The sequence below is a fragment of the Kribbella koreensis genome (genome assembly GCF_039525325.1).
Taxonomy (GTDB): Bacteria; Actinomycetota; Actinomycetes; order Propionibacteriales; family Kribbellaceae; genus Kribbella; species Kribbella koreensis.
This window is the reverse complement of sequence record NZ_BAAAHK010000001.1, coordinates 206,825-437,510: the sequence shown is the minus strand read 5'-3', so window position 1 is coordinate 437,510 and position 230,686 is coordinate 206,825. Positions and strand designations below refer to the sequence as shown.

Genomic DNA, 230,686 nt, shown 5'->3' with positions numbered 1-230,686 from the left:
AGCGGCCCGACCACACTGGCATCGGCCGAGATGTCCACCGCGATCACCAACGGCCCGTTGATCCCCGGCCCGAAGCCCGCGGCGACCAGGTCGTACGCCCGGCGCTCGGTCCGCGTCGCTGGGAGCGCGCCCTCATCCGGCGTACCGACCTGAAGCGCGAGCACAGGTGCGGCGAGCGCCAGCAACGCGACGACGGCGCTGACCAGATATGCGATGGCATGACGAGACACGTGCCGGGCCCATCGCTCCCACCCGCCGGTCCGTACGGTGACCCGCCGTACCGCGAGCCGGTTGATCCACGACCCGGCCAACCCCAGAAAGGCAGGCAACAAGGTGATCGAGGCAACGACCATGATCAGCACGATGAGCGCGACCGCGATCCCACCCGCGGTCATGAACGGTACGCCGGCCACCGCCAGCCCGAGGATCGCGATCACCACCGTGCCGCCCGCGAACACGACTGCCTGCCCAGCGGTGGCGACCGCCCGCCCCGCCGATTCCGAGACGCTCAGCCCTGCTGACAAGTACTCGCGATGCCGCGTGACCAGAAACAACGCGTAGTCGATCCCCACCCCGAGCCCGACCATGCTCCCGATCACCGGCGCCCAGCTGGGAATGTCGATCAGGTACGTGACCAGCGACATCCCACTGATCCCGAGCGCGAGGCCGAACAGCGCCAGCCCGATCGGCAACCCCATCGCGATCACCGACCCGAACGTCACCAGCAAGATGACGATCGCGACCAGCAACCCCAGCCCTTCCCCGATACCGGTCTCGGGCGCCTCGAAGACGAAGAACAGATCCCCGCCCAACTCGACCCGGAGGGTGGGACCAACCCCAGCAGCGAACGACTTGAGGTTCTCCAGATCGCTCCGGCCCAGCTTCTCCTGTACCGGGTACTGCAGCCGGATGACCGCGACGCGCCCGTCCGCCGAGATCGCCGGCTCGCCGGCATCCAGCACGTTGGGCAGCTCGGCGGCGCCCGCCCGGACCTCGCCCAAAGCTGTCCGCGGCCCCGGGTCGGAGAAGGTCGAGCCATCGTCAGCAGGCGTGAGCACCACCTTCGCGGTCAGCCCCGCGTCGTTGGACCGGGCGAGCAGCTCGCCGGCCTTCTGCGAGTCGAGCCCCGGCGCTCCCATCGAGTCCGTGAGCTTCTGCCCGAAGAGCCCGGCCGCGGCGACCACGAGCACGGAGACGACCAGCCAGCTGCTGATCACCGTCCACGGCCGGCGGGCGGCGTACCGGCCCAGTCTGTACAGCGCGTGCGACATCATCGGGGTTCTCCTTCAACGGCCCAGGGACAGTGGACTCAGCGTCGCGGGATCCGGGCGAGGGCACCTCGGGAGAAGAGCCGGAGTCGACTCGGCCGGACGGCTGAGCGCAACGCCGTACTTTGGGCCGATACCCGGGACGTCGCGGGTGTCTACTGTGTGGTCATGCTGAGAAACGCGGTCCGCTCGTTCTGGGCAGAGCCGCGCGCCCCCGAGGCTCCGCGGCGTGTCTGGCGGGACTGGGTTCTGGTCGGCCTGTTGCTGCCGACGGCCGTCCTCGAAGGGATCTTCCGGGATCACCTGGTGTGGCGGCCGGTTGCGATCCTGCTCGGGGTCGCCGTCGTGCTCGCGCTGCTGTGGCGGCGTACCGCTGCGTTCGCCGTCGTGGCCGGCGTGTTCGGCACCCTGATCCTGCTGAACGTGGTGACCTTGCTCAGCGACAAGGAGTCAGTCGGGCTGTACATGATGATCTGCGTGATCCTGCTCCCGTACTCCTTGTTTCGCTGGGGATCCGGCCGGGAGATCGCGATCGGGCTGGTCTTCGTCCTGGGCGCCTTGGCGCTCGGGCTCGCCGCCGACCCCACCGGCCTCGTGGACTCCATCTTCGGGAGCATGTTCCTGCTCTTCCCGGCGACGGTCGGTGCCGCCGTCCGGTACCGGACCTCGTCGCGGGTCCGTGAGCTGGACCAGGTGAGGCTCCGCGAGCGTGAGCAACTGGCTCGCGAGTTGCACGACACCGTCGCCCACCACGTCTCGGCCATCCTCATCCGGGCGCAGGCAGGCCGCATCGTCGCCGCGTCCGATCCGGCGGCTGCCATGGATGCCTTGTCCATCATCGAGACGGAGGCTTCACGGACCCTCGCGGAGATGCGGGTCATGGTCGCCGGACTCCGCCAGGACGAGGCGGCCGCGATGGCCCCGCAGCCGGGCGTGGCCGACCTAGAGCAACTGGCCCGCGGAAGCCGGCTGCACGTCGACGTCGAACTGTCCGGCGACCTCGACGATCTCGGCCCCTCCGTCGGGGCCGCCCTCTACCGGATAGCCCAGGAGTCGATCACGAACGCCGTCCGCCATGCCCGCGCCGCGACCCGGGTCGACGTCCGGGTGGCGGGTAGCGTCGACCAAGTGCGGCTGACCATCCAGGACGACGGCGAGGCAGGCTCAGCCGGGCCGGTGGGCTACGGCCTCGTCGGTATGACCGAACGAGCCGCCCTCCTCGGCGGCTCCTTCGAGGCCGGCCCGGGCCCCGACCGGGGATGGACCGTCGAAGCCGTCCTGCCGAAGGCGGCCAGATGATCCGGGTAGTCGTCGCCGACGATCAGGAACTCATCCGTACCGGTTTGACGATGATCCTGTCCGCGCAACCCGGGATCGAGGTGGTCGGTCAGGCCGCCGATGGCCGCGAGGCGGTCGAGCTGGCCCGCCGGCTGCGCCCGGACGTGTGCCTGTTCGACATCCGGATGCCCGGGATGGACGGGATCGCGGCGACCCGCGAGCTCGCCGGACCGCACGTCGAGGACCCGATCGCGGTCGTCGTGATCACCACCTTCGACCTCGACGAGTACGTCCACGGCGCCCTCAAGGCGGGCGCTCGCGGCTTCCTGCTCAAGGACGCCGGCCCCGAGCTCCTGGTCCAGGCGATCCACGCGGCCGCCGACGGCGAGGCGTTGATCGCGCCGAAGATCACCGCGCGACTACTCGCGGCTTTCTCCGATACGCGACTGGGCCGACCGCCTGCTCAACCTGTCGAGCCGCTGACCGGACGCGAGGAACAGATCCTGCTCACCGTCGCCCAGGGCCGTACCAACTCCGAGATCGCCGGTGATCTCCACATCAGCCTCAGCACGGTCAAGACGCACCTCACCAGCATCATGACCAAACTCGGCGCCCGGAACCGGGTCGAACTGGTCATGTGGGCCTACGAGACCCACCGAGTCCAGCGCTGATCGTCGACAACAGGGTGGCCAGGTCTTCGACCGACTGTTCGGGCAGCACCGTACCGATTCTGGCCACCAGCTCCGCCTCCACCGTGGGAGTCGCTGCGGCGAGGATCTCGAGGCCGGCCGGTGTCGCTTCGACCAGCGAGGAGCGGCGGTCCTCGGGGTTGGCGGTACGCCGGCATCGGCCGGCCGCCTCGAGCCGGTCGACTCCCTTACTGGTCGCCCCGACCGTGATGGCGAACTCGTGTGCCAGATCCTGGACCCGTGTCGTCCCGCTCGCCGCGATGAACCGCAGGAACTCGAACTGACCCAGCGGCAGGTCATGCTCCGCCTTGAGCCTGGCGTCGAGCGTGTTGTAGAGCCGCGTCTCCAGCCGGACCAGGTCCGAGAACAGCGATGTGAGGTCGGTCACCGAAGATTCCTGCTTCTTGGGAATTAGCTTCCTGGGAATGTAGTTGTGATGACCATAGCCCACCGAGGAGAGGTGCACGATGAGCAGGGAGCAACGCGAGCAGGCCCGCGGCCTGATCGAGAAGAGTGAACTCGGCCGGACGCCGGCCCAGCAGCGGGCCGATTTCGACGAGATGTTCGCCGGCCGGCCGCTCGGGGAGGACGTCACGCTGAGTCCCCGCACGCTCGGGGGACGTCCCGCTCTGGATGTCGTGGTCGAGGGCGCGGACGGCGAGGGAGTCATCCTCTACCTGCACGGCGGCGGGTACTCGATCGGCTCGGCCCGCACAGGGGCCAACCTTGCGGCGCCGTTGGCGCGGAGTACCGGCGTACCGGCTGTGGCGCTGGACTATCGGTTGGCGCCGGAGGACCCGTTCCCGGCTGCGGTCGACGATGCGCTGGCGGCGTACAAGGAATTGCTGGACAGCGGTCAGAAGGTCGTACTGGCAGGCGATTCGGCCGGTGGCGGGCTCGCGCTTGCCTTGATGCTGGCCGCGCGGAGGGCTGGACTGCCTCAGCCCGCCGGTGCGGTCCTCTACTCGCCGTGGACCGACGTCTCGCTGAGCGGCGCGAGCGTGGACTCGCGGGGTGACTTCGACCCGCTGTTCAGCCGGGCCCAGATGGCTGAGTCTGCTGAGTGGTACGTCGGCGGCCAGGACCCGCGCGCAGAGCTGGCGAGCCCGCTGTTCGCGGACCTGACCGGTTTGGCGCCGCTGCTGATCCAGGTCGGGTCGGCCGAGGTCCTGCTCGACGACTCGCTGCGGCTGGCGGTCCGGGCGGCCGAGGCCGAGGTCGACGTCAGCCTGGACGTGGTTGCCGGAGCGCCGCACGTGTTCCAGTACTTCACCGGCTTCCTGCCCGAGGCCGACGAGGCGCTCGAGCGGGCCGCGGCCTTCGTGCGGCGCCGGCTCAGCGATCGACTCGGGGACCAGCCGGTCGGGTAGCGCGGGGTTCTGGGGGTGGCGTCGCATAGATTGGGGGCATGAGTACTCCGTCCGAGAAGTATGCCGTTTTCCGCTCGGACCAGGAGCACCCCGCGGTGCGGGAGTTCCGCTCGCTGTACGACTTCCAGCTGGACGAGTTCCAGTTGCGGGCGTGCGCGGCGCTGGAGGACGGGCATCAGGTGCTGGTCGCCGCGCCGACCGGCTCGGGCAAGACGCTGGTCGGCGAGTTCGCGGTGCACCTGGCCCTGCAGCGGGGGCAGAAGTGCTTCTACACCACCCCGATCAAGGCGCTGAGCAACCAGAAGTACGGCGATCTCGTCCGCCGCTACGGCCACGAGAACGTCGGCCTGCTGACCGGTGACAACTCGATCAACTCCGAGGCGCCGATCGTCGTCATGACGACCGAGGTGCTGCGCAACATGCTGTACGCCGCCTCCCAGACGCTGCTCGGCCTGTCGTACGTGGTGATGGACGAGGTGCACTACCTCGCCGACCGGGCGCGTGGCGCGGTCTGGGAGGAAGTGATCATCCACCTGCCCGAGTCGGTGTCGGTGGTGTCGCTGTCGGCGACGGTGAGCAACGCGGAGGAGTTCGGCGACTGGCTGGAGACCGTCCGCGGCAACACGGTGGTGGTGCTGGAGGAGAAGCGGCCGGTGCCGCTGTTCCAGCACGTGATGGTCGGCAAGCGGCTGCACGATCTGTTCGCAGGTGAGGCGCCGACTGCGCGCGCCGGTGGCGTCGCGCAGTACGGGCCGCAGTACACAGCGCCCAAGTCCAAGTCGGGCAACCCGGCAAAGGCAGGCGCGGCTGATCTCAAGGACATGGTCAACCCGCAACTGGTGAAGATCGCGCGCGACGACAGCCGGATCTTCAAGGACGACTCGCGCAAGCCGCGCCGTCGCCGGGATCTGCCCAAGAGCCGGCCGGCCCGGTCGCACTTCACGCCGTACCGGTCCGACGTGGTCGAGGAGCTGGATGCCGGCGCGCTGCTGCCGGCGATCTACTTCATCTTCTCCCGCAAGGGCTGCGAGGACGCGATGCTGCAGTGCCTGCGCTCGGGCCTGCGGCTGACCAAGCCGAGTGAGCAGGCCGAGATCAGGCGGGTGCTCGCCGAGCGGATGGTGGACCTGCCGGACGAGGACCTCGGCGTGCTCGGCTACCACGACTTCAGCGAGGCGCTCAGCCGTGGGATCGCCGCGCACCACGCCGGCATGCTGGCGGCCTTCAAGGAGGTCGTCGAGGAGCTGTTCGCACGCGGCCTGATCAAGGTCGTCTTCGCGACCGAGACGCTTGCCCTGGGCATCAACATGCCGGCCCGCACGGTCGTGCTGGAGAAGCTGAGCAAGTGGAACGGCGAGGCCCACGTCGACATCACGCCGGGGGAGTACACGCAGCTGACCGGCCGGGCCGGGCGTCGAGGGATCGACGTCGAGGGGCACGCGGTCGTGTTGTGGCAGCCGGGGTTCGATCCGCGCGCTGTCGCCGGTCTGGCGTCCACCCGTACGTATCCGTTGCGGTCGTCGTTCTCCCCGTCGTACAACATGGCCGTCAACCTGGTCCGCCAGGTCGGGCGGTCGCGGGCGCGGGACATGCTGGAGCTGTCGTTCGCGCAGTTCCAGTCCGACCAGGCCGTGGTGGGGCTGGCGCGGCAGGTGCAGCGCAACACGGAGGCGCTGGAGGGGTACAAGGAGTCCATCGACTGCCACCTCGGCGACTTCCTCGAGTACGCCGCGTTGCGCCGCCGGATCGGTGACCGCGAGTCGTCGGGCTCCAAGGCGCGCAAGCTGGATCGCCGGGTCGAGGCGCAGGCGTCGCTGGAGAAGCTGAGGATCGGCGACATCATCCGGATCCCGGCCGGCCGGAGCGCGGGCTGGGCGCTGGTGCTCGACGCCGGCGTACGGTCCGAGCGCGAAGGACCGCGGCCGACCGTGCTGACGCTGGACCGGCAGGTGCGCAAGCTGTCGATGATCGACTTCCCGACCCCGGTCGAGGCGATCAGCACGCTCCGGGTGCCGAAGAAGTTCAACGCCCGCAACCCGCAACAGCGCCGCGAGCTCGCCCACGTACTGCGGGGTCGCACCGACATGATCGGCGAGGAAGGTCCGCCGTCGTCGCGCAGCCATCGGGGCGATGTCGTCACGCACGCGGATGATCCGGAGCTGCAGCAGATGCGCGCCGAGCTGCGCGCGCATCCCTGCCACGGTTGCTCGGATCGCGAGGACCACGCCCGCTGGGCCGAGCGGTACTTCCGGCTCGACCGGGAGAACCGCGACGTCCAGCGCAAGATCGAGCAGCGGACGAACACGATCGCCCGCCAGTTCGACCGGGTCTGCCAGGTGCTCGACGCGTTGCACTACCTCGACGGCGACAAGACGACGGAGGCGGGCGACCGGCTGTCGCGGATCTACACCGAGCTAGACCTGGTGGCGGCCGAGTGCTTGCGGGTCGGGGTTTTCGACGATCTCGACGTACCGGAGCTGGCGGCTTGTCTGGCGGCGCTGGTGTACGAGTCGCGGTCCAAGGACGAGCCGACCTCACCGCGATTGCCGCGGGGCGAGGTACGGAACGCGCTGGAGAAGATGGGCACCATCTGGCGGGACCTGTCGGCGCTCGAGCGGGACATGCGGGTCGACTTCCTGCGCTCGATGGATCTCGGCTTCTGCTGGGCCGCGTTCCGCTGGGCGTCGGGTGCGTCGCTGGCCGAGGTGCTGTACGAGTCCGACCTCGCGGCCGGTGACTTCGTCCGTTGGGTGAAGCAACTGATCGACCTCACCGAGCAGGTCGCCGACGCGGCCGGCCCGACGCCGCTGCGCAAGACGGCCCGCCAGGTGACCGACCAGATCCGGCGTGGCGTGATCTCCTACGCATCGGTCGTCGACGAACCCTGAGGTCGGTAGGGTTCTGACGTTCGACCGCCTGTGTTTGAAGGAGTTCACGTCAGTGGAGCTGTCACGCCGCAATCTCGGCAAGCTTGTCGTCGCTACCGGAGGGGCAGCGGCTCTCGGGACGGCGGTGATCAGGTCCGCCGACGCCGCCGCGACGTGGAAGGCGACCGGGACCGCGGTGCCGGCGCTGGCCGGGTTCGACAACCAGATGAAGACCTTCATGCAGGCGCGCGGCGTCACGGCCGGCCAGTTGGCGGTGACGTACAAGGGCCGTCTGGTCCTTGCCCGCGGCTACAGCACCGAGTCGACCGTCGCGGTCCAGCCGACCTCGTTGTTCCGGGTCGCCTCGCTGACGAAGTCGTTCACGTCGGCGGCGATCCTCAAGCTGGTGCAGGACGGCAAGCTGAGCCTGACGACGCCGGTGACGTCGATCCTCACCTTCACCCCGCCGGCCGGCCAGACGGTCGACCCGCGGCTGAAGACGGTCACGATCAAGCGGCTCCTGCAGCACCTCGGCGGCTGGGACCGCGACGTGTCGGGTGACCCGACCGGCATGGACGCGACCATCTCGAAGGCGCTCGGCGTGCCGATGGAGTTGCACCACGCCGACGTCATCAAGTTCATGGCCGGGCGGCCGCTCGACAACGCGCCCGGAACGAAGGTCGCCTACTCCAACTACGGCTACCTGCTCGCCGGGCGGGTGATCGAGAAGGTCAGTGGGCTGCCGTACGCGACGTACGTGCAGCAGAAGTTGCTGACCCCGTTGAAGATCACCCGGATGGCCCAGGGGTACTCGATCGCCAAGCACGCGGGCGAGGTGCCGTACGACTCGCAGTACACGGCGAAGACGGTGCTCGACACGACGGGCAAGGTCGTCGCGGCACCGTACGGGTCGTTCAGCATGCGCATCCACGACGCCAACGGCGGCTGGATCGCGAGCGCGCCGGACCTGGTCCGCTGGGCCAAGATGTTCGATGCGCCGTCGACCGTCCTCAACAGCACCTCGCTCGCCAGCGTCTGGGCCAAGCCGGAGACCGGAGTCTCCCCGGATGGCTGGTACTACGGCCTCGGCTGGCAGGTCCGCCCGACGACCCAGGGCGGCACCGGCCGCAACACCTGGCACACCGGCAGCCTTCCCGGCACGTTCACCCTGCTCGTCCGGACCTACAACGGCATGAGCTGGGCGGCGCTGTTCAACCGCCGCGACGACGCCAGCGGCAAGTCGTACGGCGACATCGACGCCGCCATGTGGACCGCCGCCGCCGGCGTGAAGACCTGGCCCACGAACGACCTGTTCCCGACGTACTTCCCCAGCTAGAACTTGGATCGGTGCATCCAACCGCCAGGCCATCAATCGTCCGGGGGAAGGGCGCCCGGCTCGGCGTGTCGGGTGGGTTGGTGGGCGTTTGATGGGCTGGCGGTCGGAGCCCAACCGGTCGGAGGCTAGAACATCAGCGGCCGAAAGTGCGGATCCGTCGTGCTCTCCTCGCCGGCCATCGCGGTGAATACCGTCCGCATGGCGTCGATCGCCTCGTCGCCATGCGTCTTTCGCAGGCGACGTTCGTACGCCTGGTGGAACCGTCGAGCCGCCGCGAGCGCTGCGCGGCCGCGTTCCGACAAGTGGATCAGCCGCGCTCGGCCGTCCGTGGGGTCGGGGTGGCGCTCGACGTAGCCGCGCGCTTCCATGTCGTCGATGATCTGCGCCGCGCCCTGTTTCGTGATGTCCAGCCGGGTCGCCAAGGTGCTGATCGTCGACGGCGCGCGCCCGAGGGTGCGGAGTACGAAACCGTCGGAGCGGCCCTGGTCGTCGAAGCCCAGCTCCGCGGTGGCCGCGCGCAGCTCGCGGACGAACTCCTGCTCCGCGAGCAGCAGCAGGATGCCGAAATCGGGGTTGCCATTCGTCGCCATGTCACCCATGATAGACAAGTCGAGTTGAACAAGTCAGCTTGTCTAAATAGGGGGATGAGATGCCGATCACCCGCGCGGCCGATGCGCCGCAGTTCGACCTTCCGGGCGCCCGGTTCACCGTGCAGGCCGCACCCAGCCTGGGCTCCAAGGGCCTGTGCACGTGGCGTTTGCGCCTCGACACCGCTCCGCGCGACGACGCGCCGCACACCCTGGACCGCGACGAGGTCTTCATGGTCCTGTCCGGCACGGTCCAGCTCACACCGGACGGCGAGAAGCTCGAGGCCGGTGACTCAGCCGTCGTACTGGCCGGAGACCCGATCCAGGTCCGCAACCTGGGCGACACCGACGCCGAGCTCTACGTCGCCATCACCGCAGGCTTCACCGGCACTATGGCAGACGGAACTACGGTCCAGCCGCCCTGGGCTCAGTAGGTTTTAGCAGCGGCGGATGGGGGCGCTGTAGGTGGTGTTGCTTGGGTTGGCGACGTAGTAGTCGGTGACCCAGCTGCCGTCGCTCAGGCGGTTCCAGACGGACGTAGTGCCGACCTTCGTGCCGGCTCGTTGGCAGGTGACCCAGGCCAGCGAGCCGGCCGGCAATAGGCCGGGATAGGTGGCGTACGACGTACCGGGGCCGTGGCGCCTGGCCAGGTTGTCGGTAGTTGTTTGGTACGGGAGGCTGCAGCCCGGGATCGGCGCGCTGTAGCCGGGGTTGCCGGGTGTGCGGACGTAGTAGTCCGTGACCCAGGTGCCGTCGATCAGCTTGTCCCAGACGGCGCTGGTGCCGATCTTGGGGCCGAAGGACTGGCACACGATCCGGACGGCCGCGTTGTGCGCGATCGTCGCACGCCTCGGGTAAGCGGTGGAGGGCCCGCTGTAGGCGTAGATGTTCGTCCGGACCGTGTACGTGTACCAAGTCGAGGCGACCGGTGCGTCGAAGCGGTCGTTGTCGATGTTGAGGGTGACACCGCCGTACGTCTCGTTGTGGTCGCCGTTGTACTGCTTGGCCCGCTGGCCCACGGACCAGTAGCGGTCGGAGATGAGCGGCCAGCCGGTCAGTGCGGAGCTTTGGTTCCAGCGCGCGATCCACACCGCGTCGGGTCGTGCGTAGATGGTCGAGTTGTAGACCTCCGCCAGGTGGCGGGCGCCGGAGTCCTGGTGGGCGTACACCGCGGAGATGTAGCCGCGCCGGTGCAGTTCCTTCGTCCAGGCGGAGAGATATTTCAGTACTGCGGTCCGGCAGGTCGCGTCGTTGACGTTGTAGTGCTCCATGTCGCCGTAGAGCGCACTACCCGGCAGCAGCCCGATCGCTGCTGCCTTGGCCGCGGCATCGGCCGCCTGAGCCGTCCCCTGTGCGGCTGCAGACGACACGGTCAGCTTCACCGCGTTGGCCCGGGTAGTGCATGGCGCCTGATACCCCATGTACACAGGGATCAGTCGCCACCCCATCCGCGTCACAGTGCTCACCCAACTGCCCGTGAGCTGCGGCTGCGCGCACCCGCGATTCACCCCGCCGAAGTAGATCCCCACCGCGCGGTACGGCGACGCCAGCCACGCCGACATCTGCGCGACCGTCGGCGCAGTACACGTGTCGAAGGCCGGCCCCTTGTACCTGGTAGCCGTCGCACTCGCCGGATAGCCGATCGAGGTAGCCGGCTCAGCTGCCGCAGGCAGCGTCATACACGTCAACAGCAACGCAAGGACCAACAGCAAACGCTTCATCGAACCCACCCCCTGGCTCTTGCAGTACACGCCTCAACGGCGTGCCCTGCAAGGGGTTAGTCTGCACCGGAGACGCATTGGAGGAGTGGAATGGAACCCACGATCGTCGAGCGCGAGGACCAGCCGTACATGGCGCTGCGCGGCAAGATCGCGATGAACCAGATCGCCGACTTCGCCCGGCGTACGCCGGAGCTGTTCAGCTGGCTCGCGGCCCGCAGTATCAACCCGATCGGCGACGTGTTCTTCCGCTACGCCGTGGTCGACATGGAGCACGGACTCGTGCTGGAGATCGGCCTGCCGGTCGAGGAGCGGCATCACGGCGAGGGCGAGATCGTCGGCGGCGTGCTGCCCGGCGGCCGCTACGCCAGCGTCACCCACATCGGTGACCCTGGCGAGCTCGAAGGTGTCACCCGCGAGCTGCTCGCCTGGGCCGAGAAGGAAGGTCTGGAGTGGGACGCCGACGGCAACAACTGGGGCAGCCGCCTCGAGGTCTACAAGTCCGACCCCCAAGAGGTCCCGATGGACCAGTGGGAGACCGAACTGCTGTTCCGCCTCAGGGGCTAGGCAGCGACTGGCTGCAAGAGATCCCGCAGCTGCCGCGCGGCCTGGAAGCCTGCGCGGCTGCCGCCGATAGTGCTGGCCGACGGCCCGTAGCCGATCAGGTGCACGCGCGGCTCCAGTGCCGTGTGCGTGCCGTCCATCCGGATCCCACCGGACGGTTCGCGCAGATGCAGCGGTGCGAGATGCGCCAGGTCCGCGCGGAAGCCGGTGGCCCACAGGATCGCGTCGACGTGCTCCACCCGACCATCGGCCCACTCCACGCCGTCGGGAGTGATCCGGGAGAACATCGGCAGCCGGGTGTAGACACCCTTCCGGTACGCCGCCTGCTCCTGCTCGCGCAGTTGCAAACCGGTCACCGCGACTACGCTCTTCGGCGGCAGCCCGGCCCGGACGCGCTCCTCGACCTTGGCGATGATCTGCCGCCCGATCTCCGGCCCGAACTCCTCACCCGGCGTCCGCCACTCCGGAGGCCGCCTGGTCACCCACGTGGTGGTCGCAACCTCGGAGATCTCCGCCAGTAGCTGCACCGCCGATGCACCCCCACCAACGACCAGCACGTGCTTCCCAGCGAACTCGCCCGCGCCGTTGTAGTCGGCAGTGTGCAGTTGCCGCCCCTGGAACGTCTCGATCCCCGGGTACCAGGGGATGAACGGCCGGTTCCAGGTACCGGTCGCGTTGACGATCGCCTCGGCCTCGTAGTCGCCGTGGTCGGTGCTCAGCTCGAACAGCTCGCCCTCATGCCGCACGCTCTCCACGACCACCGGCCGTACGGCCGGTAGCTCAAACCGAGCCTCATAGTCGGCGAAGTACTGCGGCACGAACGCGTTGGCCCGCTCCACGCCAGCACTGGGCGGTACGTCGACTCCTGGCAGGTTGGCGATGCCGTGCACGTCATGCATCGTCAGTGAGTCCCACCGGTGCTGCCAGGCGCCACCAGGGGCCGGGTTGCGGTCTAGCACCACCACCCCGTCGTACCGGGGGAACCCCATCCGGACGAGGTGGTACGCCGCCGACAGCCCGGCCTGGCCGGCCCCGATCACCGCAACCTGGGTCCTCTTCACACCAGGTGCAACAGCCGGGCCGGCCGCCTTACTCCCGCTACCTCAGCTCCAGCTGTTGTCGATCCGCTTGTGGTAGCGCTGACCGGCCTTGCCGCCGATGACCGCGGCCAGCAGGCTGACCACCACGACGGCGATCGCCAGGATCACGCTGCCGGCGGTCAGATCCTCGTTCGCGATCGGGACGGAGGGCAGATCGAGCCGGTCCAGGACGTCGTACTGCGAACCCGCCAGCGCGCCGATCCCGGCGACGACCAGCGTCACGATGAACCCGATCGCCCAGACGCCGAATCCCTGTCGCGCGCCGTCGAAGCGGGCGAGCCGGCCGGCGACGTACCCGCCGTTGTAGTAGGCGATCGCCATCATCAGCACGAGCAGCCCGGCCGAGACGATGCCGATGGTGCCGGCGTTGTCCTCGGCCGTCGCCCGGTCGATGGTGACCGCGTAGTCGACCGCGGCCGCGACCGCGCCGATCACGCCGGTCAGCAGCACGGTCAGGCCGATCGCGATCAGCCAGCCGAAGAAGGCGGCACCGGACTTGAAGCCCCGGTACGCCGGGTCGACCTCGGCCGCTGTAGACGTCTTGATGTCGGCGCGGTGGGTGGCCGTCGGGCGCTCCACCGCGGTGTCCTCGGTGAACTGCTTGTGCGGAACCTGCTGGGTGTCAGCCTCGTCCCGGTACTGCTGAACCATCTCGCCGTCTCCTCACCTCGACAGCCCCGTTCTCGACTGCCTGGTACCCCCGCGTATTCGTCCCGACTCTTTAAGCGATGAGATCGTCGATCTTGGTGTGATAGCGCTGACCGGTCTTGCCGCCCAGGAGCGCGAACAGCAGCGGCAGCATCAGCAGCGCGGCCGCCGTGATCAGCCCGCCGGTCAGCAGGCTGTCGTTGCTGAGCGGTACGTCGGGACGGTCGATCCGGCCGGTGTAGTCGTAGTTGCTGTTCAGGAACGCCCCGATCGAGCAGGCGACCACGATCAGCAGCAGCGTGATCATCCAGACCCCGAATCCCTGCCGCATCCCGTCGAACCGGACCAGCCGGCCCGCGACGTAGCCACCGATGTAGAAGGCAAGGCTGATCACCAGGACCACCGCTGCCGCGGCGCTGATGGCGACGGTGCCGGCGTTGTCCTCGAGATCGGTTTTGGTATAGCCCAGAATGTAGTAGGCGGCGGTGGCCGCTCCGCCGACGAGGGCCGTGAGCAGGACGAGCATCGAGCCCATGATCAGCCAGCCGAAGAACGCGGCGCCGAACTTGAAGCCCCGGTAGGACAGCCGCTCCGGCTCGGTCTGCTCGGCCGCCGGTTTGTCGGGGACCAGTGTGACGCTGGTCATCGCACGGGCCGCAGCGGCCCGGGCTTCCTCGTACCGCCGGGTCGTCGTGTCGGCCTCAGGTCCATCCAGGATGCTCTGCTCCACTGCCGTTCCCCTCACATGTCAGCCCTGCGGCGGGGGCCTACCCGGGAACCGGGCGACTCATGCGGGACTTCAGAGGAATTAACTATCTCCTGTATGCGGGTAGCGGCGGGGAGTGAAGACCAGTGGCCCGGCGGGGCGCGGCACAGTCTGGGTCTGCGACGAACCGATCAGCAGTAGGCACCGCATGTCGACGGTTGCCGGGTCCAGCTCGGCCAGCGTGGTGACAGTGACTGATTCGCTCGCACCGCCCACATCGCGGCCGACGATCACAGGGGTCGTCGGTGCGCGGTGCTCCAGCAGCAGATCACGCGTAGCGGCCACCTGCCACGTCCGGGACTTCGAGGCCGGGTTGTAGATCGCAATAGCGAGATCAGCGGCCGCTGCGGCGCTCAGGCGTGCAGCGATCACCTCCCACGGCTTGAGCCGGTCCGACAGCGACAACACGCAGTAGTCGTGGCCGAGGGGCGCACCGACCCGACTGGCCACCGCCTGCGCTGCAGTCATCCCTGGTAGCACGGTGACGGCGATATCGGCGTACTCCGGTTGCGAGGCGACCTCGGTGACCGCACTGGCCATCGCGAACACCCCTGGGTCGCCAGAGGAGACCACGACGACCCGCGAGCCCTTGCGGGCCAGGTCGAGGGCGAAGGCGGCCCGCTCGGACTCCACCTTGTTGTCCGACCCGTGCTTGCGTTGCCGGGCGCGGTCGGGCAGCCGGTCGACGTACGGGCCGTAGCCGATCAGGTCGTCGGCCTCGGCGATCGCATTGCGGACCTGTGGCGTCATCCACTCGGGCCCGGCCGGTCCTAGCCCCACCACCGTCACTGAGCCCTCTGCACTCACCGTGGGGGCTAGGGCCTCGGGTGCCGGGGTGTTGATCGGGCTGGGGAGCAGGGCGAGGGAGAAGTACGGCACTGAGTCCGGATCGACGTCTGTCAGGGGAGCGGTGCGCTGGGCGTCGGTGGTCGCGCGTTCGACGTACCAAGCCTCGTCTGCCCGGCCGGCGAGCTCGAAAGCCTCGCGTACGTTGGTGAAAGTCCTCCCGAGCTTCATGACGGCAGCAGCGTCGGTACTACGCAGCCGCTCGGCCAGCACCTCGGGCGGCAGCGTGCCCGGGAGGATCGTGAGGATCTCGTCGCGCTCACACAACGGCCGCCCGAGTACTGCGGCCGCTGCGCTCACCGAGGTCACCCCAGGCACCACCTCGCACGTGTAGCGGTCAGTGAGCCGCTTGTGCATGTGCATGTAGGACCCGTAGAACAACGGGTCGCCCTCAGCCAGTACTACGACGTTGCGCCCGGCATCGAGATGCGCCGCGAGCCGTGCGGCGCAGTCGGCGTAGAAGTCGTCCATGGCGCCCTGATAGCCGCCGGGGTGATCAGTGGTCTCCGTCGTCAGCGGGTACATCAACAGCTCTTCGACCTGACCGTCACGCAGGTACGGCGCTGCCACCGACCGCGCGATGCTCCGGCCGTGCCGCGCGCTGTGGTAGGCGATGACGTCCGCCTCACCGATCAGCCGGGCGGCCTTCACGGTCACGAGTTCGGGGTCGCCCGGGCCGAGCCCGACGCCCCAGAGCCGTCCGGTCATTCGTCCTCGCTCGCGATCGCGTTGACGGCGGCAGCGGTGATCGCGCTGCCACCCCGGCGGCCGCGGACGACCAGGTACTCGAGTCCCAGCTCGTTGGCGGCCAAGGCGTCCTTGGACTCGGCGGCGCCGATGAACCCGACCGGAATCCCGAGGATCGCGGCCGGTCGCGGAGCGCCGTCGCGGATCAGCTCGAGCAACCGGAACAACGCGGTCGGAGCGTTGCCGATGGCAACCACCGATCCGGCCATCCGGTCCGCCCACAGATCGATCGCGGCGGCACTCCTGGTGGTGGCGTGCTGCTGGGCGAGCTCGGGGACCGACGGATGGCTCAGCGTGCAGACGACGTCGTTGGCTGCAGGCAACCGCTTGCGGGTGACTCCCGCCGCGACCATCGACGCGTCGCAGAGGATCGGCGCGCCCGCCTGCAGCGCGGTGCGCGCGGCCTTGATCACTCCGTCGGAGAAGGCCAGATCCTGCACCAGATCCGTCATCCCGCAGGCATGAATCATCCGTACGGCGACCTGCGCCAGATCGGCCGGCAACCCGTCCAGCGCCGCCTCGGCCCGGATCGTCGCGAACGACTGCCGGTAGATCTCCGCTCCGTCGGCCACGTACTCGTACTTCTCGCTCACCTGTGTGCCCTCACTTCATCGACTCCCATCGCGACCCCATCGACCGCGTAACCGCCACCCCCGAGGGCAACCACGTCCAGAAACTCTCCACCGGGCTTCCCGCACCGCCGCTCACACCCGGACCAGTGCACCCGCCCACCGCCCGACCATCCCGGTACTACGCGCCGAGCGTCCCCCCGAACATCCCCCAATGCCTTCCCACACCCCGGCCGCCCCGCACACGAGGTAACCCCGTTCCAAGGCGACGCCTTCTCAAGCACCAGTCCCACCGCAGTCAGCCGCTGCACCGGCCCATTGCCGACCACCACGACCGACCGCCAAGGTGTAACCCGCACCTCATCCCCAGACTCGGCCAATGCCTCAGCCTGCTCCGCGCCAAGCACCCCAAGCGGAACAGTAGCTACAACCCCGCCTTCAAAGACCCCAGCCGCAGCAGGCCCGCGCCTGACGCCCACCGGAACCGCAGCGGGACTGCCATCAAGACCAAGCCGCTTCAGAACGAGCAGCGGCCCATCCTCCAACTCACCCAGCCGCCAAGCCTCAGACCCCTGCTCACCCCGCACAGCCAGGAACGCCTCCGCAGCAGCCACCATGACCTCGGCCACCCGCTCAACCGCTACCTGTACTCCAGTAGCGACCCCAGCAAGTAGCAACTCACCCCGTCCGCGATCGACCATCCGGACAGCGACATCTGGCTTGGAGGACTCCAGGTCCCCCCGCCCGTCGTCCAGCGCGAACAGGAAGCGACCAGGCAAGGCGGCGAGCCCCGGTGTAGCGCACAGCAGCCGGTCTAGCTCGCCAGCGAGCGGCAGTACGTCGTACAGGCTGTACTGGTCGAGCCCGGACAGAGGCGACGCGAGGATGTTCCGCACCCGCTCGTGCGTGATCGACGGGAGCAGCCCCGCCGCGTACAACCGCTCGGACACCTCCACCGGCGCCCCGGGCTGCAGCGCCCGGATCTGTACGTTCGCCCGTGACGTGAGCTCCAGGTGACCGTCACCCAGCTCCACGGCGGCCGCAGCGAGCACCCGCAGCTGCGAGGCGCTCAGCACCCCGCCAGGCAGCCGCACCCGGGCCAGCCCGCCATCGGCGGCCTCGTGCACAGCGAGAACGCCCGGACAGCGGTCCGGCACAGTTCTCTCAGGAGGCACCACGGCGTGATGCTACTTTCCCGCCCGTTGTCCCGCGCAGCAGCCCTCCAGCAGGCCGCCGCGCGGGCGTAGTACCGGCTAGAGGTGCGCGTGCGGGTGGATGGGGGAGCGGTGCTGGAAGGAGAGGATGCCCGGATTGCGGATCCGGCCGCCCTCGATCTCGATGGCGCGGTCGATCGTGGTGTCGGCGTGCCAGGACTCCGGTCCGTCGAGCACTGTCCGCAGATACGGCAGCAGGGCCTCGCTGATCTCCCAGCTGGCCGAGTTCCACAGGTACGACGGGGTGTGGTCGACGCCGTAGTACGTGATGTTCTCGCCGACCGTGAAGGTGGGCTCGGCGAAGCCGGTCGGGCGGGCCCAGCTGAAGCCCATCCCCAGGTCGCAGGAGACGTCGACGATCAGGCTGCCCGGCGCGAACTGGTCCAGGTCCTCCTCGATCAGGAACGTCAGCGGCGCGTCCGGATCCTGCAGCACGCAGTTCACGACGATGTCGTGCTGGGCCAGGAAGCCGGCCAGCGGCACCCGGTCGTCGTCGATCAGCGCGTGGCTGCGCCGCGGGTCGTTGCTGTCGTCGGCGTCCTCGTGGTCGAACTGGATCATCCGGGCGGAGTGGATCGGCGAGCTGACCGCCGCCACGCCACGCCCGGTCAGGACGTCGACGTCGTGGATCCCGTGCGCCGCCAGCGCGGTCACGGCGCCTCGCGCGGTCGCGCCGAAGCCGATCACCACCGCGTTGAGCCGGCGGCCGTAGTCACCGGTCGAGCCGATCATCTCCAGCGCGTGCAGCACCGAGCAGTAGCCGGCCAGCTCGTTGTTCTTGTGGAAGACGTGCAGGTTGAACCGGCCGTCGTCGGTCCAGTGGTTCATCGCCTCGAAGGCGATCAGGGTCAGCTCGCGGTCGATCGCGAGCTGGGTCACCTTGTCGTCCTGGACGCAGTGCGGCCAGCCCCACAGGGTCTGGCCGGTGCGGAACTCGGCCAGGTCCTCGTGCTGCGGCTTCGGCAGTAGTACGACGTCGGTCCTGGCGATCAGCTGTTCCCGGTCAAGGACGCCGGCTACGGACCGGGACAGCTCCACGTCGGAGATGCCGAACTTTTCGCCGTACCCGGACTCGAGGAAGATGCGCTGCCGCAGGTCGTCGTCGATACGTTCGAAATGATGCGGATGGATCGGCAGCCGATGCTCGTTCTCTTTGCGGGAACGGCCGATGACGCCGAGAGTTAACTGGTCCACGATGGGCCCCTTTGGTTACCGCCTGTCTAGCACAGATGCACTGACGACCAGCACCATCAGAAGCGCCGCAAGACCCCCGCAGAGCATCACAGTGGAGACACTGCCCGCGTCCACGACCAGCCCGCCGAGCAGCGCTCCAGTGGACAGAGTCGCCTGGAACGACGAGGTGAAGAGCACAGTGGCGGCCTCCCTGGCACCAGGAGCCGCCTGCGCGAACCACGTCATCGAGCAGACCGGTACTGCGCCATACCCGACTCCCCAGATGACCAGGAGAGCGGCTGCGGCAGTGGTGGTGTGGCCGAGTACGGGCAGCAGGAGGGTCGCCGCGGCGATGAGGGTCGCGCTGGTGATGAAGGTGGCTCGCAGGTGGTTGGCGGCCGTAGTACCGGCTAGGAAGTTGCCGGCCAGACCTGCTGCGCCGTAGAGGAGCAGTAGCTGGCTGATGTTGCTTGTGCCGGTGACGTCGCGCAAGAACGGAGTCACATAGGTATAGGGGCCGAAGTGGGCGGTGACGATCAAGCAGGTGGCGACCAGGGCGAGCTTCGTCTGCTTCAGGCGGAGCACATCCCGCAGTACAGCCACCCTGGTCACCTGCAGCGGCGGCAACGCCGGCACCACCGCTAGCAGCCCAGCCAGCACCCCGACGGCCGCCACCCCCAGTACTACGAATGGCACCCGCCACCCGAATCGCTCCCCAACGAAGGTCCCGGCCGGTACGCCCAGCACGGACCCCAACGGCACCGCACTGAAAATGACCGCCGTCGCCCGCACCACCCACCGCTCAGGCACCAACCGAGCGGCCAGCCCCGCCCCGATCGACCAGAACCCGCCGATCACCATCCCCACCATCACCCGCGCAACCAGCTCCACCCAGTACTGCGAAGCGCCCGCCGCCAGGAAGTCCGCACCCGCCAGCAACACCATCAACCCACCGAGCATCACCCGCCGATCCAGCCGCCCGGTCACGACCGTGATCACCGGCGCCGCAACCGCCGCCACCAACCCCGGCACCGTCATCAACAGCCCCGCCCGGCCGGCCGAGACCCTGAACTCGTCCGCCATCGGGCCCAGCAACCCGATCGGCAGAATCTCCGTGGTGACGATCAGGAAGATCCCCAGCGTCACCGCACCCACTCCCAGCCATCGGGGCCGCGTGCTGACGGACGGCGTATCCAATGCAGTCATCGCCCCAGTCCAGCCGCGCCGGAGCCGCCAAGCTCGCGATTTCACGCCACCCTGCTCGCTCCCGGCCACCAGGTCGCATTTCCGCCGATCGACGACGCCGGAGGCAAGTAGTTGATGTGACGAACCATCTGTCAGCGGATAATCCCGAGCTAGGATGAACGCATGGCTGAGACTCCGTTGCGCACCGTGCCCGACCTGACCGGGATGCTGATCCATGCCGGCCATGTCCTGGAGACCCAGCTGACCGCGGCGCTGGCGGAGATCGGGTTGACCCCCCGGATGCAGTGCGTGCTCGTGTACGCGCTCGAGGAGGAGCGGACCCAGATCCAGCTCGCGGAGCTCGCCTATCTCGACAAGACGACGATGGTCGGCACCGTGGACGCCTTGGAGAAGGCCGGTCTCGCCGAGCGCAAGCCGTCGGAGACCGACCGTCGTGCCCGGATCATCGCGGTCACCCCCGCGGGTGCCAAGGCTGCCGCGGACGGTCAGGAAGTCGTCGACAGAGTGCACGGTGAAGCGCTCGCCGCCCTCGCCGCCTCGCAGCGCGGGCCGTTCGCCGACGCTTTGGCCGAGCTTGTCGGCGGGCCGCTCGCCACCCCGGTCGAGGCGCAACCGGTACGCCGTCCGCGTCGGCGTACATGATCCGCTAAAAGATCGTCTACTACCGAACTATCTGTTAAGGTCGTACTTGTCCTGCCCTGCTGACAAGGAGACGACCGATGACCGCGACGATCGAGCCGACCAGCCACACCAGTCCTGCCCAGCCCGGGCGCGCCAGAGCGCTCGCCGTGCTCTGCGTGATGCAGCTGATGATCATCCTCGACGCCACCGTCGTGACGGTCGCGCTGCCGACCATCCAGAGCGACCTCGGCTTCAGCCAGGCCGGCCTCGCCTGGGTGATGAACTCGTACCTGATCGCCTTCGCCGGCCTCCTCCTGCTGGCCGGCCGGATCGGCGACCTGATCGGCAGCAAGCAGGTCTTCCTCGCCGGCCTGGCCGTCTTCACCGCGGCCTCGCTGCTCTGTGGAGTCGCCACCAGTTCCGAAGTACTGATCGCCGGCCGCTTCCTCCAAGGCGTCGGCGGCGCCTTGGCCTCCGCGGTGATCCTCGGCATGATCGTCGGCCTCTACCCGGCCCCGGCCGACCAGGCCCGCGCGATGGGCGTCTACGGCTTCACCTCCGCCGGCGGCGCTTCGATCGGCCTGATCCTCGGCGGAGTCATCACCCAGACGGTCGGCTGGCACTGGTCCTTCCTGATCAACGTGCCCATCGGCATCGTCTCCCTGGTTCTCGCCACCCGCCTGCTCAACAGCCGCCGTGGCCTGGGCCTCAGCAAAGGCGCCGACGTACTAGGCGCAGTCCTCGTCACCGCAGGCCTCTCACTGTCCGTCTACACCATCGTCCAGACCGCAGAGCCGACCGCAGACCTCCCGCGCACGCTAGTCCTCGCGGCAGCAGCGGTAGCCCTCCTCACCGCCTTCGTACTACGCCAGGCCCGCGCCGCTGAGCCACTGCTCTCACTCCACATCTTCCGCAACCGCCAGGTGACCACTGCCAACCTGGTAGTCGTCCTACTCTTCGCAGCCGGCTTCGGCTTCCAGTTCATGACTGCGCTCTACCTGCAGCGAGTACTGAGCTTCGACTCGCTCCACACCGGCCTGGCCTTCCTCCCCGCGCCGGTCCTGGGTGGAGTGATGTCCCTGTTCATCGGCCCCCGCCTGATCGCTCGCTTCGGCGCCCGCGCGCTCCTGTTGGTAGGCCTCACCGCCCTCCTCGCCGCACTGCTGGTGATGAGCCAAGCTCCAGTCAACGGCTCTTACCTCACCAACGTGGTGGCCCCACTCCTCCTCATGGGTGTCGGTAGCGGTGTGGGCATCCCCGCAGCGATCATGCTCGCCATGTCCGGCGCAGAGCCCGGCGATGCCGGGCTGGCCTCCGGACTCAACAACACCGCCCAGCAAGCAGGCGCAGCAGTCGGTACTGCGGTACTCGCAACGCTGGCCGCCTCGCGCACCGCTGGACGGGTGGCCGATGGAGCGACCACGATCACCGCACTGCGGGACGGCTACAGCATCGCGTTCGTTGCCGCGTCCGCCTTTGTCGTCGTGGCACTGCTCGTCGGTACGACACTCCTGCTGCGCTACCGTGGTCGCCCGTGAGCATGACGAGGAACCCCGACCGGCTGGTGCTCTTCACCGACGCAGTGGTCGCGATCGCGGTGACCCTGTTGATCCTCCCGCTGGTGGAAGTCGTCACCGAGGTGGCCAAGGCGCAGTCGGAAGCGAACAACGGTCAGGCCGCCGATCCGTTCGCGGTGATCCAGGAGAACCAGCCGGCCATCTTGTCGTTCCTGCTGAGCTTCGTGGTGATCGGGCGGTTCTGGCTGGTTCACCATGGCGTCTTCGAGCACGTCAAGGCCTACAACGGCATGCTGGTCCGGCTGAACATGCTCTGGCTGCTCTGCATCGTGGTGCTGCCGTTCCCGACCGAGATCATCGGCCAGTTCACCAGCGACACCTTCTCGGCGGCCTTCTACTCCGGCACCCTGGTCGTGCTCGCCGCGACCCAGACGGCGCTCACGCTGCTCGTCCACGGGCACAAGGAGCTGGAGGCCGACGACAACCCCGTCACCGACCGCGAGATCGTCGGCTCCATCGCCTTCCTCGGCTGCGCGGTGGCCGCGTTCCTTCTCGCGCTGGTGCCGGGGGTACGTCTCTACGGCTTGCTCGCGCTGATCCCGAGCGGTTGGATCGCCAAACTCGTCAGCAGTCAGCGCGAGCGCCGTACTCCGTCAGTCGCCTAGACCGGCCCAGAAGCCGCAGTAGTGCTCGGCCCGCAGATCGACCTTCTTGATGCCGCCCTGGTCGGTCGGCGCGAGTGAGAGGCCGGTGACGGCCTTCTTGCCTGCCGGTGCCCAGTACGGCCGGTCAGGACCGTTCGGGTTGCCGGTGCGAGCGAAGGCCGTCCAGTAGTCGATCATCTGCTCCGACAGCCGCTTCTGCGCATCCGTCATCGGGAACTCGTACCCGCCAAGGCTGAACAGGTACGGCAACTCCGTAGCGTGTGCCGCGCCCTGTCCCGGCTGGGAGAGCGGCGAATGCTTGTCGGCGAACTCGTACGCGTACACGGGGACCTTCCGAGCCGCCTGCTGATCGTTGGCGACCTGCGTGCACGACCAGATCCGATCAGTGGTCACCACAGTCCAAGCAGCAGCTGTCGACCCGTACTTCGACAGCGGGTACTGCCTCAGCACCTTCTGGGCATCAGCCACGCCGACCATGTCGGTCACCAGTCGCGGGTAGTCGGCATCGGTGAGTACCCCACCGTTGAATGCGCTCAACCACGCCGATGCCTCGTCATGGTTGTTGCCGGACAGTAAGGGCACCCGGTGGAACAGCCCGGCCTTCATCGCCTTGGCCGGACTCAGCGGCAACACCGCAGTGCCGCCGTAGGCAATCTGCGTGAAGTTCAGCGTGTCCTCGACCAGTACTGCGGGGTCTGCCGCGCGCAGGCAGTCCAGACTCGGTTGTCCAGCTTTGCAGCCGAGCTTGGCCGCGTTGTCGGCCGCCCACTCCTTACCGTTCTGCTGCACGGTGCTCTGCGAGACCCACGGCGAATCAGCCGCCTGCCCCGGGTACTGACTGTTGGCGGCCCAGTTGAAGGCGCAGGAGCCGCTCTGCATCACTGCCTTGGAGAAGAGGCCGGTGGAGGTCGGTGAGGTGAGCTGGGCGCACACACTCATGCCACCGGCGGACTCGCCCGCCACGGTGACGTTGCGCGGGTCGCCGCCGAAGGCCCGGGCGTTGCGCTGGACCCAGCGGAGGGCCGCCTGTTGGTCCTGGATGCCGTAGGTGCCGGAGGCGGGCAGCCCCGGGTAGCCGAAGAAGCCGAAGATCCCCAGCCGGTAGTTGACCGTGACAACGATGACGTTGCCGCGGGCAGCCATCTTCGAGGCCTCGTAGCTATTTCCCGCGCCAGAGAAGAATCCGCCGCCGGGAATCCAGACGACCACCGCACGCGGCTTCGCGGACTGCTGGGCCGGCCTGGTGACATTCAGGTAGAGGCAGTCCTCGTTGCTGGAGCCGCCAGGCGCTTCCGGGTTGTCCCCTTGCGGGCAGGCGCTGGACAGCTTGGTCGCGTCCCGCACGCCCGTCCACGGCTGGGTGGGTTGCGGGGGCCGCCAACGCAACGCGTGCACCGGCGGGGCGGCGTACGGGATGCCGTTGAACACCTCGGTCGTCGCTGTCGTCAGCCCGCGCACCTGCCCGTTGTCGGTCCGTACGACGGGACCGGGGGTGGCTGCGGGTTGGGATGCCGTGGCCTGGTTGACAAGTAGTGCGGCCGGCAGCAGCGCGAAGGCTGCTGCCAGCGACACCTTCCTGCGAATAGTTGTCCTCATGCCGTGCAGCCTCTGCCAGGTCGTACAGACCCCGCTTCGGCCGCACGGCCACTACGGCTACACCTTTGGTCTAGGGGTCAGCAGTAAAGGTTGCTGCCGGGGGAGACCCCGAGGATGCCGGTGATGCGGTTGTAGGCGTCCACTCGGCTCTGTACCTGGCCCGGGTTGCCGCCGTTGCATTCGATCGAGCCGTTGATGCTGCGGATGGTCTCGCCGAAGCCGGCGCCGTTGACCATCGCGTTGTGCGGCGTCATCGTGCCCGGACCGGACTGAGTGTTCCAGTACCAGAGGCTGGCCTTCCAGGAGACCGTCGCGTTCTGCTCGACCTGGTAGGGGTTTCCGAGCAGGTCGATGCCGAGGTAGTCGCCGGCGGCCTTGTAGTTGAAGTTGTGGCTCAGCTGCAGCGGACCGCGGCCGTAGTACGCCGACTGGCCGGCCGGGCAGCCGTACGGGAGCTCCGGGTGGCAGTAGTTCGGGTAGTTCGCGGTGTTGATCTCCTTGATGTAGACCAGCCCGCCGGTCTCGTGGTTCACGTTGGCCAGGAAGGCAGCTGCCTCACGCTTCTTGGTGGCGTCGTCGCCGGTGGTGGTGAAGCCGGGGAAGGCTGCGGCCGCGGCGACCAGGCCGGAGTAGGTGTAGAACGAGTTGCGGCTCGGGAACATCGAGTTGAACTGCGACTCGGTCACCGGGAAGCTGCCGGTCGGCGGCGGATCCGTCGGCCCGCCGTTGCAGGTGTAGGGATCCCAGAACCAGGTGCTGATGGTCGGGTCGTAGCCGGGGTTGTCGTGTTCGGCGATGTAGTACAGGCCGTTGGTGTACTTGACGATGTTGCCGGTGACGTAGTTGGCGCCGGCCACCCAGTTCGGGTAGTTGCAGGCCGGCGGGGTGGTGCCGCCATCGCAGCTGAACGGGTCCCAGAACCAGGTGCTGATGGTCGGGTCGTAGCCGGGGTTGTCGTGTTCGGCGATGTAGTACAGGCCGTTGGTGTACTTGACGACGTTCCCGGTGACGTAGTTGGCGCCGGCCACCCAGTTCGGGTAGTTGCAGGCCGTCGTCGCGGTGGGGGCTTGCACGCGGGCTTCCGCGGGCGCCGTGACGAGCATGGACAGCACGACTCCGAGGGCCGCGAGGACCGGCAGAACGCGCACGAAACGAGGCATCTTCACGATGGCACTCCTCTGTCCTGACCTGGCGCAGTGGGGGCGCGCGCCAAAGGTCATGGGGGCGGGTGGACACCGAACAAGCTAGATCCACCGGCCAGCGAGCAGAAGAGCGTGCGCTCTAGATTTTCTAAAGAACCTTTGGTAATTATTTTGAGCGGCGGCGCAACAAATACGTGTCCATGATCCAGCCCTTGCGCCGGCGCGCTTCCGCACGCGCCTCGACGATCTGCTCGGACACCTCGGACAGCGGTCCGGCGATCAGGATCTCGTCCGGCGTGCCGAGGTAGGCGCCCCAGTAGATGTCGGCATCCTGATCCGTGTGCCGGCTGAAGGCGGTCTGCGCGTCGAGCATCACCACGACGTCGGCGACGTCATCGGGCCAGCTCTTCGCCAGCCGTCGGCCGGTGGTGATCTCGATCGGCTTGCCGACCTGGTTGAGGCCGACCCGGTGCCGGGCCGCGAGGGCGGAGACGCTGCTGATGCCGGGGATGACCTCGATCTCGAAGGTCAGCTCGCCGCGGGCCAGGATGTCGTCGAGGATCGCCAGCGTGCTGTCGTACAAGGACGGGTCGCCCCAGACGAGGAAGGCGCCGGTCTGGCCGTCTTCGAGCTCCTTGGCGATCAGGTCCGCGCAGACGTCCGCGCGGCGGCGGCGCCAGTCGTCGACGGACTCGACGTACGCGTCGCTGCCGCGGTCGCGCTCGGGGTCCCGGCCGAAGACGACCCGGTACTCGCGGTCACCCGCGTGCCGTCGCAGGATCTCCTCGCGCAGGTCGACCAACTCCTGCTTGACCTCGCCTTTGTCGAGGACGAAGAACACGTCGACCGCGGTGAGTGCCTTCACGGCCTGCATCGTCACGTGGTCCGGATCGCCGGCGCCTACCCCGATGACCTTCAGCTGCATCATGGCGCCGACAGTAGTAGGCAGGCCGGGTTTGGCTGCCTGCCCAGTTACTGCTAATTTGAAAGTAACTTCGTCGAGAGGTCCCCGTGCCCACTGCGGAAGAAATGCTCAGCACTGCGGCTGTGGTCGCCCTCGGCGCCTGCCTTCGCCGGGCGGCCCCTTCGCTGGAGCTGGCTACGGTGGCCGCGGCACCTGCTGAGTTGGCCGGCCTGGCCTTCAGTGAGCGCGGCCGGCTGGTGCGGGACGCCTTGCTGGCCGATCTGCCCACGGAGTACGGGGCGATGGAGAAGATCTTCCGGGCGGCGCTCGACGATCCCGGCTTCACCGGCTGGATGATCTGGCCGGTCACCGAGGCTGTCGCTGTCCGGGCGGTCGCTGATGACGAGCTCGAGGCGGGCCTTGCCTTGATCGCCGCGCTGACGCCGCGGCTGACCGGTGAGTTCGCGCTGCGGACCTTCCTGGCGGCGGAGCTGGATCGCACACTGGCGGTCGTACTCGAGTGGACTCGGCATCCGGATGAGCATGTACGGCGGCTGGCGAGCGAAGGGACCCGGGCGCGACTGCCCTGGGCCAAGCGGGTGCCCGGGCTGATCGAGCGGCCCGACGTGACGCGGCCGATCCTCGAGGCGCTGCGGCGCGACGAATCGGAGTACGTCCGCCGCTCGGTCGCCAACCACCTCAACGACCTGAGCCGGCTCGACCCTGCCCTGGCGGTCGCGATCGCCGGTGAGTGGCTGGCTTCGCCGGTGCCGAGTACCACGCGGCTCGTACGGCATGCGTTGCGTACCTTGATCAAGGCGGCTGACCCGGGAGCCCTTGCGTTGTTGGGGTTTGAGCCACCTGCGGGGCTGGTGGTGGACGGGCCGCTGGTCGCAGTACCGGCTGTTGCCGTGGGGGAGTCGCTGGCTTTCGAGTTCAGTGCGCACAACCGCGGCGACGGCGAGTTGCGGCTGGCGATCGACTACGTCGTCCACCACGTCAAGGCGAACGGGACGCTCGCGCCGAAGGTCTTCAAGCTCACCACCCGGACGCTCGCGCCGGGGGAGTCGGCGACGATCGCCAGACAACACTCGTTCAAGCCGATCTCGACCCGCCGGTACTACGCCGGCGAGCACGCGCTCGAACTCCAGATCAACGGCCGGACCTTCGGCCGCTCCTCCTTCACCCTCTCCACGGAAGGCAACCGATGACCATCCCCACCCCGCCCGACCCGACCGCCGCCGACCACGCGAAGCACCTCCCGCACTCGATCGTGACCTACCTGCGCGAGGCGGACCCGGCCCACCGGGCCAACGCCCACGACCTCCTGTCGGCCTTCACCCCCGACGCCGTTGTGGTCGACGAAGAAACCACCTACACCGGCCACGACGAGATCCACCGCTGGCGCGACACCGCCGCCACCGAATACACCTACACCGTCGAGCTGACCCACGTGGAAAAGCTCGACGAGACCCACTACGTCACCACCAACCACCTGGAAGGCGACTTCCCCGGCGGCGTGGTCGACCTCATCTACCGCTTCACCCTCGACCCCGAAACCAGCCTGATCACCCACCTCGAGATCGCTCCGTAGTCCTAGAGAAGGTGGCGCGCGACGATCTCGAGCAGAGTCGCGTGAGTGCCGGCATCGGCGGCGGCGATCACTCCCAGGCCTGAGTGCAGAGGTTGTCCGCGTAGGTCGGTGACGATGCAGCCGGCCGCGCGGCACAAGGCCAGCCCTGCCGTGAAGTGCACGCTGTCGCGGAGATCTCCGTCGGTCACGTACGCGGCGCGCCGGCCCGCCGCCACCCAGGCGACGGCCAAGGTGGTCGACAGGACCCGCTGACCGAACGCCTGCCGGAACGCGGGATCGGTCAGCAACCTCGACCCGAGCAAGTCGCCATCGGTGATCGGGTCGAGGTTGACGTCGACGAGCCGCGAGTCCGCCGAGGGTGCGATCGGAAGGTCGGATCCCTCCCGGCGGACGCTCGCAGTTGCTCCATCGGTCCAGAAGGTCTCGCCGGCGATCGGATCCGCGACGGCGGCGACGGCTGTCTCCGGGCCGTCCCGCAAGGCGACGTTGACCGAGAAGAGCGGAGTCCTGGCAGCGAAGTTGAGCGTCCCGCACAGCGGGTCGACGAGCCAGCGCCTCGGGGCGGTACCGTCGTCACTGGCACCGGTCTCCTCGCCCACGATCGCATCCTGCGGCCTGGCCCGCCGGATCAGCTCGAGAATCTCCTGCTCGGCGGCGAGATCCGTGTCGGTAGCGAAGTCCGTCGCCGACTTGTCGTGCCGGACGACCGCGGCACCGTACTGCGCCCGTACCACCGCGGCCCCCGCCTCCGCCGCCGCGACCGCCACCTCGAGATCAGACTCAGTCATCCCTCCATCCAACCCGGTGGCTGCCCGATGGTGAAGGGGGCCCGGCCCTGGATGCGGCGTGAAGGGAACTGTTGCCGATGGCCACGAATTCCTAGGGTCGCCATCATGACTTCCAAACTCGCTCTGCTCAAGCCACGGGGACTGCCCCGCTCGACCGGGGTGGCGGCTGCCGTGGGCGCGCTGGTGGTGCTCGGCGGCGGCATGCTGGTGGCCTCGGCCGCCGAACCCGCGACGACCACGATCCACGCCTGCGTCGACAAGAACTTCGGCGACCTCCGCGTGATCGACCCCGCCAAGGGCGGCTCCTGCCGCTTCTACGAGAACCCCACCTCCTGGAACCAGCAGGGCCCCAAGGGCGACCCGGGCACCCCCGGTGCCGCGGGTGCGCCCGGCGCTCCCGGTGCCAAGGGCGAGAAGGGTGACAAGGGAGACCAGGGCCCGAAGGGCGACCCGGCGGACAGCGTCGGCGTCACCGTCTCCGCCCCCGTACTGGTGAAGCAGGCCTTCAAACCAGGCGAGCGGCACTCCTGGGAGGCCCTCTGCCCGGCCGGCCAGGTTGTGGTCAGCGGTGGGCACTCAGGCGACTCGAACAGCGGCGAAGGTCTGATCTTCTCCGACTCGGAGCCCTTGTACTTCGCGCAAGGCTGGAAGGTCGAGGCGACCTACACCGGCACCCAGAGCAACGTCCAGGGCTATGCCTTCGCCCTCTGCGCAGTCGGCCACAGCACCGCGACACCGGGCGGCGGTGCAGGCTGACCCGCCGCAGACCGTTTGAATGAGGCCGTTCCGGGGTGTTGGCTGGAGAAAAACGCCCCGGAAGGACCCTCGATGGACATCGGTCTGCAGATTCCTGACTTCACCTGGCCGAACGGCGCGGCCGCGCTCGGCGCCGAGCTCGCCGCAGTGGCTGAGACCGCCGATCGGGCCGGCTTCAGCCACTTGGCCGTGATGGACCACTTCTTCCAGATCCGCGGTGTCGGCCCCGCGGATCACGACATGCTCGAGGCCTACACGACGCTCGGATTCCTCGCCGCGCAGACCGAGCGGGTCAAACTCTTCACGCTGATCACCGGCGTGCACTACCGCCACCCCGGCCTGCTGGCCAAGGCGGTGACGACGCTCGACGTACTGTCCGGCGGCCGCGCCATGATCGGCATCGGCGCCGGCTGGAACGAGGAGGAGTCCCGCGGGCTCGGCTTCGACTTCCCGCCGGTCGCGGAGCGGTTCGAGCGGCTGGAGGAGACGCTCAAGTACCTGCAGCAGATGTGGTCCGACGAGGACAAGCCGTTCGAGGGCAAGCACTACCAGGCCGAGCGGCTGCTGAACGTCCCGCAGGCGCTGAGCAAGCCGCACCCGCCGATCATGGTCGGCGGCGGGGGAGAGAAGAAGACGCTCCGCCTGGTCGCGCAGTACGCGCAGTCCTGCAACCTGTTCAACACCCCCGAGCTCGAGCACAAGCTCGACGTCCTCAAACAGCACTGCGAGGACGTCGGCCGCGACTACGCCGAGATCACCAAGACCGTCTACCAGACCCTCGACGCCGGTACGAACGGTGAGAAGACCCAAGAGCTGATCGACGAGCTGGGCCGTCTCCACACCCTCGGCTTCGACGCCGCCATCGGCAGCATCCCGCAAGCCCCCGACCTAGAAGCCGTAGAACGCATCGGCAGTGAGGTGATCCCCGCAGCCGCCCGCTTCTGAACTGCACGACCGGATCAGCCGGCGATCACTGCCACGCCGAGACGGCTGCCGTCCATCTGCGTGACTAGGGTTGGCCGTATGGAGCGAGTGCTGACGGCCAAAGGTGCGGCGACCCGGCAACGGATCGTCGAGGGCGCCGCGCTGCTTGTTCGCGATCGTGGGGTCGCCAACGTCGGGCTCGATGACATCTGCGCGTCCACTGCGACGAGCAAGAGTCAGCTCTTCCACTACTTCCCCGATGGCAAGGCCGACCTGATGCTCGCCGTCGTCAGGTACGAAGCGGAGCAGGTGATCACCGACCAGCTGCCCCAGCTCGCCGACCTCACCACCTGGCGCAAGTGGCAGGCCTGGCGCCGTCGCGTCATCCAGATCTACGACGCGCAACGGGCCGCCTGCCCGCTCCGGGCGCTGACCACCCAGCTCGGCACGGCGGATCCGGCCACCCGTGAGGTCGTCGACGGGCTGACCGACACCTGGGCGGCCTACCTGGCGGCCGGCGTCCAAGCGCTGAAGGACGCAGGGGAGATCGACCCGCGCATCGACGTACAGAAGACGGCCAACTCGATCCTTGCTGCCGTCACCGGCGGTGCGACCCTGCTGCAGTCGACCAACCGCCTCAGCTACCTCGAAGACGCCCTCACCGAGGCCCTCGACAACATGCGACGCCCGAGGAACCAGTACGTCGCCGGAGGAGGCTAGTCCCCGTCAGCCGCGGGCTTGCCCTCGCGCCACTCGCGTTCGAACGGCAGCCGCCAAGCATGCGGCGCGATCAGCTGGTGGATGGCGTTCGGCCCCCAGGTACCGGGTGCGTACGTCTTCACCGGCGGCGGGTCCTCCAGCAGCAGCGTCGAGTTCTCCCACAGCGACTCGATGCCCTCGGCCGTCGTGAACAGCGTGTGGTCGCCGCGCATAGCGTCGAGGATCAGCCGCTCGTACGCCTCCAGCACATCGCCCGCGGTCTCCGTCTCCTGCGTCGAGAACTGCATCGACAACTTCTCCAGCCGCATCCCCGGACCGGGCCGCTTGCCGTAGAAGGACAGCGACACCCGCGACGAGTCGGCCAGGTCGAAGGTCAGGTGGTCCGGCCCCTGCGACCCGACCCCGGAGCCGGACGGGAACATGGTCTTCGGTGCTTCCTTGAAGGCGATCGAGATGATCCGCATCCCCTCGGCCATCTTCTTGCCGGTCCGCAGATAGAACGGCACGCCGGCCCAGCGCCAGTTGTCGATCCCGACCTTCATCGCGATGAACGTCTCGGTGTCGGAGTCCGGTGCGACGCCCTCCTCGCTGCGGTAGCCGCCGTACTGGCCGCGGACCACGTCCGACGGCTGGATCGGCAGCATCGAGCGGAAGACCTTGTTCTTCTCCTCCGAGATGGCCCGTGGCTCCAGCGCCGTCGGCGGCTCCATCGCGACGAACGCGAGCACCTGCAGGACATGCGTGACGACCATGTCCTTGAACGCGCCGGTCGGCTCGTAGAAGGTGGCCCGCTGGTCCAGTCCGAGCGACTCGGGGATGTCGATCTGGATGTGGTCGATGAAGTTGCGGTTCCAGATCGGCTCGAACAGCCCGTTGGCGAACCGGAAGGCGAGGATGTTCTGCGCCGCCTCCTTGCCGAGGAAGTGGTCGATCCGGAAGATCTGCGACTCGTCGAAGGTCTCGTGGACGAAGTCGTTCAGCTCGATCGCCGACTGCAGGTTGTCGCCGAACGGCTTCTCCATCACCACCCGGGCCCGGTCGACCAGGTCGGCGTCGCGCAGCATCTGGATCACCGAGCGGGCGGCCTTCGGCGGTACCGACAGGTAGTGCAGCCGGCAGGTGTCCGGCCCGAGCACGGTCTCGGCCGTCTTGACGGCGGCGGCGAGCGCGCCCGGGCCCTCCTTGGTCGAGACGTACTCCAGCCGCTCCGAGAACTGCGCCCACTCGTCCTCGGTGATCTTGTGCGTGCCGTAGGTGTCCACCGCGAGCCGGGCCCGGGCCCGGAACTCGTCCGAGCTGAGCTCCTCCATCGCGGTCCCGATGATCCGTACGTCCGGCGCGAACCGCGACTGCTGCAGGTATGCCAGCCCCGGCAGCAGCTTGCGCTTGGCCAGGTCGCCGGTCGCCCCGAACAGGACGATCACATGCGGCGCGAGCGGCTCCAGATCACGCCGCGACGGTCGCGCCCCCGGCGCGGGATAGGCGATCGTCTGGGTACGTGAATCGGGCATTCTCAGGTCCTCCTACGGACGACGCGGCAAACCTTGATCAGTGTAGGCGCGCCGCCTCGAGGATCGCCTTCACGAACGCACGTGGCTTCTCCTGCGGCAGGTTGTGCCCAGCACCCTGTACTACGTGATGCACCCGGGGACCTGTGAAGTGGAAGGCCGAAGGTTTCCCATCCGTCCATGGAAAGTTGCCGTCGTCTTTGCCGTCGAGCGTGACGGCCGGGACCGTGATCGGCGGCTGCTTGCGGAGCTGGGCCTCCAGCGCGTCGTACCGGGGGTCGCCGGGCTCGGTCAGCCGGCGGTGGCGGTACACGTGCAGGACCACGGCGACGTAGTCCGGGTTGGTCATCAGGGAGGCGGCCCGGTCGAGGTCGGCCTCGGTGTAGTCCCAGGTGGGGGAGTTCTTGGTCCAGACGACCCGGGCGATCTCCTTGCGGTTCTGGGTCAGGCCGTTCTTGCCGCGCTCGGTGGTGAAGTAGTCGAAGTACCACTGGGCCGCCTCGACCGCCGGAGCCGCAGGGATCACTGCGAGCTTGGGGTCGAGGTTCTGGACCAGGTAGCTGTTCACCGAGACCAGTGCGACGCAGCGCTCCGGCCACAGGGCCGCTGCGACGCATAGACCGCGGCCACCCCAGTCATACCCGGCGAAGATGGCCTTGGGGATCTGCAGCGCGTCCATGAAGGCGATCCAGTCCGACCCGAGCGCTGCCTGCTGCCCGGAGCGGAAGGTGTCGGCGGACACGAACGTCGTCTCCCCGTGTCCCCGCAGGAACGGCGTGAGCACCCGGTACCCGGCCCGCACCAGCTCGGGCACCACATGCGTGAACGCATACGGGCTGTAGGGCCAGCCATGCCCGAGCAGTACCACGGGTCCACCGGCCGGGCCGGACTCGTAGTACGCGATGTCAAGCAGGTCGGTCTGCACGTGCCGCAGCCGCCCGAGGCCGCCCACTGCTACAGGTGCAGCGCTGGCGATGCCCGGTACTACGGCAGCCGCGGCGGCGCCCGCCCCGACCACCTTGCTGAAGGTCCTTCTGCTGATCATGAAAAGCAGTCCTCTCTCAACGCAGGGAACGGAACGCGGCGCGGATCTCGCGGCTGAACAGCTCGGGCTCTTCCCAGGCGGCGAAGTGGCCGCCCTTGTCGACCTCGTTGAAGTAGATGAGGTTGTGGTACGCCTGATCGGCCCAGCTGCGCGGGGTCTGGTAGATCTCGCCCGGGAAGACCGTGATCGCGGCCGGGATCGAGATGTCGACGGCGTTGAAGTTGTTCTCGCCGTTCTCCAGGTAGAGCTGCGACGAGGACACGGCCGTGTTGGTGACCCAGTACAGGGTGATGTCGTCGAGCATCTCGTCCTTGGTCAGCGACCGCTCCGGGTCGCCGCCGCTGTAGGTCCACTGCGCGAACTTGTCGTACATCCACGCGGCCAGCCCGGCCGGCGAGTCAGTCAGGCCGTAGCCGAGCGTCTGCGGGCGGGTCGCCATCATCGCGGAGTACCCGGTGTTCAGCGTGTAGAAGGTCTTCAACGTGTCGAAGGCCTTCTTCTCCACCGGACCGAGCCCGGCCGGCGCCGGATCACCGTCGTTGAGCGCCTTGGCGACGTCCGGCGGCACGGTGGCCGGCATGTTGACGTGGATGCCGAGCAGCCCGGGGAAGGCCCGGCGGGCCATCTTGTCCGAGACGACCGCACCCCAGTCACCGCCCTGCGACACGTACTGCGAGTAGCCCAGCCGCTTCATCAGTACGTCCCAGGCGAGCCCGATCCGGTCCGCGTTCCAGCCCTTCGCCGTCGGCCGCTCGGAGAACCCGTAGCCGGGCATCGACGGGATGACCAGGTGGAACGCGTCCGCCGCGCGGCCGCCGTACGAGGTGGGGTCAGTGAGGGGGCCGATCACCTTCTGCAGCTCGAGGATCGAGCCGGGCCAGCCGTGCGTGATGATCAGGGGCAGCGCGTTCGCGTGCTTCGAGCGGATGTGGGTGAAGTGGATGTCGAGGCCGTCGATCTTGGTGACGAACTGAGGCTGCGCATTGAGCCTGCGCTCGACCTTGCGCCAGTCGTAGCGCGTCCCCCAGTAGTGGACGAGCTCCTGGAGCTTGGCGAGCTGGACGCCTTGGGACTGGTCGGCGACCGTCTCCTTGGCGGGCCAGCGGGTCGCCTTGATCCGGTGACGCAGGTCGGCGAGCACATAGTCGGGCACGTTCACCTTGTACTTCCGGATGGCGGTGTCCGTTGCTGCTGCTTCGGGGCCGGCCAGCGCTTCGGTGCTGGAGAGGGCTGCTGTGGAAGCCACCGTGACGGCAGCGGCTGAGGTGGCGAGGAAGGCCCGCCGCGACGGTTGTTCGGGCATGGGATGTCTCCTACGGATAGTCAGCGCACTTACGCCTGACAACCTAGGAAGGACCGACCGTCCGCCGCGCCCGTCAGATGACGCTGCTGGTGTACGTCACCCTGGCGAATTCCGCAGTACGGCGGGCAAATCAGCGCGCGACGTGATGCCGAGCTTGGGGAAGATGCGGTGCAGGTGGGTGCTGACGGTTCGGTGCGAGAGGTAGAGGCGCTGGCCGATCTCGCGGTTGGTCAGGCCCTCGGCTGCCAGTTGGGCGATGCTCAGCTCGTGCGGGGTGAGTTGCTCGCGCGCATCCGGCGTACGGCGTGGGCTGGTCTCGCCTGCGGCGCGTAGCTCGCTGCGGGCCCGCTCGCTCCAGGGGATGAGGCCTAGCGCGTCGAAGGTCTCACGTGCGGCCCGTAGGTGGACGCGGGACTCCGCTGCTCGGCGGTGGCGGCGCAACCACTCGCCGAAGGCCAGGTGCAGTCGCCCGCGCTCCAGGGGCCAGCCGGTGAGGTCACCGGCCAGCGCGGCCAGGAATAGCTTCTCTGCGTCGTCGTCGCTGGCCAGTGCGGCGCGGGCGTAGCGCAGGCCTATGTGTAGGGAGGGGGAGCCGGTCTGCTGGGCATCCTTCTCCAGCCTCTGGATGATCTTGCGTGCTGCGTCCTCCTGGCCGCAGCGGATCGCTGCCTCGGTCAGGTCGGCTATCAGGTAGCAGCGCAGGGCTAGCTGGTAGGACGGCTCGGTCAGGTCGAACACGCGGTGCAGGTCGGCGAAGGCGTCGGCGTGGCGGCCCTCGCCCAGGGCGGACAGGCCACGGGCTAGCTGGACGGTGGCGAGGATGGGGCGGGCGCCTGCGGCTAGGGCGACCTGCTCTGCCTCGGCGATCAGGTTGGCGGCTTCGGCGTACAGGCCGCGGAGGGCTGCGATCTCGGCCTGGGCGGAGAGTGCGAAGCCGTACATGAAGATTTGGTGGGTTTCCTTGGCCAGCCGGGCTGCTTCCTCGGCGGCGGGCAGTGCGACGTCGAGGTTGCCCAGACGGGTGGCGCTGCAGGCGTGCACGGCCAGGGCGCGGGCGAGTAGGCCTAGCCGGCCTTGCGCCCGTAGACCGGCTGCGGCGGAGGCGGAGAACCTGGCGGCCAGCTCGAAGGCGCCGATCTGCAGGGCGGCGCTGCCGAGGAATCGCTCGACCTCGGGGTCGCCGCCGGTCTGTCCGGCGAGTTCCATCAGGCCGGCGGCGACGGCCTTGCCGCGCTCGATCGGGGCGACGTAGGCGAGGATGGCGATCAGGCGCGGGTCGTGTTCGTCGAGCGGGAGACTGTCGGCGACGTCGAGCAGATGCTGGCGCGCCTCCGGGCCGGGCTCAGCCCAGAAGCACCGCATCCCCGCACCCCACAGGATCCGCATCGCCAGATCCAGATCGCCGTCCTCAAAAACCGACCGCGCCAACTTCGCCAGCTCGATCGGCCCCGCCGTGTCGTCGACCAGCCCGTCATCGAAACTGCTCCGGATCCAGGTAGCCCGCGCCCGATGCTGGAACGACAGCTCCTCCCTGGACGCCTCGGCGAGCAGCCGCTCCACCAGATCCGACCGCCCCGCCTCCACCCCCAGATCAGCCGCCCGCAGCAACCGATCAGCGCGCAACTCACCACTCTCACTCAGCCGAGCAGCCTCCTCCAACCCAGCAATAGCCGCCCCAACCCCACCCCGATACCGAGCCCGCTCAGCCGCCTCAACCAGTACCCCCGCAATCCCCTCATCAGCCGTTGTCGCGGCGGCCGCGAGATGCCAGACCTGCCGTTCGGGATCCTTCTGCAGCGCATCCGCCAGCGCTCGATGCGCGGCGCGGTGCTCAGCTGCGGTTGCCGCTTGAACGATCGCCGACCGCATCAAGGGATGCCGAAACGCCAACCGTCCACCCACGGCCAGCCAGGCACCGCCTTGCCCGCTGCTGCCCTGGCCGGACTCGCCCTGCCCAGCGCTGCCGCGCCCGGCCACGTTCGCCCCGGCTACGTTCGCCCCGGCTCCGCCTAGCGCGGCTTCGATCAGCCCGGCCTCGGCGGCCGGCGTGAGCGTCTCGGCGCCTACCGGCGCGCCGCTGAGCGCGGCGCTTGCGGCTTCGAACATCTCGCTGAGGGAGCCGCGATCGTTGAGTGCGGCAACCAGCAGGCACATCCGGGTGTCCGCGGGCAGCGTGGAGATCCGGGCGCCGAAGGCGCGCTCCAACCGGGTGTTCAGCGGCAAGGTGGCCTTGAGCAACGAGTCTGCCTGGATGGTGGCGGGTAGCTCGGCCAGGGCCAGCGGGTTGCCTGCCGCCTCGGACAGCAGGCGCTTGCGGACGGACGGGTCGAGCGTCGGAGCGACCTCGTCGAGGAGGGTGGATGCGACGTCGTCGGTGAGGGGCTCGAGGTGGAGGGAGGGCAGTTCGGTGTCCAGTTGGCTGGGGACGCCGTCCCGGACGGTGGCGAGCAGGACGATCGGCTCCGAGTCGAGGCGGCGTGCGACGAAGGCGAGTACGTCGGCGCTTGCTTGGTCGAGCCAGTGAGCATCCTCGGCGAGCAGCAGGAGCGGCGTACCGGTGTCGGAGAGGAGGTTGAGCGCTGCCATTCCGACCAGGTAGAGGTCCGGGATGTCGCCATCGGCGAGGCAGAGCGCGATTCGGAGGGCTTCGCGTTGCGATCCGGGCAGTGCGTCGATTCCCTTGCGGACGGGGTGCAGTAGCTGGTGCAGGCCGGCGTACGGGAAGTTCTGCTCGGACTCCGAGCCCGTGACGGCCAGGACCTTCGCACCGGCCGCCCTGGCCTGCGTGGCGGCCTCGGCGGCCAGTGCGGACTTCCCGATACCAGCGGCACCGCGGATCACCAGGGCGCCACCGGACTCGGTGATCCCGGCAACAAGCGCGCTCAGCCGTTCCTGCTCTGCCGTCCGCCCGAGGAGTGTCCGCACGCTGCCGAGTGTGGCATGCCAGAACAAAGCTCAAGAACTACTGGTAAGACCTTCATAAGACCCACATGTCAGCATCAGGCCAACCCGTCCGCGCACCGGTCAGCCCAACCTAGCCTCGGCGTATGCACCTCCGGCACAGCTTCCTGGCCCTCGCCCTCGCGGCCCTCGCCTTCACCGCGCCGGCGGAGGGGTCAGCGTCGGCGGAGGTGGGGGTGCTCGATCGCCGGCGGGGTGGCGTTGTAGTTGTCGGCTGGGTCCAGCTCCGTGCCGGGCGGGACGATCTCGTCGATCCGGTCAAGCACGTCCCCGGACAGGTCGAACTCAGCTGCCGGTAGCAGACTGTCGAGCTGCTCCTGGGTGCGCGGGCCGATCAGTACGGACGTCACCGCCGGGTGCGCCCGGGCGAACGCGATAGCCAGCTGAGGCAGCGTCATCCCGGCCTCTGCAGCAAGCGCGCTGAGCTTGCCCACAGCGGCCGCCTTCGCAGCACCAGTCACAGTGGTGGGGTCGTAGTGGTTGGGCCGGGTCGACGCCCGGTGGGACGACGTCAGGTCCGCCCGGCCCGACAGCCAGCCGCCATTGAGCGGGCTGAAGACCAGTACGCCGAGGTCGTGCCGCTGCGTCACCGGGAAGACCGATGCCTCCGGGCGCCGGGTGAAGATCGAGTACATGAGCTGCTCGGTCAGGAACCGGTGCGTACTCCGCCGCTCCGCGGCCCACTGCGCCTCGACGATCGTCTCGGCCGGGAACATCGACGACCCGAACGCCCGGATCTTGCCCGCCTGGACGAGGTCGGACAGCGCGGACAACGTCTCGGCGACGTCCGTGTCATGGTCCGGCCGGTGGAGCTGGTACAGGTCGAGGTGATCCGTGCCGAGCCGGCGCAGGCTGTTCTCGACCGACTGGATGATCCACCGGCGGGAGGCGCCGCGCTGGTTCGGGTCGGTGCCCATCGGCAGGCCGAACTTGCTGGCCAGTACGACGTCGTCGCGCCGGTCGCGGATCGCCGTACCGACGATCTCCTCGGACTCGCCGGCCGAGTAGACGTCAGCGGTGTCGATCAGGTTGATGCCGGCGTCGAGGGCGGAATGGATGATCCGGACCGAGTCCTCGTGGTCCGGATTGCCCATCGCGCCGAACATCATCGCGCCGAGGCTGAGCTCGCTGACCGAGATGCCGGTGCCGCCGAGAGTTCTGCGGTTCATGGGAATGCCTTTCTGTCGATACTTCGATCAGACCACCGGCGGGCGGGGAAGCGTGAGCCTGATGCTGGCGCCCGCTTGCGCGATCCTGGCGACTTCGGTGGAACACTGGGGGAGTGGACCTGCTCGAAGAGCTCCGGACGCTGATCCTGCGACACGCCGTCGGGCAGCGCGGGCACAGCCGGCACCTGCTGGACGGCGTACAGGTCAGCCGGGTCGATGCGCCGACCGAGCTGAGTGCCGGGGTGGCCGAGCCGTCGGTGGCGATCGTTGCCTCAGGCGTCAAACTGACGCTGCTCAACGGGGTGGCCTACGAGTACAGCGCCGGGCAGTTCCTGGTCACCTCGCTGGACCTGCCGGTGATCGGTCAGGCGCTGAAGGCGAGTCCCGACGAGCCGTTCGCCGTGGTGAGCATCCGGCTCGACCCGCTGGACATCGCGCCGCTGCTGCTCGAGACGCCGGCCCGGCCACCGCAGTACGGCGGCATGGTGGTCAGCGACGCGACGCCGGACTTGCTCGATCCTGTCGTCCGGCTGCTGCGGATCGCCGACCGGCCGGACGACGTACGGGTGCTGGGGGCCGGTATCCGGCGCGAGATCCTGTGGCGGCTGCTCCTCGGTGACCAAGGCGCGCTGGTTCAGCAGATCGGGCTGGCCGACGGCATGCTCTCGCACATCTCGGACGCGATCGGCTGGATCCGCCGGCACCACAACGAGCCGATCCTGGTGGCCGACCTGGCCGAGGTGGCCGGGATGAGCCCGTCGACCTTCCACCGCCACTTCCTGGCCGCGACCTCGATGACGCCGATCCAGTTCCAGAAGCAGCTACGGCTGCAGGAGGCCAGGGTGCTGCTCCGCACGCAGCCGCTGACGGCCGCCGAGGTCGCGTACCAGGTCGGCTACACCAGCCCGGCCCACTTCACCCGGACGTACCACAAGGCCTTCGGCCGTACGCCGGCCGAGGACCGGACTCCCTAGTACGCGCCTTCGTAGGCCGCGAACACCATGCCTAGGCCACGGCCGTCACCGAGCGCGCTCTCTTCCAGCATCTGGTTCATCACATAGGCAACGGTCAGCCGGGCCTCGAGGTCGACCAGGACCAGTGAGCCGCCCCAACCGCCCCAACTGCAGGTCTGGCCCTGCACGCTGTAGCCCATCCCATAACGCATCCGCCTGCCGAACACCTCGTCCTCACCGAAGAACTGCTCCTCGAGGACGCGCTCGCACCCGGCCTTCGACAGCAAGCGCACGCCACGGGCCTCGCCGCCGTTGGCCAGCACCGACTGGACAGCAGCGACCGACCGCGCGTTGCCGAACCCACCGGCCGATGGGATATCCGCCCGTCGCCAGGCCTCGGTGTTGGCGGTCTCCGCCGGAATCGGCGGGTTCCCGGGCCCCGCTGCGACGATCTCGGGTGCTCTGGTCGGGGCCGGGATGACAGGGGAGACCCGGTGGTCGTCACCGGGCGGCACAGTCAGCTGGAAGTCGGCACCGAGCGGTCCGGCGACCTCCTCGGCGAAGTAGGTGGCGAGAGTCCGGCTGGTTGCCCGCCGGACGATCTCGCCGAGCAGGAATCCCTGGGTCACCGCGTGGTAGGCGCCGACCTCCCCCGGCGGCGCGCTCGGCGCCTGCTCGGCCAGCAGCCTGGTCATCAGCGACCAGTCGTAGAGCTGCTCGGTCCGTACCGGCTTGTCCCAGGTGGGCAGGCCGGCCGTGTGGCCCAGCACGTGCCGTACCAGGATCTTGTCCTTGCCCAGGGCACCGAATTCCGGCCAGTACTTCGCGACCGGCGCGTCCAGGTCGATCACCCCACGGTCGGCGAGGATCAGCGTCGTCAACGCGGCCATCGTCTTCGTCGTGGAGAAGACGCAGGTGATCGTGTCGGACTCCCAGGGCCTGGTGCGGGCCTCATCGAAGTACCCGCCCCACAGATCCACGACCAGCTCGTCACCCAGGTAGACGGCGACCGAAGCACCGACGTCCTTGTCGTCCAGAGACGCGACCAGCGCCTCCCGCACGGTCTCGAACCGCGCGTCGCAGGTCCCCTCCACCTCACTCATGAGCCCATCAAAGCCACTACGCGCGCCCGCACCAACCGATTTGTTCGGTAGGCACCGGGATTTCATCACTCTGACAGCAGGCGCTGCTACAACGAGTGAATGCGCAAACTGGGGATCTTCTTCGCGGCGGCGCTGACCGCCCTGCTCATTCCGCTGCAAGCCCACGCCGTCACCGGCTGGCGGATCGTCGGTTCCGACAACGCCCGGCCGCTCGACGAAGGCCAGGGGCTGGCGACCGTGACCCGCGGTGGCACCACGACGTACCGGTACACCGGCACCACGACCATCCCACTCGATCTGCTGGTCGGCGGCTGGAACCACGTCGGCGACCCCGGTGCCGCCGGGGGTTGGTACGTGGAGCCGTACCAGCGTGACGACCGCGGCGCGAAGCTCTACCGGGTGCAGTCGCCGACCGGCAAGTGGAGCAACTACAAGCACGCCCTGGAACCGTGGGAGGCCAGCAACAACAGCTTCTCCGCGGTATCTCCGGACGTGCGCTGGATGGTCACTGGTGAGTGGGGAACCATGGACCGCCTCCTGGTCCTGCCCATGCCCGGCGTCGGTGCCACCAACCCGGCCCAGAACCTCCCGTACGCCTCGGCGATCCGCCTGAACCACCAGGTCCGCGACATCCAAGGCTGCGACTTCGTCACCGCAACCCAACTCCTCTGCGCCTCCGACGACCCCGACGGCACCCTCTTCGGCACCACCAAGCCCCTGCTCCAGGTAGACCTCTCCGCCCCCGTCGGCACCACCGACGTCACCGGCACAGTCACCTCACTGGGCCAACTGCCCTTGCAGAGCGCCTGCACCGGCACCTTCGAGGTAGAGGGCATCGACTACTACGAACCCGACGCCACCCTCCGCGTCATCGTCCTCTCCCCAAGCATCTGCATCACCACCGACAGCAAGACCTACCGCTTCCAGCATTAGCAACCTGGCCCGCCACGGTGGGGGTCCGGGGGCGGAGCCCGCCGGGTGGGGCGTGGGGGCTTCGCCCCCACAAAACGGCGGGCGATCCAGGCTCGCGCTTTCCGCGAGCATGAATCGCCCAGATCGTCCGCGCCCCCGGCAGGATTCGAACCTGCGCACCCGCCTCCGGAGGGCGGTGCTCTATCCCCTGAGCTACGGGGGCTCAGGAACGAGCAGAACATTAGCAGGAATTTCGGTGAGGGTTCGCATTGGGGGAGACCCTGGTCGGTCCCTGGGTCTTCCGTGTGGCGGGATCCTGGTGGGTACTGGAGTCGTCATAGTGGACGTAACCCCAAGTACCGAAAGGAAAACGAACCCATGGCTAGCTCCTTGGTCCGGCCGTCCAGCAATCGTTGGATCGGTGGTGTGTGTGCCGGTCTCGCGCGCCGTTTCGGCATCTCCGCGAACACGATGCGACTCATCTTCGTGGTCAGCTGCCTGCTGCCCGGTCCGCAGTTCCTGATCTACATCGTGCTCTGGGTGCTGATGCCGTCGGAGGACTGATCAAGGCGGCATGAAACCCTGCTCCCCATGAGAGCGGGTCTGCTGGTGGTGGCCGTCACACTGAGCCTGGTACCGGCGTTGAGCGGCTGCCAGGTCGGCCCGGCCAAGCCGGCCGCTGCGGAGCTCAGGACGAGCGCACCCCCGTGGAGCGCGCCACGGGATGCGGTCTCGTACGTCGACAAGGCCGGGTTCGAGCGGTTGCCGCTCGACTTCAGCGGCCCGGCGCCGTACACGCTCAAGCTGTCCGTCACGGTCGACGGCAAGCCGGTGGAGATCCCGGCGGACATCGGCGTCGACCGGCTCCGCGCCGAGCAGGCGGCGGTGCACACGCACGGTACCGACGGCGTGTTGTGGGTCGAGGCGAAGACGAAGGCCGAGCGCCCGACCCTGAGCCAGTTCTTCACCCTCTGGGGCCTCAGGTACGACGACCACTGCCTGGCCGACGCCTGCGGCTCGCTGACCGTCACCGTCAACGGCGAGAAGGCCGCGTGGGACACCAAGCTCCCGCGCGAAAGCGTCGTCCAGGTCGAAGCCACCCACTGACCTGAGTGGCAGGAAGCGGCTATCTGTCCCTGAGATCCCCTAGGGCCTTGTTGACTGCCGGTATGAACACCAAGCTCGCGCTCGTCGCCACCGTCGCCGCCACGCTCACCCTGGCCGGCTGCGGCGGTTCCTCGGACGACAACGGCACGGCCGGCCCAGCACCCACCACGCCCGCAAGCCCCACGGCCACGCCCACGCCCGGCCCCGGCGACACCCCACCGCCAGACACCGCCGGTACGCCGACCCCGCCCGCGACCCCGTCGTCCACCCCCAAGCCTTCGATCCTGCCGAAGCCCACCAAGCCGGTCCCCACCGCGGCCGACGGGACCAACTACAAGGCCTGCGCCGACTCCCGCTGCGAGGTCGCCGTCCGCACCGGCACCCGCCTCCAGGTCAAGCGGAGCACCCTCGGCTTCACCAGCATCCTGAAGATCGACCGGGTGAGCAACGGCACCGTCGCCTACAGCGCCGACGGCGGCTGCTGCAGCATCAGCACCAGCGCCCAGGGCCCCGGCCAGAGCTACACCCTCAACAGCCTCAAGGTGACCACCGTCGCCGTCTCCGGCAAAACAGCCGTCCTCCGCCTCAAACCCGCCTGAGCGGACGCCCGGGAGCGCGGTCGTACCGGGCTGTGGATACTGAGTCAAGGGTTTGGGCGGCTGGCCATTAGGCTGGCCCGGTGACTCCGGAACAGCTCGCTGAGAAGATTCTGTTGGCCCTGACCGCGCTCGTCGACGACGGCGCGCTGACGGTCGAGGGCGGCCTGCCCGGTGAGCTCAAGGTGGAGCGGCCCAAGAATCCCGAGCACGGGGACTACGCGACCAACATCGCCATGCAGCTGGGCAAGCGCTCCAGCCTCGGGAACCCGCGCAAGCTGGCCGAGCTGCTGGCGGCCAAGCTGCAGGACGACGACGCCATCACGGCGGTCGAGATCGCCGGTCCGGGCTTCATCAACATCCGGGTCGCGGCCGATGCCCAGGGCAAGATCGCGGCGCAGATCGTCGAGGCCGGCCCGGCGTACGGGTCGAGCGACTCGCTCAAGGGCCAGCCGATCAACCTGGAGTTCATCTCCGCCAACCCGACCGGCCCGCTGCACCTGGGCCACACCCGCTGGGCCGCAGTCGGCGACGCGCTGGCCCGGGTGCTGATCGCCGCCGGCGCCAAGGTCACCCGTGAGTTCTACGTGAACGACCGGGGCGCCCAGATGGACAAGTTCGGCGCCTCGCTGATGGCCTCGGCCAACGGCGTACCGGTCCCCGAGGACGGGTATCACGGGGAGTACATCAACGACCTGGCCGCCCGGATCGTCGCTGAGGTGCCGGGGATCAAGGAGCTGCCCGAGGCCGAGCAGTCGGTCGCGTTCCGCGAGGCGGGGTACGAGCGGCAGCTCAAGGAGCAGCAGGACCAGCTGGCCCAGTTCCGGACCGAGTTCGACGTCTGGATGTCGGAGCGCAGCCTGCACGAGCAGGACGGGGTCGGTCACGCGATCGAGAAGCTCCGCGAGCAGGGGCATCTGTACGAGGCGGACGACGCGCTGTGGATGCGGACCACCGACTTCACCGACGACAAGGACCGGGTGCTGATCCGGACCAACGGCGACCCGACCTACTTCGCCTCCGACGCGGCGTACTACGTGAACAAGCGCGAGCGCGGCTTCGAGGTCTGCATCTACTTGCTCGGCGCCGACCACCACGGCTACGTGAACCGGCTGAAGGCGATCGCGGCCTGCGCCGGCGACGACCCCGAACACAACATCGAGATCCTGATCGGTCAGCTCGTCAAGATCCTCAAGAACGGTGAGGAGATGAAGCTGTCCAAGCGCGCGGGCACGATCGTCACGCTCGCCGAGCTGGTCGAGGAGAGCGGCGTCGACCCGCTGCGCTACACGCTGTGCCGCTACCCGGTCGACTCGCCGCTGACCCTGGACATCGAGGAGATGACCCGCCAGGTCAGCGAGAACCCTGTGTACTACGTGCAGTACGCGCACGCCCGGCTCGCCTCGATCCTGCGCAACGCCGACGAGCTCGGGATCAAGCTGGACGAGTTCGAGCCCGGCCTGCTCAGCCACGAGAAGGAGGGCGACCTGCTCCGCGCGCTGGCCGACTTCCCGCGCGTGGTTGCGACGGCCGCCGAGCTGCGTGAGCCGCACCGGGTCGCCCGATACCTCGAGGACACCGCCTCGGCGTTCCACAAGTTCTACGACGTCTGCCGGGTGCTTCCGCGCGGCGACGAGGAGATCGAGCCGGTGCACAAGGCTCGCTTGACCCTGGTCAACGCCACCAAGACCGTCCTCGCCAACGGACTCGACCTGCTCGGCGTCAGCGCTCCGGAGCGGATGTGAGGGCGCACGAGGCGGGCACGCTGCACGCCGACCTCGGACACAACTCGCCGCCGTGGCTGCGCGCGCCGCGTGACCCCAACGACCTGGTCACCTCGCTGTGGTCGACGACGGCCAAGAAGAACGGCGAAGGCGCGCTCGAGGTCGGCGGCGTCGACCTGCGTGACCTGGTCGCCGAGCATGGCAGTCCGGCGTACGTGCTGGACGAGGACGACTTCCGGTCCCGGGCCCGCGCGTTCAAGCTCGGGTTCAAGGACTTCGACGTCTACTACGCGGGCAAGGCCTTTCTCTGTACGACCGTTGTCCGCTGGGTGATGGAGGAGGGGCTCAACCTCGACATCTGCTCCGGTGGCGAGCTCGCCGTCGCGCTGCGGGCAGGCGCCGACCCCAAGCGACTCGGGTTCCATGGCAACAACAAGTCCGAGCAGGAGCTGGCCCGCGCTCTCGAGGCCGGCGTCGGCAGGATCATCGTCGACTCCGAGCACGAGATCAGCCGGCTGATCGAGCTGGCCAAGGAGCGCGGCCTGGTCGCGCCGGTGATGGTCCGGGTCACCGCGGGCGTCGAGGCGCACACCCACGCCTACATCGCGACCGCGCACGAGGACCAGAAGTTCGGCTTCTCGATCACCTCGGGCGCGGCCTACGAAGCCGTTGCCCGGATCAACGAAGCGCCGGAGCTGGAGCTGCTCGGGCTGCACTCGCACATCGGCTCGCAGATCTTCGACTCGTCCGGCTTCGAGGTCGCCGCCAAACGAGTGATCGCCTTGCACGCAAGGGTTTCCGACGAGCTCGGCGTGGACATGCCGGAGCTGGACCTCGGCGGCGGTTTCGGTATCGCGTACACCACCCAGGACGACCCGTCCGACCCCGCGCAGCTGGCCACCGAGATGGGCAAGATCGTCGAGCACGAGTGCCGCGGGCACGGTGTCGACGTGCCGAAGGTCTCGATCGAGCCCGGCCGCGCGATCGTCGGCCCGGCGATGTGCACGGTCTACTCGGTCGGCACGGTCAAAGAGGTCTCCCTCGACGCCGATGCCTACCGCACCTACGTCTCCGTCGACGGCGGCATGAGCGACAACATCCGCACCGCGCTGTACGACGCCGACTACTCCTGCACGCTGGCCAACCGGTACTCCGAGGCCGAGCCGACGCTGGCTCGCGTGGTCGGCAAGCACTGCGAGTCGGGCGACATCGTGGTGAAGGACGAGTTCATGCCCGCCGACGTCAAGCCGGGCGACCTGGTCGCAGTACCGGGCACGGGCGCGTACTGCCGGTCGATGGCGAGCAACTACAACCACGTACCGCGGCCACCGGTGATCGCGGTCAAGGACGGGCAGACGCGGGTCGTCGTTCGTCGCGAGACCGAGGACGACATGCTTGCACTGGACATGGGGGCCGAATGACCGAGAACGCAGAACCCCTCGAAGAGAAGCCCGGGGCGGGGCAGCGGCCGCTGAAGGTGGCGCTGCTCGGATGCGGCGTCGTCGGCACCGAGGTGGTCCGGATCCTGACCGAGCGGGCCGACGACCTCGCCGCCCGGGTCGGCGCCCCGCTGGAGATCGCCGGCATCGCCGTACGCCGGGCCGGCCGGGCGCGCGACATCGCGGTCGACCCGGCCCTGGTCACCACCGACGCGCAGGCACTCGTCTCGCGCGGTGACCTGGACCTGGTGATCGAGGTGATCGGCGGGATCGAGCCGGCCCGCAGCCTCATCCTCACCGCCCTCGAGCACGGCGCCTCCGTCGTCACGGCCAACAAGGCGCTGCTCGCCGAGGACGGCCCGACCCTGTTCGCCGCCGCGGAGAAGTACGAGCGCGATCTGTACTTCGAAGCCGCCGTGGCCGGCGCGATCCCGATCCTGCGGCCGCTGCGCGAGTCGCTGGCCGGTGACGACGTGACCCGGGTGATGGGCATCGTCAACGGCACCACGAACTACATCCTCGACAAGATGGACTCCACCGGCGCCGGCTTCGACGAAGCGCTCGAGGAGGCCCAGGCGCTGGGATACGCAGAGGCCGACCCGACCGCCGACATCGAGGGCTTCGACGCTGCCGCGAAGGCCGCGTTGCTGGCGAGTTTGGCCTTCCACACCAGGGTTTCCATCGCCGACGTGCACCGCGAGGGCATCACCGAAGTGTCCGCGACGGATATCGCCTCGGCCCGCGAGATGGGCTGCGTGGTGAAGTTCCTGGCGATCTGCGAGCTGGACGAGGACAACGACTCGGTCGGCGCCCGGGTCTATCCGGCGATGATCCCGCTGAGCCACCCGCTGGCCTCGGTCCGGGACGCGTACAACGCCGTTTTCGTGGAATCCAAAGCGGCCGGCCAGCTGATGTTCTATGGTCGTGGTGCCGGCGGCGCCCCGACGGCCAGCGCTGTCCTCGGGGATCTGGTGTCCGCCGCGCGCAACCGGCTCAAGGGTGTGCCGGGGGTCGGCGAGTCGTCGTACACCCAGCGGGCCGCCCGTCCGATGGGTGCCACCCGGACTCGCTATCACGTGTCGCTGGACGTGGCCGACAAGGCCGGCGTGCTGGCGGCGGTGGCACTGGCCTTCTCCGACCACGGCGTGTCGATCCAGACCGTCCGGCAGGAAGGCCGCGGCGGCGACGCGCAACTGGTCGTCGTCACCCACACCGCCACCGACGCCGCGCTCTCGGCGACCGTGGAAGCCCTGCGTGACATGGAGATCGTCCGTGAGGTCAGCAGTGTGATGCGGGTCGAAGGGGATTAGAGATGACGAAGCAGCGGCCACACCAGTGGCGAGGCGTGATCGAGGAATACCGCGACCGGCTCCCGGTCTCGGCGGACACTCCGGTGGTCACCCTCGGCGAAGGCGGTACGCCGCTGGTGGCCGCGCAGTGGCTGAGCGAGCAGACCAATTGCGAGGTCTGGCTCAAGGTCGAGGGCAACAACCCGACCGGCTCGTTCAAGGACCGCGGCATGACGGTGGCGATCTCGCTGGCGGCGCAGGCGGGTGACAAGGCGGTTGTGTGCGCTTCGACCGGCAATACGTCGGCTTCAGCCGCGGCGTACGCCGTGCGTGCCGGGATGCTGCCGTTGGTGCTGATCCCGGCCGGGCGGATCGCGAAGGGCAAGCTGGCGCAGGCGATCGTGCACGGCGCGAAGTTGGTGTCGATCGACGGTGGCTTCGACGACTGCCTGCGGATCGTGCGGGAGCTGGGCAAGCACTACCCGGTCGCGCTGGTGAACTCGGTCAACCCGGTCCGGCTGGAAGGCCAGAAGACCGCGGCGTTCGAGGTCTGTGACGCGCTTGGTGACGCGCCCGATCTGCACTTGCTGCCGGTTGGGAACGCGGGCAACATCGCTGCGTACTGGAAGGGCTACCAGGAGTATCGCAAGGACAAGATCTCCTCGAAGGTGCCGCAGATGTGGGGCTTCCAGGCGGAAGGCGCCGCGCCGATCGTCACCGGACGGATCGTCGAGAAGCCGGACACCCAGGCGACCGCGATCCGGGTCGGCAACCCCGCGTCCTGGACGCTCGCCGAAGCTGCCAGAGATGAATCAGGCGGCCGGATCGAGGCAGTCACCGACGACCAGATCCTCTCCGCCCAACGCGAACTGGCCGCCCGGGAAGGCGTCTTCGTGGAACCCGCCTCGGCCGCGGGCGTCGCCGGACTGCTGGCGACGAAGGCCGCCGGCCGGCTGGACGGCGGCTCCACCATCGTCATCACCGTCACCGGCCACGGCCTCAAAGACATAGACACTGCTCTGTCTTACGCAACGGTCAAGGAGACCCCAGTCACCCCGGCAGACACCGACGCGGTCGCCCGAGTAGCAGGACTGGCTTAAGTTGCCCCCGACCGACGGTGGTCCGGTTCATGTCCGGGTACCAGCCACTAGCGCAAACCTGGGCCCTGGGTTCGATGCGTTTGGGCTGGCTCTGACTCGGTATGACGAGTTGACGGTTACTCCGGGTGGGGACGGAGTGGTTGTCGAGGTGACCGGGCCCGGTGAGGGTGAGGTCGCTCTGGACGAGTCGCATCTGGTGGTGCGGTCCATCCGCGCCGGGCTGGATGCACTCGGCGCGTCGGTGCCCGGCTTCACCTTGCGGTGTGAGAACCGGATTCCGCATGGGCGGGGGCTGGGGTCTTCGTCGGCGGCGATCGTCGGGGGGATCGCGGCGGCTTACGGGCTGGCGGGGGAGCCGTTGGATCGGGATCACGTGCTGGAGTTGGCCAACGAGATCGAAGGGCACCCGGACAACGTGGCCGCGTGTGCGCTGGGTGGGTTCACGATCGCGTGGACCGACGGTGGTACCGGCCGGGCGATCCGGCTGGAGCCGATGACCGAGTTGTCGGTGGTCGCGTACGTGCCGTCGACGCGCGTTCTGACCAAGGAAGCTCGTGGGTTGCTGCCGTCCTCGGTACCGCATGCAGATGCAGCTGCGAATGCAGGACGGGCCGCGTTGCTCGTTGCAGCGTTGACCTCGCGGCCCTCGTTGCTGATGACGGCGACCGAGGACTGGCTGCACCAGGAGTACCGGCAGCCCGCGATGCCCGAGAGCCTTGCCCTTGTGCACAAGCTCCGCGGAAGCGGTCTGGCCGCGGTCGTCAGCGGCGCCGGTCCGACGGTGCTGGTGCTGGGCGACGAACCCGAGCGAGCGGAGGAGGCACCCGACGGCTGGCACCGGTACGAGCTCGGTATCGATCCACTCGGCGTACAGGTCTGGTCCGCCGATGCAGAACAACTGCTCGCCGAGGGCGGGAATGAACGATCCCGGACACGCGTTGAACACCTCGAGGCAGCAGACTGACCCTGATGGGTGCTAGTCTCGGATCACCCGATCCCCTCCAGGTGATCGGCGAACTCTCGCCGCATCGGGCTTTGTTCCCGGCACCCCAGGTGTAGGTGGCGATCTCCCAGAGAAGAACTTGCGCCGCCTGCGCCGGAGATTTCCGGGGGAACCCAGATTCAGCGAGAGCCGCCTCCTTGTTACCCCGCGTCGCCGTTTCGTCGGTCGCGGGAGATGATTCCGGGCGATGAGCCTCTCAGGACATCGTCCATCCGTGTGGGAAGGACCTCACGTGACAGAAACTGTTGAAGCCTCCAGCGGAGCCGGTACCTCGGCCCCGGGCACCGACGCGACGGCTACCGCCGGAACGCGGCGCCGCAAGGCCGGAGGCGGCCTCGAAGGCATGCTGCTCCCCGAGCTCAAGCAGCTCGCCGGGACGCTCGGCATCAAGGGCACCGGCGCGCTGCGCAAGGGCCAGCTGATCGAGGCGATCAAGGCGACCCAGAAGGGCGCCGGCTCGGGCGGATCCCGTGCGCGATCGAGCCAGCCGACCCTGGACGAGGCCGCCGCGGAGCCCGTGGCCGTCAAGGCCGAGGCTCCGGCCAAGGAAGCGCCGCAGCGGGCCGGCAGCCGCCGGACGCGCGCCGCCGCCACCCAGACCAGCACCGAGCCGGCCGAGCAGACCGTCGCCGCCGCCAAGGTGGTCGACAAGGTGGCCGAGTCGTCGCCGGTCGCGGTGCAGAACGGCGCGACGGCCGAGGCCGTCCAGGCGCCGGAGAAGACTCGTGAGCCGGTCGACAGCCCGTCGGCCGAGCAGGGCTCCGACCGTGGCGACAGCCGCGGTGACCGGGGCGAGGGCAACCGCGACCGCAACCGTGGCCGCGACAACGCGCGGGACAACCAGCGCGACGGCCAGACCCGTGACAGCCAGACCCGCGACAGCCGGGACAACCAGTCCCGCGACGGCCGCGACGGTCAGGCCCGTGACGGTCAGGCGCGTGACGGTCAGCGTGATGGCCAGCAGAGCCGTGACGGTCAGCGGGACGGCAACCGCGACGGTCAGCGCACCGATCGCGACGCCAACCGGGATGGCGGCCGCGACAACAACCGCGACCGGCAGAACCAGAACGACCGGGGCGAGGAGGGCGAGGGCCGTCGCCGTCGCCGCCGGGGCCGCGATCGTGACCGGGTCGGCACCGACCGTCCCACGAACGACCGCAACGACCGCAACGACCGCGGCGGCCGGGACAACCAGCGCAACCGCGGCCGCAACGACCGCTTCGAGCCGGAGCCGACGATCAGCGAGGACGACGTGCTCGTCCCCGCCGCCGGCATCCTCGACGTGCTCGACAACTACGCCTTCGTCCGGACCAGCGGCTACCTGCCGGGCCCGAACGACGTGTACGTCGCGCTGTCGATGGTGAAGCGCTACGGCCTGCGCAAGGGTGACGCGATCACCGGCGCGGTGAAGCAGCCGTCGGACGGCGAGCGCAAGGAGAAGTTCAACCCGCTGGTCCGGATCGACACCGTCAACGGGTCCGACCCCGAGGTCGCCAAGCAGCGTCAGGACTTCAACAAGCTGACCCCGCTGTACGCGACCGAGCGGCTCCGGCTCGAGACCGAGCCGGGCATCCTGACCACCCGGATCGTCGACATCGTCAGCCCGATCGGCAAGGGCCAGCGCGGCCTGATCGTCTCGCCGCCGAAGGCCGGTAAGACGATGGTGCTGCAGGCGCTCGCCAACGCGATCACCACGAACAACCCCGAAGTACACCTGATGGTCGTGCTGGTGGACGAGCGGCCCGAAGAGGTCACCGACATGCAGCGCACGGTCAAGGGTGAGGTCATCGCCTCGACCTTCGACCGGCCGGCCGACGACCACACCACGGTCGCCGAGCTGGCGATCGAGCGGGCCAAGCGGCTCGTCGAGCTCGGCCACGACGTCGTCGTGCTGCTGGACTCGATCACCCGCCTGGGCCGGGCGTACAACATCGCGGCCCCGGCCAGCGGCCGGATCCTGTCCGGTGGTGTCGACTCGTCGGCGCTGTACCCGCCGAAGCGGTTCTTCGGCGCGGCCCGCAACATCGAGGACGGCGGCTCGCTCACCATCCTGGCGACGGCGCTGATCGAGACCGGCTCCAAGATGGACGAGGTCATCTTCGAGGAGTTCAAGGGCACCGGCAACATGGAGCTGCGGCTGCGTCGCGAGTTCGCCGACCGCCGGATCTTCCCGGCCATCGACGTGGTCGCCTCCGGTACCCGCCGCGAGGAACTGCTGATGAGCAAGGACGAGACCCAGGTCGTCTGGAAGCTCCGCCGGGTGCTGTCCGCCCTCGACGGCCAGGCGGCGCTGGAGCTGCTGATCGGCAAGCTCAAGGAGAGCAAGTCGAACATCGAGTTCCTGCTCCAGGTGAACAAGACCACCCCGTCGGCCGGCAACGGTCACACGACGGACAACGGTAACTAGCAGTAGCCGCTTGCTGACCGGATCGCCCCGGAATACCGGGGCGATTCGTCAGGTTGGGCCACTAGATGGCAAACTTGTCTGTTGGTTCCGGTTCACGTTCGTACCAAGCGGACGACCCGGCGCCCCTTTGACTCGAGGAGATCCATGAAGAGCGACATCCACCCGAACTACGTGAAGACCACGGTGACCTGCACCTGTGGCGCGTCGTTCGAGACCCACTCGACGGCCGAGAGCGGCACCATCCGCTCCGAGGTCTGCTCGCAGTGCCACCCGTTCTACACCGGCAAGCAGAAGATTCTCGACACCGGTGGCCGCGTCGCCCGCTTCGAGAAGCGGTACGCGAAGAAGTAGCTGCAAAAGCTCTGGGCGAGGTGTGCCTGCGGACAGCGCAGGCCACCTCGCTTTTGCGTGTTGTGCGGCTTCGCCGCGAGCGGGGGCTTCGCCACCCGCACCCCCCTTGCGTGGGCTGGTGCTTGATTCGTACCCGGAAGGAGTGCAGGCATGTTCGAGGCAGTGCAATCGCTGAAGGCGGAGTACGCCGAGCTGGAACGGCGGATGTCGGATCCTGAGCTGCACTCCGACCAGGCCGTCGCGCGGCAGGTCGGCAAGCGGTACGCCGCCTTGGCGCCGGTCGTGCGGACGTACGCGGAGTGGCTCCAGACGGCCGATGACATCGAGGCCGCCAAGGAGCTCGCCCACGAGGACGCGAGCTTCGCCGAGGAGGCGATCAAGCTCGAGCGCCGCCGCGACGAGCTGGCCGAGAAGCTGCAGGTGCTGCTCGTGCCGCGCGACCCGAGTGACGACAAGGACGCGATCCTCGAGATCAAGGCGGGAGAGGGCGGCGACGAGTCGGCCCTGTTCGCCGGCGACCTGCTGAAGATGTACCTGAAGTACGCCGAGTCGCAGAACTGGAAGACCGAGGTGCTCGACTCGGCCGAGTCCGACCTCGGCGGCTACAAGTCGATCACCGTCGCGGTGAAGGCGAAGGGCACGCCCGAGCCCGGCGAAGCGCCGTACGCGAAGCTGAAGTTCGAGGGTGGCGTGCACCGCGTGCAGCGGGTGCCGGTGACCGAGTCGCAAGGACGGATCCACACCAGCGCGGCCGGTGTCCTGGTGCTGCCCGAGGCCGAGGACGTCGACGTCGAGATCGACCAGAACGATCTGCGGATCGACGTCTTCCGGTCGTCCGGTCCCGGCGGTCAGAGCGTCAACACCACCGACTCGGCGGTCCGGATCACCCACATCCCGACCGGCATCGTCGTCTCGATGCAGAACGAGAAGTCCCAGCTGCAGAACCGCGAGCAGGCCATGCGGGTACTGCGGTCCCGGCTGCTCGCCGCTGCGCAGGAGGCGGCCGACCAGGAGGCGTCCGACGCCCGCCGGTCGCAGATCCGTACGGTCGACCGCTCAGAGCGCGTACGCACCTACAACTTCCCGGAGAACCGCTTCTCCGACCACCGGGTCGGCTACAAGGCGCACAACCTGGACCAGGTGCTCAACGGCGAGCTGGCCCCGGTGATCCAGGCACTGACCGAGGCGGACCTCACCGCTCGTCTAGAGGCCGTCGAGAGCCAGTGACCCCGGTGAGTGTCCGCACGCTGCTCGCCGAGGCCACTGCCCAGCTGGCTGACGCAGGGGTCGCGTCTCCCGACTATGACGCGGCAGAGCTGCTGGCCCACGTCACCGGCGTACGGCGGATGCAGTTGGGGCTCGTGAAGCCCACGGCCGACCAGGAGGCGCAGTACGCCGCCCTGCTCGCCCGTCGCGCCCAGCGCGAGCCACTGCAACACCTGACCGGTACTGCGGCCTTCCGCTACCGCGACCTCGCCGTAGGACCAGGGGTGTTCGTACCGCGCCCCGAGACCGAGGTGCTCGTCGGCTGGATCCTCGACCGCATCGCCGACGTCGAGAACCCACTGGTGGTCGACCTCTGCAGCGGCTCGGGTGCGATCGCCGGAGCCGTCGCCACCGAGCGGCCCGACAGCACGGTGCATGCCGTGGAGCTGTCGCCCGAGGCGTGCGTCTGGGCCCGGCGCAATCTGGCCGGGACTGGGGCCACCTTGCATGAAGGCGACATCGACGGTTGCCTGCCGGAGCTGGATGGCCAGGTCGACGCGGTGATCTCCAACCCGCCGTACATCCCTTTGACTGCTTGGGAATCCGTCACTGCCGAGGTGCGCGACCATGACCCGGCGCTGGCGCTCTGGTCGGGCGACGACGGGCTCGACGAGATCAAGGTCGTCGCTGCCACCGCCGGCCGGCTACTGAAGCCTGGTGGGTGGTTCGGGTGCGAGCATGCCGACGTACAGGGTGAATCCGCGCCGGCCGTCTTTGCTGCGACCGGTCTGTTCACCGAGGTACGCGACCAGCTCGACCTGACTGGCAAGCACCGCTTCGCTACGGGGCGCAGAGTTCACTCGTAGACGACGAACTCCGGGCGGGGTTTGAGCGCCATCACCTGGGCCGGTGTCATCAGCGGGCCGTGCCGGGTGTCTTCCTGGTAGAAGAGCTTGAAGCCCGCATGCACGCCGGCCGCCATCCGCGGCGTGAGCTTGTGCCAGGTGGACTCCTTGGCTGAACGGCTGCCGATCCCGTCGACCGACTTGATCGTCACGACGCCCGGGTGTTGCTTCAAAGCCTTCTCGTTGCTGACGATCCGCGCTGACAGTTGGTGAAAGACGAACACCTTCTCCGGTAGGTCGTTCTGGGCGACCAGCCCGGACAGGTACTTCGCGATGCCGTCCAGCTCGGCGCCGCTGGTGTGCCCGAAGACTCGCCCCGGCACCTGGCCCGGCCCGACCGCCCACTCCGGGTCGAAGGCGAGGCCGACGTCGGGTTCCTTCAGCCAGCGCTCCTGCCGCTTCACCTCGTCGAGGATCTTCGCCCGGCCCGGCTGGATGTCGAGCAACAGCAGCATCTTGTGCTCGCGGGCGACCTTCAGATACCGCTCGATCTTCTCGTCGGCCAGGCGGTTGCGGTACTTGCGGTCCTTCCCCGGCCCGCCGCTCGCGACTACGACGATCAGCTCGAGCACCGGCAACGGAGTACGCCCGACGGCGTACGACTTGGCAAGCTTCTCCAGCTTGTCCGCCTTCGCATCCAGGTCCTTGTCCAACGGCCCCAACGCAGGCGACCCCGGCAGCCCGACATACCCCACCAGCTGGTACTTGGGAAAGATCACCCGCCCACCCCGAGGCAACTCCCCATCAGCCGGCGGCGCAGGCATCGAACTGGACACCTTGGGCACCGGCTTCAGCACCGGCCCGGCCCCCGCATCGCCCTTGCTGTCGCTGCAGCCGGCTGCCGCCACCAGCAGCAAGCTCGCCACAACCCCAGCCGTCCTACGCACCGCACCAGGGAACCACGGCGAGCCGACAAAACCACGCGGCGGAGGGCGTGGACGACGCGGGTCAGGCTGTGCGGGGGAGGGCTGCTCGGCGGCGCCGGAGTTCGGCGGCGTGCAGGGGTGTCATGGTGCCGAGTCGCTCGAGGGCTGCGTCGAGCAGCTTTGCGGCTTCGGATAGGGCTCCGGCGGCCTCGGCGCAGGCGGCTAGGCCGGCTAGGGCCCGGGCCGCGATCAGACGGCGGTGGTCTTCTTGTGCGCTCTCGAGGAGCGCCTCGAAGTACCGCTTGCTCTGCTCGAGGTGGCCGGCGGCGAGGTGGGAGCGGCCGAGTTGGGTCCGGGCCTCGTCGGTGGCGAACACGCTGGCGGTTTCGAGGCCGATCGACAGGGCCTGCTGCTGGAGCTCGATCGCCTGGGCGAAGTCGCCGAGCTGACGGTGAGCGGCGCCGAGCTGGCAGAGCGAGTCGGTCCGGCTGAAGCGCATCCCGAGCTCGGCCGCGAGCGCCTGGGACTCCTTGACCGCCTCGATCGCGAGCAGCGGCTGGCCGAGTTCGTTGTACGACTCCGCGATGCCGTTCAGCAGGTGCGGCTGCAAGGTCCGGTCATCGTCGGCCCTCGCCATCGACAAGGCCAGCCGGTAGGACTCCAGCGCTTGCCGGTGTTCGCCCCGGGCGCCCTCGGTGATCGCGCGCTCGGCCATCGCGTGCGCGGCGGCGGGCCGGTTGCCGATCGCCTGGGCGAGCTCGAGCGCCGCGGTGTGGGCGGCGACCGCCTCCTCGCCAGGATTGATCAGCCGCAGCGCCTCACCGAGGAGGCTGAGCAGCTGGATGCGTAGCACGGGATCGTCGTCGCCCAGCAGCTCCAGAGCGGCCCGGACCGGGCCCAGCGTCGCCAGCGGCCCGCGCTGGGGCCTCTCCAGGACAGCCTTGACGAACAGAACGCGGGCCTGCGGTACGGACGCTCCGAGCCGTTCAGCCGCAGCCAAGCCGAGTTCCAGCAGCGTCGTCCGTTGATGGACCAGGTTCCGTTCATGGAAGTAGCGAGCGAACGCTGCGGCGATCATCCAGCTCTGCTCGTCGAAGGAGCCGTCAGCTACTCGCTGGACCGCGGCGACGACGTTGTCGCCTTCCGCATCACCCCAAGCCCGGCCCTCCTTGGGAGTCGTCAACACAGGACCGGCGGCTGAGTCTCGCTCGCTGAGATCGACATAGCGGAGCTTCGTGAGCAGCGACACGGCGCGATGGGATGTCTGGAGGTAGTACTCGAGCAAGCGGCCGACGGCGGCCTCACGATCGGCCAAGGCGTCCTGCTGGCTCAGCTTGCCGGCGTACTGGCGCAGTAGGTCGTGGAACTGGAACCTGTCCGGCGCTGACTGCAGCAGGAGGCTGGCGTCCAGCAGGTCCTCCAGCAACGGCTCGGCGTCGTACGGCTCCACACCGGCGAGTGCGGCCGCGCCATAGCGGTCCACGTCCCGGCCGGGGAGCAGGCTGAGGTAGCGGAACATCCGTTGCTGCTCAGGGCTCAGTTGCTCGTACGACATCGCGAACGTCGACACCAGCCCGCGACCGTCGGCCGTGAGCTCGTCCAGCCCACGGTCCTGTGCTTGCAGCCGCTGGTTGAGGTGCTCGACCGTCCAGGTCGGCCGGTGCCGCAGCCGCGCCGCAGCGATCCGGATCGCCAGCGGCAGGTACCCACAGAGCTCCACCAACTCCTGCGCGGCCTCGTGCGAACCGCCACGCTCGGAGCCGACGATCTCGACCAGCAGCCGGGCAGCGTCCTCCGCGCCGAGCACCCCGAGCGGAACCCGCCGGGCCGCGTCGATGCCGATCAGTTGCCGGCGGCTGGTGATCAACACGCCACAGCTAGGGGCCCCAGGCAACAATGGCTCGACGAGCCGGCTGTCAGGTGTGTCATCCAGGACGATCAGTACCCGCCGCCCGGCGACCTCGGACCGCCACAACGCGGCCTGCTCGTCCAGCTCGCGCGGGATCCGCTCTGGCTTCACCCCAATGCTGCTGAGCAGATGCTCCAGCGCAGCCCGTACTTCGAGAGCCCCCCGCCCAGGCGTATGCCCGTGCAACTGCAAATACAGCAGCCCATCCGGGTACACGTCAGCCAACTCACGCGCAGCCCGTACGGCGAGCGCCGTCTTGCCCGCCCCACCCATGCCGTCCACGGTGACGATCGGCGGTGCAGTGCGTTCCTCCCGACTCAATGCGGCGACCACTGCCGCCAACTCGGTGTCGCGCCCGACGAATGCTGAGTCCTGGTAGGGCAATTCGTCCCGCCCGGGCCGTGCTTCGCTCTCGTTGCGCAGGATCCGCTGATGGGTCGCCCGCAATTCCGGGCCGGGCTCTACGCCGAGCTGGTCGACCAGGGTGTCCCTGGCTTGCTTGTAGACCGTCAATGCGTCTGCTTGTCGGCCACCGGCGTACAGGGCGAGCATCAGTTGGCCAGCCAGGCGCTCATCGAGAGGCCGCTCGGCTACTGCGGTCACTAGCTCGGCCACGACCGCCGAGTGGCGTCCACTGGCCAGGTCGAGGTCGATGCGGTCGCTCAGGACCTTGTAGCGCCGCTCCACGAGCCGCTGTCGGTGGGTAGCGAGGTAGCGGCCCGGCAGCCCGCTCAGTGGCTCACCGCGGAAGAGATTCAGCGCCTCGGCATAGGCTCCTGCGTCCTGCTGAGCCTCGGCGGCTTGCACTGCTGCATCGAAGCGGTTGACGTCGACTGCGTCGGGAGTCACCCGCAGCATGTACCCGTCCCTGGTCCGCTCCAGCAGGCCCTCGACGGCCAGCGCTTTGCGGATTCGGTAGATGTACGGCGGTAGGACCTTGAGGCCGGTTGCCGGTGGCTTGTCGCCCCAGACCGCGTCGAAGAGCTCTTCCGGAGTACAGGTCCGGTTGGCACGCAGGGCCAGCACAGCGAGGAGCGCCTGCTGGCGTAGCGGACCCACCTCGACCAGCTGTCCGTCCAGCCGGACGGACAGCGAGCCGAGCAGCTCAATGCGCAGTCCCGCAGTCACACTGCGCAGTCTGGCGGCGCAGGACGGCCACCGGCAACCGAGTGACTACGCCTTGGCCACGTACTCGTCGATCTCCGCGATCAGCTTGGTCTTCGTGGTGTCGTCGGCGAAGGAGACCTGGACGGCGGTGCGGGCCAGGTCGGCCGCGCCCTGGTTGTCGAGGTTGAGTAGGTCGGCGGCGACGGCGTACTCGTTGACCAGGTCGGTGCCGAACATCGGCGGGTCGTCGGAGTTGATGGTGACGACCAGGCCGGCCTCGACCATGCCGCGCAGCGGGTGCTCGTCGTACGACGCGACGACGCGGGTGGCGAGGTTGGAGGTCGGGCTGACCTCGAGCGGGATCCGGTGCTCGCCCAGGTAGTCGACCAGGGCCGGGTCCTGCAGGGCAGAGGTTCCGTGACCGATCCGCTCGGCCTTCAGTACCCGCAGGGCGTCCCAGATGGTCTCCGGGCCGGTCGACTCACCGGCGTGCGGCACGCTGCGCAGACCGGCGGCGCGGGCGGCATCGAAGTACGGGGCGAACTGCGGCCGCGGTACGCCGATCTCCGGGCCGCCGAGGCCGAAGCCGACCAGGCCGTCGGGGCGGACCTCGGTGGCGATCCGCAGCGTCTCGGCTGCCGCGGGCAGGCCGGACTCGCCGGGGATGTCGAAGATCCAGCGCAGGACGACGCCGAACTCCTTCTCCGCGGCGGTTCTGGCGTCCTCGATCGCCTCGCAGAACGCCTCGGCGGCCATTCCCCGTTTGACCGACGAGTACGGCGTGACGGTGAGCTCGGAGTACCGGATGTTCTGGCCGGCCATCTCGCGGGCGACCTCGTAGGTGAGCAGCCGGACGTCCTCGGGCGTGGTGATCAGGTCCACCACGGACAGGTAGATCTCGATGAACCGGGCGAAGTCGGTGAAGACGAAGTACTCCGCGAGCGCGGCGGCGTCGGCGGGTACGGCCGAGTTCGGATGCCGGGCGGCGAGCTCGGCGACGATCCGCGGCGAGGCGGAGCCGACGTGGTGGACATGCAGCTCGGCCTTCGGCAGGCCGGCGAGAAAGTCGCGTGTCACAGTCATGGCGGGGATCTTATGCATGCCGTCCGGTCGCCCGCCGGGAAGCTGACAGATGATTGTCAGGAGTGCGTGCGGCGAACCCGATTGGGGCGCGTAGCCACCGGAGTGGCACGATTCACTCCGTGAGCGAGCGCTTTGACTTCACCGGTGACGAGTTGGCCCCGGCCTATCGTGCGGCCGTGGACGCGATCGAGGCGGGCGACCTGGTCGTCCTGCCGACCGACACCGTCTACGGGATCGCGGCGGACGCCTTCAAGGCCGACGCCGTGCAACGGCTGCTGGACGCCAAGGGCCGCGGCCGCGACATGCCGCCGCCGGTGCTGATCTCGGTGGTCGAGTCGCTGGACGCGCTGGCGACCGACGTACCGGAGGCCGGGCGCAAGCTGTGCGAGAAGTTCTGGCCGGGGCCGCTGACCGTGATCTGCCATGCACAGGGGTCGCTGATGTGGGACCTGGGGGAGACCCAGGGGACCGTCGCCCTGCGCGTGCCCGACCACGAGAACACGCGTGAGCTGTTGTCCCGCACCGGACCGCTCGCGGTGAGCTCGGCGAACTTGAGTGGGCAGCCGGCGGCGCTGGATGTGTACGACGCCGAGGCGCAGCTGCTCGACTCGGTCGCCGTCTACCTCGACGGCGGTGTCGCCACCGGCGGCCAGCCGTCGACCATCGTCGACCTGACCGGCGACGTGCCCCACATCGTCCGGATCGGCGCTCTGTCCGTCCAGCAGATCCGCGAAGTAGTCCCCGAGGCCACCACCGACCTCGAGCCCGACGAGAAGCCCCAGGACGAGCAGCCGCAGGACGAGAAGCCGGCCGACGAGACCGTCCAGGACGAGAAGCCGGCCGACGAGCCAACCGAAGCACCGGTCGAGGCGTCCAAAGAGAAGATCGATGACCAGCCCGGTGACGAGAAGACAGCTGATGTGAGGCCTGCGGACGAAGCTCATGACTCCTGACTCCACGCCTACTGCGCGGCACTCGGCACGGCATCTCGCCGCACGGGTGCAAAGGGCAAGATGCTCCGCATCTAACCCTCCGCCCCCGCACGCCGAGCTACCGCACCGAGCACCTGCTCGCTACGGCGTGGAATCAGGAGTCATGAGCTGTGCGTGAGTATCTGCTGGTCCTGTTCGTGGCGATGGCCACGACCTTTCTGCTGACCGGTGTGGCCCGGCAGATCGCGTTGCGGTACGGCGCGGTGGCCAAGGTCCGTACCCGGGACGTGCACAAGGTGCCGATCCCGTACTTCGGTGGGATCTCGATCCTCGGCGGCCTGATCGCCGGCTTCGCGGTCGCCTCCAGCCTGCCCTTCCTCGGCGACAGCCTGCAGGTCGCCCACGACGCCCGGGCGATCCTGATCGGCGGCGTGGTGATCTGCGCCGTCGGCGTCGTCGACGACCTGTACGAACTGGACGCGATCACCAAGTTGGCCGGCGAGGTCCTGGCGGTCGGCGTGATGGTCGTCCAAGGCATCCAGCTGTACTGGCTCCCGCTGCCCGGCGGCATCTTCTCGCCGCCACCCGCGCAGCTGGCCGTGCTGACCGCCGGCATCCTGCTCGTCTCCACCAACGCGGTGAACTTCGTCGACGGCCTGGACGGTCTGGCCGCCGGCGTCACCGCGATCGGCGCGGCCGCCTTCTTCACCTACTCGTACCTGCTGAACGTCGAGCAGAACCTCGACCGCGCCACCACCTCGACCCTGATCACGGTCGCGCTGGCCGGTGCCTGCCTGGGCTTCCTGCCCCACAACTTCTTCCCGGCAAGAGTGTTCATGGGTGACTCAGGGGCCCTGCTGATCGGTCTGATGCTGGCCGCCTCGACGATCAGCCTGACCGGCCAGATGGACCCCAACGCCGTCCCGTACGAGGTCGGCGGCTCCAGCCTGCTGCCCGCGCTGCTCCCGTTGATCCTCCCGATCGCGGTCCTGGCGATCCCCGCGCTCGACCTGACACTGGCCTACATCCGGCGTACGAAGGCCGGCCGCTCGCCCTTCGCGGCGGACAAGCTGCACCTCCACCACCGCCTCATGCAGCGTGGTCACTCGCACCGCCGCGCGGTCCTCCTGATGTACCTGTGGACCTTCCTCATCGCCTTCGGCGTGGTGGTTCTCGGCCTGCAACTGAAGTGGTGGACGACGCTGCTCGTGCTCGCCGTCGCCGTGGCCGCGATCCTGCTGACCACCGGTCTGCCGAGGCGTTCCGGGAGGGCGCTCTCCAAGGTCTGACCGGGACCAGACCAGTAGGTGTCGTGGCCTACAGATAAGGTGTGCGTGTACAGCGGCAGGGACGCTCGTTTTGCTGACCGTGAAGACTTTGTGCTAGTTTTCACAAGCACCAGCAATCAACAGCTTCACCCCTGACCCCGCCCACCAGACGACCGAGGGCAAGAATCCCGGTCGCCAGCAGGACGGAACCACCAGATGCCCCCCAAGGCTGACACCGCCCAGGTAAGTAGCCCCAAAGAAGCCGGCCAAGCGACAAAGCACCCGGCTCTCGCGATGTTGCGCGGCGCCGCGGTCGCCGCAGTGGTCGTCGGCGTGAACGCAGCCGCCGTCGCGACCGTAGCCGCCGGGTCCAAGGGGCTGTGGGGCGCACTGCTCGGCCTGCTGATCGTGCTGGTCTTCTCCGGTGCAGGCCTGCTCGCGCTGCATGCGGCGCGGCACACCAGCCCGACCATGCAGCTCGGCGTCGCGATGGCCTCCTACACCGGCCGGATCGCGATCTTCGGCGGCCTGCTCGCCCTCGCGATCAACTCCGACTCGCTGGCCCGCAACGTGAACCTCACCGCCCTCGGAATCACCGCGATGGTGGTCGTGATGGGCTGGATGGCCGGCGAGATCTGGTCCTGGTCCCGGCTGCGCGTGCCGATCTACGACCTCGACCACGAGGTGAACCCGTGAGCACAGTCGGTAACGCCTCGGAGAGCCGTTTCCAAGCTGTGATCAAAGGTGTGTCGAATGGCACTGGACACCCCGCTCAGGCCGATGTGACCCGGCGTGTCGCCGACTGGTACCTTTCGGGTGCCAATGAGCCAGAACGAGGATCCGAAGCCGACGCCGAACACATCCGGCGATGGCTGGCGGGTCCTGTCCTACTTGATCGGCGGGGTCCTCGTCTACGGGGGCATCGGCTTCGGGTTGGATCGCTGGCTGGGCACCAAGTTCTTACTTCCGGTGGGCATCGTGCTCGGTGCCGGCCTGACGATCTTGCTGTTGAACTTCCGGTACCGGCAGCGGTCCTGAGCCCTACCGGGTCTGACGTAGTTGACCGCCTTGCCCTGAGCCGCCCTGCCCTTAGCCCTATGGCGAACGACTTGAGCACGACGCGAGAGGAGACCCGGTGAGCGCCGGCGTTCCGACCGAGTTCATCCCACCCGGTCCACAAAGCTTCGACACCCCGCCGATCATCGACGGCGTCGACTGGTTCACCAAGCCGGTGCTGATCGCCGCGCTGTCGGTGGTGGTGATCATCTGGTTCTACTGGGGTGCGTCCCGCAAGGCCGCCGTGGTGCCGTCCAAGCTGCAGTTCGCCGGCGAGTTGGGTTACAACTTCGTCCGCAACTCGATGGCTCGCGACGCGATCGGCAGCCAGGAGTACATGAAGTACGTGCCGTACCTGTGCGGCCTGTTCTACTTCATCCTGCTGAACAACGTCGCGGCGACGATCCCGCTGCTCCAGTTCCCGACCTTCAGCCACATCGGCTGGGCGTACGTGGCCGCGGTGATGAGCTGGGTCATCTACAACTTCGTCGGCATCAAGAAGAAGGGCCTGTGGGGCTACTTCAAGCACCAGACGATGCCGGCCGGTGTGCCGATCTGGCTGATGCCGCTGATGATCCCGATCGAGTTCATCTCGAACATCCTGGTCCGGCCGATCTCGCTGAGCCTGCGGTTGTTCGCCAACATGTTCGCCGGCCACATCCTGCTGCTGGTCTTCGTCACCGGTGGCGAGTACATGGTGCTGCACTCCGGCAGCATCGCGATCGGCGGTGTCGGCATCATCACCTGGCTGATGGCGCTGGCGATCGGCGGCCTGGAGTTGTTCGTCCAGTGCATCCAGGCCTACATCTTCGTCGTACTGACCGCGCAGTACATCGGTAGCGCGATCTCCGACGAGCACTGACCATCACCACCCAGCTGTAACCCAGACCCGTCGTAACGGAAACCCGGATAGTCCCTATCCGTACCGAAAGGAAACACCGCAATGGTGAGCAACATGGCTCTCGCAATCACCGGTGACATCGCCGTCCTCGGCTACGGCCTCGCCGCGATCGGCCCGGGCGTGGGCGTCGGTCTGATCTTCGCCGCGGTCATCAACGGCACCGCGCGTCAGCCCGAGGCACAGAGCAAGCTGCAGTCGATCGCGTGGATCGGCTTCGGCGTCACCGAGGTTCTGGCGATCATCGGTATCGCGCTCGCCTTCGTCTTCAAGGGCAAGACCGGCGCCTGATCTTCCACCCCTGACTGACAGGACTGAGACATGCTGACGACACTTCTCCCGCTGACAGAAGCGGCCGCTGAGGAGACCCCCAGCCCGCTGCTGCCGCACGTGGCTGAGATCATCTTCGGCTTCGTCTTCCTGATCCTGCTGGCCATCGCCTTCGCCAAGGTCGTGGTACCGAAGTTCGAGAAGGCTTACGCCGATCGGACCGCGGCGATCGAAGGCGGGATGAACGAGGCCAAGCAGGCCCAGGCCGAGGCGAAGGCGGCGCTCGACAAGTACAACGCGCAGCTGTCGGAAGCCCGGCAGGAAGCTGCGAAGATCCGCGAGGACGCGCGCGAGCAGGGTGCGCTCATCATCGCGGAGATGCGTGAGCAGGCCAACACCGAGGCCGAGCGCATCGTGAACCACGCCCGCACCCAGATCGACGCCGAGCGGGCCCAGGCCGTGGCGTCGCTGCGCAGCGAGGTCGGCACCATGGCGACCACGCTGGCCGGCCGGATCGTCGGCGAGTCGCTCGAGGACGAGGCGCGCCAGCGCCGGACCGTCGAGCGCTTCCTGGCCGATCTCGAAGCTTCGGAGTCGGCCCGGCAGGCCGTCGGAACGGACGGCTGATGCGCGGCACATCGAGGGAGTCACTCGCCAAGGCCCAGGAGGCCCTGGCGGGTGTCACCGTCACCGAAGGCCTCGGCGCCGAACTGTTCTCGGTGGCCAAGCTGCTCGACGGCAACGGCTCGCTCCGGCGGGCGCTGACCGACCCGGCCCGCCCCTCGGCGACCCGGACCGGTCTGGCCCAGCAGTTGCTCGGCGGCAAGATCTCCGCCCAGGCGCTGGAGATCCTGACCGCCGCGGTGTCCGGCCGCTGGGTCAGCGGCCGTGACCTCGGCGACTCGCTCGACGAGCTGAGCGTCCAGGCCGACGTGGCCTACGCCGACGGCCAGCGCAAGCTGGACGACGTCGAGGACGAGCTGTTCCGGCTCGACCGGATCATCACCGCGGAGCGGGCGCTGAGCGACAAGCTGAGTGACCGCAACATCCCGGTGGCCACCCGCCAGCAGCTGCTCCACAAGCTGCTGCAGGGCAAGGCGACCGACGTGACCGTGCGGCTGGCAGAGCGCGCGGTGGACGGCCGGGGCCGCAGCTTCGCGGGTTCGATGCGGTCGTACCAGGTCGCTGCCGCCGCCCGGCGCAGCGCCAGCATCGCGACCGTCCGGGTCGCCGCGGACCTGTCCGAGGCCGACCGCACCCGGCTCGCGACGGTCCTCGGCCGGCAGTACGGCCGCGACATCCAGCTGAACGTCATCGTCGACCCGACCGTCGTCGGCGGCGTCCGGGTGGACATCGGTGACGAAGTGATCGACGGAACCATCGCGGCCCGGCTCGACGAGGCGCAACGGCGCATCGCGGGCTGACCCCTAACGACATATCGGCGCTAGTGGTCAGCAAGCCTCTAGAGCCCATCACCAGGCCAGCAAAGGTCAAGGAAGCAGGGACGGAAGATAATGGCTGAGCTCACGATCAGGCCGGAGGAGATCCGGGACGCCCTGGATCAGTTCGTCCGCGACTACACGCCGGACGAGGCCGCCCGCGAAGAGGTCGGCACCGTGATCGACGCGGGTGACGGCATCGCGCACGTCGAGGGCCTGCCCTCGGCGATGACGAACGAACTGCTCGTCTTCGAGGACGGCACCCAGGGCATCGCGCTGAACCTCGACGTCCGCAGCATCGGTGTCGTCGTGCTCGGCGACTTCGGCGGCATCGAAGAGGGCCAGCAGGTCCGCCGGACCGGCCAGGTCCTGTCCGTGCCGGTCGGCGAGGGCTACCTGGGTCGCGTCGTCGACCCGCTGGGCAAGCCGATCGACGGCCTCGGTGAGATCACCGGCCTCGAGGGCACCCGCGCGCTGGAGCTGCAGGCGGCCGGCGTGATGGACCGCCAGGAGGTCCGCGAGCCGATGCAGACCGGCATCAAGGCGATCGACGGGATGATCCCGATCGGCCGCGGCCAGCGTCAGCTGATCATCGGCGACCGCAAGACCGGCAAGACCGCGATCGCGATCGACACGATCATCAACCAGAAGGCCAACTGGGAGTCCGGCGACCCGAAGAAGCAGGTCCGCTGCATCTACGTGGCGATCGGCCAGAAGGGCTCGACGATCGCCGCCGTCCGCGGCGCGCTCGAAGAGGCCGGCGCGATGGAGTACACCACCATCGTCGCCTCCCCGGCGTCCGACGCGGCCGGCTTCAAGTACGTCGCGCCGTACACCGGTTCGGCCATCGGCCAGCACTGGATGTACCAGGGCAAGCACGTCCTGATCGTCTTCGACGACCTGACCAAGCAGGCCGAGGCGTACCGCTCGATGTCGCTGCTGCTGCGCCGCCCGCCGGGCCGTGAGGCCTACCCGGGTGACGTCTTCTACCTGCACAGCCGGCTGCTCGAGCGCTGCGCGAAGCTGAGCGACGAGCTCGGCGCGGGCTCGATGACCGGCCTGCCGGTGATCGAGACCAAGGCCAACGACGTCTCGGCCTTCATCCCGACCAACGTCATCTCCATCACCGACGGCCAGATCTTCCTCCAGTCGGACCTGTTCAACGCCAACATCCGCCCCGCCATCGACGTCGGCATCTCGGTGTCGCGAGTCGGCGGCGCCGCGCAGGTCAAGGGCATGAAGAAGGTCTCCGGCTCGCTGAAGCTGGACCTCGCGCAGTTCCGCGCGATGGAGGCGTTCGCGATGTTCGCCTCCGACCTCGACGCCACCTCGCGCCGCCAGCTGGACCGCGGTCAGCGGCTGGTGGAGCTGCTGCGCCAGCCGCAGTACTCGCCGTACCCGGTCGAGGACCAGACCGTCTCGATCTGGGCCGGTACCACCGGCAAGTTCGACGACGTCCCGGTCAACGACGTACTCCGGTTCGAGCGTGAGTTCCTGGACTTCCTGCGCCGGGAGAGCAACGTGCTCGACGCCGTCCGCGAGTCGGGCAAGTTCGAGGACGACTCGGCCGACGCGGTCACCGACGCGCTGAAGAAGTTCAAGCCGACCTTCCAGACCTCCGACGGCCAGCTGCTGGTCGGCAAGGAAGAGACGGCGGCGATGGACTCCGAGGACGTCGAGCAGGAGCAGATCACCAAGCAGAAGCGGGGCTGATCGTCCATGCCCGCAACCCAACGTGAGCTGAAGGATCGGCGAGCCTCCGTCTCGACGATCAAGAAGCTCACCCGTGCGATGGAGCTGATCGCTGCGTCCCGGATCGTCAAGGCGCAGCAACGCGCCAAGGCGGCTGGTCCGTACGCGCGTGAGCTCACCCGAGCGGTGTCGGCGGTGGCGACGTTCTCGAACGTCGACCACCCGCTGACCACCGAGAAGCCGAACCCCAAGCGGGCCGCGGTTCTCCTGATCACCTCCGACCGCGGCCAGGCCGGCGCGTACTCCTCCTCGGTCATCCGGGAAGGGGAGCGGCTGAACCAGCTGCTCCGGGAGAGCGAGAAGGAGATCGTCCCGTTCCTGAGCGGGCGCAAGGGGATCGCCTACTACACCTTCCGGCAGCGCGAGGTCGCGCAGTCGTGGAGCGGCGACTCCGACGCGCCGTCGTTCGCCCGGGCACGGGAGATCGCCGACGCGTTGATCGAGGCCTTCCTCAAGCCGACCGAGGAGGGCGGCGTGGACGAGATCCACATCGTCTTCACCCGGTTCGTCTCGATGCTGACGCAGAAGCCGGACGTCATCCGGCTGCTGCCGCTGGAGGTCGTCGAGGGCGAGGAGGCGCCGGCCGCCGAGGACGTACTGCCGCTGTACGAGTTCGAGCCGTCCGCCGAGGACGTGCTGGACGGGCTGCTGCCGAAGTACGTCGCGAGCCGGATCCACTTCTGCATGCTGCAGGCGGCGGCGTCCGAGCTGGCCAGCCGGCAGCGCGCGATGAAGTCCGCCACGGACAACGCGCAGGATCTGATCGAACGACTGACCCGCGAGTACAACCAGGTGCGTCAGTCGGCCATTACCCAGGAAATCAGCGAGATCGTCGGTGGCGCGAACGCGCTGGCCGACGCCAACGCCGGGAGCGAGTGAGAGAGATGACTGCCACGGTTACCGAGAAGGACAACAGCGGCGCGGCAGGTGCCGTGGGCCGCGTCGCCCGGGTCATCGGCCCGGTCGTCGACATCGAGTTCCCCGCGGACGCGATGCCCGACATCTACAACGCGCTCGAGGTGGACATCACCTTGAACGACGTCACGGCCACGATCACCCTCGAGGTCGCGCTGCACGTCGGCGACAACATCGTCCGGGCGATCTCGATGAAGCCCACCGACGGCCTGGTCCGCGGCGCCGAGGTGCGCGACACCGGCGCGGCGATCTCCGTGCCGGTCGGCGACGTCACCAAGGGCCGGGTCTGGTCGGTGACCGGCAAGTGCCTGAACCAGGACGAGTCCGAGTTCGAGATCACCGAGCGCTGGCCGATCCACCGCAAGGCGCCGGCCTTCGACCAGCTCGAGTCCAAGACCGAGATGCTGGAGACCGGCATCAAGGTGCTGGACCTGCTCACCCCGTACGTGCAGGGCGGCAAGATCGGCCTGTTCGGCGGCGCGGGCGTCGGCAAGACCGTCATGATCCAGGAGATGATCTACCGGATCGCGCACAACTTCGGTGGCACCTCGGTGTTCGCCGGCGTCGGTGAGCGCACCCGTGAGGGCAACGACCTGATCGGTGAGATGGAAGACGCGGGCGTCTTCAAGGACACCGCGCTGGTCTTCGGCCAGATGGACGAGCCGCCGGGCACCCGGCTGCGCGTCGCGCTGTCCGCGCTGACGATGGCGGAGTACTTCCGCGACGTGAAGGAGCAGGACGTACTGCTCTTCATCGACAACATCTTCCGCTTCACCCAGGCCGGTTCCGAGGTCTCCACGCTGCTCGGCCGGATGCCGTCGGCCGTTGGTTACCAGCCGAACCTGGCCGACGAGATGGGCATCCTGCAGGAGCGGATCACGTCGACCCGCGGTCACTCGATCACCTCGATGCAGGCGATCTACGTGCCCGCCGACGACTACACCGACCCGGCGCCGGCCACCACCTTCGCGCACCTGGACGCGACCACCGAGCTGTCGCGTGACATCGCGTCGCGTGGTCTGTACCCGGCCGTCGACCCGCTGACCTCCACGTCGCGGATCCTCGACCCGCAGTACATCGGCCAGGAGCACTACGACGTGGCCGTCCGGGTGAAGCAGATCCTGCAGAAGAACAAGGAACTGCAGGACATCATCGCCATCCTGGGTGTCGACGAGCTCTCCGAAGAGGACAAGATCACCGTCGCCCGCGCGCGCCGGATCGAGCAGTTCCTCTCGCAGAACACGTACATGGCGGAGAAGTTCACCAACACGCCGGGTTCGACGGTGCCGCTGAAGGACACCATCGAGTCGTTCAAGAAGATCACCGAGGGCGAGTGCGACCACATCGCCGAGCAGGCCTTCTTCAACGTCGGTTCGCTCGACGACGTCGAGCGGCGTTGGGCTGAGCTCCAGAAGGAACTCTGATGGCTGACGAGTCCGGCAAGCACCTCGAGGTCGCGCTGGTCGCGGCCGAACGGGTGGTCTGGGAGGGACAGGCGAAGATCGTCATCGCCCGTACCACCGATGGCGACATCGGTATCCTCCCCGGCCACGCGCCGCTGCTGGGTCTGCTGCAGGGCGGCACCGTCCAGGTGCGGACGGTCGACGACGAGTACTTCGTCGCGGCCGCTCCGGACGGCTTCATCTCGGTGGCGCACGACCGGGTCTCGATCCTGGCCGAGAACGCCGAGATGGGGCACGACATCGACCTGGAAGAGGCCAAGCTGGCGCTCGAGCAGGCTCAGGCCACCGGCACCGACAGCGAGGACGAGCAGGAGCAGGTCCGGCTCGCCGAGGCCAGGGTGAGGGCCGCCGAGAAGGCGTCCTGAACCCACCTGCCATAATTGAAAAGAGTTGGATTCAGTACGGTTCGGGGATGGCGTCACCACAGCGAGGGCGCCAGGAATGAGGTTGGCAACTTATGAGCACAGTCCTCGAATTGGTCGGGGTCTGTTGCCTTGCTGCCGTACTGCTGATCATCGCTTTCGCGTGCCGTCGTCGCTGGTTGTCCAGGGACGGCGGCACGTTCGATTGCAGCCTGCAACTGGCTGAGAAGGACCACGGCCGCGGCTGGGCGCTGGGACTGGCCCGCTACGTCGGCGACGACCTGCAGTGGTTCCGGGTCTTCAGCCTGGCCTGGTGGCCGAAGCTGACCGTCAACCGCCGCCAGCTCGAAGGCGTGACCACCCGCCGCCCGATGGGCAACGAGCCGCTCGTGACGTACGCCGGCCACGTCATCGTCGACGCCGAGCTGCGCGACCGGACCGTGCACTTCGCGATGACCGAGGAGGCCCTCACCGGCGTCCTCGCCTGGATGGAATCCGCACCGCCCAGCACCCAGACGTACCTGTAGGTGCCGGCCGCGATCGTGAACGGCCTCAGCCCGGTCGTCGTGGAGAACGCGGTCGGGGAGGCCGCCTACGCCAGAGGACTCGGCTACGCCCAGGGCGGCGCGGTCCGCTCGGTGTCGTGGGACTCGTCGGCCAGTACGCTCCGCGGCCAGGTCCGCGCGGAGCTGGAGAGCCTGTACGACGTCGTCATCTACCTGACCTTCGCCGACGACGGCCAGGTGGACTACCTCGACGGTGAATGCAGCTGCGAGGTCGGGTTCGACTGCAAGCACGTGGCCGCGCTGGCGCTGGAAGCGATCATGTCCGCCGCGGAGCCCACCGCGGCCGCAGGTCCGGCCAGGCGAGCTGCCGGCTGGGAGTCGTCGTTGGGGTCGCTGGTCGGTCGGGGGCCCACCGCCGACCGACTGGGTTCCGCGCCGCTGGCGATCGAGCTGACCCTGCTGACGCCTACCCAGTACTCGACCAAGCGCCGGTCCAACTCCGACAGCCCGATGGTCAGCGCCCGGGTGGTGCGGCAGGGCAAGAAGGGCTGGATCCGGGGCAATCTGACCTGGACGACGCTGGACAACCCGTACGGCGAGTTGGTCAAGGCCCAGTCGCAGGCGCTGCAGGAGCTCTACGCGTCGTACAGCTCGCGGCGATCCAGGTCGTACTACCACGGCGACGAGAAGACGATCGAGCTGTCGGCCTTCGACAGCCGGCAGCTCTGGCCGTTGCTGGACCAGGCGCTGGCCGCGGGCGTCCGGCTCGTCTACAGCAAGAAGGCGATGGGAGATCTCGATCCGTACGGCGTGGCCGAGTTCGGTCTGGACGTCACGAACGACTCGTCGGGTGACCTGCTGAGCAGGCCGGTCATCCGGATCGAGGGCGACCCGGAGGTCGTGCCCGTCGAATTCATCGGCGCCGAGGGCCACGGGCTGGTGTGGATCGACCGGTCGGCTCTCAATCCGGCGGCGAATCTGGAGGAGTTGCGGTTCCGGCTGGCCAAGCTGACCCGGTCGGTGCCGCCGGAGCTCCAGCAGGTCGCCCTGACAGGGCAGGAGCTGCGGATCCCGGCGGCCGACAGCGCCCGCTTTCGGGCTGAGTACTTCCCCAGGCTTCGCCAGGTGGCCGAGGTGCTCTCCTCCGACGACTCGTTCGCCCCGCCGACGATCTCTGGCCCGGAGCTGAGTCTGCAGGCGGAGTACGGGGCTGACCACGCGCTCGACCTGCGCTGGAGCTGGCTCTATCGGGTCGACGACTCCGAGCTGCGAGTGCCGGTCGCCGAGACCTCCGGGCCAGGCGAGATCTACCGCGATCTGGATCAGGAGCGCGAGATCCTCGCCGGCCTCGATCTGCAGCCGGAGTCGCTCCCCGAGACGCTGCAGGAGTTCGACACGGTCCGGTTCAGCACCGAACTGCTTCCCCAACTGGTCGCGGACCCGCTGGTGGACGTCGAGGTGACCGGTACGCCGGCCAAGTACCGCGAGGTCGGCGATCTGGTCACCGTCGGCGTCACCACCTCGGCGCCGCCCGGTGAGACGGACTGGCTCGATCTCGCGATCACGCTGATGGTCGAGGGCCAGCGGGTTCCGTTCGTCAACATCTTCCGTGCGCTGGCGATCGGCAAGACGTCGGTACTGCTGACCAGTGGCGCCTACTTCAGCCTGCAGAAGCCGGAGCTGAAGGCGTTGCGGGCGCTGATCGACGAGGCGCAAGCGCTGCAGGACATCCCCAACGATCAGCTGAGGATCAGCCGGTACCAGGTCAGCTTCTTCGACGAGCTGGAGCGGCTCGGCGTCGTGGAGCACCAGGCCGAGGGCTGGCAGCAACAACTGGCCGCGCTGCGCTCCGTGGACACGACCGACGCGACCCCGCTGCCGGCGACGATCGAGGCGGCGCTGCGGCCGTACCAGCTGGAAGGTTTCCGCTGGCTGGCCTTCCTCTGGAAGTTCGGGCTCGGCGGCATTCTGGCCGACGACATGGGGCTCGGCAAAACATTGCAGGCGTTGGCGTTGATCGCTCATGCCAAGGAAAGAGAGAACCCCGGACCGTTCCTGATCGTCGCGCCGACCAGCGTCGTGTCGAACTGGCCGTCCGAGGCGGCGCGCTTCGCGCCGAGCCTGAAGGTGGTGACGATCGCCGACACCTTGCGCCGTCGCGGCCAGCGTCTCGACGAGGCGATCGGCGACGCCGACGTGGTGGTGACGTCGTACACGCTGCTCCGCCTCGACATCGACGCGTACGCCGATCGCGCGTGGGCCGGTCTGGTGCTCGACGAGGCCCAGTTCACCAAGAACCATCAGTCGAAGCTCTACCAGTGCTGCCGACGGCTGCCGGCCCCGTTCAAACTGGCCATCACCGGTACGCCGATGGAGAACAACCTGATGGAGCTCTGGTCGCTTCTCTCGATCACGTCGCCCGGCCTGTTCCCCAGCCCGACCCACTTCGACCGGTACTACGTACGCCCGATCGAAAAGGATGCCGACGCCGACCGCCTGGCCCGGCTGCGTCGCCGGATCAAGCCCCTGGTCAAGCGCCGGACCAAGGAGCAGGTGGCTGCGGACCTGCCCGAGAAGCAGGAGCAGGTGCTCGAGGTGGAGCTCCATCCCCGGCACCGCAAGATCTACCAGACCCACCTGCAACGCGAGCGGCAGAAGGTCCTCGGCCTGGTCGCCGACTTCGACAAGAACCGATTCACCATCTTCCGGTCGCTGACCCTGCTCCGGCAGCTGAGCCTCCATGCCGGCCTGGTCGACGAGGCGCACAGCGAGCTGGCCAGCGCGAAGATCGACGCCCTGCTCGAACAGCTCCCGGACATCATCGGCAGCGGTCATCGTGCCCTGGTCTTCAGCCAGTTCACCGGCTTCCTCGAGCTGGTCCGGCAGCGGCTGGACGCGGAAGGAATCGAGTACTGCTACCTCGACGGCAGCACCAGCAATCGGCCCGCGGTACTGAAGAAGTTCAAGGACGGTACTGCGCCGCTGTTCCTGATCAGCCTCAAGGCCGGCGGGGTCGGGCTGAACCTGACCGAGGCGGACTACTGCTTCCTGCTCGACCCGTGGTGGAACCCGGCGACCGAGGCGCAGGCGGTGGACCGGATCCACCGGATCGGCCAGCACAAGTCGGTGATGGTCTATCGGCTGATCGCGAAGGACACCATCGAGCAGAAGGTGATGGAGCTCAAGGACCGCAAGGCGGCCCTGTTCGCCAGCGTGATGGACGAGGGCAATGCCTTCGGCGCCGGGCTCAGCCCCGACGACATCCGCGGGCTCTTCAGTTGATCGGAGTGCCTAGAGTCGACCTATGACGGGCATTCTGCTGGAACTGGATCTGACGCGTGGGGTCCTGGAGACTCCGCCTGCTTCGCCGCTGGCCGCTTTCCGGGCCCGGCACCTGCCGACCATGCGGGAGCTGGTGCGGGCGCTGCGCAAGGGCGCCGAGGACGACCAGGTGGTCGGGCTGGTCGCGCATCTGGGCGGGCCGGCGCTGTCGCTGGCCCAGGCACAGGACCTGCGGGAGGCCGTGGCGGACTTCCGGGCGTCGGGGAAGGGTGCGGTCGCCTGGACCGAGTCGTTCGGCGAGATCGGCGGCGGGACGGTGCCGTACTACCTGGCGACAGCGTTCGACGAGATCTGGCTGCAGCCGTCGGGGGACCTGGCGATCACCGGGGTGTCCATCCAGGCGACCTTCATCAAGGGGGCGCTGGACAAGGCGGGGGTGATTCCGCAGTTCGGCCGGCGCCGGGAGTACAAGTCGGCGGTGGAGACCTTCACCGAGAAGGAGATGTCCGGGCCAGCCCGCGAGATGGCGTCGCGGCTGGCGGAGTCGGCGTACGAGCAGATCGTCGAGGGCATCGCAGTACGGCGCCGGCTGGAGCCTGCGAAGGTGCGCGAGCTCGTCGACGACGCGCCCCTGTCAGCGGACGCCGGACGTGAGGCTGGTCTCGTCGACAAGCTCGGCTATCGGTCGGATGTGTACGACGAGCTGGAGAAGCGGCTGGGGGAGACCACGCCGCTCCTGGCCGAGCGGTACGTCCGCCGCGGACCCAGGACGCTGCAGGAGGTCCGCAAGAATCTCCCCTGGCCGCAGAAGCCCGTAGTAGCGGTGATCCGGATCAGCGGTGGCATCAGTGTCGGCCGCAACTCGGGTGGTGGACCCATCGGCGGCCCCGGCTCGGGCTCGGACACCATTGGAGCCGCCCTGCGCGCTGTAGCCGAGGACGACAAGGTCAAGGCCGTCGTACTCCGGGTAGACAGCCCAGGCGGCTCCTACGTCGCCTCAGACGCCATCCGTCACGAGGTACTCCGCCTACGGGCCACCGGCCGTCCAGTAGTCGCCTCCATGGGCAGCGTCGCGGCGTCAGGCGGCTACTTCGTCGCCATGCCCGCAGACGTCATCGTCGCCCAGCCGGGCACCATCACCGGCTCCATCGGCGTCTTCTCCGGCAAGGGCGTGGTGCGGGACGCCCTGGGCCGCATCGGCATCTCCCAAGAGGCTGTGTCGGAAGGCGCCAACGCCCGGATGTACTCCGCCCAGGAGGAGTTCACCACCGAGCAGTGGGAGCGCCTCGAAGAGACCCTGGACCGCATCTACGAGGACTTCGTCGCCAAAGCCGCCCAGGACCGCGGCCTCCCCGTCGCAGACCTGGAAGCCCTGGCCCGTGGCCGGGTCTGGACCGGCGCCGACGCCCACGAGCGCAAGCTGGTCGACGAGCTCGGCGGCTTCGAGCACGCTCTGCGACTGGCCTGCAACCGCGCAGGCCTCGACAGGGACAACATCACCCTCACCGCGGCGCCTCACCGGTCCCTGATCGACCGCCTGCGCCCGCCGGAGTCCACGGACGACCTGGCGGCCACAGCGAAGTCATGGACCGCAGACGGCCTCACCAGCACCATCTACGCGGCCCTAGGCCTCCCACCCACCGGCATCCTCACGATGCCGATGAGCTGGCGCCTTACTTAGGGTCGCGGTCTCCGCCCGGGACCCAGAGGACGTCGCCGCCCGAGGACAGGTTGGCTACCCGGCCGAGGATGAACAGCAGGTCCGACAGGCGGTTCAGGTACGTGATGGCGAGCAGGTTGACCGTCGGGCCGTGGGTCTCGACGGCGGTCCAGGCGGAGCGTTCCGCGCGGCGGGTGACTGTGCGGGCGACGTTGAGATACGCGGCGCCCGGCGTACCGCCCGGGAGGATGAAGGAGCGGAGTTTGGTGAGGCGGTTGTTGTACTCGTCACACCAGCCCTCGAGCCGGTCGACGTAGTCCTGAGTGATCCGCAGGGGCGGGTACTCCGGGTCCGCGGAGATGGGGTTGCACAGGTCGGCGCCGACGTCGAAGAGGTCGTTCTGGATCCTGGTCAGCAGCAGCACCAGGGAACTGTTCAGGTGGCCGGCCGCGATCGCGACGCCGATCGAGGAGTTCGCCTCGTCGACATCGCCGTAGGCCACCACCCGTGGGTCGGTCTTCGATGCCTTGCTCATGTCGCCCAGGCGGGTCTCGCCGGCGTCTCCGGTCCGGGTATAGATCCGCGTCAAGTTCACAGCCATGTCACGGCACTCTACGCAAGCTTGCGACGACGAGCCGATACAGTCAGCGGGTGGAACGGTTTCGGATCGCAGGTGAGGCACGGCTCGAGGGCAGCGTCGAGGTGGCGGGCGCGAAGAACAGCGTGCTGAAGCTGATGGCGGCGGCACTGCTGGCAGAGGGTACGACGACGCTGCGGCAGGTGCCCAGCATTCTCGACGTCACCTTCATGGCCCAGTTGCTGGACACCCTCGGCTGCTCGGTGAAGATCGACGCGGACTCGGCCAGCGCGACGATCGCGGTACCGGCCGAGATCGGCTACCAGTGCGACTACGAGCTGGTCCGCAAGCTCCGCGCCTCGATTTCGGTGCTCGGCCCGCTGCTGGGCCGCTGTGGCCGCGCCGAGGTGGCGCTGCCGGGTGGCGACAACATCGGCTCCCGCGGGCTCAACATGCACGTCGCCGGGCTCGAGTCGATGGGCGCGAAAGTCCATATCGAGCACGGTTTCGTGATCGCCGAGGCGCCGCAGGGCCTGCACGGCGCGGAGGTCTGGCTGGACTTCCCGAGCGTCGGCGCGACCGAGACGATCATGATGGCCGCGGTGCTGGCCAAGGGCACCACGGTGATCGAGAACGCGGCCCGCGAGCCCGAGATCCAGGACATCGCCGCGATGCTGGTCGAGATGGGCGCGGTGATCGACGGCGCCGGTACGCCGAGAATCGAGGTCACCGGCGTCGACGGCCTGCTCAAGTCGGTCGATCATGTCACCGTCCCCGACCGGATCGTCTCCGGCAGCTGGGCGTTCGCCGCCGCCATCACCAAGGGTGACGTGACGATCTCGAACGGTCATGCCGAGCACCTCGAGCTCCCACTGGACAAGCTGCACAAGGCCGGCGCCGAGATCACCATCCTGAATCCGGGCTTCCGCGTCGTCATGCACGACCGCCCGAAGCCGGTCGACGTCGTCACGCTGCCCTACCCGGGGTTCGCGACCGATCTGCAGGCGTTCGTGATCGCGATGAACGCGCTCAGTGACGGCGCCGCGATGGTCACCGAGAACCTCTTCGAGGGCCGCTTCACCTTCGCCCAGGAGCTCACCCGGCTCGGCGCCCACATCCAGACCGACGGCCACCACGCCGTCGTCCGGGGTGTCCCGCGGCTGTCCGGCGCCCCGGTCGTCGCCAGCGACATCCGCGCCGGTGCTGCGTTGGTCATCGCCGGCCTCGCGGCCGAGGGCGAGACATTGGTCTCAGCCGCCCACCACGTCCACCGCGGCTACACCGACTTCGCGGGCAACCTGCGCCGCCTCGGCGCCGATGTGACCGTAGAGCCGGACGACGCAGAGCTGTACTGGAACTAGATGCTTTAGGGTCGGTCGCATGACTGAGCGCGTGATCAAGCCCGTCGGCCGTGGTTTCCTCTTCCTCGACTCGCACCCAGCCGGGTGCGAGCAGATCGTCCGGGGGCTGACGGAGCAGGTCGAGGCGCGGACGCCGCAGACGCGTCCGGTCGCGCTCGTGATCGGGTCCAGCTCGGGCTACGGCCTGGCGGCGACGATCGCCGGTCTGGCGCGCTACGGCATCGACGGCATCGGGGTCTCGTTCGAGAAGGCGCCGGCCCGGCGTACGGCGACCGCGGGCTGGTACCGCACCGCTGCGACCGCCGCGTACGCCGAAACCGTCGGCAGCACGTTCCACTTCATCAACGCGGACGCCTTCGCCGACACGACCAAGGCAGACGTGCTCGACCTGCTGCAGGAGAAGTTCGGGGGAGTCGACTACCTGATCTACAGCGTCGCCGCGCCCCGCCGGGTCGACCCGCGCACCGATACGACGTACCAGTCGGCCATCAAGGCGATCGGTCAGGCTGCGGAGACCAAGAGCCTCGCGTACGACGACGGCCAGCCAGTACTCCAGGAGGTCGGCATCGAGGTCGCCACCGACGAGGAGATCGCCGAGACCGTCGCAGTCATGGGCGGAGAGGACTGGAGCCGCTGGGTGGACGCCCTGGAGGAGCGCAAGCTGCTCAAGGACGGGTTCACCACCGTCGCTCTCACCTACATCGGCAGCGAGCTCACTGGCCCGATCTACCGCCAGGGCTCGATCGGCGCCGCCAAGGCCCACCTGGAGGCCACTGCGCGGGACCTGAGCAGCAGGGACGGCGTACATGCCCGTACCTCGGTCAACGGCGCAGCAGTCACCCAGGCGTCGTCCGCGATCCCCGGCATCGGCCTGTACGTGAGCCTGCTCCACAAGGTGCTCGGCGACGGCCTGCAGACGCCCATGCAGCAGTCGATCTCCCTCTGGGATCAGCTGACCGGCGAGAAGCCCCTGGACCTGGATGAGGACGGCCGCATCCGCCTGGACCGCTGGGAACTGACCGACGACGTCCAAGCAGCCGTGCGCACCAAGTGGGACGAGGCAACCCAGGACAACATCGCCGAGGTGGCAGACACAGTCTGGTTCTACGAGGAGGTCCGCCGCCTCTACGGCTTCGACGTCCCCGGCGTGGACTACGAGGCCCCCGCAGAGGTCGACGTCGAATGGCCCACCTGATTCTCTTACGTCCGAAGAAGTGGAGTGGACGTACCTCCAGTTCTTCGGACGTAAGGAATTAGAGGGGCTTGAAGGAGACCATCTCGAGGACCAGGTCGCCTGCCTCGTCGGAGGCGTCGAGGTCGATGGTGGCGGTGATTCGCCAGTCGTGGTTGCCCTCTGGGTCGTCGATGATCTGCTGGACTTCCCAGTAGCCGGGGTGCTCCTCGACGATGAAGAGGGCCGGCCCACGGGCGGCAGGGCCGGTCGGGAGCGAGTCGTGCTCGGCGTAGTACGCAGTACCGGCCTCTGCCCAGCGTCCTGCGTCCCAGCCGGAGTCGTTGTCGAGTTGGCCGAGTTCGGCCCAGCGGTGCATCGCGACGAGCTCCACGCGGCGGAACATGGCGTTGCGGACGAGTACCCGGAAAGCCCTTGTGTTCAAGGTGATTCGGCGCGGGCCTTGGAGGACCGGTACGACGACCTCCTCGGTCGTCGGGTTGGTCAGCTCCTCCCACTCGTCGAGCAGGCTGGAGTCGGTCTGCCGGACGACCTCGCCGAGCCACTCGATCAGGTCGGTCAGGTCCTCGTTCACCTTGTCCGGCGGGACGGTCTGGCGGAGCGCCTTGTACGCGTCGCTGAGGTAGCGCAGGACGATGCCCTCGGAGCGCGCCAGCGCGTAGTACTGGATGTACTCGCCGAACGTCATCGCGCGCTCGAACATGTCCCGCACGACGGACTTCGGCGACAGCCCGGCCTCGGCGATCCACGGATGGGTCTGCCGGTAGATGTCCAAGGTTGCCTCTAGCAACTCTTCGAGCGGCTTCGGCCAGCTGATCTCGTCGAGCAGCTCCATCCGCTCCTCGTACTCGATCCCGTCGGCCTTCATCCCCTGCACGGCCTCGCCCTTGGCGTGGTGCAGCTGGGCCATCAGAATCGCCCGCGGGTCCTCCAGCGTCGCCTCGACCACGGACACGACATCCAAGGCATACAGCGGGTCTTCAGGGTCGAGCAGATCGAGCGCGGCCAGCGCGAAGGTGGACAGCGGCTGGTTCAGCGAGAAGTCCTTCTGCAGGTCGACCGTCAGCCGCAGCGTCCGGCCGTTCTCGTCGGGCTCGTCGAGTCGCTCGACCACGCCCGCGGTGAGCAGCGTGCGGTAGATCTGGATCGCCCGCCGGATCAGCCGCAGCTGCGCCTTGGAGTCCTCGTGGTTGTCCTGCAGCAGGTGCCGCATGCTGGCGAACGCGTCGCCGTCGCGGGCGATCACGTTCAGCAGCATCGCGTGGCTGACCCGCATCCGCGACTGCAGCGGCTCGGGGTCGGCGGCGACCAGCCGGTCGAAGGTGTCCTCGCCCCAGGTGACGAAGCCCTCCGGCGGCTTCTTGCGCTGCACCCGGCGCTGCTTCTTCGGATCGTCGCCGGCCTTCGCCATCAGCCGGACGTTCTCCACCACGTGATCCGGCGCCTGGACGACGACGGTGCCGGAGGTGTCGTACCCGGCGCGGCCCGCGCGACCGGCGATCTGGTGGAACTCACGCGCCTTGAGGATGCGCTGGCGGCGGCCGTCGTACTTGCTCAGCGCGGTCAGCAGGACGGTACGGATCGGGACGTTGATGCCGACGCCGAGGGTGTCGGTGCCGCAGATGACCTTCAGCAACCCCGCCTGCGCGAGCTGCTCGACCAACCGCCGGTACTTCGGCAGCATGCCGGCGTGGTGGACGCCGATGCCGTGCATGATCAGCCGCTGGAGCGTCTTGCCGAAGCCAGGGCTGAACCGGAAGTGCCCGATCAGCTCCTTGATCTTGTCCTTCTCCTCCTTCGTGCAGACGTTGATGCTGGTCAGCGCCTGAGCACGCTCCAGGGCGGAGGCCTGCGTGAAGTGGACGACGTACACGGGGGACTGGTGGGTGACCAGGAGCTCGGCGAGCGTCTCGTGCAGCGGCGAGGTGACGTACTTGTAGACCAGCGGCACGGGTCGCTCGGCCGACGAGACGATCGCGGTCGGCCGGCCGGTCCGCCGGTTGAGGTCGATCTTGAACCGCTCGACATCGCCGAGGGTCGCCGACATCAGGATGAACTGCGCGTCGGGCAGCTCGAGCAGCGGTACCTGCCACGCCCAGCCGCGATCGGGCTCGGAGTAGAAGTGGAACTCGTCCATCACCACCTGACCGACATCGGCGGCCCGGCCCTCGCGCAATGCGACGTTGGCCAGCACCTCGGCGGTACAGCAGATGATCGGCGCGCTCGCGTTGACGGACGCGTCCCCGGTCAGCATCCCGACCTTGTCCGCCCCGAAGACATCACACAACGCAAAGAACTTCTCGGACACCAGCGCCTTGATCGGCGCCGTGTAGAACGTCCGCTTCCCGTTGGCCAGTGCGGCGAAGTGCGACCCGGTCGCCACCAGGCTCTTCCCCGACCCGGTCGGCGTCGACAGGATCACGTTCGACCCCGTCATCACCTCGATCAACGCTTCTTCCTGCGCCGGATACAGCGAAATCCCCTGCTCACCCACCCAGGTGGCAAAGGCGTCGTACAGGGCATCGACTTCGGTGGTTCCCGGCAGCTTCTCGGTGAGCGTCATCCCCACCATTGTCCCGCATGACTCAGAACAGCCCCGCCATCAGGTCCGCGGGGTCCCTGGACGCCGGCCAATCGCTGACCTGGCCGTCCCCGAGCTCGACGATCCGCCACTCGCCGTCGGTACGCCGTACCAGGTCGACCGTCACGAACGGCAGCGCCAGATCGCTGACCAGCGGCTCGACCTCGACCAGATCGAGTCCCTTGGGCAGCTCGTCCGGGGTGTCGGGGTGGGGCGTGACCAGGACGCACCGGCCGCCGACCCACCAGGTCCGTGCCTCGGCGCCGGTGAACTGCTCGAACCGCCGGAGCACCAAGCCGCCGGTGAACGAGTCGCCCCGCAGTTCGAGGAACCGCTCCGCCACCCGGCGGACGGCGTCCCGATCCGCCAGTTCGGGGATGAAGGCGGCCTCGTGCCAGTAGTGCTTCATCGACTTCACATGATCACGCAGTACGGCGGGTCCACGGCCGAGCCGGTCGCAGACGGCGTCGAGGCCGGCGAGATCCGGCCCGTCCGTCCAGGCCGACTCAGGGGTCAGCGGCAGCAAGGCGTCGTACCAGCCGGGCAGTTCGTGGGCGGTCCTGTACTCCTCGCCGGTGGTCCGCAACGTCACCCGGCGGGCATCGAGCGCCTTGGCGAAGCCGTCGTACTCGGCCGCCGTCATCATCCAGCCGCGGTAGACCGCGTCATCGCCCGCCGGCACCCCGGCCACCGCCTCGTCCGGCCGCCCGAGCGCATCGTGATCGATCCGCGCGACGGTGATCCCCGCATCGCGCGCCGCGCCGGCCTCCCTGGCGAAATGCGGATCCACTCGCCGCGGATTCAACGGGTCCCCCGGTACCAGCAGCATGGACTGAATTGTCCCTGGGGTGGTGGGGGATCGCCTGTTGGTTCCGCGTGGCTGGGGGAGGACTTGTGGCTGTAATCGGCCGAAACATGACTGATCGATGGGGCTTGTAGCTTCGCCCGGGTGACAGTTCTGTCGTCCCGGCGCCGGGTCCGGTTGTGGTTCGGTCAGCACCAGATCGGTGAGTACATCGGCGACGCGGCCTACGCCGAGCGCTACGCGGCCGCCATGCGCCGCCGCTTCCCCGGCCTGGAGATCACCAACGAAGCCCTGGCGGCCCGGAGCCCCTCAGCCGCGAGCCGCCAGGTGTCAGGAGTGGGCTACTCGAGTTCGTAGGCCCGCTTGATGGTCTGAACCACTTTGTTGCCTGCGGCATCGATGGCGGTCGCGCGGAGGGTGACGAAGCCGGTGGACGGCTGGGTGAGGGCGGCCTTGAAGGTGTTCGGGCCGGTACGCCGTACTTCCACCTGCTGCCACGAGCCGCCGTCGTCGAAGGACGCCGAGACCTGCAGCGAGACGATCGGCTTGGCAGGTGCCAGAAAGGCCGTCTGGACGGTGACCGGGAACTCGAACCGGCCGCCGGGTGCGCGGTTGCGGTCGTCCAACGCGGGTGTGTAGCGCACGTTGAGGAGGGGGAGGGCGGTGTCTGCTCCGTCGGGAGTCCGCTGGGATTTGAAGGTCCAGTCGGACGAGATCTCCGTCGAGAGCTTGGTCCAGACCTGACCCGGCTTGACCACCTTCACCAGCCGGTACGTCGCAGGGGCGGCCGGCAACGCGAAGGTCTGGATGGCGATCGAGTCCGTCGAGCCGATCTGCCGGCCATTGCGGAAGAGCGTCGTCTGCTCGGACTCGCTGCTGACGTCGCCGAGCCGGTTGGGGACGCCGTCGGAGAAGGTCGGGACGTACACGCTCAGGCTGTCGCCATCGCGGGACACCCACGGCAACTTCGGCCGTCCGGGGTTGCCGATCCGCGGGTCGGGCAGGCTCGGGCCGAACACACCCCGCTGCCAGGCCAGCTTCGCCGTCCGGCCGGCCTTGAGGTTGTAGGCCTCCGACTCGACCACTGAGCGGTACACATAGCCGTTCTCCTCGTCGAAGCTGAACACCTGGTTGCCGAAGCCCCACGCCACCCCCTTCGCCGAGTAGTACTCGTCCCGCCGGAACGGCAGCGTCATGCTGATCGTCGGCGTGAACACGAACAACGGCAGCCGGGTACCGTCCGCGGCCGGCGCCGGATCGGTCGGGTAGCCGTAGTTGTCGGCGTAGAAGCCCGGCTCACCGGCGTACGACGCGTCGACGTGCGCATAGTCGCCCGGCTTGGTGATCACCGACGGGTGGGCCGGGATCCGGCCGGGCCAGACGGCCACGTCGTGGTACAGGTACGGGCTGTTCAGGAAAGAGCCGACGCCCGGGACCGGACCGTCCGGTGCCCCGGCCCACACCACGTGTGAGTAGGCCTTGAAGGTCGACTTGTCGCCGGTCTTGTTCGGTACGACGTACAGCTCGGGAACGATGTTCGGAGTGCCGTCACCGTCGATGCCGACGCCGCCGATGTACTGCCCGACTGGAAGCGTGCGATTGATCCCGATCCCGCCGGTCGCCACGGTCGCGCCGGTGACCGGCGGGCGGTAGCCGACCTTCGCGGCCTTGCTGCCGTCCAGCACGACCGGTCCGGTCTTGCCGATCACCAGGTCGCCCTCGGTGAAGTACGTCAGGTTCTTCCAGCCGGGCGCGTTCTCCCGACGAGTCGCCGTATAGCCGTCGACGACGTAGTGGCCGGTCGGCAGCGAGACGGTTTCACCGGCCGAGACGATGTATCCCTCCTGGCGCTCGACATCGACCAGGTACGTGCCGGCCGAGTGCAGATCGTCGTTGGTCCCCGGCTCACCGGAGAAGTCCGTCATCTCCACCTTGTGCGGATAAGTCGACACCTGCTTGCCGATGCCGACCGTCGTCCGGATCGCCGAACCGTTGCCGCTGGCAACGAGCCAGGCGGCGTACGCGCCCTCGGCCTCGGGGCCATCGGTGCGCCCGGTGACATTGACCTGAGCACTGCCGTTGGCGGGGACGGTGATCGTCGACCGGTCGAGGCGGAACAGCTTGGCGCCATCCAGCCGTAGCGTGAGCTGGATCGGCCGGGAGCTCTTGTTGACGTACGTCACCGGCTTCGTGACCGGTTTGTCGTCGTTGTGCGGGGCGGTCTGCAGGCCGAGGTTGAGGTTGCTCGGCATCGCCAGCACCTCTTGCTTGATCGCCTGCGCGACATCGACCCGGCCGGCGCCCTGGGTGTAGATGCCTTGGCCGTCGAGTCCGACCGACGAGCCCATCAACGCCGACTTCAGCTCCGGGGCTTTCCAGTCCGGGTGCTGCTGGGCGAGGAGGGCGGCGGCTCCGGCGACGTGTGGCGCGGCCATCGAGGTCCCGGACAGTTCGGCGTACGAGTCATTGATCGCAAAGGGCGCCAACGGGGTGTTCGCGGCGCGGGCGGCGACGATCCGGCTGCCGGGCGCGGAGATGTCGGGCTTCACCGACAGGTCGCCGACGCGCGGGCCCTGGCTGGAGAACTCGCTGTGCGTGTCGGACTTGGTGACCGAGGCGACGGCGAGGGCCGCGTCAGCGGCGGCCGGGGTGGACACGGTCTGCGCGGCGCCGAAGTTGCCGGCCGAGACGACGAACAGAGTGCCGGTACTGGCAGTCAGCTCGTTGATGGTCTCGGACAGGATGTCGGTACCGTCGCTCGGCCCGCCGCCGATGCTCATGTTGACGACCTTCGCGCCGGACGTCGCGGCCCACTGCATCCCGGCGATCATCGCGGACGACTCGCAGTTGCGGTCGCCGCAGACCTTGCCGATCATCAGGCCGGCATCGGGGGCAACGCCCTTGTACTTGCCACCCGACGCGGCTCCCGTGCCGGCCACGGTCGAGGCGGTGTGAGTGCCGTGGCCGACCCGGTCTACCACGTCGTTCTCGTCGACGTTGCCGTCCTGGTCGGGGGCGAATCCCTTGGTGGCGATCACCCGGTCCTTGAAGTCGGGGTGCGTCGCGTCGTAGCCGGAGTCGAGTACGGCGACCTTCACGCCCTTGCCGGTGAAGCCTGCCTTCCACGCGGCGGGGGCGCCGATCTGGGGGACGCTGCGGTCGAGGTTCGGGGTGACACCGCCGTCGAGCCAGAGCTTCTTGACGGTGCCGGCCAGGCCGGTCTTGTGCTTGGCCTGGGGGCTGTTGAGCCAGCTGTCCCACAGATCGGTGGCTTGGGAACGCTCTTGGCCGATCGCCACCGCGTCGATGATCGGCAGCTCGCGCTTGACGATTGTGCCCTCGGGGAGGGCGGAGCGGACGGCCCGGGCGGCGCCGTTGGCGGCGTACTGGACGAGCAGGGGGAGGCGAGGCGAGGACTTGTCGTCGAGGCCGAGGGTGGCGAGCAGGCTGACGTCGAACAGGCGCTCGTCGACGACGCCGGCGGAGACGAGCGGGAAGGCGTCCAGCGGGACGACGAGTTCCTTGCCCTTGAAGGAGGACGTGTGGAAGGCCATGCCCTCGCGGCCGGAGCCAGGCTGGACGTTGGCGGCGCGGTAGCCGGTCGCCGTCTTCTGGACGGTGACCTTGTCGCCGGTGACGAGGGTGACGGTGAGCGGGCGGACGGTGCTCGCCAACCCAGCGCCGACTCCGTCGGTACCGGCGCTGGGTTGGATCTGGAGACCGGCGGCAGGAACCGCCAAGGAAGTGGCGAAGACCAGCGACACGACGATCGCGGCAGCCAGCTTTCGAGATCGGGACAAGGGAGTTCACCTCACGGAGAAGGGGCGGTTTCGGGCAGGGCGAAGCACGGCGACGGCCGGGCGGGCCGTCACCGGATCAGAGAGGGTTCTAACGGATGGCGGGGGAGGGCGGGGTGGGTTTTTCGTCGGTCCAGCCGGATTCGAGGACGACGATGGCGCCGCCCTTGAAGCCGTCGTACTCCTGGCTCAGCAACCGGCCCGTGGCCGGATCGACGATGAAGTCGGTCTTGCCGTCCCAGAGTCTGGTCATGCCGTTGGACGGCCGGCCCGGCTTCGTCCAGTCCATGCTGATCTGGGTGCCTGTCCGGCCGATCGGATCCTTGACGTTCTCCTTGATCCGCACGCCCGGCAGCATCGAGAGCACCCGCAGCGCCGCACCGCGCAGCTTCGGCGGCGACGGCATCTCGAACAGCAACCGCCCGGCCGCGTTGAACACCTGGTAGTTGATGTCGTCGGCCGTCATGTCCGGCTCCGGGTTCGCCGCGAGCACCGCGCGCAGCTTCTCCGGGTCGGTCGGCAGCGCCTGGATCTGCTGGGCGCTGACCGGCTTCACCCCGCTGAGGTAGTAGCCGGGCGGCACCTCGTCGAAGGTCATCTTGTTGACCACAGGCTCGGTCGGCGCCATCGTGACCGGGTTCGTCTCGGTCATCGGCCAGACCGTCGGCGACCCCTGGGCGCGCCACTTCGCGGCGTCCGCGCGGGTCGCCGGATGCGCGCCGAGATCGACCCAGCCGAACCAGGACTCGGCGCCCTGTTTCATCGGCATCCAGCTCTCGGTGATGGTCTTCTGCTGGATCTTGTACTTCGGTGAGCCGACCTCGATCGAACCCCGGATCTGCAGGTTGCGGACCCGGAAGAACTTGCCGGAGACCTTCTCGTCGATCTCCTGCTTGATCGCGAGCTGGACCAGCACCTGGCCGGCCGTCATCAGCTTGGGGCTGGTCGGCGTGACCGTGCTCGGCACAGGTCCCGCATCGCCGCTACCGGCGCCCGGCGACAGGATGAGCGGCGTCGCGAGCGCGGCCAGCGCCACGGTGGCGGCCGTCGCGGTCAACGCCATGCCGACCCGGCCGGACTTCGCAGCGTCGTACCAGCGATCCCTCCGACGGGCGGTTTCGGCCTCGCGGATCAGCTCCTGTACCCGCCGACGCGCCTTGTTCGTCGTGTCGGCGGACGGGCCGGGCTGCTCGGGGAAGGCTTTGCGGATCTTGTCGAACTCGTTCATCTCAGGCCTCGTCACGAGTTGCGGTCGGGTCGGTGTGGCCGAGATGTTCGCGGACCACCCGGCGGGCCCGGGACAGGCGGGACGCCACCGTCCCGTTGGCGATGCCGAGGGCGGCGGCGACCTCGTCGTAGGTGAGTTCGCCGAGCGCCACGAGCATGAGTACCTCGCGGTCCTTCGCGGAGACCTTCGCCAGTGCGGCGGCGAGCTGGCGGCTCGCGCTCTGCGCGGTCACCTGGGCGGTGACGCGTTCCTCGTGCCCGCCGGCCGGCGTCGGCAGCGGCAGCTTCGCGGTCGCCCGCCAGGCCCGTACTTCGTCTCGCCGGTGCCGCCGGATCAGGTTGGTGGCGATCCCGTACAGCCAGGCCCGGACGACGCCGTTGCGCCCGTCGAACTTGGCCCGCTGCCGGAACGCGACCAGGAACGTCTCCGCGGCCAGGTCGTCGGCCAGGTCGGTCCCCAGCCGGCGGGCGACGTAGGAGTGCACCTGAGGGAAGTACCGGTCGAAGATCAGCGTGAACCGGTCGGGCTCTCGCGCGGACGCCTCGAGGATGCGGGCGTCCTCGTCGGGGACGAGCGCGGCGACCCGGCTCGGCACCAGCGGCCGGCCGGGCAACGCGAGCGTCGCCAGGGCGAGGTCGGGCGTCATCGAACTCCTCATGCCGTCGGCCGGAGGTTGGCCGGGACCGGTCGGCCCCGGGGCAGCGCTGGTGCTGCCGTCCGGCTCACCCTGTTCTTGTCCGATGTCCCCGACACCCTTCTCGACCCCGCCGACCGTCCGCGTTCATGACGCGCCGGGGGTCGATCCGGATGACAAGGAGAGTCAGAAAGAGTTGAGGAATCCTCGGGCGGCCTGCTCGTCGGCGGGCCAGACGTAGACGCTCCAGCCGTGTTTCCGTACGCCGGACTTGGTGTCGTCCTTGGTCCGCGCCGCGGTCGCCTTGATGCCGAAATCCTTCAGCATCGCGACCTTCACCCTGGCCTCGTTGTACGTCTGCACCGTCTGGACGTCGATCAACAGTCCGAAACTGTCCTTTTCGGCCGGTGAGTAGTCAGTACGGCGCACCAAGGACCCGCCTTTGGCCTTGGAGAACGCCCAGCGGGTGAGCAGCACCATGCCACCCGCGAACGCGATGGCCACCACGGGGAAGAGGAAGTAGTGCTCAGCGAACACGGACACCATTGTCTCGCTAAATGAAAGGTCCCGAACCCTTGGCAACCTTCCGTGTCGCCAGGGAGTCTCTACCAATACAACGCTGCAAGCGCGGCCGATTCTCGGGGGCCGCCGGAAGAGCGGAGGGCACGGACATGCTCGCACCGACCCACGTGATCTACCTGACCGGACTGCTGGACGTCCGCTCGGTGGGCGACGTACGACAGCAACTCAACCACCTGATCGACAACTCCGAAGGCGACGTCGTCGTCGACCTCGAATCCCTCGACGCCCTGGACGCGACCGGCCTGGGCCTGCTGGTGGCTGCCCATCGCCGGACCCAGCTCCTCGGCCGCCAACTGGTCCTGCGCCACCCACTGCCATCGGTGATCCGCATCCTCGCGGCCACCCGGCTGCACCGAATCCTCCACATCGAACGGACCCCGCTCCCGATCTCGGCCTAGCACCGCCCTCTCGCCCCGACCACCAACGGGGCGACTTTGTGCTCGACCTGAGCGTTCGGGGCGCGGCAGGACACTCAGCTGGAGCACAGAGTGGATGGTTTGGGGCGTCTGATGGAGGAGGCCGCAGGGGTGTGACTTAGTCCGCTTATGACACCAGTCACGAGGAGAGGACTCACAAGGGCACATAGTCCTACTCTCGGGTACATGAGCACCGAGAAGGATCGGCCGTGGGTGATGCGGACGTACGCCGGGCACTCGTCGGCGGCGGAGTCGAACGCGCTGTTCCGGCGCAACCTGGCCAAGGGCCAGACCGGGTTGTCGGTCGCCTTCGACCTGCCCACGCAGACCGGGTACGACGCGGATCACCCGCTCGCGAAGGGTGAGGTCGGCAAGGTCGGCGTACCGGTGGCTCATCTGGGCGATGTGCGGCGGCTGTTCGATCAGATTCCGCTGGCGCAGATGAACACGTCGATGACGATCAACGCGACCGCGATGTGGTTGCTCGCGCTCTATCAGGTCGCGGCGCAGGAGCAGGGGGCGTTGCCGGACGAGCTGACCGGGACGACTCAGAACGACATCGTGAAGGAGTACCTGTCTCGCGGGACCTATGCCTTTCCGCCCGAGGCTTCGCTGCGGCTCAGTACCGACCTGATCGCGTACACGGTCTCGAACATGCCCAAGTGGAATCCGATCAACATCTGCAGCTACCACCTGCAGGAGGCCGGCGCGACGCCCGTGCAGGAGTTGGCGTTCGCGTTGTCGACGGCGATCGCGGTACTGGACCGCGTGCGCGACGGCGGTCAGGTACCGGCCGATCGGTTCGGGGATGTCGTCCAGCGGATCTCGTTCTTCGTCAACGCGGGCGTGCGGTTCATCGAGGAGACCTGCAAGATGCGCGCGTTCGTGCGCCTGTGGGACGAGGTCTGCCTCAACCGGTACGGCGTGACGGACGCCAAGGCACGGCGGCTGCGGTACGGCGTACAGGTGAACTCGCTCGGCCTGACCGAGGCCCAGCCCGAGAACAACGTGCAGCGGATCGTGCTCGAGATGCTCGGCGTCACCCTCTCCAAGAACGCGCGGGCCCGCGCCGTCCAGCTGCCCGCGTGGAACGAGGCGCTCGGGCTGCCGCGACCGTGGGATCAGCAGTGGTCGCTCCGGATGCAGCAGGTGCTCGCGTACGAGTCCGATCTGCTCGAGTACGACGACATCTTCGACGGCTCGCACGTGATCGAGGCGAAGGTGGACGAACTGGTCGCCGGCGCGCAGGAGGAGATCGACCGCGTTCAGGCGATGGGCGGTGCCGTCGTCGCGGTCGAGAGCGGGTACCTCAAGCAGGCGCTGGTCGCATCGCACGCCGAGCGCCGGCAGCGGATCGAGTCGGGTGAGCAGATCGTCGTCGGCGTCAACAAGTTCGAGAACACCGACCCGTCACCGCTCACCGCCGATCTCGACACCGCGATCCAGACCGCGGACCCGCAGGCCGAGGCCGCCGCGCTGAAGTCGCTCGAAGAGTGGCGCGCCAACCGCGACGCCAAGGCGGTCGAGGACGCGCTCGCCAGACTGCGCGAGGCCGCCAAGGGCACCGAGAACCTGATGCAAGCCACCCTCAGTTGCGTCCGCGCCGGCGCGACGACGGGGGAGTGGTCAGGAGTACTGCGCGAGATGTTCGGCGAGTACCGCGCCCCGACCGGCGTCTCCGGCTCGGTCGGCGTCTCCGGCGGAGGCGAGGCGATCGCCGCCGTCCGCGCCAAGGTCGCCGCCACCTCGGAGGAACTGGGCGGCCGCCTGCGCTTCCTGGTCGGCAAGCCCGGCCTCGATGGCCACTCGAACGGCGCCGAACAGGTCGCCGTACGGGCTCGTGACGTCGGCTTCGAGGTCATCTACCAGGGCATCCGCCTGACCCCCGAACAGATCGTCGCCGCCGCCGTGGCCGAAGACGTCCACTGCGTAGGCCTCTCGATCCTCTCCGGCTCCCACATGGAACTCGTCCCCCAGGTCGTCGAAGGCCTCCGCGAAGCCGGTCTCGAAGACGTCCCGGTCGTCGTCGGCGGCATCGTCCCCGACGCCGACGCCCGATCCCTCCAATCGGCCGGCGTAGCCGCTGTCTACACCCCGAAGGACTACGACCTGACCGGGATGATGTCCAACGTGGTGGACGTCATCCGAAACGCCAACCACCTCTAGCGCTGCTGCTCGGTCCGGGTGGCCTGCTTGGCGGCGATCAGGTCTTCGACGGCCTTCGGGATGGTGGTTTCGAAGTCGAGCAACTTCGCCCAGGTGAGGGTGACGGTGATGACGATCATTTCGTCGTACAGGGCCTTCACGCCTTCGAGCCAGCCGTTGTACTGGTCCTCGTCGGCCATCACCTTGCGGCCGGCGATCAGGTAGCCCTCGGGGACGCCCTGGACCAGTTCGACCTCGGCGGTGCCGCGGAGCAGCAGGACCTTCGGGGGGAAGGCGCCGGTGTCGATGGTCAGCGCGACCTTCGGGTTCTTGCGCAGTGCGGCGACCTTGGCCGCCTTCGGGACGGTGGCGATCTGGAGCTGGTCGCCCGCCATCCAGAAGCCGATCGGGATCACCCGCGGGTCGCCGTCCAGGCCGTCGTAGGCGAAGCGGGCCGGCTCGGAGCCGTTCAGCAGCGCCTGGGAGTAGGGCTTGGCGAGGATTTCGGCGATCTCGGTCTTGTTCATGATGGGTTCTTCCTCTCGGGTTTCGGCTCTTACACCCAGGGACGAAGCCGCCGCGACGTTCTCTACATCGCTAGGTTGAAGAGATGCGAGAAACTTTTGCCTTCGGCGCGGGGCAGGCGGAGTTGACCGAGGACGGGGCCGTGGCGGCGGTGCTGCACCCGGTCCGGAAGCAGTCGATGCTGCTCGTGGACGGGCCGGTGCACGACCCGGCGCGGTACTGGGGCAAAGGCTTCGTGATCTCCAGCAGCGGCAGCTATCGGTTCGACGCGCCGGACTTCACCCGCTGGCGGCAGACCGGGATCGATCTCCTGTACCGCCTGGGCGACCTCGAATTGCGGGTCGGCCGCCGGTTCGGCGAGCACTGGACCGAGACCTACGAAGTACGGAACATCGCCGACGAGCCCGTCGAGCTCGGGTCGCTGGGGGTCAGTACGCCGTACCGCGACCTCTACAGCTCATCCCGCGAGAGCCTCAACCAAGCAGTCCACGCCCACCTCTGGACGGGCGGCGCCGACTCCTGGGTCTGGGCGCAACCGATGGACGGCAGCGGCCCCGGCCTCGGGCTGCAACTCACCGAAGGCGAGCTCTGGGCGTACTCCGTAGAGTCCCGCGACGCCGACACCGGGAGCAACCTCCGCGGCCACCTCTACCTCCACCCCACCGACCACGCCCGCGCGCCGCACGCGATGGGCGGCCAGCCGCAGCTCGTCCTCCAGCCCGCCGAATCCCACCGCTGGACCTGGCAACTCGCCTGGCACGACACCCTCGAAGCCTTCCACGCCACCCGCACTCCACTGATCGAAGCGACCACCCTCACCGCAGAGGTCGGTGAGACGATCCCCCTCCAGCTCGCCGACCGAGCAAAGGGCCCAACCAGCATCACCTCGGAAACCCCCGGCACGCAGTACGTCGAAGCCACCGACGGCGCAGCCACTTCGCGCATCAACGTCCTCTTCCACGAGCCCCTCCGCACCATCGTCGAGCGCCGGGTCCGCTTCGTCCTCGACCACCAGCGCCCGGTCGAGCTGAGCACCAGCCGCCGCTTCTCCTTCGTCCCCTACGACAACGAGACCGGCCTGCGCATCCTCTCCGGCGCCTGGCGCGACTGGTCCGACGCCCGCGAACGCATCGGCACCGCTTTGTTGCTCCAGGCAACAAGAGACCAGGGCTGGGGTGATCGGGAAGAGCTCGACGAGGCGCTGGCCGGCTACCAGCAGTTCGTCACGGAGTACCTGCTCTCCGAGGACGGCACGGTCGCCGACGACAGCCTCCACGAGGGCCGCGTCCGGCTCTACAACTTCCCCTGGTTCGCCCGCTTCTTCCTCAACCAGGGCGACACCGAGACGGCGATCCGCATCATCGACCGGTACTACGAACTAGGCGGCGCCCACTTCCTCGCCTTCGACCTGGGCCCCCTCCTCCGTGAACTGGCCAAGGTCGCCCCCCGAATGCGCACCCACCTGGCCAACCACGCCCAAGCCTTCCTCGACCACGGCGACGACCTCCCACCGCATGAGGTCAACTACGAACAATCCATGGTCGCCCCACTCCTGGAACTCCTGATAGCCGCCCGCCAAGAGGCCCCCGATTCAATCAACCCCAACGAACTGACCCGCCGCCTGCCATGGCTCACAGCCTTCGCAGCCGACCAGCCCGACGTCCGCCTGCGCCACATCCCCATCCGCCACTGGGACGGCTACTGGTTCGGCCTGCTGCGGATGTGGGGCGACGTCTACCCGCACTACTGGTCGATCCTCAGCGCCGCCGTCTACCTCACCTGGCCACGCGACCTCGTCACCCGAGCCGAAGCCGACCAGCTCGACGAAGCTGGCCGCGCGATCCTCCAGGCCAACCTCGTCAACTTCCACCAGGACGGCTCAGCCACCTGCGCGTTCGTCTATCCCAGCGCCGTCAACAACCGTCCGGCTCACGTAGCCGACCCGTTGGCCAACGATCAGGACTGGGCTCTCGTCTACGCGCTCAGACTGGGCAGCTGCGCCACAAAGTAAGCAGCCTTTGGAAAGATCCTGACTGAAATCGATCTCCAATGGTAGTTTATTGGCCTCGGGGAGTAGCCGCCGCCGCGAGGCGGCCGACTGTGCTGGGGGAACGCCGTGGTTGCGAACGTCAGTCTGGGTCGCCGGCCAGAACTTTCCGAACACGAGAAACTCTTCCGGGAACTGCTTCCCGCACCGATCGCCGACGCCTACCTCGAGCTGCTCACCGTCGGGCAGCGAGCCTGGTCGGACAACGACGGGATCGGCCAGGAGCTGATCACCCGGAACCTCGCCTACTCACACCGCTTCAACGGCACCGAGACGCTGCGCCCGGTCGATCCGCTGATCGCGACGACCGGCCTGCTCACCCAGGTCCAGCGCGAACTCGGCCGTCAGCAGGAGCGGCTCGTCCAGGGGTACGTCGCCGCGGCCGAGCTGCACCACCAACGTCAGTTGCACGACAAGCAGGCGAGCGAGGTCCCGTCACTGCTCGCGCAGCTGCTGACCGACCGCGACGAGATCGCCGAACGCTGGCTGACCTCGATCCACACCGTCCAGTGCACGTACCGCTCGATCGCCGTCCACGATCCCGATCAGACCGCGCCGATCCTGCCGTCGCCGCTCGCGAGCCAGTGCGACTCGATGCACTTCCGCGAGCTCTGTACGCCGGAGTTCCTGGCCGACCCCCTGGGGGCCGAAGCCGTCCGTGCCGCGACCGAAGCGGGCATCGAGGTCCGTACCGCCCACAGCCTCCCGGCCCGGATGCTGATCGTCGACGACCATTTCGCCCTCATCGGCCTGGTCCCGACGGGCACGACCGGTGCCCTGCTGGTCCGCTCAGCCGTCCTCATCGCCGCCCTCACCCAGTACTACGACCAGCTCTGGTCGGCCGCCACACCGGTAGTGCTGCCAGGCGTGGGAAGGTCCGGGTCGGCCTCCAACCACCTGGGCGCGACCGAGCGGGCTGTCCTCTCCCTCCTGGTCCACGGCCTCAAGGATGAGGCGATCGCCCGCCATCTCGGCCTCAGCGTCCGTACCGTCCGCAGGCACATCTCCACGGTGATGGAGTTCGTCGACGCCCCGACCCGCTTCGCCGCCGGCGCCGCCGCCCAACGCCTCGGCCTGCTCGACTGAGCGTGTTCTTGGGCTGATTGGCCAGTACAGGAAGTTGTCCACAACTGACCTGTCCGGGGCAGCGACGGGAGGCTCACGCTGGAGCCGAGCATCCCCCCGCCGCCCCGGAGGTTCCCGATGTCCTATCCAAGATCACGTCTACTGCGCGGCTATCCAACTCCTCGATCGGGACGCTGGACAGCCGCGGCGCTAGGGCTGGCGCTCGTCGTCGAGTTCCTGGTCCAGCCACCTGATGCCGACGCGGCGATGAGAGCAGCCGCCGAGGCGAGCGCGCAGGCCTTCGCCGACCAGACCCCGAAGGCGCCGCTGGAACGAACCGACGAAGCCTCGGCCATGACGACGGCCCGGATCACCGGAGAACCCGTGATCATCTCCGGCCGGACCACCGAGACGACGCAGTACCGCGCGCTGCCGTCGGGCAAGATCGAGGCGACCGTCGCGGCCGGCCCGGTCCGGATGCTCGACGAGGACGGCGACTGGATGGACGTCGACCTGACGCTGGTTCGCCGGCCCGACGGGTCGGTCGCGCCGTTGGCCCATCCGCAGGATCTGACCCTGTCCGGCGCAGTGGCGGGCAAGGGTGACCATCCGCTCGTGACGATGGGGGCCGCAGGCAAGCAGTTGTCGCTGGGCTGGGCCGGACCGCTGCCGGCGCCGGAGCTGGCCGGCACGACTGCGACGTACCGGGAGGTCAAGCCCGGGGTGGATCTGGTCGTCGAGGTGACCCGGACGGGATATCAGCAGCATCTGCTGGTGAAGAACCGGGCCGCCGCGGCGCAGGTGAAGCAGCTCCGGATGCCGTCCAAAGGCCTGCCTGGCAACGCGCAGGGACTGTTGATGTGGGACTCGACCGTCGACAAGGCGTCCGGCGAGCACACCCGCCGTGCGTCGATCGGACTCGGCCGGACCAAGGACGCCCTGGTCCTCACACCGAGCGCCGCGTTCCTGAACGACCCGAAGACGGTCTACCCGGTGACCATCGACCCGTCCCAGTCCACGGGCGCCAACTTCGACGCCTTCGTGCAGAACACCTACACCTCCGACCAGTCCGCCGCGACCGAGCTGAAGCTGGGCACGTACGACGGTGGCGGCAACAAGGCGAGGTCGTATCTGCGGTTCGACAATCAGGACTGGCTGTGGGACAAGCAGATCCAGGCGGCCACGCTCAGCCTCTGGGAGCACCACTCGTTCTCCTGCGCCGCGGCCGGCTGGGAAGCCTGGCGCACGGCCGACGTCGACAACACGGCCCGCTGGACCAAACAGCCGGCGCTGTACGAGAAGGTCGGTACTTCCACCCAGACCAAGGGTTTCTCCACCTCCTGTGGCGCGGGCTGGGTGACGATCCCGGTCACCGCTGCCTTCCAGTACACCGCCACCAACCGGCTCAGCAAGACCACCATCGGGCTGCAGGCGGCCAGCGAGACCGACAACAACGGCTGGAAGCGGTTCGCCTCCCGGGAGGCTGCGGCCAACCCGCCGTCGGTGACGATCACCTATCAGACCAAGACCGCGGTCAACACCCAGGCCACCTCGCCACAGACCGTCTGCGCGACCGGCACAGCCCGTCCGTACCTGTCCAGCGTGACCCCGCAGTTGCGGGCCCAGATCAGCGACGGACTCGGTGCCCAGGTGTACGGCACCTTCGAGTGGAAGCCGATCAGCGGGTCCAGCACGACCGTGAACGTCGGCCCGGGCGCCTCCGGCTCCTGGCTGGCGACCACGATCGGCCAGGGCGCTCTCACCGAGGGCGGTACCTACGCCTGGCGCGTCCAGGGCACCGACGGTACGACGCCCGGCGCGTGGTCGTCCTGGTGTGAGTTCACCGTCGACACCATCGCACCCACGGCCGCACCGACCGTCGCGTCCACGACGTACCCGGTCGGCCAGTGGTCGGGAGGTGCGGGCACAGCCGGCACCTTCACCTTCGGCGCCTCCGGAGTCGGTGACGCCGTGGCCTACGAGTACGGCGTCGACACCAACCCGCCGGACCAGGTGGTGAATGCCTCCACGCCAGGGGCGACCACGAGTATCAGCATCACCCCGACGGCTGACGGCCCGCACACCCTCTGGGTACGGACTCGCGACCGGGCAGGCAACAGGTCTCCGCTGACCGCGTACCAGTTCGCTGTCGGCGGCGGCGCGGTACTCACTCCCAAGGCTGGTGACATCAGCGCTGCCAAGACCTCCATCACCGGCGCCGCGCGTTCCACTGCCACCGGAGTGACCTACCAGTGGCGTCGCGGCGACACCGACGCCTGGGTGGACATCCCTGCGGCCCACGTGCAACTGGCAGCGGGTGGCGGTGCCGTCAGCTGGCCGCTCCCGACCTCGGGCGACGGCCAGTTCCCGAAGCTGAACTGGAACATCGAGGCGACCCTGGCGGCCGCGGACGCACAGTCGATCCCGCGCGACGGACCGCTGCAGCTGCGCGGCAACTTCACCGGCGGTACGGCTGCTTCGTCCGGAGCGGTGAAGCTCACTTTCGACCGCAACCTGGCCAGCGCGGCGGCGGAGGAGATCGGACCCGGCGAGGTCAACCTGCTGACCGGCAACGTCAGCCTCTCCGACACCGACGTCACGGTCGACTCCTACGGCAGCGACCTGACAGTCGGCCGCACGTACAACAGCCGGCAGTCCGCGAAGGCCGACGGCTCGGGCATGTTCGGTCCCGGCTGGGTCTCCAGTGCGATCGTCGACGAAGCGGAGACGCCGTACACCTCCCTGGACGTCTACGGCTCGCTCCGCCAGATCGGTACGCCGGACGGCGACGTAGTGGGCTTCACCGCCCGCGATGGCGTCAACTTCGATCCCGAGGTCGGTCAGGAGACGCTCAAGCTGACCTACGCCTCCAGCACCGACACCTACAAGCTCACGGACGACCAGGGCACGGTCGTCACGTTCGGCCGGGTCACCGGCTCTGCGGCCGGCAAGTACGTCCCGACGGTCACCACCATGCCGGGCAGCAATCAGAGCACGTCGTTCGTCTGGGAGCGGGTGACAGTCGGAGGTGTCGAGGTCCTGCGGCCGACCCGGGTCCTCGCGCCAGTACCCGACGGCGTCAGCTGTACTACGGTCACCCGTGGCTGCCGGGCACTGAACTTCACCTACGCCACCGCGACGACGGCTACGGGTACGACGGAGTCGGCCTGGGGCGACTACGTGGGCCGCGTGAAGGAGATCTCCTTCACTGCTTGGGATCCTGACCTGGCGACACCGGCCATGCGGACGATTCCGATGGCCCGGTACAGCTACGACAACGCTGGCCGGCTCCGGTCGGCGGCGGACCCACGGACCAGCGGCAAGGACACGTACGACTACCAGTCCGATGGCGTGCTTTCCGCCATCAAGCCGGCCGGGAAGGAGCCGTGGCAGCTCAGCTACACCACTGTCGCGGGCGACTCAGGGGCCGGGCGGCTGCAGAAGGTGAGCCGCTCCGCGCTCGCCGCCGGTACTGCGGTCGAGACCGTCGTCTACAAGGTCCCACTGTCGGGCTCCGGTGCCCCCAACGACCTTTCGCCGACGCAGACCAAGCGCTGGGGGCAAGTAGAGGCTCCGACCGATGCCACGGCCGTCTTCCCGGCCGACCAGCTCCCGAACGGTTCCAGCTGGGAGCGCGCCACCGTCAGCTACCTCGATGCCAACGGCCGCGAGGTGAACGAGGCCAAGCCGGGCGGCAATCTCACTGCGACCTGGTACGACGGCTTCGGCAACGAGGTCCGGACGCTCACCGCGGAGAACCGCAAGCGGGCCTTGGACCAGTCCTCGTCCGACAACGACGTCGCGGAGCAGACCCTGGCCCAGAGCTACTCCACGATCAACACCTACTCGCTGGACGGCGTGCGGCTGGAAACCACGCTGAAGCCTGAAACCGAGGTCCGCCTCGCCAACGGGACGACCACCCGAGGCCGTCAGCTCAACCGGAAGACGTACGACCAGGGCGCCCCGGCCGGCGGTGGCCCGTACAACGTGGTGACCACGGACGAGACGCAGGTCCGCGTGTGGGGTGCCGGCGGCACGACGGTCGAGGCCGACCGCAGAGTCGCGACCATCGCTTACAACTGGAGTCTCCGGCAGCCGACAGTGACCACCACCGACCCAGGTGGACTGGCCCAGACGGTCCGTACGACGCTCGACCCGGTCACCGGACTGGAGACCTCGACCACCCAGGCCGCCGGCGGAACGACCACCAACACCCCGGCAACCCGCAAGACGATCTACTACCGGGCCACTGCGGGCTCTGGCTTCTCCGAATGCGACCTGCATCCGGAGTGGGCCAACCTGCCGTGCCGCCTCCAGCCCGGCGGCCAAGCGGCCACTGGTCCGGAGTTGCCCGCCGTGGTCACGACATACGACATCTACAACCAGGAGCGGGTCCGGACCGAGAAGACCAGTGCCGCGACTCTGCGGACCACTACGACGACGTACGACGCGGCCGGGCGGGTGCTGGAGACCAGCGTGAGTGGTCTCGGTACAGCGGTGCCTGTCCAGCGCAACGTGTACGACGCAGTGACCGGTGAGCACCTTCGGACGCAGTCCGTTGTGGGCGGCTCGGTCACTGCCGAGGTGGTTCGCACCTACGACACGCTGGGCCGGCTCACGTCGTACAAGGATGCCGACGGCAACCTGTCGACCACTACGTACGACCTGCTGAGCAGGGCGGCCACCAGCGCCGATGGAAAGGCCACCCGGACCTACGGCTACGACTTCCGTGGCTTGCTCAGCACGGTCGCGGACAGTCAGAGCGGGACGTACAGCGGCGGCTACAACGCTGACGGCACGCTGGTGACCGAGACCTGGCCGAACGGCGTCAAGGTGGACACCTCGTACGACGAGGCCGGTGAGGAAGCCGGAATCACCTACAGCAAGCCAGGTTGCGCCGCGAGCGACTGCACCTTGTTCCGTGAGTCGCTGACCAGGTCGGGTCTCGGCCAGACGGCGAAGCGGGTCAGCAACTTGTCCACGCAGATCTACGCCCACGACCAGGCGGGACGGGTCTCCTCGGTGCAGGAAACGGTCGGCGAGAGGTGCACGACCCGGACCTACTCGCTGAGCGTCGCGACGAACAGGTCCACCAGTACGGAGTACGGTCCTGCTGCTGACGGTACTTGCCAGACGACGACCGCCGCAGGAAGCAAGACGTGGACCTACGACACGGCGAACCGGGTCACCACGGCTGGCTACGAGTACGACGCCCTGGGGCGGACCACGAAGGTTCCTGCCAGCGACACCGGCAATCCGGCCGGTGGAGACCTCACGGCGACGTACCACGCGGACAGCCTGGTCGACACGATCACCCAGGCCGGCCGGACCACCGACTACAGCATCGACGTCACCGGTGAACGGGTTCGGTCGTGGACCGACAACGCGACCGGTGAGGTGCTGTCGCACGTCAACCACTATGACGGCGACGACGATTCGCCCGCCTGGACGCAGGAGGGCCCGGACCGGTGGACCCGGGTGATCGGCGGGCTGAAGGGCATGAGCGCCGTACTGGACAGCGACAGCGGCGTAGCGGAGTGGCAGATCTCCGACCTGTCCGGCGACATCGTCGCGACCATCCACGACGGTGACCAGGGCCTGTCGACCACGGGCGAAGCGACGGAGTACGGCGGGTTGAGCGACTCCGAAGCGATCGGCAAACAGCGGTACGGGTGGCTGGGCGCCGAACAGCGGGCCGCGGACGCGCCGTCCGGGATCGTGCTCATGGGGGTCCGCCTCTACAACCCGGTCACCGGGCGGTTCCTGCAGACCGACCCGGTCTACGGCGGCAGCTGCAACGCCTACGAGTACACCTGCGCGGACCCGGTCGACAAGACCGACCTGAACGGGCAATACACCTGTCTGGGTTTCCGGAAGTGGTGCTTCAGCATCGGCAAGCGGAGGTCGAAGTGGAGCTGGTGCGGCGACTGCTTCATCATGCACGCCGGTAAGAAGTTCAAGAAGTGGACGGACCGGCAGCTCCGGCGCGGCAAGAAGTACGGCAAGGCCTGCGTGCAAGGTGCCACCGGCCTGGCGTCGACCAGAGGCGCTAGGGGCCGGTACGGCTTCCGCCTGCGCTTCAAGATGAACTGGAAGAGATGGGGTTGGCAGGGCTGCTACCGCTCGGTGATCAGCAAGTGGCTGTGGAGTCGCTAACTCCTACCGCATGGCCAGTAGAGGAAGTTGTCCACTAGTGACCTGTCCGGGGGAGCGGTAGGGCCTCACGCTGGAGCAGACCAATTCGCTTCAGGAGGTCATCCGCCCATGCCCCCTTTCCCGAAGTCCCGATTACTCCGTCCCTATCCAGGACCGCGGTCGGCCCGCTGGATCGGCGTCACCGTCGGTCTGGCGCTGGTCGCCGCGGTCCTGCAGGTTCCCGCCGACTCCGAAGCAGTAGAGGCCGAACAGCCCGCTGCTGCAGCAGATCTACCGCTCGAGCGTCCTGACGAGGCATCAGCCATCGTCACCGCGAGGACGACGGGCAAGCCGGTACTGATCACGGGCAAGACCACTGAGACCACCGAGTACCGCGCACTGCCGTCCGGTCAGATCGAGGCGACCATCGCCGCCGGCCCGGTCCGGATGCGTGATGAGGAGGGGGAGTGGACCGATGTCGACCTGACGCTGGTCCAGCAGGCCGACGGCTCGGTCGCTCCCCGAGCCCATCCGTACGGACTGACGTTGTCCGGTCCGGCCGGCAAGGGCGACCATGACCTGGCCGCGCTCGGTGCCACCGGCAAGCGTTCCAGTCTCGGCTGGTCCGGCCCCCTGCCGGTCCCCGAACTAGAGGGCAACGTTGCCACGTACCGGAACGTGAAGCCTGGTGTAGACCTCGTCGTCGAGGCGACCCGGACCGGCTATCAGCAGCACCTGCTGGTGAAGAGCAAGGCCGCTGCGGCCCAGGTCAAGCAGCTCCGCATGCCGTACAAGGGTGCGCAGGGCAACGCTCAGGGACTGTTGATGTGGGACTCGACCGTCGACAAGGCGTCCGGCGAACACACTCGCCGTGCCTCGATCGGACTCGGCCGGACCAAGGACGCCCTGGTGCTCACGCCGGATGCCGCCTTCCTGAACGATCCGAAGACGGTCTACCCGGTGACGATCGACCCGTCGCAGAGCTCGGGGGCGAGCTTCGACGCGTTCGTGCAGAACACCTACACGAGCGACCAGTCCGCGGCGACCGAGCTGAAGCTCGGCACCTACGACGGCGGTGGCAACAAGGCCAAGTCGTATCTGCGGTTCGACAACCAGGAATGGCTGTGGGACAAGCAGATCCAGGCCGCCACCCTGAACCTGTGGGAGAGCCACTCCTACTCGTGTGCGGCGGCCGGCTGGGAGGCGTGGCGCACCGCCGACGTCACCAGCGCGGTGCGCTGGACAGCGCAGCCGGCCGAGCTGGAGAAGGTCGGCACCTCGACCCAGACGAAGGGTTTCTCGAGTTCCTGCGGGGCCGGCTGGGTGACGATCCCGGTCACGGCCGCGTTCCAGTACACCGCGACCAACCACGCGGCCAAGACGAACATTGGGATCAAGGCGGCCAGCGACACCAACAGTGCCGGCTGGAAGCGGTTCGCGTCTCGTGAGGCCGCGGCCAATCCGCCGTCGGTGACCGTCACCTACCAGACCAAGACCGCGGTGACCGCGCAGGCCACCGCCCCGGCCACGGTCTGCGGCACCGGTGCCGCCCGTCCATACATCTCTACCCGTACGCCGCAGTTGCGGGCGCAGATCAGCGATGGTCTCGGCGCCCCGGTGTACGGCACCTTCGAGTGGCAGCCGATCGGCGGAGCCACCACCACCGCCACCGAAGGGCCCGGCGCATCCGGCGCCTGGCTGGGCACAGCCATCCCCAGCGGGGCTTTCGCCGAGGGCGGCAGCTACGCCTGGCGAGTGCGGGGCACCGACGGTACGACGCCTGGCGCGTGGTCGGCCTGGTGCGAATTCACGGTCGACACCGTCGCGCCCGCCAGCGCGCCGACCGTCTCGTCCACGACCTACCCGGTGGGTCAGTGGTCAGGTGCAGCCGGTACGGCCGGGACCTTCACCTTCGGCGCCGCGGGCGTCGGCGACGTGGTGGCCTACGAGTACGGCGTCGACACCAACCCGCCGAACGAGTCGGTCAACGCTGCCACCCCGGGGGCGACCACCAGCGTCAGCATCACCCCGACCGCGGACGGACCGCACACGTTGTGGGTCCGGACCAGGGACAAGGCGGGCAACCGGTCGCCGCTGACGGCGTACGAGTTCGCTGTCGGTGGCGGAGCTGTCATCTCGCCGAAGAACGGTGACGTGAGCGCGGCCAAGACAGCGATCGTCGGCACGGGTCGCAGTACCGCCACCGGTGTCACCTACCAGTGGCGTCGCGGTGACACCGATGCCTGGGTGACGATTCCGGCCGCCAACGTTCAGGTCGCCGCCGGCGGTGGTGCCGTGACGTGGCCGCTACCGACCAGTGGCAACGGGCAGTTCCCGAAGCTGAACTGGAACCTGGAGGCCACCTTGGCCGCGGTCGACGCCCAGTCGATCCCGCGGGACGGGCCCGTCCAGATCCGGGGCAACTTCACCGGTGGCACGGCGGCTTCGTCGGGAGCCGTGAAGCTCACCTTCGACCGCAACCTCGCGACGGCGGCCACGGAAGAGATCGGCCCGGGTGAGGTCAACCTGCTGACCGGCAACGTCAGCCTGTCGGAGACCGACGTGTCGGTGGACTCCTACGGCAGTGACCTGACCGTCAGCCGGACCTACAACAGCAGGCAGTCGGCCGCCAACGACTCCTCCAACATGTTCGGCCCCGGCTGGATCTCCGGCGCCGTCGTGGACGAGGCGCAGACGCCGTACACCTCCCTCGACGTCTTCGGGACGCTGATCCAGGTAGGCACGCCGGAGGGCGACACCGTCGGCTTCACGGCCCGCGACGGCGTGAACTTCGACCCCGAGGTGGGGCAGGCCAGCCTGAAGCTGACCTATGCGAGCGCGACCGACTCGTACAAGCTCACCGACGAGCAGGGCTCGATGGTGACCTTCAGCCGGGTCACCGGCACGACTGCCGGCCAGTACTACCCGACGGCGACCACGCTGCCGGGCAGCAACCAGACCACCACCTACAACTGGGAGAAGGTGACGATCGGCGGTGTCGAGGTCGTGCGGCCGGTCCGGATGCTGGCACCGGTTCCGGACGGGGTCAACTGCGCGACGATGGCCCGCGGCTGCCGGGCACTGAACTTCACCTACGCCACGACGACCACAGCGACCGGTACCACCGAAGGCGACTACCTCGGGCGGGTCAAGGAGATCTCCTTCACCGCATGGGATCCGGACCTGGCCACACCGGCGCTGCGGACGGTCGTGGTCGGCCGGTACAGCTACGACAACGCCGGCCGGCTGCGTTCGGCCTGGGACCCGCGGCTGGACTCCGGCAGCACCCACCTCGGTGACACGTACACCTACCAGGCCGACGGTGTGCTGTCGACCGTCAAGCCGGCCGGGCAGGAGCCTTGGCAGCTGAGCTATACCACCGTGCCGAACGACCCGGGCATCGGCCGCCTGCACAAGGTGTCCCGCACTGCCCTCGCTGCCGGTACTGCCGTCGAAACCGTTGTCTACAAGGTGCCGTTGTCCGGCGCAGGTGCACCGTATGACCTGTCCCCGGCGCAGACCAGGCGATGGGGGCAGCCTGAAGCTCCCACTGACGCCGCGGCCGTCTTCCCGCCTGACCAGGTGCCTGACGGCAACCCCGCCACGGGTGCACTGCCGTCGAACTGGGAGCGGGCGACCGTCACCTACCTGGACGCGAACGGCCGGGAGATCAACGGCGCCTCACCCGGCGGCAGCATCACCACCAACTGGTACGACGGTTTCGGCAACTCCGTGCGCTCACTGACCGCGGAGAACCGCAACCGGGCCCTGAACCAGTCGGCGTCGGACAACGACGCCGCCGAGCAGACCCTGGCGCAGGCCTACTCCACTGTGAACAACTTCTCGCTGGACGGAGAACGGCTGGAGAGCACGCTGGGACCTGAGACAGAGGTCCGTCTCAGCACCGGCGCGACGGTCAGGGGCAGGCAACTCGTCCGCAACACCTACGACCAGGGCGCGCCCGCCACCGGCGGTCCGTTCAACCTGGTCACCACCACGGAGTCGCAGGTTCGGCTCTGGGGCGCGGACGGTACCGCGGTCGAGGCAGATCGCCGGGTCACCACCACCGGCTACAACTGGACGCTGCGGATGCCGACGGTACGGACCACTGACCCCGGTGGCCTCGGCCAGACCGTCCGGACCACCCTGGACCCAGTCACCGGTCTCGAGACCTCGACCACCCAGGTCGCGGGCGGAACGACCACCAACACCCCGGCAACCCAGAAGACGATCTACTACCGGGCCACTGCCGGATCCGGCTACAGCGAATGCGACCTGCGGCCGGAGTGGGCCAACCTGACCTGTCGCCTCCAGTCAGGCGGCCAGCCGGCCACCGGCCCGGAACTGCCGGTCAAGGTGCAGACGTACGACATGTTCAACCAGCAGCGGGTGCTGATCGAGAAGACCAGCGCCGGGACCCTGCGGACCAGCACCACGAAGTTCGACGCCGCGGGCCGGATCCTGGAGGTCTCCGTGGTGGCGGCAGCAGGACTCGGTACTGCGGTACCGACCCAGCGCACCGTCTATGACCCGCTCACCGGCAACATCCTCCGGACGGAGTCGGTGACCGGGGGTACCGTCACCGCCGAGGTCGTCCGGACCTACGACACCCTCGGCCGGATCACCTCCTACAAGGATGCCGACGGCAACCTGTCCACCACGACGTACGACCTGCTGGGCCGCCCGGCCACCACCTCGGACGGCAAGGCGAGCCGCATCTACGGGTACGACTACCGCGGCCTGCTCACCTCGGTGAACGACAGCAACACCGGCACGTACACGGGTACTCACAACGCCGACGGGCAGTTGGTCAGCGAGACCTGGCCGAACGGGGTCAAGGTCGACACCCGGTACGACGAAGCCGGCGAACAGGCCGGTCTCACCTACAGCAAGCCAGGCTGTCCGGCCGGCGACTGCACGTTGTTCAGTGAGTCGGTGACCGGTTCCGCCAACGGCCAGACGGCCCGACGGGTGTCCACCTTGTCGAGTCAGCTCTACCAGCAGGACGCGGCCGGCCGGGTCACCTCGGTCCAGGAGACCATCGGTGAGCGGTGCGTGACCCGGGCCTACGGGTTCAGCAGTGCGACCGACCGGACGACCAGTACGGAGTACGGGCCGGCCGCCGACGGCAGTTGCCAGACAACGACACCGGCGACCTCTCGTACCTGGACCTACGACACGGCGAACCGGGTCACCACGGCCGGCTACGCCTACGACGCTCTGGGCCGGACCACGACGGTGCCGGCGATCGACACCGGAGCACCCGCGGCCGGGAACGTCACGGCCACCTACCACGCGGACGACCTGGTCGACACGATCACCCAGGGCGGCCGCACCACGGATTACGCCATCGACGTCACCGGCGAGCGGGTCCGGTCCTGGACCGACAACTCGACCGGCGAGGTGGTGACGAACGTCAACCACTTCGACGAGGACGGGGACTCGCCGGCCTGGACCCAGGAAGGCGACAGCCGGTTCACCCGGGTCGTCCCGGGGTTGTCCGGGATGACCGCGATCGTCGACAGCGATTCCGGCGCGCCGGAGTGGCAGATCGCCGATCTGTCCGGTGACATCGTGGCCACCATCCACAGTGGAGAGGAAGGACTGTCCAGTACCAGCCAGGCCGACGAGTACGGCCGGCTCGGCGACTCCGAGGCCGTCGGCAAGCAGCGCTACGGCTGGCTCGGCGCGCAGCAGCGGGCCGCCGACGCGCCGTCCGGGATCGTCTTGATGGGGGTCCGGCTCTACAACCCGACCACCGGACGCTTCCTGCAGACCGACCCGATCTACGCCGGCGGCTGCAACGCCTACGAGTACACCTGCGCGGACCCGGTCGACAAGGTCGACCTGGACGGCAAGTGGCCGTGCTGGAGCAAGAAGTGCCTGCTCAAGGCGGCGGCGAAGAAGTGGAAGGCACTCAAGAAGAAGATCAAGCGGAACAAGTACGTCCGCTGGGTCTGGCGCAAGGTCGTCAAGAACAAGTACGTGGTGGCCTGCGCCAAGGGCGCCGGTCTGTCGATGGCGCGGAAGTCCTTCTGGGCCAAGTACAAGCGGCTGCCGCTCAAGGTCGGCCGCTGGGGCGCACAGGGCTGTGCGTTCGGCATCGTCAAGACCTACGTCTGGACGAAGATCAAGAAGTGGATCACCCCGACCGGTCCGGGACCGATGTCGCCGTCGAGCCGCGGCTGGCACTAAGCCGTGAGCTCATCCAGTTGAACCGATGATCCGCCCGGGCGGCCCTGCACAGGGCCGCCCGGGTTTCTTGCCTGAAAGGTGATTCGCATGTCCCCTGATTCCGTAGTGCGCCGGCTCGGTGCCGTCCTCGGCCTGGTGCTGGTCGCCGGCCTGCTGCCCCAACCGGCCGTCGCCGAACCCGTCGATCGGGCCGCTGCCACGTCGCTGGAGCGATCCGGTGAAGCCGCGGCCGTCGCCTTCGCGAGGAGCACCGGTAAGCCCGTGCTGATCACGGGCAAGACCACCGAGACCACGCAGTACCGCGCGCTGCCGTCGGGGCAGGTTGAGGCGACGATCGCCGCCGGCCCGGTCCGGATGCGCGACGCGAACGGCGATTGGACCCCCGTCGACGTGTCACTGGTCCGGCAGGCCGATGGTTCGGTCGCGGCCAAGGCCCACCCGTATGGGCTGAAGCTGTCCGGACCGGCCGGCCCGGGTGATCACGAGCTCGTCGCGATAGGTGCCTCAGGCAACCGTTCTGCGCTTGGCTGGTCCGGTCCGTTGCCGGCGCCGGAACTGAACGGGGCCACGGCGACTTATCGCGAGGTGAAGCCGGGTGTCGATCTGGTCGTCGAGGCGACCAGGACCGGCTATCAGCAGTACCTGCTGGTGAAGAGCCGGCAGGCCGCAGTACAGGTTGGTCGGCTCAGGATGCCCTGGAAAGCGGGCGGCCGGGTCACGCCGGACGCCGTGATGTGGGACTCGACCGTCGACCGGGCCTCCGGTGAACACCTCAGGCGGGCGCCGGTGCGGGTCGGGCTAGGCAAGGACGCGTTGCAGTTGACGCCTGACGCGTCGTTCCTGACCGACCCCAGGACCGTCTACCCGGTCACCATCGACCCGTCGCAGAGCGCGGGGCCGAACTTCGACGCGTTCGTCCAGTCCAGTTACACCACCGACCAGTCGGCCGCGACCGAGTTGAAGATCGGCACGTACGACAGCGGTGCCAACAAGGCGCGGTCGTACCTGCGGTTCGACAACCAGGAATGGCTGTGGGACAAGCAGATCCAGGCCGCGACGCTGAGCCTGTGGGAACACCACTCGTACTCCTGCACGGCCAAGGGCTGGGTGGCCTACCGCGTGGCCGACGTGACGAACACGGCCCGCTGGACGAACCGGCCGGCGCAGTACGAGCAGGTCGGCACCTCGACCCAGACCAAGGGGTGGGGGAGCGGCTGCGCGGCCGGTTGGGTGACGATCCCGGTGACCGCGGCCTTCCAGTACACGGCGGCACATCAGCTGACCAAGACCAATATCGGGATCAGTGCGGCGAGCGAGACCGACAACTACGGCTGGAAGCGGTTCGGCTCGCGGGAGGCGGCCAACCCGCCGTCGGTGACGATCACCTATCAGACCAGGATCGCGGTGGACGCCCTGGGGACCGCGCCGGAGACCAACTGCGCCACCGGCGCGGACCGGCCGATCATGTCCAGCCTGACACCCCAGCTGCGGGCGCAGATCAGCGACAACCTGGGCGGGCAGGTGTACGGCACCTTCGAATGGAAGGTGGTCGGCAGTACCGTCAGCACAACCGCCACCGAAGGCCCCGGCGCCTCTGGATCGTGGCTGGGGACCACCATCCCCGACGAGGCCTTCACCGAAGGCACCAGCTACGCCTGGCGGGTCCGCGGAACCGACGGCACAACACCAGGAGAGTGGTCCACCTGGTGCGAGTTCACCGTGGTCACCATGTAGCCGGGGACCGTTGTCAGGGCAGCTTGGCGTAGGCGCGGACGGGGAAGGTGGCGAGGCCCTCGATCCGCGGCGGGGTCGCGGTGAACAGCGCGCCGGTGGGCGGGAGCTGTGCCAGGCTGGTCAGGTGTTCGACGATCGGCAGGCCCGCGCCGAGCAGCAGCGTGTGGGCGGGGCGGGTGCCGTCGGTCATGTCGTCGATGTTGGCGGCGTCGATGCCGACCAGGGCGACGCCGTTGTCGATCAGCCACTGGGCCCCGTCCCGGGTGAGGAAGTGGGCGTTCTCGACGTACTGCGGGGTGCCGAAGCGGGCGTCGTCGCCGGTGTGCAGGAGGACCGCTTTGCCTTGGACCTCGTACGTTGCGAGGGCGGCCGCGTCGATGCCGAGCCGGCCGCTGTCTTCCACCCGCACGACGATGGCGGGCAGGTCGACCAGGCGGTCGAGTGGGTAGCCGGTGAGGTCGTGGCCGTCGGGGTAGCGGTGGTTCGGGCTGTCGAGGTAGGTGCCGGTGTTGGCCACCATGGAGATCCGGCCGATCTCGAACTCCGTGCCCGGCGCGTAAAGCTCGCGCGACGCCTCCCGGCTCAGTTGGAGTCCGAGCTCGGGCCCTGGCAGGTTCGGCAGGGTCACCATCCCGTCGCGGATGACATGGCTGAGCTCCACGTACGTGGGCCGGTCGCCGCTCGGTCGACCGTCGGCGGACGGGCCGCCGCGGGTGCCTTTGTGAGCAGCCTCGACGATCTCCAGGTTGGTGAGCTCGACGTCGCCGGCCATCAACAGACCGAGCGAGTCGAGGAACAGCTCGCCGACCTGCGCCGGCGTCACCTCCGCGGCCGGTACGTCGACGAGGAACCCCTGGACCTGCAGGCCGCCGCCGTTCGTGAAGGAGACGGTGGCGTCGAAACGCGCGCGATAGCTAGCCATGCCGGTCATCATCACCCATCCGTACCGACCGCGGCCCCGAATTTCGTCCCGTGATCACTCGTCGCAACCTCCTGCTCGCGGGCACCGCCGGAGTCGCCGGTGTGGCCGCGACCGTCGGCGTGGCCGGTCTCGCACGCCGCGGCTCGGACCGCCCGCACCCGCAATCCGCCCAGTCGGCGAAGGAGCCGATGATGATCTCGTACGGCGGTGACGAGTCCCAGGTCGCGGACCTCTACCTCCCCGAAGGCGACGGCAAGGTCCCGGTTGCCGTGGTGATCCATGGCGGCTTCTGGATGAGCAGCTACGGACGCGAACTCGCCACCCCATTGGCCGAAGACCTCGCCAGGCAAGGCATCGCCGGCTACGCGATCGAGTACCGCCGGATCGGCAACGGCGGCGGCTGGCCCGCGACCTTCGAGGACGTCGCCGCCGCGATCGACAAGCTGGCCGACCAGCCGCGATTGGACCTCAGCAAGGTGGTCGCCGTCGGCCACTCAGCAGGTGGGCACCTCGCCGTCTGGGCCGCGGGCCGGTCGGGGTTGCCGCAAGGGGCGCCGGGTGCGACGCCACGCGTAGTACTGGCTGGGGCTGTGTCGCAGGCCGGAGTACTGGACCTGGTGAACGCCTACGACGAGAAGGTCGGCGGGGATGCGGTGCCGGCCTTCCTCGGTACGACGCCCGCGAGGGATCTCAAGCGGTACCAGCTGGCATCGCCGTACGAGCGGCTTCCGTTGAAGGTCCCGGTCGCTCTCGTGCATGGCACGCGCGACGGGCAGGTACCGATCGACCAGAGCCGCCGGTACCGCGATGCCGCCGCGGCCAAGGGCGATCAGGTGAAGCTGACCGAACTCGCACACGTCGGTCACTTTGAGCTGATCGACCCGGACGCCAAGGCCTGGCAGACCTGCCGGACAGAGACGATGCGCTTGCTCGAGCCCTGATCCAGGCCCTGCTCGGCGTCTAACATCGAGTATGGAGTGGCTGCTGATCGTCCTCGGCGGCGGTGGGGTCGCCGCGGCCGGCCGGTATGCCTGGGCCAAACGAGCGGCTCGGCGACAAGCAGCCGCGGAGCTCGAAGGCATCCGTAGGCATGCCGACGAGGACGTCACCTACTTCGGTGAGCAGCTGAGTCGTCTCGGCGAGAAGCTCGCGGGCCGCGAGTTGGATGCCGACACCCGGTACGACTACCAGGCGGCCCTGGATGCGTACGAGCAGGCGAAGCGGGCAGCACCTCGGCTGCATACCCGGGAGTCGATCAGTGCGGTCGTCGACCTGCTGGCCGATGGGCGCTACGCAGTTGCTTGCGTACAGGCCCGCGCTGCCGGCAAGCCCGTCCCGGAGCGGCGGGTGCCGTGCTACTTCAGCCCGCAGCACGGCCCGTCGACGACAGAGGTCGTCTGGACGCCGTCGAAGGGCGGTACCAGGCGGGTGCCCGTCTGTGCGCAGGATGCGGCGCGCATAGCGGCTGGTACCGAGCCAGAGATCCACTACATCCGGTACGGCGAGTTGAACGTCCCGTACTGGGAGGTGGGCGATCCCATCGAGCCGTACCGCGGCCTGTTCGAGAGCGGCGGTGCTCGCGCCGTCGCGATGCACCTGCGGTTGAAGCACCTCGGGCTAGACGTAGGCCGGGGTCGCAGGGACCCCGGCATGCTGCGCCGCAAGCGCCGCCCGTAGTCAGAGCTCGGGCAGGAGCTCGCGCAGTACGTCGGTGGTGAAGTTGTGCAGGCTGGTGCCGTAGGAGATGCGCGTGGCGCCCAGTGCGATCAGGTCTGCCGCTGTCGGGCCGTTCGGCTTCGCGTGGGCGTTGAGCGGGCCGCCGATGTCTGTAGCTAGCCTCTGCAGGACGTCGAGCGGTGCTGCGATCGGGTAGACGCAGTCGGCGCCGGCGCGACGGTAGGCGCGGCCCCGGGCGACAGCTTCATCAACGCTCCCATTGGTGATGAAGCTGTCGACCCGTGCATTGATGACGAGGTCTGCGCCCGCAGCAGCCCGTACTGCGCTCAGGTAGTCGGCCTGCCGCTCCACATCGACCAGCTGGTCGTCCAGGGAGTCCTCCAAGTTGCACCCAACTGCACCCGTCTCCACCAGTCGCTCGGCGAACTCCTTCGCGTCCAGCCCGTACCCGGCCTCCATGTCAGCCGTCACCGGTACGTCGACAGCGCGGACGATCCGCGCGACTGCCTCGAGCATCTCGGCGACCGGAGTCAGCTGGCCGTCGTCGTACCCGAGCACCCGGGCGACCGCACCACTACTGGTGGCGATCGCCGGGTACCCGGCCTCGGCGATGGCTCTGGCGCTGACCGGATCCCACGCGTTCGGCAGCACCAGGGGAGTGGGCCCGTGGTGCAACGCGCGGAAGGCTTCCGCCGTACGCCGGTCCGCCTGGCCGCGGCCTCTGGTGGTGGTCATCTGGGCTCAGCTCGGGTCGTAGTGGCCGGGCTCGATGCGGCAGGTGACGCCGACCCGGTTCCACGCGTTGATCATGATGATCAGGCTGATCAACTGGGCGAGCTCCTTCTCGTCGAAGGCGTTCGCGGCGATCTCGTAGACGTCGTCCGGGACATGGTCGACGCTGATCAGCGTGATCGCCTCGGTCAGTTCCAGCGCCGCCAGCTCCTGCTCGGTGTAGAACTTCCGCGCCTCCCGCCAGGTGGCGACGACGTTGACCCGCTGCGCCGTATCCCCCTCGTGCAACGCGTCCAGCGTGTGCATGTCCAGGCAGTAGGCGCACCCGTTCAGCTGCGAAGCCCGGATCCGCACCAGATGCGCCAACTTGCTGTCCAACCCCAAAGCCGACACCTCATCCAGCGCGATCAACGCCTGGTAGAACTCCGGCGCGTGGCTGGCCAACTTGACTCGACGACGTGTGTTTGTGCTCATGTGGACAACGCTAGTGCTGGATCGGCCCAGGTGTATGGTCCACTTCTATGGAGGATTCGAGGGCCAATTCCGCGGTAGAGGCAGGTGGCGCCGATCTGCACCTGGACCTGGCCAACCGCCGCGGCCGCGCCGACCTGGTCAACGCCCTCCACGAGTCGATCCGCACCGGCCGCCTAACCCCAGGCACCCGCCTGCCGTCCTCCCGCCAGCTCGCCAAAGACCTGGGCATCGCCCGCAACACCGTGGCGGACGCCTACGGCCAGCTCGTCGCCGAAGGCTGGCTGACCGCCCGCCAAGGCTCAGGCACGGTCGTCGCCGACCGAATCCTCCCGACCCACGCCAACGGCCGCCCCGCCACCGCCGCACTTGCTCACCCCGCCACCTCCGGCCGCGCCGCCTCCTCCTCCGGAATTTCCTTGCCGGAGGCAAGGAAATTCCGGTATGACCTGACGCCGGGGTCGCCTGATGTGTCGACCTTTCCGAGGAGCGAGTGGTTAGCGGCAGCCCGTAAAGCTTTGCCGGCTGCGCCCAACGATGCGTTTGGGTACGGGGATCCGCGGGGGAGGGTCGAGTTGCGGGAGAATCTGGCCGACTACCTCGCGCGGGCGCGCGGCGTACGGGCTGATCCGGAGCGCATCCTCATCTGCTCCGGCTATGTCCAGGCACTCAACCTGCTGACCGACGTGCTGCGGCTGCAAGGCGCGCAGACCATGTCGGTCGAGGAGTTCGGCTACTCCCTGCACTGGGACGTGATCCGCTCCAGGGGTGTCGAGCCGAAGCCGGTCCCGGTCGACGAGTACGGCGTACGCGCAGACCTGCTCGAAGGCCGGGCGGCTCTCCTAACCCCAGCCCACCAGATGCCCACCGGTGTCCCGCTAGCGCCGGACCGGCGTACCAAAGCTGTCGAATGGGCCCGCGAAACCGATGCAATCCTGATCGAGGACGACTACGACGGCGAGTTCCGCTACGACCGCCAGCCAGTAGGTGCCCTGCAAGCCCTAGACCCCGAGCGAGTCGTCTACACCGGTACTGCGAGCAAGTCCCTCGCCCCAGCGCTCCGACTCGCCTGGATGGTCCTCCCCGAGCACCTGATGGACCCGGTCCTCGAGGTGAAGCGCACCACCGACTTACTGACCGCCACCCTCGACCAGCTCGTACTAGCCGAGTTCATCGCCTCCGGCCACTACGACCGCCACGTACGCCGTACCCGCCAGCACTACCGCCGCAGACGCGACCACCTGGTCGAGCTACTCGCCGTCCGAGCCCCAGGCGTCACCCTCGCCGGCATCTCAGCCGGCATGCACGTCCTGCTCGACGTACCCGGCGAAGCGGAGGACATGGTCGCCCGAGCCAGCCGCCAAGGCCTACTGATCGCCTCTCTGGACAGGTATCGCTTCACCCCGGATCCAGCCGCCCGCCAAGCCCTCATCGTCGGCTACGGCACCCCACCCGACCACTCCTACAACGGCGCCCTGGACCTCCTCTGCCAGGTACTAGCCGTCTAACTCACCGGCGGAGCTTGCGGAGAATGCCTGCCAACGAGACCCGCTCCTCCGGGCTGAGGATGTTGAAGTAGGCCTCGGCCTCTGCATCCCGCGAGGCCCGGATCGCCTCGCCCACCCGCGTCCCCTCACCGGTAGGCGCCACCAGCGTCGCCCGCCGATCCGCAGGATCCGGACGCCGCTCCACCAGCCCACGATCCTGCAGCGCGTCGACCACCTCGGTCGTCGACCGCGCGGCGATCCGCAGATGCTCGGAGAGCTCGTTGAGCCGCATCGGGCCACCACGCATCAGGACGCCGAGCGCTCGCGCCTGCGACGGCGCGATGTCCCACGGCGCCAGCGTCTCCTTGCGCAGGTGCCGCAGCTGATGAGCGACCGCCCAGAACGTCTCGGGCAGCGTCTCCTCGTCGTCATCGGCCATGGGAATACCGTACCAACCAATCCTGTTGTACCCTCATAGTGAGGTAACCTCAGTATATTTCCGAAGACCCCGACAGAACGGTGCTCGCCTTGGATTACGCAACTCAGCAACGTGGCCGCCCCGAGGGCGGCCGGAAGTCAGCCACAGCCGCCGAGAAAGCCCAGGCCCGCGAGGTGTCGCTGGCCCGGATCGGCCGGCTCTTCAGCACCCACAAGCTCTCCCTGGCCGTCGTCACGGCGATCATCGTCGCATCGTCCGTGGTGGCGATGGCATCACCCTTCCTGCTGCGCGCCGTCATCGACGAGGCGCTGCCCCAGCAGAACCTCCAGCTCCTGATCTGGCTGGTGATCGGCATGGTCGCCGTCGCCGCGGTCACGTCGATTCTCGGCGTCGTCCAGACCTGGATCAGCACCAAGGTCGGCCAGCAGATCATGCACCGGCTGCGGACCGACGTGTTCGCCCACCTGCAGCGCCAGTCGATCGCGTTCTTCACCCGGACCCGCACCGGCGAGGTGCAGTCCCGGATCACCAACGACATCGGCGGGATGGAGCCGGTCGTCACCTCGACGGCCACCTCGATCGCCGCCAACCTGACCACCGCGATCGCCACCGCCGTCGCCATGCTCGCGCTGTCGTGGCAGCTCTCGCTGATCTCGCTCGTCGTGATGCCGCCGGCCATCTACCTGACCCGCAAGGTCGCCCGGATGCGCCGCGAGATCACCGCGCAGCGCCAGCGCGAACTCGCCGATCTCAACGTCACGGTCGAGGAAGGCCTGTCGATCAGCGGTATCCAGCTCAGCAAGACGATGGGCACCGCCGCGACCCTGGTCGAGCGCTTCACCGCGTCGTCGACCCGGCTGATCGATCTGGAGCTGCGCTCCGAGCTGGCCGGCCGCTGGCGGATGGCCTCGATGAGCGTCATCTTCGCCGCCATCCCGGCGATCATCTACCTGAGCGCCGGTCTGCCGATGACCGCCGGAACGCTGTCCATCGGCACCCTGATCGCCTTCACCACCCTGCAGGCCGGGCTGTTCCGGCCGCTGATGGGCCTGCTCAACGTCGGCGTCGCGCTGACCAGCTCGCTGGCCTTGTTCGCCCGGATCTTCGAGTACCTCGACCTGCCGATCGACGTGGACGACCCGGCCGACCCCGTCGAGATCGACCCGACCCGCATCGACGGCCACGTGCGCTTCGAGGACGTCACTTTCGTCTACCCAGGCAGCGAAACAGCCGCAGTGGCCGGTATCAGCCTGGACGTGCCCGCCGGTACGACGCTGGCGCTAGTCGGCGAGACCGGCTCGGGCAAGAGCACTCTCGCCTCGCTGGTCGCACGACTCTACGACCCGACCAGCGGCCGCGTCACCGTCGACGGCATCGACCTCCGAGACCTCCGCCTGGCGGATCTCGCCAGCGTGGTCGGCGTCGTCAGCCAAGAGACGTATCTCCTGCACACCACCGTCCGCGAAAACCTCCGCTACGCCAAGCCCGACGCCACCGACGCCGAGATCGAGGACGCGGCCCGCGCTGCTCAAGTACACGACCTGATCGCCGGCCTCCCGGACGGCTACGACACCATGGTCGGCTCCCGCGGCCACCGCTTCTCCGGAGGCGAGAAGCAACGCATCGCCATCGCCCGTACGCTCCTGCGCAACCCCCGCGTCCTGGTCCTGGACGAGGCCACCAGCGCCCTCGACACCGAGACCGAACGCGCAGTCCAGCAAGCGTTCGACCGCCTGGCCGAAGGCCGTACGACGATCACCATCGCCCACCGCCTCTCAACAGTCCGCAACGCCGATCAGCTGGCCGTCATCGACCACGGCCGAGTAATCGAGTCCGGAACCCACACCAGCCTGGTCGAAAGCAACGGCCGCTACGCCCAGCTGGCCAGCTAAGCGGATTGGACCAGTGCCAGCACCTCGTCGGCGCAGCCCCACGACAGCGTCATACCGGACCCGCCATGGCCGTAGCAGTGGATTACCTGGCGGTCGCCGGTGCGGACGCTTTCGCAGCGGACGGATGGGCGGGCGGGGCGCAGTCCGACTCGGTGCTTGATGATTTTCGCCTTGCGGAGTTGAGGAACCAGGGCCGTGGCCCGGTCCAGAATCGAGCCGGCCGTCTTGTCGTCGACGGCGAGATTCCAGTCGCCGGGCTGCGAGGTGCCGCCGACGACGACGTCGTTCGAGCGCGGTACGACGTAGCAAAGCTCTTCCGGGCCGTTGTCGGCCATCAGCCACTCGGTGAGGCCGAACTGCTCGACGGTGAACACCTGCCCGCGGACCGGCGTGACGGTCGGGTCCTGTGCGGTCAATCGGGCACCGAGACCGGTGCAGTTCACGACGATCGGCGCCGTGTTGGGCAAGGCCGAGAACGCGGCCCGGTTGAGGGTCCCGCCCGCGGCCTCGAGCCGTTTGACCAAGTACCGCAGGTAAAGCGGCATCTCCACGACCGGCGTCGTGAACGACCACCCGTCGCGGAAGCCGGGCGGTGGCGACCCGACCCGCTCCAGATCAGTGAGCACATCGGCCCATACGGGGTTCGGTGTCGGCTCGAGCAGGTACTCCTTGCCGTGCCGCAACCGCACCGACGGCTCGCTCTCCGCCAGCTCGGCGAACTCCCGGTACGTCGTCCGCGCCCAACCGGCGACCCGATCACCCGCCGACTGGAACGGATACCAGATCGCGGCCGAGACCGCCGACGTCGTCTCCAACGGCAGGTCGCGAGCGAACACCGCCACGTCGTACCCGGACTCCGCCAGCCGAACAGCACAACTGAGCCCGATCACACCGGCTCCGACCACAATGACGCGCATTGACGCATTGTGTCGCCCTCAGGCCACTCCCGCTACCCGAGCGAGAGTGGCCAAGGGCAACGATTCAGTGCAGGTCGACGGCCAGCGAGTACAGCCGGGTGATCTGGGTGGGGCCGAAGTTGTCGTCGGAGATCAGGTAGAGCTGCCGGCGACCGCTCGGCAGGAAGCCGCCGAGGGCGAGGCCTTCGACGTTGTCCAGCAGCGGGTTCGGCTGCGGCTGCTTGGCGACGGCGCCCGACGGCGGGCAGTTCACCAGGTCGAAGAGCAGCTTCTTGTGCACGAACACCGCGTCCGGGGCGTCCGCGAGCGACGCCTGATCGGTGACGTCCTCGGCCCCGCGCAGCGAAACGCTGAAGACGCGGATCGTGTTGCCGACGCCGGCCACGAAGGTGCGTTCCATCGAGACGAGTTGGTCCTTGTGCACGTAGGCGAGCTCGACCAGGCTGAGCCCGGGGTCGGTCTTGTACGCGTACTGCGCGGCCACGGCGTAGGCGCCACCGGCCCGGCCCGTGTACTGCAGGATCCGGTTGCGGCCACGGTCCTCGGCGTCGCTGCCGTCCGAGGTGAGTGGGTCTTCGAGTCCGGCGTACAGGGTTTTGCCGTTGGTGCTGACCGCGAGCGACTCGAAGGTGCCGTTGGCCTGCGCCTCACCGGCCGGCGCGACCTGGAACCGCGGCGGTACCGGCAGCGAGGCGATCTGCTTGCCGTCGGACAACTGGAAGCGCCGGATCGACGGCTCGCGCTCGGAGGTGGCCAGGATGGTCCGGCCGCCCTGTTCGGCGACCAGGCCCTCACCGTCGAAGTCCACGTTGTTGTACGGCGTACCGTCCGGCCGGCGCAGGACCGTGACGCTGTCCACGGCGGCCTCGGGCTTGCCGTGGTCGTCGCCGATCCGGAGGCCGAAGACCCGGGCCGGGGTGTTCGTGACGTTGTCGACCAGCGCGAGCGCGTGGCCCGGCGTCGTCAGGTTGATCGCGGACAGACCGGCCACCGGCAGGCCGTCGTACGTGGTCTTGTCCAGGCTGTCGGTGAAACCGCGGAAGCTCGCGTCCGGCGAGCAGGCGGCCGGGTCGGCGGTGCCGGCCTGGTCGGGCGTGGCCGCGGTGGCGGTCAGCGAGGTGGCGAGAGCGGCGATCGTGACGGTCGCGGCCAGGGGCGTCTTCCAGTGCATGGGATGTCCTCTGAAAGTCAGGCGTCGGGGGCCGCGACAAAACCTACAACGCGGGCGAGGACAGAAAACGCCGGCTGCAGGTTGCTGCAGCCGGCGTCACTGGGGTTGCGGACTACTCGACGGTGACCGACTTCGCCAGGTTGCGCGGCTTGTCGACGTCGTGGCCGAGGGCGACGGCGGCGTAGTACGCGATGATCTGCAGCGGGATGGTGAGCAGGATCGGGTCGAGCTCCGGCTCGTTCTTCGGCACCTCGATCACCGCGGCGGCGCCGTCCGGGACCTCGACGCCCGGGTGGGTGACGACGTACAGGGGACCCGACCGGGCGGCGATCTCGTGCAGGGCGCCGATGTTGCGGTCGAGCAGCTCGTCCTTCGGCACGATCGCGACGCTCGGCACGTCCGGCGAGATCAGCGCCAGCGGGCCGTGCTTCAGCTCGGAGGTCTGGTACGCCTCGGCGTGCCGGTAGGAGATCTCCTTCAGCTTCTGGGCACCCTCACGAGCGACCGGGTAGCCGCGGGTGCGGCCGACGAAGAAGACGCTCTCGTGCTTGGACAGGCGGCCGGCGATCTCGCCGAGCGCCTCCTCCTGGTCGACGATCGCCTGGATCTGCTCGGGGATCCGCTTCAGGCCCTCGATCAGCCGGCGGCCGTCGGCGGGGGAGACGTCGCGGATCCGGCCGAGGTGGATGCCGAGCATCGCGAACGCGACGGCCATGTTGGTGAGCGCCTTGGTCGACGCGACCGAGACCTCCGGGCCGGCGTGCAGGTAGACGCCGCCGTCGACCTCGCGGGCGATGCTGGAGCCGACCGCGTTGACCAGGCCGATCACCCGGCCGCCCTTGCGCTTGAGCTCCTGGACGGCGACCAGGGTGTCCAGCGTCTCGCCGGACTGGCTGACCGCGACGTACAGGGTGTCGCGCTCGACCACCGGGTTGCGGTAGCGGAACTCCGACGCCGGCTCGGCGTCGGCGGGGATCCGGGCCACCTCTTCGATGAACTGGGCGCCCATCTGGCCGGCGTAGTACGCCGAACCGCAGCCGAGGATCTTGACCCGCTTGATCTCCCGGGCCTCCCGCGCGTCCATGTTCAGGCCGCCCAGGTGGACGGTGTGGAAGCGCTCGTCCAGGCGGCCACGCAGCGCGCGCTGGACGGCCTCCGGCTGCTCGTGGATCTCCTTCATCATGAAGTGCTCGTGCAGGCCGCGCTCGTACTCGTCGGCGCTCCACTCGACCGTCTTGGCGGTCTTGGTGGTCGGCGACGCGTCCTGGGTGAAGGTGCGGTAGCCGTCGGCCTTGACGGTCGCCATCTCGCCGTCGTCCAGGTAGACGACCTGGCGGGTGTAGCGGATCAGCGCGGCGGCGTCGGAGGCGACGTGCATCTCGCCGTCGCCGATGCCGAGGATCAGCGGGCTGCCGTTGCGGGCGACCACGATCCGGTCGGGGAAGTCCAGGTCGACCACGGCGATGCCGTAGGTGCCCTCGATCCGGCGCAGCGCGGCCATCACCTTCTCCTCGAGGGTGGCGCCGTCGGACTGCTCGATCAGGTGCGCGAGGACCTCGGTGTCGGTCTCGGAGCGCAGCTTGACGCCGGCCTCCTCGAGCTGGCGGCGCAGTGCGCCCGCGTTGTCGAAGATGCCGTTGTGGACGACGGCGATCCGCTCGTTGCCGCTGGCGTGCGGGTGCGCGTTGTCCTTGCTCGGGCCGCCGTGGGTGGCCCAGCGGGTGTGCCCGATGCCGAGCTTGCCGCCGAACCGCTTGGGCAGCGAGGCCTCCAGCTCACGGACCCGGCCGGCGTCCTTGTGCACCTTCAGCTCGCTGGACCCGACGACGGCGACCCCCGCCGAGTCGTAGCCGCGGTACTCCAGCCGGGCCAGGCCGTCCACCAGGATCGGCGCGGCCGGTTTGGTGCCGACGTATCCGACGATTCCGCACATGGGGAGGGTGTTCCTTTCGTGGGGTTTCAGTTCTGCTGAGCGACGATCAGCCGTAGACGATCCGGCGCAACTGGCGGGCGGACAGCTCGGGTGAGCGGACCGGCCAGTGCCGCAGCTCGCTGCCGAGCCGGGCGAAGATCTCGTCGTTGCGGGCGCCGTAGGTCTGCAGCTCGCGGTGCCGGCGCCGGACGTACTGCTCGGTCGTCTCGGTGAAGTAGGCCAGGACGTCGGCGACCACCCGGCGGGCGTCGTCCGGCGTCAGTCCGGTGGTGCGGCTGACCTGGTCAACGAGGTCTTCGCTGGGATCCGCCGCCTCACTCATCACGCGTCCACTGTGCAGTGAAAACAGGTCCAAAGCCAAGAATCTGCCCGAAATCGGGCACACCTTACGCTCTCTTCACATAACCAGACCAGTGACGCCGGTGGACGCTACTCCGATCACGGCGCGTTGTCGAAAGAACCTGTCCGGTCAGAACAGCCGGAGCACGTCGGATTCCATCCCGCGGAGGGCGTCGTAGTCGACGGTGACGCACTCCAGACCGCGGTCGGTGGCCAGGAACTGCGCCTGCGGCTTGATCAGCTGGGCCGCGAAGATGCCCCGGACGGGAGACAGCAGCGGGTCGCGGTTGAGCAGTTCGACGTACCGGGTGAGCTGCTCGACGCCGTCGATCTCGCCACGGCGCTTGATCTCGACGGCGACGTGCTTGCCGTCCGCGTCGCGGCAGAGCAGGTCGACGGGGCCGATCGCGGTCGGGTACTCCCGGCGTACCAGCGTGAAGCCCTCGCCGAAGGTGTGCACGTGCTCGGCCAGCAGCTCCTGCAGGTGCGCCTCGACGCCGTCCTTGATCAGCCCGGGATCCAGGCCCAGCTCGTACGAGGAGTCGCTCAGCACCTCCTCGAAGGTGATCCGCAACTCCTCGCCGGCCTTGTTGGTGACGCTCCAGACGCCCTCTTCCTCCGTCAGCTTGCACGGCGGGGACATCCAGTTCAGCGGCTTGTACGACCCGCCGTCGGCGTGGATCAGCACAGACCCGTCAGCCTTCACCATCAACAACCGGGGCGCCATCGGAAGATGGGCCGTCAGCCGGCCGGAATAATCCACTGAGCAACGAGCAATCACCAGGCGCACGACAAAGCACCGTAGTCCAACCGATCGCCGAACCCCATGCCGCCCTGCCGTGCGGGGTGAGAAGCTGTGGTTCATGAAGCCGAAGATCAGCCTGCAGACGCGGTTGGAGTACGACGCGGTCGCCAAGGGGCTTGCCGATGAGGGTGTGGTCGAGGGCAGCATGTTCGGCATGCCCTGCCTGAAGATCGAGAAGAAGATGCTGGCCGGCCTCTTCGGCGACGCGATGACCTTCAAACTCCCACCCGAACCCCGCGAGGAAGCCCTCAAGCTGACCGGCGCCGAAGCCTTCGACCCGGGCATGGGCCGCCCGATGAAGGAATGGGTCGTCATCCCCCTGGAACACGCCGCCACCTGGCCCAAGTACGCCGAGCAGGCGCTCGCCTTCGTCCGCCCGTGAACCTGATGTCCGCTCGTCCGCTCTACCCGCGGGGCTCCCGGCTATGAACCTGATGTGCCCGGCTCGGCTGATTCTGTTGGCGCCGGGGTCGCGGGAGCGGCTGGCTGGGGAGCGGGTGGTTGCGGTTTATGCGACGCCGGCGGCGGAGCAGCCAGCCGCCGTGCTGGCGGAGGAATTAGGGGTCAGGTTGACGCTGCTGGCCCCGCGGCAACCGGCCCGGGCGGAGGAGCTCGGCGTACCCCACGCCCTTCTGCCGGCCCAGGCGGACCCGGCCCAGGCGGACCGGCGGCCGGTTGAGGCGGTCGTGGGGGAGATTGCGGATCAGCATCGTGGGGAGACTGTGGTGGTGATCGCGCCGGAGCTGGACCTTGGGCTTGAGCTGCCGGCGGTGATCGAGCATGAGGGCGACGGATGGACCGTCCAGCCGACGCCGAACGAGGTGACGCTGGCGACGTACGAACAGGCCGCGGAGCGGTTCCGGGACTCCATTCCGAAGCAGGCGATCGGACCGTTGGTGGAGCTGTTCGACCGGATTGATGCGGAACTGCCGGGCGGTGGCTACGTGCTGGAGCTTGGCAGCGGTACGGGCCGGGATGCGGTGGAGTTGGAGCGGCGGGGGCATCGCGTACGGCGTACTGACGCCGCCGGCTCCTTCGTGGAGATGATCCGGGCCGACGGACACGAAGCCGAGCGGCTCAACGCGTTGACCGACGACTTCGGTGGACCGTACGACCTCGTCTTCGCCGACGCCGTCTTCCTGCATTTCACCCCCGAGCAACTCGCCCAAGTCCTCCGCAAGGCCCACGCGGCAGCCGAATACCTGGCCTTCACCACCAGCGAGGGCACCGGTGACGAGTGGTCGAACCGCTTCCTGGACCTCCCACGCCACTTCACCAAATGGCAGGAACAACCCCTCCGCACCCTCCTCACCGCCACCGGCTGGACAGCTCTCAGCTGGCAATGGGCGCAGGCAAGAACAAGCGGCTGGTACTACGTATTGGCCCGCCGCACATGATCCGCGCCGGCGTAGTCCTCCTCACCACCAACGGCCTGGCCGCCATCGAACGCGTCCGCGACGGCATGACCTACTACACCCTCCCCGGCGGCGGAGTCGAAGACGGCGAGACCCCTCAAGAGGCAGCCGTCCGCGAGACCCACGAGGAGCTGGGCCTGATCGTGCGCGTCGACGGCCTGGTCGCGCTGGTCAACTTCCGCGGCAGCACCCAGTACTACTACCGAGCCGAAGTACTCGGCGGCCAATTCGGCACAGGTACCGGCGAGGAGCTGTCCAGCCCCGCAACCTCGAAGGCCGGCACCTACCAACCCGTCTGGCTCGACGAGCGCCAACTCGCAGTACGAGACGTCAGACCCGCCTCGATCGCCCAAGCCCTGGCCGCCGCCCCCGACCCGGACCGCCTGGTCAAGGAGTGGTTCAGCACCCCGCTGGTGGTCGACGAGGTGTGACGTTCCCAACCGTCGTGACACAGCTCATGTGCGGACCAGTGTGGCGACTGGCACACTTCGAGCCATGGCGCGCGAACTGAAGACGGTCGGAGTGGTCGGTCTCGGCACGATGGGGGCCGGTATCGCGGAGGTGTTCGCCCGGCACGGGCTGAGCGTCGTCGGCGTGGAGCGTGATGAGCAGGCGGTCGAGCGCGGCCGCGGGCACATCCAGCACTCGACCGACCGCGCCGTGAAGCGCGGCAAGCTGTCGCCCGAGGACCAGCAGGCGCTGTTCGACCGGGTCACCTTCGCCACCGAGATCGAGGCGCTGGCCGACTGCGACCTGGTGATCGAGGCCGTGATCGAGCGCCTCGAGCTCAAGCGCGAGATCTTCTCCGCGCTCGACAAGGTGGTCCGCGAGGACGCCATCCTGGCCACCAACACCTCCAGCCTCTCCGTCACCGAGATCTCGGTCGCCACCCAGCGCCCGCGCCGGGTGGTCGGGATGCACTTCTTCAACCCCGCACCCGTGCAGGAGTTCGTCGAGGTGATCAAGACCGTCGTCACCGAGCCGGACGTGGTCGACGACGTCATCGCGCTCGCCCGCAAGCTCGAGAAGGTCCCCGTCGTCGCCGCCGACCGCGCAGGCTTCATCGCCAACGCGCTGCTGTTCGGCTACCTCAACCACGCGGTGTCGATGGTCGAGTCGCACTACGCCACCCGCGAGGACGTCGACGCGGCGATGCGGCTGGGCTGCGGGTACCCGATGGGGCCGCTGGCCCTGCTCGACCTGATCGGCCTCGACACGGCGTACGAGATTCTCGACACGATGTACAAGCAGGGCCGCAACCGGCTGCACGCGCCGGCCCCGATCCTCAAGCAGATGGTCACCGCCGGCCTGCTCGGCCGCAAGACCGGCCGCGGTTTCTACACCTACGAGTCGCCCGACTCGCCGGTCGTCGTCGATGACGACCTGACCCCGTCGGCCTCCGGCGGCGCCCCGGCGGTCCGCGCGGTCCAGAAGGTCGGCGTCGTCGGCTCCGGCACGATGGCCGTCGGCATCATCGAGGTCTGCGCCAAGGCCGGGTACGACGTCCTGTACGTCGCCCGCGGCACCGAAAAGGTCGACCGGGTCCGCGCCGCGCTCGAACGCTCGCTGGAGAAGGGCGTCCAGCGCGGCAAGCTCTCCTCCGAGGAGCGCGACTCGGCCCTGACCCGGATCACCGGTACCGCGAGACTCGACGACCTCGCCGACGCCGACCTGGTGATCGAGGCGGTCGTCGAGGAGTTGAGCGTCAAGCAGGCGCTGTTCGAGACCTTCGACGAGATCTGCAAGCCGGGTGCGGTCCTGGCGACGACGACCTCCAGCCTGCCGGTGATCGACCTGGCGATGGCGACCAAGCGCCCCGCGGACGTCGTCGGCCTGCACTTCTTCAACCCCGCGCCGGTGATGAAGCTGGTCGAGGTGGTCAGCACGGTCAGCACCTCGCCGGAGGTCGCCGACACCGTCGCCGCCGTAGCAGTTGCCGCAGGCAAGCACCCCGTACGGTGCGGCGACCGCGCCGGCTTCATCGTCAACGGCCTGCTCTTCCCGTACCTGAACGACTCCGTCCGGATGCTCGAGGCGCACTACGCCGGGGTTGACGACATCGACGCCGCCATGAAACTAGGCTGCCGTCTCCCCATGGGCCCGTTCGAACTCCTCGACGTAGTAGGCCTCGACGTCTCCCTGGCCATCCAGCGCACCCTCTACCTCGAGTTCCGCGAGCCCGGCTTCGCCCCCGCCCCCCTCCTCGAACACCTCGTCACGGCGGGCTACCTCGGCCGCAAGACGGGCCGCGGCTTCCGCGACTACTCGAGCTGAGTTCCTGCCACCGGCAGGTGGCAGAGTGTGCGGAATGCGGAGCAAGTCGCTGGGGACCAGCCTGTTGGGTGTCGCGTACCTGCTGATCCTGGTGTGGACGGGCCTCGGTCTGTTGATGATGCCGGGCCTGGTCGGCGAGGAGTGGCCGGGCTGGAGCTCGACCATGGCGCTGGTAGTCATCGTTGTCCTGCCAACCGCCGCAATGCTCCTCAGCGTCTCGGTCGGCGCCGGCCGATTCGCCCGCTGGCTCGCCGTCGTGGCGGTCGGCGCCCTCTTCCTGAAACTGCTCTGGAGCCTGTACCACGAAGGCCCGGTGATCCTGCTCGCGATGCTCCCGGTACTCGTGATCCTGGCCCTCGCCGCGCTGCTCCTGGCGTACTCATGGCCGAAGGCAACTACAAGCGGGTTGCAAGATGTTGCCCACCGCAATGGCTGGCAACTCTTCCGCGAGTCACCCAGTGAGCTCAAGCTTCCGCTGTTGCCCTTGCCAGTAGGCCGCGCCGTCGTGCGCAACGTCGTACAGGCAGCAACTGGAGTGGCGTTCGAGGTCCGGTGGCTGGAGTGGCACGGCGTGCTGTGCCGACGCCGGCGGCTGGCCGTGTTCGTTGCGACCCTGCCGACTGCCCTTCCGCCCTTGGAGGTCCGGCCCGGCACCGGCTTGGTCCGCTCGGACCTGTCGCTGGAGAGCGCCGAGTTCAACCGCAACTTCGACGTACTGGGCGACGACTCCCGCTACCTGATGGCCGTCCTGCATCCACGCACGATGCAAGCGTTGCTGGACGCACGGCCCTTCACCCTGACGATCGCCGGGACCGCGCTCGTGATGTCGCACGACGAAGCGCTGAGCGGGGAGACGCTGTTGCGGGGATTAGCCGCGCTGGAGCGGATCGACGTACCGCAACATGTCTTCGACCAGTGGGGATCGCGCGCACCCCAACCGCAACCGGGGGTGCGTTTCGCCGGGGCAAGGTTCAACCCGTCCGTTGGCGCGGGCTTCCTCCGGCTGATCAGCCTCGCGACGGGTCTGCTCGCCTTGACGCTGGCCGGTTGCCTGGCCGCCGCAGCGGCCGAGGCCCCCTTCGAGACGGCGCGGCCCGTCGCGGTGCTCCTGATCACGCTCGCCTTACTGACCCTCGCGTCGGTCGGTTGCGCAGTGGGGGCCCGTCCACGGGAGCCGGCCAGGCCGGTTTACGGCTCGGCGTTGGCGTAGTCGCCGCAGGGGCCTCCGCCGATGGCTTCGGGGATGACGGTGGTACGGCGATCGGGGCGAACGAGTGGGTTGTAGAAGGCGGCGATCTCCGTGCTCTCTTCCGAGATGTAGTGGAAGATCAGTGACCGCCGGAAGCGATCGGCACTGGTGTTCGGTCGTGAGCCGTGCACGACGCTGCCGTGGAAGAAGAGCACGTCGCCCGCCTTCATCCGGGTCTGCACCTTGCTCAACCCCTCAGGGATCGGTACTTCGGCATTGGTGAACGACTCGGTCAGATCCGCCTCCTCCGGGCAGACCAGCTCCACCTCGTGCGACCCCGGTACCACCGCCAGCCCGCCGTTCTCCGCGTCCACGTCGTCGATCGCGATCCAAGCGGCGAGGCACGTCTCCGGATGCGCCCGCAGGAACGTGTTGTCCTGGTGCATCGCCTGCCCCCGCGCGCCCGGCGGCTTGAAGTAGAACATCGACTGAGCCCCCAATGCCGGCCCGATCAGCGTCTCGACCACATCGAGGATCCGGTTGTCGAGCATCCACTCCATGGCCAGCCGCCCGGCCTCCACCTCGGTCCGCCGATGCGGATGAACGAACCGCGGATACTGCGCGAGCGGGTCCTCCGCAGGCACCCCGTCGTCGATCGCCAGCGAGTGATCCACGGCGACCTGCTCCATGTAGGCAGCCTTGATCTGCTCGACCTCGACCCGACTGAGCACGCCAGGGACCTGGACGATCCCGTCTCGCGCGTACACCTCTGCAACTGTGCTGATCATGTCTCCAGCATCCGCCGGCAGGGCCAAGCTGTGGATACCCTATCGAACTGTGAACCTTCGAGATCCTGCTACACCGGACTCCTTCACCCCGACCGTGCGCCGCCTGATGGCCGGCGAGTTCGACGAGGGCCCGACCTACGCCACCTACCGTCGCCGCGGCACCACGGACTGGCTCCTGCTCCACACCCTCGACGGCCGAGGCAACGTCGGCAGCGGCGTCCAAGCCGGCCCAGGCGTCACCACCCTCATCCGCCCCGGCACCCTCCAGGACTACGGCACCGCAGGCGACCGCTGGCACTTCCTCTTCGCCCACTTCCACCCCCGTCCCGACTGGCTTCCACTGCTCGAGTGGCCATCAGTTGCCCCCGGCATCCTTCAACTCCACCCCAGCCCGGCCGCCGCGGACCGCATCACCCACGCCCTGTCCGAGGCGGTCCGCCATCAAGACAGCGTCCTCACCCAAGGCGAACTCCTCAGCGTCAACGCCCTCGAAGCCGCCCTCCTGTGGTGCGACACCCAAAACCCCAAGGCAGCCCAGATCGACGACCGCCTACTGCGAGCCATCGAGTACATCGACCGCAACCTCCGCGCCGACCTCTCCGTCGCCGTCCTGGCCCGCGAAAGCACCCTGTCGGTCTCCCGCTTCGCCCATCTCTTCCGCACCCAACTAGCCACCACTCCGCAACAGTTCGTAGAACGCCGCCGCCTCGACACCGCGGCCCGCCTCCTGGAACTGACCACCCGCCCCGTCGCCGCGATCGCCACCGAGGTCGGCTTCCCCGACCCCCTCTACTTCTCCACCCGCTTCCGCCGTCTCACCGGCCACAGCCCCACCCACTACCGGCAGCAGTTGGGCTCTACGCTGCTGCCATGACTGCTCGTTCAGCCCTGGCCGTCGGCGCCGCCCTCGCTGTCATCGCGCTCACCGCTTGCGCTCCCGAAGAAGACTCCGCTGGTCCTGCGGCCCCGCCGACCTCGGCTGATGCCTGTAGCAAGGACAAGCTGGCGCTGAAGACCGCCGGCACGCTGTCGGTCGGCACCGACAAGCCGGCGTACGAGCCGTGGTTCTCGGGCGACGACCCGGCCAACGGCAAGGGGTACGAATCAGCCGTCACCTACGCGGTGGCGAAGAAGCTCGGGTTCGAGGCGAGCGAGGTGAAGTGGCAGACGGTCCAGTTCAACGCGGCCTTCGCGCCCGGGCCGAAGAAGTTCGACCTGGACGTCAACCAGGTGTCGATCTCGGCCGACCGGGCCAAGGCCGTCGACTTCTCGACCGGGTACTACGACGTCCGGCAGACCGTGATCACCACGGCGGGCAGCAAGATCGCCGGCGCCACGTCGATCGCCCAGCTGGCCGACGCGAAACTCGGCGCGCAGGTCGGTACGACGAGCTACACGTCGCTGCGGGACGTGATCAAGCCGAAGCAGCAGCCGGCCGTGTACGACTCGAACGACCTGGCCGTGCAGGCGCTGAAGAACAAGCAGATCGACGGCATCGTGGTTGACCTGCCGACCGGCTTCTACATGACCGCCGCCCAACTCGGCGACGGCAAGATCGTCGGCCAGCTCCCCGCAACCGACAAGCCCGAACAGTTCGGCTTCGTCCTCGGCAAGGGCTCAGCCCTGACCCCGTGCGTCTCACAGGCAGTCGACGCGTTGCGCGCTGACGGCACCCTGGCCAACCTGCAGAAGCAGTGGCTCACCGCAGAAGGCGCCCCCGAACTCTCGTGAGCCGAGAGCCGAAGATGCCCGGCGGCGCGGCGCAGCCTGACGGCCCCGCGAAAGACGGCTGGCGGCCGTCTGCGGTGCAGCTGGAGCGGTTGGCCTATCGCCGCCGGCGGACCCTCCGCTCCGGCGCCATTGCCGGGATCAGCACCGTGGTGTTGTTGGTGCTGGTTGTGTTCGGGGTGGGGTCCACGCCGGGCTGGCCGCGGGTGCGGGCGACTTTCTTCGACTTCCATCGTGGGTGGGAGGCGCTGCCGGTCGTTGCTCAGGGGCTGTGGCTGAACGTCCGGGTGATGCTCGTCTGCGCCGTACTGATCGTCATCTTCGGACTCACGCTGGCGATCATGCGGACCCTGCGTGGCCCGATCTTCTTCCCGCTCAGGATCTTCGCGGCCGCCTACACGGACATCTTCCGCGGCCTGCCCCTGCTCCTGGTGATCTTCCTGCTCGGCTTCGGCGTACCAGCGCTGCAGCTGCGAGGATTGCCCAACCAGGCGGTCATCTGGGGTGGCGCCGCGCTGGTGCTCACCTACTCGTCCTACGTCGCCGAGGTCTTCCGCGCCGGCATCGAGTCGATCCATCCATCTCAACGGGCGGCGGCGCGATCGCTCGGGTTGTCGCACCGACAGACGCTGCGCTTCGTAGTACTGCCTCAGGCCGTACGCCGGGTGCTGCCACCCCTGCTCAACGACTTCGTCTCACTCCAGAAAGACTCCGGCCTGATCGCGGTCCTCGGCGTCATCGACGCGATCCGCGCGGCCCAGCTGGAGACGGCCGAGGACTTCAACTTCACCCCGTACGTCGTCGCCGGCCTGCTGTTCGTCGCCCTGACGATCCCGCTGACCCGGCTGACGGACTGGGTCGCCCGACGACAAGGCTGGTACGGCGCCGGCGGAGGTGTGGTGTGAGCCTGCTGTCCATCCGCAACGTGCGGAAGTCCTTCGGAACCAACCTCGTCCTGAACGACTTCAGCCTGGACGTCGAGGCGGGGGAGTGCGTCGTCCTGATCGGCGCTTCCGGCTCCGGCAAGTCCACCCTGCTGCGCTGCGTCAACCTGCTGGAGACCGTCGACGACGGCGTGATCGAGCTCGACGGCACCGACATCACCGATCCACGCATCGACACCGACCGCGTCCGCTCCGGAATCGGCATCGTCTTCCAGTCGTACAACCTCTTCCCACACCTGTCGGTACTGGACAACGTGACCCTGGCCCCGATCCGCGTCCACGGCGTACCCAAGGCTCGAGCCCGCACCCAAGCCCTGGAGATGCTCGACCGGGTCGGCTTGGCCGACAAGGCCTCAGCCAAGCCCGACGAGCTCTCCGGCGGCCAGCAGCAACGCGCCGCCATCGCCCGGGCCATGGTCAACTCACCCAAGCTGATGCTGCTCGACGAGGTCACCTCCGCCCTCGACCCCGAGCTGGTCGGCGAGGTCCTCGACCTGCTCTGCGAGCTCAGCTCCGAGGGCATGACGATGCTCATCTGCACCCACGAGATGAGCTTCGCCCGCTCAGTGGCCGACAAAATCTGTTTCCTCGACCAAGGCCGCCTGCTGGAGGCGGGCCCACCCCAACAGCTGCTCGAGCACCCAGCCGAACCGCGTACTCAGGAGTTTCTCCGGCGGATCCGCGGGTGATGCGTGTCCCGAGCGACAGGACATAGTCGCCAGCCAGCCCGTTCCCCACGCTGACGGAGACGGCAGCCCAGCCCGACAAGCCCGACTATGTCCTGTCGTTCGGGACACGCCCAACCGCCTCCCGAACCATGGCAACCACCCAGTCAGGTTCGAACATCACCTGGTGGTAGGTGAACCGCAGCACCAGCCAGCCCGCCGCAACCAGTTCGTCGTACCGCCGGCAGTCGGCGGCGAAGTCCTTGCTCGACCCGTGAAACTCATATCCCTCGGCCTCCAGCGCGACCTTGGCCGGTCGATGCCCGAGATCGACCCGGGCGCGGAACCACCCTCGTTCGACCAGAACCTGCGGTTCGAAGCCCTCGATGCCGTTCTGGATCAGGAGCGCCCGCAGCATCGATTCCAGAAAGCTCTCGCCCCCGCGAGTCGCCACGGCAGCGACCTCGCGGGCCATGGTGCAGCCGGCTCCGCGCATCGCCGTCGTGGCCGCGATCAGTTCTCGGTGGGTCAGCTCACGGCTCAAGCCGGCGTCGGCGACGGCGAGCGCCTCGCCGAAAGGCAGGATCCGGGCGCAGTCGGTGACCGTGCGGAGCATCGAGGTCCGGCGGGCCGACCGTTCCTGCGCAGTGGTCGATGCCCAATGCAGCACCGCGGGCGGCCCCGGGCGAGGGCGGCGCTTCTTCGGCAGGGTGATGTGCGGCTTCTTGGGTGCTGTGCTCAGCGGCAGGCCCCACGCGAGTGCTGCGCTCAGATGCGACACGACCCCGTCGTAGGCCACAGCGGCGTCGTGATCGGTTGACGGAAGAGGCAGGCGGTAGACGCCGCGCGCCAATCGCTCGACCTCGCCGGCTTCCACGGCCGCCGCGAGTTTGCGTTTGGGGGCGATACGGGTCAATTGGGCGAAGGTCGCGCGACCGCCGAGCCGGTCCAGTACCTCAGCCAGGGTTTCCACCGGCAGATAGTGCCGGTTTGTGGCCAATTCCGCTCGAGTTTGTCCACAGGGGTGTCCCGAGCGACAGGACATAGCCAGCCTGCCAGTCGGTCGCCACGCTCAGTGAGCCGTCCGATGGGGGCGCTGGAGGGACTATGTCCTGTCGCTCGGGACCGTGTTCAGCCCAGGGGGTTGAGCTCCTCGAAGTCGGCGGCCTCCATCACCCGGCGGACGCCGATCGGTTGCTGGATCGGGACGCCGCCCGGCCCTGGCACCTGGGAGACGAGGGCGGCGATCTCCAGGGCGCGTTCCAGCGACTCGACGTCGACCATCTGGAAGCCGGCCAGCATCTCCTTCGACTCCACGAACGGGCCGTCGGTGATCACCGGTGCGGCCTTGCCGTCGGAGATCACCGTCTTGGCCTCCTCCGGCCAGCTGAGGGCGAGGTGTTCGACCAGCTCGCCGCTGGCCCGGAGCTCGTCGTTGAGCGCTGTGTAGTAGGCCATGTGCGCCTTGACGTCCTCGGGGTCCCACTCGGTCATCGGCGTGTCGATCACGCCGGGCTGGTAGTCCACGATCAGCAGGAACTTCGTCATCTCGAAACTCTCCCCTTCAGTCGGTACGCCGGAGCGGCGCAGCTACCCGTGGACGAAGCCGCGGCCGGCTTCTCTACATCCTCGCCGCAGCCTGTTCGTGCATTTCTCGCGGGCTAACGGGACACCGGACGGGCAGTTCGTTGACCCCGCAGGTACCCATCGCGTGCTGTGGACCCCAAGTACACACAACACGGGGGGCATCGAACGTGGGGGCAACGACAACGGCGACCACGGCGCAGAGCCGGGTCGCCTGGGCGGACGTGGCCAAGGGCGTCTGCATTCTGCTGGTCGTGCTGTGGCACGTGATCATGAAGCACTACCTGCAGATCGACTGGCGTTCCGCGGGCCCGATCCCGGCCGCTTGGGGCAGCTTCAGCGAGCAACTGCTGCCGCTGCGAATGCCGCTGTTCTTCGCGATCTCCGGTTTCTTCGCCGTCAACGCGGTCCAGCGTCCGTGGCGAGTGGTGGCTCGCGCGAGGGTGGCGAAGTTCTTCTACCTCTACGCCCTCTGGCTCTGCATCCACACAGCGGTCCTTGCCTTCGTCCCCGACTTCCACACCGAGCGCGCAACCGGCCCGCGAGACTTCCTGGCCCAGCTGACGATCACCCCGTCCAACCTCTGGTACCTCTCCGCGCTCGCCCTCTACTTCGTCTTCGCCAAGCTGGTACGCCGTGCGCCGGCCGCGCTGGTCCTAATGGCCGCCTTCGCCCTGTCGGCCGTCACCGCGTCCGGCTTCCTCGACGTACCCGGCAACCGCGGGCCCGTCTACCAGAACCTCGTCTTCTTCCTCGCCGGCCTCTACGGCAAACCCCTGATGGAGCTCCTGGCCGACCGGGCCAGCTGGCCCCGCCTGGCAATGATCGGCGGCCCGTACGCCGTCCTGCTGGTGCTGATCGAAGCCTTCGACGCCAAGACCTGGCTCGGACTGTGGCCGCTGGCCAGCGGAATCGCGATCGTCTTCGGCGTCACCGCGGCCGGCCTGCTCACCCGCTCGCGCACCCTCACCCAAGGCCTGACCCACCTCGGCAGCCGCACGCTACCGATCTACGTCATGCACATGCCTCTGCTCGCCCTGCTGCATGCCGCCCTGATCGACCCGCTGAACGCAGCCGACACCCACATCCAGTTCCTCGTCGCAGTGGGCGAGCCGCTAGTCCTGACCGCCTTGCTAGTGGCGGTCTGCCTGGTACTACGCCGCTTCCTGCCCGGACCGCTGTTCGACCTGCCGACACGCGCGGTGCCGGTACCAGCTCCCCGCCACCGCGCCCACGTCAGCGCGAGGACAGGTAGGTGAGCACCGCCATCACCCGGCGGTTGTCATCCTCCGACGGCGGCAGATCCAGCTTGGAGAAGATGTTGTTGGTGTGCTTCGACACGGCCTTCTCAGTGACGAACAGTGCCGCCGCGATCGCCGCGTTGGACCGCCCCTCAGCCATCAGTCCCAGTACTTCGGACTCGCGCGGCGTGAGTCGCCCGATGGGCTCGTCCCGCGTGTTGCGCGCCAGCAGCTGCCCGATCACGTCCGGGTCCATCGCCGTACCGCCGCCGGCGACCCGGCGTACCGAGTCGAGGAACTCGGCCACGTTCGACACCCGGTCCTTCAGCAGGTAGCCGACCGCGCCGCCGCCCCCGGTGAGGAGCTCGCGGGCGTAGAGCTGTTCGACGTACTGCGAGAGCACCAGCACCGGCAGCCCCGGGACCTGCCGGCGCGCCTCGATGGCTGCCTTCAGGCCCTCATCGGTGAAGGTCGGTGGCAGCCGGACGTCGACGACGGCCACGTCCGGCCGGTGCTCGACGAGCGCCGGAACCAGCCGGGGGCCGTTGTCGACCGCCTCCAGTACTTCGAAGTCGTGGGCTTCCAGCAGCCGGATCAGGCCGTCCCGGAGGAGGGCGTGATCTTCAGCGATGACGACTCGCAAGGCAACTCCATGATCACGGTGGTCGGCCCGCCGGTCGGGCTGGCCACGGTCAACGTACCGTCGAAGGCGGCCAACCGCCGCTCGATCCCGTACAACCCGCCGCCCGGTCGCACCGTGGCGCCACCCACGCCGTCGTCGCCGACCAGGATGTGCAGCCGCTCACGCTCGTGGCTGATCTGCACCCAGGCCGTGGTCGCCGCCGCGTGCTTGAGCGTGTTGGCCAGTGCTTCGGCGACCGCGAAGTACGCCGCGGACTCCACCGGCGCCGGCGGGCGACCGGGCAGTTCGATCGTGACGTCGACCTTGAACGGCAGGCTCAGCGCGAGCGCCTTGACCGCGCCTTCGAGACCCCGGTCGGCCAGGACGGGCGGGTGGATGCCACGGACCAGGTCGCGCAGCTCGGAGAGCGCAGTACTGGCGGATTCACGAGCCTCGGTGAGCAAGGCCGCAGCCTGAGCGGGGTCGCGGGCGACCATCTCCTCGGCCATCCCGAGGTTCATGCTCAGCGCCGCCAGCCGGGCCTGCGCGCCGTCGTGCAGGTCGCGCTCGATCCGGCGCAGCTCGGCCGCCTGGGTGTCGACGGTCTCGGCGCGGGACTCGGCCAGCTCGCGGACCCGGATCGCCAGTTGCGCGCTCTCGGTCGGGCCGAGCAGCGACTTGCCGATGTACGCGCTCGCCTTGAGCAGCCGCTCACCCGAGCCGAGCCAGATCAGGAACGCGATCAGGCCGACCGGGATCAGCAGGAAGCTGGTCGCCACATTGACGGTGAACAGCCCGCCGAAGGGCTCGGTGAAGACGCCGTCGGGCGTCACCCAGACCAGGAACGGGTAGATCAGGTAGAAGATCGAGGCCAGGAACAGCACGGCCGACAGCAGGTTCAGGGTGAAGCCGACCACCGCGTTCACCAGCAGCCAGGCGATGTCGCGCCAGGTGGCCGGGTCGCTCAGCGTCGTCCGCAGCCACATCAGCAGCCCCTTCATCGGGGGCTTCTTGTACGGCTTGGGGATCGGCTGGCCGAGGATGCCGGCGTAGATCACCCGGTGGCAGTTCGCGAACCAGCGGGCGCACGGTACGAAGACCAGCAGCAGCGGGATGCCGACCCAGACCGCGATCAGCGGCACCGCCACCACGTTGAGAACGAAGAACGCGATCCCGATCTCGGCCAGGATCGCCAGCCCGAGCGCGATGAAGGGCTGAGCGAGCGCCGGGAACCGGATCGGCACCCTCGGCGCCTGCTGTGTGATCGTCATACCGACCATCATGACCGAGAGTCAGGTCCGGCTCAGTGGTGCTAGACCCACTGTCGGGTGGGCGGTGGCACCCCGGCGTACTGACGTACTAGCACTCATGCTTTCGGATGGTCCGCGGCACAGGCTGGTTGCACTACGCTGGCCCGCGGCTGAACGCCTAGGCCTCCCCACCGCTCTGAGATGAGGACTCAATGGCTCAGCCCATTGCGCTCGCCCCTACCCGCGAACGAACAGCCACGAAGGGCAGCGACTTCGCACCGTTGCTTCGCGAAGTGAAGGAAGCCGGGCTGCTCGAACGCCGGACCGCCTCCTACGTGATCGCGATCACCTTGAACGTGGCGCTGATGGCGGCGACCTGGGCCGGAGTCGTCCTGCTCGGCAACTCCTGGCTGCAACTGCTGCTCGCGATTCCGCTGGCGATCTTCACCACCCGCGCGGCCTTCTTCGGCCATGACGCCGGCCACCAGCAGGTCGGCAGCTCGCGCAAGCTGCACGACGTACTGGGCATGCTGCACGGCAACTTCGTCTGCGGGATGTCGTACGGCTGGTGGAACGACAAGCACAACCGGCACCACGCGAACCCGAACCACACCGACAAGGACCCTGATGTCGGCGAGGGCATCCTGGTCTGGACGCTGGAGCAGGCCGAGGGCCGTACCGGCCTGTACGGCTGGCTGACCCGCAATCAGGCGCGGATCTTCTTCCCGCTGCTCACCCTCGAAGGCCTGAACCTGAAGGTGTCGAGCGTGCTCTTCCTCTGGGCCCGCCGTAACAAGCACGAGGCCCGCGTCGAGCTCGGCCTGATGGCCGCCCACCTCACCCTGTACTTCGGTGCGCTGTTCCTCATCATGTCGCCCGGCAAGGCGATCGCGTTCGCCGCGCTGCACCACGCCCTCTTCGGCCTGCACCTGGGCAGCGTCTTCGCCCCGAACCACAAAGGCATGGAGATGCCGGACGCCGACACGAACTGGGGTCACCTGGACAAGCAGGTTCTGACGTCTCGCAACGTGAAGGGCGGCCTGGTCACCGACTGGATGATGGGCGGCCTGAACTACCAGATCGAGCACCACCTGTTCCCGAGCATGCCGCGCGCCAACCTGCGCTTCGCCCAGCCGATGGTCGAGGCGTACTGCGCGAAGATCGGGATGCCGTACCTGAGCACCGGTGTCGTCGAGTCCTACCGGATGGGCCTCGGCCACATGCACGAGGTCGGCAGCGAACTGCGTGACCAGAACAAAGCAGCCTGAGCAGTTGAGCTGAGGCACTCCGCGTAGGCGAGCGGCCCCGAAGCGTATCGACTACGGTCGATCGTCTCGGGGCCGATCTCGTGGAGGGGACCCTGTATGACCGAATCGACCGGTATGAGTCGTCGCGGCCTGCTCGGCGCCGTCGCCGGAGTTGCGGCTGCCGCCACCGCTGTCCCCGCTTGGGGTGTCGACGACCAGCGGCCAGGGGCGGTACGGCCTCCCACGCTAGATCGCGACGACCGGCACGTCGTCAACCGGCTCTCCTCGGAGCGGGCACTGCGGCATCTCGAGGTGCTGTCCGAGGAGATCGGCCCGCGGATCGGCGGTACCGCGAGCGAGAAGCGCGCTGCCGACTACCTGGCCGGGCAGTTGCGCAGCTACGGCTACCAGACGTCTTACGAGCCCTTTCCGGTCGCGGACAAGTTCCTAGCCCAGATCGGGGACCCGCGTGGCGTGCTGCCCGACGACATTTGTTGGCAAGCCGGTGCTGCTCCCGGCGGCAAGCTCGATGTCACCGTGACCGGTCCGGCCCGCGATGTAGGGCCTGCCACGGCGCCCGTTTGGCCGGCTGATGTCGCGGGTGCGGTGGTACTCGCGGATGACACTGCGGCCGCGCGCCCGGCGTTTGTGGCTGAGGCGGCGGCGCGCGGCGCGGTTGCCGTCGTACTGCTACCTGCCGACCAGGTGTTTCCACGTCGTGCCTCAGCCTTCTCGCCTGCCGGGCTGACCGGTGCTGCGCTGCCGGTCGTCGGAGTCGCTCAGGTGCAGAAGCGGTTGCTGCGCGAGGCGCTGGCTGTCGTGGCGTCGTTGCCTTTGACAATCAGTACTGCCGCGCATCGCGGGCTGATCTCGAACAACGTGATCGGCGAGCGGGTCGGCAACGGCGCCAACTCGCCGATCGTGATGGTCAGCGGGCACTACGACTCGGTGATCGGGGCGCCCGGCGCCAACGACGACGGATCGGGGACCGCGCTGACGCTGGAGATCGCGCGGGTGCTGAGCAAGTATCCGACCGAGGCGACGCTGCGGTTCGCGTTCTGGGGTTCGGAGGAGCAGGGCATTCTCGGGTCGCGCTATCACGTGAAGCAGCTGGCGCAGGATCAGCGCGATCGGTACCGCGCCGTCTTCCAGAACGACATGGTGGCGACGAGCTGGGACCCCGCGATCGTCTACTGGCTCCTCTCCTTCGACGGCCTCGCGAACGCGGCCACCACCGCCGTACGAGCCTCGGCCGAACGCCTCGGCTACGACCCGCAACTGGTAGGCCCAGTACTCCGAGGCTCCAGCGACCACCAGTCGTTCCAAGAGGCAGGAATCGCCGCCGCCAACTTCTCCTGGCGAGGCGAACTGACCCCCGCGTCGTTGGAGCCGCCCTACCACTCCCCAGAAGACACCATCGCCAAGAACGTCTCTCTGGAACGCCTCCAGGTCTCCATGGAGCTGATAGGCACAGCCGCCTACGCCCTGGCCCGCCAGCCCTAGCACCGACCCCACCTGCGCCCTGCCGGGCCTAGAGGTCCACTACGACCTTGCCGGACGCTTGGCCCTGCTCGACGACGGCGTGGGCTTCGGCGATCGTGTCCAGCGTGAAGTCGCCGTCATGCAGGCGCGGCCGCAGCATGCCGCGCTCTGCCAAGGCGGCGGCCTCCCGCAGGATCTCGCCGTGATGTGCGCGGTCTTCCCCGGTGAGCAGCGGGTGGAGCGTGAAGACGCCTGAGTAGGTGCCGGACCGGAAGGAAAGCGGTGCGAGCGAGTGCGTGCCCCACCCAAGCGCGCTCACCACATGCCCGCCATACCGCCTGGCAGCCTTGAAGCTGCTGTCGAGCACCTCACCGCCAACAGTGTCGAAGACGATGTCGAACCCAGCGCCGTCCGTGTACTTGGCCACATACTCCTCGACGGTCGTGCTCGTGTAGTCGATGCTCGTGGCGCCGAGCTCTTCAATCGCTCGCCGACTGCCGGGAGAGCCGGTCGCAAACACCTCGGCTCCCATGGCCTTGGCCAGCTGAATCGCCACCTGCCCGACACCACCCGCACCACCGTGAATCAGCACCCTCTGCCCCGCACGAACCTTTGCCTGATCCACCAACGCTTCCCACGCCGTGATGAACACGAGCGGCAACGCCGCCGCCTCCCGGAAGCTGAGGGCAGCCGGCTTCCGTGCGAGCAACCGAGCATCCACTGCAACAAACTCAGCCAACGTCCCCTGCTGATCCCCAACACCACCAACCAGCCCAAACACCTCATCCCCAACTGCGAATCCGGGACCGCCTGGCCCGCCCACGCCACCGACGGGGAACCCGGCGCCGCTTGCGGCGGGTGCCTCCGGGCCTACTGCTTCGATGACGCCGGAGGCGTCGAGGCCGAGGATGGCTGGGAGGTGGGTTTGGGCGTGGGCTGCTTTGCCGGCGTGGATCTTGGTGTCCAGCGGGTTCACGCCGCTGGCGACGACCCGGACCAGCACCTCGCCCGGTCCGGGTGTGGGTTTGGCGACATCTCGTAGTACCAGGGGAGTGCCGAACTGCTCGAGCACCACTGCGCGCATTACTATTCTCCAAACGGACAGGTCTGTCTGATTCATCGGCAAGCAGCGTCGACGAGAACCCGAGCGGTCGCCTTCGCCGCGGCCGGCAGTGCCGGGTCCTGCTCGAGCCGCTCGGCGGCCAGTGCGCCGTCGATCAGCAACGTGATCGACGTAGCGAGCCCGACCGGATCATCGGCCCCGGCACCCTCGGCGAGGAAGCGGACCCATTCCCGCACCGCCTTCTTGTGCTGCAGCGTCGCCGCGTGCGCCCGGCTACCAGGCTCGCTCTCCGCCGCCGCGTTGATGAACGGGCAGCCATACAACTGATGCCGCCGATACGCATCGTCCACAGCGTCGAACAGCCCGACCAGCTGCTCCTTGGGATCGGATCCGGCCGCGATCGCCGCCTGCCGCAGATATCCGCGCCACCGCTCGTCAGCCTTCACCAGATAGGCCTCGATCAGCTCGTCCTTCGACGGGAAGTGCGCATACAGCGTCGACTTCGCAACGCCGGACTCGGCGATGATCCGATCGATCCCGACCCCACGCAGCCCGTGGACCCGGAACAGCTCATCAGCCGTCGCCAGAATCCGCTCCCGGGCCGCCGGCCGCTTCTCCACCACGCCGATGCTCATACCAGAAACATACAGACAGGTCTGTCCGATTTCAAATCCGTTGACCCCAGCGGCCCACTGTGCTGACGGCTGGCGTCGGCCGATACCCTTGGCGTCGTCATGGTGTCCCGTAAGAAGAAGCCCTCGAAGCACACGCGACCGGTCAGCGATCGGCCGCTGATGGGTGGGCACCAGACGCGGGAATCGCGCTCCGACGGCGACTGGATGGTCCGCCACGTGAGCGGCTCGGCAGCGGGCAAGTCCTACCGTTGCCCCGGCTGCGACCAGATGATCCCGCCGGCGACGCCGCACGTGGTCGTCTGGCCGGAGACCCCCAGCCTGCTGTCCGCCATCGGCGGCGGCCAGTCCCTGGACGAACGGCGCCACTGGCACAAGGCCTGCTGGCAACGCCACCGCTGAGAAAGGCTGTCGATGAAGCTTCCGGTTACGGCGTACGGCGAGAGCGGGTCACCCGTTGTCGTCATGCACGGGCTGTTCGGATCGGGACGCAACTGGATGACGGCCGCGCGACGGCTGGCGTCGGGGCATCGGGTCTACGCCTTCGATCTGCGCAACCACGGCAGCTCGCCGCATACCGGCACGATGAGCTATCCGGAGATGGCGCAGGACGTGTTCGAGACGATCACCGGCCTCGGCGTCGGCCCGGTCGGCCTGGTCGGTCACTCGATGGGCGGCAAGACCGCGATGCTCACCGCGCTCCGGCACCCCGAGGTGGTCGAGCGTCTGGTCGTCGTCGACGCGGCTCCGGTGACGTACCCGCCGGCCTTCGTCGAGTACGCCCGGGCGATGCGCAACGCCGACCTGTCCAACGTCCAGCGCCGCGCTGACGTCGACGCCCAACTCGTCGACGCCGTCGACTCACCCGGCACCCGGGCGTTCCTGCTGCAGAACCTGATCCTCGACGACCAGGGTGCCCGTTGGAAGCCGAACCTGCCCGTCATCGAGACAGCCCTCCCCGCCATCTCCGGCTGGCCGGAGGACGAGGAGGGTTCGTACGACGGCCCGACGCTGTTCGTCTACGGCGGCAAGTCCGACTACGTCCAGCAGGACCACCGCGACGTCATCAAGCGCTACTTCCCGCAGGTTCAGTACGCGGAAATCGCCGAGGCCGGCCACTGGGTGCATGCCGAACGCCTCGACGATTTCCTCGCTGCGGTGACTCCGTTCCTGGCCTGACGGTCAGTGGATCATCGGGGGTGGCGCACCCTCTTCGACCAGGTCTGAGGCCTGGCGTTTGCGGGGAAGCATCAGCGCCGGGATCAAGGTGATGGTGACCAGGACCCAGGCGACCCAGTAGGTGTGCGCGAAGGCTGACGCGGCGTCGACCAGACCGCGGGCGATCGACGCCGGATCGACGTGGAGTGCGCCGAGAATCTCCGGTCGGGTGTTGGACAGGATCGCCGCCTGGGTCTCGCGCAGTCCGTCGCCCAGGCCGGGTGCGCCCTGCGTACCGGGGATGATCGGCGAGTCGTTGAGCTGGTTGGTCAGCACGACCGACATCGTCGCGACGCCCACGGACGAGGCGATCTGCTGGCTGATGTTGAGCAGTGTCGAGCCGCGCGCGACCTGGGCCCCGGACAGCGTCCGCAGTGCCGTGGTGAACAGCGGCATCATCGTGCCACCCATCCCGAAGCCCATCACGACCAGCATCGCGATGATCAGCCCGTACGACGTCGTGGCGGTGATCTGGGTCAGACCGAACATGCCCACCACGATCAGCGCGAGCCCGACCGGAACGATCCGGCCGACCGGGATCTTGTCGACCAGCCGGCCGGCGATCGGCATCGTCACCATCGCCCCGAGCCCTTGCGGCGCCACCAGCAGGCCCGCGTGCAGCGTCGACTCGCCACGGATCTGCTGGAAGTACGTCGGTACCAGCAGCAGCCCGCCGAAGAAGGCGGCCGCGAACAGGAACATCGTGATGATCGAAACGGTGAGGTTGCGGTCCCGGAACAGCCTCAGGTCGAGCAGCGGATGCTGCGGCCGGAAGGAGTGCCAGACGAAGGCCAGCATCAGCGCGATGCCGATCAGCATCGACACCCAGACCCGCGGGGCGCCGAAGTCGCCACCCTCGGCGGGCAGCGAGGAGATACCGAACAGGAACAGCGCGAGCCCTGGGGACATCAGCACGACACCGAGGATGTCCAGGGACTCCGACCTGTGTGCGACGTCCGGGGCCAGCGCGCGCCAGGCGTAGATCAGCGCGATCACGCCGAGCGGCACGTTGATCAGGAAGATCCAGTGCCAGCTCGCGACCTGGATCAGCCAGCCGCCGAGGATCGGTCCCAGGATCGGGCCGAGCAGCATCGGTACGCCGAGGATGGCCATCAACCGCCCCATCCGGTGCGGCCCCGCGGCCCTGGTCATGATCGTCATGCCGAGCGGCATCAGCATGCCGCCGCCGAGACCCTGCAGGACCCGGAAGCCGATCAGCATGTCGATGCTCGTCGCCGTCGCGCAGAGCGCCGATCCGGCGGTGAAGAGGAAGATCGCCATCATGTAGAGGCGTTTGGTGCCGAACCGGTCGGCGGCCCAGCCGGTCAGCGGGATCACGGTCGCGAGCGCGAGCGTGTACGCCGTGACGGTCCAGGCGACGGTGGAGTAGGAGACCGGACTGTCCGGCGAACCGAACTCGTCCTGGAAGGTCGGCAGTGCGACGTTGACCACGGTGATGTCGAGAATCGACATGATGGCCCCGAGCACCACGACGCCGGCGATCTTCAAGACGGCGGCGTCGATGTTGTCCGGGTACTCGGGCTGAACAGCAGACTCAGGTTGACTCACGTTTTCCCCCTCGGCAGGAATCCCGTCGCAGCCGACACTACGCGTCACTCGTGTTCGGGCACGAGCATATTTTTGAACTTTCGCCGCATTTGAGACTTTATGGAATGCGTACGGAGCTGGCTCATTGATAAGTCTTCATCGAGTACTTCAACGATAAGATTCAATGACATGAGCAAAGACATTCAGGACTTCTTACCGCCGCCCGGCGAGCTGCTGGGACTCGGCGAGCCGACACATCAGGAACCGGCCTTCGGGCTGCTCCGCAACGAGTTGTTCACGGTACTTGTGGAGCAGGGGTTCCGGTCGATCGCGCTGGAATCCGATCGGGTGCGCGGGCTGCTGGTCGACGACTTCGTCCAGGGCGGCGCGGGGGACCTCGACACCGTGATGACTGAGGGCTTCTCGCATCGGTTCGGTGAGCTGACGGCCAATCGGCGATTGGTGGGTTGGCTGCGGGAGTACAACGCAGGTCGGCCGGCCGACGAGCGGGTTTCCTTTCACGGCTTCGATGCGTCCACGGAGAACACGAGCGCTGCCAGCCCGCGGATCTATCTGGAGCATGCGCGCGACTACCTGGGCCTCGAGCTCGAGCTGGATCGTCTGCTTGGTGATGACAAGGCCTGGAGCCGCGATGAGGCGATCCTCGATCCTGCCCAGTCGCTCGGCGACACCGCTTCGGCTTTGCAGCTGCGCGTGATCGCTGACGATCTGCTCACCACGCTCTATGCCCGTGCGCCGGAACGCATCGCGGCCACCTCGCGCGCTGACTGGTACCGGGCTCGTACCTATCTCACTACCGGGATCGGCCTGCTGAGGTACCACAAGCAGGCCTCCGTACCGGGCTCGCAGGCGGTGCGGATAGCGCGGCTGATGGCTGCTCGCGACTCCCTCATGGCCCAGAACCTGCTGGACATCCGCAGCATCGAAGGGCAGCGCGGCCCGACGCTGGTCTTCGCGCACAACGCCCTCGTGCAACGCATGACCGATCCGAACCGCGACTGGTACTCCGCCGGATCGATCGTGGCCGAGTTGCTGGGGGAGCGCTACACGGTCATCGCCGGCAGCCTCGGCCGGAGCGAAACGCTCGGACTCATGGAGCCGGCCGCCGACACCTACGAGGGCGGCCTTCAGCGCACCTTCAGCACCTGGGGTCTCACGCCCTCAGTTGCACTCCAGCCTGCCCGGACGCGCACAGACATCAGCCCGCAGCAGGGTTACTTCCCACTCGACCAACCTTTGCTCGACCACGTCGACGCAGTCCTTCACATCAACGCCGGCGCACACGTCTGAGTCGCCCGCTTCTCTGCGTAGGGTGCGGCCATGAGTTTCCGGCTGGCGGCGTACGCGGTGTGCATCGACGACGGGCGGGTACTCCTCGCCCGCTATGTATCGCCGAAGGGGGAGGGGACTTGGTGGACGCTGCCCGGCGGGCGGGTCGAGCATGCTGAGGATCCGTACGACGCGGTGATCCGTGAGGTCGCCGAGGAGACCGGCTGCACGGCTGTCGTCGAGCGCCTGCTGGGTGTCGACTCGCGAGTGATCTCCGCCGCCGAGAGCACCAACGGGACGCTGCACCAGAACGTCGGCGTCTTCTACGCGGTCCGCATCACCGGCGGCTCGTTGCGTCCGGAGCCGAACGGGGAGACCGCCGAGTCGGTATGGACGCCGCTGCCGGACATCGCCGGGCTGAGCCGGTCGGTGGTGATCGACGTCGGCGTCGGCCTGGCGGTGGAGGCGCCTGGTACCGGGCATCTCGCGTCGTTCGCCGTCGGCGGGCTGGTCCGGCACTGAGCAGTCGCACCCATCCGGAGGTTGACCGGCTCCGAATCGCTGTGGTCCCTTGACGTTGAGTTGCGGAAGTGTACGTGCGGGGGATCACGTAGTACAGGGTGAAAGGCAGTGGGTGATGTTACCCCCTGGAAAGTAAGGTAGTACTTACCAGAGGTCAGACCGGCTGAAGGTGATCTGAGGCCTGGGGGTGGGTGAAAATCGTCATGAGAGGTTGCGAAAACAGGACGACGCGACAGGTGCGGACGACCAGGGTGGCCCGGCCATGAGCGCCGCGATGACGCCGCCGTGGCGCCGTCGGCCGCGGAAGCCCTTCTCGGTGGAGGCGCGGCTGGCCGAGCACGTCGACCGGCTCGCGGAGGAGCACCCGCCGATCCCGGTGGACAGTGCCGACTACTCGATGGTCCGGCCGGAGCTGCTGGCCGAGCGATTCGGTCCTGTGCTCACGTACATGTCCCGGGTGGAGCTGGAAGTCGAGCGGAACGTGCTCGAGCTCAACCTGTTGCTGCCCGACCCGCCGCCCGTGGACAAACACTTCTACGCCGACGTGTGGCTGCCGCAGGAGACCCATCACGGCTACCTGCTGGACCGGTTGCAGCAGTTGGCGGGTCTGCCGGAATCCGAGCCCGACCTCACCTCGCTGGCGTTCAGCTACAAGGTGCTCGGCGCGCTCGGCCGCTGGAGCGCCATCCAGGACGTCAGCCGGATGCTGTACTACCTGACCGGTGTGGCGACCGAGCAGTCGGCCATCCTCGCGTACAACAAGCTCTACCAAGGCCTGCTGGACCTGGGCGAGAAGGCCGTCGCGATGACGGTCGTCGCCCCGATCCGTCGCCAGGAGCCCGGCCACTTCGCCTACTACAAGATCGCCGCCCAGGGCCTGTGGTCGGAGATGTCCGAGTGGCAGAAGTGGATCGTCCGCACCCTCCGCCGCTACACCTTCGAACCGGTAGGCGCCTACACCAAGAAGCAATGGGCCCAGTTCGGCGACGTCATGCACCACCTGGGCATCGCCGTCTCCGCCACCGACGACGAACTGACCCGTTACGCCCAGCAAATAGGCCGCTTCGAACTAGAGATGCTCTGGGCCCACCGCAACGGCCTGAAGGTCCCCACCTACGTCCTGGACTCCCTCCACAGAGCCGCCCACCTAGCCGCCAAACACCGCCCCCACCCCGCCTAACCAAGCATCCCGGGCAACTGTGGTTCCCCCACGCGTCCCGCTACGCTCCGCGCTCCCACCCACCCATGGCAGCGCGTGCTGCCGCTCGCCTGCTTCGCGAGTGCTGCGCCCGCTGAACCCACGCGTGCTGCGCCTGCTGAACCCACGCGTGCTGCGCCTGCTGAACCCACGCGTGCTGCGCCTGCTGAACCCACGCGTGCTGCGCCTGCTGAACCCGCGCGTGCTGCGCCCGCTTGCTCGGCAGCAACCGGGCGCCGTCGTCCCCGAGATCGTGAAACCGACTTGCGGTTCCTGCCGTCCGCGCTGACCCAGCAGGCGACATCCCCCGAGGCACCGCCGGTCTGGCCCTCCGCACCGACCTGACCAACTACCCCGACCCTCGGTAGCCCACGCCCCTGCCGAGGCCATCCGGCTGACCGCGCCGCGCCTCACCCGTGCCCCCAGGGCACGGCAGGCGACCTCTCGCCGCGACCTCCGGACCGTATGCCGGCCGCCCCTCGGTGCCGGAAACCCTTGTGGACAAGGGGAAGTGAGCCATCCTCGATTTCGTGACAACCAATTCATCTACTAGAATCGAACGCATGTTCGAAGATGATGGATGGGTCGGCTACGACGCCGCCGCGACCCTCGACGCGGCCGTCGAATACGACACGGCCGAAAACCAGGCCGCCCTCGGCAAACTCCAAGCCACCCTCCACTTCGCCGACCTCCACGCCACCCTGCCACCCACTGACCGAACCACCCCGAACCACAGCGGTGAACGCCTCGTCGTCCACGGCGGCGACGGCTGCCCACCGATCGCCGAGTTCGCCCCCGCCGAACTCGGCGCCCTACTCAAAATGTCCAGCGGCGCCGCCGCTTCCTACATCGGCGAAGCCCTCGCCCTGCGCCACCGCCTGCCCCGGATCTGGGCCAAGACCCTCAACGGCGACGCCATCGTCTGGCGCGCCAGAGCCGTTGCCCGCGCCTGCCTGAAACTCTCCGCCGAAGCCGCCGCCCTCGTCGACGAACGCGTCGTCGCCGTCATCGACACCCTCTCGGCCTACCGCCTGCAGAAAATCGTCGACGCCGTCGTCAAAGAAGCCGACCCCGCCGCCGCCCGGCAAGCCGCCGAAGACCACGCCCGCCAGCGCGGCGTCTGGGTCCAGCCCTCCGACGACGACGGCACCAAAACCATCTGGGTCAAAGCCGCCTCCGGAGACGTCATCGCCATCGACGCCAGCATCACCGACGTCGCCTGGGCCCTCCGCCAGCTCGGCGACCCCGACCCCCTCAACGACCGCCGCGCCAAAGCCCTCGGCTGGCTAGCCGACCCCCTCGCCGCCTACGAACTCCTCAACGCCGCCCGCTACCTGGCCACCCATCCCACCACCGGCGAAGCCGAGCCGAACCCACCCCGAACCGACGCCCCGAAGCCACCCCACGCCCCCTCCGACACCGAGCACGCCCCACCCAACGCACCGGACCCGACAGCCGGCAGCTCGCTGGAGGTCAAGCCGCACCTGCCCAAAGCCCCAGCCGACCGGCGGACCGCCAGTTCCACGCAAGTCGATCCGGACCCACCCGACGGATCTGTCACCGACCCCGCTGACCACACATCTGAAGCAGAGCCGAATCCACCCGGCCCATCGCCCGCCACGCCTGCAGATAAGTCCCCGGGAGATGACCTCTGCCCACCCCGACCATCCACCGCGAAGCCAGCCAGAGACTATTCCGCTGACGAATCGGAGCCGCCCGGAGCATCGGCTGCACAGCGAGCTAACGACTGCTCTGCAGGCGAGTCGGAGCTGCCCGGTGCATCGGCTGCACAGCGAGCTAACGACTATTCCGCGGACGAGTCGGAGCTGCCTGGTGCATCGGCTGCACAGCGAGCTAACGACTGCTCCGGAGACGAGTCGGAGCTGCCTGGTGCATGTGCTGCGCAGCGAGTTGACGACTGCTCCGGAGACGAGTCGGAGCTGCCTGGTGCGTTGGCTGCGCACCGAGTTGACGACTATTCCGCGGACGAGTCGGAGCCGTCCGGTGCATCGGCTGCGCAGCGATTTGACGACTACTTGGCAGACGAGTCGGAGCTGCCCGGAGCATCGGCTGCACAACCAGCTGACGATTCCGCAAGAGACAAGATGCGTCCGGCCCGAGCATCGTCCGCAGAACGCGCCGCCGACTCCTCCGGAGGCGAGCCGGAGCTGCCCGCAGTACTGAACGAACAGCCGCCCAGCGACTGGGACGAGCCCGCGTTCGACGACGAACCAGACCGGCACGCGCCTCACCCGAGCATCGGCGAGGAACTCGCAAGCCCGATCGTTTCGCCGACCGCCGACACCAGGGCGGCCATCGACCCGTACTCGCGGCACCAACTGGCCAGCAAGCTCGCCACGATCAAGAACGCCGCCGGCAGCACCTGGCCCGGCGCCGCCCGGCCCGGACGCATCGTCTTGTACGCCCACATCACCGACCAGGCACTACTCACCGGCGACGGCCTCATCCGGATCGAAGACCACGGATCACTCCTCGCCGCACAGCTCAAAGAACTCCTCGGCCACCGGCAGGTGATCCTCAAGCCCGTCATCGACCTCAACCAGCACCTCGATGTCAACGCCTACGAAATCCCCACCCGCATCCGCGAACGCGTCAAACTCGCCCAGCCCGCCGAACGATTCCCCTACAGCACAACCGAAACCACCCCACACACCGACCTCGACCACATCCAGCCCTACGACCCACACGGACCACCAGGCCAAACCAGTACTACCAACCTCACCCCCGCAACGCGGTACCACCACCGCGTCAAAACCCACGGCCGCTGGACCGTCCACCACACCAACAACGGAGCACTCCACTGGACCACCCCCAACGGCTACACCTTCCACGTCGACCACACCGGCACCCACCGCCTCACCTAACCCACCCCGCACCACCACAATCCATCCAGCCACCAGCCACCAGCCACCAGCCACCAGCCACCAGCCACCAGCCACCAGCCACCAGCCACCAGCCACCAGCCACCAGTCACCAGTCACCAGTCACCAGCCACCCGAGCCTCGCAGGCCACACGGTGCGCAAAGCAGGCTGCTTTTCGCACCGGCGACTACATCGATGAACGCCAGGTCCGCGTGGAAGCGGCCAGCGTCTCCGCCGTGTGCGCGAGGCGCCGCGCCGGCCCGTGTTCCGCGCGAGCGGTCAGTCCGGCTTGCGCTACCTGCGAAGCGTCGTCCGGACGAGGCGTAACGCGGGCTCGTGCGAGGCGTCGTCCGAGCTCGTCGTCCGTGCGAGGGGTAGCTCAGGCTCATCCTGCGTGCGAGCGTCCCCCTCGGTTTCGTGTTCCGGGCAAGGTGTCAGACATGCTCGTCCTCCGCGGGAGGCGTCGCCCCGGCTTGTGCTTCCTGCGAGGAGTCGCTCAGCTTGTACGCCTGTGAGAGGTCGAGGGGGCGTGCGCCGCGTCGGGCGCCAGCGGTGGCCGTGCTCTCCGCCACGTCGGCATTGGGGCAATCGTGAGGGAGGCAGCACCCGGGTGGGGGGTGGTCCGGGTGCTGCCTGGGGGAGGGGTTAGCTGTAGGGGGTTGGTGGTGGGGGTTGGGGTGATGACTTGGGATCTGTGGGGAGAGCGGTGGTGGGCCGGTCGGCTCGTTGGTCTGCGAGGTCGGGGGTCGGGCCGGCTTCGGCGGGCTCGGCAACCGGTATGAAGCTCACGCCTTCGCAGTCTGGGCCGGTGCGGGGTGCGCTGGAGGGCTCGGGAGCATCTGGGGAGTGGCGTGGGCCGTGCCAGCCAAGGGCGATCACGTATTGATTTCCTGTCTCGATTCACGGTCGGCCAAATAGGAGCGGCCGACGTTCCGCCCCAGCCTCGCCGCGCGCCCACCTCGGTGTCCCCGAACTCGAACGAAGTCGAACAGCAGCACAGGCGACACACAAACCGGCCGCGCATGCCATCACCGGGCGTAGGAGTCCCCGCGTGTCACCGTCACTCGGGGGTGTCGCCGATTCCGGTGCAACACGCGCGGCTCGCGTGTGCAGCCCGATGGTGGCGAGGCGATTGGTTGGGCTCGACAGGTGGCCGCTCGTTTGAGCGGGTTGCGGAGGCCATGAATACGGCGCGTGCGGGGGCTGGAGACCGATCTGCGTGGATGGGGCAACGCCGCCGGGTGCTCCGCGTGGGGCGGATGGAGCAACGCTGCCGCGTGCTCCGGGTGCTCCGGGTGCTCCGGGTGCTCCGGGTGCTCCGGGTGCTCCGCGTGCTCCGCGTGGGGCGGGGGGCGGGGGGCAACGCTACATGTGCTCCGTCTGCTCCGCGTGGGGCGACGCTGCCGTGTGCTCCGCGTGGGGCGGCTCGGGGCAACGCTGCCTAGTGCTTCGCGTGGGGTGGCTCTCGTATGTGCCGCCTTGCTCCAATGGCGCCAAGGCCAAAATCGGGTGCGCGCGCAGCCAGTTGGCTTTCGTCAAGCTGGTTGCGGAGGCCATGAAGCCCGGCGCATGCGAGGGGGCGGGAAGCTTATCTGGCTGTGGCGGGAAGCCCGGGTGGTGTGCGGCTAACCGACGGGCGGCTTGGCGACGAGCGGGTGGTGGAGGAGCGGGAGGCTTGGCGACGAGCGGGTGGCGGAGGAGCAGGCGCGGGCAGCGGGCGGGCTTATGGGGTGGCCGACGCGCGAAGGTGAGTGGCTCGCTCCTCCGCGGGGGTTAGGAGGCGTCGGCTTTGCGGACCCAGACTTCTCGGACTATCAGGAGGATGGCGGCGGCGGTGGGGATTGCCATCAGAGCGCCGACCACGCCTAGGAGGGCGCCGCCGAAGAGGGCTGCGATGACGGTGACGGCGCCGGGGATGTTGACGGCGCGGCGCATGATGCGCGGCGCGACGAAGTAGTTCTCGATCTGCTGGTAGATGATGCCGTACGCCAGGCAGGCGACGCCGACCCAGAGGCCGTCGGTGAAGCCGATCAGGGCTACCAGGACGACGCCGATCAGGCCGCCGACCATCGGGATGAACGCGGTGAACATCACGCAGATCGCCAGCGCCACGGCGTACTGGCCGAGGCCGACGATCTCCAGGAAGATGAACATGAAGCAGCCGGCGCAGAGCGCGACCAGGAACTGGCCGCTGACGTAGCCGCCGACCCGGCCGAGCACCTCGTCGCCGAGGATCGAGAACCGGCTCCGGCGGCTGGCCGGGACCAGGCTGTACGCCGCGCGCTTCACCGTCGGCAGCGACGCCAGGAAGTACAGGGTCAGGATCAGGATCGTGAACGCGGAGAACAGCGCGTTCGCGACGACCTTGCCGACGCCGAGCACACCGCCGAAGGCCTTCTGGGCCAGCGCCGGGTCCTGGATGTAGTCGGTGGCCTTCTGGATGAAGTGGTACTTGTCGTTGAGGCTGTTCAGCGTCTTCGACTTGGTCAGCAGGTCGAGCCAATCGGGCGCGTTCTTGATCAGCCCGTCGATCTGGTCGGTCACCACCGGGACGATCGCGAAGCCGACGCCGGTGACCGCGAGGATCATCAGCAAGAAGACGACGCCGACCGCCAGGCCGCGCTTGAGCCCGCGGCGCATGAACCACTCGACCAGCGGGTTCAGGCCGACCGCGATGAACATCGACACGACGAGCAGGATCAGCACCGACTTGGCCTGGCCGAGCGCGTGCCACAGCCCGTACGCGACCAGGCCGCCGAGGACCGCGAAGAAGCCGAACACGAACGGGTTCGACCGGCGCAGCGGCGGGCCGGGCGCGCCCATGCCCTCCGACGGGTGCCGCTCGTCGATCAGTAGTTCACCCACGAGGCTCTGCTCGTCCTCACTCGCCGCTTTCGCTTCTGCGGCAGCTTTTTCGGCTTGCTCGGCGGCGTCCTCCGACTGCTCGGCGGCCGTCTCGGAGTGCTCGGCGGACTGTTCGGCGTCGTCAGCCGCCGCTTCGGCCTCGGCCGCGGCGGCCTTCGCTTCGCGGGTGGCCCGCTCGATCTCGGTTACTTGAGTCTTGCCGTCCGCGTTGCCTGTCGCATCCTGGTCGCCGGCAGGCGTCACTTCTCATCCTTCGTGGCTTTGCCGTCCCCGGTCGCCTTCACGTCGTCGAGGTCCGCGGCGTCGGCGTCAGCGTCGGCGTCATTGTCTGAGGATGAGGATGAGGAGCTGGACTTCAGATCGGAGAGCCGGAACTCGTCGATCCGGGTCTCGTCGCGCAGCGGCTTCTTCTCGGCGGCCCGCAGCTCGTCGATGCTGCTCGCGTCCACCCGCAGGCTGCTGTCGATCCGCGTCTCGTCGACCCGCGCGCTACCGGCTTGCGACCCGACGAACGGGTTGCCACCCGCGAAGGGGTTCCCGCCGCGCCCGAGCTCAGCCTCTTCCGGCTCCAACGCGGCCGGCGCGGAGTCGGTGGAGTAGGTCGCCGTCGGCTCTTCGGGACCGCCGACGTACGTCGCGGGCGTCTCGTCGTACGCCGGTGTGCCGAACGGACTGCCACTCGCCCCACCGGCCGTCGCCGCTGGTGCAGCCGGAGCAGGCGACACCGGCGGAGCCGCGAACGGGTTGCTGTACGGCGTGGCCGTCTCGGAATCCAGCTCAGCAGCCTGCCGCGCGATGTTGCTCGCGATGTCGTTCAGCCCAGCGATCTGAGCCAGGATCCCGTCGCGCCGCTTGGCGAGCCGCTCGGTCTCGCGGGCCACGATCGTGCGCGACCGCTCAGCCTCGTCAGCCGCGTTGGCCAGCTCGGCCTCGGAGCGGGTGCGAGCAGTCGTGAGCAGTTGCTCCGCCTCGCGACGAGCGCGCGACAGCGTGCGCTCGGCGGACTCCTCCGCCTCCGCGCGGATCTTGCGCGCCTGCTCCGTCGCCTCGGCGACCCGCCGCTCGGACGCCTCGGCGGCCTCGCGCATCTGGGTGGTCAGGTTCTCGGTGTCGGCGGCGATCTTGGAGTGCTTGTCGGCGAGCTCCTTGGCCTGCTGCTCGCGCTCGTCGGCGAGCCGCGCGCGCAGGGCGGCCGACTCGCGCTGGATCGCGGTACGGATCTTCTCCGCCTCGTGCAGCGCGCCGTTCTTCATCGTGCTCGACTCGGACTCGGCGGTCAGCTGCAGCGTCTCGGCCTTGCGCCGGGCAGCCGCGAGCACCTCCGCGGCCTCGGTCTCGGCGGTCCGGCGGATCTCGGCGGCGTCGCCTTCGGCGGTCCGGCGCATGCTGTCGGACTCGTTCAGCGCGACGGTCCGGATGTCCTGAGCCTCACGCTCGCCGGTCGACCGGGTCGCGGCGGCCTCCTTGGCGGCCGTACTGCGCAGCTCGTCGGCTTCACGACGAGCCTCTTCGAGCGCCTCGGACGCCTGGTCCTGGGCGAGCCGCAGGATCTGCGCGGCCCGGTCGCCGAGTCCGGCGTACGACGGGTTGGCGCTGGCCTCGAGCTGCCGCTTGGCCTCGTCGAGCTGGCGCTGCAGGGGAGCGGAGTTGGCTTGCGCCTCCTCCAGCCGGCCACGGGCGTCGGCGAGCTGCATCTCCAGCGCGCGGACATAGTCGTCCACCGCCTGTTTGTCGTAGCCGCGACGTCCCACGGGGAAGCCACCCGCGGCGGTCGCAGTACGATCGAAAAACGGCAGGCTCGACTCGTCAGCCATCCCAAAGAGTCCCTTCTGGCGGCTCGGATAAATCCCCTGTCAGCAGAGCCTGTCAGAACGTGGCCCCCCAGCGCCAACCGGGTGGACCAGGGCTGTGGACAACCGTCGGTCAGCGGTTGCGGAAGCGGTTGATCTGGGTGAGGTGCTTCTCGCGGAGTTCCTGGTTCTTGACGCCGAGACCCTCCGACGGTGCGAGGGTGAGGACGCCGACCTTGCCCTGGTGCAGGTTCTGGTGGACGTCGTACGCCGCCTGCGCGGTCTCCTCGAGCGAATAGGCGCGACTCAGCGTCGGGTGGATCATCCCCTTGGCGATCAGCCGGTTCGCCTCCCAGGCCTCGCGGTAGTTGGCGAAGTGGGAGCCGATGATGCTCTTCAGGTTCATCCACAGGTACCGGTTGTCGTACTCGTGCATGAAACCCGACGTCGACGCGCAGGTGACGATCTTGCCGCCCTTGCGCGCCACGAAGACGGACGCGCCGAACGTCTCCCGCCCCGGATGCTCGAACACGATGTCCGGATCGTCGCCACCGGTCAGCTCGCGGATCCGCGCACCCAGCCGCTTCCATTCCTTCTGGTCCTGGGTGTGCTCGTCGGCCCAGAACTTGTACCCCTCGGCCGACCGGTCGATGATCAGCTCCGCGCCCATCGCCCGGCAGATCTCCGCCTTCTCCGGCGACGACACGACACAGACCGGGATCGCCCCGCCGTTCAGTGCGAACTGCGTCGCGTACGACCCCAACCCGCCGGACGCGCCCCAGACCAGGACGACATCGCCCTGCTTCATGTTCGCGCCGTTCGACGACACCAGCTGCCGGTACGCCGTACTGTTCACCAGCCCCGGCGACGCGGCCTCCTCCCAGGTCAGATGAGCGGCCTTCGGCATCAACTGGTTCGACTTCACCAGCGCCAGCTCCGCCAGCCCGCCGAAGTTGGTCTCGAAACCCCAGATCCGCTGCTCGGAGTCGAGCATCGTGTCGTTGTGCCCGTCCGGAGACTCCAGCTCGACCGACAGGCAGTGCGCGACGACCTCGTCGCCCGGCTTCCACGCGTTCACGCCCGGCCCGGTACGCAGGACGACGCCGGCCAGGTCCGAGCCGACCACGTGGTACGGCAGATCGTGCCGCGCGGTCAGCGGCGACAGCTTCCCGTACCGCTTGAGGAAGCTGAAGGTGGAGACCGGCTCGAAGATCGACGTCCAGACCGTGTTGTAGTTGATCGCGCTCGCCATCACCGCGATCAGCGCCTCGCCCGGCCCGAGCTCCGGCGTCGGCACGTCGTCCAGGTGCAGGCTCTTGCGCGGATCCTTCTCGCGGGACGGCAGCCCCTCGAACATCCCGGCCTCGTCGGCGTGCACGGTGATCCCGCGATAGTGCTCGGGGACTTCGAGCCGCCCGAACTCCTCGGCAGGCGTGTCGCCGGCCAGGATCGCGTCGAGGATGTCCTTCACGTCGTACCTCCAGGTAGGTGGAGCCGCTGTGAAAGCGAGAATCTACCGACGAGTATGCCCCTTTGGCAGGCATCTGTGAGGCACGTCGCAGCCGTTGAGACGACCGTCACTTTTCCAGTCCACTGGGTTTAGTGGTCTTACCGCCCCGAGTGCTTTCGATGTCAATCGAGCCGGGCGTGCAACCTGACCTGGGTCCCGGTCTCGCCGGAGCGGATCTGGACCAGGTCGCAGAGCTGGTTCGCGAGCCAGACGCCTCGCCCGCCGAGGCTGTCGGTCGGCGGCATCACTCGCCCGACCAGCAGGTCGCCGATCCGGCCGCGGTCGGCGATGTCGAGCACCAGCGAGCGGTCCTGTGTCCACAGCGACAGCGTCCCGCGGCCGCCCCCGAAGCGCACGCTGTTCGTGCAGATCTCGTGCAGCGCGAGCGCCAGATCGTCCACCCGATCCGCAGGCAGCCCGTACGAACGCGCCCGGTCGGCCGCCCATCGGCGTACGCCGGTGAGCTCGGCCAACCCGAATTCCCGCTGCTCGGCCGTCTCCGGTACTCCGGCCAGCGGCGCCCCGAACAGCGTGAGCGCGACGTCGTCCCAGTCCCGAGCGGGCTGGCAGGCCAAGGCTGGGTGGTTGGGCGCTGGATCGAGCCCGAGAGTCACGGAGTACGGACAGCGCAGCCGGAACGGCCCGGAATGCTCGAAGGCCACGTTGAGCAAGGCCTCGTGAAGCTTGGCCTCGGCGTACTCCGCGGCGCTCCGGCCCGGGTACGCCGGTTCGCCGAGCGCGCGGATCGGGCGGCCGTCGTGCTCGCGCAGGATGTCGGCCCACAGCGGGATGATCCGCGCCGGGTTGCGGCCGGCCACGGTGATGTCGATGAAGGTGACCTCGTCGGCGAGGTCGCCGAGTTCCTTGCGCAGCAAGGCGATTCGCTCCTCGGGGAGCGCGGCCAGCACGACCTCGCCGGCGATCAGGCCGTCCCGAAGGAACGGAGCTGCCCGGTGCACGAACTCCTCGTCGTCGGCATAGACGAAGGCATCATGCTGGAAACCGGATCGACTACCGCTTGGTGCGTCAGGGTCTGGGGCGCTGTCGATCAGCACTCCACCAGACTAGTACCGAATCGGCCGTCCAGCGGCTCGACGAGTCCTTCGTCACGCACGGTCCGCCGACGGTGACCCGGCGGCGCTCAGGAGGCCGGTTCGACGAGCTCGATCAGCACTCCGCCGGTGGAGCGCGGGTGCAGGAAGTTGACCCGCGATCCCGCAGTACCGCGGCGGGCTTCGTCGTACAGGAGGATGGCGCCGCGTTCGCGCAGGGTGGCCGAGACGGCGTCGATGTCGCGGACCCGGTAGGCGAGCTGCTGGATGCCTGGGCCGCGCTGGGTCAGGAAGCGGGCGATCGGGGAGTCGGGCGAGATCGGCGCGAGCAGCTGGATCGAGGAGCCGCTGTCCCCGACCGAGAGCATCGCCTCGCGGACGCCCTGGTCCTCGTTGATCTCCTCGTGCGCGACCGTCATGCCGAAGGTGTCGGCGTAGAACCGGACCGCCTGGTCGAAGTCCGCGACGGCGATGCCGACGTGGTCGATCGCCTCGAACAGGGTCTGCGTTCCGGTGACGTCCATGGGCCCAGATTGACCTAGTGGGGTGCTGTTTCCAACCGAGTGTGACCCGATCGACAAGCACGTACCAGTGCGCACGCAGGTATCGTGGAATGCATGTCTGACACCACTCGCAGCCCACAGAACACAACTGTCATAGTCGCCGGTGCGCGGACCCCGATCGGACGGCTGCTGGGTGGCCTCAAGGGCTTCACCGGCGCCGAGCTCGGCGGCTTCGCGATCAAGGGCGCGCTGGCCAAGGCCGGGGTCGCGCCGGAGCAGGTCGAGTACGTGATCATGGGCCAGGTGCTGCAGGCCGGCGCCGGCCAGATCGCCGCTCGCCAGGCCGCCGTCGCGGGTGGCATCCCGATGTCGGTGCCGGCGATCACGATCAACAAGGTCTGCCTGTCCGGCCTGAACGCGATCGCGATGGCCGACCAGCTGATCCGCGCGGGCGAGTACGACGTGGTGGTGGCCGGCGGGATGGAGTCGATGACGAACGCGCCGCACCTGCTGCCGAAGTCGCGCGAGGGCTTCAAGTACGGCGACACGACGCTGGTCGACTCGATGGCCTTCGACGGTCTGTGGGACGCGTTCACCGATCAGGCGATGGGTGCGCTGACCGACCAGGCGAACGAGACCGGGCTGAAGCTGACTCGTGAGGAGCAGGACCAGTTCAGCGCGCGGTCGCATCAGCTGGCGGCGGAGAGCTGGAAGAACGGGGTGTTCGTCGACGAGGTGGTGCCGGTGGAGGTACCGCAGCGCAAGGGCGACCCGGTTGTCTTCGACACCGATGAGGGTGTGCGCGGCGACACGACTCTGGACACGCTGTCGCGGTTGCGGCCGGCGTTCGGCAAGGACGGCACGATCACCGCGGGATCGGCGTCGCAGATCTCTGACGGTGGCTGCGCGGTCGTCGTGATGAGCAAGGCGAAGGCGGAGGAGCTGGGGCTGACCTGGCTTGCCGAGATCGGTGCGCACGGTTCTGTGGCCGGGCCGGACTCCTCGCTGCAGAGCCAGCCGGCGAACGCGATCGTCAAGGCCTGCTCGAAGGAAGGCATCGAGCCGGGCGCACTGGACCTGATCGAGATCAACGAGGCGTTTGCGGCTGTCGGTATCGCCAGCGCACGCGAGCTGAACGTCGACCTCGACAAGGTCAACGTCAACGGCGGCGCCATCGCCCTCGGCCACCCGATCGGTATGTCCGGCGCTCGCTTGGTACTTCACCTGGCGCTGGAGCTCCAGCGCCGCGGCGGCGGTACCGGTGCTGCCGCCCTGTGTGGTGGCGGCGGCCAGGGCGACGCACTGATCGTCCGAGTACCGCAACAGAGCTGAACCGACAGCGCCGGGTGGCTGCAGGTAGCTTGGTCTGATCTATCCCCGAACTGACAGAGATGCTGATGCCGCGACGGACTGCCCCGGTTGCCGAGTTGGTGGAGCGTGCCCGGGATGGGGACTCGCGGGCTGTCGCGCGGCTTATCTCGTTGGTGGAGGACGAGTCGCCGCTGTTGCGTGAGGTGATGGCGGCGCTTGCTCCGCATGCTGGGCAGGCGCACATCATCGGGATCACCGGGTCGCCGGGGGTTGGTAAGTCGACGTCGACTTCGGCGCTTGTGTCGGCGTACCGGGCGACGGGGAAGCGGGTCGGCGTACTGGCTGTCGATCCGTCGTCGCCGTTCTCCGGTGGTGCTTTGCTGGGGGATCGGGTGCGGATGCAGGATCACGCGACCGACTCCGGGGTGTTCATCCGCTCGATGGCGTCTCGTGGGCATCTGGGCGGGCTTGCGTGGACTACTCCGCAGGCGCTGCGGGTGCTTGATGCGGCGGGGTTCGATGTCGTGCTGGTGGAGACGGTCGGGGTTGGGCAGTCGGAGGTCGAGATCGCCGGTATGGCCGATACGACGATCATCTTGCTGGCGCCCGGGATGGGGGACGGCATCCAGGCGGCCAAGGCGGGAATCCTCGAGGTCGGCGACATCTATGTCGTCAACAAGGCCGACCGCGACGGCGTACAGAACGTCACCCGCGACCTGCGCGCGATGCTCGCGCTGGCCGAGCGCGGGCCCGGCGCGTGGGTCCCGCCGATCCTCAAAACAGTTGCCTCACGCAACGAGGGCGTCGACGAGGTGGTGACCGCGATCGAGGAACGGCTCGCGTGGATGCGCACCAACGGCGTCCTCACCGACCGCCGCCGGACCCGGGCCCGCGACGAGATCGAGGCGATCGCGATGACGTCCCTGCGCTCCCGCTTCGCCCACCTCCACGGCGACGCCCGCCTGGACGTCCTGGCCGCCAAGGTCGCCGACGGCAACACCGACCCGTACTCCGCAGCCGACGAACTCCTGGACGCCCTCTAGCTGTTTCCCCCACGCGCCTCTCCTACGTCGCGCGGTGCGACCACCTGAGTGGTCGGCCAGTTGGCCGGGTGGGACGTGGTGGGTTGATGCCGCGCCATCTCCGGCGTCGCCGGCTCGTGCTCCCGTAGGGGCCGGGGCCTCGATGGCTAGCCGGAGTCTGGACGGAAACCGATCAATCCGCTAACGGCTGAATTCGTTGCCACTGACACACTTGGCGACTCTGTGTCACATCCGAAAACGGGCAAGTAACCGGGGGATTCGGGGTTCTGGGGTTCGTTCGTCTCACGGCGGCGCGCCGGTGGGTGCCGTGCCCCCTGATCCGTTACAGAATGGATCTTGAAGCTGGTGAGCATTGTGCGGTGGGCTGTGTTCAGTCAGTGACAGTTGGTGACTATCCGTGATACAAACACAGTCGACCATGTTGGTTGCGAACGAGGAGTGGTGACATGCCGAAGAAGCTGCTGATCTGGCTGGTCATCGCCTTTGCGGCGTTCTATCTGTTCACTCAGCCGGAGAACGCCGCAGATGCTGTAGGAGGTGCGTTCTCGGCCGTCGGCGATGCGTTCGGGAGCATGATCACGTTCCTGTCCGCGCTGTTCAACTGATCCTTCAGCTCAGGTGTCCCGTATCGAGCATTCGTGCGGGACACTTAGCTGTAACGGGGCCGACAGCGGCGTGGACAGGGGAGTGAGTGGATGGCCGGAATAGGCCTCTTCAGGATCTTCGATCCCAAGGTGAGGCGCCATCTGATCTCGGACGAGGGCGAAGTCGTCATCGACGAGGTGCGGCACCACTGGGTGGTGTTCACGGTGCCGATGCTCGAAGTGTTCCTGGCGACCGCGCTACTGGTGGTGATGCTCGCCTGGTCGCGAGGTGCCCCGGTCCTGCTGGTGATCGTGCTGGTGCTGGTCGGGCACGCGTTCTGGCAGTTCCTCACCCAGCATCGAGATCGGTTCGTCGTCACCAACATGCGGGTGATGCGGATCCGCGGCGTCTTCTCGCAGACCGTCGCGACGACGCCGATCGCGCGAATCCTCGACATCACGCTGCAGAAACCGATCATCGGCCGGATGTTCGGCTACGGCCACTTCGTCTTCGAGTCGGCCGCGCAGGACCAGGGTTTCCGCGAGATCAAGTACGTCAGCCGGCCCGACGACCGTGACCTGACGATCCAGCGAGTCATCCAGCGCACCGGCCTGCGAGCCTCCGCCAGTGTCGATGTCGTCCAGGGAGACGACGACGATTCCGACGACGACGGTACGGGCCCGATCGGGATGAACTCCGCGGCGGAGGTCACCACGACCACCACCACGGCCCCGAGCCACCACACGACCTCCACCCGGGTCGCCGGCACGTCGAGCAAGTCGATCTTCAACTCCGAGCGCGGCAACTGGACCGACGACCCGGACCACGACTGACCGAGTGACGGACTGACTGACAAGCCGGTCAGGAATCAAGAAGCTTTGCCGACCGTGCGGATCTAGGTTGGTGGTCAAGGAACAAGCCACTAGATCTGGAGTGATGATGAGCGAGACGCAGGGAATCAAGACCGTGCTGCACCCGGTGTCGGACCTGGCGAAGGCGACCGAGCTGTACGCCGCGCTGCTGGGGATCCGGCCGCAGGTGGAGTCGCCGTACTACGTGGGCTTCGAGACCGCCGGACAGCAGATCGGTCTGGTACCCCAGGGACCGCAGAGCCCCGACGGACAGCTGGCCTACTGGCACGTGGACGACATCGAGGCGAAGCTGGCCGAGGTGACCGCGGCCGGCGGCACCGTGAAGGACTCGCCGCGCGATGTCGGCGGCGGCCGCCTGGTTGCCTCGTTCACCGATCAGGACGGCAACGTCCTCGGGCTCGTCCAGGACCAGTAGTCCCTAGACTTCTCGGCCATGGATGATCAGGCCGGGATCGACGCGGGGATCCAGCACTACTACTCGAGTGTCTTCGATGAGGACGCACGCCTGACCACCCGCTCTGCGCAGAGCGCACTCGAGTTCGTCCGGGTTCAGGAACTCGTCGGCACCAGGATCGCGGCCGGATCCAGGGTGCTCGACATCGGCGGCGCGACCGGCATCCACGCGATGCCGCTCGCCGCCGCGGGCCATCACGTCACCCTCGTCGACCCGGTCGAGGAGCAGGTGGTGAAGGCCCGGCGGCACGGGACTTTTCAAGCAGAGGTCGGGGACGCCCGGCATCTGCGCTTCGCCGACAACAGCTTCGACGTCGCGTTGCTGTTCGGCCCGCTCTACCACCTGCAGAAAGCAACCGACCGCCAGCAAGCACTGAGTGAGGCGGTGCGCGTCGTAGTACCGGGCGGCTGGATCTTCGCCGCCGCGATCCCGCGCTTCATCCACCATGCGGCGGTCAGCCTCGGCAAGACTCCGCCGAGGCCTTATCCACAAGCCTGGATCAACACCCTCGAATCCGGCACCCCAACACCCGGCGGTCGCTTTCCTGCTGGGCACTTCCATACAGCGGAGGAGTTGGACGCCGAGTTCCAAGCGGCCGGCCTCAGCAAAAGAGAGCTGCACGCGATCGAAGGCGCAGCGGGCTTCGCGCTGGAGCAAGTCTCAGCCGACGAAGCGCTACTTCAAGCAGCGCTCACCCTGGTACGCCGAACCGGCCACCTCCCCGGCATCCGCGACATGACCAATCACCTGATGGCCATCGGTCGCGTCTAGTCGCTGGCTTCGGCGACCCGGGCACGGAACTCCTGTACGGCGGTGTCGTCGCCGACGGATTGCTCCATGTTCAGATCGCGGCGGCCCCAGAGCCACAGGAAGAGGTCCTCGGGCTCGCCGAAGACCTCCGCGTCCACCTCGCCTTCGGCGTCGGGCACGACGGTCGCGCTGGTCGCATCGACGCGAGTGGTCCAGGAGCGACCGGCGGAGGTGATCCTGATGGTCGCGTCCACCGGGTGCTTGGTATCACCCTCCTCCCACCAGGGGCCGCCGAGATTCAGGGTGAGGATCTCGTCGATCCCGTCCAGGGCGAGCGCGCGGTCGACCGGGGTGACGACGTCGTGGGCGAGTTCGCCGTCGATGCGGTGGACGGCCGTTTCGAGCGCCATCCGGCGGTACCAGAAGGCAGAGGTGCTGTCCGAGGGCGAGAAGGTCCAGGTCGCCAGCTCGGTGCCGGCCTCCGACAGGGCGGGGACTATCGCGGCCCGCGCCTCGTCGAACAGCTCGAGGGCGTCGCGATCGTCGATCCCCGCGGGCGGCCACGGCTCCGGGCGAGAGCCCAGGCGGAGGATCTCGATCTTGTGGAGGTAGACCTGCGCGACGTGGCGAAGGACGGTCTCGACCGTCCAGCCGGGACAGCTCGGAACCTCGGCCGGCAGGCCGAGCCGGCCCACCTCGGCGAGGCGCGAAGAGTCGGCCTGGAGGCAGGCGAGGTAGAAGGCGGCGCGTTCGGGCGGCAAAGACATGAAGAGAACGATCTCATCAACCACCGACAGATTCGTCCGACACTCGCCGCCGACCGGTTAACGTAACGGCATGGCGAGGAAGAAACCGTTGCCGTTCGACCCGATCGACGAGGCCTCCCGGCAGTGGGGACGCCGCTGGGGTGCCGTCGAGCAGATGCGTGCCGTGACGTCGCTGATGCGCGCCCAGCAGATCGTGATCGCCGAACTCGACGAGATCCTCAAGAAGCACGGCCTGACGTTCGCCCGGTTCGAGGCGCTCGTACTGCTGACCTTCTCCCGGCGCGGCTCGCTGCCGCTGGGCAAGATGGGCGAGCGCCTGCAGGTGCACCCGACGTCGGTCACGTCGATCGTCCGACGCCTGGAATCGGCCGGCCTGGTCACCAGGACGCCGCACCCCGACGACGGCCGCGCGATCCTCTGCGAGATCACCGACGAGGGCCGCGACCTGGTGGAGCGCGCCACCAAGGACCTCGTCGCCGCCGACTTCGCCCTGAGCGGCCTGACCGACGACCAGCTCAAAATGCTCTGGTCGGTCCTGCTCCCACTGCGCCAAACCGCCGGGGATTTCGCGGAGTAGAACCAGAACCTATGCAAGACCTATGCACGAAGTGGTATTTAGTAGGACGTCCAAGTACTTTGGGTGGGAGACCAACCCCAGGAGGACGTGATGGACGCCGAGCAGATTGCCGCCGGGCAGAGCCGATGGCAGCAGCGGTACGACGCGTCGCGGCGCCGCGAGGCCGATTTCACCACCCTCTCGGGCACTGAGGTCCAGCCCGTCTACGGCCCGCCCGCAGGCACCGACGACCCGCGGATGGAGCGGATCGGCTGGCCGGGCGAGTTCCCGTTCACCCGTGGTCTGCACGCCACCGGCTACCGCGGCCGCACCTGGACGATCCGCCAGTTCGCCGGCTTCGGCAACGCGGAGGACACTAACGCGCGGTACAAGATGATCCTCAACTCCGGCGGTGGCGGCCTGTCCGTCGCCTTCGACATGCCGACCCTGATGGGCCGCGACTCCGACGAGCCGAAGTCGCTCGGCGAGGTCGGTCACTGTGGCGTCGCGATCGACAGCGCCATCGACATGGAGCGGCTGTTCAAGGACATCCCGCTGCAGGACGTCACCACCTCGATGACGATCTCCGGGCCCGCAGTACCGGCCTTCGTGATGTATCTGGTCGCCGCCGAGCGGCAGGGCGCCGACATCACCAAGCTCAACGGCACGCTGCAGACCGACATCTTCAAGGAGTACATCGCGCAGAAGGAGTGGCTGTTCCCGCCGGAGCCGCATCTGCGCCTGATCGGCGACCTGATGGAGTACTGCGCCGCCAACATCCCGGCGTACAAGCCGCTGAGCGTGTCCGGCTACCACATCCGCGAGGCCGGCTCGACGGCCGCGCAGGAGCTGGCCTACACGTTGGCCGACGGCTTCGGCTACGTCGAGCTCGGCCTGTCCAGAGGCCTCGACATCGACAAGTTCGCCTCCGGCCTGTCGTTCTTCTTCGACTCCCACCTGGACTTCTTCGAGGAGATCGCCAAGTTCCGTGCCAGCCGCCGGATCTGGGCCCGCTGGATGCGTGACGTCTACGGCGCCAAGACCGACAAGGCGCAGTGGCTGCGATTCCACACCCAGACCGCCGGCGTCTCGCTGACCGCCCAGCAGCCCACGCTCAACGTCGTCCGTACGGCGGTCGAGGCGCTGGCCGCGGTCCTCGGCGGCACCAACTCGCTGCACACCAACGCGCTCGACGAGACGCTCGCGCTGCCGACCGACCAGTCGGCCGAGATCGCCCTGCGCACCCAGTCGGTGCTGATGGAGGAGATCGGCGTCACCAACGTCGCCGACCCACTCGGCGGTTCCTGGTACGTCGAGGCGCTCACCGACCAGATCGAGGCCGAGGCCGAGGAGATCTTCCAGCGGATCAAGGAGATGAGCCCGGACGGCACGATGACCGGCGGCATCCTGCGCGGGATCGAGGACGGCTGGTTCATGGCCGAGATCGCCGACGCGGCCTTCGAGTACCAGCAGAAGCTGGAGAAGGGCGAGAAGAAGATCGTCGGGGTGAACACCCAGACCGACACGGTGGCCGGCCAGCTGGAGATCCTCCGGGTCAGCCACGAGGTCGAGGTCGAGCAGTGCCGGGTGCTCGCGGCGCGCAAGACGCAACGCGACGAGGACCTGGTGCGTCGTACGCTAACGGCGCTGGTCGAGGCATCCAGAGGGACCGGCAGTCTGATCGAACCCATGCTGGAGGCGGCGCGTGCGGAGGCCACGATGGGGGAGATCTGTCACGTTCTTCGGATCGAGTGGGGCGAGTACCGAGAACCCGCCCGCTTCTGAGGAGATCGCGGCAGACCCCGACGGAGCGGCCGGCCAGGGCGGCAACGGGGCCAAACCACCGCGCAAGCGGGGCGGTGGTGGTGGCAATGGTGGCAGCAAGCCGGACGGCACACCATCGGTGGACGACCGTGGGGTGGTCGTCATCGGCTCCGACCGGACGATGCTCCGGGTGGTCACCGAGCTGGTGAGCTCCGGCGAGCACGTGACCGCAATCGTCAATCCCGACTCGAGGCACTACGAGCGGATCGGCGAGCTGGGCGCCCAGGTGATGGGCGTCCGGGTGATCAGCGAGTCCGTACTACGCCGCGCCGGCATCGACACCGCGGACGACTCGGCGCTCAGTGCGCGGGCCCTGGTGCTCCTGGACGCCGACGACGTCCGCAACGTCCACACCGCGTTGACCGCGCGCGACATGGACGCGAAGCTGCGCATCGTCATCCAGATGGTCAACCCCCGGCTCGGCGGCCAGCTGCACGAGCTGCTCGGCGACTGCGTCGTCATCTCCGGCCCGTCGCTGGCCGCTCCCGCCTTCGTCGCGGACGCACTCGAGGACGACGAGCTGACCTGGGTCGAGCTCGGTGGCCGGCGCATGGTCGCCGGCCCTGCTGACCTGATCCGCGATCCGCACCTCACGAGGCTGGCCGACACCACCTCATCGGCAACCCCTGAGCTGCTGCCGACCGGAGACTCGGACCCCGACGGCGACATCGTCCTCGGTACCGGCGTCAGGCCGGTCTGGCGGACCAAGGACGTCCGCCGGGCAGGCTGGCTGGTGGCGACCCGCGACATCCTCGACCGGCGGGTCCGGACCATCGCCGCCGTGATGGCCGGCCTGGTGATCGCCGGGACCGCGCTGACCCACTGGATCGCCAACGTCGAGTGGATCCGCGCGCTCTACCTGGCGGCCGGCGCCGTGACGTCGGCCGGGATCGAGGACAACACCTTCTCCAACGCCTCACCCTGGGCCAAGATCGCGGCCGTCGTGGTCCAGCTGACCGGCATCGTCTTGATGGCCCTGCTCACCGCCGTGATCGTCGACTCGCTGATCGGCGCCCGGCTGTCCCGGGTGATCGGCGGCGTCCGGGGCCGGCCACGCAACCACGTGATCGTCTGCGGTCTCGGTACGGTCGGCGCACGCGTGCTGGAGATCCTGGTCGAGCGCGGCGTCGCGGTCGTCGGGGTGGAGCAGGACGAGAACGCTCCCGGCGTACAGACGGCGCACCGCCTGCGCGTCCCGGTCATCATCGGGGACAGCAGCAACGAGGAGACGCTCAGGTCGGCCGGGGTTCCCCGCTGCCAGTCGGTGCTCGCGATCACCAACGGCGACATCACCAACCTCGAGTCGGCGATGGTCGTCCACGAACTGAACCCGGACGCCCGGATCACGATGCGGATGTTCGACCACGACCTGGCCCAGCGGGTCGAGCGCCAGCTCGGCCTCGGTCACAGCCGGTCGGTGTCGATGCTGGTGGCCCCGGCCATCGCCGCTGCCGTGGCGAACCGTCGCAGCCAGACGACCGTCCCGGCCGGCCGGCGCGTCCTGCTGCTCACCGAGGTCACCGTCGAGCGCGACTCGGTTGCGGTCGGCAAACGACTCGGCGAGCTGGACGAGAGCGGCGGCCTGCGAGTCCTTGCCCGGCTGGAGGCCGGCACTCCCTGGGACTGGGCGCCGGCCTTCGACCAAGTGGTCCAGCCGGGCACCCGGATCGCCGTCGCCGGCACCCGCAGCGGCCTGGCCCGGCTGCTGCTGGCCACCCGAGCGCCACACCGTTCGGGCGCGTCGGGGAGGATAGAGCCATGAACGTAAGCAGTGAGCACGGAATGCGAGGACAGCGGTGAGCCAGCCGAACTTCTCCCGACCGGGAGCGATCGACCTGTCGTCCCTGCGCAAGCCGCCTGCGCGGCCCGGCGGCGCACCCGGAGCGCCTGGTGCCCCCGGGGCGCCAGGGGCCCCAGGCGGAGCGCCCGGAGCCGGCGGCGCGTACGTGCTGAACGTGACCGAGCCGACCTTCCAGGCGGACGTGATCGAGCGCTCGCTCCAGGTCCCGGTGGTGGTCGAGTTCTGGTCGCCGCGCTCGGACCAGTCGCTCGCCCTCAGCCCGGTCCTGATCCAGCTGTCGACCGAGTACGCCGGCAAGTTCCTGCTGACCCGGATCGACATCGACGCGAACCCGCAGCTGGCCCAGGCGGTCGGTGTCCAGACGGTGCCGCTCGTTATCGCCGTACTGCGTGGTCAGGTCGTCCCCCTCTTCCAGGGCGCCGTCGGCGAGCCGGAAGCCAGGCAGTACCTAGACCAGTTGCTGACCGTCGCGGTCGCCAACGGCATCACCGGCCGCACTGACCCGGTCGGACCGGCCGGCCCCGCCGACGAGGCCGCCGAGCCGGAGCCGGACCCGCGGTACGAAGCTGCCGACAACGCGGTGGCCGCCGGAGATCTGGACGGTGCGATCGCGGCGTACGAGGCGTTGCTGAAGGAGACCCCGGCCGACGCCGAGGCGAAGGCCGGGCTGTCCCGGGTCCAGCTGGTGAAGCGGACTCGCGACGTGCCGGCCGAGGTGCGGACGCGCGCCGCGGACAACCCCGAGGACATCGAGGCGCAGATGCTGGTCGCCGACGTTGACCTGATGGGCGGTCACGTCGACGACGCGTTCGCGCGGCTGATCAAGACGATCCAGGTGACCGCAGGCGACGACCGCAACGCCGTTCGCCTGCACCTGCTGGAGCTGTTCGAGGTCGTCGGCGCCGACGACGAGCGCGTGGTCAAGGCGCGTCGCCGGCTGATGGCCGCTCTCTTCTAGCGGATACCTTCCGATCGCAGCAGCGTCGCGAGGCGCTGCACATGGTCGCGGATGATCGCGGCCACCCGCTGCACCTCTTTGTCGGTGCAGCGGGCGATCGGGATCGAGCAACTGATCGCGTCGGTGGCCGGAATCCGGTAAGGAACCGGTACGCCGACGCAGCCCAGCCCCATCACATTTTGTTCGCGCTCGACGGAGTACCCACGTCGCCGGGTCTCGGCCAGCTCCTCGGCCAGCGCCGCATGCGTGCCGACGGTGTTGACCGTCAACGCGGGCAGCGGGTCGGCCGGCAACTCGAGCGAGACCTCCGTGGCGGTGAGCTCGGACAGCAACGCCTTGCCGAGTGACGTCGCATGGGCCGGCAACTGGCGACCGACGCGGCTGGTCGCCCGGGCCGGAGCGATCGCTTCGCGGGTGGCGAGGTAGATGACGCTGGCGCCGTCGAGCCGCGCGTAGTGGCAGGTGTAGCCGCTGTCCTCGCGGATCGCCTCCAGCGTGCGGATCGCGTGCGGCAGCGCCGGATCGCGGTCGAGGTACGCAGTACCGACCAGAAGCGCGCGGGATCCTATGCCGACCATCGCGCCTTCGTTGGTGGACTCGATCCAGCCGGTCGCGATCATCGTGTGCAGCAGCTGGTGCAGGCTGGAGCGCGGGTACCCGGTCCGTTTGTGGAGCTCGGTCACCGACATCGGCCCGCGCGCGTCACCGAGCACTTCGAGGATGCGCAGCGTGCGCTCGGCCGACTTGACCAGCCGGATCTCTTCGGTCGTCACCAGGTGCCTCCCAGCGGATGGTTCGCATCGGCGAACACCCCGGCCAGCAGGGCGTCGCGATCTTCTCGTACGTCGGTGTCAGGCCCGATCCGGCTCTCGGCGTCGTCGAGCGGATGGAAGCCGATCGCCTTGCCGGCCTCGAGTGAGAACCAGCTGCGGGTGTTGTCCGAGACCGCCCAGATCAGATGGTGCCCAGGCCGGTCGAGTTCAGACACGGTCTCGATCAGCCGGGCGAGATCGGCGGGGGAGAGCCAGGTCGACAGCGTCCGGCCACCGGTGCCGATCGTGTCGGCGACGGTACAGATCCTCGCTGACACCACGGTCATACCGAAGCGATCGGCGTACAGGCTGCCGAGGGCTTCGAGGGCGACCTTGCCGACGCCGTAGTACGTGTCGGGTCGTGGCTGGAGGACGGGCGCTGCTGCGGCGTCGCGGGCGGCGACGTAGCCGGTGGCGTGCAGGGAGCTGCCGAGCAGGACACGCGGTACGCCGGCCCGATGGGCTGCCTCGAGGACGACGTACCCGCCGTTGATGTTGGTCTCGAGGATCTGTTCCCACGGGCGCTCGGCCGAATGGCCGCCGAGGTGGATGACGAGATCCGCGCCGGTGAAGGCCGCCGTCATCGCCTCCAGATCGGTGATCGACGCCGGCTGGAACTCCTCGCCGTCGCCGAGCTCGTCGATCGCGACGATGTCGGTCAGCCGGACGACGCGGCCCGGGCGGCGCAGCAGGGGCCGGACCAGCGTCCCCACCAGTCCCGCCGCTCCGGTGATCGCGATCAGCACTCTCGTCACTCCTTCGGCCGTTGACAGATCCGTGAACAAACTAATACGTTTCAAACTGTTACGCCAGTATGAACAGCATTCACAAATGTGAATCAAAGAGATGGGGACTGACCATGAGGCTCACATCGGCGCCGAGGACCCTCGCGGCCCTCACCGCGATGACCCTGGTCGGCTCGCTGACCGCCTGCGGGGGCGACGACTCAGCAAGCGACGCGAGTAAACCGCTCGAGTTCTGGAGCAGGAGCGGGCCGGAGGGCGCCACGACGTACAAGGCGATCCTGGCCGCGTTCACCGCGAAGACCGGCATCAAGGTCGACTACCAGGGCGTGCTCGAGTTCGACACCCAGCTGCAGACGAAGGCGTCGTCGAAGAAGCTGCCCGACCTGTGGATCAACGACGCCAGCCTGCTCGGCACCTATCAGGGGCAGGGCTACACGACGCCGGTCGAGGCTTCTCAGATCGAGGGCGGCGACTCGATCGACGCCGCGACCTGGGCCCAGAACAAGGGACTCGACGGCAAGACCTATGCGGTTCCGTTCAGCCGGCAAGCCTTCGGCACCCTGGTGAGGGTCGACTGGCGAAAGAAGCTCGGACTGCCGCAGCCCAAGACCTGGGACGACCTGACCGCGCTGGCGACCGCCTTTGCCACCAAGGATCCCGACGGCAACGGCAAGAACGACACGTACGGCATGGTGGTGCCGGGCTCCAGCAAGAACGGCTACATCGGCTGGTGGGGCGTCAGCTACATCTGGCAGGCAGGCGGTGACATCATCGCGCCGGCCGGCGAGGGCAAGTACAGGTCGGTGGTGAACACGCCGCAGACCAAGACCGCGCTGGAGTTCATCCGCAAGCAGTTCTGTACGCCGGGCAACGTCGTCCCCGGATCGCTCAACCTCACCACGAGCGAGGCGCCGTTCTTCCAGGAGGGCAAGGCCGGCATCTACCTGACCGGCCCGTACGCGATGGGCGGCTACGACAAGCAGCTCGGCAAGGACAAGTACGAGGTCGTCCCGATGCCGAAGGGCCCGGTCGGTACGACGACGCTCGGCGACGGCGAGAACATCTACTTCGGGGCGGGCTCGAAGAAGTCCGACGATGCCAAGAAGCTGGCCGCGTTCCTGATCAGCCCGGAGGGGCAGGAGATCGGGATGAAGGCGGCCGAATCGAAGTACCCGGTGGTCCGGCTGCCGGTCAACAAGACCGTCGACGTCCACACGGTGCTCAACGATCCGCGCTGGGACGCGATCCAGAAGCAGTACCAGAACGACTCCAAGACCTTCGTCTGGTCGATCAAGTACCAGCCGATCCGGCAGGCCACCGGCGAGGCGATCAACGCGATGATGTCGAGTTGCACGAGTGATCTCGACGCCGGGCTGAAGAAGCTCGACACGGCGCTCAACGACGAGCTCAAGGCGCAGGACGTCCTCGGGTGACGACGATCCCGGTACTGCGACGCCGGGCGCGGCCAGTGGTCGCTGCCCGGCGTGGCCTGCTCGGCGGTCCAGTGTGGTTGCCGTGGGCCCTCTTGCTACCGGCCTTGCTGTTCGCGCTGACGTTCAAGTTCATCCCGATGGTCGAGGGCCTGCGGATGAGCCTGTTCAAGGTGCAGCCGTTCCTCGGCGACGAGTGGGTCGGGCTGGAGAACTACAGGACCGTGCTGACCGACTCGCGGTTCCGCGGCGCCCTCGGGCACACGCTGGTACTGGGCATCGGGCAGACCGTGGGCGCGTTGTTCCTCGGCTTCCTGCTGGCGCTGTTGCTGGAGGGCTCGTCACGGACCCTGTGGGTGCTGCGAACGGCGATCTTCCTACCGGTCGTGACGGCCGTCGCGGTGATCGGCGAGGTGTGGCGGATCCTCTACTTCCCTTCCGGGACCGGGTTCATCAACGAGATCGCCGGCTGGTTCGGGCTCGGGCCGTTCGGGTTCCTCAGCGATCCGGACCAGGCGCTCGTGTCGGTGATGATCGTCGGGATCTGGACGGCAGCGCCGTACAACATGGTGATCATCCTGGCCGGGCTGACCGGCATCGACCGGACCTTGTACGAGGCTGCCGCCGTCGACGGCGTGTCCCGCTGGCAACGGATCCAGTACATCGTCGTACCGGGGCTGCGGCCGGCCATCTCGGTGCTGCTCACGCTGGCGGCGATCCGGAGCCTGCGGATCTTCACCGAGGTGTTCGTCCTCACCGGCGGCGGACCGGCGGGCTCGACCGAGGTGTGGATGACTCGCGTGTTCTCGCTGGGCTTTCAGCGCAACGATCTCGGTGTCGCCTCGGCGGCCTCGACTTTGCTGTTGCTGGTGACCGTTCTGCTGACGCTCGGAATGCGGCTGGCCACCAGGAGGACCAGATGAGTATGTCGTCGCAGTTCGACACGGCACTGGGCTGGTCGCCCCGGCTGAGTGTCTCGAAGGTGCTGCGGATCGCGCTGTGCGTCGTGGTGGTGTCCATCTTCGCGGCGCCGTTCCTGACCATCGTCTCGGGCGCGTTCAACGAGACGACGGACTCGACCCAGCTCAGCCTCTATCCGAATCACCCGACGCTGCTGCCGATGAAGATCGCGGGGGAGAAGGGCGTCTGGCACTACCTGGCGAACTCGCTGGTCATCGTCGGCGGCGGACTGCTGCTTCAGCTGGCGATCTCGATCCTTGCCGCGTATGCGTTGTCGCGGCGCAAGTTCAAGGGCGCGACCGTCGTGATGCTGCTCTTCCTGCTCACGATGATGCTGCCGGAAGAGGTGATCGCGGTTCCGCTGTCGCAGGTGATCGCGTCGCTGCCGCTGCTCGGGGTCAGCCTCAAGGGATCGGTCTTCGGTGTCATCCTTCCGGTCGCGTTGTGGGGTTTCACGATCCTGATCATGACCGAGTTCATGAAGGAGATCCCGGCCGAGATCGAGGAGGCCGCGCGGCTCGACGGCGTCGGCGAGCTGCGGATGCTGTGGGTGATCGTCTTGCCGCTGTCCAAGCCGGTGCTCGGGGTCGCGACGATCTTCGGCTTCATGATGATCTGGGACCAGTACCTGCTGCCGCTGATCGCGGCCGACAACCCGACCGACTACACCCTCACGGTCGCTCTGTCCGTACTCCGTGCCGACGGCCAGGTGGGCCCCGGCGTACTGCTGGCCGGCGCGCTGGTCGCCTTGGTGCCGAGCCTGATCGTCTATCTGCTGATGCAACGGTCGCTGATCCGCGGGATCACCTCCGGTGCGACGAAGGGCTGATTCCTTGAAGATCTCCGACCTGATCATCACGCCACTGGCTTTCGCGGACCCAGCCCTGCTCAACTCCACCGGCGTCCACGAACCGCTGGCGCTGCGTACCGTCGTCCAGTTGGTCGTCGACGGCGGGCTGGTCGGGCTCGGCGAGGGCTCAGGGGAGCGGGAGGTGCTCGACCGGCTGGAGCTGGTCCGCGCGGCGATCATCGGCCAGAGCGTCTTCGACACCAGCGCGATCGAGCTGATCGTCGCTGCGGTCCTCGGCCCCGACGTCACCCCGCTGCAGAAACGAGCCGTCTTCTCCATCATCGAGGTCGCCTGCCTCGACGCCCAGGGCAAACTGCTCAGCGTACCGGTGGTCGACCTGCTCGGCGGTGCCGTCCGCTCCGAGGTCCCGTACAGCGGCTACTTGTTCTACAAATGGGCTGGTCATCCGGACGCGGTTGCCGACGGCTGGGGCGAGGCTCTGGATCCTGCTGGGATCGTCGACCAGGCCCGGCGGATGATCGATCTGCACGGGTTTCGGTCGCTCAAGCTCAAGGGTGGGGTGTTCCCTCCGGACGAGGAGATCGCCGCGATGCGGGCGCTCGCCGGGGCGTTTCCGGGGATGCCGTTGCGGATCGACCCGAACGGCGCCTGGTCGGTGGAGACCTCGAAGTACGTCGCTCGCGAGCTGGCCGGCGTGCTCGAGTACCTGGAGGATCCGACGCTGACGACCGCGGCGATGGCTGAGGTGGCAGCGGTCGCTTCGATGCCGTTGGCAACCAACATGTGCGTCATCAGTCCTGAGACGGTGCCCGAAGCGGTGCGGCTCAACGCTGTGCAGATCGTGCTGTCGGATCACCACTACTGGGGTGGGCTGCGGCACACGCGGGAGCTCGGCGCGATCTGCGACACCTTCGGTCTGGGCATGTCGATGCACTCGAACTCACATCTCGGCGTCTCGCTCGCGGCGATGACGCACGTGGCCGCGGCGACGCCCGACCTGGCCTATGCGTGCGACACGCATTACCCGTGGAACAGCCTGGACGACGTGGTGACGACCCCTTTCGAGTTCGTCGACGGGGCTCTCGCCGTACCGGCCGGGCCGGGGCTCGGGGTGGAGTTGAACGAGGCGAAGCTGGCCGAGTTGAATCGGCGGTACGTCGAGTCGGGGCGGACCACGCGCGCCGATACGGCGTACATGCGGCTGGTCGATCCGGCGTACGATCCGACGCTGCCGAGGTTCTGATGGCGTCGGTGTATGCCTATCCGTGGGATGTGAACGGAGATCCGGCGGCGCCTGACCTGCTGGCCTCGTTGGGTGCCTCGTCGGTGGTGCTTGCGGCTGCTTATCACTCAGTGCGTGCCGCGACTCCCAGGCATCCGCGGCATCGGGTCGTCGAGGCGTCGAGTGCGTTGTATGTCCCGGTACGACCGGAGGCTTGGGGTGCCTTGATGCCGCTTGGTGGAGCTGGTTGGGCACGGGAGGATGCGTTCAACCGGGCGGCTGCTCAGCTCTCGCTGCCGGTGAAGGCTTGGGTGGTACTGACTCACAACTCCGCGGTTGGGCGGCTCGATCCGGCTGTTTGCGTCCGCAACGCCTTTGGCGATGTGTATGACTATGCGCTTTGCCCTTCCTCTGATGACGTACTGGCCTACGCGCACGTGTTGGTCGGAGAGGTCGCCCGGCTGACGGGCGTCGAGGCGATGGTGCTCGAAGCGTGTGGGCCGCTCGGTTTCAGCCACCAGTCGACGCACGAGAAGACCGCTGGCGCCGACTGGTCTGCTGTCGACCAGGCGTTGCTCTCGATCTGCTTCTGCTCTGCCTGTGCTGCTTCTTATGTCCTTGCGGGCTTGGAGGTCGAGCGATTGGCCTCGTTGGTGCGGGCGGGGGTTGGGGTTGCCTCGTCTGTGGACGACGCGCTGGGGCCGGAGGCGAAGGTGGTGCTCGAAGTGCGCCGGCGGGCGGTCCGGGACTTGCGGGATGCGGTGGTTGCTGAGGCGCGGGCTTCCGGCGTACGGGAGATCTCTTTGCATGCTTCGGTTGCTGCCTGGGATACCGGACCGGCTGCAGTCGTGGACTCGGTTGCGGACGGCATCGACAGCTATATCGCTCCTGCTTGGGAACTGACTGATGCGGGGTCGCGCCGAGTCTCGGAGCTGCGCCGGCTGGGGTGCGATCGGGTCGGCGCGTATGTGACCGCGCTACCGCCCGTACCGCCGGACGCCGAGGTTTTGGCGGCGCATTGGCAGTCGCTGCTTGCGGCGGGTGCGACCGATCTGCACATCTATCACGCCGGATTGGCGTCCGACCGTCGTCTCGCCGCTGTGCGGACGGCGCTGGCGTCGCTTCGGCCTTCGAAGGGGCAATGATGATCCAGCTGAGTGACGAGTTGTCGGACCGCCCGGTGGTCGCCGTACTGCGGGCTGCCGGCGCCGACCGGTTCCTCGAGGTGTCGGCGGTACTCGCCGACGCGGGGTTCGGGGCGGTGGAGTTCACTCTCACGACGCCGGGCGCTGTTGCGGCGATCGCTGCCGCGCGTGCTGCCTTGCCGGACCTGCTCGTCGGTGCCGGCACTGTGCGGACTTTGGAGCAGGTGCATCTGGCGATCGATGCGGGGGCTTCGTTTCTGGTCAGCCAGGTGACCTCTGAGGTTTTGGTGGCTGCGGCGGCTGCTCGGGGTGTGCCTTTCATCCCGGGGGCGTTGACGCCGAACGAAATCGTGGCGGCGTGGGAGCTCGGGGTGCAGGCGGTGAAGGTTTCGCCGGTCGGGCCGGTGGGTGGGGTCGACTACATCTCCGAGCTGGTCGGGCCGTTGCCGGATATCGCGTTGATGCCTACCGGTTTGGTGCGGATCGACGAGGCCGGCGACTACTTGGCTGCGGGTGCCGCGGTGGTCGGGATCAGTCGGGACCTGACGCGGGATGCGCTGTTGCCGGGCGGGGATCTGCAGGGTTTGGCCGAGCGGGCGGCGCGGGTGATCCGGTCGGTGGACGTTCAACGACAACTGAGCAGGAGTGAGCAGTGAGGATCGCGTTCGTCGGGCTGGGCATCATGGGGTTGCCGATGGCAACGAATTTGGTGAGGGCCGGGCATGACGTCTGGGCCTACAACCGGAGTCCGCGGAGCTTCGAGGGGACGTTGGCGGGGTCTGTCGCCGAGGCGGTGGCGGAGGCGGACGTGATCATCACGATGCTGCCGGATTCGCCGGATGTCTTGGCGGTGGTACTCGGTGACGATGGGGTGCTGGCTTCGGCCGGGCGGGGAGCATTGCTGATTGACATGAGCTCTATCGCTCCCGCGGCGGCCAGTGATGTCGCTGCGGAGGCGGGGGCTGTCGGCGTACGGGCTCTGGATGCGCCGGTGAGTGGGGGAGAGCAGGGCGCGATCGACGGGACGTTGTCGATCATGGTTGGTGGGTCTGCGGAGGACTTCGAGGCTGCGTTGCCGGTGCTCGAGGTACTGGGGTCGACCATCGTCCATGTGGGTCCGGCCGGGGCGGGGCAGACGGTGAAGGCGGCCAATCAGCTGATTGTCGCGGGGACCATCGGGCTGGTTGCCGAGGCGCTGACCTTCCTCGCGGCCCACTCGGTCGAGCTGGAGCCGGCGGTCGAAGTACTGGCCGGCGGCCTCGCGGGCAACCGAATCCTCGACCGCAAAGCGGCCGGGATGATCGCGCACACCTTCGAACCAGGCTTCCGCATCGACCTCCACCACAAGGACCTGGGCATAGTCATCGACTCCGCCCGCGCGGCTGGCACTGCCATCCCCCTAGGCGCCGTCACTGCCCAACTAATGGCAGCCGCCCGCGCCCAAGGCCACGGCTCCCTGGACCACTCAGCCCTCCTCCTGGTGATCGAGTCCCTCTCCCGCCGAACACCCGGCCAACCGACCGCCTGACCGACCCGCCACGCACGCATAACCCGCGCGATCCGCCCAGACACGCCGCGGCAACCGCTTCCAGTCCGACTTGTGCATGCATGGCGGACCGGTCAGGTGTTGTTGCATCGGCTCTGATCGGGCTGGTGTGAATTATTGACAGCTGGCGGCGGGGCTTCTGAGAATCATTCATATGAGTCTTGTGGAGTCGCCGCCGCCCAGTCTCGAAGCTCGGATCCACGGTCTGCTGCCGGCCTTGACGCCGGCTCAAGTCCGGGTCGCGACCGAGGTACTGCGTGATCCGGCGGCTGTCTCGTCGTCGACGATCGGGGAACTCGCCGCGCGTTGCGGCACCTCGCTGCCGAGTGTGACGAGGTTCTGCCTGGCCCTCGGACTCAGCGGGTACGCCGAACTGCGCCTGGCCCTCGCGGCCGAAAGCGGTCGCAGCAGCACCAGTTGGGAGCAAGGAACTGGCGCCGAGGTCGGCCCCGACGACACCCTCGACCACGTACTGCGGACCCTGCTCCAAGCCGACGCCCGAGCCCTCGAAGACACCGTCGCCGAACTCGACGTCGACGCACTGGGCAAAGCAGTCCACGCGATCTCGGACGCCCGCCGCATCGACCTCTACGCCGTCGGCGGATCCGCCTGCGTCGCCGAGGACCTCCGCCTACGCCTGCACCGAATCGGCCGCGGTGCCACCAATTGGAGCGACGTCCACAACGCCCTGACAAGCGCTGCCTTGCTGGGCGCCGGAGACGTTGCCATCGGCATCTCCCACAGCGGCGAAACCCTGGAAGTCCTCGAACCCCTACGCCGAGCCGGCCACCAAGGCGCCTTGACGGTCGCCATCACCAACTATCCACGCTCATCCCTGGCCCGAGCAGCCGAGCTGGTCCTCACCACAGCCGCCGCCCGAGACGTCACCTTCCGAACCGGCGGCCTCTCCGCCCGCCACGCCCAAATGCTGGTCCTGGACGCCTTGTTCATCGGCGTAGCCCAACGCGACTACACCCTCTCAGAACAGTCCTTCGACATCACCGCCGACGCAGTCGCCACTCACAGATCCCCCTCCCGCCCGGTGTAGACCCCCAACGCGCGGAACCGCAGCCCTGGTTCGGCGTACTCCTCCAAGGCGTGGGCCGTCCAGCCGATGATGCGGGCGATGGCGAACAGGGCCTCGCCCGCGTCGGGGTGGAAGTCGTGGGCGTGCATCATCGTGGCGATGGCCAGATCGCTGTTGGGGAAGGTCGGGATTCTGCGGGTGATGGTGGTCAGCTGCTCGAGGATCGGTTCATCAGCCATCAGGCCGAACAGGGTCTCCGCGCGGGGGTCACGCTGCTGGTAGATCCGGTGACCGAAGCCCGGGACCGGCTCGCCTGACCGGAGCCGGTCGGACAAGACCCGGATCGGATCCTGCAGGGCCCGGCCGAGAAATTCGTAGGCGAGGGTCGGGGCGGCACCGTGGTACTGCCCGTCCAGCGCGCCGAGTCCGGCCGACACCACGGAGTACAGGTTGGCCCTGGAGCTGGCGGCGACTCGAGCCGCGATCGTGGAGACGGCGAGTCCGTGGTCGGCCAGGAGGATCAACGCCGCATCGAGTAGCCCGGATTTCACCGGCTGCGTCGAGAGCTTCGGCCACAATCGATCACCGACGCTGCCCTCCCCGGTCGGCCCAGGCAGTGCTTCGATCAGTACGCCGAGCAGCCCGCGCGCCGCCGCGACCACCGACTCTCTGGCCAGATCGAACCGCAGCGGATCGGCCGCTCCCAGCACCGCCACTGCGATCCGCAGTTGATCCACCTTGCGGGCCGTGGCCGGCGCTACTGCGACGCTCGCCCGCGCAAGGTCGACGAGGGTCGGCTCTGCGACGAACGCGGCCGGCTCCAACTGCCCGTTCCACAGCAGATTGGCGACCGACTCGACCGACTGCTCCTCGACGAGGTCGCGCACCGAGTGGCCGCGGTAGTAGAGCTCATCGTTCTTCAGCAGGGTGAGCTCGGTTTCGATCCGCTCGACGACCCCGGGGTGCTCGACCGAGCGGCTCGCCAACCGCTCGACCTCGTCGGCGGCGAACAGGCTGCCGCGCCGGCCGCGAGCACGGACGCTGGTGAGGTGGCCGCGGCTCACGTACGAGTAGATCGTCTCCGGCTTCACCTGTAAGCGGCGCGCGACCTCGGCCGTGGTCAGGTAATTCTCGTCACCTTGCTGCGTCATCGCGCGCTCCCGGGACCACTGATGTTGACTGGATCAACATTGACAATAGTTGATTGCGCTTGAACGCTGAAATCATGTCAATCACAGTCGAAGGACCGATCGAAGTACCGCCTGGGCTGCGCAATGTCGTCGTCACCGAGACCCGGCTCGGCGATGTTCGTGGTGACGAAGGGTTCTACCACTATCGGCAGTACTCGGCGATCGAGCTGTCCCGGGCCAAGACGGTCGAGGACGTCTGGTTCCTGATGTACGAGGGCCGGCTGCCGACCGCTGCCGAGCTCGCGACCTTCAGCGACACGATCGCGCCGCTGCGCGTGCTGCCGGCCGAAGTACAGGCTGCACTTCCAGCGATCGCCGCTGCCGGTTCAGCCTTCAACCCGCTCGCCGGACTCCGTACTGCGCTGTCCCTGCTCGCCGCCGCCCGCGAGCTCCCACCTGTGTGGGATGCAGACCCCGTACGCCGCAAGGCCGACGCCATGCTCGTCTGCGCCGTCACCCCGACGATCCTCGCGGCCCTGTACCGCCTACGCGAGGGACTGGAGCCGCTCGAACCGCGTGCTGACCTCTCCACTGCGGCCAACTGGCTCTACCTGGTGACAGGCCAGGAGCCGACTGAGGCCAAGGCGCGGGCGATCGAGCACTACCTGATCTCCACCATCGACCACGGGTTCAACGCGTCGACCTTCACCGCCCGCGTGATCGCCTCGACCGGCGCCGACGTCGTATCGGCCGTCGCTGGAGCCATCGGCGCCTTCTCCGGTCCTCTGCACGGTGGCGCCCCGGACCGCGCACTCGCCAGCCTCGACGAGATCGGTACGCCGGATCGCATCGACGACTGGGTCCGCGCGAAGGTGTCGGCGGGGGACCGCATCATGGGGTTCGGCCATGCGGTCTATCGCACCGAGGACCCGCGCTCGCTCATGCTCCGCGACATCGCCCGCGGCCTCGGCGGCGACCTGGTCGACTTCGCCACGACGGTCGAGCAGCGCATCGTCGAAGTACTGGCCGAACTCAAGCCGGGCCGCAACCTCTACGCCAACGTCGAGTTCTATGCCGGCGTGGTGATGTCCCTCTGCGACCTACCGCGCGCCATGTTCACCCCAACCTTCGCCACCAGCCGCGTCATCGGCTGGACCGCCAACATCCTCGAACAATCCGAAGACCCCAAAATCATCCGCCCATCCGCCCGCTACGTCGGCCCACCGCCACCGGTGGCTGTCCCGATCGACAGGACATAGTGCCGATTCGGCCGATCCCGATCGCATCCTGAGCGTGGCGGCAGGGTCGGGGAACGACTATGTCCTGTCGGTAGGGACAGTGAGCAGTGCTTTCAGGCGCCTGTCGAGATCCTCAGGGGCGGTATGGCCCAGGCCGGGGATGCGGATGATGTCGATGCCGAAGGCGGCGAGCCGATCCGAGGCCCGGTCGATGGCGGGAAGTGTGTGGTCCTCGATGCCCACTAGGATTGTTGCCGGTGACAACGGCCCTGCCGCTGTCACCGGGAGGTCCCCGAGCGAGGGTGCCAGCACGATGACGCCTTTTACCGCGGTCGGCTCAGCAGTGAGTGCCCAGTCGAGGGCAGCGCGTCCACCGCTGGAGAAGCCGGCCGCGATCACCGGTAGTCCACGCAGTTCGTCGGGGAGCGCGTCCAGGGCGGCGGCGATGTCCCGGACGACCAGGTCGCGCTCGAGCCAGGTGCGGAACTGCGGGGAGATCAGCTGCGACGAGTCGACGCAGACCAGCGCGTAGCCGAGCCCGACCACAGCAGCCCAGTCCCTGGCAGCCCGCGTCGCGCGCTGGCCGGTGCCGTGCAGCGCGACGACCACACCCGTCACCGGTTGCTCGGCGGCGGGCAGGTCGATCGTCCAGGCAGGCTTGTCATTCACCTTGCGCCCTTGGGACAACTCGACCAACTGCTTGAACTCAGGTACCTCGCGGAGCGCCGCGAGATCGTCGTCCTGGACCAGCAGCGAGTGATGCCACCAGGCGCCGGCCGCACTGGCCCGCAGGAGAACCTCCAGCGCTGCATCCGGATCACCGAGCGAGCCGCGCATGCACGCCTCGAAGTGCGCGAGTTCAGCCGCCCAGGGCGCGAGGTCCGGGCCCCGGGCATCGAGCAGGTCCAGCGCCTCGCGCTGCTTGCCTTCGCGGTACAGCCTCAGCAGGCGTTCCGTCAGTTGTTCGTAGCGAGCAGCGGTCGTGTCCACCGGCCCATCCTGCGTGCGCTACCGGGTCAAGTCGACCGGTTTGCGGGTCGGTTTGAACTGCATGGCGCCGTCGTTGAGGTGGCGGTAGCGGAGGGTTAGCAGGTCTCGGGGGTAGTTCTGGCGGAGGCGCCAGGGGCCGGTGGAGCCTTGGCGGGGGAGGATGTTGGCGGCTCGGCGGATGTAGCCGGAGGTCAGGTCGACCACGGGACGCGGTGGGGCGTCGTACTCGGCTGGGTCGATCTCTGGGACGCAGATGGTGGTGCCGGTCGCGTCCAGGTGGTTGAGGAGCCGGCAGACGTACTGCGAGGTCAGGTCGGAGCGCAGCGTCCAGGAGTTGTTCGTGTAGCCGATGCACCAGGCCAGGTTGGGTACGCCGCTCAGCATCATGCCTTTGTAGACGAAGGTGTCGTGAACATCCACGTGGCTGCCGTCGACAGTCAGCTCGATCTTGCCGAGGACCGCCATCTGTAGGCCGGTGGCGGTCACCACGACGTCTGCGGGCAACTCCTCACCGGAGCGCAGCCGGATGCCATCAGGGGTGAAGGTGTCGATCTCATCCGTCACCACTGACGCAGTACCGTCGCGCAGGGCTCGGAAGAGGTCCGCGTCCGGTACGAGGCACAAGCGCTGGTCCCAGGGCTTGTACTGCGGGGTGAAGTGCGGGTCAGCCGGTATGGACGCGGGGAGTTGCTTGGCGGCGGTGCTGTTGAGCACCCAGGCCGCATGTGCGGGCCAGCGGCGGATGGCGGCGTACACGAGACTGCTGAGCGCGACGTTCTTGCCGCGGATGACGTGGTGGGCCAGCTTCTCCGGCAGGACTGCGCGGAGTCTGTCGGAGAACGCGTCGGCGGCAGGGCGTGAGGCGACGTAACTGGGGGAGCGCTGCAGCATGGTCACGTGCGCAGCGGCGGGTGCCATGGCTGGTACCAGGGTTACGGCGGTTGCGCCGCTGCCGATCACCACTACGCGCTTGCCGGTGTAGTCGAGATCCTCAGGCCAGTGCTGCGGGTGAACGACCTCGCCCTGGAAGTCCTTGAGGCCGGGGAAGTCCACGACGTACCCGCTGTCGTAGTTGTAGTAGCCGCTGCAGACATAGAGGAAGGAGCAGGTGTACGACTCCTTGGTCGTCTCCACCGTCCACAGCGCATCCTCCGACGACCAGGACGCCCGTACTACCTGTTGCCCGAAGCGGATGTGCTTGTCGATCCCGTACGTCGCTGCCGTCTCGTGCAGGTAGTCGAGGATCGACGGGCCGTCCGCGATCGCCTTCGCCGCCTTCCACGGGTGGAAGGGGAAGCCGAGCGTGAACATGTCGCTGTCGGACCGGACACCGGGGTACCGGAAGAGGTCCCAGGTGCCGCCGAGGTCGTCGCGGCCTTCGAGGATGGCGTACGAGTGGCTGGGCGCCTGCGTCTGCAGCCGGTAGGCGGCGCCGATCCCCGACAGGCCGGCGCCGACGATCAGTACGTCCAGGTGCACCATGAGTTCCTCCTGGGGTCCTGTTGAGTACATGGTCAACAGTAGGCGAAAAAGTTCATCCTGGGTGTTGTCGATTCCTTCCGGTGTCGTTCGTCAGCAAGATGTCCAAGAGAACCCCGAGACAAGGGAGCCAGAGATGGCGCAGTACATGTTCCTGTTGTTCGACTCCGAAGAGTTCTACGACAACATCACGCCGGAGGCCTGGCAGGCGACGATGAAGCTGCACAATGCCTTCGGTGAGGCGGTCGAGGCGGCCGGCGCGAGCATCTTCGGCGGCGCGGCACTGGAACGCTCGACCACGGCGAGCACGGTCAGGCAATCCGACGGCGGCGAGCCGATCGTCACCGACGGCCCGTTCATCGAGACCAAAGAGGCCCTCGGCGGCTTCTACCTGATCGAGTGCAAAGACCTCGACCAGGCCCTGGCCCTCGCCAAGATCTGCCCCTCCGGCAACGTCGAGGTCCGCCCCGTCATGGACACCTCCGAAGACTCCACCCCACCGGCCTGACGCGCGCCTGGGTTCGCCGCCGCCATCTCGCGGCGGCGTGCCCAGCCTCGAAAGATCTCTCTGGGAGGAGGTGAGTGGGTGGAGGCGGGAGCGTCTACGGCGCGGGAGGTTGCGGGGCTGGTGGAGCGGGCGCATCGGGCGTGTTGGTCGACGGTGCTTGCTTCTACTGTGCGGTTGACCCGGGATCTGGATCTGGCGGAGGACTGTACGCAGGACGCGTTCGTGCAGGCGTTGCGGACGTGGCCCGATGGGGTGCCGGACAACCCAGCCGGATGGTTGACGACGGTCGCGCGGCGGCTGGCGCTGGATCGGTTGCGGCGGGAGACGACGCTGCGGCGGAAGTTGCCGTTGCTGATCGAGGATCCGGTGGCGCCGGGGGACAGCGAGCGGCCGACTGATCCGTTGCGGCTGGTGTTCACCTGCTGCCACCCGGCGCTGGCACGGGATTCGCAGATCGCGCTGACTCTACGGCTGATCTGCGGCCTCACCACCCGCGAGGTCGCCGCCGGTCTGCTGATCAGCGAGACGACGGCCGCTGCCCGGATCACCCGCGCGAAGAAGAAGATCGCCGCCGCCGGCATCCCGTACCGCATCCCCGCCGACGACGAACTGGCCGACCGCCTGGATGTCGTCCTCACAGTCGTCCAACTCGTCTACACAGCCGGTCACGTAGCCACCGGCCCCGAACTGACCCGCACCGACCTGACCGGCCGTGCCCTGGAGCTCGCCCACCTCCTGGTCCGCCTGATGCCCGCCGAACCAGAACCAGAAGCCCTCCTGGCCCTTCTCCAAATGACCCAAGCAAGAGGCGACGCCCGAGTCAGCGAAGACGGCGAACTGGTCCTCCTGGCCGACCAGGACCGCCACCGCTGGAACGTAAAACTCCTCGCCGAAGGCGTCTCCCGAGCAACCGCAGCCCTCCAACGCGCCACCCCTAGCACCCAGCCCGGCGGTCCCGCTCAGGCGGCCGGTGGTGTCGGGGAGCGGGGGGTTGGACGGTTCGCGTTGCAGGCGGCTGTGGCTGGGTTGCATGTGACTGCGCCGTCGTGGGAGGAGACCGATTGGCATCAGGTGGTGCGGATGTACGACGCCATGCTGCTCCGCTGGCCGTCGCCCATCGTCGCCCTCAACCGAGCCGCCGCGCACAGCTTCGTCCCCGGCGCCGACCTGACCGCGATCCTCGAAGAACTGGATGCCCTCGGCAAGGATCCGGCGTTGAAGAGCTACTCCTACCTTCCAGCGACCCGCGCCGATGTGCTGGCGCGCCTCGATCGCGCCGACGAAGCCATCGCGGCGTACGACGAAGCGATCGCCCTGACCGCCAACGACACCGAGCGCCGCTTCCTGACCCGCCGCCGGGCCGCTCTCCAGCCGAGCTGACCGCGCTGCTCTCCCCGCCAATTGACGCGACCACTGTGCGGAAGGCGTGCTTGACTGACGGCATGGGTCTCTCCCCGACGCCGCCGCAGTTGCAGTACTTCGAAGAGCGCGCCGCCGCCCCGGTCACACTGATCGGCCAAGGGATGGAAGGTGCTGTCTACGACCTCGGCGATGGACTGGCCGGGAAGATCTGGTTCGAGCGGTCGGTGAGTGAGGTGCGGCCGCTGCAGGCGTTTCTCGGTGAGTTGAGCCAGCAGGGGTTGCCGTTTCGCACACCGGAGATCGTTGTCGTGGACGACATCGGTGGCAGGGCGGTCAGCATCGAGAAGAAGTTGACCGGCACGCCGCTTCAGCAGGCGCTGGAGAATGGCGCGGTGAGCCGGCAGCAAGGAACGGAGCTGTTCGTCGACATCGTCACAGCACTGGAGACGACCACGGCCGGTCCGGCAGCGGCAGCGCTGCCGCTGTTGGGCGGCGTGGAGCCGGCAGCCGGTGAGTGGGGCATAAGGCTGGCGGAGTTGGTGCGGCAGCGGGCGCTTGGATCGAGCGAGTACTTGACCAAGGACGTCGACGGATTCGACGAGTTGCTGGGGAAGGTGTTGGCCGGGCTGGCCGCAGTACAACCAGACAAGCCGCAGATAGTCCACGGCGACCTCTGTACTCCGAACATCCTGGTCGGCGACGGCCAGGCGGCTCTGCTCGACTGGGGGTTCTTCACGACGGCAGGTGACAACACCTTTGATGCCGCGACAGCCGCTGGGTTCTTTGACATGTACGGGCCGGAGGCTCGAGTGATCGACGACCTGCTGTTCGATCGGTTCGAAGGGCTCGGGCACTCGCGCGAGCGGATGCATCTGTATCGCGCCGCCTACGCCATCTGCACGGCCACCATCTACAGCCCGACCGGTGCCGACGGCCACTACACCTGGTGCGTCGAGAACCTCAAGCGGGAGGATCTTCGAGCTGCCCTGTGACCGGGTGTCCGTCGCGCAGGTTGTGCAGGACATCCGGCGAGGCCAGTACCAACGGTAGGCGCCGGCTGTTGAGGGGCGAGACGAGGTCGGCGAGCTCAGTGTGGGAGTACCAGTCGACGCCCAGGATCTCGAAGCCGTCTGGCGTCAGGGACTCCAGCAGGGACGGGTCGTGGGTGCCGCCGTCGTACAGGATCTCGATCGCGTCGCCCCAGCCTTGCCAGCGGGGCAGCCAGTCGATGGCCAGGACTCCGATGAGGGGGAGCTGGAAGCCGAGTTCTTCCTGCATCTCGCGCAGGGCACCCGTCGCCGGGTCCTCGTCCGGTTCGACGACGCCGCCGGGGAGTTCGAGATCGCGTTTGTAGCTGACCTTGCAGAGCAGGACCCGGCCACCGGTGTCGCGGACGACGACATGCGCGATCACGCGCTTCTTCGGAAGTACGGAGTCCATCAAGGCGGTCCAGCCGGACAACGTGTCGGCGCGCGGGTCGTCCTGGCGCAGGCCGTAGACGGCGACGTCTCGCCGCTCGCCCTGCAGCAGAGCGCCGCCGCGCAGCAAACCCTCACGCCGGAAGCCGGAGCGGATCGCGATGCGTGCCGAAGCGCGGTTCTCCGGATCGACCTCGACCTGCAGCCGATCCAGCCCGAGCTCACCGAAGGCGTAGATCACCAGCATCCGTACTGCGCGCTGCGCGACCCGCTGCCCCCGATACGGCTTGTAGGTAGTCCACGACACCCCACCGACACCAGGCGAGAGTCGCCGAACCTCAACCGTCCCGACCGGACCCGACTCGCCGGCCAGCTCGATGACGAAGTTCACCACCGCACGGTCGTCGGCGTACTGCGCCCGCCACCGCTCGACCGCTTCGGCCAAACCGGAGCGCGACGGGGTCGACGAGAACCAGCGCACCATCTCGTCGTCCGCCAGCCCGTGGGCGACGTCGATGTCCTCGTCCCGCCACGGCCGCAGGGTCAGCTCACCATCGGTCAAGGTCGGCTGAGGAGGCACACCAGGCACAGCTGTCACCCCGTGAACGCTACCCGTTGTCCTCCGCCCAGCACCGAACCCCCGGCACGGCGAGATGACGCACCATCGGCAACGAGCTCAGGATGCCTGAAATTCTCACGGCTGGTGATCGCCCGGGCACGCATTTCACACCATGGCGGCCGCCGGACCGATTCACAGGAAATTTTCAGGTATCGAGCTAACTTTTACGACCTCTTGTGCGTCTATACCTAAGAAGGCGGGTGAGGTCGCGTCGGGGCGGACGCAACCTCACCCGCTTTCTTTCGGTCAGCCGTCGTACCGCAGCCAGATCGTGCCCAGCGGCGGGACCGAGATCTCCGCGCTGGCCGCCATCCCGTGCCAGCCCTCGCCGTCGGCCTCGAAGCCGCCGAAGTTGCCGACCCCGGAACCGCCGTAGACCTCCGCGTCCGTGTTCACCAACTCCTGCCAGTGACCCGCGAACGGCAGCCCGAGCCGGTACCCGTGATGCGGCACCGCCGAGAAGTTGGCGACGCAGGCGAGCGTCGGCTGGCCCTCGTCGCCGTACCGGACGAAGGAGAAGACGTTGTTGCCGGCGTCGTTCGCGTCGATCCAGGAGAACCGCTCCGGCACGTGGTCGGTGCCCCAGAGCGCCTTGGTGTCCTTGTAGTTCCCGTTCAGATCCTTGACCAGCTGCTGCAGACCGCGGTGGTCGCTGTGGTCCAGCAGCCACCAGTCGAGCTCGCCCTTCTCGGACCACTCCGACTCCTGGCCGAACTCGCACCCCATGAAGAGCAGCTGCTTGCCGGGATGCGCCCACTGCATCGCCAGGAAGGCCCGCACGTTGGCGAGCTGCTGCCACCGGTCACCGGGCATCTTGCGCAGCAGCGACCCCTTGCCGTGCACGACCTCGTCATGCGAGATCGGCAGCACGAAGTTCTCGGAGTACGCGTACATCATCGAGAACGTCAGCTCGTGGTGGTGGTACTGGCGGTAGATCGGCTCGTGCTCGAGGTAGCTGAGCGAGTCGTTCATCCAGCCCATGTTCCACTTGAACCCGAAGCCGAGGCCGCCCAGATGGGTCGCGCGGGTGACGCCCGGCCACGAGGTCGACTCCTCGGCGACGGTGATCACGCCGGGGACGCGCTTGTACAGCGTCGCGTTCATCTCCTGGAGGAACGAGACCGCCTCGAGGTTCTCGCGGCCGCCGTACTGGTTCGGCACCCACTGACCTTCCTGGCGCGAGTAGTCCAGGTAGAGCATCGAGGCGACGGCGTCGACGCGCAGGCCGTCGATGTGGAACTCCTCGGCCCAGTAGACCGCGTTCGCGACCAGGAAGTTGCGGACCTGCGGCCGGCCGAAGTCGAAGACCAGCGTGCCCCAGTCGGGCTGCTCGCCCCGGCGCGGGTCCGGGTGCTCGTACAGGGGAGTGCCGTCGAACCGGGCCAGCGCCCAGGCGTCCTTGGGGAAGTGCGCCGGCACCCAGTCGACGATCACGCCGATGTTTGCCTGGTGCAACGAATCGACCAGGAAGCGGAAGTCGTCCGGGTCGCCGAAGCGCGAGGTCGGGGCGAAGTACGAAGTGACCTGGTACCCCCACGAACCGCCGAACGGGTGCTCCATCGGCGGCATCAGCTCGACGTGGGTGAAGCCCATCTCGACCACGTAGCCGACCAGTTCGTCGGCGAGATCCCGGTACGACTTGCCCTTGCGCCACGAGCCGAGGTGCACCTCGTACACACTCATCGGCTCCGCGTACGCCTGTGAGGCGGCGCGATGGTCGAGCCAGGCGGCGTCGTTCCACTCGTACGTGGACTCGTGCACGACCGACGCGTTGGCGGGCGGCACCTCGGCCAGGTTGGCCATCGGGTCGGCCTTCTGACGCCAGACGCCGTCGCGGCCACAGATGTCGAACTTGTACCGCGTACCGGGGCCGATGCCCGGGACGAACAGCTCCCAGACGCCGGACGAGCCCATCGTGCGCATCGGGTGCGCGCGGCCGTCCCAGAAGTTGAAGTCGGCGGTCAGCCGGATGCCTTGGGCGTTGGGCGCCCAGACGGCGAACGACGTACCGGTGACGGTGCCGGTCGGGCCGTCGTAGCGGCGGACGTGGGCGCCGAGCACGGTCCACAGCTGCTCGTGCCGGCCCTCGCCGATCAGGTGCAGGTCCATCTCGCCGAGCGACGGCAGGTACCGGTAGGGATCGTCGACCTCGAGCGCCGGGCCGTCGGTGTAGGTGACCTCGAGCCGGTAGTCGGGCACCTTGTCGACGTCGAGCACGCCGACCCAGACACCTTCGAACTCGTGCTCCAGCTCGACGCTCGCGTGGTCGAAGACAGCGGTCACACTCAAAGCGAACGGCCGCAGGACGCGCAGCGTCACCACACCGTCGCCGAGATGCGGCCCGAGCACCTGATGCGGATCGTGGTACGTCCCCGAGACCAGCCGCTCCAGCACCCCACGCTCGACCGGAACCGCCTTGTCCAGAAGACTCCCCGGCACCGCGTCGTCAGTAGCCGGACCCGGATACGACCCCGGCATACCGGCCCCCGCGACCGAGTGGTCGCCCGTCTCCACAACCGCCGACTCAGCCACCTCAGCGGGAGGTTCCGTCATCGCCTCGGAGATCGGCGTCGTCACCTGATCGCTCTTGCTCGAATCCATAAACCCCATCCTGCCCGATGAAACCGCGAACTACTGCACCCCGTACCCGTCTGACCAGCACGTACACAACTGCTATTCGGCGAGCGTCTTCCGTAGCCCTTCCAAGCGGGCGGTGTAGCGGGGCCAGCCGAAGCCGGAGGCGGTGTAGTCGGTGGTGGTTTCGGTGAGGAGGGCGCGGGCCCGGGGGAGGTCGCCTTGGGCGGTGGCGAGGGCGGTGGCAGCGGCTCGGGCCGCCAGCCAGGGCGTGCTGTTGGCCGGGGCCTCGGCGAAGACGGCGTCGAGGAGGTCGGCCGCCTCCGCCAACTCGCCTTCGAGGATCAGCACGTCGGCCAGGTCGATGTGGGCCATCGTGATCCCGCTGTTGTCGGCCACGGCGTACTCGACGGCCGAGCGCAGATACTTCTCCGCGTCCTCGATCGAGCCCTTCGCCAGCGCCACCGACCCGCGGATCACGTCGTTCAGCGGCAGGATCTGCCGGTCGTCGAGCCGCCGGGCATAGTGATCCGACTCGTTCGCCGCATCGAGTGCCTCCGGTAGCCGGCCGAGCGCGACGAGGGCGCCGGCCAGGTTGCTGAGGCCGCGGGACAGACCGTGTTCGTCGCCGTAGACCCGGTCGGCGGCGATACAGACGTCGTACTGCTCGACCGCCTCGGCAGGCCGTCCGGTGTAGAGGTACAGGGTGCCCAGCGCATCAGTGAACGCCGACAGCCGCCGCTCCTGGCTCGGCCTGGCTGCGGCCAGCTCCTGGCCGGCGAGCAGATGGCCCAGCGCATCGCGCAGGTGGCCGCGCTCGATCTCGACGATGCCGCGGTAGTAGAGGACGGTCAGCGTGAGCGTGTCGTCGTTCAGCTGCTTGGCGAGTTGCTCGGCCTCGGTCAGCAACGCCGCCGCCTGCTCGAACTGCCCGAGCATCGTCAGCACGAAAGCGTGATTGCTCAACGCGGTCACTCGCTCGGGCTGGGTCGCGCCCTCGGCACCCGACAAGGCCTCGAAGTGCCGGGCAGCTTCGCCGTACCAGCCTCTGACCAGCCATGGGGTGTGCAACAAGAGCGCCAGCCGCAGCCCGACGACCTCACGTGAAGTGCCGACGGCCCGGTCCAGGGTGTCGAGCAGGTTCGGCCACTCGGAGAAGACCTCGGCGATCGACTCCGCGGTCGCGAAATCGTCGTTGTCCTGCCCGATCGTCTGGACCCGGTTGATCGCCCACTCGAGCTCAGCACTGCGCGCAGCCTCGGTCTCGCCCGCGTCCTCGAGCTTGGCCAGCGCATAGTCCCGTACGGTCTCCAGCAGCCGGAATCGCCGCCCGTTCACGGCTTCCACTGTCAGCAGGCTCCGGTCGGCCAGCTCCGTCAAAGCCGGCGCGACATCCCGCGGATCGAGCGCGACCTGCTCGGCCGCCTCCAACGTGAACCCGCCGGCGAAGATCGCCACACGACGCAGTACTGCGCGCTCCGCGTCACCAAGCAACTGATGACTCCAGTCCAGCGCCGCCACCAGGCTCGCGTGCCGCGCCTGCGCGTCCCGCGAACCGGCCACCAGCAACCGCATCCGCTGTTCGAGCCGATCGGACAACTGTGGCACGGTCAGCGTGCGGGTGAGACCGGCCGCGAGCTCGATTCCCAGCGGCAGCCGATCGACAGCCGAACAGATCGCCGCCACCTGCTCGGGATCCGCCCCTTGAGCATCGGCTGCACACCGCTCGGTGAAGAGCTGCGCCGCGGCGATCGCATCCAGCGGACCCATCGCGACGACGTCCTCGACGCCAAGCTGCAATGGCCTTTGCGACGTCACGACCACGGTCAGCCCGGGCGCCCGCCGGAGCAGCCCGGAGACGATCTCCGCGACCGGCTCGACGACATGCTCGGCGTTGTCGAGCACCAGCACGGCACCGTCCAGCGACACGGCAGCCGCGGCCAGCGGATCGTTGCCTCCGGCATCGTCTCCGGTGATGGCCTCCAGTACGGCGCTCTGCCGGTGCAGCGGAGCGAGCTCCACGAAGCGGACCGAGCGGCCCGTGTTCGCGACCAGCCGGGCGGCCTCGGCGGTCAGTCGCGACTTGCCGCTGCCGGGGCCTCCGGTCAGCGTGATGAGGCCGGGCGTGGCGATTCGGCGTACCAGGGAATTGAGCTCGCCTTGGCGGCCGACGAAGCTGGTCAGGGGAGAGGGGAGCTGGACCGGCGCAGGCAGAGCGGCCGGTGCGGCATGCACGACGGCGGGTTCGGGCGGTGCGAGCAACAAGGTCGGATCCTGGCGGAGCAGGCGCAACTCCATCGCTGCGGTGTCCGGCGCCGGATCGACGCCGAGCTCCTCCGACAACCTGGACCGGAGCTTGGCGAGGCGACTCAGCGCATCGGCCTGCCGACCCGTTCGGTACAACGCGAGCGCGAGCAGGCACCACAGCCGCTCATGCAGCGGATTCTCGGCAGCCAGCGCCTCCAACTCTCGGCCTGCCTCGGCGGCGGCACCCAGCGCGAGGTCGGCGTCGAGCCGCTCGACCTGCAGGTCGACCCGCCACGAATCGAGCTGCTCCCCTTCGATCGCGGCGTACGGAATGCTCCTGAGGTCGGCCAGCGACTGACCACGCCACTGGCTGAGCGCATTACCGGCGGCCGCACGCACCGCGTGATGATCACCAGCCCGTACTGCGACGTGCATCCGCTCCGCCGCCGCGCGGGCTGCGACGAGGTCGGTCAACCGCGCGGACAACGCGTAACCGCCGTTGGCGCGGGTGAGCGACTCGGGGGAGTCGATTGCCGCACGCAACCGTGACGCGAGCACCCGCAGCCGCTCGGTCGGACGCGCGAGCTCGACGTCTCCCCACAGATCTGCTGCCAGCCGTTGATCCGGCACCGGCAGCCCGTCGGCCAGCGCGAGCCGGACGAGCAGAGCCCTTTCCAGCGGCCGATCCACCGGCCGCGGCACGCCCCCGAGGCTGACGACGAGAGGTCCGAGCACGAGGATCTCAAGCTGCGGCTCGGGGGGCATACCGCCAAGTATTACAGCGACAACTCACCCACGCTCTGTAATTCTTCGCAGGATGAGATTACTTGGTCAAAAATTGGGTATTACGTAGCGCTCAGTTGTGCGGCCGCGGCCAGCGGGATGGGTAGCCAGCTCGGCCGGTTGCGGGCTTCGTAGAGGGTTTCGTAGATGACCTTGTCGGCCAGGAACGCGCTCAGCAGGACGTTCTGGTCGCGGGGGTCGGTGCCGGAGATCTCCGCGTAGCCGTCGCAGAAAGCGCGCCGGTTGCGGTTGGCCCACTCGGCCGCGCGATAGGCGATCTGCTGGTCGCCCTGGTGGTCGGCGAGCAGCGAGCGGGCCGCGTAGTCGAACGACCGGAGCATGCCGGCGATGTCCTTGATCGGGGTGTCCAGCGCGCGCCGCTCGACCAGCGACTTGGCCGGCTCGCCCTCGAAGTCGATCAGCTTCCAGCCGTCGATCGTGCGCAGTACCTGCCCGAGATGGAAGTCGCCATGGATCCGCTGCACGGTCACCGGTACGCCGGAGTCCGCGAGCGCGTCGAACGCCCGGGTCAGCCCCGGCCCGAACTCGGCGAGCTCGGGCACCGCCTTGATCGCCTTCTCGAGCCGGCGGCGCATCGCGTCCGCGTGCTCGACCATTTGAGCCGGCTCCCAGATGTCCGTGCCGAGTGCCTTCGCCAGCTCGGCGTGGACCTGCGCGGTGGCCGCGCCGAGTCGCTGGGACTCACCCGCGAAATCGCCACCGACCTCCTCGGCGTGCAGGTCGGCCTCGGCATACAGGTCCCGGACCGAGGTGGTCGCGTACGACCAGCCGTCGGTCGCGTTCTTCTGGAACGCCGTCATCATCGCCAGCTCACCGGAGTCGGTGCCGCCGCCGGCGCGCGGCCAGGAGCCTCGCGCCGACCCGAGCACCTCGGGTACCAGGTCGGAGCCGGCCTCGGTGAGCGCCGACTCGATCTCGACCCCGGGATTGCTCCCGGGCTCGAGCCGGCGGAACACCTTCAGCAGTGCGGTGTCGCCGAAGACCAGCGACGTGTTGCTCTGTTCGACCGTGAGGACGAGCGACTGCGCGTCCTCCGGTACGACGGTCGTCCGCTCCGGCGCGTGCACCGGGTGGAACTCCAGACCGGCCAGCTGCCGCCCATGGGTGAGGGCGTCCAGCCAGTACGGCGTGGCCTCCTTGTCGTGCAGCGCGTCGTACACCCAGACCCTCGTGTCGTCGAGGTCCTGCTCCGCCCAGTCACCGATCAGGGCATGGCCGAGGTTGTCGACCGGCGCCTGGTGGTAGCTGAGCGGGAGCTGGTAAACCCGGATTGCGTTCTCCGCGCCGGGCGGGCCGGCGCAGTAGACGAACCCGATCCGGACCGCGGGCCAGACGCCCTCGTCCGACAGCCACGCGGAGGTGGCCATCGCATCGACGTGGACGTCGTGTCCCTTCTCACCGAACCATCGCTGGTTGGCGCAGAAGGACTGGACCTGGTCCAGATGGGAAGTCACGAAGAGCTCTCCTCACGATCAGCAGCCTTGTTGACCGGCAGACGGAACCAGTAGAAACCGTGCGCGCCCAACGTCAGCAGGTACGGCAGTTCACCGATGGTCGGGAAGTGCACCCCGCCCAGCAGCTCGACCGGCTCCACTCCTTGCCACTGCCGCAGATCCAGCTCGATCGGCTGCGGGAAGCGCGACAGGTTGTTCACGCAGAGCACCACATCGTCGCCGAACTCGCGGATGTAGGACAGCACGCTCGGGTTGGAACCGCCTAGGTCAGTGAAGGTACCCATCCCGAAACACGGGTGCTGCTTGCGGGTCTGGATCATCCTGCGGGTCCAGTGCAGCAGCGACGACGCGTTCTCCATCTCGGCCTCGACGTTCACCGCCTGGAAACCGTAGACCGGGTCCATGATGACCGGCAGGCTGAGCTTGCCCGGGGTGGCCGTCGAGAACGACGCGTTGCGGTCGGGGGACCACTGCATCGGCGTCCGGACGCCGTCGCGGTCGCCGAGCCAGATGTTGTCGCCCATGCCGATCTCGTCGCCGTAGTACAGGATCGGCGAGCCGGGCAGCGACAACAGCATCGCCGTGAACAGCTCCATCCGGTTCACGTCGTTGTCGAGCAACGGCGCGAGCCTTCTGCGGATGCCGATGTTGGCCTTCATCCGCGGGTCCTGGGCGTACTCGCCCCACATGTAGTCGCGCTCTTCGTCGGTCACCATCTCGAGCGTCAGCTCGTCGTGGTTGCGCAGGAAGATGCCCCACTGGCAGGTGTCGGGGATCTGCGGGGTCTGGGCCAGGATCTCCGAGATCGGGAACCGCGACTCGCGCCGCACGCCCATGAAGATCCGCGGCATCACCGGGAAGTGGAAGGCCATCTGGCACTCGTCGCCACCGGACTCGCGGTCGCCGAAGTACTCGACCACGTCACCAGGCCACTGGTTGGCTTCACACAGCAGGACGCGGTCGGTGTAGTTCGCGTCCACCTCCTTGCGGACCCGGCGCAGGAAGTCGTGCGTCCTGGGCAGGTTCTCGCAGTTGGTGCCCTCTTCCTCGAACAGGTACGGCACCGCGTCCAGCCGGAAACCGTCGACACCGAGGTCGAGCCAGAACTTCAGCGCCTCGATCATCGCGTCGCCGACGGCCGGGTTCTCGAAGTTCAGGTCGGGCTGGTTGGAGTAGAACCGGTGCCAGAAGTACTGCTGGCGGACCGGGTCCCAGGTCCAGTTGGAGGTCTCGGAGTCGACGAAGATGATCCGCGCGTCCGAGTAGGCCTCGTCGTTGTCGGACCAGACGTAGAAGTCGCCGTACGGGCCGTCCGGGTTGGTGCGGGACTCCTGGAACCAGGGGTGCTGGTCCGAGGTGTGGTTCATCACGAAGTCGACGATCACGCGCATGCCGCGCGCGTGGCACGCGTCCATGAACGCGGCGAAGTCGGCGATCGTGCCGACCTCGGGCATCACGTTCGTGTAGTCGGAGATGTCGTAGCCGCCGTCACGCAGAGGTGAGGGGTAGAACGGCGGTAACCACAGACAATCCACGCCGAGCCACTCGAGATAGTCGAGTTTCTCGGTCAGGCCTTGCAAGTCGCCGATGCCGTCGGCGTTCGAGTCCTTGAAGGACCGCACCAGCACTTCGTAGAAGACGGCCCGCTTGAACCACAGCGGGTCACTCTTCGTCAGTCCGTGGTGCTGCTCCGGCAGCATGTCGGTCACGCTCACCTCCATCGGGTGTCATCCCCTCGGTCCAAACCTAGCGGTACTACGCGGGTGGACACTTTTTCGGCCTGCACTGTTTTCCCTTACCCCGCTCGCGGGTTCTCAAAAGGGGACGGTCAGGCCGCCGAAGGTGTCCGGTGATGTGCAACGACGGGGGTCAGGATGGGCGGTCCGCGCCGACGTCCAGCTCAGTGTGACGGCCCTTTGCCAGTACAAGCAAATGGGGGCCTGATCGCGCTAATCCTCACCGAAACCGTGATCTGGAACGCGTTGCCTTCACCGGTTTCGGTCGTTAATTTGCCCTACCGCGAAAGGGTCAGTCGGTGGGGCGGGCGGACTTGCGGGGCTTGCGGACGTACTTGGTGAAGCCGGCGCGTTCGGCGTCGGCTTCGGTGCGGAACCAGACCTCGGCTTTGGTGCGGCCGTAGTACGGCGAATCCGGGGTGTGGAAGAGCATCGACTGCGCATTGCCCTTGATGGTGAACCCGTCAGGCGGCCCCTGGTGAGCAACCGCATCGGCCGAGCCTTCGCCGTATCGTCCGGGCGGAACGGGCTCGGCTTTCGCCTGTACTTCACCTGTCGCCGATCCCGCGTCGTCGAAGAGCGTCGGCTCGCCGGCATCCATGCGCACCGAGAACGCGGGTTGCGCCGGCTCGGGTGCGGGCTCAGGCTCGGGCTCGGGTTCTGGTTCGTGGAGGGTTTGGTCGAAGAGGGCGACCGGTTCTTCGAAGTGTTGAGGTGCTGGCGTGGGAGTAGCACCTGCTGCTGCTACTCCTGCCGCGACGAGAGTCTTCTCCTCGACGGGTTCTTCCTGTTCGGCCGGCGCCTCCACTGGTGGGGGTTCGCGGCGGTTCAGGAGGAACCAGGTGATGATTGCGCCGATCAGGAACGCCAGTAGGAGCCACAGCCAGTTGTGGCGGAACAGGTAGGCCATCAGCGTGCACCCTTCGGGCCGGCCGGCAGCAGGCGGTGGAGCAGCCAGGCGGCGGCGCTGCCGAGGACGAACGCGGCGAGCAGCAGGAACCAGACCTGCGCGATCAGCCAACTCATGAAGATTCCCCTAAGGAGCGTCAGAGAACTCGGATCTCGACCCGGCGGTTCGCGATCCGGCCGGCGGAAGTGCTGTTGGACGCCACCGGCCGGGTCTCCCCGTACCCGCGGCTGGTGATCCGCCCGGCGGGTACGCCGAGCTTGACGAGCGCTGTCTTGACGGCGTCCGCGCGCTGCTGTGACAGCGGCAGGCTGGTGGCCGGGTTGCCGAGGTTGTCGGTGTGGCCGCTCACCTCGACGTCGAAGCTGGCACAGCTCAGCAGAAGTTTCGCCGCTTTGGTCACCGACGCGCGGGAAGCGTCGTTCACGGTGTCGGTGCCGGACAGGAAAACGAGCTTGTTCTCCGCGTTGAAGCGCGCGAGCCGGGCCTCGAAGGTCTGGCACGCCTCGCTCACCTGCGGCTTCGGCGGTGCCGGCACCTTCAGCTCATTGGCGATCACGGCACCCGGTACTGCGGCAGCGGCCGCGCGTGCCGCCGTCGCCTTGGTGGCCTGGTCGGCGACCTTGCCGCTCAACGTCACCTTGTCGCCGTCGTACTTGATCGCGGCATCGCCGGTCGCGGTCGACAGCGCGTGCAGCAGCGCCGACAGCGCGGTCGGGTTCGGCAGCGCCGTCTTCTCGTCGATGCTGATCTGGTCGGTGAAGTCGGTGCCCTCGGTGAGCAACGCCTGCACCTCGGCGACGAGCTTGTCCTTCGTCTCCTGATCCCGCACGACGGCGTGAACGGTGATCGCCTGGTCCGTCCGGCTGAGCTCGAAGGGCGCGACGGTCGGCGGTGCCGAGGGCACGGCTGACGTCGTACCGGCCGGCTCCTCGGCGGTACCGGTTGATGGTGCGCTCGTCGGGTTGGCAACGAGTTGCTGGTTGCTGTGCGCGGTCCGGACGCCATCGACGGCCGCGACCACCTTCTGCGCCTCGGCCGCATCAGCCCCGGCCGGTACGACGACCGTCGCGTCGCGTCCGGAGAAGTCGACCCGTACGCCGGTGATACCGCGGGCGTCGAGTGCCTCCAGCGACCGTTGCCGAAGATCGTCCTCGGTCGGCCCGGCCTTGATGCTGATCACCACCGCGGCGAGCAGGACAGGAACGAGTACGGCCGCAAGCAGCCAAACAAAACCAGGCCGCCGCCGTGCAAGTCCGGGCACTGTTCCTCCGTCAAGAGCGGTCATAGGTGACCGTGCGCGAGGAGACTACTCCGTACCGCTCCGGGCGCGCATACCAGCCCGCCAAAGTTTTACGTGAACAGGCGAACACTTTTATTCAGGTTCCTCCTTTTATTAACTCCCAGTACTCGATAGAGTGCGCTCAGTCCCTCTTTCGCCCCCCTTGGAGGAACACATGAGAGTCCGCCCCCTGCCCACTCTGCTCGCCGCGGTGGCCTTGCTGGCCGTTGGTGTCGTACCGGCCGCGGTCGCTGCGACACCGCGCGAGACGGCCGCGCCGACCGCAGTCGCGCCTCTGCAGGACGGCGCCAAAACTGTTGCCGCCGGCAAGAAGGTCGTCGGCTACTTCACCGAGTGGGGTGTCTACGACCGCAACTACCACGTCAAGAACATCAAGACGAGCGGGTCGGCCGCCAAGCTGACCAACATCGTCTACGCCTTCGGCAACACCACCAACGGGCGCTGCACGATCGGTGACGCGTACGCCGCGAACGACAGGTTCTACGACGCGGCCAGCTCGGTGGACGGCGTCGCCGACACCTGGGACACCGGCGCGCTGCGCGGCAACTTCAACCAGCTGCGCAAGCTCAAGCGCGAGTTCCCGAACATCAAGGTGGTCTGGTCGTTCGGCGGCTGGACCTGGTCCGGCGGCTTCACCCAGGCCGCGCAGAACCCGACCGCGTTCGCGAACTCCTGCTACAGCCTGGTCGAGGACCCGCGCTGGGCCGATGTCTTCGACGGCATCGACATCGACTGGGAGTACCCGAACGCCTGCGGCCTGAGCTGCGACACGTCCGGCCCGAACGCGTTCAACAACATCATCACCGCGCTGCGCAACCGGTTCGGCTCGTCCGCGCTCGTCACGGCGGCGATCACGGCCGACGGCACCACCGGCGGCAAGATCGACGCCACCAACTACGCGACGGCGGCGCAGAAGCTCGACTGGATCATGCCGATGACGTACGACTACTTCGGCGCGTTCGCGGCGCAGGGCCCGACGGCTCCGCACTCGCCGCTGACCTCGTACTCCGGGATCCCCACGGCCGGCTTCTACGGCGACGCGGCGATCCAGAAGCTGAAGACGAAGGGCATCCCGTCCTCGAAGATCCTGCTCGGCATCGGCTTCTACGGCCGCGGCTGGACAGGTGTCACGCAGGCCGCACCGGGTGGGCGTGCCACTGGCGCCGCGCCGGGCAAGTACGAAGCCGGGATCGAGGACTACAAGCTGATCTCGACCCGCTGCCCGTCCACGGGGACAGTCGGCGGTACGGCGTACGCGTTCTGCAACGGCCAATGGTGGGGTTATGACACGCCCGCCACCATTCGCAGCAAAATGCAGTACGCGAACACCCAGGGCCTTGGTGGCGCCTTCTTCTGGGAGCTGTCGGGCGACACCAGCAACGGCACCCTGATCACCGCGGTCAAGACCGTCGGCTGATTTCTGATCCATCCGGCCATCGCCTGATCCGACTGCGCCTGTTGGTCGGCGATCCCGCGTCCGGGGCCCTCTGCACCGTCCTGCAGAGGCCCCGGACGCTTTGTATTGCTCGGCAATCCGGTTTCCGGGCCGCGACTGTGAGCGACGGTGGACCGGGTGTTTTGTGGCGCTGCGTAGACCGTCGGTGCCCGTTCGTGGCCGGTGTCGGACAGGTCGCATTTGTGCCATCCGGGGACGCAGGGAATCCCTTGACTTAACCCTCGCGGTTCGAAGTACTGGTCCCTTGCATGACCCCCGGCAAGCGTTTGACAGGAGGGGCTCCATGGAGAGGCTGCCGGACTCGTCGTTGATCATCGGGGTGGCGACGTCCACCGCCGAGCGGGTGCAGCTCGCCCGGCTGCTCGGTGGTGCCGACGCGTTGTTGCTGGTGTCCAGCGCGGAGCAGGCGCGGGCGTTCCTGGAGCTGACCGCCACGGCGGAGTCGGCGCCCGTAGTACTGACTCCCGCGGTCGTGCCGGCGATGAGCGTGCGTGGGGTGACTGCCCAGATCGGGGCAGCCGTGCCCATCTCGTCAAAGCCGGTACCGACGCCGCTGACCGTGGCTCCCGCTGCCGAGGACAACGCGCTGGAGCTGGACGTGGACCGGCGGGTCGTGCGCTACAAGGATCGGGAGGCACGACTGACCCGATTGGAGCATGACTTCTTGCACTGCCTGGTGGCGGAGCCGGGCAAGGTGTGGACGTACCAGCGCCTGCACCACGCGGTCTGGGGCAACGAGCACCTCGGCCACGGATCGCACATCCACTCGGTGGTCAAGCGCCTCCGCCAGAAGCTGGCCAGCCTCGGAGCGACCGTCACCATCCACGCCGTCCGGGGCGTCGGGTTCCATCTGCTGCCGGCGGTCTGACGAACCCGTGTGACCAATTGGCTTTCCGTGCGTTAGACGTATATGGCAGAGCAAATGGTGTCGGATGTCGTGCGCGGGATCGCCGAGCGCCTCCAGGTCGACGAAGACACAGCCTCCCTGCTGATGGATCGCCCCTACAGCCACGTTGCGGAAGACCTCGAGCTGGAAACGGCTTGAGGCAGCAAAAGAACCGCCCCCACCCGGTGACCCGGATGGGGGCGGTTTTCTTTACCTGACTACTACTTCGTCGCCTTGAGTGCGAAGTCCTCGACGACGGTCTCTCCGTTGATCAGCTTGGTCGTCCGCGTCTGCGGCTTGTAGCCGTCCTTGGCGGCGATCAGCGTCAGCGGGTTGTTGCGGCGGTCCAGCCAGTAGGCGTAGCCGCCGTCCTTGTCGGTGATGAAGGTGTACTCCGACGCCCACGAGTCGACCTCGACCGTGGCTCCGGGGAGCGGTGCGGTGGTACCGGAGGTCGCGACCCCGGTGACGGTACCGGCCAGCTTGCTCCACGTGGTCGGCGGCGTGACAGTGAGCTTCACGTCGACCGGGTCCACGCTGTACGGGGTGTTCTCGCCGATGGTGACCGCGGCCGTGTAGGTGCCCGGCTGGTCGACAGCGGCGTTCAGAGCCACCTTGACGGTGACCTTCTCACCCGGGGCCAGGCTGGCCTCGGTCTTGTCCAGGCTCAGCCACTTGACGTCGGCCGACGACTCGGAGCAGTTCTCGAGGCCGGGAAGAACCTCGCCCTCCACAGTCGGGGTGAACCCACCGGACGATCCACCGACCCGGTAGAAGCCACAAGCCGCACCACCGCGGTAGCGGGGCTGGTTGGCGTTCGGCAGCGCGGCCCAGGTACCGGCCGCCGGGTCGAAAGCGAACCCGGCGTTGGTGACGGCACCGCCCTGGACTCCGCCGACGACGAGCAGCTTGCCACCGGCGACGGCGAAGGACGCCGCCCAGTGGTCGGCCGGGGAGTCGGCGATCGGGGACCAGGAGTTCGCGCCCGGGTCGTAGACGTAGCTGGACTTCTGCGACGCCGACCCGTCGTTACCGCCGGAGCAGTAGATCTTGCCGTCGATCGCGCCGCAGGATGCGAACGCCACCGACTTCGGGTAGTTGGCCAGCGTGGCCCAGCTGTTCGACGCCGCGTCGTAGGCGACCACGGAGTTGGACATCGGGAGACACGCCGAGGTGGTGCAGCCACCCACTGCGTACAGCTTGCCGTCGAGGACAGCCTGCCCGGCGGCCGCACGCGGCGTCGGGTTGGCGGCCACGGCGGACCAGGCGTTGGCCGCCGGGTCGTACGACCAGGTCGCTGCGTCCGGACCACTCGCACCCCAGCCGGAGCTGACGATGAGCTTGCCACCCACGGCGCCGACGGTGACGGCGTTACGGGCGCCCGGAAGCGGGGCGATCGGAGTCCAGGCCAGGGTGGCCGGGTCGTACACGTAGCTGTTGCCGGTGGAGGCGCTGCCGTCGCCACCCGCGATCGAGTAGATCTTGCCGTCCAGGTTGACCACCCGGTTGTCCATCACGACGTTCGGGAGGTTGGCGATGTTGGTCCACGGGGCCGCGAGCGGACCCGGTGCGGCCGGCTTGACCGCCATCTTGCCGGACAGCTTGCTGCCGAACGAGGTCGGAACCTCGAGCCGCTGCAGCGGGGCTCCGGTGCTGTTCAGCACCTGAGTCTTGGTGGTGGTGCTGCCGTTCGCGTTCTGCAGGGTGAAGCCGCCGTCGCGCTCGCCGAACTTCAGGTCGACGTTCGCGGTGCCGGTGTTGGTGACCACGAACTGCTTGGTCACCTTGCCGCCCGGAAGCCTCAGGCTGGCGTCGAGTGCCGTCGGAGCGACCGAGACGCGGCCGGCCTTCAGGCTGAAGTCGGCCTGGGTGACCCAGTCCGCCTCGACATCGACGTTCGCCTGCGAGCTGGTGTAGTTACCGGCCTTGGCGGTGTAGCCGTGCGTGCCGTCCTCGGCGGAGTACAGCCAGTAGAAGCCATCGGCTAGGCCGGTGTCCTCCGGGGTGGCGACACTGGTCGCGGTCTCGCTGGGCTTGTCGTCACGGGTGACGACGGCGCCGTTCACGTAACCGCCGGTGTTGGTGTCCTTGACGTTGCCGACGACCAGACCGCCGCCGGTCGGCTCGCAGGTGACGGTGGTGCCGATCAGCACGCTGTCGACCTCCCACCACCATTCGTACGAGGCGTCGTAGTAGTGGAAGCGGACCTGGACGGCCGACTTGCCGGCCGCCTGCGGGATCGCGATCTCCTTGACGCCGCGGGCGTCCGCGGTGGCCTGCTGGAGCACGTTCGTCCAGGTGGCGCCGCCGTCGATCGAGAGGTCGACATCGGCCTTCTCGCCGCCGAGCCAGTTGAGGTCCTGGTTGAACTTGATCTTCGGCGCGGTGACCGCACTCAGGTCCACCACCGGGCTGACCAGTGAGGTGTCCTGCGAGTTGCCGGCGCCGTACTTGTCGCTGTCGATGATCGCGAAGCCGCCGGCCGCGCCGGTCAGGTTGCCGCGGTTGCCGACATCGGTGAACTTCCAGACCTGCCCGTTGCCCTTGTTGTCGACGACGGTCCAGCCGCTCGGCGCGACCTGGCCGTCGAAGGTCTCGTAGAGACCGTCGGAGCCGTTGCGGTAGCCGGGAGCGGTCAGGCAGGCGTCGGAACGGACCGGGACGGCGACGTTCTTGGTCAGGTTGCCGGCGCCGACGGTGATCGGCACGCTGGTCGTCTGGTACCCCGGAATCTGGGACTCGACGGTCAGCGTGTACGCCGCGCTGGCGGGCACCTTGAAGGAGTAACGGCCGTTGGTCGGGGTGGTGTAGTCGTACACGCCACCGGGACCCTGGACACTGACCTTCGCGTACAGCGGCCAGCCGTGGCCGGAGCCGTCCGTGACGGTACCGCCGACGCTGACCGTCGGAGCCGCCGTCAGGGCGAAGTTCTTCGTGGTGGTGGTGTTGACGGTGATGGTCGCCGTACCGGTCTGGCCGACGTAACCGAAGGCGGTCACGGCGAGCGAGTAGTCACCGGCGGGCAGCACGGTCGAGTACGAACCGTCGGCCGAGGTGGTGAGCACCTTGTCCGGCGTACCGGTCTGCTTGATGGTGAGCGACGCGCCGCCGATGCCGGCGCCGCCGGTACCGGTGACCTTGCCGTTCAGGGTGCCGGTGTCGCCGACGGGAGCAGCGTTCAGCAGGGCGAGCGCGTCGACGCGGCCCTCACCGAACACGTTGTTGTTGGCGTCGGTACCGCCACACTGCGCGTTCGGGGAGTCGATCGCGGTGCCGTTGAGCAGCGCGCGGGTGGCCGCGACGTCGCCCTTCAGGCTCGGTGCGCCCGACCACAGCAGCGCGACGACGCCCGCGAGGTGCGGGGTGGCCATCGAGGTGCCGTTGAACGCGCCGTAGGTGTTGCCGGGCAGGCTCGACCGGACGTTGACGCCAGGGGCCGAGATGTTCGGCTTGATCGTGCCGTTCTGGCCGGCACCACGGCCGGAGAACGAGGCGATGGTGTTGTTGACGTCATAGGCGCCGACCGAGTAGTTGCTGGTCGAGCTGCCGGGGGAGCCGCTGGTGTTACAACCGGAGCCGCTGTTGCCGTTGGCGAAGACGCCGAAGATGCCGGACGCCGTCCACGCGAGCGTGACGTCCTCCATGAACGGGTCGTTCGACGGCAGCGTGCTGCCCCACGAGTTGTTGATGACGTTCGGCCGCTTGCTCGCGTCCGGGTTCGCGCCCGCGAGGTTGGTCGGCTCGAGCATCCACTGCCCGGAGCTGATCAGTGCCTCGTCGCTCGGGCAGCAGCCGTTGGCGGCGATCCACTTGACGCCCGGCGCGACGCCGATCTGGTTGCCGGCTCCGTCGTCGCCGGCCATGGTGCCCATCGTGTGGGTGCCGTGACCGTTGTTGTCACACGGAGCGCCCGAGCAGCTGCCCGCGGCGTCGAACCAGTTGTAGTTGTGGTCGAAGGTGCCGTTGGCCAGCTTGCCGCGGTACTGGTTCACCAGCGCCGGGTGGTCGTACTGGACCCCGGTGTCGATGCTGGCCACCGTGATGCCGGCGCCCTTGTCGCCGTACTGCGCCCAGACCTGGTCGGCCTTGACGTTGGCGATGCCCCACTCGACCGCGTTGATCTCCATCTGCTGGGTGCCCTTGGTGACCGGCGGCACCTCGTACTTGACCGGGTTGTAGACGCCCTCGACCTCGGCGTGGCCGGCGATGCTCTGCGCCATCGCGAGCGAGCCGCCCTTGACGACGATCGCGTTGGTGGCCCAGTAGGTCTTGTACGTCGCGTGCTGAGCGTCCAGCTCGGTCTTCACCGAGGCCTGGCTCTCCGCGGCGGTCTTCTTCAGCGCCGCCGCGACCGCCGTACCGCGCTGGTTCCAGTCGGTGATCTTGCTGGCGGCGGTCAGGTCGGCCTTGTCGCTGAACCGGACCCAGAAGTCGGTCGCCTCTTTGGCGTCCTTGCCTTCCAGCTTCGACATCAGGTCAGGCTTGATCTTCGAATCCGGCGCGGCAGTGGTGCCGCTCGGCTTGGTAGGTGGTGCGGCCTGGGCCAGGCCGGAGGCGGCCAGCCCGGTGGTGACGACCGCCACCGCCGCAAAGGCGCTCACCAGTGATCTGGCGAGCCCCTTCTTCCGTTGATGTGACATCTCTGCAGCCCCTCACTTGTACGACCCCGAGTCGACTCCCCCGAGTCATGGTGCAGAGGTGCAGGGCTTCGCAGGCGCCGTGGTTGGTGAACCGGTTCTGCGAACACTCCGTGCCCCCCAGGTCGCCACGTGTTACGCGGCGAGCCTGCCGAGGACCCTATGTGTCATTCCAACGTCAGAACAAGCACACCTGGTGAGCAAGATGTGACAGACGGTTGGCTGCTTCGAGGCAAGTTTCGCCAATATTTGTCAATGCGTTGACGATTAGAGGCAGAGGTTGACATCGTAATCGGATGGTCACCGCCCGTGTCCCCACCGCGAGCGACGGCGCCCCCGACTTGACCAGTTCCGCCACCGAGCCGTTCCCCCTGCTGATCGCAGTGGCGGCCTCCTTGGAGGAGCGAGTCCGATTGGCGGAGCTCGTCGACGACGTCGCACCCTTGCTGCTGGTCTCCAGCCTGGACGAGCTGCGCAAGCTGATCACGCCCGCGCAGCCCTCACCTCCGGTACCACCGGAGCACCCCGAACCGCCCGAGCCCGAGTCGGTGGCTGAGTCGCCCGCGCGCCAGGTGCCTGGCCGGCGTACCGAGCGAGACGGACCGGAGGCCGACGTACTGACGATCGACTCGGCCCGGTCGGTCGCGCAGTGGCGTGACCGCGAGGTGCCGCTGACCGATCTCGAGCACGATCTGCTCACCTGGCTGATGACCGAACCGCTGCGCGTCTGGACGTACGAGGGACTGCATCAAGCGGTCTGGCGGAACCGGCATCTGCGCGGTACCGCGGACGTGCACTCGCTGGTGAAGCGGGTCCGCCGGAAGCTGGACGAGCTCGGCACCACGGTCACGATCGACGCGGTCCGGGGCACCGGCTTCCGGCTCACCGACCACCAGAACCCGGCGATCACGGGATTGCGTGCCGGGTAGCCTCTGAAGTCGTGCGCTTCTCCAGCTTGAGTCACCTCGAATGTCCTCAGTGCGGCCTGATCCACGACGCCGATCAGGTGATCGGACTGTGTACGTGTGGATCGCCGCTGCTTGCCCGGTACGACCTCGACGAGGTGCGCGCCGGGTTGACCAAGGACTCCGTTTCCTCGCGGCCGGCTGATCTTTGGCGGTATCACGAACTGCTGCCGGTCCGATCCGTGGAGAACGTGGTCAGCCTGGGGGAGGGGATGACGCCGCTGCTCCCATTGCCTGCTTATGGGCGGGAGCTGGGCGTCGAGCGGTTGCTGATGAAGGACGAGGGGCTGATCCCGACCGGGACGTTCAAGGCGCGCGGTGCTGCTGTTGGGGTGTCGAGGGCTCTGGAGGTCGGCGTTCGGAAGATCGCTATGCCGACGAATGGGAACGCGGGGTCCGCTTGGGCGACCTATGCGGCTCGGGCCGGCATGGAGGCGCTGATCGCCATGCCGCTGGCGGCGCCGGAGATCTGCCGGCGCGAGGTGACGGTGGTCGGGGCTGAGCTGAAGCTGATCGACGGGTTGATCGGTGACGCGGGTGCCTGGATCCGGGCGCAGTTGGAGTCTCGTGAGGGCTATCAGGATGTGTCGACGTTGAAGGAGCCCTACCGGATCGAGGGCAAGAAGACGATGGGGCTCGAGATCGCCGAGCAGCTCGGGTGGAAGCTGCCTGACGTGATTCTCTATCCGACCGGCGGGGGAGTCGGGCTGATCGGGATCTGGAAGGCGCTCTTGGAGTTGAAGGCTTTGGGGTGGGTCGACGGGCCGCTGCCGCGCCTGGTCGCAGTACAGGCCACCGGGTGCGCGCCGATCGTGCAGGCGTGGGAGAAGGGCCTACCGTCGAGTGAGCCCTGGCCGGATGCCCACACGGTTGCCTTCGGCATCACGGTGCCCAAGGCACTCGGCGACTTCCTCGTCCTGCAAGCGATCGCGGAGACCGACGGCTGTGCGGTCGCCGTCGACGACGCGGACATCCTCGCCGCCCAGCGCCGGGTCGCTTCGCTCGAGGGGTCGTTCATCTGTCCCGAGGGTGCGGCCAACTTCGCCGCCGTCCGGCAGCTCCGCGAGTCCGGCTGGATCAAGCCGGGCGAGCAAGTCGTCGCCCTCAACACCGGTACCGGGCTCAAGTACCCGGAAACCGTCCCGCTCTAGTCATTCGTCGGCGGTGTGCATCCAGGCCCACCAATGGGACAGGACCAGGCCGGAGATCACCCCGAAGCCGAGGTACACCTGCCGCTCGTCGTGAGTCCAGTCACCGCCGAGCGGCAACAACATCAGGATCGCGAGCACGACGAAGGCAGCGGCGGCGAATGCCAACCGCGGGGCCAGTGCGCGGGGGCTGAACCACTGCCACAGCAAACCGACCGCGACCCCGGCCAATCCGAGACCGCCCAGCCACAACTGCTCCGACCGCTGCACCGGGTTGTCCGCGTTCGACGGCCAGTAGTTGGCCACGACGGCGGAGGCCACTACCGGGATCAGCCAGCCTGTCCTTCGGCGTGCATCCGCTGACTCTTCCTTCAGTACCGACATCGTCGCCCCCACTTCATGTGTGTGAGGGCGATGATGTCAGGTGATCAGGCCTGGCCGCGGCGGACGGCGAGGATGTGGCAGGGGTCGCCGTTGGGGTCGAGCTTCACGTAGTTCTGCTGGCCCCAGCGCCAGGTGGCGCCGGTGACCTCGTCGTACACGGTGAAGGTGTCCTCTGGGCGCATGCCGAGCGCGGCCATGTCGAGGTGGACGAGGGACTCGCGGACCGAGTGGGGGTCGGTGTTCACCACGACGATGACGGTGTCGCTGTGGCCGTCGGGGCCGGTGACGCGCTTGGAGAAGCACATGATCTGCTCGTCGTCGACCTGGTGCAGGCTGAGGTTGCGCAGCTGCTGCAGGGCCGGGTGGCGACGGCGGATGTTGTTGAGCAGGGTCAGGTACGGCGCGAGCGTGCGGTTCTCCGCGGCGGCGGCATCCCAGTCGCGGGGGCGGAGCTGGAACTTCTCGGTGTCCAGGTACTCCTCGGAGCCCGGCCGCAGCGCGACGTGCTCATACAGCTCGAAGCCCGCGTACACGCCCCAGGCCGGCGACGAGGTGGCGGCGATCGCGGCGCGGATCTTGAACGCGCCGGGGCCGCCGTACTGCAGGTAGGCGGTCAGGATGTCCGGGGTGTTGACGAAGAAGTTCGGCCGCAGGAAGTGGCCGGTCTCCTTGGTCAGCTCGACCAGGTACTCCTCGAGCTCCCACTTCTCGTTGCGCCAGGTGAAGTACGTGTACGACTGGTGGAAGCCGACCTTGGCCAGCTCCTGCATCATCGGCCGCCGGGTGAACGCCTCGGACAAGAAGATGACGTCCGGGTCGGTCTTGCGGATCTCGCCGAGGATCCACTCCCAGAAGTTGACCGGCTTGGTGTGCGGGTTGTCGACCCGGAACACGGTGACGCCGTGCGAGATCCACAGCTTCAGGATCCGCAGTACCTCGGCGTAGATGCCTTCGGGATCGTTGTCGAAGTTGATCGGGTAGATGTCCTGGTACTTCTTCGGCGGGTTCTCGGCGTACGCGATCGAGCCGTCAGCGCGGACGCTGAACCACTTCGGGTGCTCGGTCACCCACGGGTGGTCCGGCGAGGCCTGCAGGGCGAAGTCGATGGCGACCTCGAGGCCGAGCTCGCGGGCCCGGCCGACGAACGCGTCGAAGTCGTCGAAGGTGCCGAGCTCGGGGTGGATCGCATCGTGCCCGCCCTCGGAGCTGCCGATCGCCCAGGGGGAGCCGGGGTCGCCCGGCTTCGGGTCGAGGGTGTTGTTCGGGCCCTTGCGGTACGACTGGCCGATCGGGTGGATCGGCGGGACGTAGAGCACGTCGAAGCCCATCGCGGCGACGGCGTCGAGGCGCTTGGCGGCGGTCTTGAAGTTACCCGACACCCACTCCTGCTTCTCGTCGTCGTAGTAGGCGCCTTCGGAGCGGGGGAAGAACTCGTACCAGCTGCCGTACAAGGCGAGCTGGCGATCGACCCACACCGGGTAGGTCTCGGAGGAGGTGATCAGCTCGCGTACGGGGTAGCGGCCGAGCGCCGAGCGGACCTGCGGCGAGATGCCCGCGGCCAGTCGCGCCTCGGCCGGCAGTGCGCCGTTCGCCAAAGCCTGCGCGGCGTCACTCAGCGTCGAACGGTCCACCCGTACCGCAGGCGGTACGCCGGCCGCGGCGCGATCGAAGAAGGCAGCGCCTTCGGCGAACATCAGGTCGACGTCGATCCCGGCCGGGATCTTGATCTCGGCGTTGTGCCGCCAGGTGCCGTACGGATCGCTCCAGCCCTCGATGGCGAACGTCCACGCTCCCTGCTCCTGCAGGGTGACGTCGACCGTCCAGCGGTCCGTGCCCTGACCGACCGGCGTCATCAGCATCCGTCTTGTCTGTCCCGACGGTGACGTCAGCACGACATTCGCGTTCACCGCGTCGTGGCCTTCGCGGAACACGGTGGCCGCGATGGTGAAGGTCTCGCCCACCGACGACTTGGCCGGATACGCTCCGGCGTCGACGGTCGGGGTGACGTCGGTGATCGGGATGCGCCCAGTCATGGAGTTAACGAACCTTCGCTTTCCGCAGTAGCAGGAACAGGGAAGTACAACACTCACGCTATCGGTTCCCAGACCAGTGACGCGCCATGCGGGCGTCACGGTTTGGATCAAACTGTGGATCACTTGCTCACGGGGTGATACAGAGTGAACCTTTGGGGTTAGTGGTCTGGTCCTGCAAGTTCTTGCTCGCGTTGCAAGATCGATGCATCCCGGGGGTGCTGTCGGCTCTCCGGGCCGGTACGGTGTCCCGGTGCGAGCGATACGACGATTCTCCGTCCGCCCTGTCCTGCCCGAGCCGCTGACCGGTCTCGGCACCCTGGTGAACAACCTGCGCTGGGTCTGGCACCCGGAGACGCAAGACGTCTTCGAGGCCGTCGACCCGCTGCTGTGGCGCAGCACCGGTGGTGACCCGGTTCGGCTTCTCGGTGAGGTACCGGCGGCCCGGCTCGACGAGCTGGCCAACGACCACGCCTTCCTGCGGCGACTCGAGCTGGCAGTCGCCGACCTGAACGGCTATGTGACCGACGACCGGTGGTTCCAGGCCGAGGCCGGTTCGCCGGTCAGCTCGGTGGCCTACTTCTCCCCGGAGTTCGGCATCACCCATGTGCTGCCGCAGTACTCCGGTGGTCTCGGCATCCTGGCCGGTGACCACCTGAAGGCCGCGAGCGACCTCGGCGTACCGCTGATCGGTGTCGGTCTGCTCTACCGGCACGGGTACTTCGGTCAGTCGCTGAACCGTGAGGGCTGGCAGCAGGAGCGGTACCCGCTGGTGGACCCCGACGGTCTGCCGATCAGCCTGCTGCGTGATGCCAGCGACGCGCCGGCCACCATCAGCGTGAACCTGCCGGGCGAGCGCAAGCTGTGCGCGCAGATCTGGGTCGCCCAGGTCGGCCGCGTGCCGCTGCTGATGCTCGACGCCGACATGGAGGACAACGAGCCCGCCGAGCGCGAGGTCACCGACCGGCTGTACGGCGGTACGACCGAGCACCGGTTGCTGCAGGAGCTCCTCCTGGGTGTCGGTGGCGTCCGGGCCGTCCGTGAGTTCTGCCGGGTCACCGGCCACGCGGCGCCGGAGGTCTTCCACACCAACGAGGGCCATGCCGGCTTCCTCGGCGTCGAGCGGATCCGCGAGCTCGCCACCGACCAGTCGCTGGACTTCGACACCGCGCTCGAGGTGGCCCGCGGCGGCACCGTCTTCACCACCCACACCCCGGTCCCGGCCGGGATCGACCGGTTCCCGGTCGAGCTGATCCAGCAGCACTTCTCGCCGGACGTGTTCGGCGACGGCGTGCCGATCGACCGGATCCTCGCGCTCGGCGCGGAGGACTTCGAGAACGGCGACCCGTCGGTCTTCAACATGGCGATCATGGGTCTGCGGCTGGCGCAGCGGGCCAATGGCGTGTCGAAGCTGCACGGTGTGGTCAGCCGGGGGATGTTCGCCGGCCTGTGGCCGAGCTTCGACCCGACCGACGTGCCGATCACGTCGATCACCAACGGCGTGCACGCGCCGACCTGGGTCGCGCGCGAGATCCACCAGTTGACGTACGCCAACACGGACACCGCGGTCGACGGCGAGGGGATCTTCGAAGGCCTCGACAAGACGACCGACGCGCAGATCTGGGAGACCAAGCGGATCCTGCGGCAGCGCTTCATCGACGACACCCGGGCCCGGGTCCGCGCGTCGTGGGTGAACCGCGGTGCTTCGGAGGCTGAGCTGGGCTGGGTCGATTCGATCCTGGACCCGGACGTGCTGACGATGGGGTTCGCGCGGCGCGTACCGTCGTACAAGCGGCTGACGTTGATGCTGCGCGACCCAGCGCGGCTGAAGGCGATGCTGCTGCACCCGACTCGGCCGATCCAGATTGTTATCGCGGGCAAGGCGCACCCGGCTGATGAGGGTGGCAAGAAGCTGATCCAGGAGATGGTTCGCTTCGCCGACGACCCCGAGGTGCGGCACCGCATCGTCTTCGTGCCTGACTACGACATCGCGCTGGCGCAGCCGATGTACCCGGGCTGCGACGTCTGGCTGAACAACCCGCTGCGTCCGTACGAGGCGTGCGGCACGTCCGGCATGAAGGCTGCTCTGAACGGTGCGCTGAACCTCTCGATCCGCGACGGTTGGTGGGACGAGTGGTACGACGACGAGTTCGGCTGGGCGATCCCGTCGGCCGAGGGGATCGAGGACACGGATCGTCGTGACGACCTCGAGGCGCATGCGCTCTACGACCTGATCGAGAAGCAGGTCGCGCCGCGGTTCTACGACGGTGACGTCCCGGGCCGCTGGATCGAGATGCTGCGGCACACGATCAAGGAGCTCGGCCCGAAGGTGCTGGCGACGCGGATGGTTCGCGACTACGTCCAGCAGCTTTACGTCCCGGCGGCCGAGTCTTCGCGGCGGCTCAACTCGACGTACGAGGGCGCTCGCGCGCTGGCGGCGTGGAAGCGGCAGGTCCGGGCAGCTTGGCCGGCCATCCGTGTCGACCACGTCGAACTGCAGGGCCTCGGCGATGTGCCGCAGCTCGGCACGACCGTTGGCATCCGTGCCTTCGTAACCCTTGGCGATCTGACGCCTGGCGACATCGACGTCGAAGCGCTGCACGGCCGGGTGAACTCCGAAGACGAGATCACCGACCCGGTCCGGGTGTCGCTGACGCTGGCCGAAACGTACGAGGGCAACCGCCACCGCTACGAGGGCGAACTCAAACTCGACCGCACCGGCCCCTTCGGCTACACGGTCCGAGTCCTCCCGAAGAACCCGATGCTCGCCAGCCCAGCAGAACTGGGTCTGGCAGCCGGTCCCTCGGACCCCGAAGACCCGGAAACCCCGGACCTTCCCGCAGGCTCCGAATTCTGAGCACCTGAACGCGGGCCCCGCCTACCTCACTAGGCGGGGCCCGCGTTGTTTGTTGCAGGCAAGGCATTCACCACGGCAGTGGTCGGCCGTCGCGGAAGAAGCCGCCGGTGGGGCCGTCGTCGGGGAGGTTGACGGCCCAGAGCACGCTCCGGGCGCCGTCACCGACGGGTCGGCCGCCTTGCCCCATGTCGGTGTCGGTCCATCCGGGGCAGATCGCGTTGACGAGGATGCGATCGCGGCGCAGTTCTCCGGCCAGCAGTCGCGTCAACGCGTTCAGTGCGGCCTTGGAGACGTTGTACGCCGGCGCGCCGCCGGTCATCTCGCTGATCGCGCGTTCGGCTGGGTCGTACAGAATCGCCGCATTGTTGATCACCGCATCGACCTGCCCGACCTGCTCTGCGGCCCAGTCGGCCGCCCTCTCTGCGTCATCGGGGTCGCTCACATCCAGCTTCACCGGCAGCAACCGCTCGCTGTCGCCGATACCGCGATTGGCGCCGGTGACGAGTGCGACTCTGGTGGACACTTTTCAGAGATATCACGCTGCCCGTTCACCGTGAGTGCTGTTCGGGAGCAACGCCAGCAGTTGCCGAGTGTGCCCTGGAAGCTCGGAGTCGACCAGGCCGTCGAGCAGCGCCCGCAGCGGCAGTGGCTGGTTGACCTGGATCTTGTCGTGCGACACGAGCAGCGTCGGCACCATCGTGTCCAGCTCGTCCCCACTCAAGCCGTCGTCGTAGAAGGTGCAGAGGGCTTGTCCTTGACGGCGAACGCGGTCCTGAAGTCCTGCGATCCCGCCCGTCACCGCGATGACGTGCTCGAGCGTCCAGGGGTCGTGAGCGATCCGGTTGTCGTACGCCGGAACGGTGCCTGCGGCAATCGACGCTGCCGCCGCGATGGTGGTGGCGTTGACGATCGTCACGTGGGCCAGGACCTGCTCCGCATTCCACTCGCCGGCGGCCGGCGTGACGACCGCATCGCCCGCGGATGCGACCGTACCGGCCGCATCCAGCAGTGCGCCGAATACTTCCTGAACCGTCGTGCTGTTCATGATCTCTCCTCATCTGCAACCCTTGGTTGCACATGAGACTAGCCGGAGTTTCCGCGATGCGCAACCATCTGTTGCATATCGCGGTGATCGCGGGTTAGGGTGATCCGCAACCAAGGATTGCAGGAGGATGGCATGGAGTTCGGAACGCTCGAACGCGAGATCTACGTCGGCGCCTCACCCGAGATCGTCTTCGACGTGGTGAGCAGTCCCGAGCACCTGAAGGAGTGGTGGCCGGATGACGCCCGGTACGAGGCGACGCCGGGTGCTGAGGGGGAGATCGTGTTCGGCGACCCCTCTGCGGGCGGCCAAGTCGTCCAGTTCACCGTCGTCGACGCCGCTCCGCCCCGGATGTTCTCGTTCCGCTGGACCCATCCGGCCGGCGACGTGGCGAAGGAGGGCAATTCGTTGCTCGTCACCTTCGACCTGATCCCGTCGGGCGAGGGCACGCTGGTGAAGATGACGGAGACCGGCTTCCGCGAGATGGGCTGGGAGGCCGCGGTACTGGAAGCGCAGTACAACGACCACGCCACCGGCTGGGACTACTTCCTGCCCCGGCTCCCCGTGTACGTCGCAACGCTGGAGGCACACTCATGAGCCCCACCACGGTCGACGACGACCTCTGGTCCGCCATCGGCGACCCAACCCGCCGGCGCATGCTGGACCTCCTCCTCACCACCGGCGAAGGCACCGCCACCACCCTCGGCCAGCAACTCCCCGTCACCCGCCAGGCGGTAGCCAAACACCTCACCGTCCTCGACCGAGTAGGCCTGGTCCAGTCCCGCTCGGCAGGCCGCGAAAAGCTCTACCACGTCAACGAAGCCCAGCTGGCCCGAGCAGTAACCCAACTAACCTCGGTAACCGCCGCCTGGGACGCCCGCCTCCACCGCATCAAACACCTAGCCGAATCAATCCAGCGCAAAGCCACCACCACGCCCGCCCAACCCAAGAAAAACTCTTAGGCACCGATCCACCTCGATTGTCGATGTCGGGGTGTGTTGCTCGTATGGAGGGAGAGAGGGCGGAACGGCCGCGCTCGGGAAGCTGAGGGGATCGGTCATGGGTAACTCGGTTCTGTACATGTCGATGTCGCTGGACGGGTTCATCGCCGGGCCGGGTGACACGCCGGCGAATCCGGGTGGGGACGGGTTCATGCGGTTGCACGACTGGTTCATCGGGCCGGATGGGGAGTTCGGCAATGTCGAGGGGCCGGCGCGGGATGTGATCGAGGAGATGAGTGACTTCGGTGCGATCGTCGCCGGGCGTAACACCGTCGAGCAGGTCGATCACTGGGGTGGTGAGCGGAACGGCGGCGTACGGATTTTCGTGCCCAGTCATCGCCCTCCGGCGCCGTCGGTGGCGAAGTACCCGAAGGTCAGCTACGTCACCGACGGAATCGCCAGTGCGATGGCGCAGGCGAAGGAAGCATCAGGCGACCGACGGGTGATGGTCCACGGCGCCTACACGGCCCAGACCGCCCTAGAAGCAGGTGTCCTGGACGAACTCCAGATCCACCAGATCCCAGTCCTCTTCGGTAACGGCCGCCGCCTCTTCGACATCCTCCCCGACAGAATCGAACTCGACATCCTCAAGGTCGTGGACACCCCCGAAGCCACCCACATCCGCTACCGCGTCCACCACTAATCCCACCTGCCCCGTGTCTGGGTGGGAGGATCCCTCGGGTGAGGGTTCGGGAGATTCAGCAGTTGCCGATGGTTGGGTTGGCCGCGGTGGGTGGGGTTGGGCTGGCGGCGCAGGCTCGGCTCAATGGTGGGCTGGGGGCGAGTCTCGGTGACGGGGTTGTCGCCTCGATGATCTCCACCGCGAGCGGCATCCTCGTCCTGCTGGCGATCGTCCCGACCTCGCGCGGCGGCCGGCGAGCACTACGTCAACTCCGTGAGGCGCTGCGAGTACAAGGCCTCCGGTGGTGGCAATGTCTCGGCGGGGTCGGAGGCGCCCTGTATGTCGTCAGCCAAGGCGTCAGCGTCGGCTCCCTCGGCGTCGGCATCTTCGTGGTCGCCGTCGTCGGCGGTACGTCGGCCGGCAGCCTCGCCGTCGATCGCGCCGGCCTCGGACCAGGTGGCCCGCGCGCGATCACCACCCCACGCGTCATCGGCGCAACCACCGGTGTCGCCGCCGTCGCCATCGCCGGTCACGACCAACTGACAGGTGACAGCAACCTCTGGCTTCTCGCACTTCCCGTGATCGCAGGCCTGGCGCTGGCTCTGCAGTCCGCACTCAACGGCCGCGTCGGCGCCATCGCCGGCTCACCGTGGGCCGCCGCACTCGTCAACTTCACCGTCGCCGGCTGCACGCTCTGCATCGCGCTCCCGATCGAATTCCTCTTCCGCGGCCCCACCCCTGGCGAACTCCCAACCAGACCCTGGCTCTACTGCGGCGGCTTCATCGGCGTCTCCATCATCGCCATCGCAACCACCGTTGTCCGCCGGGTAGGAGTACTCGTCTTCGGCCTAGCCAGCGTCGTAGGCCAACTCCTGGGCGCCGTCCTACTGGACACCTTCACCGACCACCGCCCACCCGCCACCACCTGGATCGCAATAGCCCTGACCCTCGCCGCCGTAGCCATCACCATGCTCCCCAAGGCCCCACGCCCGCCCGCAAATACCACCACCTCCGCCTGAAGCCGCCATCGCGACGGACGACAAGCTGCGGCGCCTAGGGCACCACCACGCGACGGTTGAGGTCGACTGTTACCGGGGGATCGCCGGCCGGTGATAGTTGCAGGATCTGGTCGCCAGGGCGCAGCCGGGGATCCGCCGCGTAACGAGCAGCCAGTACGCCGGACGCTGCGTCGTCTCCGTTGTCGGCCGCGACCAGCAGCGTCGCGATCTCGTCCGCCAGCTCCAGATCGGCGCCGTCCAGCGAGCCGGTCATCGCACCCCAGCTGTCCCACAGCAACAGCTCATCACCTTGCAGGTGTGCCAGTTGGAAGAAGACATAGTTCCGAATGAACCATCCGCCCTTGATCGGCAGCCCCGGATCTACCCCGAAGTCGTCACCGTCCAGCTCGCCCGAGCGATACCCCAGCCACACCTCAGCCGCCGACCGGAACCATCCGGGAACCATGTCCTGTGGATCGAACTTCCAGTGCGGTCCCGGGTCGAGCTGAGCGTCGACCATCACCCAGCGCTCGCCGTTCCAGTACTCCACGACGACATGGTCGTGGTTGAACCCGTCGGCGAAGTACCGGCTGAACCCGATCCGGCTGCGCGCCGGGATCCCCTTGTGTCGCAGGGCGGACACCGTCATCAAGGTGTAGTCGCGGCAGCACCCGACGATCCGGTCGAAGGGCTCCCGTGGCACGGCCAGTGCGGTGCCGTTGCGGCGTTGGTCGGTGGTCAGCATCGCCGACACCCAGCGATGGTTGATCTCCTGGTAGCGATCTCCGGTGAACTCGATCCCGCCGCCGCGGTAGTGGATCAAGAGGTTCCGGATCACCGCGGTCAGTCCGGCGATGTCGGAGGACAGTGCGTCGAACAGCCCCGCGTGCACACCCGGGTCGCTGTAGGGAGTCTGGTCCGCGTAGTTCATCGTGCTGTTCCTTCGATCGGTTGGGCGATGTCGACGACCAGGGCCGGCCCGTCGACGTACTGGAAGTCGTGGTGGTAGATCTCGCGGACCGCCCCGGTCGTCGGACGACCTGATCGGCGGATCCAGTTGTCGAGCAGGTCGTAGGCGAGCATGATCCGCGGATACGCGCATTCGTCCTTGCTGATCGTGCAGTAGGCCTCGGTGCGCGCAGGCTCGACCCGGATGGCGATCGGCCCGCCTGGCTCGACCGCGCCGGTGAAGGGCACGCAGACCTCGACGGTCGCCTCGCTCTCCGGCGTCACCGGGCCGTGATAGATCACCCATGAGCCGCCGGTCAGCTCGGCACCCGCCTGCGCCAGGTGCGCCCGGATCTCCAGCGTGGACGAGACGATCACGCCGATCAGCGACTGTTGATCGGTGTCGGCGCGAATGGCCGCCACCTTGGCCGCGGGCACCGAACGCGTCAGTACGTCGCGAGCCGGCCACCCCGGACTGGTCGACGACCCAGCGTCGGACGACCGGAGCATCCGATCCCGCAGATACTCCAGAGTCGCGTGCCGGGCCTGGTTGGTCGCCTGCTCGGCTGCCCACCACCGGTCCAGCCGGATCAGCCCGTCCTCGTCCGACCCGGACAGCACCTCGGTGATCGTGGCCAGCGGCATGTCGAGCTGGCGCATCACGCTGATCCGCCGGGCCCGCTCGAGTTGGCTCGTCGAGTACAGCCTGGCGCCGGTCCCCGGAGCGATCCGGCTAGGAGCGAGCAGCCCCGATACGTCGTACAGCCGCAATGCCTTGTGGGACAGCCCTGAGCGCCGGCCGAACTCGCCGATCGTCAGCTCGCCCTCGATCTCCCGTGCCTCTGCCATGCCCGTCAGTGAACACCTTGCCCCAGGGGCAGGGGCAAAGTTTCTCCACAGGCCTTGCGATCATGACGGTAACGATATATCTTTAGTGTCATGAACAATATCGAGGAGGAACCCATGAACACCCCCAACACTGAAATCAGAGGCCGCCGAGGCGGTCACCGACACCCCCGCCGCGGTGGACCGCGGATGGGAGAAGGCATGCCGATGCACCGCGGACGCGGTGGTCGGGGCCCGGGCCGCGGCTCAGGCCGCGGACGCGCCCCTCGCGGCGATGTCCGAACGGCTGTCCTGATCCTGCTCGGCGAGGAGCCGATGCACGGCTACCAGTTGATGCAGGCCATCGCCGACCGCAGCGGCGGACGCTGGACCCCCAGCCCCGGTGCGATCTATCCGACCATCAACCAGCTGGAAGACGAGGGCCTTGTGACCGTCACCGCGGACGCCGGCCGCAAGCTCGTCACGCTGACCGACGCCGGCCGTCAGTACGTCGAGGAGCGTCGCGAGACCTCCGCCGACCCCTTCGCCGGCTTCGCGACCGCAGAGCCCGCCAACGACCTGCGTGGACTGCTCGAGGAGCTGCACTCAGCCACTCGCCAGGTAGCCCGCAGCGGCTCGGACGAACAGCGCGCAGCGGCAGCCAAGATCCTTTCCGAGGCTCGCCGGTCGCTGTATCTCTTGCTGGCCGACGGCCCGAAGACCCCCGAGGCCTGAAAAAACCTGCACCTCGCAGGGAACGTTTCGGCCGAACGGCTCCTCTTCCTCGATGTTCACACATCTGAGGAGGGGCCGAGATGGGGATCCGAAAGCTCGCCGCAGCGGTACACATCCTGCTTGCGGCGGCTCACGTCTACTGGGCAACTGGCGCAACCTGGCCCGCGCCCGACGAGCGATCACTCTCCCGAGCGGTCATCGGTGGGGAAGCGTCATTCGCTCCCCACATAGTGCTGCCACTGGCGGCGTTCCACCTGCTCCTGGCAGTCGCGGTACTCCGGTCTGACCGGTCCGCCCTGGCCAGAGTCGTAGTGGCCGGACTCGCAGCCGGCCTGGCCGCGCGAGCAACTCTCGGCGTCGCCTGGGCCTTCGTCGAGACAGACGCCGGTACTGCGTTCCACTGGCTCAACCTATTGCTCTACACACCGGCCTGCGTGGCTCTCCTGGCGATCGACGTCAGATTGCTCCAGGCCAAGTGGCTCAAGCGACTAGTCATTCCACTGCCCGTTCTCGGCGTAGTACTAGTCAGCTTGCTGGCCTACGGCTATCAGCCAACGGCCCAGCCGAGCCCCCAGCCATCTAGAGACTCCCGGTACGTCGAAACGCCGCTGGCAACGTTCCACTACTTGCAACGCGGTACCGGCGCACCCGTCGTGCTCCTGTCGCCAGGCGCCTCGCCGGCTTCGGCCTGGCAGCCTGAACTGGACGCTCTGTCGAAGACCCATGCCGTGTATGTCGTGGACCTCCCCGGTCAAGGGGAGACCCGACTGCACGGTAATGGGTTCGCCTTCGACCTGGACGCCATGACGGGAGCGCTGGGGGAGTTCCTGGACCAGCTCGACCTGCACCAGGTCGTCCTGGGCGGGAACTCCTGGAGCGGTGGCTGGGGGCTCGCCTATGCGCAGCAGCATCCCGAGCGGGTGTCCAAGCTGCTCCTGCTGGCGCCTTCCGGGCTGGCTGAGCCGGACCCCGCGAGCTGGGAGGCATTGAAGTTTCCGCTCGCCGGTGAACTACTCGCGAAGCTCGGTGCCAGTCGGTCAGCCGTGCAGGCAGCGGTCCGGGATCTCTTTGTCCACAAGGACCTGGTGACTCCGGCGCTTGTCGACCAGATGTGGGTGCCGGGCACGTATCGTGACAACGTCCGGGCGATGTACGCGCTCGAGCGCGGCCTCGACTGGCGCGTCACTCAAGCGGCCTTGCCGCGCACCGGGCAACCTGTGCTGATCATCTGGGGCGAGGAGGACACAGTGCTGCCGGTCGCGCAAGCGCAGCGCTTCGCGAAGTTGTTGCCACATGCAACGGTCCGGACACTGGCGGGCTGCGGGCATGCCCTCACTCTGGACTGTGCGGATCGGGTGACGCCGTTGCTGGAAGAGTTCGTGCAGTGATCGATGAACCCGAGCAGTTGGTGCGCGCGGCGCAGCGAGGTGACACGCTCGCCATGCACGACCTGCTCGACCAGTTGGCGCCGTACGTCGGACGGATCTGCGCACCGATCGCCTTGAGCAACGGGCCGGACGCGGCCCAGGAGGCGCTGGTCGCGGTGTTCAAGTCGCTCGGCACGCTGCAGGAGCCGGCCGCGTTGTTCGGCTGGGTCCGGGCGATCGCGATCCGCGCGGCGATCCGGGTGGCGAAACAGGACGAGCGCCAGGTCGCCGCCGATCTGGCGGAAGTACCGGCTCGCGGTGATCCGCAACTCGCGGTCGACATCCGCGACACCTTGGCACGGTTGTCGCCCGAGCATCGCGCACTACTCGTTCTGCGGGATCTCGAGGGGCTGGACGAACGCGAAGCGGCGGCGCTGCTCGCGGTACCGGCAGGAACGGTGAAGTCCCGCCTCCACCGAGCTCGGGCAAGTTTCCGAAAGGCATGGGCATCATGACCGACGATTGGCCGGACGTTCAGCTGGATTCCGTACGACGGCTGCGCGCGCTGGCAGCCGGCATCCCCGGCGCCACCGTGACCGAACGCGTGTACGACACCACGCCTGCCCACGCGTGGGATCTGATCTGGGGCGACGGCAGGACCTTCGTCGAGTTCCAGACCGACATGAAGAAGATCGAGTGGATCGAGCGTGACGGGGACCAGGTGCAGTTGCAGGTTCGCAGCCACTACGGCATGCGGGCCCGGCTGCGAGGGACCATTCGCCCTGGGTGGTGCTGGTTGCAGAGCCGCTTCCTGTTGATGGGCATGGCGGTCGCTGAAGAACCAGGCGGCGGTACGCGAGTAGCCCTCACCGGCGGAGTCCGGGTGCCAGGCCGCGCGGCGCTCATCCCCATCGGTGTCCGCCGCGAGAGCACCAAGTCCCTCAACCGCCTGAAGGCAATGCTTGAGGCCCGGACCTAGTCAGTGGGCGACGGTGGCTGGGATTGCGGCTAGGAGGGCCTTGGCCAGGGGGCGGTAGCCGAGGTCGTTGGGGTGGAAGAGGTCGGGGGCCAGCTTGCCGCGCCAGGGTGGGCGGACGTGGCGGGAGAGTTCGGCGACCGGGAGGCCTCGTTCGGCAGCGGCGGCATGGATTGTGCGGTTGATGCCGGCGACATACGGGCTGCAGAGGCTGCCGATTCCCCAGAAGCGGTTGGGAAGGAGCAGGTCCATCACGACCGAAGGAGACGGGAGGCGCTGGATGAGTTGGCGCAGGTTGCTGTGCACCACTTTCGGTGCGGTGCCGAGGATGTCGTTGCTGCCGATTCCGCAGGTCACCAGGTCTGGCTCGATGCCGAGCTTGTCGAGCATCGGGAGTTGGTCGTGGAGGACGTGAGCCGCCTGGGCGCCGGCACGGGAGAGGTTGAGCACGCGCCACGGTCGGCCGCCAGACTCGTTCAGGACGTTGACCGTCTGGCCGACGTACCCATGCAAGGGGGTCGTCGCCCCGAGGCCCTGGGCGGTCGAGTCGCCGAGCACCACCCAGAGCGGGCCGTCGCCGGCGAGCGCTGTCTCGTTCTGACGAGTCCAGTACTCCGCGTACGTCCGCGCCTGTACGTCGACATAGGCAACCCCGTCGCACCACCGACGGAACGCGCGCCGCGCCGTCGTCCGGTCGGCGTCACCCCACCGCACCACCATCTGATGCAGCACACCGATCGGCGTCGCGTGATCGTGCTCACTACGTTCGTAGTGCCTTTCGGCAGCACCTAGTAAAGCCATTGGCCCCCCTCTGGTCATCACCTCGGCGCCGGAACACACGAGGTGACCCGGAGGTGAACAGCTGGTGACCAGCGAAGGTACCTGATGAAGATGAACAACCCAGCGAGCGATTTTCAGAGCGCGCGGAGCAGTACCAGACACCGAGGGGCGAGGGGGACGACGGCGCCGGCGACGACCTCGGTGGCGCCGCTGGAGCTGGTGTCGAGGACTACCTCGTACGCCGGTGCCCAGGAGGCGTCGGGGACTACGACGTCGCGGGTTTCGGCGGTGGCGTTGAGGGCGAGGAGGAAGGAGTTGTCGACCGGAACGTTGCCGTCGGCATCGGTTCCGCGGATGGCGTCGCCGGCCAGGAACATGCCGATGGTGCGGAGGTTTCCGTCGTGCCAGTCGGCTTCGGTCATCTCGCCGCCGTGCGGGGCGATCCAGGAGAGATCCTTGCGGCCGCCGGGCACGACTGGCTGGCCGGAGAAGTAGTGCCACTGGCGCAGGGTCGGGTGGGCGGCCCGCAACGCGAGCAGCTTCTTGGTCAGCGCGAAATGATCCGACCAGACACCAGGCAGCGACCAGTCGAACCACGAGGTCTCGTTGTCCTGGCAGTACGGATTGTTGTTGCCGTGCTGCGTCCGCCCGCACTCGTCGCCGGCCGTGATCATCGGTACGCCGGTCGACAGCACCAGCGTCGCCATCAGGTTCGCCATCTGCCGCTTGCGCAACGCGACGACGCCGGGATCGTCCGTCTCGCCCTCGAAACCACAGTTCCAGGACCGGTTGTCGTCGGTCCCGTCGCGATTGTCCTCGCGGTTGAGTTCGTTGTGCTTGTGGTCGTAGGACACCAGGTCGCGCAGGGTGAATCCGTCGTGCGCGGTGACGAAGTTGATCGACGCATACGGGTACCGCCCGTCGTCGCCGTAGAGATCGCTCGATCCGGACAGCCTGTACGCGAGGTCCTGTACGCCGTACGACGACGTGCGCCAGATGTCGCGCACACTGTCGCGGTACTTCCCGTTCCACTCCGACCAAGGCGTCCCGAAGTTGCCGACCTGATAGCCGAAGTTCCCGACGTCCCACGGCTCGGAGATCAGCTTGACCCGCCCGAGCACCGGATCCGCCGCGACCTCCGCCAGGAACGGATGCCCGACCGTGTCGACCTCGTGGCGCTCGTTGCGGATCAGCGTCACCGCCAGGTCGAACCGGAACCCGTCGACGCCCATCTCCTCGACCCAGTACCGCAGCGAGTCCATCACCAGCCGGCGGACCTGCGGATGCGACGTGTCGACCGAGTTGCCCGTCCCGGTGACGTCGTACATCGTGCCGCCCTGCGTCAGCCGGTAGTACGCGCGATTGTCGAGCCCGCGGAAGCTCAGCGTCGGCCCATCGAAGCCACCCTCGGCCGTGTGGTTGTAGACGACGTCGAGGATCACCTCGATCCCCGCGGCATGGAACGCGGCGACCATTGCCTTGAACTCGGCAACCTGCTCACCCAGCGACCCGGATGACGAGAACGGAGCATGCGGCGCGAAGTAGTTGAGCGTGTTGTAGCCCCAGTAGTTGGGCAGCCCGCGCGCCGCGATGGCCGGCTCGGTCAGGAAGTGGTGGATGGGCAGCAACTCGACCGAGGTGACCCCGAGGTCGACCAAGTAGGAGATGACTGACGGGTGGGCCAGTCCGGCGTACGTGCCGCGCTGGTGCTCCGGTACGTCAGGATGCAGCCTGGTGAACCCCTTGGTGTGGAGCTCGTAAATCACCGTCTCGGTCCACGGAACCGGCCTGCTGATCGGCGGCGGCGGCTCCGACGACGCGACAACCACCCCAACCGGCACATGCCCGGCCGAGTCGCCCTCCGAGGAGTCGTAGATCAGCGGCGAGGCGAAGTCGAGCTCCCCGTCGACCGCCCGCGCATACGGGTCGAGCAGCAGCTTGGCCGGGTTGAACCGCAGCCCGTGCGTCGGGTCGAACGGCCCGTGCACCCGGTACCCGTACCGCTGCCCGTGCCCGACCCCGGCGACGAACCCGGTCCAATACTCGCCCATGTGCGCGAGGTCCAGATTGCGCTGGCCCCCTTGCTCGTCGATCAGCGCCAACTCGACCCGCTCGGCGGCGGGCGCCCAGACGGTGAAGGTCGTGCCATCGGACTGGACCACCGCGCCCAGCCGGAGGTCCGGATCGGGCGATGGGCCGAGCGCATTCGGGGCGGCGGTGGCTTCGGTCACCGGCACATTGTGCCCATGACAGGTCAAACCGCGCTGCCTGGGAGCGAAACCTGATACAAGTCCTGACAAATATGCAGGGAGTGTTATTAACTTACTCCCGACCACGCGGCCCTAGTGAAGGAACTCCATGTCTGACTCTGACCTGACGGTCGGGCTGATCGGCGCGGGCAACATCGCGCACGTTCACGTCACGGCCTGGCAGGCGCTCGGCGCGCGGGTGCTGGTGCACTCGGCCGCCGGCGCCGAGGAACTCGCCGCGCGGTACGGGCTGGAGTTCGCCCCGACGCTCGACGGCCTGCTCGCCGAGGTGGACTTCGTCGACATCGTCACGCCCTCGGCGACGCACAAGGAGATCGCACTGGCCGCGATCAAGGCCGGCCGCGACGTCATCTGCGAGAAGCCGCTCGCACTGCGGGCCAGCGACGCGCACGAGCTGTCCGAAGCGGCCGCTGCGGCGGGCGTACGGATCTACCCGGCGCATGTGGTCCGGTACTTCCCGGAGTACGTCGCTGCGCACGAAGCAGTCCTCGAGGGGCGGATCGGCAAGGTAGCCGTCGCCCGCTTCTTCCGGCAGGCGTCCTCCCCGGCCGGTGCCGGCTGGTACCGCGATGTCGCCCGCTCCGGCGGCGTCATCATGGACCTGATGGTGCACGACCTCGACCAGGCCCGCTGGCTGTGCGGCGAGGTGACCAGCGTTTACGCCGTACAGAGTCCGCCGAACGTGGATGGCATCAGCCCGGTCAACGTAGCGGCCCACGTGACGCTGACCCACGAGGGTGGCGCGATCAGCCACCTGCGGGCGACCTGGGGTGTGCCGGGGACGCCCTTCCGGACCGGCTTCTCCATTGCCGGCTCCACTGGCCTGCTCGAGTACACCTCGGATAAGGAGACCGGCTATGCCGAGGAGCTTCAGGGAGAGTCGGACAGCGGAGACCTGCTGATCCCCGAGTCGACTCTCTATGAGAGCCCGTACCTGACCCAGCTGCGCGAGCTGTCCACTGCCCTCAAGAACGGCTCCACGCCCCGAGTGGTTGCTGCAGATGGCACGGCGGCGGTCTACCTGGCCGAGGCGGCCCGCGTATCGATGACGACTGGTCGCACTGTCGACATGACTACCTTCGACCCGGCAGGAGTACCCGCATGACCCTGAAGGTAGCGATCGCCTCCTTCGCCCACACTCACGCTTCGTCCTACGCCGGGCTGCTCAACTCACTGCCCGACGTGGAGGTGCTCTCCTCGGACCCCGATGGCGCGGCCGCCCCCGACGCTGGTCCCCGAGGCGCTGACTTCGCCGCCAAACTAGGCATCCCCTACGTCGACTCCTACGACGAGCTGTTCGCCTGGGGCCCGGATGCCGTCGTGGTGACCGCGGAGAACGCACTCCACCGCGGCCTGGTCGAGCGAGCCGCCGCAGTAGGCGCACACGTGCTCTGCGAGAAGCCACTGGCGACAGAGGTAGCCGACGGCGAAGCCATGCTCGCCGCTTGCGAGGCAGCCGGCGTGATCCTCATGACTGCCTACCCGGTGCGCTTCGCGCCGTCGTACGGGCGGCTGCGGGCATCGGTCGAGGCAGGTCGTCTGGGCGACGTGTTCGCAGTTATGGGGACTAACAACGGGAAGATCCCCTATGCCCAGCGGCAGTGGTTCACGGACGCCAAGCTGGCCGGCGGGGGAGCGATGGTCGACCACACGGTCCACTGCGCCGACCTGATCGACGGGCTGACCGGTGGCGCGGAGGCAGTAAGGGTCCATGCTGTGGCCAACCACGTGCTGCACCAGGACAAGGGTGTGGAGGTGGAGACCGGCGGCCTGGTCACCATCACCTACGACAACGGGCTACTGGCAACCATCGACTGCTCCTGGAGCGTGCCCGACAACGGGCCGACTTGGGGTGGCGTGACGCTGCAGGTGACGGGTACGAAGGGCTCGGTGGAGATAGCGCCGTTCCAGTCGCATGTGGGCGGTACGGACGCTTCCGGTGAGGTCTTCCTCTCAGTAGGCGGCGACCTCGACTCGATGATGCTTGGCGAGTTTCTGAGCGCAGTACGGGCCTCTGGCAAGGCAGTGCCCGGTACTGCGCCCGCTGTGGTCCCGCAGCCGGACGGTGCAGTCGGCCTGCGGACCCTGCGCATCGTCGACGCCGCCCGTCGATCGGTAGCCGCCGGGCAGCCCGTCGACGTGTAACCGGGACCTCCCGGTAGTACGAGTATTCGCAGTGGTCCGGTACCGTGCCCGGGGATGTGACCGGCGGGTAGTGCTGAGACTGAGGAGCTGTGATGGGTGAGTTCGTCAACCTGACCGTGGCCGACGGGGTCGGCACGATCCGGCTGGACCGGCCGAAGATGAACGCGCTCAACGTGCAGGTCCAGGACGAGATCCGCGACGCCGCGCTGGCGGCGACCGCGGACGACGCGGTGCGGGCCGTCGTGATCTACGGCGGCGAGCGGGTCTTCGCAGCCGGCGCGGACATCAAGGAGATGGCTGACATGTCGTACGCCGACATGGTCAAGCGCTCCGGTCCGCTGCAGGCCGCGCTGAACGCGGTCGCCGCCATCCCGAAGCCGACCGTCGCGGCGATCACCGGCTACGCGCTCGGTGGCGGCTGCGAGCTGACCCTGTGCGCGGACTACCGGATCGCGGCGGACGACGCCAAGCTCGGCCAGCCCGAGATCCTGCTCGGCGTCATCCCCGGCGCCGGTGGCACGCAGCGGCTCTCGCGGCTGATCGGGCCGTCCAAGGCCAAGGACCTGATCTTCACCGGCCGCTTCGTGGACGCGGCCGAGTCGCTGCAGATCGGGCTGGTCGACAAGGTCGTACCGGCTGCCGAGGTGTACGACGCCGCTGTTGCCTGGGCCTCGCAGTTCTCCAAGGCGGCCTCGCTGGCGCTGCGCGCGGCCAAGGAGGCGATCGACGCCGGGCTCGGGGTCGACCTGCACACCGGGCTGGAGATCGAGCGGCAGCAGTTCGCGGCCCTGTTCGCCACCGAGGACCGCACGATCGGGATGAAGTCTTTTGTCGAGAACGGCCCCGGCAAGGCCGAGTTCAAGGGAATCTGATGACCACGTCTGCTTCGAAGCCCGCTGCCACCGCCGAAGAGGTCGAGGCCGCGTGGAACGACAACAAGCTCGCCCAGGTGCTCTACCACGACTGGGAAGCGTCGACCTATGACGAGAAGTGGTCGATCTCGTACGACGAACGCTGCGTCGACTACGCCCGCGACCGGTTCACCGACGTCGCCGGGTCCGACGGCTGGCCGTACGCCAAGTCGCTCGAGATCGGCGCCGGCACGGGCTTCTTCACGCTGAACCTGAAGCTGGCCGGCGTACTGGCCGAGGCGCATGTCACCGACCTGTCGCCGGGCATGGTCGAGGCGGCCAAGCGCAACGCGGACACGCTCGGCTTCGCGATCGAGGGCAAGGTCGCGGACGCGGAGAAGCTGCCGTACGACGACGACACCTTCGACCTGGTGATCGGGCACGCGGTGATCCACCACATCCCGGACGTCGAGCTGGCGTTCCGCGAGATGCTCCGGGTGCTCAAACCGGGCGGCCGCTTCGTCATCTGCGGCGAGCCCACCCGGTACGGCGACTTCGTGGCGCGCCGGCTGTCGCGGTTCACGTGGTGGGCGACGACCAATGTGACCAAGCTGCCGGCGCTGTCGCATTGGCGCCGGCCGCAGTCGGAGCTGGACGAGTCGTCGCGGGCGGCCGCGTTGGAGGCCGTGGTCGACTTGCACACGTTCGATCCGGACACGCTGGCCCGGATGGCGTCGCGCGCCGGCGCTGTCGACGTACGGACAGTGACCGAGGAGTTGCTCGCGGCCTGGGTCGGGTGGCCGATCAGGACGTTCGAGGCCGCCGTACCGGAGGAGAAGCTCGGGTTCGGGTGGCGGATGTTCGCGTACAAGTCCTGGCTGCAACTGTCGAAGGTCGACAAGGTTCTGTCTCAGGTCGTACCCCATGAGCTCTACTACAACGTGTCCATCACAGGTGTCGCCCAGTAGCGGTGTACATACTGGACGGATGCGGTTGCTGACGGCGGCGAATCTGCGCTGGGTGGTGCGCCACCGGGCGTGGACGCCGTACTACCTGAAGCGCTACTGGCGCTTCGGCTGGTTCAAGCTGCGGCACCGCCATGTCGTCACCGAGGGATTCGTCTTCCTCGGCAAGAAACTGGAGATCGTCGCGCGGCCCGGGCACGGGCGGCTGATCCTCGGGCAGTGGGTGCATCTGGGTGACGAGACGCGACTGCGTGCCCATGAGGGCACCCTGCGGATCGGCGACAAGGTCGTCTTCGCCCGTGACGTCACCGTCAACTGCTACCTCGACATCGAGATCGGCGCGTCGACGTTGATCGCCGACGGCACCTACATCTGCGACTTCGACCACAAGACCGAGGACCTCGACCTCCCGATCAAGGACCAGGGCCTGGTCAAGTCACCGGTCCGGATCGGTCCCGACTGCTGGCTGGCCACCAAGGTCACCGTCACACGCGGCGCCGACATCGGCCGCGGCGTGGTGATCGGCGCCAACAGCGTTGCCCGAGGCAACATCCCGGCGTACTCCGTAGCCGTCGGCGTCCCCGCCGAGGTGGTCCGCGACCGCCGCACCCGCTACGAGGCAGACGCCCCTCGCCGCGCCTACCTGGCAGACCTGGCCAAATCCAACGCCGAAACCACCGCCCGCCTACAAGCCGGCCACCCCCCACCCACAGCACCCCCGCGCCCCTCCAGCGAAGCCGGTCACACCGCACCGACGGCAGAGCCGCGCCGCTCCAGCGAGGCCGGCCCGCTCGGCTCACCCAGTGCAGACGGAGGCTCGGAAACCACCTCCTCGGCGCAGGCCGACCCGACCCAGGCGAAGCCGTCCGCCGCGTCCGGCCAACGCTCGCCGACAGAGAATCCTTTGACTTTTGCAGTGGAAGAGGACGCGAGGGGTAACAGCGTCGGGACAACTGGTGATAAGGCAGATATGACCAGGGGGTTCTCAAGTTACTCGCCAGTCGTGCACTATGTCCCGGAAGTAGCCGAAGAGGAGACGCAGCGTGGCTGAGCAGGCGGACAAGGGGTCCATCCTGGACCAGGCGGCCGCCGACGGCTCGATCACCGACGCGCGGCACCGGGCGGTCGATCCGGTGCCGATCGTGGTGGCGGATGTGACGGACGGTGTGGATCTGGCTACGTTGGAGTCAGCGGACGGCGTGCCGTCCGCACCGATCTGGAGGGTGCGGCGCAAACTGTCGCCGCGCCCGGTACCGGGCAACCGACGCAGGAAACCGCCGGTCCCGGCACCGGTGACGGACGAGGAACCGATCCCGGCTGAGGAGATGGACGACGTGGGTACTCAACCCGACAAGGCGGCCAAGACCGCCGATGCCGAGAAGGCGGTGACACCGGACGTGGAGGCTGAGGAGACTCCCGCGACCGCGACGTCCGCCGAGGCGTCCAGCGCGCGCGGTACCACCGCGACCGCGACGAAGCCCGCGAAACCGAAGACGGCGGCCGAGATCGTCGCCGAGCAGAAGGCCCGCGAGAAGGCCGCCGCCGAGTCGCCTCAGGACGATACGGCGGTGACGAAGCCGGTCACCCGGCAACCCGCCGCGCCGAGCGCTGCCGCAGTACCGGGCGCGACCACGCCCAAGACCGGCGTCAAACCTGTCGCCGCCGCGGCCAAGAAGACCGCGACGTCTTCTTCCGGCTCGGGCAAGGCCGCGTTGTCCGCGGTGGGGTCGGGCGTCAAGCGCTTCCGGAACCTGCTGGCCTCGCTGGTCTGGCTGATCGCAGTCATCGCGGCCGCGTTGCTTGCCCTGGGCGCTCTCTTCACCGCGCTCGACCAGGCCAACCAGAGCAACGAGATCGTGAAGTGGGTGCTGGAGCGCGGTCACGACCTGGTGGGCCCGTTCAAGGACCTCTTCCGGCTCGAGACGGCGAAGAACACCCTGCTCGTCAACTGGGGGATCGCGGCGCTCGTCTACCTGATCATCGGCAAGATCGCCGAACGCTTTATCCGTCCCTGACCTGTACGCCGTCAGGCCGCGGCCCCCGTATTGGCTGGTCCGCCTACGTGGTCCGCGGCCGGGCGACGACGATGAGGTCGAGGCTGTCGTCGAGGTCGCCCGGCCGGATCACGAAGTCGTCGTACCTGGTCTCCTTCACCAGCTGGACCAGGTCGGCCGGCCACTGGGTGTGGTCCGACGCGAGTTGCGCGTCCACACACGACCCGTGCTGCCGCTCCCACGCGGTCAGCTTGTCGCCGTGCCAGAGGCCGAGCGTCTCGACGACCTCCAGGTCCGCTTCGACCAGCTCGACGAACTCGGGGCCGGTGAGTTCCCTGGTGTGATACCAGTTGCCGCTCGGGAAGGTCAGCCGGTTCGGAGTGCTCAGGACGATCGTGGCGCCGGGCGCTGTGATCCGCGCGCACTCCGTGATGAAGCGCGGCTGCTCCCACAGGTGCTCGATCGTCTGCAGCGACACGAGCAACTCGAAGGCGTCGTCGGCGAAGGCGGTCTGGACGAGATTGCCCTGCACCAGATTGACTTGTGGATAAGCCTTGGCGACGTGGCGAAGCGTCGTACCTTCATAGTCGAGACCGAACACCTGCCTGGCTCCGGCCCGGTGCAACAGGTCCGCGCCGTACCCCTCGCCGCAGCCGGCGTCGAGGGCGCGGCGGGTCTCGGATGTCAGCCAATTCGCCGTGATCCAGCGATAGGCAGCCTCGTGGCGCGCGAACCAGTAGTTCTCATGCCAGATCCCGGGGGCTGTTCTCTCACCGGTGAGCGGTAACGTCTCGGTCACCAGGTGACTGTAACTGTGATGGGACTCGCACGCGTCATATGTTTCTCGCGAGTAACATCCGTGGCAGGCTGGGAGAGACCGTTAACCAGAAGGGGTCCCACACGCTATGAAGATCGTCGTCTGCGCGAAGTTCGTGCCGGATGCCACGGCGGATCGCCGCTTCCGCTCCGAGGACAACACGGTGGATCGCGCCGGGGTCGACGGGCTGCTGTCCGAACTGGACGAGTACGCCGTCGAGACCGCGCTGACCGTGAAGGAAGCCGGCGACGGTGAGGTGACCATCCTCACGGTCGGGCCGGAGCAGGCTGCCGACGCCATCAAGAAGGGTCTCCAGATGGGCGCCGACGCCGGCGTCCACGTGAACGACGACGGCATCCACGGCTCCGACGCCGTGGCGACCTCGCTGATCCTGGCCAAGGCGCTGGGCAAGCTCGAGGCCGACCTGATCGTCTTCGGGATGGCGTCGACCGACGGCTCGATGGGCGTCGTGCCGGCGATGGTGTCCGAGCGGCTCGGGCTGCCCGGTGTCACGCTCGGCTCGTCGGTCACCGTCGACGGCAACACCGTGACGATCCGCCGGGACGGTGACACCGCCAGCGACACCATCGAGGGCACGCTGCCGCTCGTGCTGTCCGTGTCGGACCAGTCCGGCGAGCCGCGGTACCCGTCGTTCAAGGGCATCATGGCCGCGAAGAAGAAGCCGGTCGAGACCTGGTCGCTGGCCGACCTGGAGATCTCGCCCGACCAGGTCGGCGCCTCCTCGGCGTGGACCGAGGTCACCGAGGTGACCGCCCGCCCGCCGCGGTCGGCCGGCACGATCGTCACCGACGAGGACGGCAGCGGCGCTGCCCAGCTCGTCGAGTTCCTGTCCACCAACAAGTTCCTCTGAGGGGCGAGCAAACTCATGTCGAACGTTCTCGTTCTCGTCGACCACACCGGTGGCAAGGTCCGCAAGACGACCGCTGAGCTGCTGACCATCGCGCGCCGCCTCGGCGAGCCCGTCGCCGTCTTCATCGGCGACAACGTGCAGGACGCACTGCCCGCCCTCGGCCAGTACGGCGCGACCAAGGTGATCGCGCTGACCGACCCCGAGCTCACGCAGTACCTGGTGGCACCCAAGGCCGAGGCGCTGCAGCAGGTCGCGGCCAAGATCGAGCCCAGCGCGATCCTGATCTCTTCGAACTCCGAGGGCAAGGAGATCGCCGCCCGCTTGGCGGTCAAGCTCGACTCCGGCCTGATCACCGACGCCGTGGACGTGCAGGAGGGCCCGGTCACCACGCAGTCCGT

199 protein-coding genes and 1 tRNA gene (2 of these 200 cut by a window edge) are annotated in these 230,686 nt (G+C 68.1%); 121 read left to right on the top strand and 79 right to left on the bottom strand.

Going from position 1 to position 230,686, the window contains the following annotated elements; genetic code table 11:
- Positions 1 to 1,274, bottom strand: the 5' portion of a protein-coding gene (locus tag ABD116_RS02020) for an MMPL family transporter (protein ID WP_343964127.1). Its footprint begins 868 nt before the window's first position; the window shows 1,274 of its 2,142 coding nt (coding positions 1-1,274); the start codon lies at positions 1,272 to 1,274; the stop codon falls past the left edge of the window.
- 162 nt (positions 1,275 to 1,436) lie between these two features.
- Between ABD116_RS02020 and ABD116_RS02015 the strand changes: the two genes are divergently transcribed.
- A complete protein-coding gene (locus tag ABD116_RS02015) occupies positions 1,437 to 2,567 on the top strand; it encodes a sensor histidine kinase (RefSeq protein ID WP_343964125.1) in 1,131 nt (376 codons plus the stop codon).
- On the top strand, positions 2,564 to 3,217 hold the full coding sequence (locus ABD116_RS02010; protein WP_343964123.1) for a response regulator: 654 nt from the start codon (positions 2,564 to 2,566) through the stop codon (positions 3,215 to 3,217). Before ABD116_RS02015 ends, ABD116_RS02010 begins: the two co-directional genes overlap by 4 nt.
- On the opposite strand, the gene ABD116_RS02005 is transcribed toward ABD116_RS02010, so the two are convergent.
- Positions 3,180 to 3,623 (bottom strand): MarR family winged helix-turn-helix transcriptional regulator, encoded by a 444-nt coding sequence (locus ABD116_RS02005; protein ID WP_343964121.1) that lies wholly within the window; start codon positions 3,621 to 3,623, stop codon positions 3,180 to 3,182. The genes ABD116_RS02010 and ABD116_RS02005 overlap by 38 nt on opposite strands.
- 79 nt (positions 3,624 to 3,702) lie before the next feature.
- Between ABD116_RS02005 and ABD116_RS02000 the strand changes: the two genes are divergently transcribed.
- Genes ABD116_RS02000 through ABD116_RS01990 form a run of 3 tightly spaced genes read left to right on the top strand, consistent with a single transcriptional unit; the run spans position 3,703 to position 8,808 of the window.
- Positions 3,703 to 4,605: an alpha/beta hydrolase gene (locus ABD116_RS02000; RefSeq protein ID WP_343964119.1), complete on the top strand. Its 903-nt coding sequence runs from the start codon at positions 3,703 to 3,705 to the stop codon at positions 4,603 to 4,605.
- Positions 4,606 to 4,643: 38 nt separating this feature from the next.
- Complete coding sequence (locus tag ABD116_RS01995; protein WP_343964117.1) at positions 4,644 to 7,493, top strand: DEAD/DEAH box helicase; 2,850 nt, start codon at positions 4,644 to 4,646, stop codon at positions 7,491 to 7,493.
- Between the two features lie 52 nt (positions 7,494 to 7,545).
- Positions 7,546 to 8,808: a serine hydrolase domain-containing protein gene (locus ABD116_RS01990; protein ID WP_343964115.1), complete on the top strand. Its 1,263-nt coding sequence runs from the start codon at positions 7,546 to 7,548 to the stop codon at positions 8,806 to 8,808.
- 125 nt (positions 8,809 to 8,933) lie between these two features.
- Here ABD116_RS01990 and ABD116_RS01985 read toward each other — a convergent pair whose 3' ends face one another.
- Entirely contained in the window at positions 8,934 to 9,398 is a 465-nt protein-coding gene (locus ABD116_RS01985) for a MarR family winged helix-turn-helix transcriptional regulator (RefSeq protein ID WP_343964113.1), read from the bottom strand.
- A gap of 59 nt (positions 9,399 to 9,457) precedes the next feature.
- Here ABD116_RS01985 and ABD116_RS01980 point away from each other — a divergent pair, with 59 nt between their 5' ends.
- A complete protein-coding gene (locus ABD116_RS01980; RefSeq protein ID WP_343964111.1) occupies positions 9,458 to 9,829 on the top strand; it encodes a cupin domain-containing protein in 372 nt (123 codons plus the stop codon).
- Positions 9,830 to 9,832: 3 nt separating this feature from the next.
- On the opposite strand, the gene ABD116_RS01975 is transcribed toward ABD116_RS01980, so the two are convergent.
- Positions 9,833 to 11,116 carry a glycoside hydrolase domain-containing protein gene (locus ABD116_RS01975; RefSeq protein WP_343964109.1) on the bottom strand — a complete coding sequence of 428 codons (1,284 nt, stop codon included), beginning with the start codon at positions 11,114 to 11,116 and terminating at the stop codon, positions 9,833 to 9,835.
- Positions 11,117 to 11,206: 90 nt separating this feature from the next.
- Here ABD116_RS01975 and ABD116_RS01970 point away from each other — a divergent pair, with 90 nt between their 5' ends.
- Positions 11,207 to 11,680 (top strand): GyrI-like domain-containing protein, encoded by a 474-nt coding sequence (locus ABD116_RS01970; RefSeq protein WP_343964107.1) that lies wholly within the window; start codon positions 11,207 to 11,209, stop codon positions 11,678 to 11,680.
- On the opposite strand, the gene ABD116_RS01965 is transcribed toward ABD116_RS01970, so the two are convergent.
- From ABD116_RS01965 to ABD116_RS01930, 8 genes are all read right to left on the bottom strand, one after another.
- Entirely contained in the window at positions 11,677 to 12,738 is a 1,062-nt protein-coding gene (locus ABD116_RS01965; protein WP_343964105.1) for an FAD-dependent oxidoreductase, read from the bottom strand. The genes ABD116_RS01970 and ABD116_RS01965 overlap by 4 nt on opposite strands.
- Before the next feature lie 42 nt (positions 12,739 to 12,780).
- Positions 12,781 to 13,428: a hypothetical protein gene (locus tag ABD116_RS01960; RefSeq protein WP_343964103.1), complete on the bottom strand. Its 648-nt coding sequence runs from the start codon at positions 13,426 to 13,428 to the stop codon at positions 12,781 to 12,783.
- A gap of 70 nt (positions 13,429 to 13,498) precedes the next feature.
- Positions 13,499 to 14,155 carry a hypothetical protein gene (locus ABD116_RS01955; protein ID WP_343964101.1) on the bottom strand — a complete coding sequence of 219 codons (657 nt, stop codon included), beginning with the start codon at positions 14,153 to 14,155 and terminating at the stop codon, positions 13,499 to 13,501.
- Positions 14,156 to 14,233: 78 nt separating this feature from the next.
- Positions 14,234 to 15,745, bottom strand: coding sequence for a precorrin-2 C(20)-methyltransferase (locus tag ABD116_RS01950; RefSeq protein WP_343964099.1), 1,512 nt, complete (start codon positions 15,743 to 15,745; stop codon positions 14,234 to 14,236).
- A complete protein-coding gene (locus tag ABD116_RS01945; protein WP_343964097.1) occupies positions 15,742 to 16,377 on the bottom strand; it encodes a precorrin-8X methylmutase in 636 nt (211 codons plus the stop codon). Before ABD116_RS01945 ends, ABD116_RS01950 begins: the two co-directional genes overlap by 4 nt.
- Complete coding sequence (locus ABD116_RS01940) at positions 16,374 to 17,531, bottom strand: precorrin-3B synthase (protein ID WP_343964095.1); 1,158 nt, start codon at positions 17,529 to 17,531, stop codon at positions 16,374 to 16,376. Before ABD116_RS01940 ends, ABD116_RS01945 begins: the two co-directional genes overlap by 4 nt.
- Positions 17,532 to 17,606: 75 nt before the next feature.
- On the bottom strand, positions 17,607 to 18,761 hold the full coding sequence (locus ABD116_RS01935) for a N(5)-(carboxyethyl)ornithine synthase (protein WP_343964093.1): 1,155 nt from the start codon (positions 18,759 to 18,761) through the stop codon (positions 17,607 to 17,609).
- 15 nt (positions 18,762 to 18,776) lie between these two features.
- Positions 18,777 to 19,946: an MFS transporter gene (locus tag ABD116_RS01930; protein ID WP_343964091.1), complete on the bottom strand. Its 1,170-nt coding sequence runs from the start codon at positions 19,944 to 19,946 to the stop codon at positions 18,777 to 18,779.
- Between the two features lie 162 nt (positions 19,947 to 20,108).
- Here ABD116_RS01930 and ABD116_RS01925 point away from each other — a divergent pair, with 162 nt between their 5' ends.
- The 3 genes from ABD116_RS01925 (at position 20,109) to ABD116_RS01915 (ending at position 22,749) form a co-directional block, all read left to right on the top strand.
- A complete protein-coding gene (locus ABD116_RS01925; RefSeq protein WP_343964089.1) occupies positions 20,109 to 20,588 on the top strand; it encodes a MarR family winged helix-turn-helix transcriptional regulator in 480 nt (159 codons plus the stop codon).
- Between the two features lie 77 nt (positions 20,589 to 20,665).
- The gene (locus ABD116_RS01920) at positions 20,666 to 22,105 is read left to right on the top strand and encodes an MFS transporter (RefSeq protein WP_343964087.1); all 1,440 of its coding nucleotides are present in this window, start codon (positions 20,666 to 20,668) and stop codon (positions 22,103 to 22,105) included.
- A gap of 2 nt (positions 22,106 to 22,107) precedes the next feature.
- Entirely contained in the window at positions 22,108 to 22,749 is a 642-nt protein-coding gene (locus ABD116_RS01915) for a TMEM175 family protein (RefSeq protein WP_343964233.1), read from the top strand.
- Here the strand turns inward: ABD116_RS01915 and ABD116_RS01910 are convergent.
- The 3 genes from ABD116_RS01910 to cobF form a co-directional block, all read right to left on the bottom strand.
- Positions 22,738 to 24,345, bottom strand: a complete 1,608-nt coding sequence (locus ABD116_RS01910) for a carboxylesterase/lipase family protein (RefSeq protein WP_343964085.1) — start codon at positions 24,343 to 24,345, stop codon at positions 22,738 to 22,740. The two genes, ABD116_RS01915 and ABD116_RS01910, sit on opposite strands and share 12 nt — an antisense overlap.
- 77 nt (positions 24,346 to 24,422) lie before the next feature.
- Complete coding sequence (locus ABD116_RS01905) at positions 24,423 to 25,505, bottom strand: chitinase (RefSeq protein WP_343964231.1); 1,083 nt, start codon at positions 25,503 to 25,505, stop codon at positions 24,423 to 24,425.
- 148 nt (positions 25,506 to 25,653) lie between these two features.
- On the bottom strand, positions 25,654 to 26,415 hold the full coding sequence (cobF, locus tag ABD116_RS01900) for a precorrin-6A synthase (deacetylating) (protein ID WP_343964083.1): 762 nt from the start codon (positions 26,413 to 26,415) through the stop codon (positions 25,654 to 25,656).
- 83 nt (positions 26,416 to 26,498) lie between these two features.
- Here cobF and ABD116_RS01895 point away from each other — a divergent pair, with 83 nt between their 5' ends.
- Both ABD116_RS01895 and ABD116_RS01890 read left to right on the top strand, forming a co-directional pair.
- Entirely contained in the window at positions 26,499 to 27,602 is a 1,104-nt protein-coding gene (locus ABD116_RS01895) for a DNA alkylation repair protein (protein ID WP_343964081.1), read from the top strand.
- Entirely contained in the window at positions 27,599 to 27,985 is a 387-nt protein-coding gene (locus tag ABD116_RS01890) for a nuclear transport factor 2 family protein (protein WP_343964079.1), read from the top strand. The genes ABD116_RS01895 and ABD116_RS01890 overlap by 4 nt, the downstream gene beginning before the upstream one ends.
- A 2-nt stretch (positions 27,986 to 27,987) precedes the next feature.
- Here the strand turns inward: ABD116_RS01890 and ABD116_RS01885 are convergent, their stop codons facing one another.
- Positions 27,988 to 28,773 carry an inositol monophosphatase family protein gene (locus ABD116_RS01885; protein WP_343964077.1) on the bottom strand — a complete coding sequence of 262 codons (786 nt, stop codon included), beginning with the start codon at positions 28,771 to 28,773 and terminating at the stop codon, positions 27,988 to 27,990.
- 105 nt (positions 28,774 to 28,878) lie between these two features.
- Between ABD116_RS01885 and ABD116_RS01880 the strand changes: the two genes are divergently transcribed.
- The 3 genes from ABD116_RS01880 to ABD116_RS01870 all read left to right on the top strand — a co-directional run bounded on the left by ABD116_RS01880 (position 28,879) and on the right by ABD116_RS01870 (position 31,173).
- Entirely contained in the window at positions 28,879 to 29,529 is a 651-nt protein-coding gene (locus ABD116_RS01880) for a hypothetical protein (protein WP_343964075.1), read from the top strand.
- A 72-nt stretch (positions 29,530 to 29,601) separates the two neighbouring features.
- Positions 29,602 to 30,474 (top strand): LLM class F420-dependent oxidoreductase, encoded by an 873-nt coding sequence (locus tag ABD116_RS01875; protein ID WP_343964073.1) that lies wholly within the window; start codon positions 29,602 to 29,604, stop codon positions 30,472 to 30,474.
- Positions 30,475 to 30,552: 78 nt separating this feature from the next.
- Positions 30,553 to 31,173 carry a TetR/AcrR family transcriptional regulator gene (locus ABD116_RS01870; protein WP_343964072.1) on the top strand — a complete coding sequence of 207 codons (621 nt, stop codon included), beginning with the start codon at positions 30,553 to 30,555 and terminating at the stop codon, positions 31,171 to 31,173.
- Here ABD116_RS01870 and zwf read toward each other — a convergent pair.
- The 5 genes from zwf to ABD116_RS01845 all read right to left on the bottom strand — a co-directional run bounded on the left by zwf (position 31,170) and on the right by ABD116_RS01845 (position 39,159).
- Positions 31,170 to 32,684 (bottom strand): glucose-6-phosphate dehydrogenase, encoded by a 1,515-nt coding sequence (gene zwf, locus ABD116_RS01865; RefSeq protein WP_343964070.1) that lies wholly within the window; start codon positions 32,682 to 32,684, stop codon positions 31,170 to 31,172. The two genes, ABD116_RS01870 and zwf, sit on opposite strands and share 4 nt — an antisense overlap.
- 37 nt (positions 32,685 to 32,721) lie before the next feature.
- Positions 32,722 to 33,726 (bottom strand): alpha/beta fold hydrolase, encoded by a 1,005-nt coding sequence (locus ABD116_RS01860; RefSeq protein WP_343964068.1) that lies wholly within the window; start codon positions 33,724 to 33,726, stop codon positions 32,722 to 32,724.
- 16 nt (positions 33,727 to 33,742) lie between these two features.
- Entirely contained in the window at positions 33,743 to 35,029 is a 1,287-nt protein-coding gene (locus ABD116_RS01855) for an epoxide hydrolase family protein (protein WP_343964066.1), read from the bottom strand.
- Positions 35,030 to 35,125: 96 nt separating this feature from the next.
- Complete coding sequence (locus tag ABD116_RS01850; RefSeq protein WP_343964064.1) at positions 35,126 to 37,954, bottom strand: AAA family ATPase; 2,829 nt, start codon at positions 37,952 to 37,954, stop codon at positions 35,126 to 35,128.
- A gap of 191 nt (positions 37,955 to 38,145) precedes the next feature.
- Positions 38,146 to 39,159: an aldo/keto reductase gene (locus ABD116_RS01845; protein WP_343964062.1), complete on the bottom strand. Its 1,014-nt coding sequence runs from the start codon at positions 39,157 to 39,159 to the stop codon at positions 38,146 to 38,148.
- A 113-nt stretch (positions 39,160 to 39,272) separates the two neighbouring features.
- On the opposite strand from ABD116_RS01845, the gene ABD116_RS01840 reads away from it, so the two are divergent.
- Entirely contained in the window at positions 39,273 to 40,133 is an 861-nt protein-coding gene (locus ABD116_RS01840; RefSeq protein WP_343964060.1) for an AraC family transcriptional regulator, read from the top strand.
- Here the strand turns inward: ABD116_RS01840 and ABD116_RS01835 are convergent.
- A complete protein-coding gene (locus ABD116_RS01835; protein ID WP_343964058.1) occupies positions 40,130 to 41,215 on the bottom strand; it encodes a serine hydrolase domain-containing protein in 1,086 nt (361 codons plus the stop codon). The two genes, ABD116_RS01840 and ABD116_RS01835, sit on opposite strands and share 4 nt — an antisense overlap.
- A gap of 99 nt (positions 41,216 to 41,314) precedes the next feature.
- On the opposite strand from ABD116_RS01835, the gene ABD116_RS01830 reads away from it, so the two are divergent.
- Entirely contained in the window at positions 41,315 to 42,148 is an 834-nt protein-coding gene (locus ABD116_RS01830; protein WP_343964056.1) for a hypothetical protein, read from the top strand.
- 130 nt (positions 42,149 to 42,278) lie between these two features.
- On the opposite strand, the gene ABD116_RS01825 is transcribed toward ABD116_RS01830, so the two are convergent.
- Positions 42,279 to 42,350 (bottom strand) — tRNA-Arg (locus ABD116_RS01825).
- 155 nt (positions 42,351 to 42,505) lie between these two features.
- On the opposite strand from ABD116_RS01825, the gene ABD116_RS01820 reads away from it, so the two are divergent.
- The 12 genes from ABD116_RS01820 (at position 42,506) to prmC (ending at position 55,215) form a co-directional block, all read left to right on the top strand.
- The gene (locus tag ABD116_RS01820) at positions 42,506 to 42,691 is read left to right on the top strand and encodes a PspC domain-containing protein (protein ID WP_343964054.1); all 186 of its coding nucleotides are present in this window, start codon (positions 42,506 to 42,508) and stop codon (positions 42,689 to 42,691) included.
- Between the two features lie 27 nt (positions 42,692 to 42,718).
- Positions 42,719 to 43,234 carry a hypothetical protein gene (locus ABD116_RS01815; RefSeq protein ID WP_343964052.1) on the top strand — a complete coding sequence of 172 codons (516 nt, stop codon included), beginning with the start codon at positions 42,719 to 42,721 and terminating at the stop codon, positions 43,232 to 43,234.
- A 62-nt stretch (positions 43,235 to 43,296) separates the two neighbouring features.
- The gene (locus ABD116_RS01810; protein WP_343964051.1) at positions 43,297 to 43,833 is read left to right on the top strand and encodes a hypothetical protein; all 537 of its coding nucleotides are present in this window, start codon (positions 43,297 to 43,299) and stop codon (positions 43,831 to 43,833) included.
- 80 nt (positions 43,834 to 43,913) lie between these two features.
- The gene (argS, locus tag ABD116_RS01805) at positions 43,914 to 45,575 is read left to right on the top strand and encodes an arginine--tRNA ligase (protein ID WP_343964050.1); all 1,662 of its coding nucleotides are present in this window, start codon (positions 43,914 to 43,916) and stop codon (positions 45,573 to 45,575) included.
- Positions 45,572 to 46,975, top strand: a complete 1,404-nt coding sequence (gene lysA, locus ABD116_RS01800) for a diaminopimelate decarboxylase (protein ID WP_343964048.1) — start codon at positions 45,572 to 45,574, stop codon at positions 46,973 to 46,975. The genes argS and lysA overlap by 4 nt, the downstream gene beginning before the upstream one ends.
- Positions 46,972 to 48,303 (top strand): homoserine dehydrogenase, encoded by a 1,332-nt coding sequence (locus ABD116_RS01795; protein ID WP_343964046.1) that lies wholly within the window; start codon positions 46,972 to 46,974, stop codon positions 48,301 to 48,303. The genes lysA and ABD116_RS01795 overlap by 4 nt, the downstream gene beginning before the upstream one ends.
- A gap of 2 nt (positions 48,304 to 48,305) precedes the next feature.
- Positions 48,306 to 49,382, top strand: a complete 1,077-nt coding sequence (gene thrC, locus ABD116_RS01790) for a threonine synthase (RefSeq protein WP_343964044.1) — start codon at positions 48,306 to 48,308, stop codon at positions 49,380 to 49,382.
- Between the two features lies 1 nt (position 49,383).
- Positions 49,384 to 50,346, top strand: coding sequence for a homoserine kinase (gene thrB / locus ABD116_RS01785; protein ID WP_343964042.1), 963 nt, complete (start codon positions 49,384 to 49,386; stop codon positions 50,344 to 50,346).
- Between the two features lie 271 nt (positions 50,347 to 50,617).
- Positions 50,618 to 52,792, top strand: a complete 2,175-nt coding sequence (gene rho / locus ABD116_RS01780; protein ID WP_343964040.1) for a transcription termination factor Rho — start codon at positions 50,618 to 50,620, stop codon at positions 52,790 to 52,792.
- Between the two features lie 144 nt (positions 52,793 to 52,936).
- Positions 52,937 to 53,143: a 50S ribosomal protein L31 gene (gene rpmE, locus ABD116_RS01775; protein WP_343964038.1), complete on the top strand. Its 207-nt coding sequence runs from the start codon at positions 52,937 to 52,939 to the stop codon at positions 53,141 to 53,143.
- 150 nt (positions 53,144 to 53,293) lie between these two features.
- Positions 53,294 to 54,370: a peptide chain release factor 1 gene (gene prfA, locus ABD116_RS01770; protein ID WP_343964036.1), complete on the top strand. Its 1,077-nt coding sequence runs from the start codon at positions 53,294 to 53,296 to the stop codon at positions 54,368 to 54,370.
- A gap of 5 nt (positions 54,371 to 54,375) precedes the next feature.
- The gene (gene prmC, locus ABD116_RS01765) at positions 54,376 to 55,215 is read left to right on the top strand and encodes a peptide chain release factor N(5)-glutamine methyltransferase (protein WP_328326891.1); all 840 of its coding nucleotides are present in this window, start codon (positions 54,376 to 54,378) and stop codon (positions 55,213 to 55,215) included.
- Here prmC and ABD116_RS01760 read toward each other — a convergent pair.
- From ABD116_RS01760 to ABD116_RS01750, 3 genes are all read right to left on the bottom strand, one after another.
- Positions 55,206 to 56,141 carry a hypothetical protein gene (locus ABD116_RS01760; RefSeq protein ID WP_343964034.1) on the bottom strand — a complete coding sequence of 312 codons (936 nt, stop codon included), beginning with the start codon at positions 56,139 to 56,141 and terminating at the stop codon, positions 55,206 to 55,208. The two genes, prmC and ABD116_RS01760, sit on opposite strands and share 10 nt — an antisense overlap.
- 61 nt (positions 56,142 to 56,202) lie before the next feature.
- Entirely contained in the window at positions 56,203 to 59,157 is a 2,955-nt protein-coding gene (locus ABD116_RS01755) for an AfsR/SARP family transcriptional regulator (RefSeq protein WP_343964032.1), read from the bottom strand.
- A gap of 45 nt (positions 59,158 to 59,202) precedes the next feature.
- Positions 59,203 to 60,219 carry an adenosine deaminase gene (locus ABD116_RS01750; protein WP_343964030.1) on the bottom strand — a complete coding sequence of 339 codons (1,017 nt, stop codon included), beginning with the start codon at positions 60,217 to 60,219 and terminating at the stop codon, positions 59,203 to 59,205.
- A 119-nt stretch (positions 60,220 to 60,338) separates the two neighbouring features.
- Between ABD116_RS01750 and ABD116_RS01745 the strand changes: the two genes are divergently transcribed.
- The 15 genes from ABD116_RS01745 to sppA all read left to right on the top strand — a co-directional run bounded on the left by ABD116_RS01745 (position 60,339) and on the right by sppA (position 76,043).
- On the top strand, positions 60,339 to 61,172 hold the full coding sequence (locus ABD116_RS01745; RefSeq protein ID WP_343964028.1) for an L-threonylcarbamoyladenylate synthase: 834 nt from the start codon (positions 60,339 to 60,341) through the stop codon (positions 61,170 to 61,172).
- A 149-nt stretch (positions 61,173 to 61,321) separates the two neighbouring features.
- Positions 61,322 to 62,440: a glycosyltransferase family 4 protein gene (locus tag ABD116_RS01740; protein WP_343964026.1), complete on the top strand. Its 1,119-nt coding sequence runs from the start codon at positions 61,322 to 61,324 to the stop codon at positions 62,438 to 62,440.
- 195 nt (positions 62,441 to 62,635) lie between these two features.
- Positions 62,636 to 63,115, top strand: a complete 480-nt coding sequence (locus ABD116_RS01735) for a Cg1360 family ATP-synthase-associated protein (RefSeq protein WP_343964024.1) — start codon at positions 62,636 to 62,638, stop codon at positions 63,113 to 63,115.
- A 126-nt stretch (positions 63,116 to 63,241) separates the two neighbouring features.
- A complete protein-coding gene (locus tag ABD116_RS01730; RefSeq protein ID WP_343964022.1) occupies positions 63,242 to 63,457 on the top strand; it encodes an AtpZ/AtpI family protein in 216 nt (71 codons plus the stop codon).
- 97 nt (positions 63,458 to 63,554) lie between these two features.
- On the top strand, positions 63,555 to 64,337 hold the full coding sequence (gene atpB, locus ABD116_RS01725) for a F0F1 ATP synthase subunit A (protein ID WP_343964020.1): 783 nt from the start codon (positions 63,555 to 63,557) through the stop codon (positions 64,335 to 64,337).
- A gap of 93 nt (positions 64,338 to 64,430) precedes the next feature.
- On the top strand, positions 64,431 to 64,664 hold the full coding sequence (atpE, locus tag ABD116_RS01720) for an ATP synthase F0 subunit C (RefSeq protein ID WP_343964018.1): 234 nt from the start codon (positions 64,431 to 64,433) through the stop codon (positions 64,662 to 64,664).
- 30 nt (positions 64,665 to 64,694) lie between these two features.
- On the top strand, positions 64,695 to 65,270 hold the full coding sequence (locus ABD116_RS01715) for a F0F1 ATP synthase subunit B (RefSeq protein WP_343964016.1): 576 nt from the start codon (positions 64,695 to 64,697) through the stop codon (positions 65,268 to 65,270).
- The gene (locus ABD116_RS01710) at positions 65,270 to 66,067 is read left to right on the top strand and encodes a F0F1 ATP synthase subunit delta (RefSeq protein ID WP_343964014.1); all 798 of its coding nucleotides are present in this window, start codon (positions 65,270 to 65,272) and stop codon (positions 66,065 to 66,067) included. Before ABD116_RS01715 ends, ABD116_RS01710 begins: the two co-directional genes overlap by 1 nt.
- Before the next feature lie 90 nt (positions 66,068 to 66,157).
- On the top strand, positions 66,158 to 67,795 hold the full coding sequence (gene atpA, locus ABD116_RS01705; protein WP_343964012.1) for a F0F1 ATP synthase subunit alpha: 1,638 nt from the start codon (positions 66,158 to 66,160) through the stop codon (positions 67,793 to 67,795).
- Between the two features lie 6 nt (positions 67,796 to 67,801).
- Positions 67,802 to 68,713 carry a F0F1 ATP synthase subunit gamma gene (locus ABD116_RS01700; protein WP_328326868.1) on the top strand — a complete coding sequence of 304 codons (912 nt, stop codon included), beginning with the start codon at positions 67,802 to 67,804 and terminating at the stop codon, positions 68,711 to 68,713.
- A gap of 5 nt (positions 68,714 to 68,718) precedes the next feature.
- On the top strand, positions 68,719 to 70,173 hold the full coding sequence (atpD, locus tag ABD116_RS01695) for a F0F1 ATP synthase subunit beta (RefSeq protein ID WP_343964010.1): 1,455 nt from the start codon (positions 68,719 to 68,721) through the stop codon (positions 70,171 to 70,173).
- Positions 70,173 to 70,577: a F0F1 ATP synthase subunit epsilon gene (locus ABD116_RS01690; protein WP_343964008.1), complete on the top strand. Its 405-nt coding sequence runs from the start codon at positions 70,173 to 70,175 to the stop codon at positions 70,575 to 70,577. Before atpD ends, ABD116_RS01690 begins: the two co-directional genes overlap by 1 nt.
- A 92-nt stretch (positions 70,578 to 70,669) precedes the next feature.
- Positions 70,670 to 71,101, top strand: coding sequence for a DUF2550 domain-containing protein (locus tag ABD116_RS01685; RefSeq protein ID WP_328326862.1), 432 nt, complete (start codon positions 70,670 to 70,672; stop codon positions 71,099 to 71,101).
- On the top strand, positions 71,102 to 74,362 hold the full coding sequence (locus ABD116_RS01680; protein WP_343964004.1) for a DEAD/DEAH box helicase: 3,261 nt from the start codon (positions 71,102 to 71,104) through the stop codon (positions 74,360 to 74,362).
- 22 nt (positions 74,363 to 74,384) lie between these two features.
- A complete protein-coding gene (gene sppA, locus ABD116_RS01675; RefSeq protein ID WP_343964002.1) occupies positions 74,385 to 76,043 on the top strand; it encodes a signal peptide peptidase SppA in 1,659 nt (552 codons plus the stop codon).
- Here the strand turns inward: sppA and ABD116_RS01670 are convergent.
- Positions 76,036 to 76,623: a cob(I)yrinic acid a,c-diamide adenosyltransferase gene (locus ABD116_RS01670; protein WP_343964000.1), complete on the bottom strand. Its 588-nt coding sequence runs from the start codon at positions 76,621 to 76,623 to the stop codon at positions 76,036 to 76,038. The genes sppA and ABD116_RS01670 overlap by 8 nt on opposite strands.
- Positions 76,624 to 76,673: 50 nt before the next feature.
- Here ABD116_RS01670 and murA point away from each other — a divergent pair, with 50 nt between their 5' ends.
- A complete protein-coding gene (gene murA / locus ABD116_RS01665) occupies positions 76,674 to 77,960 on the top strand; it encodes a UDP-N-acetylglucosamine 1-carboxyvinyltransferase (RefSeq protein ID WP_343963998.1) in 1,287 nt (428 codons plus the stop codon).
- Positions 77,961 to 77,979: 19 nt separating this feature from the next.
- Complete coding sequence (gene fabV / locus ABD116_RS01660; RefSeq protein WP_343963996.1) at positions 77,980 to 79,155, top strand: enoyl-[acyl-carrier-protein] reductase FabV; 1,176 nt, start codon at positions 77,980 to 77,982, stop codon at positions 79,153 to 79,155.
- A gap of 58 nt (positions 79,156 to 79,213) precedes the next feature.
- Here fabV and ABD116_RS01655 read toward each other — a convergent pair whose 3' ends face one another.
- On the bottom strand, positions 79,214 to 81,715 hold the full coding sequence (locus tag ABD116_RS01655; RefSeq protein ID WP_343963994.1) for a DEAD/DEAH box helicase: 2,502 nt from the start codon (positions 81,713 to 81,715) through the stop codon (positions 79,214 to 79,216).
- Between the two features lie 22 nt (positions 81,716 to 81,737).
- Entirely contained in the window at positions 81,738 to 82,562 is an 825-nt protein-coding gene (locus tag ABD116_RS01650) for an ATP-grasp domain-containing protein (protein ID WP_343963992.1), read from the bottom strand.
- A 120-nt stretch (positions 82,563 to 82,682) separates the two neighbouring features.
- On the opposite strand from ABD116_RS01650, the gene ABD116_RS01645 reads away from it, so the two are divergent.
- Positions 82,683 to 82,895: a hypothetical protein gene (locus ABD116_RS01645; RefSeq protein WP_343963990.1), complete on the top strand. Its 213-nt coding sequence runs from the start codon at positions 82,683 to 82,685 to the stop codon at positions 82,893 to 82,895.
- On the opposite strand, the gene ABD116_RS01640 is transcribed toward ABD116_RS01645, so the two are convergent.
- From ABD116_RS01640 to ABD116_RS01625, 4 genes are all read right to left on the bottom strand, one after another.
- Complete coding sequence (locus ABD116_RS01640) at positions 82,880 to 86,338, bottom strand: S8 family serine peptidase (RefSeq protein ID WP_343963988.1); 3,459 nt, start codon at positions 86,336 to 86,338, stop codon at positions 82,880 to 82,882. The two genes, ABD116_RS01645 and ABD116_RS01640, sit on opposite strands and share 16 nt — an antisense overlap.
- Positions 86,339 to 86,426: 88 nt before the next feature.
- The gene (locus ABD116_RS01635; protein WP_343963986.1) at positions 86,427 to 87,563 is read right to left on the bottom strand and encodes a CU044_5270 family protein; all 1,137 of its coding nucleotides are present in this window, start codon (positions 87,561 to 87,563) and stop codon (positions 86,427 to 86,429) included.
- A 1-nt stretch (position 87,564) separates the two neighbouring features.
- A complete protein-coding gene (locus ABD116_RS01630) occupies positions 87,565 to 88,209 on the bottom strand; it encodes an RNA polymerase sigma factor (RefSeq protein ID WP_343963984.1) in 645 nt (214 codons plus the stop codon).
- Between the two features lie 174 nt (positions 88,210 to 88,383).
- Positions 88,384 to 88,743: a hypothetical protein gene (locus ABD116_RS01625; protein WP_343963982.1), complete on the bottom strand. Its 360-nt coding sequence runs from the start codon at positions 88,741 to 88,743 to the stop codon at positions 88,384 to 88,386.
- 125 nt (positions 88,744 to 88,868) lie between these two features.
- Here ABD116_RS01625 and ABD116_RS01620 point away from each other — a divergent pair, with 125 nt between their 5' ends.
- Together ABD116_RS01620 and ABD116_RS01615 are read left to right on the top strand one after the other, a co-directional pair.
- A complete protein-coding gene (locus ABD116_RS01620; protein ID WP_343963980.1) occupies positions 88,869 to 89,177 on the top strand; it encodes an STAS domain-containing protein in 309 nt (102 codons plus the stop codon).
- 204 nt (positions 89,178 to 89,381) lie between these two features.
- Entirely contained in the window at positions 89,382 to 91,361 is a 1,980-nt protein-coding gene (locus tag ABD116_RS01615; protein WP_343963978.1) for a protein meaA, read from the top strand.
- Here ABD116_RS01615 and ABD116_RS01610 read toward each other — a convergent pair.
- A complete protein-coding gene (locus tag ABD116_RS01610; protein WP_343963976.1) occupies positions 91,358 to 91,867 on the bottom strand; it encodes a pyridoxamine 5'-phosphate oxidase family protein in 510 nt (169 codons plus the stop codon). The genes ABD116_RS01615 and ABD116_RS01610 overlap by 4 nt on opposite strands.
- Before the next feature lie 83 nt (positions 91,868 to 91,950).
- On the opposite strand from ABD116_RS01610, the gene ABD116_RS01605 reads away from it, so the two are divergent.
- The 5 genes from ABD116_RS01605 to ABD116_RS01585 all read left to right on the top strand — a co-directional run bounded on the left by ABD116_RS01605 (position 91,951) and on the right by ABD116_RS01585 (position 109,041).
- Positions 91,951 to 93,876 (top strand): hypothetical protein, encoded by a 1,926-nt coding sequence (locus ABD116_RS01605; protein ID WP_343963974.1) that lies wholly within the window; start codon positions 91,951 to 91,953, stop codon positions 93,874 to 93,876.
- A 105-nt stretch (positions 93,877 to 93,981) separates the two neighbouring features.
- The gene (locus ABD116_RS01600; RefSeq protein ID WP_343963972.1) at positions 93,982 to 94,998 is read left to right on the top strand and encodes a helix-turn-helix transcriptional regulator; all 1,017 of its coding nucleotides are present in this window, start codon (positions 93,982 to 93,984) and stop codon (positions 94,996 to 94,998) included.
- Positions 94,999 to 95,115: 117 nt separating this feature from the next.
- Positions 95,116 to 101,133, top strand: coding sequence for a DNRLRE domain-containing protein (locus tag ABD116_RS01595; protein WP_343963970.1), 6,018 nt, complete (start codon positions 95,116 to 95,118; stop codon positions 101,131 to 101,133).
- Positions 101,134 to 101,241: 108 nt separating this feature from the next.
- The gene (locus ABD116_RS01590; RefSeq protein WP_343963968.1) at positions 101,242 to 107,307 is read left to right on the top strand and encodes a DNRLRE domain-containing protein; all 6,066 of its coding nucleotides are present in this window, start codon (positions 101,242 to 101,244) and stop codon (positions 107,305 to 107,307) included.
- 87 nt (positions 107,308 to 107,394) lie between these two features.
- Positions 107,395 to 109,041, top strand: coding sequence for a DNRLRE domain-containing protein (locus ABD116_RS01585; RefSeq protein ID WP_343963966.1), 1,647 nt, complete (start codon positions 107,395 to 107,397; stop codon positions 109,039 to 109,041).
- A gap of 13 nt (positions 109,042 to 109,054) precedes the next feature.
- On the opposite strand, the gene ABD116_RS01580 is transcribed toward ABD116_RS01585, so the two are convergent.
- On the bottom strand, positions 109,055 to 109,963 hold the full coding sequence (locus ABD116_RS01580) for a cyclase family protein (protein ID WP_343963964.1): 909 nt from the start codon (positions 109,961 to 109,963) through the stop codon (positions 109,055 to 109,057).
- 50 nt (positions 109,964 to 110,013) lie between these two features.
- On the opposite strand from ABD116_RS01580, the gene ABD116_RS01575 reads away from it, so the two are divergent.
- The gene (locus tag ABD116_RS01575) at positions 110,014 to 110,904 is read left to right on the top strand and encodes an alpha/beta hydrolase family protein (RefSeq protein ID WP_343963962.1); all 891 of its coding nucleotides are present in this window, start codon (positions 110,014 to 110,016) and stop codon (positions 110,902 to 110,904) included.
- 31 nt (positions 110,905 to 110,935) lie between these two features.
- The gene (locus ABD116_RS01570; protein ID WP_343963960.1) at positions 110,936 to 111,640 is read left to right on the top strand and encodes a hypothetical protein; all 705 of its coding nucleotides are present in this window, start codon (positions 110,936 to 110,938) and stop codon (positions 111,638 to 111,640) included.
- On the opposite strand, the gene ABD116_RS01565 is transcribed toward ABD116_RS01570, so the two are convergent.
- Positions 111,641 to 112,375, bottom strand: coding sequence for an isocitrate lyase/PEP mutase family protein (locus ABD116_RS01565; protein ID WP_343963958.1), 735 nt, complete (start codon positions 112,373 to 112,375; stop codon positions 111,641 to 111,643). It abuts the gene before it with no gap.
- Between the two features lie 6 nt (positions 112,376 to 112,381).
- Positions 112,382 to 112,846 (bottom strand): carboxymuconolactone decarboxylase family protein, encoded by a 465-nt coding sequence (locus tag ABD116_RS01560; protein ID WP_343963957.1) that lies wholly within the window; start codon positions 112,844 to 112,846, stop codon positions 112,382 to 112,384.
- Between the two features lie 47 nt (positions 112,847 to 112,893).
- On the opposite strand from ABD116_RS01560, the gene pdxR reads away from it, so the two are divergent.
- Positions 112,894 to 114,351: a MocR-like pyridoxine biosynthesis transcription factor PdxR gene (pdxR, locus tag ABD116_RS01555; RefSeq protein ID WP_343963955.1), complete on the top strand. Its 1,458-nt coding sequence runs from the start codon at positions 112,894 to 112,896 to the stop codon at positions 114,349 to 114,351.
- A 1-nt stretch (position 114,352) separates the two neighbouring features.
- Here the strand turns inward: pdxR and ABD116_RS01550 are convergent, their stop codons facing one another.
- Positions 114,353 to 114,769: a MarR family winged helix-turn-helix transcriptional regulator gene (locus ABD116_RS01550; protein WP_343963953.1), complete on the bottom strand. Its 417-nt coding sequence runs from the start codon at positions 114,767 to 114,769 to the stop codon at positions 114,353 to 114,355.
- A gap of 89 nt (positions 114,770 to 114,858) precedes the next feature.
- Here ABD116_RS01550 and ABD116_RS01545 point away from each other — a divergent pair, with 89 nt between their 5' ends.
- Positions 114,859 to 116,661 (top strand): ABC transporter ATP-binding protein, encoded by a 1,803-nt coding sequence (locus ABD116_RS01545; RefSeq protein WP_343963951.1) that lies wholly within the window; start codon positions 114,859 to 114,861, stop codon positions 116,659 to 116,661.
- Here ABD116_RS01545 and ABD116_RS01540 read toward each other — a convergent pair.
- From ABD116_RS01540 to nucS, 5 genes are all read right to left on the bottom strand, one after another.
- Positions 116,658 to 117,578 (bottom strand): FAD-dependent oxidoreductase, encoded by a 921-nt coding sequence (locus ABD116_RS01540; RefSeq protein WP_343963949.1) that lies wholly within the window; start codon positions 117,576 to 117,578, stop codon positions 116,658 to 116,660. The two genes, ABD116_RS01545 and ABD116_RS01540, sit on opposite strands and share 4 nt — an antisense overlap.
- 64 nt (positions 117,579 to 117,642) lie before the next feature.
- Entirely contained in the window at positions 117,643 to 118,749 is a 1,107-nt protein-coding gene (locus ABD116_RS01535) for an esterase-like activity of phytase family protein (RefSeq protein ID WP_343963947.1), read from the bottom strand.
- Positions 118,750 to 118,861: 112 nt separating this feature from the next.
- A complete protein-coding gene (gene glmS, locus ABD116_RS01530) occupies positions 118,862 to 120,682 on the bottom strand; it encodes a glutamine--fructose-6-phosphate transaminase (isomerizing) (RefSeq protein WP_343963945.1) in 1,821 nt (606 codons plus the stop codon).
- 46 nt (positions 120,683 to 120,728) lie between these two features.
- A complete protein-coding gene (locus ABD116_RS01525; protein WP_328335311.1) occupies positions 120,729 to 121,004 on the bottom strand; it encodes a hypothetical protein in 276 nt (91 codons plus the stop codon).
- A gap of 147 nt (positions 121,005 to 121,151) precedes the next feature.
- Positions 121,152 to 121,811: an endonuclease NucS gene (gene nucS, locus ABD116_RS01520; protein ID WP_343963941.1), complete on the bottom strand. Its 660-nt coding sequence runs from the start codon at positions 121,809 to 121,811 to the stop codon at positions 121,152 to 121,154.
- A gap of 73 nt (positions 121,812 to 121,884) precedes the next feature.
- Here nucS and ABD116_RS01515 point away from each other — a divergent pair, with 73 nt between their 5' ends.
- The 5 genes from ABD116_RS01515 to ABD116_RS01495 all read left to right on the top strand — a co-directional run bounded on the left by ABD116_RS01515 (position 121,885) and on the right by ABD116_RS01495 (position 126,725).
- Positions 121,885 to 122,208: a hypothetical protein gene (locus ABD116_RS01515; RefSeq protein ID WP_343963939.1), complete on the top strand. Its 324-nt coding sequence runs from the start codon at positions 121,885 to 121,887 to the stop codon at positions 122,206 to 122,208.
- Positions 122,209 to 122,251: 43 nt separating this feature from the next.
- Positions 122,252 to 123,223: a class I SAM-dependent methyltransferase gene (locus tag ABD116_RS01510; RefSeq protein WP_343963937.1), complete on the top strand. Its 972-nt coding sequence runs from the start codon at positions 122,252 to 122,254 to the stop codon at positions 123,221 to 123,223.
- Positions 123,169 to 123,672 carry an NUDIX hydrolase gene (locus ABD116_RS01505; RefSeq protein WP_343963935.1) on the top strand — a complete coding sequence of 168 codons (504 nt, stop codon included), beginning with the start codon at positions 123,169 to 123,171 and terminating at the stop codon, positions 123,670 to 123,672. The genes ABD116_RS01510 and ABD116_RS01505 overlap by 55 nt, the downstream gene beginning before the upstream one ends.
- A 64-nt stretch (positions 123,673 to 123,736) precedes the next feature.
- The gene (locus ABD116_RS01500) at positions 123,737 to 125,515 is read left to right on the top strand and encodes a 3-hydroxyacyl-CoA dehydrogenase family protein (RefSeq protein WP_343963933.1); all 1,779 of its coding nucleotides are present in this window, start codon (positions 123,737 to 123,739) and stop codon (positions 125,513 to 125,515) included.
- 34 nt (positions 125,516 to 125,549) lie between these two features.
- Positions 125,550 to 126,725 carry a hypothetical protein gene (locus ABD116_RS01495; protein ID WP_343963931.1) on the top strand — a complete coding sequence of 392 codons (1,176 nt, stop codon included), beginning with the start codon at positions 125,550 to 125,552 and terminating at the stop codon, positions 126,723 to 126,725.
- Here the strand turns inward: ABD116_RS01495 and ABD116_RS01490 are convergent.
- Positions 126,704 to 127,492 carry a phytanoyl-CoA dioxygenase family protein gene (locus tag ABD116_RS01490; RefSeq protein WP_343963929.1) on the bottom strand — a complete coding sequence of 263 codons (789 nt, stop codon included), beginning with the start codon at positions 127,490 to 127,492 and terminating at the stop codon, positions 126,704 to 126,706. The genes ABD116_RS01495 and ABD116_RS01490 overlap by 22 nt on opposite strands.
- A gap of 49 nt (positions 127,493 to 127,541) precedes the next feature.
- Between ABD116_RS01490 and ABD116_RS01485 the strand changes: the two genes are divergently transcribed.
- From ABD116_RS01485 to ABD116_RS01470, 4 genes are read left to right on the top strand one after another with little or no spacing between them, the layout of a single operon-like run.
- Positions 127,542 to 128,366, top strand: a complete 825-nt coding sequence (locus ABD116_RS01485) for a helix-turn-helix domain-containing protein (RefSeq protein ID WP_343963927.1) — start codon at positions 127,542 to 127,544, stop codon at positions 128,364 to 128,366.
- Positions 128,363 to 129,223: an ABC transporter substrate-binding protein gene (locus tag ABD116_RS01480; protein WP_343963925.1), complete on the top strand. Its 861-nt coding sequence runs from the start codon at positions 128,363 to 128,365 to the stop codon at positions 129,221 to 129,223. Before ABD116_RS01485 ends, ABD116_RS01480 begins: the two co-directional genes overlap by 4 nt.
- Positions 129,220 to 130,125, top strand: a complete 906-nt coding sequence (locus tag ABD116_RS01475) for an amino acid ABC transporter permease (RefSeq protein ID WP_343963923.1) — start codon at positions 129,220 to 129,222, stop codon at positions 130,123 to 130,125. The genes ABD116_RS01480 and ABD116_RS01475 overlap by 4 nt, the downstream gene beginning before the upstream one ends.
- Positions 130,122 to 130,853 carry an amino acid ABC transporter ATP-binding protein gene (locus ABD116_RS01470; RefSeq protein ID WP_343963921.1) on the top strand — a complete coding sequence of 244 codons (732 nt, stop codon included), beginning with the start codon at positions 130,122 to 130,124 and terminating at the stop codon, positions 130,851 to 130,853. Before ABD116_RS01475 ends, ABD116_RS01470 begins: the two co-directional genes overlap by 4 nt.
- Before the next feature lie 85 nt (positions 130,854 to 130,938).
- On the opposite strand, the gene ABD116_RS01465 is transcribed toward ABD116_RS01470, so the two are convergent.
- Both ABD116_RS01465 and ABD116_RS01460 read right to left on the bottom strand, forming a co-directional pair.
- Positions 130,939 to 131,802: a DUF559 domain-containing protein gene (locus ABD116_RS01465; protein WP_343963919.1), complete on the bottom strand. Its 864-nt coding sequence runs from the start codon at positions 131,800 to 131,802 to the stop codon at positions 130,939 to 130,941.
- A gap of 158 nt (positions 131,803 to 131,960) precedes the next feature.
- Positions 131,961 to 132,377, bottom strand: a complete 417-nt coding sequence (locus ABD116_RS01460) for a YciI family protein (protein WP_343963917.1) — start codon at positions 132,375 to 132,377, stop codon at positions 131,961 to 131,963.
- A gap of 206 nt (positions 132,378 to 132,583) precedes the next feature.
- Between ABD116_RS01460 and ABD116_RS01455 the strand changes: the two genes are divergently transcribed.
- The gene (locus tag ABD116_RS01455; RefSeq protein WP_343963915.1) at positions 132,584 to 133,672 is read left to right on the top strand and encodes an acyltransferase family protein; all 1,089 of its coding nucleotides are present in this window, start codon (positions 132,584 to 132,586) and stop codon (positions 133,670 to 133,672) included.
- Here ABD116_RS01455 and ABD116_RS01450 read toward each other — a convergent pair.
- Together ABD116_RS01450 and ABD116_RS01445 are read right to left on the bottom strand one after the other, a co-directional pair.
- A complete protein-coding gene (locus ABD116_RS01450; RefSeq protein ID WP_343963913.1) occupies positions 133,650 to 134,297 on the bottom strand; it encodes a response regulator in 648 nt (215 codons plus the stop codon). The two genes, ABD116_RS01455 and ABD116_RS01450, sit on opposite strands and share 23 nt — an antisense overlap.
- A complete protein-coding gene (locus ABD116_RS01445; protein WP_343963911.1) occupies positions 134,249 to 135,547 on the bottom strand; it encodes a sensor histidine kinase in 1,299 nt (432 codons plus the stop codon). The genes ABD116_RS01450 and ABD116_RS01445 overlap by 49 nt, the downstream gene beginning before the upstream one ends.
- 191 nt (positions 135,548 to 135,738) lie before the next feature.
- Here ABD116_RS01445 and ABD116_RS01440 point away from each other — a divergent pair, with 191 nt between their 5' ends.
- On the top strand, positions 135,739 to 136,794 hold the full coding sequence (locus ABD116_RS01440; protein ID WP_343963909.1) for a fatty acid desaturase family protein: 1,056 nt from the start codon (positions 135,739 to 135,741) through the stop codon (positions 136,792 to 136,794).
- Between the two features lie 96 nt (positions 136,795 to 136,890).
- Positions 136,891 to 138,276 (top strand): M20/M25/M40 family metallo-hydrolase, encoded by a 1,386-nt coding sequence (locus tag ABD116_RS01435; RefSeq protein WP_343963907.1) that lies wholly within the window; start codon positions 136,891 to 136,893, stop codon positions 138,274 to 138,276.
- 28 nt (positions 138,277 to 138,304) lie between these two features.
- On the opposite strand, the gene ABD116_RS01430 is transcribed toward ABD116_RS01435, so the two are convergent.
- Both ABD116_RS01430 and ABD116_RS01425 read right to left on the bottom strand, forming a co-directional pair.
- Complete coding sequence (locus ABD116_RS01430; protein ID WP_343963905.1) at positions 138,305 to 139,339, bottom strand: zinc-dependent alcohol dehydrogenase family protein; 1,035 nt, start codon at positions 139,337 to 139,339, stop codon at positions 138,305 to 138,307.
- 32 nt (positions 139,340 to 139,371) lie between these two features.
- Positions 139,372 to 139,953: a TetR/AcrR family transcriptional regulator gene (locus ABD116_RS01425; protein WP_343963903.1), complete on the bottom strand. Its 582-nt coding sequence runs from the start codon at positions 139,951 to 139,953 to the stop codon at positions 139,372 to 139,374.
- Positions 139,954 to 140,052: 99 nt separating this feature from the next.
- On the opposite strand from ABD116_RS01425, the gene ABD116_RS01420 reads away from it, so the two are divergent.
- Both ABD116_RS01420 and ABD116_RS01415 read left to right on the top strand, forming a co-directional pair.
- Positions 140,053 to 140,352, top strand: coding sequence for a hypothetical protein (locus ABD116_RS01420; protein ID WP_343963901.1), 300 nt, complete (start codon positions 140,053 to 140,055; stop codon positions 140,350 to 140,352).
- A 12-nt stretch (positions 140,353 to 140,364) separates the two neighbouring features.
- On the top strand, positions 140,365 to 141,129 hold the full coding sequence (locus ABD116_RS01415) for an alpha/beta fold hydrolase (RefSeq protein WP_343963899.1): 765 nt from the start codon (positions 140,365 to 140,367) through the stop codon (positions 141,127 to 141,129).
- A 3-nt stretch (positions 141,130 to 141,132) separates the two neighbouring features.
- On the opposite strand, the gene ABD116_RS01410 is transcribed toward ABD116_RS01415, so the two are convergent.
- Positions 141,133 to 142,737: a DHA2 family efflux MFS transporter permease subunit gene (locus ABD116_RS01410; protein ID WP_343963897.1), complete on the bottom strand. Its 1,605-nt coding sequence runs from the start codon at positions 142,735 to 142,737 to the stop codon at positions 141,133 to 141,135.
- A 168-nt stretch (positions 142,738 to 142,905) separates the two neighbouring features.
- On the opposite strand from ABD116_RS01410, the gene ABD116_RS01405 reads away from it, so the two are divergent.
- The 5 genes from ABD116_RS01405 to ABD116_RS01385 all read left to right on the top strand — a co-directional run bounded on the left by ABD116_RS01405 (position 142,906) and on the right by ABD116_RS01385 (position 148,611).
- On the top strand, positions 142,906 to 144,027 hold the full coding sequence (locus tag ABD116_RS01405) for an erythromycin esterase family protein (protein WP_343963895.1): 1,122 nt from the start codon (positions 142,906 to 142,908) through the stop codon (positions 144,025 to 144,027).
- 30 nt (positions 144,028 to 144,057) lie between these two features.
- On the top strand, positions 144,058 to 144,528 hold the full coding sequence (locus ABD116_RS01400) for an NUDIX hydrolase (protein ID WP_343963893.1): 471 nt from the start codon (positions 144,058 to 144,060) through the stop codon (positions 144,526 to 144,528).
- Between the two features lie 262 nt (positions 144,529 to 144,790).
- A complete protein-coding gene (locus tag ABD116_RS01395) occupies positions 144,791 to 145,708 on the top strand; it encodes a GTP-binding protein LepA (RefSeq protein WP_343963891.1) in 918 nt (305 codons plus the stop codon).
- A 100-nt stretch (positions 145,709 to 145,808) separates the two neighbouring features.
- The gene (locus tag ABD116_RS01390; RefSeq protein WP_343963889.1) at positions 145,809 to 146,015 is read left to right on the top strand and encodes a hypothetical protein; all 207 of its coding nucleotides are present in this window, start codon (positions 145,809 to 145,811) and stop codon (positions 146,013 to 146,015) included.
- Between the two features lie 274 nt (positions 146,016 to 146,289).
- Positions 146,290 to 148,611, top strand: a complete 2,322-nt coding sequence (locus ABD116_RS01385) for a DUF222 domain-containing protein (RefSeq protein ID WP_343963887.1) — start codon at positions 146,290 to 146,292, stop codon at positions 148,609 to 148,611.
- A 1,771-nt stretch (positions 148,612 to 150,382) separates the two neighbouring features.
- Here ABD116_RS01385 and ABD116_RS01380 read toward each other — a convergent pair.
- The 5 genes from ABD116_RS01380 to mce form a co-directional block, all read right to left on the bottom strand.
- Positions 150,383 to 151,717: an AI-2E family transporter gene (locus ABD116_RS01380; RefSeq protein WP_343963885.1), complete on the bottom strand. Its 1,335-nt coding sequence runs from the start codon at positions 151,715 to 151,717 to the stop codon at positions 150,383 to 150,385.
- Complete coding sequence (locus ABD116_RS01375; RefSeq protein ID WP_343963883.1) at positions 151,714 to 153,288, bottom strand: coiled-coil domain-containing protein; 1,575 nt, start codon at positions 153,286 to 153,288, stop codon at positions 151,714 to 151,716. Before ABD116_RS01375 ends, ABD116_RS01380 begins: the two co-directional genes overlap by 4 nt.
- A gap of 109 nt (positions 153,289 to 153,397) precedes the next feature.
- Positions 153,398 to 154,735 (bottom strand): crotonyl-CoA carboxylase/reductase, encoded by a 1,338-nt coding sequence (gene ccrA / locus ABD116_RS01370; RefSeq protein ID WP_343963881.1) that lies wholly within the window; start codon positions 154,733 to 154,735, stop codon positions 153,398 to 153,400.
- Between the two features lie 161 nt (positions 154,736 to 154,896).
- Complete coding sequence (locus tag ABD116_RS01365) at positions 154,897 to 155,829, bottom strand: anti-sigma factor RsbA family regulatory protein (protein WP_343963879.1); 933 nt, start codon at positions 155,827 to 155,829, stop codon at positions 154,897 to 154,899.
- 86 nt (positions 155,830 to 155,915) lie between these two features.
- A complete protein-coding gene (gene mce, locus ABD116_RS01360; protein ID WP_343963877.1) occupies positions 155,916 to 156,350 on the bottom strand; it encodes a methylmalonyl-CoA epimerase in 435 nt (144 codons plus the stop codon).
- A 93-nt stretch (positions 156,351 to 156,443) separates the two neighbouring features.
- Here mce and ABD116_RS01355 point away from each other — a divergent pair, with 93 nt between their 5' ends.
- The 6 genes from ABD116_RS01355 to ABD116_RS01330 all read left to right on the top strand — a co-directional run bounded on the left by ABD116_RS01355 (position 156,444) and on the right by ABD116_RS01330 (position 161,365).
- Positions 156,444 to 157,661, top strand: a complete 1,218-nt coding sequence (locus ABD116_RS01355) for an acetyl-CoA C-acetyltransferase (RefSeq protein ID WP_343963875.1) — start codon at positions 156,444 to 156,446, stop codon at positions 157,659 to 157,661.
- 65 nt (positions 157,662 to 157,726) lie between these two features.
- Positions 157,727 to 158,683 (top strand): methylmalonyl Co-A mutase-associated GTPase MeaB, encoded by a 957-nt coding sequence (gene meaB / locus ABD116_RS01350; protein WP_343963873.1) that lies wholly within the window; start codon positions 157,727 to 157,729, stop codon positions 158,681 to 158,683.
- Positions 158,684 to 159,129: 446 nt separating this feature from the next.
- Complete coding sequence (locus ABD116_RS01345; RefSeq protein WP_343963871.1) at positions 159,130 to 159,288, top strand: hypothetical protein; 159 nt, start codon at positions 159,130 to 159,132, stop codon at positions 159,286 to 159,288.
- Positions 159,289 to 159,417: 129 nt separating this feature from the next.
- Entirely contained in the window at positions 159,418 to 160,101 is a 684-nt protein-coding gene (locus ABD116_RS01340) for a PH domain-containing protein (protein ID WP_343963869.1), read from the top strand.
- 106 nt (positions 160,102 to 160,207) lie between these two features.
- The gene (locus tag ABD116_RS01335) at positions 160,208 to 160,555 is read left to right on the top strand and encodes a VOC family protein (RefSeq protein WP_343963867.1); all 348 of its coding nucleotides are present in this window, start codon (positions 160,208 to 160,210) and stop codon (positions 160,553 to 160,555) included.
- A gap of 18 nt (positions 160,556 to 160,573) precedes the next feature.
- Positions 160,574 to 161,365: a class I SAM-dependent methyltransferase gene (locus tag ABD116_RS01330; RefSeq protein ID WP_343963865.1), complete on the top strand. Its 792-nt coding sequence runs from the start codon at positions 160,574 to 160,576 to the stop codon at positions 161,363 to 161,365.
- Here ABD116_RS01330 and ABD116_RS01325 read toward each other — a convergent pair.
- Positions 161,362 to 162,111, bottom strand: coding sequence for a maleylpyruvate isomerase family mycothiol-dependent enzyme (locus ABD116_RS01325; RefSeq protein WP_343963863.1), 750 nt, complete (start codon positions 162,109 to 162,111; stop codon positions 161,362 to 161,364). The two genes, ABD116_RS01330 and ABD116_RS01325, sit on opposite strands and share 4 nt — an antisense overlap.
- A gap of 70 nt (positions 162,112 to 162,181) precedes the next feature.
- Here ABD116_RS01325 and ABD116_RS01320 point away from each other — a divergent pair, with 70 nt between their 5' ends.
- From ABD116_RS01320 to ABD116_RS01305, 4 genes are all read left to right on the top strand, one after another.
- Positions 162,182 to 162,688: a MarR family winged helix-turn-helix transcriptional regulator gene (locus tag ABD116_RS01320; RefSeq protein WP_343963861.1), complete on the top strand. Its 507-nt coding sequence runs from the start codon at positions 162,182 to 162,184 to the stop codon at positions 162,686 to 162,688.
- A 90-nt stretch (positions 162,689 to 162,778) separates the two neighbouring features.
- Positions 162,779 to 164,452 carry a coenzyme B12-dependent isobutyryl-CoA mutase large subunit gene (icmA, locus tag ABD116_RS01315; protein WP_343963860.1) on the top strand — a complete coding sequence of 558 codons (1,674 nt, stop codon included), beginning with the start codon at positions 162,779 to 162,781 and terminating at the stop codon, positions 164,450 to 164,452.
- Positions 164,373 to 166,253 carry an NAD-binding protein gene (locus ABD116_RS01310; protein ID WP_343963858.1) on the top strand — a complete coding sequence of 627 codons (1,881 nt, stop codon included), beginning with the start codon at positions 164,373 to 164,375 and terminating at the stop codon, positions 166,251 to 166,253. The genes icmA and ABD116_RS01310 overlap by 80 nt, the downstream gene beginning before the upstream one ends.
- A 34-nt stretch (positions 166,254 to 166,287) precedes the next feature.
- Positions 166,288 to 167,250, top strand: a complete 963-nt coding sequence (locus ABD116_RS01305; protein ID WP_343963856.1) for a tetratricopeptide repeat protein — start codon at positions 166,288 to 166,290, stop codon at positions 167,248 to 167,250.
- On the opposite strand, the gene ABD116_RS01300 is transcribed toward ABD116_RS01305, so the two are convergent.
- Together ABD116_RS01300 and ABD116_RS01295 are read right to left on the bottom strand one after the other, a co-directional pair.
- The gene (locus ABD116_RS01300) at positions 167,247 to 168,023 is read right to left on the bottom strand and encodes an IclR family transcriptional regulator (protein WP_343963854.1); all 777 of its coding nucleotides are present in this window, start codon (positions 168,021 to 168,023) and stop codon (positions 167,247 to 167,249) included. The genes ABD116_RS01305 and ABD116_RS01300 overlap by 4 nt on opposite strands.
- Positions 168,020 to 168,808 carry an NAD-dependent epimerase/dehydratase family protein gene (locus tag ABD116_RS01295; RefSeq protein WP_343963852.1) on the bottom strand — a complete coding sequence of 263 codons (789 nt, stop codon included), beginning with the start codon at positions 168,806 to 168,808 and terminating at the stop codon, positions 168,020 to 168,022. Before ABD116_RS01295 ends, ABD116_RS01300 begins: the two co-directional genes overlap by 4 nt.
- Before the next feature lie 113 nt (positions 168,809 to 168,921).
- On the opposite strand from ABD116_RS01295, the gene ABD116_RS01290 reads away from it, so the two are divergent.
- From ABD116_RS01290 to ABD116_RS01255, 8 genes are all read left to right on the top strand, one after another.
- Positions 168,922 to 170,241 carry an ABC transporter substrate-binding protein gene (locus ABD116_RS01290; RefSeq protein WP_343963850.1) on the top strand — a complete coding sequence of 440 codons (1,320 nt, stop codon included), beginning with the start codon at positions 168,922 to 168,924 and terminating at the stop codon, positions 170,239 to 170,241.
- Positions 170,238 to 171,161 (top strand): carbohydrate ABC transporter permease, encoded by a 924-nt coding sequence (locus ABD116_RS01285; RefSeq protein ID WP_343963848.1) that lies wholly within the window; start codon positions 170,238 to 170,240, stop codon positions 171,159 to 171,161. Before ABD116_RS01290 ends, ABD116_RS01285 begins: the two co-directional genes overlap by 4 nt.
- Positions 171,158 to 172,027: a carbohydrate ABC transporter permease gene (locus ABD116_RS01280; protein WP_343963846.1), complete on the top strand. Its 870-nt coding sequence runs from the start codon at positions 171,158 to 171,160 to the stop codon at positions 172,025 to 172,027. The genes ABD116_RS01285 and ABD116_RS01280 overlap by 4 nt, the downstream gene beginning before the upstream one ends.
- Before the next feature lie 4 nt (positions 172,028 to 172,031).
- The gene (locus ABD116_RS01275) at positions 172,032 to 173,252 is read left to right on the top strand and encodes an enolase C-terminal domain-like protein (RefSeq protein WP_343963844.1); all 1,221 of its coding nucleotides are present in this window, start codon (positions 172,032 to 172,034) and stop codon (positions 173,250 to 173,252) included.
- On the top strand, positions 173,252 to 174,376 hold the full coding sequence (locus tag ABD116_RS01270; protein WP_343963842.1) for a hypothetical protein: 1,125 nt from the start codon (positions 173,252 to 173,254) through the stop codon (positions 174,374 to 174,376). The genes ABD116_RS01275 and ABD116_RS01270 overlap by 1 nt, the downstream gene beginning before the upstream one ends.
- On the top strand, positions 174,376 to 175,032 hold the full coding sequence (locus ABD116_RS01265; RefSeq protein ID WP_343963840.1) for a bifunctional 4-hydroxy-2-oxoglutarate aldolase/2-dehydro-3-deoxy-phosphogluconate aldolase: 657 nt from the start codon (positions 174,376 to 174,378) through the stop codon (positions 175,030 to 175,032). Before ABD116_RS01270 ends, ABD116_RS01265 begins: the two co-directional genes overlap by 1 nt.
- Positions 175,029 to 175,904: a 2-hydroxy-3-oxopropionate reductase gene (locus tag ABD116_RS01260; RefSeq protein WP_343963838.1), complete on the top strand. Its 876-nt coding sequence runs from the start codon at positions 175,029 to 175,031 to the stop codon at positions 175,902 to 175,904. The genes ABD116_RS01265 and ABD116_RS01260 overlap by 4 nt, the downstream gene beginning before the upstream one ends.
- Positions 175,905 to 176,076: 172 nt before the next feature.
- Positions 176,077 to 176,970 carry a MurR/RpiR family transcriptional regulator gene (locus ABD116_RS01255; RefSeq protein ID WP_343963836.1) on the top strand — a complete coding sequence of 298 codons (894 nt, stop codon included), beginning with the start codon at positions 176,077 to 176,079 and terminating at the stop codon, positions 176,968 to 176,970.
- On the opposite strand, the gene ABD116_RS01250 is transcribed toward ABD116_RS01255, so the two are convergent.
- Positions 176,943 to 178,100: a citrate/2-methylcitrate synthase gene (locus tag ABD116_RS01250; RefSeq protein ID WP_343963834.1), complete on the bottom strand. Its 1,158-nt coding sequence runs from the start codon at positions 178,098 to 178,100 to the stop codon at positions 176,943 to 176,945. The two genes, ABD116_RS01255 and ABD116_RS01250, sit on opposite strands and share 28 nt — an antisense overlap.
- Positions 178,101 to 178,174: 74 nt before the next feature.
- On the opposite strand from ABD116_RS01250, the gene ABD116_RS01245 reads away from it, so the two are divergent.
- Positions 178,175 to 179,338 carry a citrate/2-methylcitrate synthase gene (locus tag ABD116_RS01245; RefSeq protein ID WP_343963832.1) on the top strand — a complete coding sequence of 388 codons (1,164 nt, stop codon included), beginning with the start codon at positions 178,175 to 178,177 and terminating at the stop codon, positions 179,336 to 179,338.
- 57 nt (positions 179,339 to 179,395) lie between these two features.
- Here ABD116_RS01245 and ABD116_RS01240 read toward each other — a convergent pair whose 3' ends face one another.
- Positions 179,396 to 180,307 (bottom strand): alpha/beta hydrolase, encoded by a 912-nt coding sequence (locus tag ABD116_RS01240; protein WP_343963830.1) that lies wholly within the window; start codon positions 180,305 to 180,307, stop codon positions 179,396 to 179,398.
- A gap of 18 nt (positions 180,308 to 180,325) precedes the next feature.
- Positions 180,326 to 181,789, bottom strand: coding sequence for a flavin-containing monooxygenase (locus ABD116_RS01235; RefSeq protein WP_343963828.1), 1,464 nt, complete (start codon positions 181,787 to 181,789; stop codon positions 180,326 to 180,328).
- A gap of 133 nt (positions 181,790 to 181,922) precedes the next feature.
- On the opposite strand from ABD116_RS01235, the gene ABD116_RS01230 reads away from it, so the two are divergent.
- The 3 genes from ABD116_RS01230 (at position 181,923) to ABD116_RS01220 (ending at position 184,648) form a co-directional block, all read left to right on the top strand.
- Entirely contained in the window at positions 181,923 to 182,294 is a 372-nt protein-coding gene (locus tag ABD116_RS01230; protein WP_343963826.1) for a YciI family protein, read from the top strand.
- 78 nt (positions 182,295 to 182,372) lie between these two features.
- The gene (locus ABD116_RS01225; RefSeq protein ID WP_343963824.1) at positions 182,373 to 183,674 is read left to right on the top strand and encodes an RNA polymerase sigma factor; all 1,302 of its coding nucleotides are present in this window, start codon (positions 182,373 to 182,375) and stop codon (positions 183,672 to 183,674) included.
- Positions 183,675 to 183,736: 62 nt separating this feature from the next.
- Entirely contained in the window at positions 183,737 to 184,648 is a 912-nt protein-coding gene (locus ABD116_RS01220; protein ID WP_343963822.1) for a phosphotransferase family protein, read from the top strand.
- On the opposite strand, the gene ABD116_RS01215 is transcribed toward ABD116_RS01220, so the two are convergent.
- The 7 genes from ABD116_RS01215 to arfA form a co-directional block, all read right to left on the bottom strand.
- Entirely contained in the window at positions 184,617 to 185,672 is a 1,056-nt protein-coding gene (locus tag ABD116_RS01215) for an NUDIX hydrolase (RefSeq protein ID WP_343963820.1), read from the bottom strand. The genes ABD116_RS01220 and ABD116_RS01215 overlap by 32 nt on opposite strands.
- Positions 185,673 to 185,939: 267 nt before the next feature.
- Positions 185,940 to 188,294 (bottom strand): 1,4-alpha-glucan branching protein GlgB, encoded by a 2,355-nt coding sequence (gene glgB / locus ABD116_RS01210; protein ID WP_425552037.1) that lies wholly within the window; start codon positions 188,292 to 188,294, stop codon positions 185,940 to 185,942.
- Positions 188,295 to 188,366: 72 nt separating this feature from the next.
- On the bottom strand, positions 188,367 to 191,279 hold the full coding sequence (locus tag ABD116_RS01205) for an ATP-binding protein (RefSeq protein ID WP_343963816.1): 2,913 nt from the start codon (positions 191,277 to 191,279) through the stop codon (positions 188,367 to 188,369).
- An 80-nt stretch (positions 191,280 to 191,359) separates the two neighbouring features.
- Positions 191,360 to 192,772, bottom strand: coding sequence for a maltokinase N-terminal cap-like domain-containing protein (locus ABD116_RS01200; RefSeq protein ID WP_343963815.1), 1,413 nt, complete (start codon positions 192,770 to 192,772; stop codon positions 191,360 to 191,362).
- Entirely contained in the window at positions 192,769 to 194,493 is a 1,725-nt protein-coding gene (treS, locus tag ABD116_RS01195; protein ID WP_425552036.1) for a maltose alpha-D-glucosyltransferase, read from the bottom strand. Before treS ends, ABD116_RS01200 begins: the two co-directional genes overlap by 4 nt.
- 307 nt (positions 194,494 to 194,800) lie before the next feature.
- A complete protein-coding gene (locus ABD116_RS41750) occupies positions 194,801 to 195,418 on the bottom strand; it encodes a sunset domain-containing protein (RefSeq protein WP_425552035.1) in 618 nt (205 codons plus the stop codon).
- Between the two features lie 136 nt (positions 195,419 to 195,554).
- Complete coding sequence (arfA, locus tag ABD116_RS01185; RefSeq protein WP_343963813.1) at positions 195,555 to 196,679, bottom strand: channel-forming protein ArfA/OmpATb; 1,125 nt, start codon at positions 196,677 to 196,679, stop codon at positions 195,555 to 195,557.
- A gap of 193 nt (positions 196,680 to 196,872) precedes the next feature.
- Between arfA and ABD116_RS01180 the strand changes: the two genes are divergently transcribed.
- The 3 genes from ABD116_RS01180 (at position 196,873) to ABD116_RS01170 (ending at position 199,219) form a co-directional block, all read left to right on the top strand.
- On the top strand, positions 196,873 to 198,135 hold the full coding sequence (locus ABD116_RS01180; RefSeq protein WP_343963811.1) for a glycoside hydrolase family 18 protein: 1,263 nt from the start codon (positions 196,873 to 196,875) through the stop codon (positions 198,133 to 198,135).
- 322 nt (positions 198,136 to 198,457) lie between these two features.
- Complete coding sequence (locus tag ABD116_RS01175) at positions 198,458 to 199,042, top strand: winged helix-turn-helix domain-containing protein (RefSeq protein ID WP_343963809.1); 585 nt, start codon at positions 198,458 to 198,460, stop codon at positions 199,040 to 199,042.
- A 42-nt stretch (positions 199,043 to 199,084) separates the two neighbouring features.
- Entirely contained in the window at positions 199,085 to 199,219 is a 135-nt protein-coding gene (locus ABD116_RS01170; protein WP_343963807.1) for a hypothetical protein, read from the top strand.
- A 62-nt stretch (positions 199,220 to 199,281) separates the two neighbouring features.
- Here ABD116_RS01170 and ABD116_RS01165 read toward each other — a convergent pair whose 3' ends face one another.
- Positions 199,282 to 203,700, bottom strand: a complete 4,419-nt coding sequence (locus tag ABD116_RS01165; RefSeq protein WP_343963805.1) for a S8 family serine peptidase — start codon at positions 203,698 to 203,700, stop codon at positions 199,282 to 199,284.
- A gap of 293 nt (positions 203,701 to 203,993) precedes the next feature.
- Between ABD116_RS01165 and ABD116_RS01160 the strand changes: the two genes are divergently transcribed.
- Together ABD116_RS01160 and ABD116_RS01155 are read left to right on the top strand one after the other, a co-directional pair.
- The gene (locus ABD116_RS01160; RefSeq protein WP_343963803.1) at positions 203,994 to 204,626 is read left to right on the top strand and encodes a winged helix-turn-helix domain-containing protein; all 633 of its coding nucleotides are present in this window, start codon (positions 203,994 to 203,996) and stop codon (positions 204,624 to 204,626) included.
- 11 nt (positions 204,627 to 204,637) lie between these two features.
- Entirely contained in the window at positions 204,638 to 205,813 is a 1,176-nt protein-coding gene (locus ABD116_RS01155; protein ID WP_343963801.1) for a threonine synthase, read from the top strand.
- Here the strand turns inward: ABD116_RS01155 and ABD116_RS01150 are convergent, their stop codons facing one another.
- Positions 205,814 to 206,194, bottom strand: a complete 381-nt coding sequence (locus tag ABD116_RS01150; protein ID WP_343963799.1) for a hypothetical protein — start codon at positions 206,192 to 206,194, stop codon at positions 205,814 to 205,816.
- A 44-nt stretch (positions 206,195 to 206,238) separates the two neighbouring features.
- Positions 206,239 to 208,227 (bottom strand): alpha-1,4-glucan--maltose-1-phosphate maltosyltransferase, encoded by a 1,989-nt coding sequence (locus ABD116_RS01145; protein WP_343963797.1) that lies wholly within the window; start codon positions 208,225 to 208,227, stop codon positions 206,239 to 206,241.
- Between the two features lie 250 nt (positions 208,228 to 208,477).
- On the opposite strand from ABD116_RS01145, the gene glgP reads away from it, so the two are divergent.
- Positions 208,478 to 211,081, top strand: coding sequence for an alpha-glucan family phosphorylase (gene glgP / locus ABD116_RS01140; RefSeq protein WP_343963795.1), 2,604 nt, complete (start codon positions 208,478 to 208,480; stop codon positions 211,079 to 211,081).
- Positions 211,082 to 211,148: 67 nt separating this feature from the next.
- On the opposite strand, the gene ABD116_RS01135 is transcribed toward glgP, so the two are convergent.
- Positions 211,149 to 211,604 carry an SDR family NAD(P)-dependent oxidoreductase gene (locus ABD116_RS01135; protein WP_343963793.1) on the bottom strand — a complete coding sequence of 152 codons (456 nt, stop codon included), beginning with the start codon at positions 211,602 to 211,604 and terminating at the stop codon, positions 211,149 to 211,151.
- A 12-nt stretch (positions 211,605 to 211,616) separates the two neighbouring features.
- Positions 211,617 to 212,126: a hypothetical protein gene (locus tag ABD116_RS01130; protein WP_343963791.1), complete on the bottom strand. Its 510-nt coding sequence runs from the start codon at positions 212,124 to 212,126 to the stop codon at positions 211,617 to 211,619.
- Positions 212,127 to 212,258: 132 nt separating this feature from the next.
- Here ABD116_RS01130 and ABD116_RS01125 point away from each other — a divergent pair, with 132 nt between their 5' ends.
- From ABD116_RS01125 to ABD116_RS01110, 4 genes are all read left to right on the top strand, one after another.
- Positions 212,259 to 212,720, top strand: coding sequence for an SRPBCC family protein (locus ABD116_RS01125; protein ID WP_343963789.1), 462 nt, complete (start codon positions 212,259 to 212,261; stop codon positions 212,718 to 212,720).
- Positions 212,717 to 213,085, top strand: coding sequence for an ArsR/SmtB family transcription factor (locus ABD116_RS01120; RefSeq protein ID WP_343963787.1), 369 nt, complete (start codon positions 212,717 to 212,719; stop codon positions 213,083 to 213,085). Before ABD116_RS01125 ends, ABD116_RS01120 begins: the two co-directional genes overlap by 4 nt.
- A gap of 97 nt (positions 213,086 to 213,182) precedes the next feature.
- Entirely contained in the window at positions 213,183 to 213,767 is a 585-nt protein-coding gene (locus ABD116_RS01115) for a dihydrofolate reductase family protein (protein WP_343963785.1), read from the top strand.
- A 38-nt stretch (positions 213,768 to 213,805) separates the two neighbouring features.
- Positions 213,806 to 214,765: a DMT family transporter gene (locus tag ABD116_RS01110; protein WP_343963783.1), complete on the top strand. Its 960-nt coding sequence runs from the start codon at positions 213,806 to 213,808 to the stop codon at positions 214,763 to 214,765.
- 34 nt (positions 214,766 to 214,799) lie between these two features.
- On the opposite strand, the gene ABD116_RS01105 is transcribed toward ABD116_RS01110, so the two are convergent.
- Together ABD116_RS01105 and ABD116_RS01100 are read right to left on the bottom strand one after the other, a co-directional pair.
- The gene (locus ABD116_RS01105; RefSeq protein ID WP_343963781.1) at positions 214,800 to 215,675 is read right to left on the bottom strand and encodes a transglutaminase-like domain-containing protein; all 876 of its coding nucleotides are present in this window, start codon (positions 215,673 to 215,675) and stop codon (positions 214,800 to 214,802) included.
- Entirely contained in the window at positions 215,672 to 216,541 is an 870-nt protein-coding gene (locus ABD116_RS01100) for a MerR family transcriptional regulator (RefSeq protein WP_343963779.1), read from the bottom strand. Before ABD116_RS01100 ends, ABD116_RS01105 begins: the two co-directional genes overlap by 4 nt.
- 198 nt (positions 216,542 to 216,739) lie before the next feature.
- Between ABD116_RS01100 and ABD116_RS01095 the strand changes: the two genes are divergently transcribed.
- From ABD116_RS01095 to ABD116_RS01080, 4 genes are all read left to right on the top strand, one after another.
- Positions 216,740 to 217,252: a PadR family transcriptional regulator gene (locus ABD116_RS01095; protein ID WP_343963777.1), complete on the top strand. Its 513-nt coding sequence runs from the start codon at positions 216,740 to 216,742 to the stop codon at positions 217,250 to 217,252.
- 80 nt (positions 217,253 to 217,332) lie between these two features.
- A complete protein-coding gene (locus tag ABD116_RS01090; RefSeq protein ID WP_343963776.1) occupies positions 217,333 to 218,640 on the top strand; it encodes an alpha/beta fold hydrolase in 1,308 nt (435 codons plus the stop codon).
- Positions 218,637 to 219,134, top strand: coding sequence for an RNA polymerase sigma factor (locus tag ABD116_RS01085; protein ID WP_343963774.1), 498 nt, complete (start codon positions 218,637 to 218,639; stop codon positions 219,132 to 219,134). Before ABD116_RS01090 ends, ABD116_RS01085 begins: the two co-directional genes overlap by 4 nt.
- Positions 219,131 to 219,598 (top strand): SRPBCC family protein, encoded by a 468-nt coding sequence (locus ABD116_RS01080; RefSeq protein ID WP_343963773.1) that lies wholly within the window; start codon positions 219,131 to 219,133, stop codon positions 219,596 to 219,598. The genes ABD116_RS01085 and ABD116_RS01080 overlap by 4 nt, the downstream gene beginning before the upstream one ends.
- Here ABD116_RS01080 and ABD116_RS01075 read toward each other — a convergent pair whose 3' ends face one another.
- Both ABD116_RS01075 and glgX read right to left on the bottom strand, forming a co-directional pair.
- On the bottom strand, positions 219,599 to 220,396 hold the full coding sequence (locus ABD116_RS01075; protein WP_343963771.1) for an SGNH/GDSL hydrolase family protein: 798 nt from the start codon (positions 220,394 to 220,396) through the stop codon (positions 219,599 to 219,601). It lies immediately after the preceding gene.
- A gap of 113 nt (positions 220,397 to 220,509) precedes the next feature.
- Complete coding sequence (gene glgX / locus ABD116_RS01070) at positions 220,510 to 222,606, bottom strand: glycogen debranching protein GlgX (RefSeq protein WP_343963769.1); 2,097 nt, start codon at positions 222,604 to 222,606, stop codon at positions 220,510 to 220,512.
- A 127-nt stretch (positions 222,607 to 222,733) separates the two neighbouring features.
- On the opposite strand from glgX, the gene ABD116_RS01065 reads away from it, so the two are divergent.
- The 6 genes from ABD116_RS01065 to ABD116_RS01040 all read left to right on the top strand — a co-directional run bounded on the left by ABD116_RS01065 (position 222,734) and on the right by ABD116_RS01040 (position 228,621).
- Positions 222,734 to 223,750, top strand: a complete 1,017-nt coding sequence (locus ABD116_RS01065) for a Gfo/Idh/MocA family protein (protein ID WP_343963767.1) — start codon at positions 222,734 to 222,736, stop codon at positions 223,748 to 223,750.
- The gene (locus ABD116_RS01060; protein WP_343963765.1) at positions 223,747 to 224,790 is read left to right on the top strand and encodes a Gfo/Idh/MocA family protein; all 1,044 of its coding nucleotides are present in this window, start codon (positions 223,747 to 223,749) and stop codon (positions 224,788 to 224,790) included. The genes ABD116_RS01065 and ABD116_RS01060 overlap by 4 nt, the downstream gene beginning before the upstream one ends.
- A 92-nt stretch (positions 224,791 to 224,882) precedes the next feature.
- Positions 224,883 to 225,662 (top strand): enoyl-CoA hydratase/isomerase family protein, encoded by a 780-nt coding sequence (locus tag ABD116_RS01055; RefSeq protein ID WP_343963763.1) that lies wholly within the window; start codon positions 224,883 to 224,885, stop codon positions 225,660 to 225,662.
- A complete protein-coding gene (locus tag ABD116_RS01050) occupies positions 225,662 to 226,609 on the top strand; it encodes a class I SAM-dependent methyltransferase (RefSeq protein ID WP_343963761.1) in 948 nt (315 codons plus the stop codon). Before ABD116_RS01055 ends, ABD116_RS01050 begins: the two co-directional genes overlap by 1 nt.
- A 19-nt stretch (positions 226,610 to 226,628) precedes the next feature.
- The gene (locus tag ABD116_RS01045) at positions 226,629 to 227,657 is read left to right on the top strand and encodes an acyltransferase (RefSeq protein ID WP_343963759.1); all 1,029 of its coding nucleotides are present in this window, start codon (positions 226,629 to 226,631) and stop codon (positions 227,655 to 227,657) included.
- Complete coding sequence (locus ABD116_RS01040; protein WP_343963757.1) at positions 227,650 to 228,621, top strand: hypothetical protein; 972 nt, start codon at positions 227,650 to 227,652, stop codon at positions 228,619 to 228,621. Before ABD116_RS01045 ends, ABD116_RS01040 begins: the two co-directional genes overlap by 8 nt.
- Positions 228,622 to 228,664: 43 nt before the next feature.
- Here ABD116_RS01040 and ABD116_RS01035 read toward each other — a convergent pair whose 3' ends face one another.
- Complete coding sequence (locus ABD116_RS01035) at positions 228,665 to 229,399, bottom strand: class I SAM-dependent methyltransferase (RefSeq protein WP_343963755.1); 735 nt, start codon at positions 229,397 to 229,399, stop codon at positions 228,665 to 228,667.
- 106 nt (positions 229,400 to 229,505) lie between these two features.
- Here ABD116_RS01035 and ABD116_RS01030 point away from each other — a divergent pair, with 106 nt between their 5' ends.
- Positions 229,506 to 230,288: an electron transfer flavoprotein subunit beta/FixA family protein gene (locus tag ABD116_RS01030; RefSeq protein ID WP_343963753.1), complete on the top strand. Its 783-nt coding sequence runs from the start codon at positions 229,506 to 229,508 to the stop codon at positions 230,286 to 230,288.
- A gap of 15 nt (positions 230,289 to 230,303) precedes the next feature.
- Positions 230,304 to 230,686, top strand: partial view of an electron transfer flavoprotein subunit alpha/FixB family protein gene (locus tag ABD116_RS01025; RefSeq protein WP_343963751.1) — the 5' portion only. Its footprint extends 565 nt past the window's final position; the window shows 383 of its 948 coding nt (coding positions 1-383); it begins with the start codon at positions 230,304 to 230,306; the stop codon falls past the right edge of the window.

What these genes read in the sequence shown, in the direction of transcription:
- ABD116_RS02015 (WP_343964125.1), top strand. Translation starts at nt 1,437, where the DNA reads ATGCTGAGAAACGCGGTCCGCTCGTTCTGGGCAGAGCCGCGCGCCCCC.
- ABD116_RS02010 (WP_343964123.1), top strand. Translation starts at nt 2,564, where the DNA reads ATGATCCGGGTAGTCGTCGCCGACGATCAGGAACTCATCCGTACCGGT.
- ABD116_RS02000 (WP_343964119.1), top strand. Translation starts at nt 3,703, where the DNA reads ATGAGCAGGGAGCAACGCGAGCAGGCCCGCGGCCTGATCGAGAAGAGT.
- ABD116_RS01995 (WP_343964117.1), top strand. Translation starts at nt 4,644, where the DNA reads ATGAGTACTCCGTCCGAGAAGTATGCCGTTTTCCGCTCGGACCAGGAG.
- ABD116_RS01985 (WP_343964113.1), bottom strand. Translation starts at nt 9,398, where the DNA reads ATGGCGACGAATGGCAACCCCGATTTCGGCATCCTGCTGCTGCTCGCG.
- ABD116_RS01980 (WP_343964111.1), top strand. Translation starts at nt 9,458, where the DNA reads ATGCCGATCACCCGCGCGGCCGATGCGCCGCAGTTCGACCTTCCGGGC.
- ABD116_RS01975 (WP_343964109.1), bottom strand. Translation starts at nt 11,116, where the DNA reads ATGAAGCGTTTGCTGTTGGTCCTTGCGTTGCTGTTGACGTGTATGACG.
- ABD116_RS01970 (WP_343964107.1), top strand. Translation starts at nt 11,207, where the DNA reads ATGGAACCCACGATCGTCGAGCGCGAGGACCAGCCGTACATGGCGCTG.
- ABD116_RS01960 (WP_343964103.1), bottom strand. Translation starts at nt 13,428, where the DNA reads ATGGTTCAGCAGTACCGGGACGAGGCTGACACCCAGCAGGTTCCGCAC.
- ABD116_RS01950 (WP_343964099.1), bottom strand. Translation starts at nt 15,745, where the DNA reads ATGACCGGACGGCTCTGGGGCGTCGGGCTCGGCCCGGGCGACCCCGAA.
- ABD116_RS01930 (WP_343964091.1), bottom strand. Translation starts at nt 19,946, where the DNA reads ATGACTGCATTGGATACGCCGTCCGTCAGCACGCGGCCCCGATGGCTG.
- ABD116_RS01925 (WP_343964089.1), top strand. Translation starts at nt 20,109, where the DNA reads ATGGCTGAGACTCCGTTGCGCACCGTGCCCGACCTGACCGGGATGCTG.
- ABD116_RS01920 (WP_343964087.1), top strand. Translation starts at nt 20,666, where the DNA reads ATGACCGCGACGATCGAGCCGACCAGCCACACCAGTCCTGCCCAGCCC.
- ABD116_RS01915 (WP_343964233.1), top strand. Translation starts at nt 22,108, where the DNA reads ATGACGAGGAACCCCGACCGGCTGGTGCTCTTCACCGACGCAGTGGTC.
- ABD116_RS01910 (WP_343964085.1), bottom strand. Translation starts at nt 24,345, where the DNA reads ATGAGGACAACTATTCGCAGGAAGGTGTCGCTGGCAGCAGCCTTCGCG.
- ABD116_RS01905 (WP_343964231.1), bottom strand. Translation starts at nt 25,505, where the DNA reads ATGCCTCGTTTCGTGCGCGTTCTGCCGGTCCTCGCGGCCCTCGGAGTC.
- cobF (WP_343964083.1), bottom strand. Translation starts at nt 26,415, where the DNA reads ATGATGCAGCTGAAGGTCATCGGGGTAGGCGCCGGCGATCCGGACCAC.
- ABD116_RS01890 (WP_343964079.1), top strand. Translation starts at nt 27,599, where the DNA reads ATGACCATCCCCACCCCGCCCGACCCGACCGCCGCCGACCACGCGAAG.
- ABD116_RS01885 (WP_343964077.1), bottom strand. Translation starts at nt 28,773, where the DNA reads ATGACTGAGTCTGATCTCGAGGTGGCGGTCGCGGCGGCGGAGGCGGGG.
- ABD116_RS01880 (WP_343964075.1), top strand. Translation starts at nt 28,879, where the DNA reads ATGACTTCCAAACTCGCTCTGCTCAAGCCACGGGGACTGCCCCGCTCG.
- ABD116_RS01875 (WP_343964073.1), top strand. Translation starts at nt 29,602, where the DNA reads ATGGACATCGGTCTGCAGATTCCTGACTTCACCTGGCCGAACGGCGCG.
- ABD116_RS01870 (WP_343964072.1), top strand. Translation starts at nt 30,553, where the DNA reads ATGGAGCGAGTGCTGACGGCCAAAGGTGCGGCGACCCGGCAACGGATC.
- zwf (WP_343964070.1), bottom strand. Translation starts at nt 32,684, where the DNA reads ATGCCCGATTCACGTACCCAGACGATCGCCTATCCCGCGCCGGGGGCG.
- ABD116_RS01860 (WP_343964068.1), bottom strand. Translation starts at nt 33,726, where the DNA reads ATGATCAGCAGAAGGACCTTCAGCAAGGTGGTCGGGGCGGGCGCCGCC.
- ABD116_RS01855 (WP_343964066.1), bottom strand. Translation starts at nt 35,029, where the DNA reads ATGCCCGAACAACCGTCGCGGCGGGCCTTCCTCGCCACCTCAGCCGCT.
- ABD116_RS01845 (WP_343964062.1), bottom strand. Translation starts at nt 39,159, where the DNA reads ATGAACCGCAGAACTCTCGGCGGCACCGGCATCTCGGTCAGCGAGCTC.
- ABD116_RS01835 (WP_343964058.1), bottom strand. Translation starts at nt 41,215, where the DNA reads ATGAGTGAGGTGGAGGGGACCTGCGACGCGCGGTTCGAGACCGTGCGG.
- ABD116_RS01830 (WP_343964056.1), top strand. Translation starts at nt 41,315, where the DNA reads ATGCGCAAACTGGGGATCTTCTTCGCGGCGGCGCTGACCGCCCTGCTC.
- ABD116_RS01820 (WP_343964054.1), top strand. Translation starts at nt 42,506, where the DNA reads ATGGCTAGCTCCTTGGTCCGGCCGTCCAGCAATCGTTGGATCGGTGGT.
- ABD116_RS01815 (WP_343964052.1), top strand. Translation starts at nt 42,719, where the DNA reads ATGAGAGCGGGTCTGCTGGTGGTGGCCGTCACACTGAGCCTGGTACCG.
- ABD116_RS01810 (WP_343964051.1), top strand. Translation starts at nt 43,297, where the DNA reads ATGAACACCAAGCTCGCGCTCGTCGCCACCGTCGCCGCCACGCTCACC.
- ABD116_RS01795 (WP_343964046.1), top strand. Translation starts at nt 46,972, where the DNA reads ATGACCGAGAACGCAGAACCCCTCGAAGAGAAGCCCGGGGCGGGGCAG.
- thrC (WP_343964044.1), top strand. Translation starts at nt 48,306, where the DNA reads ATGACGAAGCAGCGGCCACACCAGTGGCGAGGCGTGATCGAGGAATAC.
- rpmE (WP_343964038.1), top strand. Translation starts at nt 52,937, where the DNA reads ATGAAGAGCGACATCCACCCGAACTACGTGAAGACCACGGTGACCTGC.
- prfA (WP_343964036.1), top strand. Translation starts at nt 53,294, where the DNA reads ATGTTCGAGGCAGTGCAATCGCTGAAGGCGGAGTACGCCGAGCTGGAA.
- ABD116_RS01750 (WP_343964030.1), bottom strand. Translation starts at nt 60,219, where the DNA reads ATGACTGTGACACGCGACTTTCTCGCCGGCCTGCCGAAGGCCGAGCTG.
- ABD116_RS01735 (WP_343964024.1), top strand. Translation starts at nt 62,636, where the DNA reads ATGCCCCCCAAGGCTGACACCGCCCAGGTAAGTAGCCCCAAAGAAGCC.
- ABD116_RS01730 (WP_343964022.1), top strand. Translation starts at nt 63,242, where the DNA reads ATGAGCCAGAACGAGGATCCGAAGCCGACGCCGAACACATCCGGCGAT.
- atpE (WP_343964018.1), top strand. Translation starts at nt 64,431, where the DNA reads ATGGCTCTCGCAATCACCGGTGACATCGCCGTCCTCGGCTACGGCCTC.
- ABD116_RS01715 (WP_343964016.1), top strand. Translation starts at nt 64,695, where the DNA reads ATGCTGACGACACTTCTCCCGCTGACAGAAGCGGCCGCTGAGGAGACC.
- ABD116_RS01710 (WP_343964014.1), top strand. Translation starts at nt 65,270, where the DNA reads ATGCGCGGCACATCGAGGGAGTCACTCGCCAAGGCCCAGGAGGCCCTG.
- atpA (WP_343964012.1), top strand. Translation starts at nt 66,158, where the DNA reads ATGGCTGAGCTCACGATCAGGCCGGAGGAGATCCGGGACGCCCTGGAT.
- ABD116_RS01700 (WP_328326868.1), top strand. Translation starts at nt 67,802, where the DNA reads ATGCCCGCAACCCAACGTGAGCTGAAGGATCGGCGAGCCTCCGTCTCG.
- atpD (WP_343964010.1), top strand. Translation starts at nt 68,719, where the DNA reads ATGACTGCCACGGTTACCGAGAAGGACAACAGCGGCGCGGCAGGTGCC.
- ABD116_RS01690 (WP_343964008.1), top strand. Translation starts at nt 70,173, where the DNA reads ATGGCTGACGAGTCCGGCAAGCACCTCGAGGTCGCGCTGGTCGCGGCC.
- ABD116_RS01685 (WP_328326862.1), top strand. Translation starts at nt 70,670, where the DNA reads ATGAGCACAGTCCTCGAATTGGTCGGGGTCTGTTGCCTTGCTGCCGTA.
- sppA (WP_343964002.1), top strand. Translation starts at nt 74,385, where the DNA reads ATGACGGGCATTCTGCTGGAACTGGATCTGACGCGTGGGGTCCTGGAG.
- ABD116_RS01670 (WP_343964000.1), bottom strand. Translation starts at nt 76,623, where the DNA reads ATGGCTGTGAACTTGACGCGGATCTATACCCGGACCGGAGACGCCGGC.
- fabV (WP_343963996.1), top strand. Translation starts at nt 77,980, where the DNA reads ATGACTGAGCGCGTGATCAAGCCCGTCGGCCGTGGTTTCCTCTTCCTC.
- ABD116_RS01655 (WP_343963994.1), bottom strand. Translation starts at nt 81,715, where the DNA reads ATGACGCTCACCGAGAAGCTGCCGGGAACCACCGAAGTCGATGCCCTG.
- ABD116_RS01650 (WP_343963992.1), bottom strand. Translation starts at nt 82,562, where the DNA reads ATGCTGCTGGTACCGGGGGACCCGTTGAATCCGCGGCGAGTGGATCCG.
- ABD116_RS01635 (WP_343963986.1), bottom strand. Translation starts at nt 87,563, where the DNA reads ATGAACGAGTTCGACAAGATCCGCAAAGCCTTCCCCGAGCAGCCCGGC.
- ABD116_RS01630 (WP_343963984.1), bottom strand. Translation starts at nt 88,209, where the DNA reads ATGACGCCCGACCTCGCCCTGGCGACGCTCGCGTTGCCCGGCCGGCCG.
- ABD116_RS01625 (WP_343963982.1), bottom strand. Translation starts at nt 88,743, where the DNA reads ATGGTGTCCGTGTTCGCTGAGCACTACTTCCTCTTCCCCGTGGTGGCC.
- ABD116_RS01620 (WP_343963980.1), top strand. Translation starts at nt 88,869, where the DNA reads ATGCTCGCACCGACCCACGTGATCTACCTGACCGGACTGCTGGACGTC.
- ABD116_RS01615 (WP_343963978.1), top strand. Translation starts at nt 89,382, where the DNA reads ATGAGCACCGAGAAGGATCGGCCGTGGGTGATGCGGACGTACGCCGGG.
- ABD116_RS01610 (WP_343963976.1), bottom strand. Translation starts at nt 91,867, where the DNA reads ATGAACAAGACCGAGATCGCCGAAATCCTCGCCAAGCCCTACTCCCAG.
- ABD116_RS01605 (WP_343963974.1), top strand. Translation starts at nt 91,951, where the DNA reads ATGCGAGAAACTTTTGCCTTCGGCGCGGGGCAGGCGGAGTTGACCGAG.
- ABD116_RS01595 (WP_343963970.1), top strand. Translation starts at nt 95,116, where the DNA reads ATGTCCTATCCAAGATCACGTCTACTGCGCGGCTATCCAACTCCTCGA.
- ABD116_RS01590 (WP_343963968.1), top strand. Translation starts at nt 101,242, where the DNA reads ATGCCCCCTTTCCCGAAGTCCCGATTACTCCGTCCCTATCCAGGACCG.
- ABD116_RS01585 (WP_343963966.1), top strand. Translation starts at nt 107,395, where the DNA reads ATGTCCCCTGATTCCGTAGTGCGCCGGCTCGGTGCCGTCCTCGGCCTG.
- ABD116_RS01580 (WP_343963964.1), bottom strand. Translation starts at nt 109,963, where the DNA reads ATGGCTAGCTATCGCGCGCGTTTCGACGCCACCGTCTCCTTCACGAAC.
- ABD116_RS01570 (WP_343963960.1), top strand. Translation starts at nt 110,936, where the DNA reads ATGGAGTGGCTGCTGATCGTCCTCGGCGGCGGTGGGGTCGCCGCGGCC.
- ABD116_RS01565 (WP_343963958.1), bottom strand. Translation starts at nt 112,375, where the DNA reads ATGACCACCACCAGAGGCCGCGGCCAGGCGGACCGGCGTACGGCGGAA.
- ABD116_RS01560 (WP_343963957.1), bottom strand. Translation starts at nt 112,846, where the DNA reads ATGAGCACAAACACACGTCGTCGAGTCAAGTTGGCCAGCCACGCGCCG.
- pdxR (WP_343963955.1), top strand. Translation starts at nt 112,894, where the DNA reads ATGGAGGATTCGAGGGCCAATTCCGCGGTAGAGGCAGGTGGCGCCGAT.
- ABD116_RS01550 (WP_343963953.1), bottom strand. Translation starts at nt 114,769, where the DNA reads ATGGCCGATGACGACGAGGAGACGCTGCCCGAGACGTTCTGGGCGGTC.
- ABD116_RS01540 (WP_343963949.1), bottom strand. Translation starts at nt 117,578, where the DNA reads ATGCGCGTCATTGTGGTCGGAGCCGGTGTGATCGGGCTCAGTTGTGCT.
- ABD116_RS01535 (WP_343963947.1), bottom strand. Translation starts at nt 118,749, where the DNA reads ATGCACTGGAAGACGCCCCTGGCCGCGACCGTCACGATCGCCGCTCTC.
- glmS (WP_343963945.1), bottom strand. Translation starts at nt 120,682, where the DNA reads ATGTGCGGAATCGTCGGATACGTCGGCACCAAACCGGCCGCGCCGATC.
- ABD116_RS01525 (WP_328335311.1), bottom strand. Translation starts at nt 121,004, where the DNA reads ATGAGTGAGGCGGCGGATCCCAGCGAAGACCTCGTTGACCAGGTCAGC.
- ABD116_RS01515 (WP_343963939.1), top strand. Translation starts at nt 121,885, where the DNA reads ATGAAGCCGAAGATCAGCCTGCAGACGCGGTTGGAGTACGACGCGGTC.
- ABD116_RS01510 (WP_343963937.1), top strand. Translation starts at nt 122,252, where the DNA reads ATGAACCTGATGTGCCCGGCTCGGCTGATTCTGTTGGCGCCGGGGTCG.
- ABD116_RS01505 (WP_343963935.1), top strand. Translation starts at nt 123,169, where the DNA reads ATGGGCGCAGGCAAGAACAAGCGGCTGGTACTACGTATTGGCCCGCCG.
- ABD116_RS01500 (WP_343963933.1), top strand. Translation starts at nt 123,737, where the DNA reads ATGGCGCGCGAACTGAAGACGGTCGGAGTGGTCGGTCTCGGCACGATG.
- ABD116_RS01495 (WP_343963931.1), top strand. Translation starts at nt 125,550, where the DNA reads ATGCGGAGCAAGTCGCTGGGGACCAGCCTGTTGGGTGTCGCGTACCTG.
- ABD116_RS01490 (WP_343963929.1), bottom strand. Translation starts at nt 127,492, where the DNA reads ATGATCAGCACAGTTGCAGAGGTGTACGCGCGAGACGGGATCGTCCAG.
- ABD116_RS01480 (WP_343963925.1), top strand. Translation starts at nt 128,363, where the DNA reads ATGACTGCTCGTTCAGCCCTGGCCGTCGGCGCCGCCCTCGCTGTCATC.
- ABD116_RS01460 (WP_343963917.1), bottom strand. Translation starts at nt 132,377, where the DNA reads ATGACGAAGTTCCTGCTGATCGTGGACTACCAGCCCGGCGTGATCGAC.
- ABD116_RS01445 (WP_343963911.1), bottom strand. Translation starts at nt 135,547, where the DNA reads ATGACGATCACACAGCAGGCGCCGAGGGTGCCGATCCGGTTCCCGGCG.
- ABD116_RS01440 (WP_343963909.1), top strand. Translation starts at nt 135,739, where the DNA reads ATGGCTCAGCCCATTGCGCTCGCCCCTACCCGCGAACGAACAGCCACG.
- ABD116_RS01435 (WP_343963907.1), top strand. Translation starts at nt 136,891, where the DNA reads ATGACCGAATCGACCGGTATGAGTCGTCGCGGCCTGCTCGGCGCCGTC.
- ABD116_RS01430 (WP_343963905.1), bottom strand. Translation starts at nt 139,339, where the DNA reads ATGCGCGCAGTGGTGCTCGAGCAGTTCGGCACTCCCCTGGTACTACGA.
- ABD116_RS01425 (WP_343963903.1), bottom strand. Translation starts at nt 139,953, where the DNA reads ATGAGCATCGGCGTGGTGGAGAAGCGGCCGGCGGCCCGGGAGCGGATT.
- ABD116_RS01420 (WP_343963901.1), top strand. Translation starts at nt 140,053, where the DNA reads ATGGTGTCCCGTAAGAAGAAGCCCTCGAAGCACACGCGACCGGTCAGC.
- ABD116_RS01415 (WP_343963899.1), top strand. Translation starts at nt 140,365, where the DNA reads ATGAAGCTTCCGGTTACGGCGTACGGCGAGAGCGGGTCACCCGTTGTC.
- ABD116_RS01405 (WP_343963895.1), top strand. Translation starts at nt 142,906, where the DNA reads ATGAGCAAAGACATTCAGGACTTCTTACCGCCGCCCGGCGAGCTGCTG.
- ABD116_RS01400 (WP_343963893.1), top strand. Translation starts at nt 144,058, where the DNA reads ATGAGTTTCCGGCTGGCGGCGTACGCGGTGTGCATCGACGACGGGCGG.
- ABD116_RS01395 (WP_343963891.1), top strand. Translation starts at nt 144,791, where the DNA reads ATGAGCGCCGCGATGACGCCGCCGTGGCGCCGTCGGCCGCGGAAGCCC.
- ABD116_RS01385 (WP_343963887.1), top strand. Translation starts at nt 146,290, where the DNA reads ATGTTCGAAGATGATGGATGGGTCGGCTACGACGCCGCCGCGACCCTC.
- ABD116_RS01375 (WP_343963883.1), bottom strand. Translation starts at nt 153,288, where the DNA reads ATGGCTGACGAGTCGAGCCTGCCGTTTTTCGATCGTACTGCGACCGCC.
- mce (WP_343963877.1), bottom strand. Translation starts at nt 156,350, where the DNA reads ATGGACGTCACCGGAACGCAGACCCTGTTCGAGGCGATCGACCACGTC.
- ABD116_RS01355 (WP_343963875.1), top strand. Translation starts at nt 156,444, where the DNA reads ATGTCTGACACCACTCGCAGCCCACAGAACACAACTGTCATAGTCGCC.
- meaB (WP_343963873.1), top strand. Translation starts at nt 157,727, where the DNA reads ATGCCGCGACGGACTGCCCCGGTTGCCGAGTTGGTGGAGCGTGCCCGG.
- ABD116_RS01345 (WP_343963871.1), top strand. Translation starts at nt 159,130, where the DNA reads ATGCCGAAGAAGCTGCTGATCTGGCTGGTCATCGCCTTTGCGGCGTTC.
- ABD116_RS01335 (WP_343963867.1), top strand. Translation starts at nt 160,208, where the DNA reads ATGAGCGAGACGCAGGGAATCAAGACCGTGCTGCACCCGGTGTCGGAC.
- ABD116_RS01330 (WP_343963865.1), top strand. Translation starts at nt 160,574, where the DNA reads ATGGATGATCAGGCCGGGATCGACGCGGGGATCCAGCACTACTACTCG.
- ABD116_RS01325 (WP_343963863.1), bottom strand. Translation starts at nt 162,111, where the DNA reads ATGTCTTTGCCGCCCGAACGCGCCGCCTTCTACCTCGCCTGCCTCCAG.
- ABD116_RS01320 (WP_343963861.1), top strand. Translation starts at nt 162,182, where the DNA reads ATGGCGAGGAAGAAACCGTTGCCGTTCGACCCGATCGACGAGGCCTCC.
- icmA (WP_343963860.1), top strand. Translation starts at nt 162,779, where the DNA reads ATGGACGCCGAGCAGATTGCCGCCGGGCAGAGCCGATGGCAGCAGCGG.
- ABD116_RS01290 (WP_343963850.1), top strand. Translation starts at nt 168,922, where the DNA reads ATGAGGCTCACATCGGCGCCGAGGACCCTCGCGGCCCTCACCGCGATG.
- ABD116_RS01280 (WP_343963846.1), top strand. Translation starts at nt 171,158, where the DNA reads ATGAGTATGTCGTCGCAGTTCGACACGGCACTGGGCTGGTCGCCCCGG.
- ABD116_RS01270 (WP_343963842.1), top strand. Translation starts at nt 173,252, where the DNA reads ATGGCGTCGGTGTATGCCTATCCGTGGGATGTGAACGGAGATCCGGCG.
- ABD116_RS01265 (WP_343963840.1), top strand. Translation starts at nt 174,376, where the DNA reads ATGATCCAGCTGAGTGACGAGTTGTCGGACCGCCCGGTGGTCGCCGTA.
- ABD116_RS01255 (WP_343963836.1), top strand. Translation starts at nt 176,077, where the DNA reads ATGAGTCTTGTGGAGTCGCCGCCGCCCAGTCTCGAAGCTCGGATCCAC.
- ABD116_RS01250 (WP_343963834.1), bottom strand. Translation starts at nt 178,100, where the DNA reads ATGACGCAGCAAGGTGACGAGAATTACCTGACCACGGCCGAGGTCGCG.
- ABD116_RS01245 (WP_343963832.1), top strand. Translation starts at nt 178,175, where the DNA reads ATGTCAATCACAGTCGAAGGACCGATCGAAGTACCGCCTGGGCTGCGC.
- ABD116_RS01235 (WP_343963828.1), bottom strand. Translation starts at nt 181,789, where the DNA reads ATGGTGCACCTGGACGTACTGATCGTCGGCGCCGGCCTGTCGGGGATC.
- ABD116_RS01230 (WP_343963826.1), top strand. Translation starts at nt 181,923, where the DNA reads ATGGCGCAGTACATGTTCCTGTTGTTCGACTCCGAAGAGTTCTACGAC.
- ABD116_RS01220 (WP_343963822.1), top strand. Translation starts at nt 183,737, where the DNA reads ATGGGTCTCTCCCCGACGCCGCCGCAGTTGCAGTACTTCGAAGAGCGC.
- glgB (WP_425552037.1), bottom strand. Translation starts at nt 188,294, where the DNA reads ATGGATTCGAGCAAGAGCGATCAGGTGACGACGCCGATCTCCGAGGCG.
- ABD116_RS01205 (WP_343963816.1), bottom strand. Translation starts at nt 191,279, where the DNA reads ATGCCCCCCGAGCCGCAGCTTGAGATCCTCGTGCTCGGACCTCTCGTC.
- treS (WP_425552036.1), bottom strand. Translation starts at nt 194,493, where the DNA reads ATGGAGGTGAGCGTGACCGACATGCTGCCGGAGCAGCACCACGGACTG.
- ABD116_RS41750 (WP_425552035.1), bottom strand. Translation starts at nt 195,418, where the DNA reads ATGGCCTACCTGTTCCGCCACAACTGGCTGTGGCTCCTACTGGCGTTC.
- ABD116_RS01180 (WP_343963811.1), top strand. Translation starts at nt 196,873, where the DNA reads ATGAGAGTCCGCCCCCTGCCCACTCTGCTCGCCGCGGTGGCCTTGCTG.
- ABD116_RS01175 (WP_343963809.1), top strand. Translation starts at nt 198,458, where the DNA reads ATGGAGAGGCTGCCGGACTCGTCGTTGATCATCGGGGTGGCGACGTCC.
- ABD116_RS01170 (WP_343963807.1), top strand. Translation starts at nt 199,085, where the DNA reads ATGGCAGAGCAAATGGTGTCGGATGTCGTGCGCGGGATCGCCGAGCGC.
- ABD116_RS01165 (WP_343963805.1), bottom strand. Translation starts at nt 203,700, where the DNA reads ATGTCACATCAACGGAAGAAGGGGCTCGCCAGATCACTGGTGAGCGCC.
- ABD116_RS01160 (WP_343963803.1), top strand. Translation starts at nt 203,994, where the DNA reads ATGGTCACCGCCCGTGTCCCCACCGCGAGCGACGGCGCCCCCGACTTG.
- ABD116_RS01150 (WP_343963799.1), bottom strand. Translation starts at nt 206,194, where the DNA reads ATGTCGGTACTGAAGGAAGAGTCAGCGGATGCACGCCGAAGGACAGGC.
- ABD116_RS01145 (WP_343963797.1), bottom strand. Translation starts at nt 208,227, where the DNA reads ATGACTGGGCGCATCCCGATCACCGACGTCACCCCGACCGTCGACGCC.
- ABD116_RS01130 (WP_343963791.1), bottom strand. Translation starts at nt 212,126, where the DNA reads ATGAACAGCACGACGGTTCAGGAAGTATTCGGCGCACTGCTGGATGCG.
- ABD116_RS01125 (WP_343963789.1), top strand. Translation starts at nt 212,259, where the DNA reads ATGGAGTTCGGAACGCTCGAACGCGAGATCTACGTCGGCGCCTCACCC.
- ABD116_RS01120 (WP_343963787.1), top strand. Translation starts at nt 212,717, where the DNA reads ATGAGCCCCACCACGGTCGACGACGACCTCTGGTCCGCCATCGGCGAC.
- ABD116_RS01115 (WP_343963785.1), top strand. Translation starts at nt 213,183, where the DNA reads ATGGGTAACTCGGTTCTGTACATGTCGATGTCGCTGGACGGGTTCATC.
- ABD116_RS01105 (WP_343963781.1), bottom strand. Translation starts at nt 215,675, where the DNA reads ATGAACTACGCGGACCAGACTCCCTACAGCGACCCGGGTGTGCACGCG.
- ABD116_RS01100 (WP_343963779.1), bottom strand. Translation starts at nt 216,541, where the DNA reads ATGGCAGAGGCACGGGAGATCGAGGGCGAGCTGACGATCGGCGAGTTC.
- ABD116_RS01095 (WP_343963777.1), top strand. Translation starts at nt 216,740, where the DNA reads ATGCCGATGCACCGCGGACGCGGTGGTCGGGGCCCGGGCCGCGGCTCA.
- ABD116_RS01090 (WP_343963776.1), top strand. Translation starts at nt 217,333, where the DNA reads ATGGGGATCCGAAAGCTCGCCGCAGCGGTACACATCCTGCTTGCGGCG.
- ABD116_RS01080 (WP_343963773.1), top strand. Translation starts at nt 219,131, where the DNA reads ATGACCGACGATTGGCCGGACGTTCAGCTGGATTCCGTACGACGGCTG.
- ABD116_RS01075 (WP_343963771.1), bottom strand. Translation starts at nt 220,396, where the DNA reads ATGGCTTTACTAGGTGCTGCCGAAAGGCACTACGAACGTAGTGAGCAC.
- ABD116_RS01065 (WP_343963767.1), top strand. Translation starts at nt 222,734, where the DNA reads ATGTCTGACTCTGACCTGACGGTCGGGCTGATCGGCGCGGGCAACATC.
- ABD116_RS01060 (WP_343963765.1), top strand. Translation starts at nt 223,747, where the DNA reads ATGACCCTGAAGGTAGCGATCGCCTCCTTCGCCCACACTCACGCTTCG.
- ABD116_RS01055 (WP_343963763.1), top strand. Translation starts at nt 224,883, where the DNA reads ATGGGTGAGTTCGTCAACCTGACCGTGGCCGACGGGGTCGGCACGATC.
- ABD116_RS01050 (WP_343963761.1), top strand. Translation starts at nt 225,662, where the DNA reads ATGACCACGTCTGCTTCGAAGCCCGCTGCCACCGCCGAAGAGGTCGAG.
- ABD116_RS01045 (WP_343963759.1), top strand. Translation starts at nt 226,629, where the DNA reads ATGCGGTTGCTGACGGCGGCGAATCTGCGCTGGGTGGTGCGCCACCGG.
- ABD116_RS01030 (WP_343963753.1), top strand. Translation starts at nt 229,506, where the DNA reads ATGAAGATCGTCGTCTGCGCGAAGTTCGTGCCGGATGCCACGGCGGAT.